Consider the following 225,341-nt stretch of genomic DNA (forward strand, 5'->3'; position numbering starts at 1 on the left):
CCGACGCGCTGTGCGCGGCGATCAAGGACGTGTTCCAGGACACGCGCAGCGTGCTCGAACCGTCCGGCGCGCTCGCGGTGGCCGGCGCGAAGCTGTACGCGGAACGCGAAGGCGTCGAGAACCAGACGCTCGTCGCGGTCACCTCCGGCGCGAACATGAACTTCGACCGGATGCGCTTCGTCGCCGAGCGCGCGGAGGTCGGCGAGGCGCGCGAAGCGGTGTTCGCGGTCACGATCCCCGAGGAGCGCGGCAGCTTCAGGCGCTTCTGTTCGCTCGTCGGCGACCGCAACGTCACCGAGTTCAACTACCGGATCGCCGATGCGCAATCCGCGCACATCTTCGTCGGCGTGCAGATCAAGCGCCGCGGCGAATCGGCGGAGATCGCCGCGAACTTCGAGTCGCACGGCTTCAAGAGCGTCGACCTGACGCACGACGAACTGTCGAAGGAACACATCCGCTACATGGTCGGCGGCCGCTCGCCGCTCGCGCTCGACGAACGCCTGTTCCGCTTCGAATTCCCCGAGCGGCCGGGCGCGCTGATGAAGTTTCTGTCGTCGATGGCGCCGGACTGGAACATCAGCCTGTTCCACTACCGCAACCAGGGCGCGGACTACAGCTCGATCCTCGTCGGCATCCAGGTGCCGGAAGCGGACCGCGCGGCATTCGATCACCTCCTGTCGACGCTTGGCTATCCGTCCATCGAGGAAGGCGACAATCTCGCCTATCGCTTGTTCCTGTAGGACCGAAAGCGCATGCCGACGGCGCACACGACGCGCCGGCGGCATGCCCCCGCTCTCCTACTTCCCCGCGCCCGCCACCTTCTTCTGCCGCCACAGACACAGCAGATCGCACGCGACATGCGCGGCCGCGATCGCGGTGATGTCCGCGTGATCGTACGCAGGCGCGACCTCCACCACATCCGCGCCAATCAGATTCACCGCCCCCAGCCCGCGCACGATCGCCAGCGCCTGCGCGGACGACAACCCGCCCGCGACCGGCGTCCCCGTCCCGGGCGCGAACGCCGGATCGAGACAGTCGATATCGAACGTCAGATACGCGGGCCGCGACCCGACGATGTCGACGATCCGCTCGACCGCCGCACGCGAACCATGGTCATGCACCCACGCGGCATCGAGCCGCTCGATCCCGAGAAAATCGTCGTTCCACGTACGGATCCCGACCTGCACCGATGTCGCCGGATCGATCAGCCCTTCCTTCACGGCCTTGTAGAACATCGTCCCGTGATTGAGGCTGTCCGGCTCGTCGTCGGCCCACGTATCGCAGTGCGCGTCGAAATGGATCAGCGAAAGCGGTCTGCCGTAGCGCTCCGCATGTGCAACCAGCAGCGGATACGTGATGTAGTGGTCGCCGCCGAACGTCAGCATCTTCGCGCCGGACCGCAGGATCGTGCGCGCATACTCGACGATCGCGGGCTTGATCGACAGCGGGTTGTGCGCGTCGAACCAGCAGTCGCCGTAGTCGACGGCCGCGAGATCGTCGAACGGATCGAAGCCCCACGGATACGGATTGAGCTCGGCCAACTGCACGCTCGCCGCGCGGATCGCGGCCGGCCCGAGCCGCGCGCCCGACCGATAGGTCGTCGCGAGATCGAGCGGCACGCCGGAAATCGCGACGTCGACGCCGTCGAGCGTGCGCGAATAGTTGCGGCGCATGAACGACAGCACGCCCGCATAGGTGTTTTCGATCGAGGAGCCGTACGGCGTCGTGCGACGGATCGCGCCGTCGCCGTGGAGAAGTTCGGTCATGGGTCGGACCTGTTTTCGTGGGGAGCCGGCGCCGCCCTGCTCCCTGTGAGCGCACGGGTCGGGCACGGCAGGGATTCATCGGGCACGCACCGGCTGCGCAGCCAGTCGCGCGGCCGGGCGGAACAGCGACAACGACAACGACAACGGCAATACCGCGGCGATCATAACAAGCCGAATTGAAGTCGTTGCCCCGGTTCAACCGGGGCAACGCGCCGAGAAATCCGGCGGCGGCATCGCCGCCGGCCGCCATCGATTCCTAGAAGGATTCGCCGGTTTTCGCCCGCGCGTTCTTCCGGATAATGGCCGGCAGCCGCGCCCTCGACGGCGCGCCGTCCACCGCGGACCACGACACACCGGAGACCCCCGCCTTGCTCGCCACGCTTCCCGCCACCTACCGCCGGCTCTGGCCGCTCGCCATCGCCGCCGCGCTGCTGTACGGGCTGTCGCTCGCCGCGGCGCCCTATCCGGGCCAGGCCGCCGCGAAGGCCGCGATGGGCATCCTGCTGCTCGCGGCCGGCGACACCTGCGGCGCGCCGCGCGAACGCGCGTGGCTGTGCGCGGCGCTCGCGACCGCCGTACTCGGCGACGTGCTGCTCGCGCTGCCCGACTGGCCGCTGTCGTTCGTCCTCGGCCTCGGGTCCTTCCTGCTCACGCACGTGTGCTACTGCGCGATCTTCTTTCGCTGGCGCGCGCGGCCGCACGGCTGGCGCATCGTCGCGCTGATCGGCCTGTGGATCGCCGCGCCGGCGTTCTACGCGGCGTTCTTCCCGCATCTCGGCGCGCTGCTCGCGCCGGTGGCCGTCTACATGCTGGTGCTGTGCGTGATGGCGAGCTTCGCGCTCGCCGCCCGCACGCACGGCGCGCTCGTCGCGATCGGCAGCCTGATCTTCGTCGGCTCCGATACGCTGATCGGCGTCGGCCGGTTCCTCGGCGGTTTTCCGGGTATCGACTACCTGATCTGGGGCCTCTACGCGCTCGCGCAGGTCACGATCGTGGCCGGGGTTTTCCATGAGACGACCGCCCGCCCGATCCGTCCCTGATACCGTTTCAAACAGGCCGCCGCGCGCCGGCGGTCTCGTCCATCGCCTGTCTCGTCCTGTCGACGGCCCTTTCCGCCGATCCCGCGGCGCGGAAAACGAACCGTTCCAAACCCCGCTCAGCCTTTTCCCGCCTGGCTTCCGGCCCTTAGAGCGCCGCTTCTAGCCTCTTGCGGTTTCCGGGTTCACCCACTATCGTTACATCAAACAATGTAACATTCAAAAATGAGCCAAATCGGAGACACCCGGATGAATGCTCGCACGTTGCCTTTCGGTCCACCCGGCCACGACGGCCAGGACGAAACCATCGACATCGCCATCATCGGCACCGGCTTCGCCGGCCTCGGGATGGCGACCCGCCTGCGGCAAACAGGCGTGACCGACTTCGTCGTCCTCGAGAAGGCCGCGTCGGTCGGCGGCACGTGGCGCGACAATCATTACCCCGGGTGTGCATGCGACGTGCAATCGCACGTCTATTCGTTCTCGTTCGCGCCGAACCCGCGCTGGACGCGCATGTTCGCGCCGCAGCCGGAGATCCGCGCGTATCTCGAAGACTGCGTGCAGCGTTTCGGCGTCGGCCCGCACCTGCGCATGAACCACGAGCTGCAGCGCGCCGAATACGACGAGGCCGCGCAACGCTGGCGCCTCACGTTCGCGAACGGCAAGCGGCTGTCCGCGCGCGTGCTGATCTCGGGGATGGGCGGCCTGTCGCGCGCCGCGCTGCCGGCGATTCCCGGCGTCGAGCATTTCCAGGGCCGCGCATTCCATTCGCAGCAGTGGGATCACGACTACGCGCTCGAAGGCAAGCGCGTCGCGGTGATCGGCACCGGCGCGAGCGCGATCCAGTTCGTGCCGCAGATCGCGCCGCGCGTGAAGACGCTCGCGCTGTTCCAGCGCACGCCGCCGTGGATCATGCCGAAGCCCGACCGCAACCTCACCCGCTTCGAGAAATGGCTGTTCCGCACGCTGCCGTTCACGCAGAAGGCCGTGCGCAGCGGCATCTACTGGATGCTCGAATCGCGTGTGCTCGGCTTCGCGATCCATCCGTCGCTGATGAAGAACGTGCAGAAGCTCGCGCTGCGCCATATCCGCAAGCAGATCCCCGATCCCGAGCTGCGCAAGACCGTCACGCCGAACTACACGCTCGGCTGCAAGCGCGTGCTGATCTCGAACGACTACTACCCGGCGCTGTCGCGCAAGAACGTCGACGTGATCACCACCGGCATCGACCACATCGAAGCCGACGCGGTCGTGACGACCGACGGCCGCCGCCATGAAGTCGACTGCCTGATCTACGGCACCGGCTTCCAGGTCGCCGATCCGTATCCGCGCGGCGCGATCATCGGCCGCGGCGGGCTCGACATCGTCGACGCATGGCGCGACGGCGCGCACGCGTATCTCGGCTCGACGCTGCCCGGCTACCCGAACTTCTTCATGATCGTCGGCCCGAACACCGGCCTCGGCCACAACTCGATGGTGTTCATGATCGAGTCGCAGATCGAATACATCCTCGGCGCGCTGCAGGCGATGCGCCGCGAGCGCGCCGAGGCGATCGAGGTGCGCCCGCTCGTCGAGGCGCAGTTCAACAGCGACCTGCAGGGCAAGCTGAAGAAGGCGATCTGGTCGACGGGCGGCTGCAAGAGCTGGTATCTCGATCCGCGCACCGGCAAGAACACGACGCTGTGGCCGGGTTTCACGTGGCGCTTCCGCCAGGCGACCGCGCACTTCTCGATCGCCGACTACCACGCGTATCGCGCACCGCAACACGACACGGCCGCGCGGCCCGCCGCCGCGCCCGCCGCTTCCACGTCCGCCGAAGCGGCCTGAGCCAGACAAGGAGTCACCGACATGAGAGATTTCGCCAACAAGGTCGCCGCGATCACGGGTGCCGGTTCGGGCATGGGCCGCGCGCTCGCGGTCCAGCTCGCGCAGGCCGGCTGCCACGTGTCGCTCGCCGACAAGAACGGCGTCGGCCTCGCCGAAACCGAACGGATCGTCCGCGCGATCGCGCCGAACGTGCGCGTATCGACGCGCGTGCTGGACGTCGGCGAGCGCGACGCGATGTTCGCGTGGGCCGACGACACCGCGAAGGAACATGGCAAGGTCAACCTGATCTTCAACAACGCGGGCGTCGCGCTGTCGAGCACGATCGAGGGCATGGAATACAGCGATCTCGAGTGGATCGTGAACATCAATTTCTGGGGCGTCGTGCACGGCACGAAGGCATTCCTGCCGCACCTGAAGGCATCGGGCGACGGCCACGTGATCAACACGTCGAGCCTGTTCGGGATCTTCGCGCAGCCGGGCATGAGCGGCTACAACGCGACGAAGTTCGCGGTGCGCGGCTTCACCGAATCGCTGCGCCAGGAACTCGACATGATGAAGTGCGGCGTGTCGGCGACCTGCGTGCATCCGGGCGGCATCCGCACGAACATCGCGCAGGCGAGCCGCGTGTCGAAGAACATGGTCGGCTTCATGGTCGCGAGCGAGCAGCAAGGCCGCGACACGTTCGAGAAGTTCTTCATCACGACCGCCGACGACGCCGCGCGCACGATCCTCGCCGGCGTGCGCAAGAACAAGCGCCGCGTGCTGATCGGCCGCGACGCGAAGGCCGGCGACTGGATGGCGCGCGTGCTGCCCGCCGCGTACCAGGCGCTCGTCGTGCTCGCGACACGCCGCGAGGCCGCGCGGGCCCGCCGCGAGGCCGCACGCGGCACGCCGGCGCCCGCGCCGCTGCACGCCGCCACCTACAACAATGCAGGCAATCAGGGAGGAGAACAATCATGACGACCCCGAACATGATGCCCGTGCGGCGCGACGTCCGTTTCGCGCTGCCGCCCGAACGCGCACGCGACTGGCACGTTCAAGGCGTGCCCGTCACGCACTTCATGAATGCGCTGTCGCTGCTGTTCCCGGCCGGCGAGCGTTTCTTCATGGATTCGGTGCGCAACTACCGCGACCGGATCGAGGATCCCGAGCTGAAGAAACAGGTGCTCGGCTTCATCGGCCAGGAAGCGATGCATACGCGCGAGCACATCGAATACAACGACCTGCTGCAGGCGTCCGGCCTGCCCGCGCACAAGCTCGACAAGCGCCTGTGGACGATCCTCGGCTGGTTCAAGAAGGTGCTGCCGCATTCGATGCAACTCGCGATCACGATCGCGCTCGAGCACTACACGGCGATCCTCGCGAACCAGCTGCTGTCGGGCCACGAGCACCGGATCGACGGCTCGGTCGAAGGCTACCAGCAGATGTGGATGTGGCACGCGATGGAGGAAACCGAGCACAAGGCGGTGTCCTACGACGTGTGGAAGACCGTGATGAAGCCGGGCCTCGGCAGCTACCTGCTGCGCACGGGCACGATGCTGACGACCACCGTATTCTTCTGGACGATCGTGTTCGACTTCCACGTTCGGCTGATGCGCGCGCACCGTCGCGAACACGGCAAGTTCGGCGGCATGTGGCGCCTCGTGAAGTATCTGTACGGCCCGAAGCACGGCGTGTTTCCGAGCATCGCGCGCGAATGGCTCGACTACTTCCGCCCGGGCTTCCACCCGTGGGACCACGACAACCACCAGTACCTGCAGGGGCTCGACTCGCTGCTCGAGAACATCGACGCGACCAACGCACGCTACGCGGCGCAAGCCGCCCCGCGCCGCGTGCCGCTGCACCCGGTCCCGCAGGCATGACGCCATGGCGCGCGCCCACGAGATGCTGACCGTCCAGTCCGGCGACGTGAAACTCGCCGTCTACGTCAGCGGGTCGCGTCGCGCGCCGCCGCTGATCCTCGTGCACGGTTACCCCGACTCGGCCACCGTGTGGGCGCCGATCCGCGCGCGGCTCGCGAAGCGCTACCGCGTGATCGCTTACGACGTGCGCGGCGCCGGTGCGTCCGATGCGCCGCGCCGCCGCGCCGACTACACGCTCGAGCGGCTCGCCGCCGACCTGAAGGCGGTGGCCGACGCGACCTGCGGCGGCCGGCCGTTCCATCTGGTCGGCCACGACTGGGGCTCGATCCAGTGCTGGGAGGCCGTGACCGATCCCGCGTTCCGCGGCCGGATCGCGTCGTACACGTCGATCTCGGGCCCGTGCCTCGATCACGTGTTCCGCGCGAAGATGCGGCTCAGGCAGAGCCTGAAGTCGTGGTACATCGCGTTCTTCCATCTGCCGGTCGTGCCGTCGCTCGTCTGGCGGCTCGGCGGCGCGGCGCTGTGGCCGCGCTGGCTGCAACTGACCGAGCGCGTGCGTGCCGAGCGCGATCCCGTGCAACTGAAGAACGCGCTGAACGGGCTGCAGCTGTACCGCGCGAATTTTCTCGCACGGGCACGCAAGCCGCGCGAACGATACGCGCAGGCGCCGGTGCAGATCCTCGTGCCGGTGCGCGACCGCTACGTGACGCCCGAGATGTCGGTCGACCTCGACCGCTGGCTCGGCGACCACGTGCGCGAGGAAATCGACGGCAGCCACTGGATCGTGCTGCGCCACCCCGACATCATCGCGTCGCGGATCGACCGCTTCGCGTCCGCGCAGGAGCGGCCGTCGGTCGCGAACGCGGCGGTTCAGCGGCCCGCAAGCGCCGGCAGGCGTCTGAACAGCGTCTCGTAGTCGACGACGAGGCCGTCGTCGTCGATGTCCATCTCGGCCGTGAAATTCCGGAAGATCCCTTCGTAGCGGTAACGCCGGCCCGGCTCGATGCATGCGTAGGCCTGCTTGACCGGCGTGACCTTCAGGTCCGGCGTCGAGATGTACGCGACGTCGATCGGCCGCCGCTCGCCGCGCGCGAGCCCCAGGCGGCCGATCGGCAGCGAATTCGTGAACGGCGTCGCCGCGATGTCGATGTCGACGCAACCGTCGAGCTCAGGCAGCGCGCGGCCCGAGCCGTCGCGCCAGTGGCCGGCACCATCGCCATGCAGCTCGAGCGTGCCGCCGCCCATCACCTTGAGCACCGCGTAGGTCACCCGCCATTGCGGATCGCACTCGACGCGATACGCGAGCCCGTACGCGCGGCCGTACCGCTGGCCGACCACCGCGCTTTCGACGACGATCGCGCCGCCGCTCCGGTCGAACGTCAGATGTTCGACCCCGTCGCCTTCGAGCGACGCCCAACGCACTTCACGCATCTTTTCCCCTCCCGGTTGCCCGATGCCGGGCATCGTCGCACGAATTCGCCGGCGGCAACGCCAGCGAAGGCCGCCATTCGCCCACCACGCGGATTTCGTATCAAAAAAACGTTCATGCAGCGCCGGTACGACAGGGTCGCTCCGCCTCATTCCCCACCTCGGTGCATCGGCGACAAATCCTGACTATCCAGAATTCCCTATTCCGGTGCATGGGATTGTGTCCTATGCTCGCGGCTCGTCCTGCTACGCCACCATCATGCCTACCGCCCGCCCCGCCTCGCCGTCGATCGACCTGCGTACCCTGCTGCGCGGCATCGGGCAGATCGTGCTGCAGGCGAACGCGTTCACCGGCGCGCTGCTGCTCGTCGCACTGGCGCTGACCGACCTGCGGCTCGCGAGCGCGGCGCTGGTCGGTTCGGCCGCCGCCAGCATGACCGCCGTGCTGACGGGTGCCGAGCGCCGCGACGTCGAACAGGGGCTGCACGGCTTCAACGGCGCGCTCGCCGCGCTGATCGCCGTGCTGTTCGCGCCCGGTCAGCTTGCGGCCGTCGCGCTGGTGCCGCTGGTCTCGATCGGCGCGGCGCTCGTGCAGCGCGCGACGCGCGGGCCCCTCGCCCGGTTGCGCCTGTGTCCGTATTCGAGCCCCTGTCTCGCCGTCACCGCGCCGTGGCTGCCGTTTGTCGCGCTGCAGCATGCCGCCGGCGCGGCGACTGCCCCGGTGCCGACGCTTGCATCCGCTGCCGGCGCATTGCTGTCGGGCGTCGCGCAGACCGCCTTCGCGCAAGGCGTCTGGCCCGGCGTATTGATCGTCGCCGGCCTCGCCGTCGCATCGCGCCGCGCGGCCGCGTTCGCGCTCGTCGGCGCGAGCGTGTCGACCGTGCTGCTGGTCGCGCTCGGCGCGAACGGCGCCTGGTTGGCCGACGGCCTGCTCGGCTTCAACGGCGCGCTCGCCGCGCTCGCGCTGATGTCGTGCGGCCCGCGCGCCGCACTGGCCGCCGCCGCACTCGCCGCGCTGATCCAGTGGCTCGCGATGCGCGCGGGCGTCCCCGCGTTCACGGCCCCGTTCGCACTCGCGTCGTGGGCAACCGTCGCCGTCGCGCGCCGCTTCCCTCTCGGAGAACCCGATGTCGTCATTCGCACACCGTCCTGATGCCGTGAAGCCCGGCGGCCCGGTCTCGGATGCCGAACGCCGGATGCGCGTCGATCTCGCCGCCGCGTACCGGCTCGTCGCGCTGAACGGCTGGGACGACCTGATCTACACGCACCTGTCGGCGACCGTGCCCGGCGAGCCCGGCCACTTCCTGATCAACCCGTTCGGCCTGACGTTCGACGAGGTGCGCGCGTCGAACCTCGTGAAGATCGACCTGGCCGGCAACCGGATCGGCGACAGCGCGCACGCGGTCAACGTGACGGGCTTCGCGCTGCACGCGGCCGTGCATGCCGCGCGCGCCGACGCCGTCTGCGTGATGCATCTGCACAATACGGCCGGCATCGCCGTGTCGATCCAGCGCGACGGGCTGCTGCCCGCGTCGCAGCATGCGCTGCGCTTTCACGGCGACCTTGCCTACCACGACTACGAGGCGCTCGCGTTCTCGCCAGCCGAAGGTGCGCGGCTGACCGCGAGCCTCGGCGCGAAATCCGCGATGCTGCTGCGCAATCACGGCACGCTGACGGTCGGCCGCACCGTGGCCGAAGCGTATGTGCTGATGGATACGCTGATCAAGGCCTGTGACGTCCAGGTGCGTGCGCAGGCAGGCGGCGGGCCGCTCGTGCTGCCCGACCCGGCCATCGCCAATCGCACCGCCGAACAACTGCGCGACGGCGGCGCGATCGAAGGCGAACTGGAATGGCCGGCGCTGCTGCGCCGCCTCGACCGGATCGACCCGTCGTATCGCGACTGACGCCGCGTGCCTCATCCTCGTCCTGCCGAATCGTTCAACCTCAACCGGAGCATTGCCATGCCGACTTTCAATATCCAGCTGTTCGAAGGCCGCAGCGTCGACCAGAAGCGCGCATTCGTCGAAGCCATCACGCGCGTCACGTGCGAGACGCTCGGCTGCACGCCGGGCTCCGTCGACATCATCCTGACCGACGTGAAGAAGGAGAACTGGGCGACGGGCGGGAAGCTGTGGAGCGACGAGGGCTGAGCATCGGCGGCGCCGCTTCGGCACCGCCCACCCCGCGTTGATTCACACGCTGCGGCCGCCTCGGGCCGCCCCGCGTTGTGCGCCCGCACATCGCTTTGTCACGCATTCGGCGCCATAATGCCGGACAGACGCAGCAGCCAATGGCCACCCGACGAGGAGACCGCCATGGAAGCGAAGAACGAGGAAGTCGTCGCACACCTGCTCTCCGATGTCGTCGAATTCGCGCGCGGGCGCCTGCCCGAAGCCACCTTCCGGATCGTCGAACCCTTCCTGCGTCACTACTACGATTTCGTCGACGCCGACGATCTGCAGAGCCGCGGCATCGCCGACCTGTACGGCGCCGCGATGGCGCACTGGCAGACCGCGCAGAAATTCGTGCCCGGCAGCGAGCGGCTGCGCGTGTACAACCCGATCCTCGAACAGCACGGCTGGCACTCCGATCACACGGTGATCGAGATCGTCAACGACGACATGCCGTTCCTCGTCGACTCGGTCACGATGGCCGTCAACCGCCTCGGGCTCGCCCTGCACTCGGCGCTGCACCCGGTGTTCCGCATCTGGCGCGGCGCCGACGGCGGCATCGCGCGTGTCGACGCGGGCGGCGCGACGCCCGGCGACGGCCAGTCGCAACTCGCGTCGTTCATCCATTTCGAAGTCGACCGCTGCGGCGACGCCGCGCTGCTCGACACGCTGCGCGCGGACATCGCGCGCGTGCTCGGCGACGTGCGCGCATCGGTCGAGGACTGGCCGAAGATCGTCGACATCGCCCGCGCGACGATCAAGGAAATGAAGGCGCGCGAATCGACCGCGGAAGACCTCGAGGCGCGCGCGTTCCTCGAATGGATGGCCGCCGATCACTTCACCTTCCTCGGGCAGCGCGACTATGCGCTGGTCTCGGACGGCGCGGGTTTCGGCCTGCGCGGCATCGCGGGCTCGGGCTACGGCATCCTGCGCGAATCGCTGCGCGCGTCAGGCACGCCCGACGTGACGCCGCTGCCGCCCGCCGCCGCCGACATCATCACCGGCGCGTGGCCGATCTTCCTGACCAAAGCGAACTCGCGCGCGACCGTGCACCGGCCCGGCTATCTCGACTACGTCGGCGTGAAGCTCGTCGGCGCGGACGGGAAAGTCACCGGCGAGCGCCGCTTCATCGGGCTCTACACGTCGACCGCCTATTTCGGTTCGTACACCGAGATCCCGATCGTGCGCCGCAAGTGCGCGAACATCGTGCGGCGCGCGGGCTTCCTGCCGAAGGGGCACCTCGGCAAGTCGCTCGTGACGGTGCTCGAAACCTATCCGCGCGACGAACTGTTCCAGGCCGACGAAGACCGGCTCTACGACATCGCGCTCGGCATCCTGCGCCTGCAGGAACACCAGCGCACGCGGCTGTTCGTGCGGCGCGACCGGTTCGACCGCTTCGTGTCGTGCCTCGTGTTCGTGCCGCGCGACAAGTACAACACCGACCTGCGCCGCCGCATCGCGAAGCTGCTCGTCGACGCGTACAACGGCGTGAACGTCGAATTCACGCCGCTGCTGTCGGAATCGGCGCTCGCGCGCATTCATTTCGTCGTCCATGCCGAACCGGGCTCGATGCCCGACGTCGACACGCGCGAGCTCGAAACGCGGCTCGTGCAGGTCACACGCCGCTGGCAGGACGATCTCGCCGACGCGCTGCTCGACGCCTTCGGCGAAGAGCAAGGCAACCGCCTGCTGCAGCGCTATGCCGATTCGTTTCCGGCCGGTTATCGCGACGACTACCCGGCCCGCACGGCCGTGCGCGACATCGAGCTGATCGAGCGCGTGAAGGACACGGGCCAGCTCGCGATGAACCTGTACCGGCCGATCGAGGCCGAGCCGCGCGCATTCCGCTTCAAGGTCTATCGCGCGGGCGACCCGATCGCGCTGTCGCGCAGCCTGCCGATGCTCGAGCATCTCGGCGTGCGCGTCGACGAGGAGCGGCCGTACCGGATCCAGACGCAGGACGCGACGCACGCATGGGTGCACGACTTCGGCCTCGAACTCGCCGACGATACCGAGTTCGACATCGAGCGCGTGAAAGGCCTGTTCGAGGATGCGTTCGACCGGATCTGGACCGGCCGGATCGAGAACGACGACTTCAACCGCCTCGTGCTGCGCGCGCACCTGAGCGCACGCGAAGTGACGATCCTGCGGGCGTACGCGAAATACCTGCGGCAGGTCGGGTCGACGTTCAGCGATGCCTATATCGAACGCGCGCTGACCGGTAACCCGGCGATCGCGCGGCAGCTCGTCGAGCTGTTCCTGCTGCGCTTCGACCCGGCCACCGGCGATTCGCGCGACGTGCAGGCCGAACGGCTGCTGAAAGCGATCGAAGGCGCGCTCGACCAGGTGCCGAACCTCGACGAGGACCGCATCCTGCGCCAGTTCCTCGGCGTGATCAACGCGACCGAGCGCACGAACTACTTCCTCGTCGATGCGAACGGCGAGTCGAAGCCGTATCTGTCGTTCAAGTTCAATCCGGCGAAGGTACCGGGCCTGCCCGAACCGAAGCCGATGTTCGAGATCTGGGTGTATTCGCCGCGTGTCGAGGGCGTGCACCTGCGCGGCGGGCGCGTCGCGCGCGGCGGCCTGCGCTGGTCGGACCGCCGCGAGGATTTCCGCACCGAAGTGCTCGGGCTGATGAAGGCGCAGATGGTGAAGAACGTCGTGATCGTGCCGGTCGGCTCGAAAGGCGGCTTCGTCGTGAAGAATCCGCCGCCGCCGAGCGATCGCGAAGCGTGGATGCGCGAAGGCGTCGCGTGCTACCAGACCTTCCTGCGCGGGCTGCTCGACCTGACCGACAACCGCGTCGGCAACGCGATCGTGCCGCCGCCCGGCGTGGTCCGCCATGACGCCGACGATCCGTACCTGGTCGTCGCCGCCGACAAGGGCACGGCCACCTTCTCCGACTATGCGAACGCGATCTCGCACGAATACGGCTTCTGGCTCGACGACGCGTTCGCGTCCGGCGGCTCGGTCGGCTACGACCACAAGAAGATGGCGATCACCGCACGCGGCGCGTGGGAATCGGTAAAGCGGCACTTCCGCGAGATGGGCATCGATACGCAGACGACCGACTTCACGGTGGTCGGCGTCGGCGACATGTCGGGCGACGTGTTCGGCAACGGGATGCTGCTGTCGCCGCATATCCGGCTCGTCGCCGCGTTCGATCACCGGCACGTGTTCCTCGACCCGAACCCCGATCCCGCGGCGAGCTTCGCGGAGCGCGCGCGCCTGTTCGCGCTCGAACGCTCGAGCTGGGCCGACTACGATCCGGCCGCGATTTCGCCGGGCGGCGGCGTGTACCCGCGCACCGCGAAGACGATCCCGCTGTCGCCGGCCGTGCAGGCGGCGCTCGGCATCGACGCGCATGCGCTGCCGCCGACGGAGCTGATCCGCGCGATCCTGCAGGCGCCGGTCGACCTGCTGTACAACGGCGGCATCGGCACCTACGTGAAGGCCGCGCGCGAAACCCACCAGCAGGTCGGCGACCGCGCGAACGACGCGGTGCGCGTGAACGGCGCGGACCTGCGCTGCAAGGTGGTCGGCGAAGGCGGCAACCTCGGCTGCACGCAGTTCGGCCGCATCGAGTTCGCGCAGCGCGGCGGCCGCATCAACACCGATGCGATCGACAACTCGGCCGGCGTCGATTGTTCGGATCACGAAGTCAACATCAAGATCCTGCTCGGGCTCGTCGTGTCGGACGGCGAGATGACCGAGAAGCAGCGCAATGCGCTGCTCGCGGAAATGACCGACGAAGTCGGGCTGCTCGTGCTGCGCGACAACTACTACCAGACGCAGGCGCTGTCGATCGCCGGCCGCCATGCGGTCGAGCTGCTCGACGCGGAGGCGCGGCTGATGCGCTGGCTCGAACGCGCGGGCCGGCTGAACCGCGTGATCGAATTCCTGCCGACCGACGACGAAGTCGCCGAGCGGCAAGCCGCGAAGCTCGGCCTCACGTCGCCGGAGCGCGCGGTGCTGCTCGCGTACAGCAAGATGTGGCTCTACGACGCGCTGCTCGAATCCGACGTGCCCGAAGACCCGCTCGTCGCCGCGATGCTGGTCGATTACTTCCCGAAACCGCTGCAGCAGCGTTTCAGCGAACCGATGGGCCGCCATCCGCTGCGCCGCGAGATTCTCGCGACGCACCTGACCAATGCGCTCGTGAACCGTGTCGGCTGCGCGTTCGTGCACCGGCTGATGGAGGAAACCGACGCGCAGCCGGGCGATATCGCGCGTGCATGCATCATGGCGCGCGACGTGTTCGATCTCGATGCGGTCTGGCGCGACATCGATGCGCTCGACAACCGCGTGGCCGACGACGTGCAGGCGCGCATGTTCGTCGACGTCGCGCGGCTGCTGGAGCGCGCGGCGCTGTGGTTCCTGCGGCATCTGCAATCCGGCGCGGTGGCCGACGGCGGCGTCGCCGAACTGATCGCCCGCTGCCGCGACGCGGCGCAACGGCTCGCCCCGCAACTGCCGGCGCTGCTGCCGGCCGACGATCTCGATGCGCTGTCCGAGCGGCAGCGCGTGCTGGTCGAAGCCGGCGTCGACAGCGCGCTCGCGGTGCGCGTCGCGAGCGGCGATATTTCGGCCGCGCTGCTCGACATCGCCGAGGTGGCGGCCACCTGCAACCGCAGCCTCGAACTCGTCGCGGGCGTCTATTTCTCGCTCGGCACGCTGCTCAATTACGGATGGATCAGCGAGCGCGCGGCGACACTGCCGACGCCGACGCACTGGGACATGCTCGCGCGCGCCGCCGCACTCGCGGAAGTCGCGCGCCTGAAGCGCACGCTGACGACCAGCGCGCTCGCGGAATCACCGGATTCGACGACGCCGGAGACGATCGTCGGCGCGTGGCGCGAGCGCCGCGACGCCGCGCTCGCGCGCTACGAGCACCTGCTGGCGGATCTGCGCGCGTCGGGGGGCGCGAGCCTGGCGGTGCTGCTCGTGGTCGTGCGGGAAATGGCCGTGCTCGAACGCGCGTGACGGTTCAGACCGTCGCGACCAGCAGCTCTTCCGCGTTGTTCGGCGGCCGCAGGCCGTCCGCGCGATCGGCGAAATAGCGGCGCGTCAGCTCCGCGGCCGATACATGCACGGCCTTCGCAAAACCGGCCTCCAGCGCGAGCGCCCGGATCTGCGCCGGCATGAAGAAGCTGATGAACGGCGTGCCGCTCGCGCGCGCGCCCTTCGCGGCCATGTCGAGCGCCGGACGCACATCCGGATCGGCGTTCTCCAGCGGCAACAGGAACGTCATCGCGAGCGTCGAGCCCGGCGCGAGCGACGCGACCTCGCGCAGCGCGGCCGCGTTCGCCTCGCGCGTCAGGTACATGCTGACGCCGGTCGACACCACGACGGCCGGCTTGCCGGCATCGAACCCCGCGCCGACGAGCGCGTCGCGCCACGACGCTTTCGCCTCGAAATCGACCGGCACGAAACGCAGCCAGTCGGGCACGCCGAAACCGAGCTCGGCCAGACGGCGCTGCTTCCAGGCCTGCGGCGCCGGCGGATCGACTTCGAACACGGTCACGCGCGACGCCATGTCCGGCCGGCGCTGCGCGAAGCTGTCGAGGCCCGCGCCCAGGATCACGTACTGGTTCACGCCGCGCGCGGCCTGCTCGGTCACGAGATCCTCGATGAAGCGCGCCCGCGCGACGATCGACGCGCGAAACGGCCGCGTGAACTGCGGATCCATGTCGCCGCGCTGTTGCCAGCCCGGCGGCGGCGCGAGCAACTGGAGCCCGACCTCGTCGGCCAGCACGTGCGGTGGCGCGTCGAGCCGCACGTGCAGCGCGCGCCACAGCGCGACGCGGGCGGCCGTGCTGTCGGGGGCGTCTTCGCGGATAGCGGTCATGCCGGCCTCACGCACCCTGCTTGCCCGGCGCCTGCAGGCGCCACACGCGGCCGTCGGGGTCGCGCACGGTCATGTCGCGCGTGCCCCAATGCGTGTCCTCGAACGGCGTGACGACGTCGACGATCGGTTGCGGCCGCACCGACTGCTCGTCGGGCACCTTGAGCACGACCTGCATGTCCGGCGTCTCGCTCGGCGGCACTTCGGCGATGAACAGGAACGGACCGTCGCCGCTGCGCAGCTGGCCCGACTGGTGATCGGTTTCGAATTCCAGCCTGAAGCCCAGCGCCTGGAAGAACTTCGCCGACTTGCCCCAGTTGTGCGTCGTCAGGTACACGGCTTCGATTCGCTCGGATGACATGTCACGGCTCCTTGATGGACGGTTCCGCGCCGGGCGGCGGCGCGGCGAGATACGCACGCAATGCGTCGGCCACCAGCGCGGACAGCGATTGCTCCGTTTCGATGGCGCGATGCTTCACCTGCCGGATCAGGCCGAGCGGCAGGTACACGTTGAACTGCTTCACTTCTTCGTCGGTCATGGATACTAGTATGCTAGCAATCTAGCAAATGTCAATCGCGCAAGCGGCGGGATCGACGATGAAAGCCGGAAGCGGTCCGCGCACGGGCCGCCCTGCGACGATCGTGCGTTCGCGTTATTGCGCGGCGGCACGCGCCGCGAGCCGCGCAAACAGCGCGTCGAGATCGAATCCGTCGGTATTGACGCCGATGGTGTCGCGCAGGCACGCGCTCCACTCCGCCGCGTTGTCGAACGTGACGGCGCGCCCCGCGCCCGCTGCGTCGCGCAGCGTCAGCGTGGTGTTGCGCAGCGCGGCGCGGCCTTCCGGCAGCACGCGGCACGCGATCAGGTCATGCAGGAAGATGGAGTCGGGATAGGTCGACGTGAACCAGTTGGCGGCGTCGTAATCGATCCATTCGACCGGCTTCGGCAGGAAACGGTACGTGGTCTGCCAGCCGTCCGGCGTCTCGAGCTGCACGTCGAATTCACCGTCGACCGGCGCGGCGACGATACGAAACGCGCCGTGCGGCGTCGGTTGCCGCTCGTCGGGCACGAAACGCAGCGGCGCCGTCAGCGTCGCGCTGCCGAAACCGATGTCCGCGAGCCACGCCGCGCCGTCGAGGTCGATGCGCAGCAGCATGTGCGTGTGCGCGGCAGGCACCTCCGGCGGCCGCATCCAGCGTACGCGCGCGATCAGCGGCGTCACGCGAAAACCGATCGTCGCGAGCGCGGTGTAGAACAGCTTGTTGAGTTCGAAGCAGTAGCCGCCGCGGCGGCGTTCGATCACCTTGTCGACGATCGACGGCAGGTCGAGCGCGACCCGCGCGCCGGTCAGCGGGTTGAGGTTTTCGAACGGGATCGCCTGCGGATGCAGCAGATGCAGCCGGCGCAGCACGTCGAGCGTCGGCTCGGCCGGGCCGTCGTAGCCGATGCGGGAAAAATAGCGCGAGAGGTCGAACGAATCAGTCATGAACCGGCACCGGTAACAGGGACACGCCACGATAGCATCGTGCGACATCCCCATGTTGGGCGGGGCGATCGTTCATCGCCGCACCCGATGCCGATGCGTCCACGCCCGCACCCGAACCCGCAACCGCACGACGTTACGGCAGCAGCTTCAGCGCGGACGATGCGACCGACGGCACCGAAATGCCCTGGCTCGTCGCGAACTGCACGGCCTGGCTGAGCGTCGCCGCGAGCGACTGCAACTGGCCCGGCGCGCTTTGCGCGATATACGACGCGGCCTGCATGTTCTGCGGGTTCAGGCCCGACTGCAGCAGCGACGCCGCGCTCGTCGAACCGAGATTGCCGAGCCCCGACTGCAGTTGCGAATACTGCGTGAGCCCCTGCCCGAGCGACGCGAGGCCGTTGCTGAACGCCTGCTTGTCGATCGGGCCGTGCGTCGCGCCGCCGCTCGCGAACGCCTGGCCGAGCGCCTGCGACACCGATTGCTGCGCGCCGCCCATCTGCGACAGCGCGGCCGGCGTCAGCGCATTGCCGCCGGACAGCTGGCTCGCGGCCTGCTGCGCCTGCCCGGCCGCACCGGTCAGCCCCATCGCCGACGCGAGCGACGACTGGCCGGTCAGCACCTGCTGGTTCGCGCCGACATAGGCTTGCAGCAACTGCGCGACACCGCCGCCCTGCGCGGGGGCCGCCTGCTGCTGCCCGCCGCCGAGCAGCGATGCGCCGAGCGATTGCAGGTCGAGTTGCGCGTGCGCGGCACCGCTCGCCAGGATGCCGAACGCGATGCCTGCCGAGGCCAGGTACCGGCCGGTCGCGCGAATGTGCTTCATGTGTTTCCCTCGTGCCCGAATGGTCGAGGCGATATTGTCGAAGCGCGTCGCGCCGTACCGCAACGACTGAAACACATCGAAACGAAATCGCGGTGCGTAGCCGCTTGCCATTCCGCGACCGGTGGACGTCGTTGCGCGGATTCGTCCACGTTTGCCGTTCGATCTCACGCGCGCACCGGCATTCGTTCTTCCGTTGCGTCAATGCGGGCGGAGTCAAGCCTTGCATGCAGCAGGGCAACACGCATCGCCGCCGGGCGTCGCGTTCGGCGGTCGGAACAAAACGGGCGGCTCGCCGCCGCCCGTTTCATCACCCCGATACCGGCCGTCGGCCGGCCGCGCCATTACGCGGCCATCCACGCCGGCAGCCGCCGGCCCACCCAGTCGGCCGCCTGCTCGTAGCCGCGCGCGAGTTGCAGCACCGCGAGATCGGCACGCGGGCGCCCGATCAGTTGCATGCCCATCGGCAGCCCCGCGTCGTTGAAACCGACCGGCACGTTGATCACCGGGCAGCCGGCCAGCGTCCACGGCACGACCGTCTCCATCCAGCGGTGATAGGTGTCCATCGCACGGCCGGCGATCTCCTTCGGCCAGCGCTGGTCGACGTCGAACGGGAAGACCTGCGCGGTCGGCGCCGCGATGAAATCGTAGCGCTCGAAGAAGCTCAGCACGGCCTGATGCCACGCGGTGCGCTCGACGCTCGCGTCGAACACCGCCGCGCCCTGCATCGCGAGCAGCCCCTCGACTTCGTAGATCGCCTCCGGCTTCAGCAGCGCGCGGCGCGCCGGGTCGCGATAGTGCGCGAGCAGCCCGCCGCCGGACAGCAGGTGCCGGTGCGCGAGCCACAAGCGCCAGATGCGGTCGGGGGCGAACGCCGGCAACGCGGCGTCGACGTCGCAGCCGATCTCGCGCAGCACCGCGAGCCCCTGCTCGCACTGCGCAAGCACGCCGGCCTCGGTCGCGAGATAACCGTTCCAGTCGCCGATCCACGCGATGCGCTTGCCCCGCAGGTCGGCGTCGAGCGGCCGCGCGAACACGGCCGGATCTTCCGCGAGCGACAGCGGATCGTTCGCGTCGTAGCCGGCCTGGATCGCAAGCAACTGCGCGACGTCGCCGACGGTGCGGCCCATCGGCCCTTCGATGCCGAGCTGCTGGATGAATACGTCGACGCCCGGCCAGCGCGGCACGCGACCCTGCGACGGACGCAAGCCGTAGATGTTGCAGAACGCGGCCGGGTTGCGCAGCGAACCGCCGAAATCGCTGCCGTCCGCGACCGGCAGCATCCGCGCCGCGAGCGCCGCCGCCGTGCCGCCGCTGCTGCCGCCCGCGCTCTTCGTCAGGTCGTACGGGTTGCGCGTGGCGCCATAGACCTCGTTGAACGTGTGCGAGCCGAGCCCGAACTCCGGCGTGTTGGTCTTGCCGATGAAGATCGCGCCGGCCGCGCGCATCCGCGCGACGCCGACGGAATCGGCCTGCGGCACGTTCTCGCGGAAGATCGGCGAACCGTAGGTCGTCCGCAGCCCCTTCGTCATCGCCAGATCCTTCGGCGCCTGCGGCATCCCGTGCATCCAGCCGTGGTACTCGCCGCGCGCCAGTGCGGCATCCTTTTCCGCGGCTTCGGCCAGCAACGCATCGCGCTCGCGCAGCGCGACGATCGCGTTGACCGCACCGTTCACTCGCTCGACGTGATCGAGATACGCACGCATCGTCTCGACGCACGAGACCGCCTTGCTGCGGATCGCCGCGGCGAGCTCGCCGGCCGACAGGCGCACGATCGGATCGACGGAAATGGAAGCGGGAGCGAGAAGCTGCGGGGCGCCGTGCGGCATGCGGGGTCTCCTGGAATCGCAATGGAATGGCGGGCCGCGAGGCGGCGGTCGCTCCCGGCCGGCCGGAAGGGGCCGCCGCCGCGGCCGATGCTCTACTCTACGCGACGCCGGATCGGCGACCTCCGATATTTTCCGTCGCGATTCATTGCGGATCCGACTAAATCGGCGCGTGGCGCGTCGGGTCATGCACACGGTCCCGGCCAGTGAAATCGTTTATGCGCATAAACTTAAATTTCTTATATTTCTAATTAGGCGCGTCACACGACGACGCGCGTTAACGACATTTTTACGCGGCCGCCCGATCTCTTTAGATCGCCCGCCGCGGCCGCACGCTACGCTGGAAGCATCTCGTTTCCTGGACATCGTTCATGCTCAAGCTGCTGGTTCCGGTCGGTCACTCGCCCCGCTCGCTGCAGGCGGTTCGCCATGCGACATTCCTGTATCGCGAACGGTGCGCGTCGGAGATCGTGCTGATCAACGTGCAGGCGCCGCTCGAATCGACGCGGCTCGAGGCCTATTACCCGCTGTCGCGGCTGCGCTCGATCGAGGAGAAGTTCGCGTCCGACGATCTGGCGACGGCGGAGCGGATCCTGCGGGAAGCCGGCGTCAAATACACCGTCGTGATGAAGGTCGGCCCGGTGGCCGACACGATCGCAACCGCGGCAGCCGAGACCGGATGCGACGAGATCGTGGTGGTCGCGCCGCGGCACGATCCGCTGCATGCGCTGATGTCGGTGTTTCGCCGCAGCGTGATGGGCCGGCTGGTGCGAATTTCGAATGTGCCGGTGACGGCCGTGCAATGACCGGCATCGGGCGCGGGGATGCCCTTGACGCCGGTCGCGTGACGGGCCGCGGGCTTGCGCCGTCGGCCGTCGAACGCGCGGCGAGGACGTGCGCGCACGGTGCGTCGCGCACGTCCTGTCATCGAGCGGCGTTCAGTCGATGACCTTGCGCCAGAACACGAAATAGGCGGCGGCGGACGACGCCAGCAGCAGGATGGCCCACATCGGGGCGAGACTGAGCAGGACGGAAGAGACGTTAAGCATTTGGATTCCTCACTATTTCGACAGCGATATTCGACATGCACCTGCTTGCCGGAACCGGGGCATTGATCCGCCATCGCATTCCGTCAAATCATGTGTTCATGCTATCGCCTCGAGCGGCCGCGCAACCGCCGCCGCCCGTCCGCACCCTGACATTCGTCAAACTCGCGCGAATCACCCGCGCGCCGGCGCGGCGACGTTAGACAGGGCGGGATCACACCGCCCCCGCCGCCGTTTTCAGCAGATGTTTACCGGGGGAAGCCCCAAGTGCTTCGTCAGACGTATCCGCGTTACGCTGCAGCGACGAGGAGACGAATCATGAGACGAACCGTACATATCGCCGTATTCGCGCTGCTGGCCTATCTGATCGGCGATCGCGCGATCCTGCATGCACAGGGCCGCGACGCCAGCCCGCTCGCGTGCGAGCAAGGCGCCGCGCAGGTGAAGGCCGACGCGCTCGGCCGCGGCTTCGGCGAGGCCGCCGCCGGCAGCCAGAGCGAGGCCTACATGTCCGGTTGCCTGGTGACCGGGCGAGACGAGCGGGACGTCACGATGGCGAATCGTTGACGCGCATCCTGTAACATGCCGGCCGCGGGCGAAACCGCCCGCTCACGCCGCTCGGCGCCATTTTCCTTATCGACGCTTCGACGGACGTCATGGTCCGCCCCTCCGCCCCTCCGCCACGCCCCACGATGAGTCATCCGAACACCGAACTGATCCAGCGCTTCTACACGGCCTTCCAGCAGCGCGACATCGACGCGATGCTCGCCTGCTATGCCGACGACGTCATCTTCAGCGATCCCGCGTTCGGCGAACTGCGCGGCGACCTCGCCCGCGACATGTGGCGCATGCTGGTCGCGCGGGCGCAGGAATTCTCGTTGACGTTCGGCGACGTGGCGGCGGACGAACAGGCCGGGCGTGCCGCGTGGATCGCGCACTACCGGTTCGCCGCGACCGGCCGGATGGTGGGCAACCGGATCGACGCGCGGTTCCGGTTTCGCGACGGACGCATCGTCGAGCATCGCGACAGTTTCGACCTGTGGCGCTGGGCGCGTCAGGCGCTCGGGCTGAAAGGCGCGCTGCTCGGCTGGACGCCGTTCATGCAACGCGCCATCCGCGCGCAGGCGCGGAAAAATCTCGACGCGTACCGGGCGAAGCGGAAATAAGTCACGCGCCGCAACCGCGCCGCTACGGCGCCATCGTCGCGCGAATCAGGTCATCGGCCATGTCCGGCAACACGCCGTCCGGGTTCCTGAGGCCGTACCGGCGATACCAGCTTTCATCGGCCTCGGGATGCGGGCCGGCGAGCCCGACGCGCCCTCTGCCGTAGCGGTACGTCGCGGCGGCGATATCGCGGTTCGGATACGTCGCCAGCACGACACCGCCCGAGCCGGCCGGCACGGCCGGGAGCATCGCGCCGTCCTGATAGTAGATCCAGCGCCTTTTGCCGCGCCAGACGACCGGCGTGACCGTGTCGGCGATGCCGTGAAGCGCCGAGCCCGGCCGGCCGACCTCGGAATCGATCTCGCCGTCGACCAGCCGGAAACCGTGTTCGCCCGCCAGGTACGCGCCCATGCAGAGCCCCAGGTAACGCCCGCCGTTCGACACGTAACGCCGCACGGCCCTGATTGCATTTTTCCCGATGCTGGCCGCCGCGCCGGAAATGTCCTGCCCCCCGCCGGGCTGCACATACAACGCTGCACCGGCCAGCGCGGCGGGCGTGATCTTGAGTTTTTCCGCCGGGCCGACGTAGATCACCTTGAACTTGTCGTCCGATTCCCGCAGGCGGCTGGCGATCGCCTCGGGGCAGCCATCGCACGCGGCGGGGCCGCGATAGACGAGCGCGACGGGCCGGCTCGCCTCGCGACGCGTTTCGTCGCCGGTCGCCGCCGCATGAACGACCGACGACGCGACGAGCGACATCGCCAGGAAAATCGAGTCTCTGGATCGCATGGTCCTGAACACCGGAGTAAGAGGATCGCCGTCGCCGGGGACGAATCGGCGGGCACGCGCCAATTTCCGCCTCGCGCTGTCACACCCCGATCGCAAGCTGCGCGACAGGGACAGGAAGCGTAGCCGCGCGAACGCGCCGCGTGTGTGCCGTTTCCCGCGTACTTGTGCAGAAATGTGCGGCACCGGCAACCTGATCCGTGCTCGCCGGCCGCTCACCGGGCCACGCCAGACAAGGCCAGCTCGGCCATGCAGCCCCGATGCCCGGCCCTTCGCACATCAACTCTTATATAAGACATAAGACATTTGACGTTCCAGACCATTGAGATTAGAATCCCGCTCAAAGCAGTGCCTGGAATCGCCCCGGAGTGCCGGCAAGGCCTTCCCCTCAAACGCAATATCAGCAGGTCTCCCCATGCTTGAAAACTTTCGTGCTCACGTGGCCGCCCGCGCCGCGCTCGGTATTCCTCCCCTCCCGCTGACGGCTCAGCAGACCGCCGAACTGGTCGAATTGCTGACGAACCCGCCGGCCGGCGAAGAGCAGACGCTGGTCGACCTGATCACCCATCGCGTGCCTGCCGGCGTCGACGAAGCCGCCCGCGTGAAGGCCGGCTTCCTGGCCGCCGTGGCCAAGGGCGAAACCGCCTGCCCGCTGATCTCGCGCGCACGCGCCACCGAACTGCTCGGCACGATGCTGGGCGGCTACAACATCCAGCCGCTGATCGAGCTGCTGTCCGACGACGCGGTCGCGGCCGTCGCGGCCGACGCGCTGAAGAAAACCCTGCTGATGTTCGACCAGTTCCATGACGTGAAGGAACTCGCCGACAAGGGCAACGCGCACGCGAAGGCCGTGCTGCAGAGCTGGGCCGACGCCGAATGGTTCACGAGCCGTCCGGAAGTGCCGCAAAGCCTGACCATCACCGTCTTCAAGGTGACGGGCGAGACCAACACCGACGACCTGTCGCCGGCGCCGGACGCCACCACCCGCCCGGACATCCCGATGCACGCGCTGGCGATGCTGAAGAACGCGCGCCCGGGCATCACGCCGGAAGAAGACGGCAAGCGCGGCCCGGTCAAGTTCATCGAATCGCTGAAGGAAAAGGGTCACCTGGTCGCGTACGTGGGCGACGTGGTCGGCACCGGCTCCTCGCGCAAGTCGGCCACCAACTCGGTGCTGTGGTTCACCGGCGAAGACATCCCGTTCGTGCCGAACAAGCGCTTCGGCGGCGTGTGCCTCGGCGGCAAGATCGCCCCGATCTTCTACAACACGATGGAGGATGCCGGCGCGCTGCCGATCGAGCTCGACGTGTCGCAGATGGAAATGGGCGACGTGGTCGAACTGCGCCCGTACGAAGGCAAGGCGCTGAAAGATGGCAAAGTGATCGCCGAATTCCAGGTCAAGTCCGACGTGCTGTTCGACGAAGTGCGCGCCGGCGGCCGCATTCCGCTGATCATCGGCCGCGGCCTGACCGCGAAGGCGCGTGAAGCGCTCGGCCTCGCGCCGTCGACGCTGTTCCGCCTGCCGCACCAGCCGGCCGACAGCGGCAAGGGCTTCTCGCTCGCGCAGAAGATGGTCGGCCGCGCATGCGGTCTGCCGGAAGGCCAGGGCGTGCGCCCGGGCACGTACTGCGAACCGAAGATGACCTCGGTCGGCTCGCAGGACACCACGGGCCCGATGACCCGCGACGAACTGAAGGATCTCGCCTGCCTCGGCTTCTCGGCCGACCTCGTGATGCAGTCGTTCTGCCACACCGCCGCGTATCCGAAGCCGGTCGACGTGAAGACGCACCAGACGCTGCCGAACTTCATCAGCACGCGCGGCGGTATCGCGCTGCGCCCGGGCGACGGCGTGATCCACTCGTGGCTGAACCGCATGCTGCTGCCCGACACCGTCGGCACAGGCGGCGATTCGCACACGCGCTTCCCGATCGGCATCAGCTTCCCGGCGGGCTCGGGCCTCGTCGCGTTCGCGGCCGCCACCGGCACGATGCCGCTGGACATGCCGGAATCGGTGCTGGTCCGCTTCAAGGGCAAGATGCAGCCGGGCGTCACGCTGCGTGACCTCGTCAACGCGATCCCGCTGTATGCGATCAAGCAAGGCATGCTGACGGTCGCCAAGCAAGGCAAGAAGAACATCTTCTCGGGCCGCATCCTCGAAATCGAAGGCCTGCCCGACCTGAAGGTCGAGCAAGCGTTCGAGCTGTCGGATGCGTCCGCCGAGCGTTCGGCCGCCGGTTGCACGGTGCACCTGAACAAGGAACCGATCATCGAGTACCTGAACAGCAACATCACGCTGCTCAAGTGGATGATCGCGCAGGGCTACCAGGATCCGCGCAGCCTGCAGCGCCGTATCGCGGCGATGGAACAGTGGCTGGCCGACCCGCAACTGCTCGCGCCGGATGCCGACGCCGAGTACGCGGCCGTCATCGAGATCGACCTCGCCGACATCCACGAGCCGATCGTCGCCTGCCCGAACGATCCGGACGACGTGAAGACGCTGTCCGACGTCGCCGGTGCGAAGATCGACGAAGTGTTCATCGGCTCGTGCATGACCAACATCGGTCACTTCCGTGCCGCGTCGAAGCTGCTGGAAGGCAAGCGCGACATCCCGGTCAAGCTGTGGGTCGCGCCGCCGACCAAGATGGACCAGAAGCAGCTGACGGAAGAAGGCCACTATGGCGTGTTCGGCACGGCCGGCGCACGCACCGAAATGCCGGGCTGCTCGCTGTGCATGGGTAACCAGGCTCAGGTGCGCGAAGGCGCGACGGTCATGTCGACGTCGACCCGCAACTTCCCGAACCGTCTCGGCAAGAACACGAACGTGTATCTCGGCTCGGCGGAACTGGCGGCGATCTGCTCGCGTCTGGGCAAGATCCCGACCAAGGAAGAGTACATGGCCGACATGGGCGTGCTCAGCGCGAACGGCGACAAGATCTACAAGTACATGAACTTCGACCAGATCGAAGACTTCAAGGAAGTGGCCGACACCGTGCAGATCTAAGCACGCAGTCGGGCTGCGGCGGGTGGTCGACGCCGCAGCGCACCGAAAGGCGCCGCGGGCCGAATGGCTGCGGCGCCTTTTTTTGTGCGCCGGCGACCGGGCGCGAATGCCCGGTCAGTCGTACAGCGCGTGCAACTGCTCGACCACGTCGAACGGCAAACCCTCGTCATACCCGTCCGCTTCTTCGAGATCAACGTACTCGCGGCCGTCAGTCGGCTGCAGCATCAGCGCCGGCACGGGCCGCGCGACCGGGACGTCCGGATAATCGTTCGGCCCCGCGCCATCGAAGTCGTACGGATCGAACCAGATTCCGTGATCGGCGTAATAGCCGTCGGCGTACCGTTGCTCGATTTCACGAAGCAGCCGGAACGTATCGCGTTGATACGACGCGTGGCCCAGATCGCTTTCGTTCGCGTACTGCACGAACCACGCAGCGCCGAGATTCCAGTAGATCAGCAACGCGGTCGCGCGATCGACGTTGCGGTTGTCCAGCAGCCAGCGCAACGCGCGGCCGTTGCCGTCGTAATTGGAGCGTGCGGCGAACCGGTGCCACTGCTCGGGCGTCGCGCCTTCGAGCCAGGCCCGGACGAGGTCCCACGCCTTCTGTTCGATGTCGGAGTCGTTCATGAATCGTATCTTGCGGAATGAGCGGTAACGAGAAGGGCTCGAATGATCGGCCATGCCAGCGCCGCGGCGCGACACTCATGCGGCGCCGCCACCCTGCCCTCGCCGGATGACCAGTTCGTTGAAGCCGGTGCCCGCGTCGAGCTCGCGCGAGAACCGGTGCGCGGGCAGCAGCACGAGCAGAATCTCGGCCGTCGTGCGCACCACGCAGCCGCTCGACACATGGCCGCCGGACACGCGACCATGCGCGTCGGAAACGGACATGTGCAGGTGCGCGCCGTCAGGCGACACCGAGCCGGCCAGCGTCAGGATTTCGAGGTCGCCGCGCAGTTCGGTCGGCGCGTCGACACCGGCGAGGCGCAGTTGCGCGACGCTCAGGCTGCCGACGCCCTGGATGACGAAGGCGGCGTGCGATTCGCGCTGGCGTAATGCCGTCTCGATGGCGCCGCGCAGATCGTCGCCGGGGGACAGACGCAGGGGATGGGCTTGCATGGACGAGAACCCGCTGGTGGACCGTGGTATCGACAAAGCGTACGTTCGTCTCGCGAATCGGGCAAGTCACACCGGCTCACCCGCGCCGATCGCTCGCCAGCAACCCGTACAACGCGCTGTCCGACACTTCGTCGCCGACGATCCAGCGTTCGCGCAGCAGCCCTTCCCGCGCGAAGCCGAGGCTTTCGAGCAGCCGCGCCGACGCGACGTTGCGCGGATCGATATCGGCCTCGATCCGGTTCAGCTTCAGCACGCCGAACGCATGCTCGATCACGGCCGTCGCCGCTTCGCGCATGTATCCGCCGCGCCAGAACCTGGGCCGCAGGCTGAAACCGATCTCGGCGCGCCGGCATTGCTCGTGCGCATGGAACAGCACGCATTCGCCGAGCGCCTCGCCGGTTTCGCGCAGTTCGAGCACGCAGATCAGGTCCTGCCCGCTCGCGGACGTCGTCAGGTTGCGCGCGACGCGCTCCGCGGCCTGCTCGATCCGCGTCATCGGCGAGAACGAGAAATAGCGCATCGCTTCGGCATCCGACCAGATCTCGAAGAACGCCTGCGCGTCGGCTTCGCGAGGCGGCCTCAGGACGAGGCGGGAGGTATCCAGCGTGACGGGTTCGAACAGGGGCATGGCAATGGTCTGACGAAATGGCGACCGTGAATTAGAACACGCCAGCCGTCCGTCAACAATTGCGCACCCGAGCGGCCAACCACGCGACACGACCGGGTCGCCCCGAAACAAGAAGGCCCGGGAAACCTCACCCGGGCCCTTCCGTTCACTTCATCCGCCATCGCGGCATGCGCTCACGCCTCCAGCGCCTCCAGCACCTTCCCCTTCGTCTCGATCCCGACGAAATGCACGGTCACCGCCGCGATCAGCGGCACGATGCCGATCAGGTAGAACGCGGGCGCGAGGTTCCCGCCGATGATCGCGTGCGGCACGACCATCGGCGCGACGAACGACGCGATCTTCAGCCATGCGCTGCCGAGCCCGCAGCCCGACGCGCGGATGCTCGTCGGATACTGCTCCGGCGTGTAGACGTACGCGGTGATGAACCCCGACGCCATCAACCCGAGCGACAGCGAGCAGAAGATCGCGACGACGTACACCGACGACGCGTGATAGACACCCGCGAGCGCCAGCGACAGCGCGCACAGCACGAACGACCACACGATCACCGGCTTGCGGCCGAGCTTGTCGACCAGCAGCGCGGAGGCCAGCGAGCCGAGCACGCCCATCACCGAGCCGATCACCGCGAGATTCAGCGCGAGCTGCAGCGGTGCGTGATAGAAGTTCTTGTAGATCGTCGGCAGCCACGTCGACAGCCCGTACTGGATGAACCCGCAGGTCGCCCACAACGTCGCCACCGCGAGCGTGCGCTTGCGATACGCGGCGCGGAACAGGTCGCTCATCCTGCGCTTCGGATGCTGGCGCACCATCTCGTCGAACGCGGCCGTCTGCGTGACGGGCGGCAGATCGCCGCGCACCGACGCTTCGAACGCGCTCGTCGCGCGCCCGGCTTCCGCGAGCCGTCCGCGCGACGCGAGCCAGCGCGGCGATTCCGGCACGAGGCGCGTCAGCACGAGCGCCAGGATCAGCGGCAACCCGCCGACGAAGTACATGATTTCCCAGCCGAAGCGCGGCACGAGCCACGCACCGAGCGCCATCGACACGAGCAGCCCGATCGGGAACACGATCTCGTACAGCAGCACGAAACGGCCACGGCCATGGGCGCGCGTGATCTCGTTGATGTACGTCGCGGCTACCGGCAGCTCGCCACCCAGCCCGAGCCCCTGCAGGATCCGCAGCAGCACGAACACCTCGAAGGTCGGCGCGAAGCCGCACGCGATGCTGGTGATGCCGATCACGGCCGAGCTCCACGCGATCGCCTTCACGCGACCGTGTTTTTCCGCGAGCGCGGGAAACAGGAACGCGCCGATCAGCTGGCCGATCGCGCCGGACGCGATCAGCATGCCGATCTGCGTCGGCGACAGCCCCCATTTGTGAATCAGCAACGGCAGCGTCGCCGCGATCGTGATCACGTCGAAGCCGTCGAAGAACGTCGCGGTACCGATCAGCACGCGCGCGCGGATCTGCATCGCGTTGGCCGGAAGCCGCTCGAGCCGCGCGATGATCGCGCCGGGCGTGGAGGCGGCAGCTTCCATCGTGGCGCGACCGGCCACGACGTTGTCGAAAGTGCTCATGCGGGGGATCTCCTGGTCTTTCGCTGGTCAGGCAAGCGCTTGGGTTGTGTCTGCCAGGGCTTCCGTATCCACGGCCCGGCCCTGGTTCATCCACTTGCGCGCGAGCTTCAGCTCACGTGCGTTGTTCACGGCGATGACACCTCTCACCTGCCCATCGCCCACGAAAAACAGCGTCGCACGGCGCGCGGCGAGCTCGCCGCGCACGACGAGCTGCGCATCGGCCGGCAGATCGCCGAGAATCTGCAGGTTCACGTCGTACTGATCGGACCAGAACCACGGAATCTCCGCGTACGGCGCGCGCACGCCGAGCACGGCCTTCGCCGCCGCGATCGCCTGGTTCTGCGCATTGGCCCACGATTCGAGCCGCACGCGCCGCTTCAGCCAGCCGTTGTGATGGTTCGCGACGTCGCCGCACGCGAAAATCGCCGGGTCGCTGGTCGCGCCGAATTCGTCGACGACGATGCCGTCGTCGACCGCCAGCCCCGCATCGCTCGCGAGCGACGCGTTCAGCGCGAGGCCGATGCCGGCCACCGCGAAATCGGCGTCGATCGTCGTGCCGTCGGCGAGCGTTGCGCGTACCTTCGATGCGTCGTCCGGCTGCGGGTCGAGCGACGCGAGCGCCGCGCCCGTGCGCACGTCGACCCCGTTCGAGCGATGCAGGTCGAGCAGGAAATCCGACACGATCTGCGGCACCGAGCGGCCGCACAGCCGCGGCGCGCCTTCGACCACGACGGCGTCGACGCCGAGCTTGCGCGCGGTCGCCGCGACTTCGAGGCCGATCCAGCCGCCGCCGATCACGAGCACGCGCCGGCTCGCACGCAGCTTCTCGCCGAGCGCGGCCGCTTCGTCGAGCGTGCGCAGGTAATGCAGATTCGGCGTCCTGACGATCGAATCGGGCAGGCGGCGCGACGTGCCGCCGGTCGCGATCACGAGCCGGTCGTATTCGATCTCGCGCCCGCTCGCGGTCGTCACCACGCGTCGCGCACGGTCGATCGAGGCCGCGCGTTCCGGCTGCCACGCCTCGACGTTCAACGCGTCGAATTCGTCGGGACGCACGACGCGCACGGTCTCGATGTCGGCGTCGCCGGCCAGCACGGCCTTGGACAGCGGCGGACGCTCGTACGGCAGGTGCGGCTCGTCGGCGATCATCACGAGACGGCCCGCGTAGCCTTGCGCGCGCAGCGTCTTCAGCACCCAGCCGGCGGCCTGGCCGCCGCCGATCACGACGACCGTGCCCGGCGCGGGCTGCGCGGACGTATTCGCTTCGGTCATGATTTGCGCTCCGTCATGAACTTGCCTTCCGGCGCCTGCGCGTGCTTCTGCCGGCGCGTGTTGCCGTCGAGGCCGCCGTCGACGGCCCATTCGGCGAACACGGTCGGGCCCGGCTCGAATTCGCGCGGCTGCCATTCGGGCGTCAACATGTCTTCGTCCGCGTAGTACTCGATCAGACCGCCGGCGGGGTTCTGGAAGTACCAGAAGTACGCGGACGACACGGGGTGCCGCCCCGGACCGAGTTGCGTTTCCCAGCCGCAGCGGTCGATGTGCATGCCGCCGCCGAACACTTCATGGATGTCGCGCACGGTGAACGCGACGTGGTTCAGGCCACGCTTGCCCGTCGGCAGCGCGAGCAGGAACAGGTCGTGGTGGCCACCGTGCGGCGCGCAGCGCATGAACGCGCCGCGGCCCGGGTAGCGGTCCGACGTCTCGAAGCCGAGCAGTTCGTGATAGAACTTTTCCTGCGCGTCGAGGCAGTCCGTGAAGAACACGACATGCCCGACCTCGACCGGCTCCGCGCGTGCGTAGATCGGGCTCGGCTGGTCGACGCGCAGCGTCCGGCCCCACACGTTCGACGGCGAGCCCGTGATGTCGAGGGCGCGCTTGCGCGTGACTTCGATGCGGATCGCCATGCCGTTCGGGTCGATACAGCCGACCGCATCGTCCTGCGCGTAATAGCCGGGCTGGCCGGCGAGTGTCGTGCGCAGCGCGTCGAGTTCGCCCTGCGTCGCGACGCCCCACGTGACTTCCCGCAGCGTCGGACCCGCCTCGAATGCCGGCGGCAGCGCCGGATCGTCGGCCTTGACGGCCAGCACGGTGCAGCCGTTCAGCGTCTCGAAACGCGCACGCGTGTCGTCGTACGCGATTTCCTTCAGCCCCCAGTCGGCGAAAAAGCGCCGGCAGGTCGCGAGATCGTCGACGCCGTACGTGATCTGCTCGATTCCCAAAATGCTCATTGCGTCATTCCCCTTCGCTCAGTTCGCCCACGGCAGCGGCGCGTCGTTCAAGCCCCAGTAGAGGCTCTTCTGCTGCATGTACTCGCGGATGCCGAGACGCCCTTTCTCGCGCCCCATTCCGCTCTCCTTCCAGCCCGAGAACGGCGTGGAAATCGAAAACAGCTTGTACGTGTTGATCCATACGGTGCCCGTTTCGAGCGCGCGCGCGATGCGCCAGGCGCGCTTGTAGTCGCGCGTCCAGATGCCGGCCGCGAGGCCGAACACGCTGTCGTTCGCCTGCGCGATCAGCGACGCTTCGTCGTCGAACGGCATCGCGACGAGCACGGGCCCGAAGATTTCTTCCTGGCAGATGCGTGCACTGTTCGGCAAGCCTTCGAGAATCGTCGGCTGATAGAAGAAGCCGTTCTCGCGCCCGTCGCCCGACGGCCGCTCGCCGCCGCACAGCAGGCGGCCGCCTTCCTCGAGACCGAGCGCGACGTAGCGCTCCACCGATTCGCGATGCTTCGCGGTGATCAGCGGCCCCATCTGCGTGTCGGGCCGCGTCGGGTCGCCCACGCGCAGCTTGCGGGCGCCGGCCACCAGGCGCTTCATGAATTCGTCGGCCACCGCGCGCTGCACGAACAGCCGCGAACCGGCGATGCACGCTTCGCCCGACGAGCTGAAGATGCCGTACAGCACGCCGTTGACCGCGTGATCGAGATCGGCGTCGTCGCAGACGATCGTCGGCGACTTGCCGCCGAGTTCGAGCGACACCGGCATCAGCTTCTCGGCCGCGAGGCGCGCGATGCCGCGGCCCACTTCGGTGCCGCCCGTGAACGACACCTTCTTCACCAGCGGATGGCGCACGAGCACGTCGCCGATCACCGAGCCCTTGCCCGGCAGCACGCTCAGCACGCCCTTCGGCACGCCGGCTTCCTCGCAGATGCGCGCCAGCGCGAGCGACACGAGCGGCGTGACTTCGGCCGGCTTGAGCACGACCGCGTTGCCGCCGGCGAGCGCCGGCGCGAGCTTCTGCGCATCGGACGCGATCGGCGAATTCCACGGCGTGATGGCCGCGATCACGCCGATCGGCTCGTACACGCTCATCGTCAGGTAATCGCCGCGCGACGGCGTCAGTTCCTCGTCGAGCGTCTCGAGGCACGCCGCGAAATAGCGGAACGTGTTCGCCGCACTCGCCACCAGCACGCGCGTCTCGCCGATCGGCTTGCCGTTGTCGCGGCGCTGCAGATTCGCGAGCGCCTCGTGGCGCTGCATGATCAGGTCGGCAATGCGGTACAGCACCTGCGCGCGCTGGTGCGGCTTCAGCCCGGCCCAATCGGCGCGACGCCAGGCGGCGTCGGCGGCCTCGACGGCTTCGGCCGCGTCTTCCGCGTTCGCCGTCGACACTTCCATGTTCAGCGACTGGTCGGCCGGATAAATGCTCGCGTAGGGCGCGCCACGGCCGCGCCGCCACTCGCCGCCCACCAGGATGGTGCCGTCGGGTACGAGGCTGGTATCGAAAGGAGTCATGTCACAAGTCCCACAATTCTGTGTCTGCGCGTCCGCCCTCGCCGTGGCGCGGGCGGACGGTCCAAGGCCCGGTCAGATCACGCAGCGGGCCGCGCGGTTGCGCAGCGCGCGGATCGCGCTGTACGCCGTCAGCGCGGACGTCTTCGGGTTGTCGGGCAGCGGCTTGCCGCTCATTTCGAGCGACATCTCGCCGAACGCGCCGCGCGCGGTGATGCGGTGCACGTTGCGCTCGACCGCCGGATCGGCGATCAGCCGCACGTGCGTCGCGTCGAGGCCGAGGCCCGCGAGCGCCACGGTTGCCGCGACGTTCGCGTTCTTCGGATACAGCCGCGCGGCGTCGCGCGCGGTGCCTTCGAAGATCACCTTTTCCCCGGTCATCGCATGCAGGTCGCACAAGGCCTCGGCCGGCGTACCGAGCCAGCCGAGCGGCGGCTTGCGGCCGACGTACAGCACTTCGTCGAGGCCGCCCTGCTTCGCGGACGCCAGCGCGTCGATGCCGCCGATCGCGCCCGACAGCAGCGTCACCGTCGTGCCGCCTTCGTCGGCCGCCCGCGACAGCAGGTCGAGCAGCGCGAGATCGGACAGCGCGCCGATCGAGGCGACCGCGCAGTCGGTGCCGGCCTTCAGCAGCGGCACGACGTGATCGACGAGTGCGCCGTGGCCCGCGCATTCGAGCGCGAACTCGGGGCGGCGGGCCAGTGCGTCGACCGACGACACGACCTCCACCGCACCGCCGAGCACGCGCTGTACCTCCGCGCGCTGGTGTTCCGGCACGATCACGTGCGCGACGCGCAGCGACGCATCGTGCTCGACCGCGCGGTACACGGCCGCGCCGATCGCGCCGAAGCCGATCATCGCGACGTCGACGGGTGCGTGCGCGTTACGCATACTGGCGCTCCGTCGGCGCTTCCTTCTTCACCGGCGGGCCCGCGAACTGCGACGCGAACGTGCCGACCGACAGCATGTCGACTTCGACCATCACCGGCCCTTCCTTCGCCAACCCTTCGCGCACGATCGCCTCGGCGTCGTCGAGCGACGTGATCCGGTAGTGCGTGAGGCCGAAGCTCGCGCAGAACTGCGCGAAATCGGGCTGGTGCAACTGCACGAAGCAGCGGCGGCCGCCGTAGTGCGCGTCCTGGATGTTGCGGATCACGCCGTAGCACTGGTCGTTCATCAGCACGATCATCACGTTCGCGTTTTCCTGCACGGCCGTCACGAGTTCGCCGACGTTGACCATCAGGCCGCCGTCGCCGACGAGGCAGACCGTCTTCGCCGCGGCGCCCGCGAGCGCCGCGCCGATGCCCATCTGGATGCCCTGGCCGATGCCGCCGCCGAGCGCATGCACGCCCGAGCGCGGCTCGAAGATCTTCAGCAGGCGGTTGCCCCACGTGCTGTTCGAGATCGTCACGTCGCGCACCCAGTTGTAGTCGCGGCCGACCGCGCCCTGCAGCGTGTCGACGAGCTTCTTGTACGGCCCGAGGCCCTTCGACACGTCGGCCACCGCCTGTTCGCGGGCCGCCGCGAGATCGGCCGCGAATTGCGGATCGACCGACAGGCGGCCTTCGAGGCGATCGGCCAGTTCGGCCAGCACGCGCTTCGAATCGCCGTGCACGAACAGTTCGTTGCGGTAGCCGCGGTTGTCGGCGAGCGCATCGGCGTCGACGCGGAACAGCGGCTGCGGCAGCGCGAGCTTGTACTTCAGCGTCTCGTTGCCGCGCAGGCGCGAGCCGACGACGACGAGCGCGTCGCAGGTCTTGTAGAACGCCTCGACGGACGCGTGCACGTTGAACGCGCCGAGCGTCGCCGGATGATCCTCGGGCAGCACGCCGCGGCCCTGCACGCTCGTCACGACGCCGAAGCCGAGCTTCACGAGGCGTTCGACTTCCTCACGTGCGTGGCGCGCACCGCCGCCGAGCCACAGCAGCGGGCGGCGCTTCGCCGCGAGTGCGTCGGCGAGCTTCGCGACGCGCGCGGTGTCATGCTCGCGCACCGTGACGTGCGCCGGTGCGAGGTCTTCTGGCCATTCGATTTCGGCTGCCTGGATGTCGATCGGAATCTCGACCGACACGGGGCCCGTCGGCGCCGTTTGCGCGATGCGCACGGCTTCGCGGATCGTCGGCAGCACGGTTTCGACGGTGCGCACGCGGAACGCGGCCTTCGAGATCGAGTCGAGCATCGACAACTGGTCGGGCGCTTCGTGGATGTACGCCAGATCCTGGTCGAGGTAAGGCGTCTCGATCTGTCCCGTCACGTGCAGCAGCGCGGTGCCGGCCGTCAGCGCCTCGACCATCGCGCCGGCCGCATTGCCGGCCGCGGTGCCGGTGCTCGTGAACGCGACGCCGAGGCCGCCCGACACGCGGGCCAGCCCGTCGGCCATGTTCAATGCGCCCGCTTCGCCGCGCGCGCCGACATAGCGGATGTTGCCGCGCGAGTTGATCGCGTCGAGGATCGGCATGTTGTGGATCGAGATGACACCGAATGCGGTTTTCACGCCGCACTGCTCGAGAAAGGCGGCAATCAGCTCGCCAACCGTGGTTTTTTTAGACATGGCGTGCAAAGCCTCCAGAAACGTCGATATGGCTGCCCGTCGTGTACGACGACAGATGCGTTGCGAGATAAAAGAGTGCCCAGGCGGCCTCGTCAGGCTTGCCGAAGCGGTTCAGCGGAATGTTCTTCTTGCGGGCGAGCGCGCCCGTCCAGTCGTCCCAGCTTTCGCCGGGCTGCGCCTGCGTGTCGTAGCGACGGCGCCACTGCCCCGACTCGACGATGCCGATCAGGATCGAGTTCACGCGGATGCGCTGCGGCGCCAGTTCGGTCGCGAGCGACTTCACGAGGCTCAGCACGCCCGCGCGCGCCGACGACGTCGCGACCATGTGCGGCTCCGGCTGCAGCGCGAGCAGCGAGTTCACGCACGTGATCGTCGGCGCCTGCGCGTCGCGCAGCAGCGGCAGGAACGCGCGCGTCGGGCGGATGATGCTGAAGTACTTCAGCTCGAGTTCTTCGCGCCATGCGTCGTCGGTCGTATCGGCGAAGGTCGACACGCGACCCTGGCCGGCGTTGTTGACCAGCATGTCGGCACGGCCGAAGCGCGCCGATACCGCCTGCGCGAATGCGGCCACGTCGGCTTCGTCGAGCACGTTGCAGCGCGCGGCGAGCAGTTGCGCGCCCGGGTATTTCCCGCCGAGCATCGCTTCGGCGCGCGCCAGGCGGTCGCCGTCGCGGCCGCAGATTGCAACCGACGCGCCCGCTTGCAGGAACCGTTCGGCCGTCGCGAGGCCGATGCCGGACGAACCGCCCGTCACCACCGCGACCTGCCCGGTCAGATCGATCTGAATCATCGGAGTCCTAAAGCCTTCAGAAACGTGTGCTCGTCATCCGAGCGGTAATTGAGCCGCCGCGACAATTCCGCCGCCGCGCGCTGCACCTTGTCGATCAGCCCGTCCGCGATCAGCGCCGCGTCAATCTCCGGACGCGGCACCGTCACCGTGATGCACGCGACGATCTTCTGCGTCTCGTTGCGCACCGGCGCCGTGACCACCGAGATGCCGCGCTCGAACGACGAATTGCTGACGCCGTAGCCGCGCAGCGCATCCTCGCGGATCACGTCGTACAGCGCGTCGACCGTTTCCGGCGTCGCGCTCGTCATCCGGGTCAGCGCGCCTTCCGGATACAGCGCATCCAGCTCCTTCAGCGACAGGTCGCCCATCAGCACATGGCCGTGGGTCGTCGCATGCGCGGGCAGGCGCGTGCCGACGTTCACGCGGATCGAGCTGAACACCGGCGACTGGCTCTGCGCCTTTGCGACGAACACCACGTCGCGGCCGTCGCGGATCACGATGTGCGTCGTGAAGCCGGTCGCATCGCGCAGGCTTTCGATCACCGGCAGGCCGAGATCGGTCAGCTCCAGCGAGCTCAGGTATTCGAAGCCGAGCCGCAACACGGCGATGCCGAGCTTGTAGTTGCGATCCTTGTCCGCACGCTCGAGAAAGCCGAGCGATTCGAGCGTCTGCAGCAGACGGAACACCGTCGTGCGCGGAATGCCGAGCCGCTTCGACAGTTCGGGCGCGCCGAGCACCGGCTCGCGCGGCGAGAATTCGGCCAGAATCCGCAGCCCGCGTTCGAGGCCCGGCACCACATAGTTCGCGTCGGCCTTCGCGTGTTCGGATGCCGGTCGTTGCAGCGGTTCGCTCATGCCAGCCCCCGCTGTGGGTCGCATTGACGGCAGAAACCGTCGATCAAGGCGGAATAAACGGCCGGCGCTTCCACGTAGCCGGCGTGGCCTGCTTGCGGAATCACCTGCAGCGCGACGTGCGCGGCCGCGGCGATCCGCTCGCACGCGGCGGGCGGCGTGATCGCGTCGTGCGCGCCGACGGCCACGGCCGTGCGGCCGCGAAAGCCGGCGAGATCGGTCGCGAGATCGGCATTCGCGAGCAGATGCGTGGCCTGCGCGTAGCCGGCCGGCACGATGCGCGCCATGTTCCAGCGCACCCACGCCTTCGCTTCCTCGTTCGCGAAACCGGACAGCATGTTGCCGCTGCGCTGCTCGGCGAGCCCGGCCGGGCCGAGCGCCGCGAGCATCGCGAGCCGCGCGTCGCGGCGCGCGTCGCGCGTATCGGCCGGCGCGCTGCCGTAACCGCCCGCGGGCGATACCAGCAGCAGGCCGGCGATCCGCGCAGGCATCGCGCGGGCGAGACCGCCCGCGACGATCGCGCCGAGCGAATGACCGACCAGCACGCAGCGTTCGATGCCGAGTGCCTCGAGCCACGCGTTCAGCGATGCCGCGTAATCGGCGGCATCCGGCGACGCGCCGTGCACGGGCGTCGACACGCCGTAACCGGGCGCATCCCATGCGAGCACGCGCCGCGACGCGCCGAGCGTGTCGAGCTGGCGAACCCACGATGCGGCGCCCGAGCCGATCCCGTGCAGCAGCACGACGGGCAGCGCGCGGCCCGCATGCTGCGCGCCGGCCTCGCGGTAACCGATCGTGCCCGCCGCGCCGGCCGCGCAACGCTGCTCGGGAAACTGCCCGAGCAGCGCGGCGAACGCCGCGGTGCGGTCGCGTTCACGTTTGTCGATGACACTCATTGCTTCACCGGCTCCGTCTCAACGCTTGATCTTCGCGAGCGGCGAATCAGGCGGATACGTCGGCGTGATCGGCTTCGGTGACCCGAGCATCACGCACATCAGCGCATCTTCCTCGCCAACGTTGATTTCCGTGCGATACACGCCCGGCGGCACCGAGATCAGGTCGCGCTCGCCGAGGATCGCTTCCCATGTCTCGCCGTCGCGCTCGCAGATGACCTTCATCTTGCCGCGCAGCACGAAGAAGATTTCCTCGACGTCGGTGTGGATGTGGCTCGGGCCGATGTTGCCGGCCGGAATGACCATCGTCGAGAACGTGAAGCCGCCGGCCGGCACCGTGTTGACGTCCTTCGCGACGCCCGTGCCGCCCGTGCCGACGTAGCGCATCTGCGCGCGGCGGTACTTCGGGTCGTAGTCGGCCTGGAACTTCAGCGCGTCCCAGTCGTAGCGCCGCGTCGCGTAACGCGCGACACGCCCTTCCATCCAGTCGTTGAAGCTTGCGCCTTCCGGCTGGTCCCACGACTTGCGTTCGAGATCGGCGTCCGCCATCGTCCACTCCTTCATTCAGTGTGAAAACATCAATTCATTACGAAGCCGCCGTTCACCGGCAGCAATTGACCCGTCACGAAGCGCGCGCCGTCCGACAGCAGGAACAGCACGGGGCCCGTCACGTCGTCGGGCACCTGCGCGCGCGTCAGCGCGCGGCCCTGCAGGTAGAACGCGTGACGCTCGGCCGGCACGTAGGCGGTCGCCTCGACTTCGGTGAGCCCAGGCGCAATCGCGTTGACCGTCACGCCGTGCGCACCGAACTCGCGTGCCTGCGCATGCGTCATCGCGATCACCGCGCCCTTGCTCGCGACGTACGCGAGCAGCTTCGGCGCGCCCCACAGCGCGGTGTCCGATGCGAGGTTCACGATCGCGCCGCGGCCCGACTGCGCGAGGTGCGGCAGCGCTGCATTGCTGACGAGCCACACGCCGCGCACGTTCACGTTCATCACGGCGTCCCACGTCGACACGTCGAGCTCCGTTGACAGCTTGCCGCCCGAGTTCGTGATCGCCGCATTGTTGATCAGCGCATCGATGCCGCCGAGCGCCGCGGCACCTTGCGCGACGAACGCGTCGATGCTCGCCGGATCGGCCAGGTCGAGCGCGAGGAAATGCGCGGCGTGGCCCGCTTGCGCGAGTTCCGCGGCCAGCGCGCGGCCCTCTTCGACGAGCACGTCGCCGAACGCGACCTGCGCGCCCGCGGCGGCGAGCGCCCTCACGAACGCCGCACCGAGACCGCGTGCGCCGCCCGTGACGAGCACGCGGCGCCCCGGCAGCGGCACGACCGGAGCGAGCTCAGCCATTCGCGGGCTCCGAAGCGGCGTGTGCCGCGCGATGCGCATCGAGTGCGGACAGGTGTTCCTGCGCACGCTGGCGCAGCATCCGGCGCACGCGCGTGATGCCGACGTCGTGCTGGTACAGGTATTCGTGATCGCGCGCGTGCGGCGCGAGGCTTTCGAGGACGTAGCGGTCCTGCTCGAGCACGTCCCAGTGCAGGCCCTCGAGACGGTTGCGGTACATGAAGCGCCACACGTCGCGCTGCCAGCCGCCGACCTTGCGCGTCCGCCAGAAATAGACCTGGCAGTTGTCGCCGTCGACCGGCGTCGCGAAGCCGATGATCCCGAAGTTGCCGCCCGGACCGAACTTCTGCTTGTACGGAATCGCGAGGCGCATCCACAGGCAACCCGTTTCGCCGAGCTCGACCCAGTCGAAGTTCACGTCGCGCTGGCCGGTCTTCTCGAACATCAGGCCCGTTTCCGTCTTGCGCACGCGCATGTCGGCCTGCTTGTCGCCTTCGGCCATCGAGTGCGACGTCGCGTGCAGGTACGCGCCGTGCATCGGGTCCATCACGTTGTCGATCGCGTACTGGTAATTGCACTTCCAGTTCGACACGCACAGGAAATGGGCGTACTCGTCGGCGACCAGTTCCTCGGGCAGGTTCAGCGGCGCCGGCTCGCCGTGCGCTTCGTCGCCGAACCACAGGAAGATCGCGCCGGCCTTCTCTTCCACCGGGTACGACTTCACGCACTTCGTGCCTTCGAGCGGACAGTTCGATACGGCCGGCACGCGGTTGACGGTGCCGCCGCCGTCGACTTCGATGCCGTGATACCAGCACGCGATGCTGCCGCCGAGGTTCCAGCCGAGCGACAGGCGCGCGCCGCGGTGCGGGCAGCGATCCTCGAGCGCGTGGACCTTGCCGTCGTGATCGCGCCACAGCACGATCTGCTCGGACAGGCGCGTGAGGCCGACGGGTGCATTCGACACCTGCCAGCTGGGTGCAACGGGATACCAGTAGTTCTTGATGCCGCGGTCGAGATAGTCACGGACCGGGTCGTGTTGGACTGCGTGTTGTACGGGGGACGTCATCAGTGTGCTCCGGATGCGGTTGTCGTCGGGTCGGCGTTCACGCGCGCGGCGCGCTCATTCCGCCAGCGCGGCCATTTCGGCGCGGAAACGTTCGGCTGTCCACGCAGTGCCGTCCGGTGCGCGGAAGCCGATGCGGTTCAGGCCCGCGACGACGTCGTCCAGCTCGGTCGCGCCGGCTTCGAACACGCGCTCGAGCGCATCGCCGAGATCGTTCTCGTACTGCGTCGGCGCGGCCTTGCGGTTCTGCCAGACCTGGTTCTCGACCTGGCCGGGGATCTCGATCTGCCCCTTGCCCGCGACGTTGTTCGGCTGCGGCGCCACCCACGGCTTCAGGAAGGGATTGAAGTTGACGGTCGCTTCTTTCATGTCATTCCACCTTGATCTGGATTTCCTCGCCGGCGAGGCGCACCGCGTACTGCTTCAGCGCGCGCCCGCCCGGACCCTTCAGGCATTCGCCCGTCTTGATGTCGAACACGGCCTCGTGCAGCGGGCATTCGACCGTGCCTTCGTCGACGAACCCCTGCGTCAGCAGCGCGTACGCATGCGGGCACACGTTTTCGAGCGCATACACGTCGTCGCCGACGCGATAGATCCCGATTTCGACGCCGTCGGTCCGCTTGAACTCGATCGGCGTGTCTTCCGACAGCGCGCCGGCGTGACCGGCGCAAATCCATTGCTCTGACATCTCACACCCTTCCTTCTGATCGACTCTCGGTTTGTTCCGATTTGTTCCATATCAGGAACATCAGTTTATGGATGGTGATTATAGGAGCGACCTTCCGTGAGTAAAATAAAAAGCTGCATGTCCTAGGGAAAACACTGACCGTGCGATCGGCGATCGCCTTCGATCACCTTGTCAAATGTAATTTTTTGTTGTGTAACGGGCATTTATCGTCATTTTCGGGGCATCACGCACCGATGCCGGGCATCGTCGGAAAACCCTTCCGGCCCGAAAAATTTATTTTTGATACGGTGCTTGACGACTCTATACTCCATTCCATCAGAGGCACATCGTTCCTTATATGGAACACAAAAATGCCCACCAAATGGCGAACCCCAGTGCGACGGCCGGCCGTCCCCGCACATGCCGCCATGGCACGTTTTCATCAGGTTGGAGATTCAGGAGATCAAATGGTCAAGCATGCGGTAGCAGCAGCAGTGGTCGGATTGGGCGCCGCGTCGGGCGCGTGGGCGCAGAGCAGCGTGACGCTGTACGGCAGCCTGGATGCGGGCGTCGCATACGTGAACAACGTCGGCGGCCATGCAAAGTGGGCGATGATCCAGGGCAACACCCAGCCCGACCGGTGGGGCCTGAAGGGCAAGGAAGATCTCGGCGGCGGCCTGTCGGCGATCTTTCAGCTCGAAAACGGCTTCTATACGAACAACGGCCAGTTCGCGACCGCGAACACGATCTGGAACCGCGCGGCATTCGTCGGCCTGAGCTCCGACCGCTACGGCACGCTGACGCTCGGCCGCCAGACGCCGCTGTCGTTCGACTATCTCGATCCGCTCAGCACGGCCTACCTCGCGTTGAGCTGGTACGCGTTCCACCCCGGCAACATCGACGGGCTCGCCGCGACCGGCAACGTGCCGTACAACAACGCGGTCAAGTACCGCTCGCCGACCTTCGCGGGCTTCTCGGCCGCGGCCACGCTGGCGCTCGGCAACACGACGAACTTCTCGACCGGCAAGTCGGTCGGCGTCGCGCTGAACTATGCGAACGGGCCGTTCAAGGCGTCGGCCGTGTACTCGAACGAGCACGACCGCTCGATCCTGATCAGCCAGACCGGCATTACGTCGTTCCAGGGGCAGAACACCGCGAACGGCTATCTCGCGAACAAGGTCGAGAACATCGGCACGGGCGCGTCCTACCAGTTCGGCGACTTCCTCGTGCATGGCCTCTACACGCGCACGAAGATGCAGTCGAACGGCTATTCGGATACGTTCCAGAGCTACGACGCGGGCGTGAACTACCGCAGCAGCGCGTTCAACACGATCGCGGGCGGTGCGGCGACCACGACGCTGGCCGGCCGCCGCTGGACGCAGGTCGAGCTCGGCGACATCTACGCGCTGTCGAAGCGCACGCAGCTCTATGCGAACGTGCTCTACGAACACGGGTCGGGCGGCGCGAAGGCCGCGTTCTTCACGGCCGGCGTGTCGAGCACCGCGAACCAGGTGATCGTCCTGACCGGGATCCATCACTCGTTCTGAGCGGTGCCGGGCGTCCGGCGCCTGAAACGAAAAGAGCGGCCCGCGGGCCGCTCTTTCTTCTGTGCGCGGCCGCGTGCGGCGGCCTGCCCGAAGCGTCGATGTCAGAACATCGCGACCTTGTGGCGCGCGTGCGCGAACGTCGGATCGCTTTCGAGCGGACGATAGTTCAGCCGCTGCGACAGGTCGACCGCCGCGCCGCACACGGCTTCGACGAGCCGTTCCTTCTCGCCGGCCTCGCCGATCTCCGAACGCGGCACCGTCGCGGTGATCGCCGCGACGATCGAGCCCGACTGATCGCGCACGGGCGCGGTCACCGCCGAAATGCCGCTCTCGAACGCCGCCTCGCTGACCGCGTAGCCGAGCCGCGCGTAGTGGCGCACGCGTTCGTACAGCTCGTCGACGCTGCCCGGCGTGCGCTCGGTGAACTGCTCGAGTTTTTTCTCCGGATAGAGCTGACGCAACGCGTCGCGCGTGAGGTCGCCCATCAGCACGTGGCCGTGCACGGTCGCATGCGCGGGCAAGCGCGTGCCGACGTGCACCTTCACCGAACCGAACATCGACGTATTGCTCTGCGCCTTCGCGACGAACACGACGTCGCGCTGGTCGCGGATCAGCAGATGCGTCGACAGGCCGGTCGCATCGCGCAGCCGTTCGAGCACGGGCGTGCCGAGATCGGTCAATTCAAGCGAATTCAGGTATTCGAAACCGAGCCGCAGCACGCCGACGCCAAGCCGGAAATAACGGTCGCCGTTCACGCGCTCGAGGAAGCCGAGCGCCTCGAGCGTCTGCAGCAGGCGGAACGTGGTCGTGCGCGGAATGCCGATGCGCTTCGACAGTTCCGGCGCGCCGAGCACGGGCTCGCGCGCGGAGAATTCGGCTAGGATCCGCAGCCCGCGTTCGAGCCCCGGCACCAGGTAGGACGACGCGCCGCCGGACGATTCGTCGTCGCCGGGCGTCGCCGGATCGGGTGCGCCGCTCATCGTTGTCTTGACCATGTGGACATGGACGAAAGGAAATCAGTCACGAAACAGGTCATGGATCATCGTGGATATTCAGTCATGCTACCTCAGCGCGCGCGCCGGATCGCACCGGCACGCACGCCGTGACGCAACATGCGCATCCACACCGCGATGCGGTGTCATTCAAGGTCGAGAGGATAGCAGCGTTGGACGGCGCGACGCCATGCGGGAATCGCCGAACGGCGGGCAGCCAGCCGCACCGCCGAGGTGCGGCCGCCCGTGTCCGGCGTGGCGCGCCGGATCGCCTACAGGCGCGACAGGTAGACGCGAATGTTCGCGCGGTCGTAGGTGAAGCCGCCGGCCGGATCCGGCTCCAGCACCCGCGCGAGATCGACCGCATACATCCAGCCGCTGCCCAGCAGGCCGCCGTTGATCGCGCGGATCCGGCTGCCGCCGACGGCGATCGCCGCATGAAACACGTTACCGTTTCTGGAGAAGCCGACCGCGGTGCCCGCCGGAATGCTCGCGCGTCCGTCCCATTGATCACCGGTCTCGAAGTTGAACCGCGACTTCCACAGCTGGCCGATCGTGTCGAGCAGCGCACCGGGCGCGATCAGCGCGTCGGCACGCAGCAGATACCGGACATAGGCTGCGGCGTCGTAGCAGACGCCGCCGGACACGTACTCGTTGATGTTGGCCATCCCGAACATCAGCGCCTGCGCGTGTTTTTGCCTTTCGCCGAGGCCGGATTGGGCGACATGCCCGCCTAGCTGGGTCAGTTGCATGGATAGCTCCTTGTGAGGGAAAACGGACGCCGTCGTCCCGCCGGCGCGATAACCTCATATCTTATTACGATATCCGCCGGCGCCGACCCTGCTCCCGGTGTCACGGCGTGCGCGCCGCCGCCAACGCGTCGGGATTCGGCGCGAGCTGCGGGCGCACCCGCAACGGCTGCGGCATGTCGGGCCGCGGCTCCGCCAGCGGGCCGGTCATGAGCAGTTGCCGCAGCGTCGCATCGGCACCGGGATCGCCGAGCGACACGAACTCGACGCGCGTGACGACGTCCCGCATGCGGTGTCGCGCGATGCGCGCCGCGCGGCGGACAAAAAGCCGAAAACGGAAAGGAATCGGGCAAGCACCGCCCGGCAGCGGGCGGCGAAAGGGGGACGGCGAGAGGCGATCCTCGGGCGGACCGCCGCGACGGCGTCAGGCCGTCACGGCTGCGTCATATTCGGCGCGGGCAAGCTGGCCGGCGGCGTACGCCTCGGCCTCGCCGCGAAAGCCTTCCTGGCTGAACGCAACGACTTTCACACCGACGCCGGTCGCCCGCTTCACCGTCAGCGCCCATTGCCATCCGCCGTCTTGCTCGAAGACGTGCAGCGAGGGTTCGAAGGAAGGGTCGAGTACGGTCACGCGTTTTGCTCCTGCCCCTTGCGCGCCGCATAGGCCACACTCGAGGCATGTCGAAAGGGTCGCGCCGGTGTGCCGACGCGCTTCTGCCATTCGACAGTCTAGTCAATAATTGTTGCGACGCACCATCAGAGGTTTCACTCATCTATCGGAACCGGCCGGTCGATCGAAACTGACTGAAACCCATACGGCACGGGCTTCCGCACCGCGCCGGGCGATGCGGCATCGCATTCGTGCGGCAACGTGCCGCACACGCGAACGATTGCTTGCGTCGGCCATTCGTGGATCGCATAAACGGGGCGCGACCTATCCGGCGGACATCACGCGCCGAAAAGTCAGGTTGACGCGCTCGCCCTGCACACCCGGCGCCTTCGGCACGCGGTGCTGCCATTCCGCCTGCGTGCGCCCGCGCATCACGAGCAGGCTGCCGTGCACGAGGCGATACGCATGCGTGATGCCGGTCGCGCGGTGGCGCAGATCGAACACGCGCATCGCCCCGAGGCTCACCGATGCGATCACCGGTTCATCCCCGAGCGCCGGCTCGTTGTCCGCATGCCAGCCGAGGCCGTCCAGCCCGTTCCGATAGCGATTGAGCAGCACGCTGTTGAAGCGCGTACCGCACGTCGCCTCGACCGCCTGCTTCAGGTCGAACACGGCCGGCGTCCACGGCGCGGGCACGTTGCGGATCCCCGAGTACACGTAGACGGCATCCGGTTCGCCCTGCCACGCGGTCAGCCTCGGCAACGGAATGCGGCCGCGCGGCGTGCGGATCGTGTCCTGCCGCCAGGCGACCTCGCCGATCAGCGCGGCCAGCGCGCGATCGGCATCGGGTTGCGCGAGCCAGTCGGGATACCAGTCCACCTCGGGCACGGGCGTGTCAGCGAAGAAATCGGGGGTCGACATGTCGGAAGGAACGGGCGAGAAACGGAACGAACGAGGCCTGTCTGCATACTAGCCAACGGCGCCCCGCCCCGCCATGCGCTGTCATTCGCCGATGAAAGGAAGCGGCCGCGTGCCGCGATGCGCATTCGCGCATCACGCTATCATCGCGGCGTGTCGCGGCACGCCCCGCCGAGGGGCGCCGCTTTTCTCCGCCATGCCGGCCGGCGCGACCCGGCCGCATTCTTCCCGGATCCCATCATGACGACGCTCTCCGATTCCGCCCTCGATCAACTGTTTCGCTCCGCCCGCACGCACAACGCGTGGCAGGACAAACCCGTCGACGACGCGCTGCTGCACCGCCTGATCGACCTGACGAAATTCGGCCCGACGTCGGCGAACTCGAGCCCCGCGCGCTTCGTGTTCGTCAAGTCGCCCGAAGCGAAGGCGCGCCTGAAACCCGCGCTGTCCGAAGGCAACCTCGCGAAGACGATGGCCGCGCCCGTCACCGTGATCGTCGGGATGGACTACGCGTTCCACGAGCACCTGCCGCGCCTGTTCCCGCACGCCGACGCACGCAGCTGGTTTGCCGGCAACGATGCGCTGATCGAGGCCACCACGTTCCGCAACGCGTCGCTGCAAGGCGCTTACCTGATCCTGGCCGCACGCGCGCTCGGCCTCGACGCGGGCCCGATGTCGGGCTTCGACGGCGCGAAGGTCGATGCCGAATTCTTCGCGGGCACCGCGATCAAGAGCAACTTCCTCGTGAATCTCGGCTACGGCGATCCGGCCGGCCTGTTCCCGCGCAGCCCGCGCTTCGATTTCGACGACATCGCCCGCATCGAATAACGGTTGCGGGCGCAAGCCCGTTCACGCCGTTAACGGGCTTGCGCCGGCCTCAACCACGCGTCAAGCGGATCAGCGCGATCTCGGACGGCACGCCGAAGCGGTTCGGCGGCCCCCAGTATCCGGTGCCGCGGCTCGTATAAAGCCACATGTCGCCGAAGCGGTTCAGCCCGCCGATCACCGGCTGCTGCATCCGTACGAACGGCGGCCACGGCAGGAACTGGCCGCCGTGCGTATGGCCCGACAACTGCACGGTGTAACCCGCGCGATTCGCCGCTTCCGCGCTGCGCGGCTGATGCGCGAGCAGGATCTTCGTGCCGACGTCGCGCGGTGCACCCGCCAGCGCCTGCTCGGGGTCGCTGCGATGCGCGGGATCGAACCCGCCGGCCGTGAAATCGGTCACGCCCGCGAGCACCGCGCGCGCGCCGTCATGCTCGATCAGCACGTGCTCGTTCAGCAGCACCGTCAGCCCGATGCGGCGGAATTCGTCGATCCACTCATGCGCGCCCGCGTAATACTCATGGTTGCCGGTCACGAGGAAGCTGCCGTGCCGCGACCGCATCTGGCCGAGCGGCGCCGTGTGGTCGCGCAGGCGCTTGACCGAACCGTCCACCACGTCGCCGGTCACGACCACCAGGTCGGCGTCGAGCGCATTGACCGCACGCACGATCCGTTCGATGTACGGCCGCTTGATCGTCGGCCCGACGTGAATGTCGGACAGCTGGACGACCGTCAACCCGTCGAGCGCCGCCGGCAGCCCCGCCACCGGAATCGACACGCGCTTGACCGCCGCCGTGCGGCGCGCGCCGACGAACCCGATCGCGGTAACGAGCACCGCGGCCGCCAGCACGCCGAGCGCCGTGTCGGTCGCGGCGCCGCGCCACGCGCCGTCGTGCCCGAGATACCGCCACGCGACCACGCCGAGCAGCACGAACTCGCGCAGCAACGTCAGCACCAGCAGCGACGAAAAAAAACCCATCACGAGCGCGCCGGCCCAGCCGACCAGCGTCGCCGCCCAGCCTTCGTCGAAGCGGCGCGAGAACATGCCGACCGGAATCAGCACGACGAAACTCGCCAGCACGAGCGCCGCGATCGCGCGCGCGACCGGCGACGCGAATGCATCGGGAATGATCCGCATCCCGACGTACAGATGGAACAGCACGCCGATTGCAATGAACCGGACAAAGAAACTTCGCATGGAACACTCACCTTCGTTGCGACACCGCTTCCGCGACGCGCGGCACGGGGTTGTCATGTCCGGTACCGCGCTTCGCGCCATACGCACGATGGTACACAGATCCCGGCCGTGACGACCGGTCGCGGCCGCGGGTGGAGGGCCGCGCGGCTTCACGCGATAGCCGGCCGGATTCGCGTACGGTCAGGCAGCAATCGATCGTTTCCACCGTCATTGCCCTGCATCGGCATGGCAAAAGCGCCTCCCTTCTTTCATCTGACGATCCTTTACAGTCCGTTAGCAACCCTACGCGAGCGTGCACTGGCAGAATCGCGGCGGGCCAGCCGTCGTTGCGGAAACGCGCGGCCGGACGGACCGGCACGACCGTCGGCGCGTCCGCGAGCGCGCACCGCCCGTGCCGTGCACGCGCGCCGGATGGCTGGCGATCCGCATCGCGCTGATTTATGATCGGCTCCGTACCCTGGAATCGTCGTCGCGGCGACGATCCGCATTGCACCGCGCCCGGCATCCACCCCCAACGTCGAGCTCGTCACACCATGAGAAAAACAATGCCGCGCGCGCCCCTGCGCGTTGCCGCCGCCCTGGCGCCCGCCCTGCCGCTCGCGGGCTGCGCGTCGCGAGGCGCCCCGTCGTACGTGCTGTTCGGCGCGTATTTCCCGCTCTGGCTCGTCAGCGCGATCGTCGGCGTCATCGGCGCGATCGTCGCGCACCGCGTGTTCGTCGCGACCGGCTGGGCCGCCACCGTGCCTTACCAGCTCGCCGTCTGCACCGCGATCGGGCTCGTGGTCGCCGTGATCGTCTGGCTCACCGGCACGGGGCCGTTCGCATGAAGGCCGCCGGACTCCCCCGCCCGTCCGTGAAAGGCCGCGTGATCGCGCTCGCGATCGTCGCGCTCGGCATCGCCGCGCTCGTGTATGCGTACTACCGCACGACGGCCTACCCGTCCACCGACGACGCGTCGATCGACGCGGACGTCGTGCACGTCGCATCGCCGGTCGGCGGCCGCATCGTGCAACTCGCGGTGCACGAGAACCAGCGCGTCGCGAAGGGCGACCTGCTGTACGAGATCGATCCCGTGCCGTATCGGCTGTCGGTCGCGCAGGCGCAGGCCGACGTCGAACTCGCGCGCGCATCGCTCGACACGCGCCGCCGCTCGCTGATCGGCGAGCGTTCGAACGCGGCGGTCGCCGCCGAGCAGGTCAAGCGCGCGACGCAGAACTACGATCTCGCGACGCGCGACGTGAACCGCCTCGCGCCGCTTGCCGCGCAGGGCTACGTCAGCGCGCAGCAGTTCGACCAGGCGAAGGTCCGCCAGCGCGACGCGTCCGTGTCGCTCGCGCAGGCGCAGGAACAGCAGCACGCATCGGCCCGGACGATCGGCGACGAAGCCGACGCGATCGCGACGCTGCATGCGCGCGAAGCCGCGCTCGCACGCGCACAGCATGCACTCGACGATACGGTCGTGCGCGCGCCGCACGACGGGCTCGTGACGGGCCTGACCGTGCTCGCCGGCGAAACCCTCGCGCCGAACCAGTCGATCTTCACGCTGATCGACGCGCGCGAATGGTTCGCCGTCGGCAACTTCCGCGAGACGGCGCTGAGCCGCATCGCGGTCGGCGATTGCGCCACCGTCTATTCGATGATCGACCGCAGCCGCCCGCTGACGGGCAAGGTCGTCGGCATCGGCGCCGGCATCGCGGACAGCGCGCGCATCAACCTGCCGCGCTCGCTGCCGATCGTGCAGAACTCGGTGAACTGGGTGCACGTCGCGCAGCGCTTCCCGGTGCGCGTGAAGCTCGACGAGCCCGACGCCGCGCTCGTACGCGTCGGCGCCAGCGCGATCGTCGAGGTCCGGCATGGCACTGCCTGCCGCTGACGTTCGCGCGCCGGGCCCGCGCGAAGTCCTGCGACTGCTCGCGCCGTTTCCGGGGCGCACGGCCATCGCCGTGCGCGTCGCGCTCATCTGCGCGCTGACCGCGCTCGTGACGGCCGCGAATGGCACGCCCGAAGCCGCGCTGTCCGCGTACGTCGTGTTCTTCATGATCCGCGCCGACCGCGTGACGAGCATCGTGCTCGCGGCCGCGCTGCTGCTGATCGTCACGATCGTGATCGGGCTCGTGCTCGGCATCGCGATCTTCAGCATCGACTATTCGATCCTGCGGGTCGCCTGCATGGCCGTGCTGTCGGTCGCCCTCCTCTATCTGACTTCCGCCAGCAAGCTGCGCCCGGTGGGCGCGATCCTCGCGATGATCGTCGGCTTCGGGCTCGACCAGCTCGGCCTCGCGCCGTTCGGCGAGGCCGCGACGCGCGCGTTGCTCTATATCTGGCTGACGATCGCGATCCCCGTCGGCGTGGCGATCGTCGTCAACCTGCTGATCGCGCCGTCGCCGCGCAAGCTCCTGCACGCGCAACTCGCGAAGCGGCTGCGGCTCGCCGCGCGACGACTGCGCGGCGGCGATGATGCACGCGCCGCGTTCGACGCGAGCCTGCGCGAAGGCGACAAGCAGTTGCTCACGTGGCTCAAGCTGTCGAAACTCGAAGGCTCGTCGAGCGCCGCCGACGTCGCGGCGCTGCGGCAGGCCATCGCGTCGAGCACCGCGCTGATGGTCGGCGTCGCGCTGGCCGATCGCGAACCGGACGCACGGCTGCCCGATGCGTTCGCCGCGCCGATCGCCGCGACGCTCGACGACATGGCCGCCATTCTCGAACGCGGCGGCTACCCGGTCGACGTGACGCTCGCGCTGCCGCCCGCCGACGCGCTGCCGCCGCTCGCGCGCATCGCCGCGACCGACCTCCATGCCGCGATCACGCGTTTCGCGGAGCCGGGCGCGACGGCCGATGCCGCGGCCGCCGCCCCTGCCGCCATACCCGAAGCCCCCGCGCCGGCCGCACGCGGCGGCTTCTTCCTGCCCGACGCCCGCACCAATCCCGACCACATCCGTTATGCGCTGAAGACGACCGCCGCGGCGATCTTCTGCTACCTGCTGTACTCGCAACTCGACTGGTCGGGCATCCATACCTGCGTCGTCACCTGCTACATCGTGTCGCTCGGCTCGACGGCCGAAACGGTCGAGAAGCTCACGCTGCGGATCGTCGGCTGCATGGTCGGCGCGCTGCTCGGCACCGCCGCGCTCGTGTTCGTCGTGCCGGCGCTGTCGTCGGTCGGCCACCTGATGGCGCTCGTGTTCGCCGGCGCGTGGCTGTCCGCGTGGATCGCATTCGGCTCGCCGCGCATCGCGTACGCGGGTTTCCAGATCGCGTTCGCGTTTTTCCTGTGCGTGATCCAGGGCGCCGGCCCCGGCTTCGACCTGACGATCGCGCGCGACCGCACGATCGGCATCCTGCTCGGCAACGTCGTCGTGTATCTCGTGTTCACGCGCATCTGGCCCGTCAGCATCGGCAAGCAGATCGACGTCGCGCTCGCCGCGCTGCTCGACCAGTGGCGGCGGATCGCGCGGATCGCGCAGCCGGCCGAGCGACGCACACTCGCGGCCGAAGCGTTCGCGCGCCATGGCGCGATCACGCAGGAGCTCGGCCTGGTCCATTACGAACCGTCGTGGGTCCGACCGGCCGCGACGTGGCTGGCCACGCGGCGGCGCGCGCTCGCGGAACTCGGCGCGCTCGAAGGCCCGCTGTTCCTGCTCGCCGAACGCCAACCCGGCGACATCGCGATCGACTCGCAACTCGCGCGCGTGACCGAACCGGGCGGCGACAACGCCGTGCCCCGTCCGGACGCCCGCGCACCCTCGGCCGCGCCGCCGGGCGCCGCCCCCACCGACCCCGCACGCGACGCGCTGCTGAACCTGATCGACACGCGGCTCGCGCAGATCGCCGACGCCGCCCGTCCAGCCACACCGAAGGAGCCTGCCCCCCATGCGTCGACCTGAACCGCCGGCCGCCTCGATCGCCGTAGCCGCCCTCGCGACCGCCGTCGCACTGGCCGGTTGCGCGACGTCGTCGATCGACCTGGCGCCGGAGGCATCCGACCGCCCGTGGCAGCCGCAAACGTCGGCCGCGGGCGACATCGTGCCGGGCCCGCCGCGCGCGTCCGCGCCAGGCGCGCACGACTACACGCTGCCCGCGTCGCCGGCGCTCGCGTCGGTCTCGCCGCCGGCCGTGCTCGATGCCGCGCATCCGTACACGCTGCCCGAGCTGATCGATCTCGCCGAATCGGCGAACCCGCTCACCCGCATCGCATGGAACGACGCACGCAATGCGGCGCTCGCGGTCGGCCTCGCCAAGGCCGCCTACCTGCCGCGCCTGTCGGCGACCGCGATGGGCGCGTACCAGACGAGCCACGGCTCGACGTCCACGATCCTCGGCGATTCGTCGAGCGACACCACCGTGCACGGCACGATTTCGGCGCTGTCGCTGCAATGGCTGCTGTTCGATTTCGGCGGCCGCGCGGCGCGCGTCGAAGCGGCCGAACAGGCCTCGATCGCGTCGAACGTCGCGTTCACGGCCGTGCACCAGCAGGTGATCCACGACGTGACGGTCTCGTACTACCGTTACGAAGCCGCGCGCTCGCGCGCCGTCAGCGCCCAGCAGGGTCTCGCGAACGCGGACGCGATCCTCGCGGCGGCGCGCGCGCGGCTCAAGCACGGCGTCGGCACGGTCGTCGAGCTCGCGCAGGCGACGCAGAACCGCGCGCAGGCGAACCTCGCGCTCGTCCAGGCAAACGGCGCGGAAAGCGACAGCTACCTCGCGCTCGTCTCCGCGCTCGGCATCTCGCCGCTGTCGAAGCCGACGATCGCCGCGCTGCCGAAGCGGCCGCTGCCACCCGCGCTCGGCTCGTCGGTCGATGCGATCGTGTCGGATGCGATCGCGCGCCGCCCCGACCTGCAGGGCGCGTTCGCGCTCGAAAAGGCCAATCGCGCGAAGATCAAGGCCGCCGAAGCCGCGTTCATGCCGAAGATCTTCCTGTCCGCGTCGACGTCATACGCGAGTGGCGGCACGGCCATTTCCGCGCTACCGGCGATCGGCGACCAGGCGCCGACCGTCAACCTGAACGGCAGCCGCTACGGCGGCGGCGTGTTTCTCGGCGTGACGATCCCGCTGTACGACGGCGGCCTGCGCTCGGCCGTGCTGATGCAGGCGCGCAACGATGCGGAAAGCGCGTCCGCGCGCCTCACGCGGACCAAGGAGGAAGCCGTGCGGCAGGTCGTCGCCGCGCAGAACGCGGTGCAGACGAGCCTCGCGTCGCACGACGCGGCCAAGGCGCTCGTCGATGCCGCGCAGACCAGCTACGACGCGGCGCTGACCGCGTACCGCAACGGCGTCGGCTCGGTCACCGATGCGACGATCGCGCAGAGCCAGCTGCTCGCGGCCCGAAACGCGGAGGTCGACAGCTATGCCGGCGCGCTATCGGCCGCCGCCGCGCTCGCGCTCGCGACGGGCACGATCGGCGCCGCGCAGTAGCACGGCCGCCGCAAGGCGGTTGACGCCTGCGCGCGCCGCCCACTAGAATGCCGCCCATTCTTCCTTCAGGAACCATCGTGGACAGTTGCAGCACTCCGTTGCGTGCGCCGCTTGCCGCCTGAACGCCTGTCCGACGCAGTTCTCCTGCCCCGGCTCGCGTTCCGCGAGCCCGCACGCCCCCCGTTACACACTGAATGACGCATTCGCGCGGTACAGTACCGCGCGATGACGGCCGTCCACGCGTCGCCCATGGCCTTGCGCCGCGGCGACGACGGCCGGCGCGCGCTTCTTGCACGGCAGGACAACCATGACTTTCGATTTCGCACTCCGTCTTTTCACCGCGTTCGCCTGCGGCGTCGCCATCGGCCTCGAGCGCCAGATGCGCCAGCGCACGGCCGGCCTGCGCACCATCACGCTCGTCGCCAGCGGCGCGTGCCTGTTCGTCACGCTCGGCGTACTGACCGGCAATGGCGTCGCGGGCGTCACGCAGATCGCCGCCTACGTCGTGTCGGGCGTCGGCTTTCTCGGCGGCGGCGTGATCATGCGCGACAAGGGCTCGATCCAGGGCATCAACACGGCCGCGACGCTGTGGTGCTCGGCCGCCGTCGGTGTGCTGGCCGGCTCCGGCCATTACGTGCCCGCACTGGCCGGCACCGGCGTCGTGCTGCTCACCAATACCGTGCTGCGCGGTGTCAGCCAGGCGATCAACGCGACGCCCGTCTCGAACGCCGATCTCGTGCGCGAATACCAGATCACGGTGATCTGCCTGGCCGCCGACGAAGTGCACATCCGCACGCTGCTGTCGAACGCGATGTACGCGAAGCCGCTGTCGTTCCAGAGCCTGACGAGCGAGGACGTACCCGATCAGCCGGACCGGCTGAAGGTGACCGCGACGTTGAAGCTGCATCCGAAGGATCAGCAGAAGCTCGAACAGATCGCGAGCCGGATGAGCATGGAGAAGAGCATTTCCAGCGTGAGCTGGACCGCGAAGGAAGCGGAACCGATGATGGAGTGAGCGGCGTGGCGGCCGCCGCATCCGGCGCCGCCCTCGCCTGCGTCACGGCGCGTCGATGAGCCCGGCCGAAATCGCCTTCACGACCGCCTGGACCTTGTTGGTCGCGCCGAGCTTCTCGAGGATGTTGTTGACGTGGAAGTTGACCGTCCGCTCCGAGATGCTGAGGATCTGGCCGATTTCGCACGCGGTCTTGCCCTCGGCCGTCCAGCACAGCACCTCGCGCTCGCGCGCGGTCAGCGTGACGCCCGCCGCGGGCGACAGCTTCGGCACCATGAAGCGGCTCATCAGCGAATGCGACAGGTTCGCGAGCCAGTTCGTCTGCAGCGTCAGCATATTGATTTCGGCAGGCGTCAGCCGGTCGGCATGGCGCGCGATGCTCAGCAGGCCGAACGCGCCGCGGGCCGCCCAGCTCGACTGCGCGACGCCCACCGACAGCCCGAAATCGCGCGCGTCCTGCCACAGCGGGCACGGGTCGATCCGGTCGACATCCGGCCAGACGATCATGTTGGTGCTCAGCGCGCCGTCGCGAACCGTCGAATCGATCTCGATGTAGTTTTGCGCCTGGTAGTGCGCCATCCAGCCGTCGGGATAGGTATTGAAGATGGCGACCGACGGCTTCGATACGGGCAGCGGTACGCGAATGCCGTAGCAGCAGTATTCGAATCCCAGCCGCCTCGAATAGGCGGCGATCCGCTGGAAGAGCTGCTGCTCGTCTTCCGCGGCGCTGAATTGTTGATAGGCATCCTGCCAGCGCAGTTCCATTCGTTCTCCGACAACGTCACGCTGTCATACTTGTCAGGTTCCAGCACCCGTTCGAGGCTGATACATTCCGCGCATGACCTCACCTTTGCTGCACCCGGTCCCCGGCCCGTCCCCGGACGGCTACGTACGCCTGTCAAAAGACGCACTGGCCGTGCTTGCACTCGACCATGTCTCGAGCGGCCTCGACGCATCCTTGCTGGCCGAACTGCGCGACAGCGCGATCGACGCACGCCTCGCCGGCTACACCGAATGGCACCGCGCGGCCGGCGCCGGCGCCCCTTACGTGACGGTCGGCTGGGACTGGTACCTCGAACGCGCGACGGGCACGTTCGTGATCGCGGGCGGCGACGTCCGCAGCAACGTGATGGTCGTCGATGCCACCGGCGCCGACATCGGCATGGTCCGCACGGCCGCCGCGCTCGCCGCGCGACTTGCCGGCATGGACTGGCCCGCCGCGGTCGCGTCGGCCGTGCTCGGTCGCAACGACGCCTATCATGCCGGTCCCACGCTCCAGTGACAACCTGCCGCGCATTCCTCTGATCATTTCGCAAGACTGGCGCTCTTTATAAGCAAAAGCCGTCCAGTTTTCAATCCCGTCGATCAAGAAACCGTTACCACGCCGCAAATGGCGCCTTTGGGCCGCCACCCTGTAAGAGTTACCAGTTACAGCCCCCTCGTGCCGCGCGATGTAATGCACGCATACAAAAGCACAGATCCGAGGACACCATGCGGACCTTCGTTCACGAGGAAGGGCGGTTGCCACACGAACTTGCAGCGGATCTAGGGCGCTATCGGCGCCGCGTATTCGTCGAACAGCTCGGTTGGGCGCTTCCGTCGGCGAACGAAAGCTTCGAGCGCGACCAGTTCGATCGCGACGATACCGTCTACGTGTTCGCGAGGAACGCCGGCGGCGACATGTGCGGATGCGCGCGCCTGCTGCCCACTACGCGCCCGTACCTGCTGAAGTCGCTGTTCGCCGACCTGATCGCCGAAGACATGCCGCTGCCGCAATCGGCCGCCGTCTGGGAGTTGTCCAGGTTCGCGGCGACCGACGACGAAGGCGGCCCGGGCAACGCCGAGTGGGCCGTGCGCCCGATGCTGGCCGCGGTCGTCGAATGCGCGGCGCAGCTCGGCGCGCGCCAGCTGATCGGCGTGACGTTCGCGAGCATGGAGCGGCTGTTCCGCCGGATCGGCATTCACGCGCACCGTGCAGGCCCGCCGAAACAGGTGGACGGTCGTCTGGTGGTCGCGTGCTGGATCGACATCGATCCGCAAACGTTTGCCGCGCTAGGAATCGAGCCGGGGCAGGCAACCCGGCAAGCCATCGCCGCCTGAGCCGGAACGCGCGTGTCCGTCCGGGCGGCATCGTAACGAAGGAGAACCAACGTGGACCAGTCTCAGGTCTTTCGCGCGATGATGCCCGGCTTGACGAGCGCCGGCGGCGCCCGCATTGCGGTCGCCTATCCGTCGTTTCCCAGGCCGCTGCCGCTCGTGCGGCTCGACCGCCGCGGGCTCGTGTTTCGCGCCGCCGGCGCCGCGCCGCTCGTCTGCGGGCTGCCGCGCCCCGCGACGCTGCTGGTCGCGGACGAGCCGCTCTGCTCACTGCGCCTCGTGATTCGCGGCACCGCCCCGGCCGGAGGCGGCCAGCACGACCTGACGATGCAGCCGTCCGGCGCCGCCGGCGACGAGCTGCTGTGGCATGCGCTGCGCGATCGCGCACCGTACCGGCACATTCGGCACCCGCTGGCGCCCGTCGATACGACCCGCGCCGCCGACAGCGCGCCGCTCGCCCCGGCCGGCGAGGCCGCCCCGCGCCCGTCGCGCAGCACGGCCTTTCGCCTGCCGTGCCACAGCGACGCGCTGTTCTTTGCCGACTGGCTCGAATATCACTTCGACGAGCTGCGCGCGCTGTCGCAGCAGCACGGGCCGCAACTGCAGCTCAATCAGCTCGAGCGCCAGGTGGCCGACGACGAGGTCGGCGTACGCTTCGTCTACGACATCGACGGCCATGCGACGCGGCATGCGCTGACCGACTGCGCACGCGAGGCCTGTGCATGGATCGAGACGGAAATGCGCGACAAGTACGCGCTGCCCGTCGCGCAGGAGCGGTTCGGCGCGTTTGCGGCACATGCGCGGGCCGGCGGCATGTGAATGGATCACGCGGCTGCCAGTTGCATGGATACAACTAGCGCTTGCAAACGTCCGGGTTTTCCCTTAAATTGACGTCTGTCTCCTCCATGTCTCCAAACATGGATTCAGCCCGCTCAAGTAGCGGGCTTTTTTATTGCCTGCGCGGATCTCGGGGCCACATCATTCTCCGTTCCGGCTAACCCGCCGGACGTGCGCCGGCCGGGTGCAGCCAGTAGTGATACACCGTAAATATCAGCGCAAGCGCCACGACCAGGATCAACAACAGGTATAGCCAACCCTTCCTGGTCGACGGCAGGTCCGTCACGGCGCCGACGTCACCCGTCAGTGCCATCAACGCGACCATCGCCAGCCCGGCCAGTACCAACGTGCCCTTGGCCACCCATCCAAAGACGGCCTCCAGTCCGGCCGCCCATCGCGATTGGCGATAAGGTCCGGCAACCGGCCGACGCAGATCGGGCTTACTCATTCCTCATCTCCCGTCCGACCTGCACGAATTCGCACGTCGAACAGCAGGCTGCTGCGGAAGGCCGGGATTTGAGGGCTCCGCAGACATGCGGCGGCCGCGGTGCACACACTGAATCTGAAGCGTCATGTTTGTTGTATCTTGAGCGAGTCGGGAGTCGCCCCTCCGCTTCGTTTGGCCGAAACGAATCGATATCGTTCGACACGACGAGCATGCGCCGCGACACGATCCGCTCGCCTCACGCAATCCCGATCGGTCCGCTTATCATTGACCGGGCCCGCCACCCTTCGCCGAGGTCATCTTGCACGCCCACTTGCGTATTGCCCGCCCGGTCAGCAACCTCGCCCGCACCGAGCGCATGTATCGCGACGCCCTCGACCTGTCGGTCCTCGCGCGTTTCGACGATCACGACGGCTTTTCCGGCGTGATGCTCGGACGTGACGGTCTCGACTATCACTTCGAATTCACGCACTGCCCGGATCATCCGATCGCGCCGTCGCCCACACCCGAGGACCTGATCGTCTTCTACCTGCCCGATCGACCGGAATGGGAAGCCGCGTGCGAGCGCGCCGCCGCACATGGCTTCATGCCCGTGACGTCGTTCAATCCGTACTGGGAAATATCCGGCCAGACCTTCGAGGATGCCGACGGCTACCGAATCGTGCTGCAGAACGGCACGTGGCGCTGACACGCGGAGACGCGTGAGCCGTTACGCGCCGGCAACGCCGCCGGCGCGCGCGACATACACGACGTGCGGCCGCAGCGGATGCCCGTCCGGCAACGCGGGATGATCGAAGTCGCGCGCGGATTGGCGCAGCATGCCGAGCTGCTCCATCACACGCCGCGACCGCACGTTGGTGTCGGCCGTCCACGCGAAGATTTCGCCGAGCCCGGCCCGGCCGAACCCGTCGGCCAACGCGGCGGCAGCCGCTTCGAGCGCGTAGCCCTGCCCCCAGGCGTGGCGCGCCTGCCGCCACATGATCTCGACGCACGGCGCCATCGGATGGGTTGCACGCGCTTCATGCGACAGACCGCAAAGCCCGATCAGCGTCGCGTCGGCACGACGTTCGACCGCCCACACGCCGAAACCGTGTGCATCGAAATGCGCGTCGAAGCGCGCGATGAGGTCGCTCGCCTCGTCGACGGACATCGGGCCGCGCGCGAGCCACGCGATCACGTCCGAATCGGCATGCATCGCCGAAAGCGCACCCGCATCCGACGCACGCCAGCGACGCAGCATCAGGCGTTCGGTTTCGATCTTCGAGAGGATGGACATGGGTGATGAGGATCGCACGGACGGCAGCGGAACGCTGGTGACGTCACGAACCCGAAGGCGGGGCGGCTGACGAAGGAGGAAGCTCGATCGTCGCGTCTGGGCGCGACGATCGATGGAACAAACCACGAGAAACGGGCACGGGTGCGCCCATCGCGATTACTCGTTTTCCTCGAAGTAATGCCCGAATTTCGTCTGCTTCGTGCGGATATAACGCTCGTTTTCCTCGCGCACGGGCACCGCCAGCGCCACGCGCTCGCAGACCGGAATGCCGTGCTTCGCGAGCGTGTCGAACTTCTCCGGGTTGTTGCTCATCAGCCGCACCGACGTCACGCCGAGGATCCGCAGGATCGCGGCGGCCGAATCGTATTCGCGGGCATCGTCGGGCAGGCCGAGGTCGAGGTTCGCCTCGACGGTGTCGCGCCCCTGCTCCTGCAGCGCGTACGCGCGGATCTTGTTGCTCAGGCCGATCCCGCGCCCTTCATGACCGCGCAGGTACAACAGCACGCCGCGGTCTTCCGCCGCGATGTAGCGCAACGCAAGGTCGAGCTGCTCGCCGCAATCGCAGCGATACGAGCCGAACACATCGCCGGTCAGGCATTCGGAGTGCAGCCGCGTCAGCACCGACTGCTCGCCGGCCACGTCGCCCATCACGAGCGCAAGATGTTCGGCATCGCTGCCCGATACGCGAAACGCGTATGACTTGAACGTACCGTAACGCGTAGGCAGCGACGCGGTGGCGACGAGTGTCACGCACTCGTCAGCCTGGTCATTGCCCGGCGCGGGCGATTGGGGACGCGAAGACATCATGAATTGAATCGAAACGTTCAGGAATGTAGGAGTTGTGTGGATAGTGCGTGACGGGAGTTTACCGCTAATCTGGAAACGTCACGCGACTGCCACTGCGCGCCCGGCTATACTGGGCTCAACGGGTGTCGCGCACCAACGCCCTGCCTTCCCTGTATCGACCTGCACACGGAGAAAGCGAATGAGCACGACTGTCGCGCAGATTCTCAAGGCCAAGCCTGATTCGGGCCGCACGATCTACACCGTCACGAAGACCGATTTCGTCTACGACGCCATCAAGCTGATGGCGGAAAAGGGGATCGGCGCGTTGCTGGTCGTGGACGGCGACGACATCGCGGGTATCGTCACCGAGCGCGATTACGCGCGCAAGGTCGTCCTGCAGGACCGCTCGTCGAAAGCGACCCGCGTCGAGGAAATCATGACGGCGAAGGTACGCTACGTCGAACCGTCGCAATCCACCGACGAGTGCATGGCGCTGATGACCGAGCACCGGATGCGCCACCTGCCCGTCCTCGACGGCGGCAAGCTGGTCGGCCTCATCTCGATCGGCGACCTCGTGAAGAGCGTGATCGCCGATCAGCAGTTCACGATCAGCCAGCTCGAACACTACATTCACGGCACGCCGGTCGCTTCGACCTGATCCGCGCAGCAAAAAAGGCCCAAACGCGTCAGCGTCTGGGCGGAAAGCCGCCGACATGCGGCGACGGAGGTTCTGCTCCAGCGGGCGAACGACGCGCGCAAACGGCGCGCGTCTCGTCGTTTGAATGGTGCGCTCGGGCAGACCGGGGACGTTCGATTAGTTGCCGAAGTAGACCGAATTCACCGGATTCGGTGCTTCCCGCGTCACGCGGCGGCCGGCTTGGCCCGCGCCCGTCGCGACGGCGCCGTAGCCGCTCGTATCGGCCTGCGCGAGCATCGGCTGGTTCGGCTGGATCCGCTGTTCGGCTGCCTGGATGTTGCTCGGGTACTGCGCATCGCTCGCCAGCGGCTTGTAGCCGTTCTGTTCGAGTTGCACGAGTTCGGCCTTGACCTGGTCGCGCGTCAGCCCCTGTTCGGACTGTGCAAACGATGCGATCGGTGCGGCAAGGACGGATGCGGCGATGGCTGCGTAGATGATCGACTTCATGATTTACCTCCGGAATATGTTCTCTTTTGACGTCGCCTCGGCAGGACCCTGTCTGAAGCGAATGAATCCAGTGTAGTGCGCGTCACTCCAAGGGGAAACCCTTAGTTGGAACATACAGCGTTGCAATTTTGGAAAAAATCACCAAATATTTCCGCACACAGCCCGCGCAACTTGCGTTATATGCACAACAATCGCTGACGAAACGCCAACAGCCGGATCACATATCCCGAAGGTTGTGTTGTATAATCGTAAGGTTTTAATCGCCAGCCGATATTCCATCCACCATGTACGCGCTCACGCTCCTTTCGGTTTCGCCGTCCGGCCCGGCCGGCGTGCGCGCGCACGCCGGCCATCCGGCGCATCCCCTCGCTCGACGCACGGCCCAGGCACCGCTCGCCCCTGCCCGGCGCCTGATCTGACGGCTCGGTCTCCTCCCGGAGCCAGGTCAGACAGGCTCCGGGCGATCCCCATAGGCACGCCACGCCTGCCCTTGCCGATCATTTGGAGAACTGCCATGAAACAACGCCTTTACCAGTTGACCGAACTCGACGTTGCTCGCCTCGAGAAGCACGCCGAACAGAACCCGCGCTTCCAGACCATGCTCGACACGCTGCTCGAGCGTGCCGACATCGTGCAGCCCGACGCCATCAAGGCCAATGTCGTCACGATGAACTCGCAGATCACGCTGCTCGACGAAGCGACCCAGGAACAGGCGACCTGGACGATTGTTTATCCGGACGCCGCCAATCTCGAACTCGGCCGCCTGAATGTCTTCTCGCCCGTCGGCATGGCGCTGCTGGGCACGCAGCGTGGCCAGATGGTCAAGGTGATGCAGCCGAGCGGCGCCGAAAAGCAGATGAAAGTCTCCGCGATCGTGTTCCAGCCGGAAGCCAACGGCGAGTACACGCGCTGACGTCACCGGCGGCCAGTGCCGCGCGCAACATCGACGCACAACGAAAAAAGCGAGGCACGCGCCTCGCTTTTTTGCATCCGGACGACGCGAATCGTCGACATCACATTCCGCAGACAAAAAAAGGCGCCCGAAGGCGCCTTTTTTGATGCTGCGAAGCGGGTTACCCCGCCGTCACGCTTAGAAGCGGTGACGCAGACCAACCGTTGCTGCGGTTTGGTTGATCGACGAGCTCGGCAGCGTGCTGACGTCGCCGTTGTAGATCGATGCGCCGATGCCGTTCTTCGCTGCGCGCTGGTACACAGCTTGTGCGTAGACGTCCGTACGCTTCGACAGTGCGTAGTCAGCTTGCAGACCGAACTGGTTCCAGTGCGTGCTGCCGTTGTTGATCTTCGCGTTCGTGTACGTGTAAGCAGCACCCAGGCCGAGAGCCGGCGTCAGGTTGTACTTTGCGTTGACTTCGTAGTTGTCGGTGCGCAGCGTGCTCACACCAACAGCATTGTTGTCGAGACGCGCTTGCGTCCACGCTGCGCCGACTTGCGCCGGGCCGAATGCGTAACCAGCAGCAGCGCCGTACGTACGGACGCGGCCTTGGCTAGCGATGCCACCGATCGCCGACGACGTTGCGCCGTTTGCGTTCGTGCCGTCACCCAGGTTCGCTTGCGAGTATGCAGCTGCGAGCTTCAGACCTTGGAACTGGTATGCAGCGCCCGCGCTGTATGCACGGTTGTTGCCGAAGTTCGTGTTGTTCGAGAACGAGTACGTACCGCCGAATTGCAGGCCAGCGTAGTTCGCGCTCGTGTACTTGATCGTGTTGTTCTGTGCGACGTCACCGTTCGTGCTCAGACGGTCGAGGTTCAGCGGGTGCGCGAAGTACGTGCCGCCCCACGAGCCCGTTGCCGTCAGCGGCGCCAGGTAGTCTTGCGTTGCGTCATACTGCTTGCCCAGCGTGACCGTGCCGTACTGGCTCGACAGGCCGACGAAAGCCTGGCGGTTGAACATGCCGCCGTTGCCGTTCGCGAAGCGGCCGTTACCGATGTTGAAGCCGCTTTCCAACGTGAAGATTGCCTTCAGGCCGCCACCGAGGTCTTCCGAACCACGCAGGCCGAAACGGCTCTGGTCAATGCCCGAACCCATCGACCAACGCGACTTGCCAGCTTGGCCCAGTGCCGGTTGGACGTTGCTTTGGTAGGTGATGCCTGCGTCCAGCACGCCGTACAGCGTGACGCTGCTTTGCGCGTGAGCGACGGTAGCGAACGATGCTGCAGCTGCTGCAACGATCAGAGTCTTGTTCATTCGTGGAGCTCCCTTCTAAAAAGAGGCAGGTCTCGCGACCTTGTTCATAAACGGTCTTCAACCGCCCGGGAGTGCCATCGGTCCTGCTGGCCACGCCCGGATAGTTGCCCGTTTGGGAACCGTGAGTTTAGGGGTGTACCCTAGGGGAGCGATCCGCAAATAAAGAAATAAGCTTTTCCAGAACTAGAAATAATGAAAGTGGGGACTAGTCATAAGTATTTGTTTTAACGCTTGTTTTTGACCTCTTGACGACAGCATTTTGGAGGCCTTCATCGCACCATTCTTACATGTCATCGTCTTGACGGTTGCATAGAAACAACAAACGGATCCGGCCAAGCGCCCCAAAACAGTAATTTTTACCTGCTTTGATCTCGATCTTCAGGCGTCGGGCGCCTAAAACACTGGCAACCATCGGTAAACAGAATGCGGCGGCCGCGTCGCGGGCGACATCCCCGTCAGCCGGCAGAAAGGAACAGGCGGTTTGCGCCTGCCGTGACACGCAGTAACAGCCTTAACCGCTCACGTAACCCGGCGGGCGTACCGGCAGGCTAATGTAAGGCAGCCTTCAATACTGCACAGGACACGCCATGAATCGACGCTCGTTGTTGCGCGCCATCGGATTGACCGCCGCGTTTGCCGGGACCGGCTGGCTGCGCGCCGCCTCGGCCCAGCCCGCACCGCCCGTGTATCGGCCGTCCGGCCCGAACCGCGTACCCGGCGGGCCGCCGTACGACGATCGCCCGCATCTCGCGCCGCCGGCGGCCCGGCACGACCGCCGGCCGCCGCCGCCCCGGCCGCACGGCTATATATGGACGGATGGCTACTGGCGCTGGCAGCGCGGCCGCTATATATGGGTGTCCGGCCGCTGGGTCGCACGACGCCCCGGACGTCGCTGGGTACCCGGCTACTGGCGCCGCCAGGGGCCGGTATGGGTCTACGTCGACGGCTCGTGGCGATAGGCCGCCGCGCGGCGCCGGGCGACGACGGTCCGGCGCCGGACGGCACGCGGGAAGCGGCGCCGTTCGCGCCGTCGCATCAGGACGCGTGGCCCGCCATCAACGCACCGTCCCGCCCACGCCCGGACACCTTCGCGACGCATACATCGACGCATCGTCCCGGTCATTCATCCTGACGGCACCGTTCGGATAACGAAATCAATCGATGCCGATGCAAACGCATTCGGCCGTGCGTCACCCCATCGCGCACCTTCCGCGGCACGCCGTGCATCGACGCAACGGTCCGTGCATTCCGCTCAACGCCCGCCACCGTCCAGTTCTCGCGCACGACGGCGCGCCGCGCAGATCGCGCGATGATGTTCGTCGGCCCACCGGATCATCGCCTGCATCGGCGTCAGGAACGAGCGCCCGAGCTCGGTCAGCGCATATTCGACGCGCGGCGGCACTTCGGCGAACAGCGTGCGGCTGACGAAGCCGTCCTGCTCGAGCCGCTTCAACGTACGCGACAGCATCTGGTTCGACACATCGCCGATCGCGCGGCCGAGTTCGTTGAAACGCATCGTTCCGCCGGACAGCGCCTCGAGCACGAGCAGGCTCCACTGGTCGCCGATGCGATCGAGGACATCGCGGATCGGGCACGGCTGATCGAGTTCGACGGATTCGTCGGCGGACGGCAACGGCATGACTGGACTCTCTTTCACGGGCAACGCATGGTCATCGCGGTGTGACCTGTTCACACCGCGATGACTTCTTGTGACGGGTTCGCGGCAACTGTACCATTCGATCGCCCCGACAACTGCCGGGATTCGCCAGTTCAACGAAACATGACGATGGCGCGGCGCCGCCGTATCGGCCGCAGTAACGATGCATGCGTTGCGTCCGATCGCCGCGCATCGGCCGGCATGCGTGCCGGCGGTTTCGCGCGACCGACCGTCGTCGATCGTCACGAGCGTCGCCCCCGCAGTCGCGTATCACATGCGCGCATCCACGAACCGTCAGACAAGGAAACCGCTACATGTCATCGTTCCGCTCCCCCGCTCGCGTCGTTGCCGCATGCGTGTTGCTGGCCGCATCGGCGGCCGCGCTGGCTGCCGCCCCGGCTCCCCGCGACCTGGCCGCCGAGGAGGCCAACCGCCAGCTCGTGCTGACGTTCTACGACCGCTTCTTCAACAAGCATGAAGCGGTCGAGGCCGCCGCCGTCGTCGCGGACGACTACAAACAGCACAACCCGCACGTGCCCGACGGCAAGAAACCGTTCGTGTCGTATTTCGTCGGCGCATTCCAGAAGAACCCCGCCTCGCGCGCACGCATCGTCCGCAGCGCGACCGACGGCGACTTGGTGTACCTGCACGTGCACGCGACCGAGCGTCCGGGCGATCGCGGCGAAGCGGTGGTCGACATCTTCCGCGTGAAGGACGGCAGGATCGTCGAGCACTGGGACGTGATCCAGCCGGTGCCCGAAACGGCCGCGAACCGGAACACGATGTTCTGACGCGCGGGCGGCGGGCAAGCGCGGGTGCCCTGCGCGCGCGAAGTCCCCTACAATCGTGCTTCGCCGCCGCTCCGGTGCAGGCGAAGCACGGCCCGCCAAGGCGGCCGTTCGCGAAGACGGTGTCAACGATGAACCCCGCCCATATCTCCCTGAGCAACGCCGGCGACCTGGTCGCCAGCCTCGGCAGTCCGCAGTTTCCCGCCCGGCTTTGGGCGTGGCTGCGCGAAACCGTCGATCCGCAATCCCATTACAGCGTCGCGACGCGTTACCGGCGCGACGCGCCGTCCCACTCGGTCAACAGCGTCGACGTGCTGTTCTTCGCCGGCGGCGACGATCCCGACGGCACGCGCCACGCACTCGATCTGTATACACAGGGCGACTGGCGCGACGACACGCTGCTCCCGCATATCGAGCGCGCGACCGATTCGCAGCTCGTGTTCTCCTGCAATGACGAAATCGACACGGCGACCGAGTACGGCCGCCAGTTCGCGCTCGGCGACCTCGGCGAGGACTGCACGCTGCTCGGCAGCGAGCGAGACTATGTCTATGCATTCTCGCTGTTCCGCCGGCGCGGCCAGCCGTCCTATACGCTGGCCGAACTGGCGCTGCTGCGGCAGCTCGGCGATTTCGTGCTGCCGCTGCTGATCCAGCATGCGCGGCTCGCCCGCCTGACGCCGCGCTCGGACGACGGCGCGCTGCTGCTGCGCTTCGAACAACGGCTGTCGGCCAGCGGCGCGGCGCTGTCGCAGCGCGAGCGGCTCGTCTGCCGCGCGGTGCTGCAAGGCCGGCCCGTCCCGCAAATCGCCGACACGCTCGCGCTCAAGGCCAGCAGCGTGCGCACCTATCTCGGCCGCGCGCTCGCGAAGCTCGGCGTCGCGAACCGCGCCGGGCTGTTCGCGTGGTGCGTGACCGAAGACGAAGCGCAGGAAGACCGCAGCCGGTAAACGCCGCCTTTGTCGCACGTTGTCCTCAAAACGACGACAGACAGCCGGCCGCCCCGCCCCTAGTATCTGACTCACCCGACGACAGCAACGCGTCGGATACCACGGAGACACGGCATGCCGATTACCGGATCGACGCCGGCCTGCACGGCCGCAAGCGCGTCGCTCATCGATTCGCCGATACGGGCCCGTCGGCGAAACCGGCATGACGCTCCGGCAGCCGTTGCCGACCTTCGCCACGGCGCAGCAGCGCCGCCACGCGGCGCCGGCACGTAACCCCTCTCACCCCGTTCCACCCCGACCAGGCGCACCCGACCGGACGAGCCGCACGGCCCGCCCGCCGGACACGCGCCCGTCGATCCCCTACCCGGAGGAGACACATGCAACACGCCGATACCGTCTATCTGAACGGCCTGCTTTACACGGGCGACGCGCAGCGCCGCTTCGCGCAGGCGCTCGCCACCCGGGACGGCAAGATCGTCGCGGTCGGCCGCGACGACGACATCCGCCCGCTGGCCGGCCCCGCGACGCGAAGGGTCGATCTCGCCGGCCGGCTGATGCTGCCGGGCCTCATCGACGGTCACGTGCACCCGCTCGAAGGCCATCAGATCCTCGGCGACTTCGACCTGTCCGGCATCAACGATCCCGGCACGATCCTGCAGCGTATCCGCGCGTGCGCCGATGCGACGCCGAACGAGCCGTGGGTCTATCTCGGCGGCGCGAACCTCGCCGCGTTCGGCACGTATCCGACCCGTGAACTGCTCGACCGGATCGTGCCCGACCGGCCGCTGCTCGTGGTCGGCTTCGACGTGCACAGCGGCTGCCTCAACACGAAGGGACTCGAAGCGGCCGGCATCCGGGCCGATACGCCCGATCCGTCCGGCGGCGTGATCGAGCGCGACGCCTCGGGCGCGCCGAACGGCGTCGTGCACGAAGCGGCGTTCTACCGCGTGTGCCCGCTCATTCCGCAACTGAGCCCGGCCGGCTACCCGAAATCGCTCGCCAAGGCGCACGCGATGGCGCACGGCTACGGCATCACCGGCTGGTTCGATGCACGCGTCGACGAAGCCGAGCTCCAGGCCTATGCCGACGCGCAGCGCGCGGGCACCCTGAAGGCGTACATGAGCGCGGGGCTCTACGCAAACCCGCGCCGCGACCCGCGCGAGCAGATCGAGCGCTTCGCCGCGTGGCGCCGCGAATACGAGCGCGACAACCTGCGCCTGCACACGGTGAAGATCTTCGTCGACGGCGTGCCGGAATCGAAAACCGCCGCGCTGCTCGAGCCGTACGCGGGCACCGACGACTGCGGCCTCGCGCTGTGGAGCCAGGACGCGCTGAACGAAATCTGCCTGCTCGCCGATACCGCCGGCTTCGACCTGCACTTCCACACGCTCGCCGACCGCGCGGTGCGCATGACGCTCGACGCGCTCGAACATGTCCAGCGCCGCAACGGCATGCGCGACCGGCGCGCGCAGCTTGCGCACCTGCAGCTCGTCGATCCGGCCGACATGGGCCGCTTCAACCGGCTCGGCGCGATCGCAAGCGTGCAGACGCTGTGGACGGCCGCCCGCGAGGAGCAGCAACAGCTCTATCGCGACCTGCTCGGCGCCGAGCGCACCGCGCGCAACTATCCGTTCCGCAGCCTGCGCAACGCGGGCGCGATGCTCGCGGCCGGCTCCGACTGGTCGGTCAGCACGATGGACCCGATGCAGATCATCCAGACGGGTGTCACGCATCGGCTGATCGACCAGCCCGACAGCCCGCCGTGGAACCCGCACGAACGGCTCGACCTGCTCACGATGCTCGAGGCCTACACGGTGAACACCGCCTACGCGCTGCGTTTCGACGACTGCACCGGTTCGCTCGAAGCGGGCAAGGACGCGAGCTTCGCGATCCTCGACCGCGATCCGTTCGCGCACCCGGTCGAGACGTTCGCGCAAACCCGCGTGATCGAGACGTGCTTCCGCGGCGAAGTCGTGCACGCGGTGCCCGGCTGGGCCGACTGAGCGCCGGCCCGCGCCGTCGTCAGGCGACGTCGAGCGCCAGGACCTGTTCGGTCGTCAGCACGTCGCCGAACGTGTCCGACAGCGCGGCCAGCGTCGCGCGATGGAGGTCGCGGTGCGGCACCGTGCCGCCGTCCGCGACGTCGAGATCGCGCGTCGCGCACGCGTCGTCGACGACGATCACCGCATAGCCGAGCGGCACCGCATCGCGTGCCGCGCCGGCCACGCACGCATGCGTCATCAGGCCCGTGACGATCAGCGTGTCGACGCCGGCCGCCTTCAGGCGCGCGTCAAGGTCGGTCGTCGGGAACACGCTCACCGACGTCTTCTTCACGACCGCGTGGTGCGGCGCCGGCTGCAGGTCCGCGTGGAAGCGAAACCCGTCGCTGCCGTCGGCGAAGATCGGGCTGTCGGCCGCATCGACATGCTGGACGTGAAATACCGGAATGCCCGCGCGGTCGGCGAACGCGATCACGCGCCGCGCATTGCCCAGCGCGCGCGGCCCGTCCGGAATCGGCAGGCGGCCGCTGAAGTATTCGTTCTGGAAATCGATCACCAGCAGCGCGCTGCGGGCGGCGTCGATCGACGTCGGCGCGGTCGCGCCGGCCAGGGTACGGATGGTCGGGTGTTGCATGGGTCGCTTCCTTTTGGTTCGCATATTGACGAGACGGCGCGCCGGGCCGGCCGGCGCCGCCGGACGCGGCCCGATCCTTCCGCGGCCGCGAGGCGCCAGTGTCGGGCCGCGCGGCCTCGCGCGACAGCCGCACACGGGACAACGTCCGACAGGATCGGGCCAACGTGCGTGCCGCCTACGACAGCGCGGCCCTCCGGGCGCCCGGCCGTGTCCGCCCGTACGCGGCCATCATCACGAAGCTGAGCAGGAAGCCCGCGCCGCCGATCAGCAGCAGACCGGTCTCGCCGAACACGGGCAGCAGGTTGGTCAGCGCGCCCGTGACGACCCACGCGACAGCCATCACCGAGCCCGCGACGCCGAGCGCCCAGCCCTGCCGGTCCTCGCTGACGGCGTCGGAGAACGCCGTATACATGGTCGTGTACGCCACCATGTCGAAACAGCCGACGACCATCGCGAGCGCCCACAGCACGGGTTCGTGCGGGAACCATGCCGACAGGATCTGGCCCAGCCCGGCGACGAGCAGGCCCGTCTTCGCGATGTCGATCACGCGCCACACGCGCAGCATCAGCCGCACGACGAACAGCAGGCCGAACACGAAGCAGATGCCGATCACGCCGCTGAACAACCCGAGCCGCGCGCTCGTATAGCCGAATTTCGCCTGCAGCAGCAGCATGATGGTCTGCAGGTACAGCCCGTAGCCGACCTGCATCAGGAAGAACACCACCGACAGGAACGCGACGTTGCGCTGGCGCGCGGCTTCCCAGATGATCCGCAGCGGCAGCAGCGGATCGATGCGCGTATCGCCGCGCGGCGCGGCCGAATCGCGATACGATGCCCAGGTCCAGCACGCACAGACGAGCGACAGCGCGGCGACCAGCACGAACGGCGTGCCGTAGTCGAACAGCGGCGAGATCGTCCGGTCGGACGTGACGCCGCCGAGCACCGGGCCGACGATCACGCCCGCGCTGAACGCGAGCGACATGATGCTCATGTTGTACGCCTTGTTCTCCGGCGTGCTCAGGTCGGTGATCGCCGCCTGCGCGATGCCCTGGCAGCCGGCCATCAGGCCGGTGAGCCCGCGGCCGGCCAGCAGCAGCGCAACGCTGGCGTGCCACGCACCGGCCGCCATCATCGCGTAGCCGGCCGCGAGGCCGAGCACGCACAGCAGCAGGATCCTGCGGCGGCCGTAGCGATCGGACAGCTCGCCCATCAGCGACGAGCCGAAGAACATGCACAGCGGGTAGATCCCGTAGCCGAGACCGAGATAGAAATTGCGCAGATGCGCGCCGGCGTCGGCCGGCAGGATGCCCGCGTGCGGATCGCTGAAGATCGCGGACATCATCGGGTAGACGAGCCCGAATCCCATCGCGTCGAGCGCGATGGCGAGCAGACAGGGGCCGAGCAGCGTGTAGTCGAGCCGGGACATGGCGACCTTCCGGAAGGAGTGGATGACCGCCCAAGCGTAATGACCGGGCGGCGGCCGCGGTAGGCCGCCGCCCGCGATGCTAACCATCGGCTGCGCCGCTACCCGGCACGGCGCCCGCGCCGATGGGTCACCGGGGCGCGGCCGCCGGCCGCTACCTGGCGCTCAGCGGTTCGCCCTGGAATTGCCAGCGTGCGACCACGCACGGCGCGCCGTCGCGCATGAACACGCTCGCGAGCAGCCCGAACGATGCCGCGAACAGCACATACCAGGCGGGCGCGACGGGCGAGCCGGCCGCGTGCGCGACCTGTTCGCGCACAAGATCGCGCTCGTGCCGCTCGCCGGCCCCATGATCCGCCAGACGATCGGCCTGAGCTTCCTGCACCGCCACGAACGCGATCCGAACCTGCTCGCGCTCGCGACAGTGTGCCGGCGGCTGGCGGTCAAGGGGCCGACCGCACGGTAGCGCGTCGATCGGCACGCAGCCCATGCCGCGCGCATCGGCGAGCCCGACGAAGTGGGCAGCCTCGTGCTGTTCCTCGCGTCCGACGAATTCGCGTATTGCACGGGGTCGGAATTCATCGTCGACGGCGGGATGCTCGCGGGCTGCACACTCGACTGATCGGCCGCACTGCCGGAAACGGAAACGCCAACGCCAACGCCGCCAGCGGCTCGACCCGCGCGGCGGCGTTGGCGCTTCAAGACATGGAGCAAGAGGCCACGCCGCTCAATACCCCTTCGGCTGGATCGCCGGCGCACCGGCACCGCGCGCGCCGTGCCTGCCGCCGCGCACGAAGCGGCGCCCGCGCGGGCCGTACACGCCGTCCGGCTCCGGATACAGTGTCAGCAAGACGAAGTACAGCATCCCGCCCACCGCCAGCGACACCGGCACGCTCAGGTCGAGCCCGTCCGCGAGGTGGCCGAGCGGCCCGACGAACTGGCCCGGCAGGTTCACGAACGCGAGCCCGACCAACGCGGCCGGCAGCCATGCGCCCATCGCGCGCACGTTCCAGCCGTGCGTAAACCAGTAGTGGCCGCCGCGCAGCCCGCGATTGAACACCTGCAGGTCGTCGGCGAGATAGTAGCCGCGGCGCGTCACGTAGCCGATCACCATGATCGCCATCCACGGGCAGCTGAACGTATCGATCAGCGTCGAGAACGTCGCGACGCTTTCGACGAGGTTGAACCAGAAGCGGCCGACGAAGATGAACGCGATCGCGATCGTGCCGATCAGCAGCGTCGCGCGGACGCGATTCAGGATCCGCGGGAACATGCTCGAGACGTCGAGGCCGGTGCCGTACAGCGCGGTCGTGCCGGTCGACATCCCGCCGATGATCGCGATCAGGCACATCGGCAGCAGGAACCAGCGCGGCGAGATCGCGAGCAGCCCGCCGACGTAGTCGTTCGACGCAATGAACGCGGGTGCCTTCGACGCGATGATCGTCGCGGTCGCAAGGCCGAAGAAGAACGGCACGAACGTCGCGACCTGCGCGGCGAACACCGCGCCCATCACGCGATGCCTCGGCGTGTGCTGCGGGATATAGCGTGCCCAGTCGCCGAGCGTCGACGCGAACGACACCGGATTGCTCAGCGCGACCAGCACCGCGCCGACGAACGCGGCCCAGAAACCCGCGCTGCCCCGTTGCAGCGTGCCCGCATAGTTCATGTCGAACAGGCCGGCGAACGCGAACAGGCCCGCGACGAACAGCACGCTCGCGGCCCACACGGCGATCTTGTTGACCCACAGCATGAAACGGAAGCCGTAGATGCAGACGATCAGCACGAGCACCGCGAACACCATGTACGCCGCGCCGAGCGTGAAGCCGTTGACGGGCACGCCGACCATGTCGTGCGCGCCGCCGACGAGCGCGTCGCCGGAGCTCCACACCGCGAGCGAGAAGAACGCGATCGACGTGAGCAGCGCGAGGAACGAGCCGACGATCCGGCCGTGGATGCCGAAATGCGCACCGGACGACACGGGGTCGCTCGTGCCGTTGCGCGGGCCGAACAGGCTCATCGGCGCGAGGATGCCCGTGCCGGCGAGCACGCCGAGCACGATCGCACAGACACCGGCCTTGAACGACAGCCCGACCAGCACCGGAAAGCTGCCGAGCACCGATGTGGAAAACGTATTGCAGCCGCCGAACAGCAACCGGAACAGATCGATCGGCCGCGCATAGCGCGATGCATCGGGAATGCGCTCGAAACCGAACGACTCGACCTGCGTAATCCTGCCTTCACCCATGTTGTCTCCCACTCCTCTGGTGCGCCTGTAAGGCTCTGCGGCCATACGACGCATCGTCATCGATTCGCGGCCACTCTAAACCGGATCGGCGGCCGCAAATATCACGCATTCGAGACGTTTACGACGAAGGAGAGCAATGTTTCCCGGCGGGCAGGCGGCCGGTGCCCGCGCCGTCCGTACGGCGCGGGCGATGCGAATCAATGCACCGCCACGGCCGCCGGCGCGCGGCAGGCGATCAGGCCCCGCTGAACGGCCGGCCGCGCGGCGATGTCGGCCAGCCAGCGTTCGACGTGCGGGAAACCGGAAACGTCGAGATCGAGCCCGGCCGCCGTGCGCAGCCACGGAAACGCCGCGCCGACCGCCTCGCGCTACTTCCCCGACTGCGCAAGCGGGCCTTGCGCCCCCTGCCCCGTGCCCGACGGCCAGCCGCCCGCGAGCGCCTTGTACAGCGCGACCGTCGACGCCGCGCTGCGCATCCGGCCGTCGGCCGCCGCGTCCTGCGCCTGCAGCAGCGTCCGTTGCGCGTCGAGCACTTCGTAGTAGTCGATCGCGCCGGCCGAAAAGCGGGTCTGCGCGAGCTGCGCGGCGCGCGCGCTGTCGTCGGCCGCGCGTATGAGGTGCGCGGTCTCGTCGCGCGTGCGGGCAACGCGCAGCAGCGCGTTCTCGGTTTCCTCCAGCGCGCCGAGCACGGTCTGCCGGTACTGCGCGAGCTGGCCAGCCGCTTCCGCGTCGCTCGCGGCGATCCGCGCGCGCACACGGCCGACGTCGAGGAACGACCAGTCGATGCCGAGCGCGATCAGGTTCGTGTCGCTGCCCGCGCGGAAGAACCCGTAGCTGCTCGTCGCGCTGCCGAGCAACCCCGACAGCGTGAAGCGCGGGAACAGATCGGCCGTCGCGACGCCGACGCGCGCGGTCGCCGCGTGCAGCCGCGCCTCGGCTGCCGCGACATCGGGACGCCGGCGCAGCAGGTCGCCCGGCGTGCCGGGATCGAGGTCGGCGGCCAGCGCCGGGAGCGGCACCGGCGTGCCCGGCGACGCACCGGTTTTCGGCGGACCGAAGCGGCCGATCAGCGCATCGGGCGTCTGCCCGGTCAGCACCGCGAGCCGGTGCTCGTCGACGCCGATCGCGGCTTCGTACACGGCGATCCGCGACGTCGTCGATTCGTACTGCGCACGTGCTCGCGCCGCATCGAGGTCGGAGCCTCGCCCCGCGCCGACGCGCGCATTGATCAGCGCAAGCGTCTGCTGCTGGTTGTCGGCGTTCTCGCGTGCGATTCGCAACCGCTCCTGCGAGCCGCGCAGATCGACGTACGTGCTCGCCACTTCGCCGGCGATCGCGACGCGCACCGCGCGCACGTCGGCCGCGCTCGCGGCCGTTTCCGCGCGCTGCGACTCGATCGAGCGCCGCACGCGGCCAAATAGGTCGAGTTCCCACGCGGCGTTGATGCCGATGTTCGACGTCGGCGTGTCGCGCTGGCTGCGCGGCGCGCCGAACGCCTGATCCTTGCTCATCAGCTGATGGCCGATCTGGCCGCTCGCGGTGATCGTCGGATAGCGGTCGAACGTTGCTTGCGACAGCAGCGCGTTCGATGCGTCGTAGCGCGACACGGCCACTTGCAGGTCCTGGTTCGCCGCGAGCGCCGCATCGATCAACTGCGTCAGCACCGGATCGCCGAAGCCGCGCCAGAACGCGGCATCGGCGGCGGCCGACGCATCGGGCGGCATATCGGGCGGCGACGCGTCGCGCGGCGTCGCCGGATGGCCGTCGCGCGCGAACCGTGCGGCCGTAGCCATATCGGGCCGCTTGAAATCGGGGCCCACCGCGCACGCGGCAAGCGTCAACGACATCGCGAGCGCGGAAAGTCGAAAAGCGGCGCTCATCGGTTTTCTCCTTCGAGGGTGCCGTGCTGTTCGCTCCAGACGGCCGGCGTGCCGCCCGCGAGCTTGCGGATCGCCACATAGAACACGGGCGTCAGGAACAGCCCGAACAGCGTGACGCCCAGCATCCCCGCGAACACGGTAATGCCGGTCGCCGCCCGCACCTCGCTGCCCGCACCGCTGCCGATCAGCAACGGCACCGAACCCGCGATGAACGCGACCGACGTCATCACGATCGGGCGCAAGCGCAGCTTGCATGCGTCGAGCGCCGCCTCGATCACGCCCTTGCCCTGGATTTCGAGTTCGCGCGCGAATTCGACGATCAGGATCGCGTTCTTGCACGCGAGCCCCATCAGCACGACGAGACCGACCTGCACGAACACGTTGTTGTCGCCGCCCGACAGCCACACGCCGAACAGCGCCGCGCACATGCACACGGGCACGATCAGGATCACCGCGAGCGGCAGCGTCCAGCTCTCGTACAGCGACGCGAGCACGAGAAACACGAGCATCACCGCGAGCGGGAACACGACGATCGCCGCGTTGCTCTGCGTGACCTGCTGATAGCTGAGGTCGGTCCATTCGAGCGTGATGCCCGGGGGCAGCACGTCCTTCGCGATCTGCTGGAGCTTCGCGATCGCCTGCGACGACGACATCATCTTCGGATCGGCATCGCCGATCAGGTCGGCGGCCGGATAGCCGTTGTAGCGGACGACCGGGTCGGGACCGTACGCGGGCCCGACCGTCACCATCGAGCCGATCGGCACCATCTCGCCGTTCGCATTGCGCGTGCGCAGGTTCGCGATGTCGGCGGCCGTCTGCCGGTGGCCCGCGTCGGCCTGCGCCATCACGCGATACACGCGGCCGAAGAGATTGAAGTCGTTCACGTACATCGAGCCGAGATACACCTGCAGCGTATTGAACAGGTCCGTCAACGCGACGCCTTGCGCCTTCGCCTTCAGCCGGTCCACCTTCACCTCGAGCTGCGGGATGTTCGCCTGGTACGAGCTGACGGGATAGCTCATCCCCGGCGTCTTCGCGACCGCGGCCTGGAACGCGGACAACGCCTTCTGCAACTCGCCGTAGCCGAGCCCGCCGCGATCCTCCAGGTACAGCGCGTAGCCCGAACCGTTGCCGAGACCCTGGATCGGCGGCGGCATCAGCGCATAGGTCATGCCGCCGTCGATCGCCGCGAAGCGCGCGTTCAGGTCCGCGTTGATCTGCGCGGCGCTGCGGTGACGCCGGTCGAACGGCTTCAGGATCACGTACGAGTTCGTGATGTTCGGCGTGTTCACGCCCTGCAGCGCGTTCAGCCCCGCGAACGCCGGCACCATCTCGACGCCGTCGGTACCGAGCGCGATCTTCGTCATCTGCTCGGTCACCGCGCTGGTGCGCGCGAGCGATGCGCCTTCCGGCAGCTTCGCGCCCGCGAACAGGTACAGCTTGTCCTGCACGGGGATGAAGCCGCCCGGCACCGCGTTGAACAGCAGCGCGGTCGCCGCGAGCAGCGCCGCATAGACCGCGAACACCACCCCGCGCCGCTTCAGCGTGCGGCCGACGACGCCGTGATAACGATCGGAGCTGCGCTCGAAGAACCGGTTGAACGGATGAAACAGCCAGCCGAATGCGCGATCGAGCGCGCGCGTCAGCGCATCCTTCGGTGCGCCGTGCGGGCGCAGCAGCTTCGCGGCGAGCGCCGGCGACAACGTCAGCGAGTTGATCGCGGAGATCACCGTCGAGATCGCGATCGTCACCGCGAACTGCTTGTAGAACTGGCCCGTGACGCCCGACATGAATGCCATCGGCACGAACACCGCGCACAGCACGAGCGCGATCGCGACGATCGGCCCCGACACCTCGCGCATCGCCTGGTGCGCGGCATCGCGCGGGCTCAGCCCCTGCGCGATGTTGCGCTCGACGTTTTCGACGACGACGATCGCATCGTCGACGACGATCCCGATCGCGAGCACGAGCCCGAACAGCGTCAGCGTGTTGATCGAATAGCCGAGCAGGTAGAGCCACGCGAACGTGCCGACGACCGACACGGGCACCGCGACGAGCGGAATGATCGATGCGCGCCACGTCTGCAGGAACAGGATCACGACGAGCACGACCAGCACGACGGCCTCGATCAGCGTGTGCTGCACCGCGCGGATCGACTCGCGCACGAACACCGTCGGGTCCCACACCGGGCGGTACGCGACACCGGGCGGAAACCGCTTCGACAACGCGTCGAGCTTCGCATACACGGCCTTCGCGACATCGAGCGCGTTCGCGCCCGGCGACAGGAAGATGCCGACCACGGCCGAATGCCTGTCGTTGAAATACGAGCGCAGCGTGTAGTCGCCCGCGCCGAGCTCGATGCGCGCGACGTCGGACAGCTTCACGACCTGGCCGTCGTCGCCGTTGCGCAGCACGATGTCGTCGAACTCCTGCACCGTGCGCAGGCGGCCGCGCACGTTGATCGACACGAGGAAGTCGTTCCGCTTCGGCGACGGTTCCGCGCCGAGCTGGCCGGCCGACACCTGCACGTTCTGCTCGCGCACGGCCGCGATCACGTCGCTCGCGGTCAGCCCGCGCGACGCGAGCCGGTTCGGGTCGAGCCACAGCCGCATCGCATAGTCGCCGGAGCCATATACGCCGACGTCGCCGATGCCGGTGAGCCGCGACAGCTCGTCCTTCACATGCAGCGTCAGGTAGTTGCGCAGATACAGCGAATCGCGGCTGTTGTCCGGCGAGTAGAGGCTCACGTACATCAGCGGCGTCGGCGACTGCTTCTGCGTGGTCACGCCGTACTGGCGCACCTCTTCGGGCAGGCGCGACAACGCCTGGCTCACGCGGTTCTGCACGCGCACGGCGGCCGTGTCGGGATCGACGCCCTGCAGGAACGTGACGACGACCTGCAGGCTGCCGTCCGATCCCGCCACCGACTTCATGTACATGATGCCTTCGACGCCGTTGATCGCTTCTTCCAGCGGTTCGGCGACCGATTCGGCGATTTCCTTCGGGTTCGCGCCCGGATAGGTCGCCCGCACGACGACGCTCGGCGGCACGACTTCCGGATATTCGCCGGCCGGCAGCATTGGAATCGAGATCAGGCCGATCGCGAAGATGACGATCGACAGCACGACCGCGAAGATCGGCCGGTCAATGAAGAATCGGGAGAAATCCATTGCGTCGCTCCCGTCAATGCGCGGCAGGCGTGCCGGCGTCGGCCACGGCCTGCGCGGCGCGACCGGCATCGGCGCGCGCGGGCAGCGCCTTCGGCTTCACCTGCGCGCCCGGATAGTAGATCCGCTGCACGCCGTCGACCACCACGCGGTCGCCTGCCTGCAGCCCCTTCTCGACGATCCGCTCTCCCTCAAGCTCGCGGCCGATCGTCACGTCGCGGCGCAGCGCCTTGTCGCCCGGGCCGATCACGTACACGTACTTGCGGTCCTGGTCGGTCAGCACGGCCTTGTCGTCGACGAGCAGCGCATCCTCGTCGCGGCCGCTGACGAGCTGCACGCGCGCGTACAGGCCCGGCGTGAACGTATGGTCCGCATTCGGCAGCCGCACGCGTGCGCGGATCGTGCCGGTCCGCGGATCGAGCCGGTTGTCGAGGAAATCGACGGTGCCCGCGTGCGGGAAGCCCGTCTCGTTCGCGAGGCCCACGCGCACGGGATCGGCGCCGATCGCGCGATGCTTCGGATCGGCGCGGCGCGCGTTGTAGCGCAGGTAGCTCTGCTCGTCGCAGTCGAAATACACGTACACGGGATCCTGCGACACGACGGTCGTCAGCAGCGTGTCGTCCGCGCGCGCGAGGTTGCCGACGGTCGCGACCGCGCGGCCGACGCGCCCGGCGATCGGCGCGCGCACTTCGGTGAAGCCGAGATTGAGCTTCGCGTCGGCGACGGCCGCATCGGCCGCCTGCAAGTCCGCGCGCGCCTGCTCGGCGGTCGCGCGCGCGTTGTCGAGTTCTTCCTGCGACGTCGCATGCGCATCGATCAACGTCTGCACGCGCTTGAGCTGCACCTGGGCGAGGCTCGCGGCCGCACGGGCGCGCTGCTGCTGCGCGCTGGCGCGGTCGAGCGCGATCCGGTACGGGCGCGGGTCGATCTCGAACAGCAGCGCCCCCTGCGCGACCGCGTCGCCTTCCTTGTACGCGACACGCTGCAGATAGCCGCTTACGCGCGGCCGCAGTTCGACCGCATCGACCGCTTCGACGCGCCCGTTGAACGCGTCCGCGAGGCGGACCGTGCGCGGCGCGACCGTGGCGACGCCGACTTCGGGAAGGGGCTGGGCCGACGATGTGCCTTTGCCGTCGTGACAGCCCGACAACGCCAGCAACAGTGCGCAGGCGGCGCTCAAAGGCGACGTCCTGCGTAGGGATAAGGAGAGCATGATGCCTCGCGACGGGTTAAACTGCCGCGTAGCATAAAAGTTGAAGTTAACTTCAAGTCAAGCTTTCCCGGAGGACATCATGGGTATCCAGGAAACCCCGCAATGGCCGCTGATGTCGATCCGCGAAGTGGCCGCGCGCAGCGGCGTGCCGGCGTCGACGCTGCGCTTCTACGAAACGCGCGGGTTGATCAGGTCGCACCGCAACGGCTCGAGCCACCGGCACTATTCGCGCGCGGTGCTGCGGCTGATCGCGTTCATCGTGTTCGCGCAGAAGATCGGTTATTCGCTCGACGAGATCGCCGAGCAGCTCGTCAGCCTCCCCGAGGACACCGCGCCGAGCAACAAGGACTGGCAGCGGCTGTCGCGCGGCTGGAAGCAGCGCGTCGCGAGCCGGATCGAGGAGTTGCAGCGGCTCTACATCAACCTCGACGAATGCATCGGCTGCGGCTGCCTGTCGCTGAAGCGCTGCAAGCTGACCAATCCGGAAGACCGCGCGGGCCGCAACGGGCCCGGCGCACGGCGCTGGCTCGGCGACAAGCCGCCGACGGATGCCGAATGACCGGCGGCGCCCCCGCGCCCGCGGCGTGCGCCGTGTGCGTCACCCGACGCGCCAGCCGCCGTTTACCGCCACCGTCGCGCCCGTGACGAACGACGCGCGCGGCCCGGCGAGCCACGCGACCGCATCGGCGATGTCGTCCGGATGTCCGGCGCGGCCAACCGGCGTCTGCTCGCGGATCGCCGCCGCGATGGCCGGCGCGACGCCGCCGTCGCCGAAGAAACGCGTGTCGGCGATATAGCCGGGCGCAACCGTATTGACCGTTATGCCGTGCGGCCCGAGTTCGCGCGCGAGCGCAACGGTGAACCCCTCGACACCGGCCTTCGCGGCGGCATAGGCAAGGCCGCCCGGCAGCAGGCTGCCCGCGCGCGCCGCGATCGAGCCGATGTTGACGATCCGCGCGTCACGGTCGGCCAGGTGCGGCAGCACGGCCATCGTCGTCAGGAACAGGCTTTTCAGGTTCGCGTCGAGCACGGTATCCCACACGGCTTCGGCCTCGCCCGCTTCGGTATCCGAACCGACGCGGCCGGTCAGCCCCGCATTGTTGACCAGCACGTCGATGCGCGGCCACCGCGCGACGATCGCGGCGACCGCCGCCGCCGCGTCGCGCCGCACACTCAGGTCGCCCGCCTGCCCGATCGCCGCGCCGCCCAGGCGCGCGACGGCCGCCTCCAGCCGCGCGAGGTCGCGCCCGACGATCGCGACCCGATACCCGTCCTGCGCCAGCCTGCTCGCGATCGCGAAGCCGATCCCGCTCGATCCGCCCGTGACGATCGCCGTACGTTGCTGTTCGCTGCCCGTCATGACCTGCCCTCCTGACTGTCGACGTGGGTTGACAGGGACATTCTGGGCAGCGCAGGGTGATAGGTAAAATACGAATTCGATGACCTACTGATACACGGACGGTATCGCATGATCGATCTGCGCCAGTTCAGGCAATTCGTCGCGGTCGCCGAGACGCTGAGCTTCCGGCGTGCAGCCGAGCGGCTGCACATGGCGCAGCCGCCGCTCAGCGCGGCGATCCGCAAGCTCGAGGACGCCCTGGGTGTCGCCCTGCTCGAACGCGACAACCGTGGCTCGCGGCTCACGCCGGCCGGTGACGCGTTCCTGCTCGAGGCGCGGCGTGCGCTCGAGCAGGCCGAGCGCGCGGTGGCCGTGGCCCGCCGCACGGGCGCGGGTCTCGGCGGGACGCTGCGGCTGCGCTTCGTCGACAGCACGGTCAACGCACTGCTGCCGCTGATCCTGCGCGCCTTCCAGGAGCGGCATCCGGACGTCGATTTCCAGCTGGAAGAAGGCACGACCGCCGAGCAGGTGCTCGCGCTGCGCCAGGACCGCACGGACGTCGGCCTCGTCGTGCTGCCGGTGGCCGAGGCCGGCGACGTGCGCGTCGAGCCGCTGCTGCGCGACCGGATGGTGGCCGCGGTGCCCGACGGCCACCGGCTCGCGCGCCGCAAGCGCATCGCGCTCGCCGAGCTGGCGGACGAACCGTGGGTCATGTTCGCCGCGCACCATGGGCCCGGCATGCATGCGCTGATCGTCACCGCCTGCGCGCAGGCCGGTTTCGCGCCGCGCGTGGTCCAGCAGCCGCGCCAGATGCAGACGACGGCCGGGCTCGTCGCGGGCGGCATCGGCGTCGCGCTGATGCCGCGCCTGTTCGTGCCGATGCAGCCGCCAGGCATTGCGTTCTGCGAACTGAAGGAGGCGGGCAGCCCGCTGGCGTACGAGCTGGCGATCGCCTACCGCACGCCGTCGCCGCTCGTCGATGCGCTGCGCGAGACCGCGCGCAACGCGGTCGGTGAACTGGGGCTGGTTGCCGCGACGTGACCGCGCGCATTGCGCGCGCGGCGGCCGTCAGTCGCCGACGACGCCGAACACGACGTCGAGCACGGCCTGCCGGAACGCCTCCGGCCGCGTCGGCAGCGACGTGAACTCCAGCATCATGTGGCTGTACGACACCGTCATGCCGATCGCGCTCGCGATCATGAAGAACAGCATGTTCGGATCGACCGGGCGGATCGTGCCCGCCTCGACCGCCTCCGCCAGCAGCGGAAACATCGCATCGTGATACGGGCGCACGAGCCGCTCCTGCAGCCGGTCGAGCCGCGCGCCCTCCTCGGTCGCCGCGGTCGAGAAGAACATGCCGATATCCGGCTCCGCGAACTCGTGATCGACGCACAGCTCAAGCGCGCGCCGCACGCGGTCGCGATGCGGCAGCGACGACGCGCGCAGCGCGCGCAGCGCATCGAACAACGGCGCGGCCAGCTCGACGATCTGCTCGACCACGGCCAGCCACAACGTTTCCTTCGCGCCGAAATGATGGGCGATCAGCGCCGCGTCGATGCCCAGTTCGCGCGCGACCTCGCGCACGCTCGTCGCGTCGTAGCCGCGCTTCGCGAAGGTGCGGCGCGCGGCCCGCAATATCACGTCCGGACCGACGGACGCATCCGCCAGCGGCCGCCCGCGCGTACGCCGCTTCGACGGCACGCGCTCAGTGACTTCAGCCACGTTTTCCTGCTCCCCTTGATTGGTTCGAATGCCTGTGTTCGGGCCCCGGTTTCACGTCCCGTAACGAGGCTGCCCGCCCGACTCCGTTGACACGCGGAGCCGGGAAGCGCTAGGATCATACCTTATTCATCACGTGATGATTTATCCATGACAACCCCTACACGCATCGTCATCGTCGGCGGCGGGATCGCCGGGCTGCAGCTTGCGACCCGCCTGGGCGAGCGTCTCGGCCGGTCCGGGCGGGCGCAGGTCACCGTCGTCGACCGCAGTCCGACGCACATCTGGAAGCCGATGCTGCACACGATCGCGGCCGGCACGCGCGACGTCCAGCAGCAGCAGGTGATCTTCCTCGCCCATGCCCGCGACCACGGCTACACGTACCAGCCCGGCGAACTGAAGGGGCTCGATCGTGCGCGCCGCCGCGTGCAGCTTGGCGAGATCCGCTCGCAGGACGGCGCGGTGGTGATCGAGGCGCGTGAACTCGAATACGACGTGCTGATCCTCGCGCTCGGCAGCCAGGCCAACGATTTCGGCGTGCCGGGCGTGCGCGAGCACTGCTACTTCATCGACAGCCAGCAGCAGGCCGAGACCTTCAACGAAGCGTTGCGGATGCGCGTGTTCCGCAGCATCGCGCGCGACGAACCGTTTCGCGTCGCGATCGTCGGCGCGGGCGCGACGGGCGTCGAACTCGCGGCGGAGCTGAGCCGCCTGCTGGAGGTCGCGCAGGCCTATGGCGACGAGACCGTGCGCGAGCGGCTGCAGCTCACGCTGCTCGAAAGCGGCCCGCGCATCCTGAACGCGTTTCCGCCGCGGATTTCCGCGTCCGCGCAGCGGCGGCTCGAACAGATCGGTTTTCACGTGCTGACGTCGACGCGCGTCACGTCGGCCGATGCGAACGGATTCCACTACGGCGACGGTTCGTTCGCCGAAGCGGACCTGATGGTCTGGGCAGCCGGCGTGAAGGCGCCGGATTTCATGCAGGCGCTCGGCGGGCTCGACACGAACCGCGCGAACCAGGTCGTCGTCGGCCCGACGCTGCAGGCCACGGGCGACGAACGCGTGTTCGCGATCGGCGATTGCGCGAGCCTGTTGCCCGACGGCCACGAGCGGCCGCTGCCGCCCACCGCGCAGGTCGCGACGCAGCAGGCCGAACATCTCGCGAAGCACCTGCCCGCGTGGCTCGACGGCACGCCGATGCCGCCGTTCGCGTTCCACGATTTCGGCGCGCTCGTATCGATCAGCGACTACGACGCGTTCGGCACGCTCGGGCAGTTCGGGTTCTTTCGCGGCGGCTTCATCCAGGGGCGTTTCGCGCAGTTCAGCCACCTGATGCTCTACCGGCGGCACCAGCAGGCGCTGCACGGTTTCTCCAAGGCGACCCTGCTGTGGATCGCCGAACGGATCAACGGCTGGGTGCAGCCGCGCATCCGCCTGTCGTGATGCCGCGCGTGGCGGCACCACGTAACGTTTCGAGGGACATGACATGAACAACCCTGCAGCGCCCTGGCTCATGACCGTCGCCGCGATCGGCAGTTTCGACATGCCGTCCGTCTCGTGGGGCGGCCCGCGGCGGCGCACCGTCACGCGCGACCGGTTGCCGTCGTGGGACGCCTCGAGCAAGCCGGCCATCAGCGTGCTCGAGCGGCCCACGGCCGACACCGTGATGATTTCGTGGCGCGACGCGTGCACCGGGCATTACGGCTACCAGAAATGGCGGCTGTTCACGACGCGCAAGCGCGGCGTATGCGCGCTGTCGGGGCGCGCGATCGAAATCGGCGACAGCGTCTACGCGCCGCAACTGCTCGGCTCGACGCCGGGCAACGCCGCCGCGATGGTGCTCGCGGCGTGCATCGACACGGTGGAAGCCGTGTGACGTGCGGGCCGCCCGTGTTTGCCCGCATCGTCGCAACAGCGCACGGGAATATTTCGAATGCCGATGCAATGATGCTGACAGGCACGCTTGCCTGAACGACGCGCTTGCATCCCGGGCACGATTCACTAGTATCTGAACACGCATCCGCGCCCCGCTCGACGCTCCTGGAGTGTGCTCCATGCCCAACGTGCATTTCGCCCTTCCCCGCCTGTCCGATGCCCGCCACGATCCGAGACGCTTCGACGCGGGCGACGGCGCATGGTTGAAACGCATGGGCCTGCAGACCAGCGACGACGAAGCCGCCAAATGCATACTGCAGATCGGCGGCCCGTCGTTCGCGGCACTGACCTGGCCCAACCTGCCCGAACGCGCGGTGCAGCTGGCAGCCGACTTCGTCACGCTGATGGGCCTTCTCGAAGATACCTGCGGGCTGGTCGCGAAAAGTCCGCAGCGTGTCCGCGATTTCCTCGCGCCTTACTTTGCGTTGACCTGGGATCCGGACGACCGGTCCGTCGCGCGCGACACGCCGCTGATTCGCGCCTTTCTCGACATCTGGCATCGCGCATCGCACGACATGTCGGAACACTGGCGCCGCCGCACGCAGGAACACTGGCGCCAGTTCTTCAACGGCTGGCTCAGGGAAGCGGACTGGCATGCCGCCGGCCGGTACCCGAGCCTGTATACCTTCTGGGAACCCCGTCGCGAATCGGTCGGCGCCCGCGTGCTGCTCGATCACCTGGAGGCGACCTGCGGATACGAAATCGCTCCGCGCACGATTGCCCATCCGGCGGTACGCCAACTGGGCGATCTCAGTCTCGACACCGTGTTTCTCGTCAACGACGTCTTCTCGTACGAGCGCGAAAAGCACCTGGGGGAAGTCCACAACTTCGTGATGGTGCTGGAGCGGGAGCGCGGGTGGCCGCTCGATCGCGCCATCGACGAATGCCGGCGCCTGGTGGACGATGCCTATCGGGAATTCACGCGTCAGCAGCGCGCGTTACGGCAAAGCGACGTGCTGCCGGCCGCCGCCGGCGAACAGGAATGGCGGCAGCTCGAGCACTACGTCGGAATGTGGCACGACCTGATGCGCGGAAACTACGACTGGCACATCTTCATGTACGAAGACGGCGGACGCTATATCCGGGACGACCTGGCCAACACGTCGTATCTCGAGCACGTTCCCGTCGGGGCGGGTACGGCAGCCCGCCCCTGAAGCGGGGAAACCTCCCCCGATCGCGGCCCGACGGCGGCCGTCGGGCCGTCCGAGGCCGGTCAGGAACCGATCGCCGAGCCGGCCGGCGTGCGCGGATCGCCGTTCTGCCGCTCGAGTTCGGCATCGAGATGCGCGGCATGCGCCAGTGCTTCGGACTCCGACATCAGCTCGCCCTCCCACTTCGCGACCACCGCGCTGGCAATCGAATTGCCGACCGCGTTCGTGGCCGAGCGCCCCATGTCGAGGAACGTGTCGACGCCAAGAATCAGCAGCAGCCCGGCTTCCGGGATGTTGAACTGGTGCAGCGTCGCGGCGATCACGACGAGCGACGCGCGCGGCACGCCGGCCATCCCTTTCGACGTCAGCATCAGGACCAGCAGCATCGTGACCTGCGTGCCGAGCGACAGGTGGATGTTGTAGGCCTGCGCGATGAACAGCGACGCGAACGTGCAGTACATCATCGAGCCGTCGAGGTTGAACGAATACCCCATCGGCATCACGAAGCTCGAGATCTTGCGGCGCACGCCGAATCGGTCGAGCGCATCGAGGATCTTCGGGTACGCGGCTTCCGAGCTCGCGGTCGCGAACGACAGCATGAACGCTTCCTTGATCAGCACCAGCAGCCTGAACACCCGGCGGCCGAGGAACAGCAGCCCGGCGGCGACGAGCGTCGTCCACAGCAGCATGAGGCTCATGTAGAAGTCGCCCATGAACACCGCGAACTTCAGCAGGATCGACAGCCCGTTGACCGCGACGGTCGACGCCATCGCGGCCATCACCGCGAGCGGCGCGAGCTTCATCACGTAGCCGGTGATCTTCAGCATCACGTGCGCAAGCTGGTCGATCGCGGCGACGAGAATCTTGCCATGCTCGCCGAGCGCCGACAGCGCGACGCCGAAGAACATCGAGAACACGACGATCTGCAGGATCTCGTTGTTCGCCATCGCCTCGGCGATCGATTTCGGCACCATGTGGCCGACGAAATCCTTCAGCGTGAACTTGGACGTCGCGAGGTGCGCGGACGCGCCGATATCCGGCAGCGGCAGCCCGAGGTTCTCGCCGGGCCGCAGCAGGTTCGCCATCAGCAGGCCCAGCAGCAGCGAGACCAGCGACGCGGTGACGAACCAGCCGAACGCCTTCACGAACACGCGCCCGACCGACGACGCGTCGCCCATGTGCGCGATGCCGACGACGAGGGTCGAGAACACCAGCGGGCCGATCACCATCTTGATCAGCCGCAGGAACACGTCGGACACGAGCGAGATGTAGCCGGCGATTTCCGCGGCCGACTGCTTGTCCGGAAGCTGCGTGTAGATCAGGTAGCCGATGAAGATGCCGGCCGCCATCGCGAGCAGGATCCAGCCTGCCGCTGACATTCGTTTGTTCATGACGGAGTCCGTGCACGGTAAAGGGGTTGACGGATAAAACCGCGCGCGAGCCGTGCCGTGCCGCGGGGCGCGCGTGGCAAGCCGGTCGGGCTTGCGAGTGTCCGCGAACGGACCTGCCGCCGCCGCGACGGCATTCGCGGGAAAGCGAACACCGGCGGCGGCCGTTCAGCGGGATGCGACCGGCTCAGTAGCCGATCGCCGAACCGGCCGGACGGCGCGGATCGTTGTAGCCGTAGATGAAACCGGGCCGCACGTTGCCGGACACCGACGAATCGTTCCCGGAACTCTGGCGGCTCGCCGCTTCGGTGCCCGGCAGGCCGACCAGGATCAGCTCGGCGGCCCCCCAGGGCGTCTGCTCGACCATCTTGTAGCCCATGTTGCGCAGAATCGCGAGCGTATCGGGCGACAGGCCGTAGGTTTCGTAATAGACCTCGTCCGGCAGCCACTGGTGATGGATGCGCGGCGCGGCGACCGCGTCCTGCGGCGTCATCCCGTAGTCGATCACGTTCAGCACGGTCTGCAGCGTGATCGTGATGATGCGCGAGCCGCCCGGCGACCCGACCACCATGAACACCTTGCCGTCCTTCTTGACGATGGTCGGCGCCATCGACGACAGCGGACGCTTGCCCGGCGCGATCGAGTTGCGCGTGCCCTGCACGAGGCCGAACAGGTTCTGCGCGCCGACCTTCACCGTGAAGTCGTCCATCTCGTCGTTCAGGAAGAAGCCCGTGCCCGGCGCGATGACCACGGCGCCGAAACGGCCGTTGACCGTATAGGTCGTCGACACCGCGTTGCCGTCGTGGTCGACGATCGAGTAATGCGTCGTTTCCGGCTTCTCGTGCACGCCGACACCGGGCTGCACGTCGACCGACGGCGTGGCCGTGTCGGCATGGATGCTCTTGCGGATCTGCGCCGCGTATTCCTTGCTCGTCAGCTTCGCGACCGGGTTGTCGATGAAGTTCGGATCGCCGAGCAGCGTGTTGCGGTCTTCGTATGCATGGCGCATCGCTTCGGTCATGTAATGGACCGCAGCGGCCGAGTGATAGCCGAGCTTGCGCAGGTCATACCCTTCGAGGATGTTCAGCGTCTCGCACATCGTCACGCCGCCCGAGCTCGGCGGCGGCGCCGACACGAACTCGTAGCCGCGATACGTGCACGTCAGCGGCGCCATGTCCTGCGCGCGGTAGGACGCGAAGTCGGCGGCCGTGATCACGCCGCCGCCGCGCCTGGCGGCCGCTTCGACGATCTTCGGAATCTCGCCGTGATAGAACGCGTCGGGCCCCTGCTCCGCGATGCGCTCGAGCGTGCGGGCCAGGTCCTTCTGCACCAGGCGGTCGCCCGGCTGCAGCGGCGTGCCGTCCGGGCGCAGGAAGATGCGCGCGGCTTCCGGGTCCTTCCTGAAGCGTTCGACCGTCGTATCGAGAATGTCCGTATCGCCGCGCGTCAGCACGAAGCCGTCGCGCGCGAGCCGGATCGCCGGCGCCATCACCTGCTTGCGCGTGAGTTTCCCGTACTTGCGCTGCGCGAGATCGAGGCCGGCCACCGTGCCCGGCACGCCGACCGCGCGATAACCGTACAGGCTCTGCTCCGGAATGACGTTGCCCGCCGCATCGAGATACATGTTCGCGGACGCCGCGGCCGGCGCGGTCTCGCGGAAATTGATGAAGCGGTCGCGGCCGTCGGCCAGGTGGAGCGTCATGAAACCGCCGCCGCCGATGTTGCCGCAGCACGAATTCGTCACGGCCTGCGCATAACCGACCGCCACCGCCGCGTCCACCGCGTTGCCGCCCGCCTTCAGGATGTCGACGCCGATCTGCGACGCGAAGTGCTGCGACGACACGACCATGCCGTTCTTCGCTTCGACCGCCGGGTCCGATGCGGCGAACGCGCACACGCTCACGGCCGACAACAGGGTGAGTACTACGAGCCGCCTCATGACGGAATCCTCCAGACAAATAAGCCGGACCGGGCCGGCATGCGTCGCTCGACAACCATGTAATAAACGATACATTTCAGCGAGGCGCGATCATAGCACTCGTTTTTTTGGGCCAAAACCTAGGGTTATCACCGAATCCCAGGCGGTGATTCGTCAAGAAAAATCCCTTCACATGTTTATTTCATTACACTCATGCACGCGCCATCGGAACAGGCGAGACGTCCCTCCCATATCGGGACGGTCGCGGCCCGCCGTCCGTCGATCGGCTAACATGCGCGGAGTCGCCTGCAGACCCAGGTCTGCCGTTTGTCATTCAGATAAGAGAGCCGGAGTGCCCGATGGGGACGAGCATCAGGGCGTTGCTGCTATCCCAGATGGATAGCTTCACGCCGTCGGAACAGAAAGTCGCGCAGGCGTTGCTGGATCGCTATCCCAGTCTCGGGCTGGGGCCCATCGCGCAGTTCGCGAAGCAGGCGGAAGTCAGCGACCCGACCGTATTCCGCTTCGTCGTCCGCATCGGTTTTCCGAACTACTCGTCGTTCCAGCAGGCGCTGCACGACGAGATCGACACCGCCATGAATTCGCCGCTCGCGCGGATGGACGCGTTCCACTCGGAAACGGGCATGCGCGACAGTCATGCGGCGATTTTCGAGCGGCTGTCCGGGTCGCTCGCGGCCACGATCGACAAGCTCGACGCGGCGGCATTCGACGCCGCGGTAGCGGTGCTGGCCGATCCGGGCGTGCGCGTCTTCTGCGGCGGCGGGCGCTATACGGCGCCGCTCGCGTCGCTGTTTTCGTTCACGCTGGCCTACGCGCGGCCGCATGTCCACCATGTCGAACCGAACGTGAATCTCGCGTCGGCCGCACTGGTCGACATGGGGCGCGACGACGTGCTCGTGATCTTCGATTTCCGCCGTTACCAGAAGGACAGCATCCGCTTCGCGCAGGCCGCGCACCGGCTCGGCACGCGCATCCTGCTGATCACCGACGAATGGCGCTCGCCGATCGGCGAATTCGCGGAAATCGTGCTGCGCATCCAGGGGCGCCCGTTCGCGATGCTGCAGACCAACGTGCCGGCGCTGGCGCTCGCCGAAGCGCTGGTGATCGGCGTGACGAACCGGCTGCCGGAACTCGCGCGGCAGCGGATGGAGAAGATCGAGCGGCTCAGTACCGGGGGGATCGAGCAGGATACGAATCAGCGGGATTTGCCCGAATGACGATCGCTCGCCATCCGGGCCCGGCCCTCAGCTCTCGACATCCTCGAGACTGAACACCTCCGTCTTGTCGTTGTACGAAAAGACTTCGCCGTAACGGCCCCAGTCGATCACCGCGTCGAGCGTTTCCTCGGCTGCTTCGTCCGACAGGAAATCCTCCAGTTCCTGCTCGAAGCGCACGCGCGGCGCGCGATGGCCCGGGCGCTCGTTCAGCACCTTCCTGATCCGTGCCGCCAGCGGCACGTGCTTCAGCAGATGATCGGCAAACATCAGCTTGCGCTCCTGCGTGCCGAATTCCGCGAACACGCGTGCGGGCGGCGTCAGGAACACGTCGCCTTCGCGCACGTCCGCGAAACCGAGGTGCTGCAGCACTTCGGCGATCGGGAACAGTTCGTCGACTTCCAGATGCAGCGTACGCGCGATTTCCGGCATGTCCGCGCGGCCGTGGTACGGCGCCATCGCGAGCGTCTCGATCAGGCCGGCCATCAGGTTGGTCGACACGCGCGGCATCCAGCTGCCGAGTTCGAGCCCCTTCTTCGTCGCCTCGCCGGTCTGGCGCGCCGTCATCTTCGCGTAGATGTCGTCGACCAGCTTGCGGAAATCGGTATCGAGCCGGTTGCGCGGATGCTTGAACGGCACCTTGATCTCGGCGATCACGCGGCCCGGGTTCGACGACAGCACGAGGATCCGGTCGCACATGAACACGGCTTCCTCGATGTTGTGCGTGACGATCAGCACCGACTTGATCGGCATGCGGCCCTGCGTCCACAGATCGAGCAGGTCGGTACGCAGCGTTTCGGCCGTCAGCACGTCGAGCGCCGAGAACGGCTCGTCCATCAGCAGGATCGTCGGGTCGACCACGAGCGCGCGCGCAAAACCGACGCGCTGGCGCATGCCGCCCGACAGTTCGCGCGGGTACGCGTTCTCGAAGCCGTCCAGACCGATCAGGTCGATCGCGGCCAGCGCGCGCTCGCGCCGCTCGCGCGCGCCGACGCCGAGCGCCTCGAGGCCGGCTTCCACGTTTTGCAGCACGGTGAGCCACGGGAACAGCGCGAAGGTCTGGAACACCATCGCGACGCCTTCGGCCGGGCCGGTCAGCGGCTTGCCGAGGTAGGTCACCTCGCCGCCGGTCGGTTCGATCAGGCCGGCGATGATGCGCAGCAGCGTCGACTTGCCCGAGCCCGAACGGCCGAGCAGCCCGACGATCTCGCCTTCGCGCAGCGACAGGTTCGCATCGTCGAGCACGAGCAGTTCGCCCTGCGTCTTGTTGAAGCCGCGGTTGACGTGCTCGACGCGCAGGATTTCCTCGCCGAGACGCGGCGGCTGCAGCGGCTGGGACGTCTTGGCGGGTGCGTTGATAACGGTCGAATTTGGTTGCATCGCGCTTACTCTCAATCGAGACGGAGCCGGGATTCCGCGTAGGCGTACATCGGACGCCACAGCAGACGGTTGAACAGGGTGACGAACAGGGACATCACGGCGATGCCCAGGATGATCTTCGGGAAATCGCCGGCGGCGGTGGTCTGCGCGATGTACGCGCCAAGGCCGTGCGCAACGACCTTCGTGTCGCCCCACTGCACGAACTCGGACACGATGCTCGCGTTCCATGCGCCGCCCGACGCGGTGATCGCACCGGTCACGTAGTACGGGAAGATGCCGGGCAGGATCGCCTGCCGCCACCACTGCCAGCCGCGGATGCGGAAATTCTTCGTCGCTTCCTTGTAGTCGTTCGGATAGGACATCGCGCCCGCGATCACGTTGAACAGGATGTACCACTGCGTGCCGAGCACGATCAGCGGCGACAGCCAGATGTCCGCGTTCAGGTGGAAGTGGACGATCACGATGACGAACACCGGAAACAGCAGGTTGGCCGGGAACGCGGCGAGGAACTGCGCGAGCGGCTGGATCTTCTCGGCCAGCTTCGGACGCAGTCCGATCAGCACGCCGAGGGGCACCCAGACCAGCGACGCGATCGCGATCAGCACCAGCACGCGCAGCAGCGTGATGAGCCCGAGCACGAGCACGTGGCCGACCTCGCCCATCGTCACGCCGGTCGCGACGAAGCTGACGACGCGCCACGCGACGTACGCCGTCAGCAGGATCACGAACGCGCCCCACACGATGTCGCCGAGGCGCGATGCGCGGCGCGACGATGCGCCGCGCGAGCGCGCGCCCTTCCGCGACGGCACGCGCAGCGGAATCCGCGCGGCCTGCGACAGCAGCCAGCCGGCCGGCACGAGCAGCTGATGGATCAGGTGCGTGCGGCGCATCATGTCGAGCAGCCAGGATTGCGGCGCATCGCCCGACGCGGTGTTCTCCATCCGGAACTTGTCGGCCCATGCGACGAGCGGCCGGAACAGGAACTGGTCATAGGCAAGGATCACGACCGACATCGCGACGATCACCCAGCCGACCGCGCCGAGGTTCTTGTCCGAGATCGCCTGCGCGAGATACGCGCCGATGCCCGGCAGCGTGATCGTCTGGTTGCCGACCGTGATCGCCTCCGACGCGACGACGAAGAACCAGCCGCCCGACATCGACATCATCATGTTCCAGATCAGGCCCGGCAGCGAGAACGGTACGTCGAGCTTCCAGAACCGCTGCCACGGCGTCAGGTGAAAGCCGCGCGACACTTCGCTCAGGTCGCGCGGCACCGTGCGCAGCGACTGGTAGAAGCTGAACGTCATGTTCCACGCCTGGCTCGTGAAGATCGCGAAGATCGCCGCCAGTTCGGCGCCGAGCACGCGGCCCGGAAACAGCGCGAGGAAGAACGTGACGGTAAACGAGATGTAGCCGAGCACCGGCACCGACTGCAGGATGTCGAGGATCGGGATCAGCACCATGCCCGCACGGCGGCTTTTCGCGGCGAGCGTGCCGTAGACGAGCGTGAACGCGAGCGACGCGACCATCGCCGCGAGCATCCGCAGCGTGGTGCGCAACGCGTATTCGGGCAGGTTCGACGGGTCGAGCGAGATCTTCTGCGTCTGCAGTACGCCGATCGGCGCCATCGTCTCGTGAAAACCGACGATCGCCATCGCGAGGATGCCGATGATCAGCGGAAACGCGACGGCGTCCCAGCGATTGGGGAGCACGCGCCACGCGGACGCGTTGGCGGTGCGATTCGGGTCGAAGAAACTGAGATCCATCGGTAGCGTGTCGTGTCGAATTGAAAGTCGATGGGTCCGGCCGCCGGTCTCGCGGCCAGGCGTCGCGCCCCGCGGCGCGAATCAGGACAGCCCGTGCGCAGTCATACCGGCAGCCCGTACGCGCCGGCCATCCCGGCCATCAGCCGCGCGACGAACAGCAGCAGGAACGGCGGGACCGTGCGTTCCTTGACGGGGCTCGGCTCGGCATCGGGATGAACGCCGACATGGGCGATGCCGCAGGCAACGATCAGAAAGAACCGCACGAGGCGGGTCGTGCGCGTGCGGCGGCCGACCGCGCCGCCCGTTTCCGTTGCCGCGAGGTTCGGCATGAAGGGGCTCCGGAGAGAGGTGATTCGGAGTCGCAGGCTATCGGTCGGCCGTGACGCAAATATGACGTGTCACTTACAGGACATTGACGGGTCATCCTCCCGGCATCGCGCGGCGCCCCGGAAGCCGCGAACACGGGGGAGTCGACCGCGTCGCGCGCGGGAATAAATCCGCCGCTTCGCCGGTATCGCATCCGAAGGCGCCGGCTTATTCCAGGACGATCCGGCCGTCCGGTTTCGTCACACGATTGCGAGGCTCCCATGTCTTCATCGACCCCTACCCGCCCGTCGCGCCGCAAGGCCCTGCAATGCATGGCCTTCGGCGGCCTCGGCACGCTGTTTACGCTGTCGGGCGGCATCCTGACGCCGTTCGACCTCGCGCTCGCGCAGACCGGCGATGCGCGCCCGGCCGACGCGGGCAAGCCGCTGTTCGTGCAGATCAGCGATACGCACATCGGCTTCAACAAGGACGCGAATCCCGATGTATCGGCCACGCTCAAGCAGACGATCGAACTCGTCAACGGGATGCCCGCGATGCCGGCGCTGGCCATCCATACGGGCGACATCACGCACCTGTCCAAGCCCGAGGAGTTCGACCACGCGTCGCAATTGCTGGCCGCGCTGCGCGTGCCGGAACTGCACACGGTGCCCGGCGAGCACGACGTCACCGACGGGTCGGGCGCCGAGTATTTCGGCCGGTTCGGCAAGGCGTCGGACAACCGCGGTTATTACAGCTTCGATCACGCGGGCGTGCATTTCATCGGCCTCGTCAACGTGATGCACTTCAAGCCGAACGGGCTCGGCAGCTTCGGCGACGACCAGCTCGCATGGCTCGCGCAGGACCTGAAGGGCCGCTCGTCGAGCACGCCGATCGTGGTGTTCTCGCACATGCCGATGTGGACCATCTACGAACCGTGGGGCTGGGGCACCGGCGACGCGCCGCAGACGATGGCGCTGCTGCGCCGCTTCGGCTCGGTCACCGTGCTGAACGGGCACATTCACCAGATCGTGTCAAAGGTCGAGGGCAACGTGACGTTCCATACCGCGCGCTCCACCGCGTTCCCGCAGCCGACGGCCGGCAACGGCCCGGGCCCCGTGCCGCTCACGGTGCCGCGCGACCGGCTGCCCGCGATGCTCGGCGTGACGACCGTCGAATTCGCCGGCCATCCGGTTGCGTCGTCGCTTCACGACACGACGCTGGCCTGATGAAAACAAGGAGAACGACATGATCCGCTTCATGCCAACCCGCACCGTCGCCGCGCTGATCCTGTGCGCGGCCGCCGCCGGCACGCCGCTCGCCGCGTTCGCGCAGGGCCCGACCGGCCCGCTCGTGACGATCCGCAATTTCATGTTTTCGCCGATGTCGACCACGATCAAGGCCGGCACGACCGTCACGTGGAAGAACCTCGACGGCGAACCGCACACCGTCGTCAACGATGCCGGCATCTTTCACTCGGCGGCGCTCGACCAGGGCGACACCTACTCGTTTCGCTTCGACAAGCCGGGCGTCTACAAGGTGTTCTGCGGGATTCACCCGTACATGAAGGAGACGATCACCGTCGAATGACGCGGCCCGCCAAACGACGCGAACGAACGGCGGGCGGCATCGGCCTACAATGATCGCCGTCCCATTCGCCCGCGTGGCAGACGGAGCCGCCCATGCCCAGGATCGACCTCGGCGCCGTGCCCGAACGCCGCGGCAGCGGCTATCCGCGGCCGTTCGACGCGCCGTGCGTGCAGCGCGTCCGCCAGCGTCTCGGCGACGCGGGCGGGCTGCGCGACTTCGGCGTCAACCTGATGCGCGTGCCGCCGGGCGGGTGGTCGGCCCAGCGGCACTGGCATTCCGACGAGGACGAATTCGTCTACGTGCTCGAAGGCGAGCTCGTGATGATCGAGGACGGCGGCGAGACCGTGCTGCGCGCGGGCGACTGCGCGGCGTTTCCGAAGAACTCGGGCAACGGTCACCACCTGGTCAACCGGTCGGACGCGGTTGCCGTCTATCTCGAAGTCGGCTCGCGTTCGCCGGACGACATGATCACCTGCCCGGACATCGACCTGATGAGCCCGAGCCGCGACGGCCGGTTCCTGCACAAGGACGGCACGCCTTACCCGGACGCGTGACGCCGGCCGCGCCAAAGGGTCGGACGCGAGCGGCAACGCAAACGCGGGCCGCCGTCGCGCGGCGGGCGACGCCGCGCGATCGATCGCCTAAACTGAATCGAACTGTTCGGATCCGACCCACCGCCATACGCAGCGAGGCAAGCCATGACCGCGAGCGAGCCGGCACGAATGGACCTCCCCGGGCAAGTCGTGCTCGTGCTCCAGGGCGGCGGCGCACTGGGCGCGTTCCAGCTCGGCGTGTTCCAGGCAATGGACGAAGCCGGGATCCGGCCCGACTGGGTGGTCGGCACGTCGATCGGCGCGATCAACGCGGCGCTGATCGCGGGCAATCCGCCGGAGCAGCGCTACGACAAGCTGTCGGCGTTCTGGCGGCGCGTGACCGAGCGGACCCGTTTCGACGTCCCGCCCCTGGTGCCCGGCTGGGACCGGATGCTGGCCGAGCTGATGATCATCGGCGGCGGCATCACGGGCTTCTTCCAGCCCAATCCGGCGTCGTGGTTCGGGCCGCTGGCGCGCCTCGGCGTCGATCGCGCGTCGTACTACCGGATCGCGCCGCTGCGCGACACGCTCGCGTCGCTGGTCGATCCCGACTTGCTGAACGCGGGCCATCCGCGCCTGACCGTCAGCGCCGTCAACGCGTGTACGGGCACGATGCGCTATTTCGATTCACGCGATACACGGCTCGGGATCGAGCACATCATGAGTTCGGGGGCGCTGCCGCCCGCGTTTCCGGCGATACGGATCGACGGCGCGCCGTACTGGGACGGCGGCGTGTATTCGAATACGCCGGTCGAGGCCGTGCTCGACGACAACCCGCGCCGCAGCTCGATCATCTTCTCCGTGCAGATGTGGAATCCGGCCGGCCCCGAGCCCGAGAGCATCTGGCAGGTGTCGGAGCGACAGAAGGACATCCAGTACGCGAGCCGCACCGACAGCCACATCGCGCGCCAGCAGCAGATTCACCGACTGCGCCACGTGATCCGCGAGCTGGTCCGGCACGTGCCGGAAGCCGACCGTGCGTCGCCCGCGGTGCGCCGGCTCGCCGCGTGGGGATGCGAGACGACGATGCACCTGATCAAGCTCGCCGCGCCGCGGCTCGACGGCGACAATCAGTTGAAGGACATCGATTTCACGCCGGCCGGCATCGCGGCGCGCCGGCAGGCCGGCTACGACGCGGCGAAACGGGCGATCGCCGCGCGCCCGTGGGACGTGCCGACGGATCCGACGGAAGGCTTGACGGTGTACGATCCGGACGCAGCGCCGGTCGCCGAAAAAACGGCATGACGCGCGGACGGCGTGGCCGCTCGCCGCTCGCCGCTCGCCGCCCGCCCCGCACGCTCAGGCGCGCGCGGCCCGGACACGGGCGCGGCCGGCTTCGCTCACTTCGACCTCCGCCACGCCGCCGGGCGCATGGTGCCGGACCACGTAACCGCGCGCGCACGCCTCCTCCCAGACCGGCAGGCGCGGGCACGACGTGCGCCATGCGTCGATCACCTCGTCGTACGGCCGCGCGCCGGGCCCGATCCATTCGAGCAGGTCGAGGATCAACGGCTCGATCGATGCCACTTCGTGCGCGAGCACGTCCGGGTTGACCACGTGGATCGGCTGTCCGGCCGCATAGGACACGATCTGGTCGAACACATCCGAGAACTGCGTTTCGTATTCGTCCTCGGTCACGTAGCCGATATGCGGCGTGCACACGACATTGGGCAACCGCAGCAACGGATGCCGCGGGTCGCGCAGCGGCTCGGTCTCGTACACGTCGAGCGCCGCCATCCCGGGCCGGCCGGCCTGCAATGCCGCCTCGAGCGCGCCCGCGGCGACGAGGCCCGCACGGCTCGTGTTCACCAGCAGCGCATCGGGTTTCATCCGGCCGAGATCCTCGGCCGTCACGATGCCGCGCGTGGCGGGCACGAGCCGCATGTGCAACGAAAGCACGTCGCAGGTTTCGAAGAAGGTGCGCTTGTCCGGCGCCGTGTGCCAGCCGTCGTCGCGGGCGCGCTGCCGCGACGCTTCGCGCGCCCAGACCAGCACGTTCATCCCGAACGCGGCGCCGTATCGGGCGACCTCCGCACCGATCCGGCCGTAGCCGTAAATGCCCAGCGTGCGCCCGCGCAGCGTCCGGCCCACGCCGGTTTGCCAGTGGCCGGCCTGCAGCGCGCGCATCTGCTGCGGAATCTGGCGCATCGCGGCCAGCACGAGGCCCCAGGTGAGTTCGGCAGCCGCATAGGACGGCGTGCCGGCATGCTGGTTCGACGACACGATCACGCCGTGTGCGGTGCACGCGTCGATGTCGATATGCGGATACACGCTGCGCTGACTGATCAACCGCAGCTTCGGCAACCGGGCGATGAGCGGCGCGCGAATCTGCGTGCGCTCGCGAATCAGCACGAGCACCTCCGTATCGCGCAGGCGTTCGGCCAGCGCGTCGACGTCCTGCACATGGTCGTTCCAGATCGTGACCGCCTGCCCGTCCAGCTTGCGAAAGCTCGGCAGCGTGCGCAGCGTGTCGAAATAATCGTCGAGGATCGTGATGTTCATGGGGACGCTCCTGGGAACGCCATCATCCTGAACCGCGAACGCCGCGCAGGGAAATGAATTTATGTCGCCGATTCCTGCATTTTTCTGATCGATCGATTCTCGCCGCGCGCGCACCTCGCTCGCCCGCTCACGGCCCTGCCGCCCGCATCGCCGACGCGGTGCCGGCGACGACCGGACACGATTGCGGCAAGGCCTGCCCGAACAGCACGGCCAGCCCGCAAGCGGACGTGAACATGCCGAGACCGTCATGCCCGACGCCCGGGACTTCGACGACCTGCTGCGCGAGATCGTCCGGGTGCCGCTTCTTCAGGTAGTCGAAATACGCGAGCCCGCGCGCGAGCCGGTACGGGCCCTGCGCCATCGCCGCGCACGAACGGTCGATGAAATGCGTGTACGGATTCGTATCGGCCTGCCCGAGCAGGTACACGACATCGCGCGCCACATAACGCGTTTCGAGTTCGCGCCCATCCTGCGACGCGACGTAAGGCGGCGCCGACTTCAGCCCGTACTTCCATTGCGTCGCGCGCGGGCAGATGCCGCCCGCGATCGCGTCGGCATTCGGCCGTTCGTCGTCGAAATACAGGTAGCTCGACGGGTTCGCGACCACGTAGCGCACGGCGACGCCGCCACGCGCCAGCGCGTCGCCTTCGTGCCCGGCCACGGCGTAACGCTGCAGCAACTGCGCGCCGGCGGAGTGACCGATCACGACGACCGTCGTCAGCGACGGGTACAGGCCGCGGTCGGCGAAATGCGCGAGCAGCGCGTCGAGCGCCGCGAACGAGCTGACCGGCCCCGGCTGGCGCGCCGGTTCGCCGCCCTTCCAGCCTTCCTGCGTCCACGCGAGTGTCGATGCGGGCAACGAGAATGCGCGCGTATCGGCGCGCGTCAGGAACTGCGGCGCGACGACCATCGTGCCGCTGCCGGCCGCGCCGGCCTTCTCGACGACCTGGCGCCCCGACGCGTAATACGTGTCGGCGTTGCGAAGCGTGCCGTGAATCACGATGAACACGCGCACGACGTCGGGCGCGGGCTGATCGAGCGGATGGTCGGCATAGACGGGCAGCGCCGCGCTGCCCTGCGGCGTCGCGACGGCCACGCGCTGGTCGGCGACGGCCTTGACCGGTGCTTCGAGACGTTCGCGCTGGGTAGGCGTCGCGGCTTCGGCTGGACGCACACTGCCCGCCATGCCGATGACGGCACAGGCGATCGAAACCGAGAGCGAAAGTGCGAACGACAGCGCACGGGCGAACGACCGCGCACGCGCGGGCCGGATGCTGGCAAAGGCAACGGAAATAAGGGACATGGCAGCGGATCGGGTTGCGGACAGGACTTTAACGGCGATGGTCGCAGAATCCGTCGCGCGCTGCCGGCCCGTTGCGCAATACGGCTCAGTCGGCCGGCTCGGACACCCGCCCGGCGTCGGCACGGGTTGCGCCCGCGTCGCCGCGCGGCGCATTCCCGCCCGCTGCCGACGGCGGCAAGCCGCCCGCCGTCGCGGCCAGCAGCGGGCGCTCGGGATGCACGAACAGCCACAGCACCGCGCCGCAGGCCGCCGCGGCACCGATCACGACCATCCCGCTGCCCCAGCTGCCGGTGATCTTGACGACGAACGCGAGCGCCATCGGCCCCGCGACGTTCGACAGGGCGCCCCATACGTTGGTCCAGCCCGACATCACGCCGGCGAACGGCCGCCCGAGATCCTGCGCGGCCGACCACACGACGACCTGCACGAACCCGACGGCCGCGAACGACAGGCACAGCAGCGCGATGACCGCGGCCATCGCCTGCGCGCGCGACGCGGCGACCAGGGCCAGCGCGCTCACGACGAATCCCGCGATCGCGACCGGCGTGCGCGCCCGGTAGATCGAGCCCGTTTTCCTCAGCAACCGGTCGCTGACGGTACCCGCGACGAATACCGCCGCGAACACGGCCACCCACGGCAGCGACGCGTACAGCCCCATTGCCTTCAGCGACAGGCCGCGCGCGCGCATCAGGTAGGTCGGCAGCCACGTCGTGTAGAAGCTCTGGATCAGCACGAGCAGGAAGTACTGAATGCCGAAGATCCAGAAACGCCCCAGCCGCAGGCAACGCGCGAGCGAACCCGACACGGCCGTCTGGCCGGGCGGCTGGCCGGCCGCGATGTAGTCCGCCTCGGCCGGCGTGATCAGCGGATGGGACGCCGGCGCATCGCGGTAGCCGAACCACCAGATTGCGCCGAGCAGCAGGCCGAGCGCGCCGAATCCGTGGAAGACGGCATGCCAGCCGAAATGGACGATCGTCCAGGCCGTGAGGGGCGCCGACACGATCGGGCCCAGATACAGCCCCGCGAGCAGCACCGCGTTGCCTTTCGCACGCTCGCCGGCCGGAAACCAGCGCTTGAGCGCGACGACGCTGCTGGACCAGTCTGCCGACTGCGCGCCGCCAAGCACCAGCCGGCAACCGAACAACCAGGCGAACGAACCGCCGAGCGGCATGACGATCATCATCAGCGACCACAGCGTGCTGGTGCCGAACAGCACGCGGCGCGACCCGAAGCGTTCGGCCGCGCGTCCGGCCGGGATCTGGCCGAGCGCATAGGCCCAGAAGTAGATCGTCAGGATCATCGACATCTCGACGATCGACAGGCCGAGTTCGCCCTGGATCGCCGGAGCGGCCACGGCCATCGCCGCGCGATCGAGCGTCATCACGAAGGTCAGCGGCGCGACCAGAAACGCGACGATCTTCCAGCGGAGATGGTTCACGCGGCGCGGCATCGTGCGGCTCCCGAAACCGGCGTCAGACGCCGTGCGGGCCGGACGCCCGGCCCGGCTCGTGCTGCATCCGCCGCACGATCGCGGCCAGTTCGCCGATATGCGCCGGGACCGCCTGCTTGCCCGCGCGCGCCCACGCATCGAACGACGTCATGCCGGTCACCGCGCCGACGAACGGCACGCCCGCGCGCTCGGCCGCCTGCGCGTCCACCGCATGGTCGCCGACATAGATCGCGGCGGCGGCAGGCAGGCCCAGCCGCGCCAACGCCAGCACGAGCCCTTCGGGATCCGGCTTGTGACGTTGCACGTCTTCTCCGCCGATCAACACGTCGACCAGCGACTGCAAGCCGTTGCGCTCGAGAATCGCCTCGATCCGGTAGCGAAACTTCGACGACACGATCGCGACGGCGAGCCCTTGCTCGCGCAGCCGTGCAAGCAGCGGCGGCACCTCGGGATAGATGCGCGTGCCGGGCACCATGATCTCGTCGGCACGCGCGACGAAGTGCCGCGCGAACGCATCGGCCCGCGCCGCTTCGGTCTCGCCCGTCAACGAACGGAACATCTGCGGCAGCGTCAGACCGATCACGGCGCCGATCTGCGCGGGTGTCGCGCGTGCCGCGCCAAGCCGATGCAATGCGTATTCCGTGCATTCGACGATCGCCGCGGACGAATCCGCCAGCGTCAGATCGAAGTCGAATATGACGGCCCGAACAGGCATGAATGGACTCCGCGAACGAAAAATGGATCACGCTCGACGCGTGACACGTGACACGTGACCTGGAATGACGATGCGACCGCACCCGCGCGCAGGAGCGGTCAGCGCGCCTGACCGGCTTGTTCGCGATCGGCCGCGTCCAGCCCGTCCGGGTCGCGCTTCACCCACTCTCTTGCCCACCCCAGCAACGGCTGCAGCGCCGCTTCGAGCCGGCGGCCTTCGGCGGTCATACGATAGCCGCCCTCCCCGTGCTCGACGAGGCCCGACGCCTTGAGCTCGGCCAGCCGCGTGTTGAGCAGACGCGCGTTCGTTTCGCAGGCTTCCTGCAATGCGCGGAACGTGAGCGGCGAGCCGCGCAGCTCCCACAAAATGCGCAGCGCGGTGCGGCGCCCGAGCAGATCCAGCACGACCATGATGGGCCGCCCCGTCGTCGATCCGCGAACGCGTTGTCCGATTCTTGGCGTGGTCATGCTTTACTTTTTAAAGCAATCGTCCGGCGGAGTCAATTGCCTGAATCGAGCTTCGTTTCGGTTTGACTTTCCAACGCGCGATCGTAGACATCGTTATAGGCGAGATTGTCGGCGTAGTCCGACGCGCCGAAACCGGCGGGCATCGGCGCGATCGTCGCATGGGCATGCTGCCGCCCCTCGTCGAAGAACCCGGGGTCGTCGCGGCCCGCACGCGCGGCCGGCGCATCTCGGCGACGCTGCCTGCACGCGTCGCCCGGCCAGTCTTCCGCGAGCCTAGCGTGCGCGCGTCGCGGCATGCCGGCTCGATGGCGATGGATGGCGTATGCAGCGGCGTCAGGCAGCCACGCTTTCGGATGAGCGCCGCGGCGCCGTCATCTCGGCCCGGATCTGGTCGACGATATGGGCGGCATCGCGCGCAACGCCGGAGAATCGCCCCGATCCCCACGTGTGCAGCCACGGCAGCCCGACGAAGTAGAGCCCCGGAACCGGCGTCACGCCGCGCCGGTGCGCGGGATAACCGCGGCCGTTGAAGACCGGCGCATCCAGCCAGCTGAAATCCGGGGTGAAGCCGATGCACCAGATGACCGATGCGATGCCGCTCGCCGCGAGATCGAGCGCCGTGCGCTCGCCGGCCGGACGCCACACGGGCGCGTAACGCGTCGCAGGGGGCGCCGCGATTCCGTTCTTCTCGATATGGGCATCGATGCCGGCGTTGATCCGGTTGTACGTATCGTCCGCGCTGTCGAGCCGCGCCGCCAGATCCGCGGAGAAGCGCAACTGTCCGCCCGTGAAATCCTCCAGCCGCCCGTACAGTTCCATCCCTTCGGCGGCAAAGCGGCGCAGATCGATATCGCGCCCGCCGTCGCGGCCGGTCACATAATGGTTGGTGTTGTCGCGCACGCCTTCGCGCAGCGGATGCGCATCGACCGGCATGTCGTAGTACTGCATGTCGGCCAGCCAGTCGACGACGTCCCTGCCCCGGTAGAAACGGGCGCAGCGAGGCGCATCGCCCACCGCGAGGAACACCTTTCGCCCGGCGAGGTGGAGGTCCTCCGCGATCTGCGCACCCGATTGTCCCGATCCGACTACGAGTACCGGGCCGTCCGGCAACGCGGCCGGATTCCGGTACTCCGACGACTGGATCTGCACGATCGTGGCCGGAAACCGCTCGGCCATCCGCGGCACGATCGGCCGATGGTAGCCGCCCGATGCCACGACGACCCGATCCGCCGTGTACGTGCCGCGCGACGTCGCGATGCGATAGCGTCCGTCCGCGTCGCGCGTCACACGCTCGACGGCGGTGTGTTCCAGCACCGGGGCATCGACGCTGCGGATGAATCCGTCGAGATACTCGACGATCTCGTCCTTCGTCATGAAGCCGTGCGGATCCGCACCGCGATACGGATAGCCCGGCAGCGCACACTGCCAGTTCGGCGTCACGAGACAGAACGCGTCCCAGCGCTGCGTGCGCCACGTGTGCGTCACGGTCTCCTTTTCGAACACGAGATGATCGATACCTGCCTGCTTCAGGTAGTGGCTGATCGACAGTCCTGCCTGCCCGCCGCCGATGACCGCTACGCCGAGACGGGAATCGATATCCGGGAGGCTGGATGAAACAACGGGTTCGCTTGACATGATGCAGTCCTGAATGTGTGTTGAAGACGACGGTGGATTGCCGCGTGCCGGACGCCCTAAACGAGCTCGATGACGGTCACGGTCGCATCGCCCTGCGGAGAAAATCGTTGCGCGTGCGCTTCGATCCGTGCCAGTTCATCCATCGCGGCCGAGCACGCGAACCCGTATTTCTCCCGTACGCGCTCGGACCCGATACCCAGGGCACGCCGGGCTCGCTCGACGAAGTCGTCGAGCGCGTATTGCGTGCCGGGCGTGAAAAATTCCGACACCACGGTCGAAGGCGAATAGCAATTGGTTTCCGACTGGTCGGGCCAACGGACCCGAAAATGCATGACCGGCATGATGCCTCCTCACTTGGCGGACGATGCTTGCGCACGCTGCGCCAGCCTGTCCTGGTAGATGTCCAGATGCCTGCGCGCACTCGCTTCCCATGTGAAGCGGTTCATCAGCGCGGGCACGGCACGTGCGAAATCGGGAGCACGCCGTCCCGAGAGCGCGTCGCGCAGCGCGCCGGCGATCGAATCCACATCGGCGGGATCGGCCCACACACACACGCGCTCGTCCAGATACTCGGTAAAGGGTTCGATTTCGGATACGACCACGGGCTTTCCGCAAGCAAGCCCCTCGAGCACGACCAGGCCGAATCCCTCCCGGATCGACACCATCGACACCACGTCGGCGCAGTGCATCAGCGCGACCAGCGCCGCATCGTCGAGCGGCCCCGTCGACACGACGGGTTCGTCGACGCCGATCCCCAGCCCCAGCGCGGCGGCGCGCGCGACGAAGCGGCGCGCGTAGGCATCGTGATCGAGCAGACTCGCGCCGCCCCCGATCACGAGCCGTGCGTCGGGCATCGTGCCGCGCAGCCGGGCGAACGCCTCGAGCAGCGCGATCGAGTTTTTCCGCTGCTCGATCCCGCCGATCGCCAGGACGACCGGCGTGCCGTGCAGGCCGAACCGCTGCCGCACCGCCTGCACGGCCGCCCGATCCGCCCGAGCGAACCGGGAGACGTCCACGCCGTTGGGCACCACGCTTGCGTCGACCCCGAACGTCCCGCGCATCGTGGCCGCCCACGCAGCGCTCACGCACAGCACCTGGTCCGCCGCTCGCCACGCGCGCGCCTGCCAGCGTTCGAGCTGCGGGTCGTCGAATACGTCGAGGTGATGCACGGTCCGTACGAAGCCGTCTATTGCACCCGACTGCTTCAGGTCGGCCAGCGCATTGCCCGTGATGCTGTCCTGGGCATGCAGCACGTCGAAGCCGCTTGCATCGTGCTCCAGCAATGCATGCCTGATCGCGACAATCCGCGCGCGCACCATGTCCGTGACGCTGCGCGGATGGCCATCGACGCGCGCCAGCACGACGCGGCACCGGACGTCGCGGAACATTCTCTCGCCCGGCGCGGCCGGTGCGAACACGGTGACGTCGCTGCCCGCATCGCGCAGCGCACGGGCGAGTTCCAGCGCGTGCACGACACCGCCGCGCGGATTGACCGAGTGGGTGAGCAGCGCGATGCGCAACGTATCGGCGCTCATCGCACATCCCCAACGGGGCAGGTAATGAACGGCTCGACCCGGAAATCCCACAGCACCGCCGTTTCGCCCGCCTCTTCGACGACGACCTCGCGCGAGGCGTCGATATCGCCGATCACCGCGCACGCGAGCCCGCGCGCCGCGAAGCGTTCCGCGATCGCGTCGGCGTGCGCCGGCCGCGCCGCCATCACGAACCCATAGCTCGGAAAGGCCGTCAGCCAGCGATCGAAGTCGACGCCTGGCGGACGCGGGATCGCGTCCAGCGCGATCCGCGCACCGACGCGCGAGCATTCGGCGAGCATCAGCGCCGTCCCGAGCACGCCGGCCATCGAGATATCCTTCGCGGCGTCGCACAGCCCGGCTTCGGCCAACGTCGGCAGAATCTCCAGATCGCCGCGCAGCCGGGCCGGCGGCGCGCCGACCGACGCATTCCAGAACGGATACGGTGCCTCGAATGCGCCGCGCAAATCGACCGCCATCATCAAGCGATCGCCCGGCCGCGCGCTGAAGCTCGACAGCAGCGCGCGGGCCCGGCCCAGGATCGATACGGCCAGTTGCCCCTGCACGCTGCGCGTGTTGCTGTGGCCGCCGACGATCGGCACGCCGTACGCGGACGCCGCCGCGGCCATCCCGGCGAGCACCGGCCGCGCGGCGTCGATTCCGTCGCTCCACAATGCATCGACGACGGCGATCGGCCGCCCGCCCATCGCGTAGATGTCGCTGACGTTCGCCATCACGCCGCTGTACCCGGCAAACCACGGCATCGACTCGACGAAATCGCCGACCATCCCCTCGATCGCAAACAGCAGGTAGCCGTCCGCGTCGGGAATCGCCGCGCAGTCGTCACCGAGCGCGACGGCCTGTGCGAGATCCCGTTCGCCGTTCGGTAATGCGCCCGCGAGCGACGCAACCACGCCGGCGATGTCGTGCTTGTGCTGGAAGCCGCGGCTCGCGCGCAGCGTCGCGATGCGATCCTCGACACTCATTGCGCCCCCTCCAGCCGCAGGACGAAACCCTCGAACGGCGTGCCGCACGGCGGATAGTGTTCAAGCTGGGCCTGCATCAGTTGATGAGGACGTCCGAACAACGTTTCCTCGCCGAGCGCATCCCAGTGAAGCCGAAGAAACAGCGGCACGTTCTGCGATTGCACGTGTGCGACGAAGCGCCGGCAACCTTCGGCATGCGCACTGCTGACGGCCAGCGCGATCAGCATCGAGCCGATCCTGCCTTGCCGCCGGAATGCCGGATGCACCGCGAGCCGCGAGCCCATCCAGGTTCCCGGCCCGGTTTCGTGAATCCGCACCGTGCCGACCACCTGCTCCGGCAGCCCCGCGCAGCAACTGACCGCGACCAGCAATTGCGCGTGGCGGTCGATATCGTCGCGATCGTCGCCGGCGAAGATGCCCTGCTCGATGCAGAACACGGCCCGGCGCAGCTTGTATGCCTCGTCGATTTCCCAGGGAAGCGCCGCCCATTTGATCCGGTATTCGGCTGGCCGGTACGGGCTGCTGCTGTCGGCCAGTCCCATCTCTGCGCAGTACATGGTCATACCTCGTAGGTCGACAGCGACGAGCAGGCACCGCACTTTCCGCAGCCTGCCTTGATGTCGGCGGAGCGCATGCCGGCATCGCGCAGCATGGCGCCGAGCGGTTCGAGCACCGCCCGCATGAATTCCGGCGACGGCGCGGGATGACTCTCCAGCGGCGTGCCGCTGATCGGCACGAACGGCACGACGAACGGATACACGCCCAACCCGATCAGTTCGCGCGACATGTCGAGGATCGCGGCCGCGCTGTCGCCGAGCCCGGCGAGGATGTAGGTGCTGACCTGTCCGCGGCCGAACACCGCGACGGCCGCGCGGAATGCCGCCATGTAGCGGGACAGCGGCACGCTCGCCTTGCCGGGCATGATCCGTTCGCGCACGGCCGGCGTCACGGCTTCCAGATGCATGCCCAGCGTATCGATCCCGCTTGCCTTCATCCGCTCGAACCAGCCGTCGTCGTCGGGCGGCTCGCATTGCGCCTGGATCGGGAGATCGACGGCCGCCTTGATCGCGAACGCGCTTTCGCAGAGCACGCGCGCGCCGCGGTCGGGCGTCGGCGGTGTGCCGGTCGTCAATACCATGTGCTTGACGCCGTCGAGCAGGACCGCCGCGCGCGCCACCTCGGCGAGTTGCTCAGGCGTCTTGCGGGCGATCGTCCTGCCGGCTGCGAGCGACTGGCCGATCGAGCAGAACTGGCAGGTCTTGCGCCGGCTCTCGTAGCGAATGCAGGTCTGCAACACCGTGGTCGCCAGCACGTCGGCACCGTGCAGCGTCGCGATGTGCGAATACGGCACGCCCTCCAGCGTCTGCAATGCGTAGAAGCGCGGGTTCGACGGAAAGCTGATGCTCGCGATCGGGATGGTGCCGCGCGAGAGCTGGCTGACGCCCGCCGCGTCGGGCGCCCCCGCGACGAACGGCGAATCCCACGCGGTGCTCGTGTGCACCGGCACCATGATGGTCACGCCGTCGACCGTCACGGCCTTGTGATCGGACGGCCCGGCGCCGCCGCGCCGGCTCGCGGCGCCAACCCGCGGATCCGCGAGGCGCAGCCCGACCGACTGCAGTTCAGTCATCAATTGCCGGCTCTGCACCGACGGTTTCGCGTTCACGCTCATGGCAGTTTCCCTCGAAGTCAGGGGCGGCCGACCCGTTGATCCCCATCGGGGTCACCGTCGCCGCCGGCCGATCGTTGATGGCAAGGCTCAGCAGTTCCGGCCGCGCATAGTGGCCGACCGAGTCCATCATTCGCTTGCGCTTGGTAATCAGCGACATGTCCAGGTCGGCGATCACCATCCCTTCGCCGGCACGCAACGGCTCGGCCAGGTGCTGCCCCTCCGGGGTCACGATCGCGGTATTGCATCCGCCGCGCAGGGCCTTCTGCAGATTCGGATCGCCCGTGATCGACTCGATCTGGGCATCCGTCAGCCAGCCGGTCGCATTGACGACGAAGCAGCCGGACTCCAGCGCGTGGTGGCGGATCGTGACCTCGATCTGGTCCGCGAAGATCGGGCCGACCAGCGATCCGGGGAACTGGCTGCAATGAATTTCCTCGTGCTGCGTCATCAGCGCATAACGGGCGAGCGGGTTGTAGTGCTCCCAGCACGCGAGCGCACCGACCCGTCCGGCACCGGTCCGCACGACCTTGAGTCCGGCCGCATCCCCCTGCCCCCAGATCATCCGCTCGTGAAACGTCGGCGTGATCTTGCGGCGCTTCAGCGCGAGGCGCCCGTCGCCGTCGAAGATCAGCTGCGTGTTGTACAGGCTGCCGTGGTCGCGCTCGTTCACGCCGAGCACGACCACCATCCCGTGCAGGCGCGCGCGCTCCGCGACCGCATGCGTCACGGGCCCCGGCACCGTCACGGCCTGCTCGTAGAGCCGCATGTGATCGGCGCCGGACGCGACCGGCGTCCGCACGAACGAGAAGTACGGGTAGTACGGCACGAATGTTTCGGGAAAGACGATCAGCTGGACGCCCTTGCCGGCGGCCTCGTCGATCGCCGCGCAGACCTTGTCGAGCGTGCCGCCGGTGCGTTCCAGATCGGGCGCGATCTGGACGGCTGCCGCCCGGACGATGCGTTTGTCGGACATGATGGCACCCGTGATTCGATCAAACGGTCCAGGTATGGATGATCAGCGCGTTCTCCTTGCGGTGAAGCAGCTGGATATCGAGCACGTCGAGCGGGTTGATCGGCCGGATGCCCTCGATCAGCGACGCTTCGCCATGCCCGTAAAGCGCCTGCAATGCAAAGCGGCACGCATAGACTTTCCCGCCTTCCTCCATGAACTTCACGAGCTGCTTGTTGAAGTTCAGATGGCCGGGAAACGCCTCGTCGCCCAGGGTCGGGAACCCGCGTTGCAGGCCGAGCGTCACGCCGGGGCCGTAGAGCAGCACCGACGTCTCGAACCCCTTGCGCTGCAGGCGGGTCGCCTGCAGGAGGTTCACGAAGCCGATCGACCCCTCGAACGCAACCGTGTGGAACGTCACGAGCGCCTTCTCGCCCGCTTCCGCCTTGACGTCTTCGAATACTTTTTCCTCGTAGTCGACGAGGAAATCTCCCTTCTTGTGCAGAGGCTGATTGACTGCAGGCATGGCACGCTCCGTCTGGAAATGAGTTGAATGAGATTCCCGAACGCTTTCGAATCCGGGCGAACTCATTAACGCAACGCATATGCCAACCGGGCCGCGCCCCGATGCAATCACTCTGCAATCATTCAATCCAAAAATGCCGCTGCAGTCGGTTCGATCCTTGCGTGCCCCAATCCGGATCCAACTGAAAACGGCCCGTCCGGGCCGAACGGCGCACCTGACTGATGCAGCACGCATGAACCGGTGCGCGCCCAACGTGCATCGATGCATCAATCCGATACACGATGCAATCAATGCAATCAGTCGGCTTCCACGGCGCGATATATATATTTTTCGATTAATGCGCCATGCTAACGTTTTGATGAATCGTCAAATGGAAACAGGTATGGATTACGCAATCCATCATTGGTCGAAGCGCTTGCTGGAAAGCAGGAAACCGGCCTATCAGCTGATCCCCGACCTCATCGAGGAAGATCTTGCGGCCGGCCGGCTGAAACCGCGCGACCGCCTGCCCGGGCTGCGCGATCTCGCCGGGGCGCTGAACCTGAACTACACGACGGTCGCCCGCGCGTATGCGGAAGCCCGCCGACGCGGCTTGCTCGATACGCGGGCAGGAAGCGGCACGTTCGTGCGCGGCCCGACGCAAACGGTCCAGCTGTCGGGCGGGAGCAGCATCGAGATGTCGATGAACATGCCCCCTGAACCGGCCGAGATGGTCGGCCGGCTGCAACAATCGGCGGCGGCATTGTTCGCCGCCGCGGACCCTTACCAACTGATGCGATATCAGGATTTCGGCGGCACACCGGCGGATCGCGCCGCCGGCCGCGCATGGCTGGCCCATCGCCTGCCCGGCTGCAGCAGCGATACCGTGCTCGTTTGTCCGGGAATCCACAGCGCGCTCGTCGCGCTCGTCTCCCGGCTTGCGCGCCGCGGTGATTCGATCTGCCTCGATTCACTCGCGTACCCCGGCATCAAGGCCATCGCATCGCAACTGGGCGTCCAGTTGCAGCCGCTGCCGCGGGACGACGACGGGCCGTTGCCGCATGCGTTCGAATCGCTCTGCCGAAGCGGACAGCCCGCGGCGCTGTACTGCAACCCGACCCTGCAGAATCCAAGCACGCTCACGATACCGTTCAGGCGCCGCGAAGCGCTGGCGGATATCGCGATGCGCTACAACGTGCCCATCATCGAGGACGACGCGTACGCGATGCTCCCGCAGAGCGCCCCGCCGCCACTGGCGTTGCTGGCCCCCGAACTGACCTACTACGTGACCGGCATGTCGAAGAACCTCGGCGCCGGGCTGCGAATCGCCTACCTGCTGGCGCCGACGGTGCGCGAAACACAGCGTATCGCGGGGGCATTGCGCGCCACGACCGTGATGCCGAGCCCGTTCACGATGCTGCTGTCCACCCAGTGGATCAACGACGGCACGGCAAGCGAGATGCTGGCCGCCATCCGATCCGAGGCGCATTCACGGCAGGCGATCGCCAGCCGCGTTCTCGGCGCATGGCCTTTCGACGCGCATCCCGATGGTTTTCATCTCTGGTTGCCGATTCCCGGCGAGTGCCAGTGGACAGCACCGGATCTCGCGCAATATCTGCGAAGCCGGAGTGTCGCCGCCGTGGCAAGCGCGGCATTCTCGACCGACGGCAACCCGCCGGACGCGATTCGCATCTGCCTCGGCGGCCCGCAGGATCAGGAGCGCTGCCGCGACGGCCTGCAGCTTGTCGCCGACGCACTGACCGACGCACATCATCTTTACAGTGCCGCGATGTAGCCGCGCCGGGTAGCGGACGGATCGCACGAACCGGACGCCGCGCGACGCATCCACTCACATGCGCATCGTATTTCGACGCACGACCAAGCGCTGCCGGCCCGCCCCTGCACCACCGGCACGTGCCGCCGCACCAGTCAGAACTTGTGCCGAATGCCGATCCTCGCCGCGGTCTGAAAACTCGTGCTGGACGGCGATCCGAGCGCTGCTTCGATTTGAGCGCCGTGCGCATGATCATGCGCGAGCGCCCCGACGAAATACACGTCCGTGCGTTTGGAAATGAAGTAATCGGCCCCGATGGTCGCCTGATTCGCGCTGCCGACCCCGTTGTTGCGCTGCTGGAACTGGAACCCGGCGCCGAGCGAGAGGTCGGGCCTGACAAAGTAAGTCACGCCGCCGTCATAGGTCAGCGCGCGCGCTTGGGTGCCGCTGCTCAACTGGACATCGGTCACCACACCGAATATCTGCGCTTTCCCCAGGCTGTATGTTGCACCGCCGGCGTATTCCGTCAAATTCGCGGAGCGGGTCGCGTTATGCTGCTTGAAATACGACAGCGATGCGGCGAGCCCGCCCCGGTTGTAGTTCAGCAGGAAGTTCATCGCGCTGTTGGTGCCCAATGAGCCGGCCACATTGCCGAAACCGTACATGGCACCGACACTGAAGCCCGAAATCGTCGGCGAAAGATACTTCACCGAGTTATTGACGTTGTCGCCCCACAGTCGGTTATCCAGCGTATACCCGCCAGCCGCATACGCCGGAATGCCCCACGCGAGGATACCCGCGGCCGTGTTTCCCGCGATCGAGTACGCGGGGAAAATATCGCCGATGAAGTCGTATTGCCGCCCGAGCGTCAGCGTCCCGAACCGCCCGTCGAGGCCGACGAAGGCCGCGCGGTTGAACAACAGCCCGCTCTGCGCCAAGGCCCCGTTGGAAAGTTGAAAACCGCTTTCGAGCGTGAAGATCGCCTTGAGCCCGCCACCCAGGTCCTCTTTGCCTGTCAGCCCCCAACGATCTCCCTGCGACGACCCGGACGTGAACTGCACGAGCGCGCCATGTCCGGTGCCCGACGTTGCATTGTTCGTGTACGTGATGCCCGCATCGACCAGCCCGTACAGCGTCACTGACGACTGCGCATGTGCCACGCCGCACCCAACCGCGGCGCACACCACCATGCTTCGCTTGATGATCCTGTTCATATCGCTATCCTAATTTTATGGCGTAGTTTTCGTTGACGAAAATGGCTGAGGAACACGTCCCGCTGAAAATGCGCTGGAATCGTTTGATCAATGGGCAGGCGTCTGCGGGTAAACCTCCGGCTTGCCTCCACGACGAACGGTCTCAACACGTCCGCTTCCCACTGCGCGTCCACTTTATGACCGACGTTTTTTGAGCCCCATCGTCAGAAATGTCGATGCGGAAATCCCGGTCAGTGGCGGCGGCATTCAGGGTCCGCCGCGGGCATCCCTTTCGGCCCGAAAACAGGCGGCGGATGCGACTGCGGCATGAATACAACGGACCGGCAAAGGCCGCACGTTCGTTGCTGATCGGGATTTTTTACGCTGCTATGATTGATGCGTAATGCGAACCAGTCTTCCAAGACTGTCGCGCGTGCCGTCTCCCGACTCCTCCTACCGATGAGGCCCCCTTGAAGCCACCAGTTCACGATCTCACGCTCGACGAACTCCGACTTTTCGGCGACATCATCGGGCGGCTCGAAGAGCTCGGACCGATCGTGGATGTCAGACGTGTCGTTTTGTCAGACTTGACCCGGTTGTTGCGATCCGATTTCTGCGTGTCCTACAACTGGGATGCCGAGAAAGGGACCTACGTCGACCCGATTGCGGTCAACGTCGACTCGGATCACGTGCGTCGCTACACAAGCTGGTATCAGCACAATGACCCGATGACGGCGCAGCTCTGCAGGATGCGCCGGGCCACGTTCGTGGAAGAAGTGATGGACCGGCCTGCCCTGGAGAAAAGCGAGTTCTATAACGAGTTTCTCGCGCAGGATGGTTTGCATCACGGGATCAACGTGTTCGTTTTCGACGGCGAACGCCAGCTCAGCGACCTGAGAATCTGGCGAACCAGGAATCGGCCTGAATTCGAGCTGCGCGACAAACTCGTGCTCGATGCGATCGAGCCGTTCCTTTGCCGCGCCATCAAACGTCGGGCAGGCAGCGCGACGGGGCTCACGGACCGTGAGAGCGAGATCGCCCAGCTCGTCGCAAAGGGTTGTACCGATCAGGATATCGGCCGCCTTCTCTGCATCAGCTTGTCGACCGTACGCACCCATTTGCGGCGGATCATGGACAAGAAGGGATTCTCCAACCGTGCGGAGCTGGCTGCTTCCGTCGCCGCGGCCGGAACGGCCGCGCCGTGACGACGATTGAACGGCGCGGCCGACGCTCAGGTACGTCAGGTACGCACGAGCGGCGAATTGCCTGATACGAAAGCCTAAACCGCCAATACGGCTTCGAGCCGGTCGCGCGACATATCGATCGAGTCGCCCGACAGCACGACCTCTCCATGATCCAGACCGATGAAATGGTCCGCGATCGAAGTGAGAAACGTCAGATTCTGTTCGACCACCACGAACGCCGCGCCTTCCTCGATTCGAGACCGGATAACGGATGCCATCCGCTCCAGGTTCTCCTGCTGAACGCCTTCCGACGGCTCGTCGATCAGCGTGAGCGGCGAACGCTCCGCGATGATCCTGGCGAAGGAAAGCAGCTTCTTTTCACCCCCGCTCAGCTTCCCGGCTGCCTGCGGCAACCGCTCTTTCAGACGCGGGAAAATCTCGAACAATTCTTCGTATGCTTCCAGGCTTCTTGTCCTGAATCCGAGGGTCAGGTTGTCTGCAACGCTCAAATTGTCGAAGACAACCCGTTCCTGCGGCGCATAGCTCATCCCCAGACGTCGCCGTTGGTGCGACGGTACTTTTCCTACTTCACCGCCGTTGACCGTGACTGCCCCGGAAGTGGGCTGGATAACACCTGTCAGGGCGCGCATCAGTGTCGACTTGCCCACACCGTTGCGGCCAAACACCCCCAGGACATTACCCGCGGCCACCTCGCCACTGATTCCCTTGAGCACCATCGTGTCGCCGTAACCCGCGACGATCGACGAAAACCTCAACACGGCTTCCCGCCGGCGTTCGCTCACTTTCTTCCTCCCGAGTAGACGGCCTTGACGTCTGCCGACATCTTGATCTGCGACAGCGATCCGACCGCGAGGCTTCTTCCCTGATGCAGGACCACCACGTTGCCGGCGATCTTTTCGAGTGCGCTCATGTCATGCTCGATCACGATGGCTGACGCCTCCAGTTCGCCCACGGTCGACGTGATCGCGTCCATCATGTGACGGGTTTCGTGCGCCGAGAGGCCGGCGCACGGTTCGTCGAGGAGCAAAAGACGCGGCTCGGTGATCGCCACCATCGCGAACTCCAGCATCTGGCGCATCCCTTGAGACAGATCGCCCGCACGAACCGCCAGATTCGATTCGAGAAACCCGAATTTCCCGAGCGTGCGTACGCGTTGAACCGAGTTCCAATGCAGCGGCGCCGCGCTCAGCATCTCCCGAGGACGTATCCGGTTCGCCCACAGGGCGATCTGAAGATTCTGGTCGACCGACAACCGGGCAAACACCGCGGGAATCTGAAACTTGCGGCCGATGCCCAGTCGGGCGACCTGCCACGCCTGAGAGGACGAAATCTCGGTCCCGCGAAAGTGAATTTCACCTGAACGGACCGGCAAGCGGCCCGTCATTGCGTTGAATGTCGACGTCTTGCCGGCGCCATTCGGGCCAATGAAACAATGGATGACCCCGGCTCCCACCTCGAGATCGAGCCCGTTGAGAATGTTGACGCCCCCCTGGCTGACTTCCACCTTGCGGAAACTGAGCAGCGCGGATTGAGCCGGCCGCCTGTCGATCGTCGCGATCTCGTGAGCATCTAGCCGTTTCTCCGGAATGCTGTTCGCGACGCGCAGACCCGCCATCCGGGCAAGCGCGGCGGCCGCGCCGGCCAGGCCGTCGGGAAACAGCCGCACCACACCGATGAAAATCAGCGCGACCAGCACTTCCCAATAGGTGAACAGATCGCGCCAGGTCGCGGCGAGCAGCCCGATCACGACGGCACCGAGTTGCGCGCCCAACGGACTGCGCTTCCCCCCGACGGCTGCCCAGATGACGAACTGCGCCGACAACGCGACGCCGACCGCCTGAGGGCCGACGAGACCCTCGTGAGGCGCATACAGCGCGCCGCCCAGACCCGCGATCGCGCCCGAGAGGCCGAAAGCGGCCGCCTTCAGCCGGTGCGTCGCGAATCCAAGGAACTGGAGGCGATCCTCATTCTCCGAGAGGGCGGCCCAGAGCGTCCCGATGGGGCGGCGACTCAACCAGGTGATCCCCGCCGTGACGACAACCGCGGCCACGGCGATCACGTAATACAGGTTTCCATACCGGTCGGTCATCGGCAGGTCGGGAATATCGGTGAGCCCGTTGAAGCCGCCGGTGACGCTGCTCCATTGATTGGCCAACAGAAATCCCAACATGCATGACGCAAGGGTAATCAGCGAAAAAAACGGCCCGCTGTCGATCCGGCGCGCAAAGACGATCAATCCGATGGCATAGGCCAGGGCCGCCGGTACCGCGACTGCAAGCGGAAGCAGGACGATCTGCCATTCGCCGCCGGCCGCGGCCGCGGCGCGCAATACCAAGGCGCTGACATACGCGCCCAGCCCGAAGAACAGGCTTTGGCCCAGCGGCAAAAAGCCCGCATTCCCCCAGCACAACGCAACGCCTTGCGTTGCCATTCCATACAGCAACAGAAGCCCGATCTGGTTTGCACTGTAGTCACCGGCCCACAGCGGCAAGCTCAGAAGAACCGCAGCCGTGACAACCTGGAGGGCCGTTTCAACGGCGCGAGACGAGGCCATTCGGGCGACTCCACAAGAAATAGATGGACAGGATCAGAACGGCGGTATAACCCGACGTCTGATCGATGAAACTCGACACCGCGACCTGCGTTCCGCCGATGACGAACGTGCCGACCGCGAGACCGAGCAAGCTGCCCAGGCCGCCGACCACGAGCACGAAAAACGAATTGAGCAGATAGTCGAGGCCCATGTACGGCTCGACCCGCACGATCGGCGCGAGCAACACCCCCGCCAACCCGGCCAGCACCACCCCCGTGATGAACGTGCCGCTGGCCAGCCGGGTCGTATTGATGCCGGCCGCCCTGGCAAGAAGGGGATTCGCGACCATGCCCCGAATCCGCGCGCCCGTCTGGCTGCGGCCATACCATGCCGCGAGCGCGGCGAATGCCAGGCCCACCGCGAGCATCATCGCAAGCCGGAATGCCGGATACGGGGTGCCCAGGACATCGATCGATGCGCCATCCGCGCCAGTCACGTCCTGGTAACCCTTTCCGAACAATGCGACCACCCCTTCGCGCAGCAGGATCGAAACGCCCCAGGTGGCGAGCAAGGTATCGAACGGCCGCTCATACAAGGGACGAACCAGCACGCGTTCGACGATCCAACCCACGGCAGCGCATACGACGATCGCCACGGGTATGGCAAGCAAAGCGGGTAATCCGAAACGCTGCACGACGACCACCGAGTACGCGCCCAGCATGATGAACTCGCCATGCGCCATGTTCAGCACGCCCAGCAGCCCGAACACGATGGCCAGACCGATCGTCGTGAGCGCGAGGGCCGCACACGCGTACCCGAGATTGAGAAGATGGGAAAGCAGCATGACGTCAACCCGCACCCGCTCCGCTCGCACAGGTCTCGGCCGAGCCAAGCTGCGAGAACGTCTTGACGATGTCGTATCGCACACCTGATGCCCTGGCGAGGAAGATGTCGGCCGTCACGTTGCGGGACTTCATCGTGACCACGCCGCGCGGGCCTTTGTAGCCTGCCCCGTCGGAGGCCTTCGTCAGATCGCCGATCGACGCGGAATTCGCCTTCCTGGCCATCGCGTCATACATCAGGACGCCCTCGTACGTCGACTCGCCGATGCTGCTCAAAACCGCCGACGCGCCGAACCGCTTGTGATAACGCTCCAGAAACGGCGCGGACGTTGCGGTCGGCGTCGCGAAAAAGCCGGACGCCGAGTAGAGGTTCCTGGTGTTGGACGCACCGATCCCGATCAACGTGTTTTCCTCGATCATCGTGCCGAAGCGGATCATCCTGTCGCCGAGACCGAAGCTCGCAAAACTTCTGTTGAACGTGACGGCCGACCCGCCCACCAGCGTGATGAACACCGCATCCGCCTTGCTGTCGCGAATTTTGCCCAGTACCGCGTCGAAGTTGTCGACGTCGAACGGAACGTACTCTTCGCCGACCACGGTCGCGCCGGAACCCTGAATCGCGTTTTTCGCCACTTCGTTCGACTTGCGCGGCCAGACGTAGTCGTTGCCGATCAGGAACCAGCGCTTGACCTGGTGCTGGGCGGTCAACCACGGAATGACCGGCGTCAGTTGCTGCGCGGGCGTCTCGCCAACGAAGAACGTGCCCTTCGCGCAATCGCCCCCTTCGTACATCGGGGTATAGACGTAAGGCACCTGGCCTCGGAACAGACTTTCCAGCGCCGTGCGGACAGCACTATCGTGCGATCCGACAAAGACCTCCGCCTTGTCGCGCTTCCACAGGCGCAGCGCCGTCTGCGCGGACTCGGAAGGCGCGGCGCCGGCATCTCCCACCAGCAACTCGAGCGGGCGCCCCAACACGCCCCCGCGCGCGTTGATCTCGTCGATCGCCATCGCTGCGCAGTTTTTGCAGGCTTGACCGAAAAATGCGGCCGGCCCGCTCATCGGCGCCATCAGCGCCAACTTCAGCGGCTGGTTTGCCGCGCGAACCGACACCGGAACGAGCCCCCCGGCGCCCACCGCGGCACTGGCGGCACCGAGCGCAATACTTTTCAGGATATGTCGACGATTCATTTGCTTGCCTTCCTCGTTAAGCCGTTGCCGGATGATTGAACGTGTGCGTCGAGACGCGGGAACGTCGCCGCACACAGGACACGCTCCATTTCCTTGCCGATCTGCAGGATTCGCTGATCCGAATACGGCGCACCGTCCAGCGCCAATCCAACCGGGAGGCCGTCCCGGGTCAGGCCTGCGGGAACGGTGATGCCGGGTACCCCTGCGTTGCTGCCCGGTTCGGTATTTCGTGTGTATGCGGCAAAGACATCGAGCGCTTCAGACCCGACCGCCACGGTTTCGGCGCCGATGCGGCAAGCGGGAATCAGCACGGTGGGAAACAGCAGCGCATCTGCCTCCACTTCGCGAAGACACGCCACGTAGGACGTGCGGGACCGCTCTCGCGCGAGGAGCGCTTCGGCGTATTCGGCCGCGGAAATCGCACCGGCCCCCAGGATGTCGCCGACGATCCGGATCACATCCGGGCTCCTGATCTGGGCAACGATCTCCGGGAACGTCACGGCCACGCCGCCTGTTTCCAGATAGCGGCCCACGGCGCCGCCGAACTCGAAAAAAGGAATGGTTGCGTTCTTCTTCGCACGAAAAAACGGATAACGTCGCAGGTCCACGTCAACCAGATCGAAGCCCGCATCCTTCAGCGTCTGCAGCGCACGTTCGAGTACCGGCCGTGCGTCGGGCGACAACCCCTCCCACAACGTCGAGTACGGAACTGCCAGGCGAGCGTCACGTGCATCGTCGGCAGCGGGCGGCGCTGAACCCCTTCCAGACAGGATCGCGTCCAGCAACATCACGTCGGCAACGGTGCGGGCGATCGGGCCGACCGTGTCGCGCGTGGGCGATATCGGCACGACGCCCTCGGACGGATAACGTCCGTGCGTGGGACGAAAGCCGACCAGCCCGCACAGCGCCGCCGGGATGCGCACCGATCCGCCCGTGTCGGTGCCGAGCGCCGCCGGCACCGCCCCGCTCGCCACCAGCACGGCCGACCCACCGCTGCTTCCGCCGGGAATTCTGGACGGGTCATACGGGTTGCGGGCCGGGCCAAAAAATCCGTTGTCGTTGGTGCAGCCGAAAGCGAGTTCGTGCATGTTCGCTTTGCCGGCGACCAACGCCCCCGCCTCGACCACACGCGCCACGACTGGCGCCTGCGCTCGAGGAACGGCGTGGCGAAGCGCGGCCGTTCCAGCCGCTGTCGGCATGCCCGCGCAGTCGATGTTGTCCTTGATCGCCAACGGAATGCCGGCAAGTGACATCCGGCCTGTCCGGGCTGCGAGCGGTTCGTCGTGGGCTCGCGCCGATTGCAACAACGTCTCGGGGTTGAAATGTGCGAACCCGTTCAGCGACTCGGTGTTGGCCTGTTGATCCACCAGCGCCTGTACGTATTCCAGGCAGGAGATCTCGCGTCGATCGATCGCGCCTTTTGCGTCGACGACTGAAAGCTGCGGCAGGGTGGGCATCTACGTCTCTCGTACATTGCGGTCTTCGTAGATTGCGCGTCGGCCTTTTTGTCGCGCATCGTCAGAAATGACGACGCAGTCAACCCTGACAGCGTCGCTTCACCGCCCCTGGTACAGCCCCGCGACCGACGTCAGTGGCCCTGGTCGCGCGAGTCCGCGCAACGGTCCGACATCCGCCTGCCCGTTGCCGAACGGTCAGGCCGCGTCGATGGTCGAGACGGCATGCTTCGACGTCGCCGCGGGCACCGTTTCATCGAGAAACATTCCCACGAGCGCGCTCACCAGCGACACGCCTCCGACGATCAGCATCGGATAACCCAGACCGAACGTGTCGGCGAGCCCGCCTGCCACCACCGGCATCAGGACCCCGCCAATCAGTTCACTGACTGCGGTGGGAACGCCCACGGCCGAGCCGGTCAGCGTGGACGGGACGGATTCGCAGGGAATCACGGCAAGAAAGAGCGGGGCGATGCCGAAGCCGCAAATCCCGGCAGCAAAGAGGTTGGCGAACATGACGACCGGCGACGCGTGACAAAGAACAAACGCCAACATCAGGATGCCGTAACAAGCCGCGGAAACGACGAGCACGATCCGCCGCCCGAGCCGATCCGATATCGCCGGAACGGCGATCATCCCGATAAACCCGCCGAAACCCCATCCGGATATGATCAGGCCGACCGTGCCGAGACCGAGGCCCACGACTTTGGTCAGATAGAGCGCGACGAACGTCGAGAACACGAACAGGCCCGTCTGGAACAGCGATCCGATGACCGTGGTCAGCCAGATGTTCTTGTATCTCAGCACGGTCAAGGGGCCACCCGATGCCGAGCGGGCCTGCGTGTCGCGACCGGGCTCCGTCTTTCGCATGGTCCGGCCAATCAGGAACGTCAGCAACAGCCCCGGAATGCCGAGCACGAAAAACACCCACTCCCAGCGCATATGCATCACGAGTTGGGTCGCGATGATCGGTCCGAGGCCGATACCCAGAAGAGGGAAAAACGACTGGTGGATGCCCAGATTCAGGCCGCGCCGGCTCGGCGTCGATATTTCGTCGATGGTCGCGACGCTGGCGCTGAACACCCCCCCCTCGCCCACGCCGAGAAGGCCTCGCACGAGCAGCATGCCGTGGAACGACTTGGCGACGCCGGTAAAGGCAGTCATCACCGAGAAGAAGATCGACGACCCGAGCAGAATCTTGCGGCGCCCGTGGCGGTCGGACAGGCTCCCGAGCACCCATGTCGAAATGGCCCAGGTCAACGCGAGCACCGAGGCGATGGCGCCTGCCTGCGTATTGTTCAGTTTCAGCTCCGGCAGCAGAACCGGAAACAGGTACACGATGACCAGACGGTCGAGACCTACGATGCCGAACAGCACCGCAAGAAAGATGACCATCTTCCATTCGTAGTCGCTACTTTCCTTGTATTTCATATCGCCATCCTAACTATATCGTCGTGACTGAATGACCGTTGATTCGAAGAAAAACCGCCAAGCCCACCGGGCCGCGAAACGAAAACCTCCGGCCGGCCCGCCATGACACGACATGGCGGGCCCGATGGTCCCGCTACCGATCTCCGCCGCTGCCCGCAAGCCCGGGCGGGCAGCCGCCGTCTGATGAGGCTAGATCGTCGGCGGCCGTCTCCGCCGGCGTTCCGTCGAGTATTTCGGCGACAGGGGGGCGCGGTCGCCGGTCGATCAACAATCGCAGCACGTCGGGCCGCGAGTAATGCCCCGCGGGATCGAACACGCACTTCGACAGCGATTGCGTGCCGAGATCGATATTGGCGTAGAGCAGGCCTTCCGCGGTTTCGTCAATCTTGTCGAACAACTCCGCCCCGTCGGGCCCGTATCCAACGCTATGGCCACCGCCCGCCCGCAACAGCTGACGTTTGTCCTCGGTGTCGCAAAGATGCTCGACCATCTCCTCGGTGACGACGGTCGACGGCGCGAGGACGAAGCACCCGCCTTCGACGGCATAGGTCCGCGAAACCGCGTTGTTCACCTGGTGGCTCAATGCGCTGGCGAATTCATAGAGGGAAAAGCTCGGCCACGCGGCAACATGGACCTGTTCGCCTTGCGCATACATGGCGGCTTTGGTCAAAGGCTGCACGTGTTCGGCACAACACAGCGCGCCGAGCTTGCCCAACGGACTGTCGATCACGGTCAGGCCGCTGCCCTCCCCGTCACCGAAAACCGTCCGTTCGAGGTGGGTGGGTTTGAGTTTCTGCCGTTGCAGCAGGGTCTCGCCGTCGGGGCCGATCATCCATTGGGCGATATACAACGAGTGGCCCTTGCGCTCCGAGAGCCCCATCACGACCGTGATGCGATTTTTCCTCGCCGCGTCCCTCAGTGCATCGGCTTCCGGACTGTCGTAGCTCAGCGAGTTGTCGAAGTAGCGCTGAACATAGCCCTTGCTCATATACCAGGCCGGTGTACCGAGCCAGACGTAGAACGGATAGCCGGGCAGCCACACTTCAGGGAATGCGATCAGCGCGGCGCCGGCCCGCGCCGCCTCTTCAATCAAGCGGATGGACTTTTCGATTCCGGCCTGAAGATCGAGGAAGGCCGGGGCGGCCTGCACGACAGCCGCTTTGAACTGGGGATGATTGAGCGCCAAGATACTCCTCCACGACTCGCGGGACGGGACGCCCGCAACGTTGTAGACGAAGTGTCCGGGGCCAATATGGCGGACGCTTGACTCTGACAGAACAGGATTTTTGCTTATGCTGCCAGCACGCGGGATCGACGTGCAGCCCGCTCAGCGGCGATTCAGACAGCGTCGCGATGCGTCGCACGGTAGTCGCGCGCGGACATGCCGAAGTGACGCCGAAACGTGCGACTGAAATGCGATGCGTTATTGAAACCCCACGCCATCGCAATATCGGTAATCGAGCGGTTTGCGTAGGCGCGTTGCCGAAGCCACTCGCCGCATCCGTCGAGTCGGGCCGTACAGATGATCTCGCCGATCGACTCTCCGACCTCGGCGAACAGCCGGTAAAGATAACGGCTGGATACCCCCAGTGCATCGGCGATCTGTTCGGGTCCCAGTTCCGGTTCGCGAATACGGTCACGGATCAACGCACGTGCGCGGAGCAGATGCATCTCTTTCACGTTGGATTTGGGCAGCGGGACCGTGTTGAAATAATCCGCCAACGCCAGCGCGACCAGGTTCGCGGACACATCGCCAAGCCGCTCGCAACCGGTCGTGGCGCCTTCGTCCGACGAAAGCGCCCGGTGCAGGGACGCGATATGGTCCGCGGCGATCCGGCGGATCCCGGTGGCCGCGGGAATCCTCACCGCGGTGTGCTGCCGGCCGCACGGCACCCATTTCTCCAGCGCCTTGCGGGGAAAGCGGATCGTGTAATGCTGCCCGGAGAAATGCCAGACGAAACTGCGCGACGAATCGAACAGCACCATGTCGGCAGGGCCGACGAACGCGGTGCGGGTATCCTGCTCGATCGCGCCTCGCCCTTCGGTCTGGATCGCCACGAGCAGGTAGTCGTCCGCCGTGCGCCGCACTTCGTCCCAGTCATGCGCCGCGACGTGATCGACCGCCGAGATCCGCGACACACACACGCCGTCGGTGTTCACGCTCGAAATCTCGCCATGAAACCCCTGATCGGACTCGGTCCGGAAAACCATCGGGACGCAGCTGGCCCGAACCTGATCCGCCCATGCCTGAAGCCTGTCGTCGCGATGGTAATGATCCGTGGTCGTCACTTGATTCATGGCACGAGGTTCCGGCGGCAGATACGCGAGAGCGTTAACCCGGACCATTACGCATCCAAAATCCGGCGTCAATGCGCAATACCCCGGGACGGCCGCTTCGAAACGTAGCTGCGATCGAGCGCCTCCACCGAGCGACAACCGATGAGGGCGAGCGTCCGGTCCGTTTCCCGTTTGATCATCTCGATGACGTCGCTCACGCCGGCTTCCCCTCTGGCCGCCAACCCGTATAACGTGGCGCGCCCCAGCATCACGGCCTGGGCCCCAGCGCGATCGCCTTGACGACGTCGGCCCCCGTCCGTATGCCGCTGTCGAGCATGATCGTCGCGCCCGCGATGCGCTCGACGATGTCCGGCAGCACGTCGGCTGTCGCCGGCAGGGCGGCGAGTTGCCTGCCGCCATGGTTCGAAACGATGACGCCGTCCGCGCCGAGCGCGACGCACCGCGCGGCATCGTCGGCCGTCACGATGCCCTTGACGAGGAGCTTGCCCGGCCATTCGTCCCGCAGGCGGCGCAGGTCGTCCCAACCGAAACTCGCATCCATCTGTCGGCGCAGGATCGCGGCCTGCGAGGCCGTGTCCGATGCATCGTCCGTCGCGAAATTCTTCAGCTCGGGCATGCCGTTCATCAGATAGGACCAAAGCCAGCGCGGGTGCGATAGTCCGTCGACCGCCGCACGTGCACTGGCCTTGAACGGCATCGCGAAACCGTTGCGAAGATCGCGTCGGCGAAAGCCGTTGACCGCGACATCGGTGGTGAGGATCAGGGTCGAATAGCGCGCCGCGCGGGCACGATTGACCAGGCTCTTCGCGAGGTTGCGATGAACGACGTACAGTTGAAACCACAGTTCTCCGTCGGCCCCCTTTGCCACCTCCTCGATGGACATGTTGGAAGCCGTCGACAGCGCGAACGGAATACCGGCCTTGCCCGCCGCGCGCGCAAGGGCGAGGTCGCCCTTCGGCCAGAAAGCGCCATTGAGGCCCGTTGGCGCGATCACCAGCGGTAACGGGTTCCGCCGGCCCAACAACGCCACGGACTGCGCGCGTGTGCTGACGTCCGACAGCCGGCGCGGCAACAACTGCAATGTGTCGAACGCCGAACGGTTATGCGTCAGCCCCGATTCATCGTCCGCCGCGCCTTCCAGATAGTCGAACACCATGCGTGGCAGCCGCCGTCTGGCTTCGTCTCGATAGTCGCTGACGGAGAACATGCCGGGAAATCCTGTTGTCATGATCGGGGTACTGTCGGAGTCAATCGTGATGCAAAAAAACGCGGCGCGCCGGCGTGCGGTTTCGCGCGCCGCTGTCGACCGGACGAGCGAGGTCAGGCGCCATTGATGGGCGGAATATGGCGACGCACGATCATCAGGCAGATGAACACCATCGCCATCGCGGCGCCCAGCATGCCCAGGTATGCGGACGCACCGCCCTGCGTGATCACGAATGCCCCCGCGAACGCGCTGAGAATCGCGCCAAGCCGCCCGAACGCGAGCGCGGACGCGGTCCCGGTCGCGCGAATCTCGGTGGGATAGACGTACGCGCAAAGGGCATACATCGTCGACTGGACCGCGTTCACGAAGAGGCCGTGCAGACCGATTCCGAACACGAGCAACGTCGTGTGGGCGGACACGTCGAGACCGCGCAGGAACAGCGCGCTCGCGGATGCCATCAGGCAACAGACAAGCAAAGGCCAGCGCGATCCGAACCGACCGATTGCCAGCGCGCAGCCCATTGCGCCGAATACGCCGCCGAGGTTGTAGGCGGTCAGACCGGAACCGGCCACCGACGGGCTGAGCCCCTCGCCCGCCAGCATCGTCGGCAACCAGCTGAATGCGCTGTAGACCGCGACCAGGTTCATGAAGAATGCGACCCAGATCGCCACAGTGTCACGGCCCTGATGGTCCGCGAACAGCGCACGAAAGCCCGGGCGCGGTCCCGCCTTCTGCTCCTTCTGATCGGCGAACACGGCGTCCGGCTGAATCGAGCGGGACATGCGGGTCAGGAGGTGACGCAATTCGTTCCAGCGTTCGTGACGGCGGGCAAGATAACGCGGTGATTCCGGCATGACGAAATACAGCAGCAGCGCCAGTGCCACGGGAAGCGTGCCGCCGATCAGAAAGAGTCCCCGCCAGCCGTAATGAGGCAGCACGACGCTCGCGAACAGCCCCGCCAGCATGCCCCCGAGCGGTACGCAAACGATGGTGGCGGTCACGGCGAGCGTGCGCCGGCGCGCAGGCGTGAATTCCGCCGTCATGGTCGTCGCGCTCGGCAGCGCACCGCCGATACCCAGTCCCGCGAAGAAGCGCAGGATCGCGATGGTCGTGACGTCCGGCGACAGCGCGATCGAACTCGTCGCCAAGCCGAATACCAGCACGCTCCCGATGATGGCCCAGCGCCGGCCGAACCTGTCCGCGAACAGCCCGGCGAACGCGCTGCCGATCCCCATGCCGACGAGGCCGGCTGCGACGGCGGGCGCGAATGCGTTGCGCGTGATGCCCCATTCCTTGATCAGGCTGGGAATGGCGAACCCGATGAGTTGCCCGTCGAATCCATCCATCACGATCGCAAGCGCGGCGAGCAGGACGACCGTTCGCTGGAACGCCGAGAACGGTCCATCGTCGAGGGTACGGCCGATGTCTACCGTCGGCAGAAGAGGATTACGATCGTTCATTTCGCTCTCCCCGCCAGATTGGTCAAGTCTGAATCGCATCGCCGGGTAATCCGTGTTCCGACGTGACGGTCAAGCTCGAACCGGATGCGATCGAGCGACAACTCGAAATTGACGACAGGCATTGCAGTCTCCTTGTGCCGATCGCTCGTCGTTCGAGGAGCGAAGGCTACTCACCGGTATATCGTTGTTGTTTTGTTCGCGTCCACGATCCGGAGGCCCGTCTCTTCCACCATGAAAAAGACGCGCCCCGACCGCGGCAACGATCAGAACGGGTAGTGACGAGGCGTCGTTTGCACGGTGATCCAGCGCAAATCGGTAAATTCCGCAACTCCGGCTTTGCCGCCGAAATGCCCGAAACCACTGGACTTCATCCCGCCAAACGGCATTTGCGCCTCGTCGTGAACCGTCGGCCCGTTGACGTGGCAAAGCCCGGACTCGATACGCCGCGCGACCGTCAACGCGCGCGCGACATCACGGCTGAAGACCGCCGCCGACAGACCATATTCATTGTCGTTCGCGCATGCGATGGCCGCTTCGTCTCCATCGACGCGGACGATCGCCTTGACGGGCCCGAACGACTCCTCCCGGTAGATATGCATGTCCGCCGTCACGTTATCGAGCAACGTGGCCGGCATCAGCGTGGTATCGGATTTCCCTCCGCACACCAGGGTCGCGCCTTTCGCCAGCGCGTCGTCGATCAGGTCGTTGCATCGCCTGACGGTCGCCATGTCCACGACGGAACCGAGGACGGCCGGGCCCTTTCTCGGATCGCCAAGCGGCAGGCTCTTGGCCTTCTCGGCCAGACGCGCGACGAATTCGTCGGCGATCGCCGTGTCGACGACGATGCGTTCGGTGGACATGCAGATCTGGCCGGAATTGGCGAACGCGCCGAATGCCGCGCCTTGCACGGCAGCGTCGAGGTCGGCATCGTGAAGCACCAGAAACGGCGCCTTTCCGCCGAGTTCAAGTACCGAAGGCTTCAGATACTTCGCGCACTGGGTCGCGATGATGCGGCCGACGCGCGTCGAACCCGTGAAGTTCACCCGCCTGACCGCGGGCTCGGCAATCAGCGCTTCGACAATGTCGCCGGCATTCGCCGGCGCATTCGTGACGAAGTTCACGACGCCGCGCGGCAGCCCCACGTCCTGCAATGCCTCGATGATGAGGCCGTGGGTCGCGGGGCAAATTTCGGAGCCTTTGAGCACGACGGTATTGCCGCACGCCAGCGGCAACGCAACCGCACGCACGCCCAGGATGACGGGAGCGTTCCACGGTGCGATCCCGAGCACGACGCCGGCAGCCTGCCGAACCCCCAGCGCGAGACTGCCGGGTACGTCCGACGGAATCACTTCGCCCGAGATCTGCGTGATCATCGCAGCGGCTTCGCGCAATCCGTCGGCCGCAAGCTTGACGTTGAAATCGGCCCACAGGCGGGACGCGCCCGTTTCGGTTGCCATTGCCAGCGCGAAAGCGTCGCCCTTTGCCTCGAGTGCCTCCGCCGCTCGATTCAGCAACGCGCGTCGCTCGCCCGGCCCCATCGCCGACCATGCGGGAAACGCGGCGGCCGCGGCGTGCACCGCGGCTTGTGCATCGGCGACGGTCGCGGCCGGCGCCGTCGAGGCGACCGTGTCGTCGAGCGGGTTACGGCGCTCGAATGTCGCCCCGTCGCGAGCCATCGTGCGCTCGCCATTGATCAGCATCGCTACCTGATTCACTTCCGTCTCCTCGAATATGTTTGACATGCCGGCCTGCCGAACCGCCGATTCACGGTCAGGCCACGACGATTTCCACAAGGCGCGTTTCACCCGACGACAACGCGTCTTCCAGCGCGGACTTGAGCAACCGTGCGTCGCTCACTCGAACCCCTTTGCACCCCATGCTGTTGGCGAGAGAAACGAAATCCAGCCCCGGGAGATCGGTGCCCTGCACCGGATCCGACGCGGAAAAGCCAAATACGGGCGCGAATTCCTGCAAGGCGGCGTAGCGGCAATTATTCAGGATAACGAATGTGATCGGGAGAGCGAGTTGGACCGCGCTGTAGATCGCTTGCGGTGAATACATCGCCGAGCCGTCGCCGATGAGGCCGATCACGCGGCTGCCCGGTTTGCCCAAAGCCACGCCCACCGCGGCGGGCATGCCGTAGCCCAGACCGCCGCTTGCCATCGTGTAGAACGTCTGACCGCGCGTGAACGGCAGATACCGTTGCATGACGGGGCGCGAACTCGGCGCCTCCTCGACCACGATATCGGCTGCATGGCGGACCTCGGACAGCGTCTGCAACGCATAGGCGACCGACATGACCGCCGTGGGCTCGGCGCGCTCGACGGCCTCGCGAGGCGCCGGTAGCGGCCGACCCCGCGGCGCCGGACGGGCGAGCAGGTCCGCCAGCCCCAGGCGAATGTTCGCCACCACCGACGTGCCGGCCGGCGTCCACGCCGCGGTGGCCGGATCGTCGATGAGCTGGTACAACGCCGCACCGTCAGGCACATGCGGCCCACTGCCTTCGACGTGATACGCGAACGCCGGCGCCCCGACGACGAAGATCAGGTCATGCCCGTGCAGAATCCGGACGATTTTTTCGCGCATCGCCGGAAGGAATCCGGCGAAGAGCCGATGATCTTCAGGGAAGCTGCAGCGCGACGACATCGGCGCGACGTAAACCCGCGCGTTGTGGCGCTCGGCGATCTGGATAACCTCGCTCCAGGCATCGGCGCGATCGAGTTCCGCGCCGACGACGATGGCCGGCCGCTGGCAGTGATCCAGCGCGTCGCCGATCTCCGCGATCCGTTCCGGATCGGGGCGGGCCCGAGTGCTGACCCGTGTCGCCTCGACGAAGTCGGCCGGCTGATCCCAGTCGTCGACCGGAATGGAAACGAACACGGGGCCACGCGGCTCCTGCATCGCCACGTGGTACGCACGGGCGAGCGCCAGCGGCACATCCGCGGCACGAGCCGGTTCGATGCTCCATTTCACGTAGGGGCGCGGCAACTCGGTTGCTTGCGATGCCGACAGAAACGGATCGAACGGCAGGATCGAGCGGGCCTGCTGGCCGGCAGTCACGATCAGCGGCGTGCGGTTCTTGAACGCCGTGAAGATGTTGCCCATCGCGTTGCCGACACCGGCCGCCGAATGCAGGTTGACCAGCGCGGCGTTGCCGGTCGCCTGCGCATACCCGTCCGCCATGCCGACAACGACCGCTTCCTGCAAGCCCAGCACGTACCGGAAATCCTCCGGGAAGTCGCGGAACATCGGTAGCTCGGTCGAGCCGGGATTGGCAAACACGGACGTCATGCCGAGGCGCCGCATCAAGTCCACGACGGCGTCGCGAACGGTCGGCTGCCCACTTGTGTTTCGTTGCATCTCGAATCCTCTGCGGTTCGCCCTTCGGGCTGGCGGTGATGGGATGAGCCGCAGTATGGGATTCGATACCTTGTTTGAAAATTGCCAAGAATGCTCAAAGTCATTACATTCATGCATGACATCGCCGAGTGGCATGGCGGGTCCATTCAGGCCGGAAGCCTTACCGGACGGGGCTGAGCGCCGCCAGCACCGGTTTTCCGGCAGCCGCCGCGAGCGTACGCGGCGGTTCCTTTCAGGGAAGACACCTAGCGCCATCCGACTCGGGATCTTGTTCTCCCCCTTTATTCCCTTTCAATCAGGTTCGCCGCGATGAGTTTCAATCTGCAGCAGTTGACGATGTTCACGACGATCGTGTCCGCCGGTAGCCTGGGACGAGCCGCGACGCTGCTCGACATGACCCAGCCCGCGCTGAGCAGATCGATCAAGCGGCTCGAGGAATCGGTCGGGGCGCCGCTGTTCGAGCGCCACACGAAAGGGATGCAGCTGACCGCGCTGGGCGAGGCGTTGATGCCGCATGCCATGTTGCTGCAAAGGGAAGCCGAACAGGCGCGCGAGGAACTGGACGCGATGCGCGGCCTCGCGAAAGGCGTCATCAAGGTGGGCGCGGTGGGCAGCATCGCGAGCCTCGTGCTGCCGATGGCCATCGCGTGCGTGCTCGATAAATGGCCCAACCTGCGCGTCGAGGTGATTGAAGGCGTGTGGGACCGTCTCGTCGAGGGTTTGCTCGCTTACGAGATCGACCTGGCGCTCTGCACCTCGGGGATCGAAACCGACGAGGTCGCTGCGCTCACCGATTGTTCATGGACCGACCGGAGTTTCGTGGTCGCGGCGACCGATCATCCGTTGCGCTCGACGCGCGGCCTTCGGCTCGAGGACACGCTGACACAACGGTGGGCCATCACGCCCAAGGGAACCGGACCTTATGCCCACATGCAAGAAACCTTCGAAGCCCGAGGCCTCCCGATGCCGGCCATTGCCGTCGAGACCCGTTCGGTCACCGTGCTCAAAAGCCTGGTAGCACGATGCGGCTTCGTCTCATGGATGGCCGAGCCGATGTACGACACCGAAAGCAAGGCCGGCGTCATTGACGCGCTGGACATCGAAGGCCTGGATGCGCAACGCACGTTGACCGCGTTTCGGCGCCGGCGCGGCACGCTACCCACACCCGCGGTCAAGCTGCTGGACGAATTGCGTCAACTGACCGGATCGTTGCGCAAGTGAGCAGGCGGCCGGCGAGAGGCTTCGGCGTTCCGCCCCCTTCCGGCCGTAATCCTTTTGTACGCCGATACCTATTGTAGATGCACATAAATGTCCGTACCTGAATTGCCAGCCAATACAGAGGGCAGCAATTCCCTAAGGAAACACTGATCAATGAGCCTATCGCAGCCGGATCGGCACATACGGCGCGCAATTTTTAAACTGGAAGGCCGCCGCAGTGAATTTGGGGCATCTGCGCGACCACGTCCCAGCATTTTTCACACACCAGACGGACTGCTCCCATGGCATGGCCACAGCCGCTTTCGTGCCATCACCAAGTTCGCCAGTGCAAACAGGCTGAACAGTTGCGCCGTGTTCCGGGCCAGCCCCCTGTAGCGCACCTTGCGATGTCCGAACAGATTCTTGACGACATGGAACGCATGCTCAACCCGCGCGCGAATCTGCGCCTTGGTCCGCTCGGCCGCAATCACCAGATCCTTGAGCATGCCCTGGGGCATCGCCTTGATCTTGCTGCGCCTGAGCGCCACGTGCCACTTCAGTGCCCGCCCCTTCATCTCCTCGCGCTTGTCCACGCCGGTGTAGCCTGCATCGCCGAACGCTTCACGCTCGTGGCCGTGCAGCAGCGCGTGTGCCTGCGATACATCCGACTCATTGGCGGCCGGGGTGATCACGCTATGCACCAGCCCCGCGTCAGCGTCCATCCCGATGTGAGCCTTCATGCCGAAATGCCACTCGTTGCCCTTCTTCGTCTGGTGCATCTCGGGATCCCGGCTCTTTTCGGCATTCTTCGTCGACGGCGGGGCCTCGAAGATCGTCGCATCCACCAGCGTGCCTTCCTTCATCATCAGCCCGCGCTCGCACAACTCAATGCCGATCTCATCGAACAGCTTTCGCGTCAGTTCGTGCTCCACCAGCAGGCGCCGGAACTTCAGCAGCGTGGTAGCGTCCGGCACGCCCTCGCGCGCCAGGTCGATGCCCGCGAAGGCGCGCATCGCGATGCTGTCGTACAGAGCATCCTCAAGCCCTTCGTCAGACAGGCTGTACCACTGCTGAAGAAAGTAGATCCGCAGCATGCTGCTCAAGACCGATCGGCGGCCGACCCCGTTCACCTTTCGGGTAGTACGGCTCAATCACCGACAGCAGGCGCCGCCACGGCACCACCTTCTCCATTTCCGCAAGGAAGCGCTGTCGCCGGGTCACTCGCTTCTTGCCCAGGTTTTCCGCTTCTGCAAAACCAATCTGCCGTTTCATCGTCGTGGGACCGTTCCGTGAGCTTCTTTCTACAACGCCCTCGGCTTCGTCAGCGATGATCGCCAAGCCGAATTGATCAGTGTTTCCCTAATGATGTCCGTTCGCGTCGATCAAATTAAACTTGTCACCGTTTGCGAAGCAAAGTTGTCACTTCGCCGGTTGACGTTGACCAGAAGATGCGAAACACTCGAAAATTCATGAGGTTGTGCGTTGCGAATTAAAGTTGTCACTGGCCGCGATCTCGCGAAGACCAGCGTCAACTCCCCAATGGCGCCGGCAGTCGCGGTCACCGGTTCGGCGGAACCCAAGTTTGAACGAGCAATCGTGGTGTCATGATAAGGTTCCATCTCGTTATCATGCCATTCTGCGATGTCTGCATGTAACCCCGCGCGACATCGAGTGGCCGTTGCGGAGCCGGGGGGCAAAGGCACTTCGCGACCCGGAACAGCCAATGGATCTCGTACCCTTTCAACGGCTGCTTCCGACGTTCAACGGTCATCCACGCTTGTTGCGTCGGCCAACCCCGCATTGCCACAGCGGCCGATCTCGCCTGCACTAGTCCGGCTTATACTTACCGTGCAACATAAGTCAACTGAAGTTCTGCCGATACATTCGGGGGAAAAATGGCGACAGGCATCGATCAGATGTTTCAGGACTTTATCGCGCTAGAACCGGAGGTAACTGCAGCCCTCAATGAGGCTCCCAATGAGAGCGATACGCGGTTAAAAGCCCTTGATCGGATTTTGTTTGAGATTTTGGGGTGGCGGCATGAATCCGTTTTCACCGAACCAGTAACCTCTTCTGGATATATCGATTATCTGCTAACAGTCGGCGAACGACGAGGGGCTATAGTAATTGAGGCTAAGCGGTCGGGTCTACTCAAGGCGAGTACGACCGCAAATAAGGCCACGATCTTGTCCCTTAATGGTCCGGTCTTGCAACCGTTGAAAGAGGGAATTCACCAAGCACTAGCGTATGCGACCGAGCAAGGTACGCCAGTGGCGGTGCTCACTGACGGTCGTTGTTGGTTGTTTTTCAAAGCCTCAAGAACAGATGGCCTTCCTCCCCTGCAGGGGAAAGGAATTTTCTTCCCTACAATGGACTCCGTTAGGGATGACTTTTCGCGGTTTGCGGAATTACTTGCACTTCCATACGTACTTGAGCGACGCCATTTAGCGCACCTTAATTCAGCCGAAGGAGTGTCAATCGGCGAGGCGGAAGAACAATATTTCGTTGCAAATCCCGCTGACGCACACATGAAGCCACGCGACGCCCTCGCAACCGATGCATCTTTACTTTTCTCTCAGTTTTTCTCCCGTCTATCAAATACCGAAGACAAAGAGATGGTGCGTGCATGCTTTGTCGAAACACCGGAAAGTCGACGCGCCGATTTCGAACTCCAAAAGATCGTTCAAAACGTACTGAACGGTATAGCCTCGCTCGACACCGCCGAAAGCTCTGCTCTTCAGGCAGAAATCGAGAAAACGTTAACCTCTCAAAGGTCGGAAACGGTTCTCCTTGTTGGCAATAAAGGCTCTGGAAAATCAACTTTTATAGATCGATTTTTTGGAGAAATATTGTCGCTCAGCGTAAGACAACAATGTTCAATTGCAAGAGTCAATCTAGATGAATATTCTGGCGATCCTTCAGGTATAGTCGAATGGTCAATTCGCCAACTTCGAGGGTTGTTGGAAGTTCAGATCTGTACTAATCAACCGCCCAGTTACGACGATCTCCAAGGTATTTTTTGGGGGGAATACGTTCGTTGGAAGGAAGGCCCCAAAAAACCACTGTACGAAACCAACAAAGACCAGTTCAAAATTGCTTTCGGAGACCATATGGAGGTTAGAAGGGAGAGCCAACCGGAAGAATATGTTCGCCTCTTACTGAAGCGCTCTGCCATAGGGCTGAAGCGCTTGCCATGTATTGTCTTCGATAACACCGATCAATTCTCGCCTGATATCCAAGACAAAATTTATCAGCTTGCGCATTCGCTCGAGAGCGCGTCTGCGGTTTTCATCATTGTTCCGATAACAGATCGCACTGTTTGGAGGCTAAGCAAGGCTGGCGCACTTCAAAGCTATGCAGCCAAAAGCTTCTATCTTCCAGTTCCCGAGGCTAAGGAAATACTGTCGCGGCGAGTGCGCTTTGTAAAGGAAAAAATCAGTCTGGAGAAAGACAATAATTCTTCTTATTTTTCAAGAAAGGGATTTTCAGTAAGTATCGATGACCTATCGATGTTCGCGGACGCAATCGAGCGAATATTTGTTGATAGCGACTACGTCTCCGGCCTCATCGGGCGACTTGCAAATTTCGACATTCGGCGCATGTTGCGGCTAGCCGAAAGAATTTTTGTTTCTCCGGAAATCAAGATCGACGACATAGTCAAGTCTCACTATGGCGGGCCGTCTGTTTCTTCTGATAAGTATCGAACTCACCGAGCACTTATAAAGGGGGAATATGATCGCTTTTCCGAGCTGGAAAATGAGTACGTTTGCAACCTATTTTATACAGATCCACGTAAGCCGACATCTCCTTTGCTTGCCCTCTATGTACTCTGGATATTACGTCAGCGTTCCGCAAATGTTCGGTTAGATCAAGCAGAAGCGCGACATTGGCTGATATCGGAATTGTGTGATTTCTTTGAGGCCTGCGGAGTCTCCATTGAATCCGTTTTGGCAGTCGTGACTCGCCTCTTTGACCGGAGATTGTTGGAAACACTAGACCCAAATGTGGCAAAACCGACCCTTTCGGATCGAATTGCAATAAAGGAAAGTGGTATTGCGCATATCGAGCTACTGGGCAACTCTTCGGTTTACATGGAGCAAATGGCATTAACGACCGGAATTAATAGTCGCCTGATACGTGATGAGCTGAAGCAAAAGTCATATGGCTCGAATAGCCAGAGCTTTATAGATATGCGTGACGCTTTTATCGCGTATTTGCTTAAAATTGACTCGACTCGGGTTTCCATCCCACAAACAAATCAGTACAGGCAGTTGAACGAAGTTAGGGCATTTGTCAGGGACATCAGGGCGCTTGATAGACCGGGACCACGCCAAGAAACCACTATTCAGAATCGGAGGGGTGCTGGCATACGTGCGAGGCAGTTTGGTGTCACACGCAAGAACCTTCGAGGTGGCAAATCACGCTAGGGAGAAGTCCGTTCGCTGACGACAACTGCCATTCGACTGACGCCGTCAGAGCGTTAGCGAACGTCAGCTCTTGGCCGGCCTCGTCCTTACGAAGAAGGTTCGAGGCAATCACTTCGACGGATCAAGACCCTTAGCCTTGACGCACCGGTGCGTCGACGATGATTTCGTGCGAGTGCAAGACACCATCCTCGATTCGCTGGCACCGTCCTGGAGTCGCCCGCCGTCTGTGGTCCAATGGATCGATCGGCGACTCCAGGACCGAGTAGTGCGCGCCGATACCGGGTCGGGCAGTGCACTCCGGAATCTCAAGAAGGTGTCGCACGGAAAAGCGGTGCGCGAATTGGTTGAGCGCGCGGCAAAAGCCAATGGGCTAGACGCGCAGACAATGGCCGCGATGAAAAAGTCCGCAGGCGATTTGTACACGGTGCGCTCCAACCTGTCTCACGCCGGCAATACCGATGTACCTGATGTAGGAGTTCACAATCAATGCTAGCCGCGCCCAAAGGAGTGCTAGCAATGTTCACTAATACTACTAGCGTAGTGTTTTGCTCAGCCTAAGCGGTGGGCATCGATAACGTGATATCGCCCGCAGCGCGGCGTCGAAATTCGGAGCTCTGGCGAAAATCGATTGCGGAACAGTCTCGAGCAGGCTGTGGTGCACCCGGCAGTAGTCGGCTGACGGATCGAGCCACTCCCTCTTCCACCGTGATGCAGTCTGCCCCCGGTCGCCCTACCCGGCTGCCTTGGCTCTAATGTGCTGGCGACCGGATCTGCGAGGAAACGTCAACGCAGGCGATATACGGTGGTGCAGTGAACGCCTAATAGCTGTGCTGCTCGTTCTGCCAGCTGTCGAGAAAGCACGCCGTTACCAAGCGGTCGAAGCACGGACGCAATCTTCGCTGCTCGAGCGGCCCGCTCTTCGATCGAAGCCATATGGATTCCTATCAATCCACGCGACACGTGCGCTATCAGTATTAAAGAACACGTGCAACGTGCTAGCAACGTTAGTGAACATTGGCCAAGTTTCTATTGCAGAAACGCAACGTCTAAGCAGCCGCCAGAAAGCTTCAAAAAGTCCCTGTTCGCCGAGGCTTCTTTGAGAATTTCCGCTAGCAACGTTTCTGAACACGGCTAGCGCAAATAATGAACACCTACAATTGTTGCGGCTTCGAATACCGCCATAGGGGTCCCTTGTCAGAACTATTCAATCGGAGTGCACGTCACGCCGGCGCCGGCGGGTTGGGCGCACCCGCCCGCTCCCGGCCGCCAGTCTCTAACGTCGCAGCGTGTATTCGAGGTCGTCCACGTCGAGCATCAGCACCATTGCGGCGGCGGTGCCGACCTTGCAGCCGAAGATTCGAGATTTCATCGCGCATCCCTGTCGGCCGCGGGGCCGGTGTGGTGAGAATGGGGCCGGTCACGGTCAGTCCTTGAGCTGCTTGGTGAGGGTGTCAAGCACCGCGAGCGCGAAGCTCGGCGCGTCGCGCTCGGCGATTTCCCGCGTGACGAATAGCACGGAGCGGTAGCCTAGGTAGGTCAGGCGCCACCGGTCGCCGGCTTCACGCTGCAGCAACGCCGGCTGACCGGCAAACCGACGGGTATAACGCTCGGTGTTGCCTAGCGCGTGGGGCGCCAACACCCATTCGGGCAGCTCGTTGACCAGCTCTGTCAGCTCGGCCGTGGGCTCGACCTGGGTCGGGTCCACCCCGTCGTCGCGATAGTCGGGCAGGAATCGAGCACGAAACGCTTCCGCAAAAGCCTTCGTCTGCGGATCGCCGCGCCACGCACGATAGGCATGCTCGCGCATGGCCGGCTGGTGGCTGGCGTAGACCGTCCGCAGAAGGCTCTTGGCCTTCTCCGCCGCTGCCTCGTCCAGGTGGATGTTGCACAGCAAGCTCCTCAGCTCAAAAACTTCGTCGCCCGGGTTATGGCGGTTCCGCTCGATCGAATTGTTGTAGTGGCTGCTCAAGTGGTGCTCCTCGCGGCTCATGGGCCGGTGTGGTTGGATACGAAAAAGGTAACGTGCCGCACGGTCGCAGCACCGCGTCGGTTGCCCGCGCCTACGGCTCGATCGCGACCAACGCCCTATCCGGCCGCGTCGGTTAAGGGTCTGACGAAAGTGTCACCGAGAAACGCAAATCTGGCAAAAATCGCCCTTCTGATAATCGAACATTATCGAACTGGGCATTTTCGTGCCCGACAAATGATGCGGCCTTTGAAGTCGGCCAGCACGCCTCCACGGGTCGGTGCCGGTGAATGGCCCCGGCTCACCCACCATACCCACCGACCCGCTCAACCGATCTAGAATGGAAAACTTCATATGTTTGCCAACTCTTGTCATGCGCCTGATCAATCGAAAGAAGCCAGAAGCGGTGGTCCGCGAATTGAGTGCCGACGAAGCCGAGTCGGTGCGCCGCTTTTGCGGCGCCGGTGAGAAAACTGAAGCTCACGACGCCGGCGTCATTGCGGGAATCCTCGCCGAGATGCGCGATGGTCGGGATGTTCAGTATTGGCTCGAATGCGACTGTCGCGGCACCGAGATTAAGGGCAGCCAGCAGCCGAGATTAACGGCTCGGGCACGCGAACAGGGACCGGTGCATTTCATGCGTCTGAATGGATACGGGCCCCATACATGCGCGCTGCAGTCCTTTCGTACCGATCCGGACGTGGAAGTTGACGAGGACGAAGCGCCGGAGCCAGGCAAACACCACCCGCTGCGTCCGGTCGAGGATACCCTCGACTATCTCGACGACGAACACGAGCCGCGTGGTGGCAGGAACCCTTCCGATGGACAACACGGCGCCGGGGGAGCCGCCCGTGGCCGGCGATTAGCGAAACTCGGGCGCGTCCTTTACACGATGCTCCATCATGCGGGCATCAACACGGTGCTCTCCGGGGCGACGTGGTTATCAGGTGACCAGTCGTGGTGGGCACGCGTCAACGCGTTTGCCAAGGCCGAGGAAATGAGCGAGTCGCTGTCCCTGAGCGATGTGCTATTCACAGAGCCGTGGACTAGGCTTCCGGCCAAAATGAATGAGATCGATGCACTTCCCTGGCCCGCTGGCAAAAAGCGCACCGCCTTCATGCTGTTCGTGGCTGACGAAATCGATGATGGAACTGCGGTCAAGCATACGCGATTCAAACCTGCAAGGGTGACACCACAGCAGCCATTGCGCATTGGCGGCAGGGACCAGCGCCACAGTCCCCCCCCGTACTGGGTGCTCGCGGTCGTCGACCGCGCCCGGGATGGGACTGCCCGCGTGCGGGAAGCGTTCGCACAGCACGCGTACAGCAAAGACGAACCGGTGCCGCTCGACAGTCACTACGAGCGGCGTACGCTAGTACAACTGCTCAAAGTGATCGAATGGGTTCGTAGAAAGGGCGTAACAGTCACGCTGACAAAGCCATTGTTCGACAGTGAGGTGACACTCGAGTCGGGTGAGACGGCCAATTGCCGGGCCGACTTCGAACTGGAGTTTCATGAGGTGACGCAGCAAGCGCATGAAGCGCAGCGCCACCGAATTTTGATCGAAACCATGGGATCGGACTCGGAAAGCTATCTGCTTCAGAAGGCCGGAACTCACGAGATCATGCGGCGGCGCGGTGCGTTACTTGAGCACGTCGTGCGCAATGATGGTGATCAGGACGAACGAGATGACGCGTTTTGCAAACGCGTCTACGGACGCATTCTCGGGCTGGCTGGCGTCCCGCGTCAGGGGAGCGAAATGAAGACACAGGTAGCCGACGCAGACGACTGAGTCACCTGCGAAGAGCTGGGGCATCGCGCCCGAATGGACTCGATCAGGATTTCATCCTGGCGCCTCCACCACTGCGGTGCGCGTGGAAAGCTACAATCGCGTGTTGCACACCACCTATTTGGCAAACAACCTCGCCCGGCGAAACACCCCGAGAACCAAGGTCATACTCAATTTTTGATGGATATGTCTAACGCAGAGGAACGACAGCGCGTCTACTTGGCTTTCCAAGGGGGCGGGGCAAAAGGAATTGCCCATGTCGGCGGTTTGGCCGCAGTCAACGAACTGTCGCTCGAAATTGCGGGCGTCGCTGGGACTTCCGCCGGTGCTATCGTGGCGGCACTCATTGCCGCCAAATACCCAGCGCGGGATATTTTCGACGGATTGAATCGCACGCATCTCCTTCAACGCGTCGCCGAAGGCAAGTATAGGCGGCCGATTGATCTATTCACGTCGGCGGGTTGGGGCGAGATTTCCAAACTGATCCGGACGAAATTCCGGATCATGGAGCTCGCGGCCACGCTGGACAAACAACCGAAATGGCGACGATGGGCAATCTGCGTGACAGGTCTGGCGGTCGCCGCGAGTGCGATTTGGATGGCGCCGCCGACATCTCTGTTCGCGTTGATCGTCGCTGTTTGTTATATCGGGCGTCGCCTGCACCGAATCTACAAGGGTCTCGCGCCGCTAACCGAGGTGAGGACGGTCATCGATGCCGCCCTATCCGAAACCCTTGGCGCCGGCAAGATAAACGTCACGTTCGCCGATCTCGACGCATCGGGTGGTCTGCCGCTCAAGTTGGTTGCCACTAACCTGACCGACCAGACGCTCGAGTTGTTTTCGCTCGAAACGACGCCGGACGTCGCGATCGCCGACGCGGTGGCTGCGTCGATTCGGCTACCGTTCATTTTCGAGCAGTGGACGGTGCCTATCAAACGGGTCCACGAAAATGCCTCGGCAAACCGCTCGTTTCTGGATGGCGGATTGGTGTCGAATCTGCCGGTCTGGTCGTTCGACGAGGAGCGAGGCCTCGATCCATCCGCAGTGACGATCGCTTTTGGCCTGAAGCCTTCCCAGCAAAGCAATCCCGAACCCAAACATTGGGTGCTGGCCGCGATTGACGCGGTCGTGGCCGGCCCGCCTCAGATACACATGCGCGGCATCGATAGGCTCGTTTACGTCCCGCTTGATTGTTCGCTTGACATCCTCGCGTTCGATGCCAGCTTCGACGACTACCGTGCCGAGGTCATGCGGGCGCAGCAAAAAACGCGGCTCATCCTCGATCGCGAGCTGACGGAAATCCCTGCACTGGTCAGTCAGGCTCTGGAGCAAATGCGAACGTCGATCTGGAACGATCTCCACACGATGAACGGCTGGGGAGAGCCCGGCAACGGGACCTGGCCGCGGATCGCGCTCGCCGTACAGCGACCTGGCGACCGCTTGTCGATGACTGTCGTGTATCAGGTGGGCCACCGACCGACGACAAATCGGCTCAGGATCGCACTCGATCATCCGACGGTCGGCGCTGCGTGGAGCCAGCGTATCTCCGATGAACCTTTTCTGGACGTATACCTCAAATATCGGGGTTTTGGCGAAACCGACGACCTTTTTGGGGACAGTCAGTGGCGTGCCGCCGTTCCAGTGTCAGTGATTGATCCGAAAGCGGACGAACAAGCGAGCGCGGCTCAGGCGGTCGTCGCGATCATCGATTCGCCCCATGCGATCGACATGAACGATGTGGATCTGAATGCGTTTGCTGCGAATATTCGCCAGCTTGCGCTAGAATTCTTTAAAACTGCCGACTTCGGCAGGCTCGCACGAAGGAGCGTGTCATGGCTGTAAAGATACATGGTCTGGACGGTCGAGTCCGAGACGTAACGATTCGTCGCCGGTTGCCAACACCGACCCCGACACTTGTCACAGGGAGCGTCCGGCAGTCGGCAACCGGCGAAGCCGTAAATCGGCTCAAGAACGCGCTGGATCGTTCGGATGCAGCCACCCGAAGCTATCGGAAAGAGAAGAACGCCAAGGGTTGAGACAACCGTGGGATAAAGCGACCGCCGCCGTTATCGGCGGCTTTTGTGTGGGTGTCATTGCCATAGTGTTGGCTAAAATTGTTCCGCCCGCTGCACAGGATCGGTAGCAGGCGAGGAACAGAGCGTGTGTGATCGGATCGCGTGTCTCGACATTCGCCGCTTTTCAGCGCTAGGAGCGGGAAGCGCGCGTCTGGCGCGAGTTCCCCCAGTCAGAGCCGTACAGACATCTTCCGCACTGGGTCGTGGATATCAACGGCGAATCCCTCCGGAAAATCGATCTGGAATCGCGCCTTGAGTTCCAGCTCCTCAGCTTCGCGTAGACCGAGCATTGCGCGGATCGACACTTCTCGTTGCTGGATTGCCGTCTCCAAGTACTCGACCTGCCTGAGCAATTGCATCTGATACAGAAAGTCGATTCCGCCGTCGCCGTTGCTCATGACGCCGCCGCCAGGCGGATAATACACCGTACCGTCCGACACGGTGACACCGGCATTGACCCTACATCTTCTCAGTTCCGCATGTTTTTCCGCGGTCAGCGCACTTCCGCCTGCGCGCAGCGTTGGCGTCTCCATAAGGTCCGGCCAGTGGCGATGCAACATATCGACGAGCTGGGTCTGGGTCCAGACAAGAGGCGCAGTCTCGCGATTGTGGCTGGTCGCAACGAGAAAATAGACGGCGTCCGGGCGCACCATCGCGAAGGCGACTTCATCCGTTCGGGCGACGAACCCCTTGCGTTCTTTATGACGAACGGCGCCAAGGTGGAAGTGATGGATGCCCCAATCGTCGAGCAGTGCGTCGCGCGTCCTAAGCCTCTCGATGCGCGTGCTTAGCCATGGGCGGAGAGTCATCCCGCTTTCGATCGCACGCGCCAGCGCCTGAAAACCACCGTGATGCGTAACCGGTACGGTGAATTCCGGGGCGAGAACGACCCGGCGCGGCCGTGCGGCGGGCAGGCGGCGCAGCGCCTGAAGCAGCAGCATCAGGTATGGCGCTGCGGTTTCGCGCACTTCGCCGGCGGCTTTCGGATGGTAGCCTAGGTCCTCGAACTGCTTGTCGATGTGCGCCAGGAGATCGGCCCGAAAATTGGTCCTGATCATGTCGCAGCGTGGTCTAGTTCAGCACGATCGCCTGCATTTCCTTGACTGCGACCTCCGCCCAAGCGTCGAGGGTAAAGGTTTCGAGCGCCGCCTGGATCTCGGCCACCCAATCCGGGTGTGCGGCCTGCCACTTCTGGATGCGCTCCGTGCTGCGAAAATCGAGGCGGTGCGCGATGTCGCTGTTCAGCACCTTCGCCGGCACACTTGCCGCGACGAAGCGTGCGTTGCCGGGGTGGGCCCGTGCGAACATTTCGACCACCGCATTCAGGTCCTGCAGCTGATGTGCGCGCGCCAGATCCGAGAGAAGCGTGAGAGTCGCGCCGGACGGCGTCGTAAATTCCGGCGAGTCCTGCAGGCCGATCGCCTCCAAGGCGCGGTCGACCACAGCCGCGGGCGTATTGCGTTCGCGGCCAATACGCCGCACGTCTTTTGTAAGGCGTTCCATTCGAAGTTGCTCCGAAAAATTTCTGATTTCCTGTACGTCGTCCCGTGACGCAGCCCAGACCCGTACTTCAGTCCATCCTGCTTCGAGTCTCGCCGCGCGCTGTGCGCTCACGCGCGCCTTCCCTGGAGTTGCCATTGCACCCTTTTCGTTAGTACCTAACGCAATAACTGTCGTGAGAAATTTACGCGTGTGTAATGCCACCGTCAACCGTCGGAACGACTTTCGGTTGAATAGAGCGCACCGTTTCGCGTCATTCGCGGTATGCGGCCGCCACGACCAGACCGATGACGCGCAGCCATCTTCGGAAAGGGGTACTGAACTGAATGAGGCGGCTGCGCCACGAGGCGAGGCAGGCTGGCCGCCGGCGGTGACGCCGCCAGCTAATCCCGCCGGCCGACGATCGACACAACATCAGCTGAAATTTAGACACAACTTTTGTGGTGTGAGCGGCCGCGCACGCGGCGGCTTCGCCCATGTCCAGAAATGAGGGGTAACATAGCCCTTACTATGTTCCCCTTCAGTTCTCGCGATTGAGCGCCACAACGTCGACGAGATGTCACACGGTCCTGTAAGTCTGCCGTCGCCGCAAAAAGGGCCTATGTTGAGCCACCCCCGTGCAGTCGGCGCGGCGCTCGTCCGTGCTCCCCCTTGGTCTTCTGTCACCCGCAGGGAAAGCGCCAACCTCAGGTCATTCAGCCGACTCACATTGAGTGGATTCCCACCTCAATTTGAAAGCCTCATGAAATGATATCGCTTTCCCTTGCCACAGCGACCTAGTACGCACATTAACGTAGAAATACTAATCAATTTTCTTGGCGGGAAACTTTTGCACGCCCCTGCTGACTCCCCAGGCCCCTAACGCAGCAGAAAATAAAGTCGATTGATATCAACCACTTATCTCACTTTTCCACATAGCGAAATACGAGGTGTGGTCTTTTTTGAACATTTCCGCCCCCTTCTCATAAGTGCGACCTTTTTTGTATGTCGACACCTATCAACCCCATTGGCAGCAGTGGTTTCAAGCATATCGTTAAATTGCGATATATGATTCGCTCATCGACGATACCCGTTTGCCGAACCGAAACACCGAGCCCTTCCATGCCGACCGAAATCGACATCGACGCAATCCTGAAAGCGCTCTCGAACCCCGTGCGCCGGGAGATCCTCGTCTGGCTGAAAACGCCCAACGAGCATTTCCCGCAACAGACGCTGCCGTACGAACACGGCGTCTGCGCGGGCCAGATCGACGCGCGCTGCGGGCTGTCGCAGTCGACCGTCTCCGCGCACCTCGCCACGCTGCAGCGCGCGGGGCTCGTGACGTCGACGCGGATCGGCCAGTGGGCGTTCTTCCGGCGCAACGAGGCCGTCATCGACGCATTTCACGACGCCATGCGCCGCGAACTCTAACCATCGGCCCAACCGGCCATGCGGGGCGCCATCGCACATGACGCGCCGGCTTCCCCGCCTTTCGAGAAGAGGTTATCTGCCATGCCTACACTGTTCGACCCCGTTACCCTCGGCGACCTGAGCCTGCCGAACCGCATCGTGATGGCGCCGCTCACCCGCGCCCGTGCGGGCACGACGCGCGTGCCGAATGCGCTGATGGCGCGCTACTACAGCGAACGCGCGTCGGCCGGCCTGATCATTACCGAAGCAACGTCGGTCACGCCGCAGGGCGTCGGCTATGCGGACACACCGGGCATCTGGTCCGACGAGCAGGTCGAAGGGTGGAAGCAGGTGACGCAGGCCGTGCATGCGGCCGGCGGGCGCATCGTGCTGCAGCTCTGGCACGTCGGCCGGATCTCCGATCCGGTGTTCCTGAACGGCGACCTGCCGGTCGCGCCGAGCGCGATCGCCGCGGGCGGCCACGTGAGCCTCGTGCGTCCGCAGCGTCCGTACGTGACGCCGCGCGCACTCGAGCTCGACGAAATCCCGGGTATCGTCGCCGCCTACCGCAAGGGTGCCGAGAACGCGAAGGCCGCCGGCTTCGACGGCGTCGAGATCCACGGCGCGAACGGCTACCTGCTCGACCAGTTCCTGCAGGACAGCACCAACCACCGCACCGACGCGTACGGCGGCCCGATCGAGAACCGCGCGCGCCTGCTGCTCGAAGTGGTCGACGCCGCGATCGACGTGTGGGGCGCCGGCCGCGTCGGCGTGCACCTCGCACCGCGCGGCGACGCGCACACGATGGGCGATTCCGATCCGGCGGCCACGTTCGGTTACGTCGCTCGCGAGCTCGGCCGCCGCAAGATCGCGTTCATCTTCACGCGCGAATCGTATTCGGGCGACCACCTGAGCCCGCGCCTGAAGGAAGCGTTCGGCGGCCCGCTGATCGCGAACGAGCAGTTCACGCTCGCCACCGCGCAAGCCGCGCTCGCCAGCGGCAGCGCCGACGCGATCGCCTGGGGCAAGCTGTTCATCGCGAACCCGGACCTGCCGCGCCGCCTCGAACTCGGCGCACCGCTCAACCAGCCGGTACCGGAGACGTTCTACGCGGAAGGCGAAACGGGTTACACCGACTACCCGGCGCTGAGCGACGCGGCCTGACGGCCAGGCAGCACGTGTTCAGGCGCGCACGTCCGCGCGCATGAACACGCGCCGCGTTTCGTCGAGGCCGAGCGCAACGTGGTGCGCGCGAATCGCGCGCAGCGTATCGTCGAGCGATGCGTCGTCGACGATGTCGAAACCGAGGCGCGCGTAGTACGGCGCATTCCACGGCGCATCGCGAAACGTCGACAGCAGCACCTGCTCGACGTGCTCCTGCACCGCGCGCGCCCTCACCTGTTCGATCAGGCGCGCGCCGATCCGCTGTCCGGCATGCGACGGCGCGACATCCAGTTCCTCCAGATACAGGCGCCGCGCGTCGAGCAGCCGGTAGAACGCGAACCCGACGCACGTCCCCTGCTGATCGACCGCGACATACGCTCGGCCGGCGTCGATGCGCGCGAGCACGGCGGCCGCGTCGGTCGGCTCGCCGTCGGCGATGTCGGCCATGCCGATTTCGCGAAACCGCTGCGCGGCGGCGACTTCCACGGCGGCCATCGCGGCCGCGTCCTCGCGCGTGGCGGGACGAATCAGGATCGATGCTGTCATGACGGCAATTCAGGCAGGCTGGAACGGCCGTCACTATAATCGATACTTCATACGTTTCGAACGTCCCACTCCCGAGGCCCGCCATGACGCTGTCCACGCTCACCGTCTTCGCCTTCGCCCTGCTCGTCACCGCGGGCACGCCCGGACCGAGCGTCGCCGCGCTCGTCGCGCGCGTGCTGACGAACGGCATCCGCGACGTTCTGCCGTTCCTCATGGCAATGTGGCTCGGCGAAGCGCTGTGGCTCACGCTCGCGGTCGCGGGGCTGTCGGCGTTCGCGCGCACGTTCGCAACGGGCCTGTTCGTGCTGAAGCTGCTTGGCGTCGCGTACCTGCTGTTCCTCGCGTGGAAAATGTGGATCGCGCCCACCGACACGGGCGCGGACGACCTGCCGCGCGGCCAGTCGCCGTGGCGCATGTTCGTCGCCGGCATGCTCGTGACGCTCGGCAATCCGAAGATCATGGTGTTCTATCTCGCACTCCTGCCGACCATCGTCGATCTCGCGCATGTCAGTGTCGCTGCGTGGGCCGAACTCGTCGGCACGATGCTCGCCGTGCTGATTCTTGCCGACTGCTTCTGGTCGCTGCTCGCATCGCGTGCACGCACGTTCCTGACATCGACGCGTGCGAAACGGATCGCGAACCGCACGAGCGCGACCGCGATGGCCTCCGCGGCAGTGGCGATCGCGACGCGGTAAGCGCTTCCGTCCGGCGCGTATCGCGGCGCCCGCCCTTGCCCGGGATTGCACATGAAAACCTGGCTATCGGCCGTCCTGCTCTGCCTGTCCGCCACGATCGCGCATGCGGCCGGCGTCAAGTTCGTCACGATTCCGGCCGACACCCGCGGCCCCGCGGTGCGGGCGGCCATCTGGACACCCTGCGCCGCCCCCGGCCGGCCGCTCACGATCGGCCCCTTCGTGCTGCAAGGGCAGCGCGACTGCCCGACCGCCGGCGACAAGCTGCCGCTCGTCGTGATCTCGCACGGCCACGGCGGCACGTTCCTCGGCCATCACGACCTCGCGGAAACGCTTGCCGACGCGGGCTACGTCGTCGCGGCGATCAACCATCCGGGCGACACGTTCTCCGACATGAGCCGCGCGGCCGATCTGAGCGACTTCGTCGAGCGTCCGGCCGACATCAAGCGCCTGGTCGACTACATGCTGGACAAGGCGCCGGATGCCGCACGAACCGACCCGACCCGCATCGGCTTCTTCGGATTTTCGCGCGGCGGCTACACGGGCCTCGTGCTGGCCGGCGCCAACCCGGATTTCGTGCATGCGGCGCTCGCCTGCCCGGACCCGGCATGGCCGATCTGCCGGCAAATCCGCGACGGTGACGTGCCGAAAGCGCCGCTGACGCACGATCCGCGCATCAAGGCCTACGTGCTCGCCGACCCGTTCGACGCATTCCCGAGCGCCGACACGCTGAAGGACGTGCATGCGCCGATCCAGCTCTGGGCCTCCGAGGCCGGCGGCGACGGCGTGGTGCCGGAAATGGCGCCCGCGCTGGCGGCCCTGCTGCCGCAGCGGCCGGAATTCCACGTCGTGCCGAATGCCGCGCATTTCGCATTCCTGGCGCCGTGCCCCGAGCAGCTGGCGCGCGACGCGCCCGACATCTGCACCGACGCAAAGGGCTTCGATCGCGCGGCCTTCCACCGGACGCTCGACGCGAAGGCGCTCGCGTTCTTCAACGCGAACCTGCGCTGACTAACAGCGAAACGCCTTGCGCCAGACGCCCTGCTCCGGCACGTGGTCGTTACATTCGATCAGCGCGCGCACCAGCGCCCAGTCGTCGTCGTCGCAGAAATCGAGCAGCATCGCGCCATGCGGGCCGCGCTGCGCGTGCAACCGCTCGGCCAGCCTCGCATGAATGCCGGGCACCCTGCCGTCGCCGTGCGCCACCACGGAAGGATTCGCGCCCATTCCCGTCCCGCTGCAGAAACTGATCGCCCAGCGGCCGCTGTCCGGCACCGGCAGGTGCGTCAGCAGCGCGTCGATCGCGCGCCACTTCCACGCGATCGATGCGGCCACCGGCACGCGATATTCGTCCTGGATCACGAACGCGCCGTCCGGATGATCGATCGTGAACGTCGCGTTGTCGGGCCACGCAGTCAGGTCGATGCCGAGCGGCCGGCCGCTGCGAAAGCGCCGCAGCAGCACGATCGCGCCGCGCACGTCGCCGAGCGCGGGCAGCGTGCCGCCGGCATGCCAGCGCAGCCGCGGGTGCCGCGCGCGATGCGCGTCGAACGTCGCGTCGAACCCGCGCGTGCACGCCTGTGCCGGCCACTCGTCCTTCACCGACATCACGATGCATTCGCGCGGATGCGCGTCGAGAAAGCGCGCACAGCTTGCCAGCACGTCGTCGAACGTCATCCCCAGCGCGATACCGCCGTGATGAATGTCGAACGCGTCGCGCACGTGCCGGCAGCGGATGTCGAGCAGCCGCACGCCGTGCGCGAGCTGCGCGTCGAGCGGCGCGCGCTGCGTGCGCACGAGCGCATCGTCGACCGTATACGCACAGGTGTCATGGCTGCCCGGTAGGGTCAGCGTATGCAGCAGCCGCGCATCGTCGAGCGCCGACATCCAGTCGGCGAGCGGCATGCACGTTTCGTGGCGCGAAGGGATCATGAATCGATGAATGACAAGGAAAGAAAACCGTGGGTGACGGCGTCGGATGTCGCGGCGCGGGCCGGCGTCTCGCGCTCCGCGGTATCGCGCGCATTTTCGCCGACGGCGAGCATCGCACCGCAAACACGCGAACGCGTGATGGCCGCCGCGCGTGCGCTCGGCTACCAGGTCAACCTGATCGCGCGCGACATGATCACGCAGCGCAGCAGCATGATCGGCGTCGTCACGGCCGGGTTCGAGAACCCGTTTCGCGCGCGGCTGCTGTCGGACCTGATGGCCACGCTCGGGCAGCGCGCGCTGACGCCGCTCGTGACCAACGCGGAAGATCCGCGCCAGGTCAGGCAATCGCTGGAACAACTGCTCAGCTACCGGATCGCGGGGCTCGTGATGACGTCCGCGTCGCCGCCGCTGTCGGTCGCGCAGCAGTACCTCGAACACCGGATTCCGGTCGTGATGATCAATCGCGAGGCGAACCTGCCGGGGGCCGATGTCGTCGTCAGCGACAACGCGGCGGGCGCCGTCCAGGCGGCGCAGCGGCTCGTGCGGGCCGGCGCGCGCCGGCTCGCGTTCGTCGGGCCGCGCGGGGCCAGCTACAGCGCGCGGTCGCGCGCCGCGGCATTCGAGCAGGCGCTCGGGCGAGGCGACGCGTTCGACGCGACGCTCGCCCGCGTGCTCGACACGCCGTCCGATACCCATGCCAGCGGGATCGACGCGGCGCGGCAACTGTTCGCCGCGAGCGAACGGCCCGACGGCGTGTTCTGCTCGTCCGACCTGCTCGCGCTCGGCGTGATCGACGTCGCGCGCAGCGAATTCGGCTTGCGCGTGCCGGACGACCTGTGCGTGATCGGCTTCGACGACATCCCCGCCGCCGAATACGACGCGTATCGGCTGACGACGCTCCGGCAGGACACGCGCGGCCTCGCGCACGCGGCGATCGACCTGCTCGCCGACCGCATGCAGACGTTCGACGGCCCGTCGCGCACGCGCGTCGTGCCGGTCGCGCAGGTGGTGCGGGACAGCTGCGCGTGACGGCGTGACATCGGGCGCGGCGCGGCCGCGCGTCACTTCAGCCCGCCCGCAAACCCGCGCAGCAGATAGCGCTGCACATAGCCGGCCACGGCCAGCGTGGGCAGCGACGCCATCAGCCCCGCGCTCATCAGGTCGCCCCAGTCGATGCCGTTCTCCGTCACGTAGCCGGCAATCGCGAGCGGCAGCGTGAAGCGGCTCGGCGTCGACACGAACAGCAATGCGATCAGAAACTCGTTCCATGCGGCGATGAACACGAAGATCGCGGTCGCGATCAGCCCCGGCGCGCACAACGGCAGCACGATCTGCACGAGCCGCCGCGCGAGCCCCGCACCGTCGATGCAGGCCGCCTCTTCGTACTCGATCGGCACTTCGCGAACGAACGCGAGCAGCATCCAGATCGCCATCGGCAACGCATAGATCTGGTACGCGAGCATGAGGCCGAACGTCGAATCGAGCAGGTGCAGCCGCTTCGCCAGTGCGAACAACGGCACCGCGATCGTGATCGGCGGCATCAGCTTCAACGCCAGCACGAGCACCAGGAACAGCAAGTCGAGCCGCGCCGGAAACCGGAGCCGCACGAGCGCATACGCGGCCGGAAACGCGAGCGCCAGCGCGAGCAGCGTCGTGCCGAAGCCGACCAGCAGCGAATTGAGCAGCGGCGCACCGATGCCGTTGGACCACACCGACGCGAAATGCTCGAGGGTCGGCGCGGCCGGCCAGATCCGCAGCGGATGATCGAGGCGTTCGAGCGTCGGCATGAAAGCCGCGCCGGCCATCCACAGGCAGGGCAGCAGCAACAGCGCGAGCGCGACGACGCGCAAACCCCACGGCACCGCGCGACCGAATGCGGCGCCCGTGCGTGGGCCCCTGACGCGTGCGGGATGCGCCGTCATGCGCGCCGCTTGCGAACCGTCTGCCATACGTACCCCGAAACCAGCACCGCGGATGCCGCGAGCATCAGCACCGACGCGGCGCTGGCCGGGCCGACGTTGAAGAAGCGGAAGCCCGTGTCGTAGATATAGGTCGACAACGTCTGCGTCGCATTGCCGGGGCCGCCGCCCGTCAGCGCATAGACCTTGTCGAACAGCTTGAACGTATCGATCGAGCGCAGCAGCAGCGCGAGGCCGATCTGCGGCGCCGCGAGCGGCAGCGTGATGTCGCGCAGGCACTGCCACTCGCTCGCGCCGTCGGTGCGCGCGGCCTCGTACAGCTCCTGCGGAATCGACTGCAGCCCGGCCAGCACGATCAGGAACGCCATCGGCGTCCACTGCCAGACGTCGACGAGCGCGAGCGACCAGAGCGCGAGATGCGGATCGGACAGCCAGCGCACGCCTTCGATGCCGAACGCCGCGAGCAGCGTGTTCAGGAAGCCGTCGAAGTTCAGCCAGTTGCGCCAGATCGCCGAGCACACGAGCGTCGACAGCATCATCGGCAGGATCGCGAGCGGCAGCGCGATGCGCCGGCCCGGAAATGCCCGCACGAACAGCAGCGCGAGACCGAAGCCCAGCGCGACTTCGGCGAGCGACGCGACGATCGTGAAGCGCAGCGTGTTGCCGAAGCCGGCCGCGAACGCGTCATCGCCGAGCACCGCGCGGTAGTTCGCGAGCCCCGTGAACGCGCGGCGCCCGGCCGAGTAGTCGACCTGACAGAACGAATCGATCAGCACCTGCGCGACCGGATACAGCGCGAGCGCGGCGAGCACCAGCAGCGCGGGCCCGAGCAGGGCGACGAACGGCAGGCTGCGGCCGAAGGACTTCATGCGCGACCTCCGGCCACCGGGTTGACGCGGGCGGTCACTTGCCGGCCGCGGCCGTCGCCTGCGCGATCTTCTGCTGCGCCTGGCGCAGCGCGGCGTCGGGGGCGGCCTGCCCGGTCAGCGCGAGCTGCAGCTGGTCGCCGAGAATGCTCTCGACCTGCTGCCAGTCCTTCACGCGCGGCCGTGCGCGGCCGGCTTCGAGCGCCTTCAGCTGATCGGGATACCAGCGGTACTGGCGCACCAGCGCCGGATCATTGAACACGCTGCGGCGGGTCGGCGGAATGCCGATGCCGGCGAGGCGCGTCTGCGTATCGCGCGCGGTCAGGTAAGCGAGGAAGTCCTGCGCGAGCTTCGCGTGCGGTGCGTCCTTCGGAATGCCCATCTGCCAGATGCCGAGCATCGGCGCCGGGCCGGCGGCCTGCCCGGGCGGCGGCTGCAGCGCGATCTGCCCGACCACGCGCGACTGCTTCGGATCGTCGAGCGCCGGCACCCACGCCGGCCACACCTCGATCGACTGCGCGGCCGTCCCGCGCTGCAGCGCGTCGCGCACTTCCGCGGCGCCGTACACGTCGACGTCCTTCGGTGCGGACGCCTTCAGCGCGAGGAACGTCTTCAGCGCGGCCTGCGCTTCGCGCGAATCGATCGTCACGTTGCCGGCTTGGTCGAACACGTCGCCGCCGTACGCCCACAGGATCGGCAGGAAGCCCGTCACGACGGGATTGCCCTTGGTCCCGCGAAACACGACGCCCGACACGCTCTTGTCCGCGCCGCCGACGGTCTGCGCGATCTTCAGCACGTCGTCCCAGTTGCGCGGCGGCTGCAGCTTGTATTTCGCGAGCAGGTCCTTGCGGTACGCGAACATCTCGACGTTGCCGACGATCGGGAGCGCGTACAGCGCACCGGCCGCGTTGCGGCCGAGCGCGACGGCGGACGGCACGAGATCGGCGTCCGCGAGCGATGCCGGCAGCGGCTTCAGCCAGCCGTTGCCGATGAATTCGGGCGCCCACGTGTCGTCCATCATCACGAGGTCGTACGTGCCGGTGCCTTCGCGCATCGACAGCTTGAGCTTCTGGTACAGGTTCGTGTTCGGCAGCTTGAGCAGCTCGATCTCGGTGCCCGGGTGCAGCTTGTTGAAGCCGGCGACGGCTTCGGCCAGCCCCTTGCCGTAAATGTCGTCGCGGCCCGCGATGACGAGATCGGCCGCAGCGGCGTGCGTGGCGGCGAAGGAAAGCGCAAGGGCGGCGGACAGCGCGCGCAGGCGGCTCAGCAAGGTCATGAGGTCTCTCTCGTTCGGCGTGGTGGCGGAGCGGCCAGGCGTTGCACACGTGTGCAACGCGGGTGACGCGGCTGGCCGCCGGATGCGAACGCCATTGTTCACGCCGATCGTTAAGAATTTGTGGCACACGGCGGGAACGGCCGCCGCCGCACCCGGCTGCCCCGCCCCGCCTGCCGCTCCGCCCCTGCGCCCCGGTCAGAAGTTCACGCGGATCCCGGCCATCACGGCCAGTTGCCGGCTCGCGTTGCTGTTCGCGAGCACCGGGATCTGCGCGTAGTTCACCGCGTTGCCGTTCGCATCGGTGCCGAGCCCCGTGCCGCTGGCGATCTGGCCGATCGCGACCGCGTACAGCGCGGTGCGCTTCGACAGGCTGTAGTTCGTGCCGACATTCACCTGATGAAAGCGCGTCGTGCCGCGCCCGTCGGTATGGGCCGCGTTGAAGATGTACGCGACGCCGCCCTGCAGCGCCGGCGTGAACATGTACGTGACGTTCAGCTCGCCGATGTCGAACGTGAACGCCTGCGTGCGCGGCTGCGCGGCGGTCGAGAAATAGCGGCTGTCGCCGAGGCGCGTATGCGTGTACGTCAACGCGACCGTCGCCGCGCCGAGCGCGACCGAGCCGCCCGCGCCGAACGCGCGCATCGAGCCCGCATCCTGCAGCAGGCAGTACATCGCGCCCGCGTTGCTGCACGCGAAATCGCCGATGTAGCCGCTCGCGCCGCCGAGCGCCGCGTCGAGCGGCTGGTGCAGGTCGAGATAGCCGACCGAGAACGCCACCGGCGCACGCGTGTACGTCGCGGCCACCGCATAACCGCGCTTCGCGGAAAAGTCGCCGGCCTGCCCGCCGAAGCTGAACGTGCCGCCGAACGTGAGCCCGTGGAAATCGGCGCTGGTGAACTTCACCGCGTTGTTGAAGTTGAATGCGGCATTCAGGTTGTCGACGTCGCCGAGATGCGAGCCGTACGGCGTCGCCCAGTTGTTGCTCGACACGTACGCGCCGAGCATGTCGGTGTACGAGTCGTACTGGCGGCCGAGACCGAGCGTGCCGATGCCGTCCTGGCGCAACCCCACCCACGCCTGCCGGCTGAACGCCGTGCCGCCCTGCAGCGCCTGCCCGTTCGCGGACAGGAACTGCTGCTCGAGCGTGAACACCGCGTCGAGCCCCCCGCCCAGCGGCTCGGCGCCCTGGAAACCGAAGCGCGACGGCACGAGGTTGCCGCCGCCCATCTGCCATGCATGGCCGCCGCCCGTGCTGCCGTCCGCACGCGTGAACTGCTGGTTCGTCGAGTAGATGATGCCGGTATCCACGGTGCCGTACAGCGTCACGCTTCCCGAGGTCTGCGCGTGTGCGTGCATGCAACCCAGCGTCGCCGCGGCTGCGGCCAGTCGTCGTCCGATTTTCATGTCCCGCCCTCTGTGTTCATCGATTCGCAGTGCAAATCGATGGCGTTGTCGATATGGGTGACGGGACTCTATCCAGCGAAAATTCAGGACCTCTATCGCAAATCGGCAAACGGTGGATTGCACTGCCCGCGACGCTGCCCGGCGGCGCCGTCGCGGGCAGCGCGCATCATTCGGGGCGCGTCGTCTGGGAAGGCAGTTCGCCGAACAGGTCGCGATACTCTCGCGCGAAATAGCCGAGATGCGTGAATCCCCAGCTCGCGGCGGCCTCGCCGACGCCGAGCTGCTGCGCCGACGTCGTGCGCAGCATGCGGCGCACCGCGTTCAGCCGGATCGTGCGCAGGTAGCCGACCGGCGTGACGTCGGCCACGCGTTGAAAACTCGTCTGCAACGTCCGGCGGCTGCAGCGCAGCGCGCGGCACAGTTCGAGCACGGTGACGGGCTCCTCGGGCCGGTCGCGCAGATGCTTCTCGCAACGGCTCACGATATCGCTGTAGGTGGCATGCGTGATGTCGCGGCGCTCGACGCCGATACCCTGCTCGAGGGCATCGAGGAACATGCCGAGCATCGCGTCGCGGAACATCTTGCGCGTGGCCGCGTGCTCGAGGTGGCCCGGGTTGCGCTGCGCGTCGTCGATCAGCGCCGACAGCCGCACGCCGAGCGCAACGCCCTGTTCGTCGGACAGCCGCGTCACGTGCCGCAGCTTGCGCGCGCCGGCCGCGCCGAATTCGGCCTCGCACAGCTCGTCGACCATGTCGGACGCCGCGCTGATCCCGACGAGCCCCATTCCTTCCGGCGTGTGGAATTCGAAATCCTCGCCGGCGCGCAGCGCGAGCAGCGCATAACCGTCGACCGGCTGGCCCTGGAAGGTACCCGCGAGCGGGACGGACAACGGCACCGCGAGCGACGTGCGCCCGGCCGGCGCAAGCCCGGTTTGCGCGACGCGCCGGTTGGTGGTTTCGCGAAAGAAGTGGAAATCGTCGTACAGCACCTGCGTGACGGTGCCCTTGAAGGGGCCGGGCGTCATCTGGCGGTAGACCTGATGCCAGCCCGCGATCGCGAGCCCGTGATCGTGCACGTCTTCGTGTGAGCGTGACTGGAACAGCATCGGCATCTCCGGTAAAACCCTTGGTCCTGGATGCGGCCGCCGGATTCGCACGGCACGCAGCGCCACAGCTTACCCTCGCAAAATCCTGCGTAGTGCGGTTTCGAACGCAAGCAAGGCCGCCGACAGCGCGGCGGCCTGCTCGCCGGTCAGCCGGACGTAGCGGCGAAACGACGGCATCCGGTTCACGACCTCGCTGCCGCCGAACGGCACGATCGCGAGCGTCCAGCGGCCGTCGCGCGCGCCGATCGTGCACTCGGTCAGGTGCAGCGGCCGCAGCGCGTCGACCAGCGACGGCTCGGCGACCAGCGCGGTCAGCGTGTCAGCGAATACGGGGTCGCATTCCGAGTCGCGTACCCCGTCGATCCCCGTCCGGCGCAGCCAGCCGGTCTGCCGCACGCGGGCGCTACCCTGCGCGGCCGGCCCGCGCACGGTCGCGGCCACCTTCACGCTGACCGTATGCATCAGGAACTGCCGCTCGACGCGCTCGTCGACACTCACGCGCACGCCGTTCGGCAGGCACGCCGTGGCGCCGCCCATATCGTCGGCCTCGCGCGCGGCCTGCAGGTCGGCCAGCACCCGCGCGGCGATCGCGCCGGGCCGATGACCGGGCGGCGGCGCGTCGGGCGCCGCGCGCCAGCGGGCGAGCGCGGCCTTCACGACGCAACGTGCTCGTTGCGCAGCACTTCCTCGACCGGCACCGGCCTGAACGGATGCCGGCGCTGCACGACGAGCGTCCAGAACAGCGCGTACAGCGCGGTGAGCCCGAGCATCGCGCCGAACGGCACGTAGATGTCGCGCGCGTTCATGCCCGGCGGCGTGATGTACCAGATCGCGAGCACGATGCCGACGCTCGACACGATCTGCGGCAGCGGGAACAGCGGCGACCGGTACGGGCGCGGCAGGTCCGGGCGGCGGATGCGCAGCATCACGACCGATGCCGTGACCAGCAGGTACGCGGTGCCCCACGCGCAGGTCGCGGCGAGCACGAGGTGCAGGATGCTGTCGAGATTGCCGTTGATCAGCCACGCGTGGAAGATCGGCACGATCGCCGCCGCCACGATGCCGACCACGGGCGTCTTGAAGCGCGGATGCAGGTATGCGAAGCAGCGCGGCAGCGCGCCGTCGATCGCCATCCCGTACAGGATGCGCGGCAGCCCGGCCATCAGCGTGTTGATCGTCGCGGCGCCCGCGCACAGGAACGCGATGCCGAACCACACGCGGCCGAACGGGCCGAGCACCTGCAGCGCGAACGCGGGAATCGCGCCCGGCGTGTCGAGCAGGTGCGTGAGGCCGTCGGGGCTCACCGGCACGTTCGCGACCTGGCGGCGGATCGCCGCGCCGTACAGGAACATGCAGATCGCGACGCCGACGAGGCCGAGCGCCATCGCGCGCGGAATCGTCCTGCCCGGCGCCTTCATTTCCGGCGCGAGCGGCGTGACGAACTCGCAGCCGACGAACATGAACATCGCCATCCCGACGAGCGACAGCACGGCCGGCACCGACGTGCCGACTTCCGAGCCGCCGAACCAGCCGTCGAGATGCACGGCGGGCGCGGCCGCGAGACCGAGGATCCCGAAGATCATCAGCGACAGCCACATGCCGGCCGTCAGCACGATCTCCAGCTTGCTGAACACCTTGATGCCGACGATGTTGGTGACCGCGAACGTGACCACGAGGCCGACGCCGACGAGCCACGAGCTGTTGTGCTTCTCGAACGCCGCGTTCAGCGATTCGAAGTTGACCAGCGCCATGATGCCGCTCAGGATCGTCTCGGCCGTGCCGGCGAACACGTGCACGAGGAAATACGCGGAAATCGTGCCGGTGATCGCCCAGAAGCGGCCGAGCCCGCACGACAGATAATCGTAGACCGAGCCGGCCGTCGGCAGCATCGCGGCGGCTTCGGAGAACGTGGTGGCCTGCGCCTGCATCATCACGAACGCGATGATCATCGCGACCGCGAACGCCCAGCCGCCCATCCCGAAGCCCGACGTCGCGGTGAGGATCACCGGGCTCGCCATGATGAGGCCGACGGCGCTCGCCAGCGCGGTCGGAAAACCGACCGCACCGGCCTTCAGCGCGGTGCCGCCGCCCGCTTGCGCCGGCGAGCCGGCGGACGTGTCGCCCGCGGCGCCGGAAACGCCTGACCATCCCGACATCTTCGTCTCCTTCCAGTGCTGGCCCGAACCCGCGCTTCGTCGGCGGCTGGTGCCAAATTTGCCTTGCGATCGGCCCGGGGCGGCGCTTCAGCACTTCGTTCCCGGACCCCTGTCGATCACGGCGTGATCCGATGTCGAAAAAATACGCAGGCAAAAAAACCAGGTCATAGCGCAAATCGGCAAACCCGCGGCGGCGTTCGCGCGTCCCGCCGCCGGTTTGCCTTCATGCGGCTACGCCGTCACGCGAACGGCACGGCCTCGAAGCCCGCCGCGAGGGCGTCGACGATCCGGTCGAGCTGCTCGCGCTGGATCACGAGCGGCGGCGACAGGATGATCTTGGTGCCGACCGGGCGCACCAGCACGCCGTTCTCGCGGACGACTTCCGCGACCGCGTTCGCATAGCCTGACAGCGGGTCGATCGGCTCGCGCGTGTCCTTGTTCGCGACGAGGTCGAGCGCGAGCATCAGCCCCTTGCCGCGCACCTCGCCGACCGCCGCGAAACGCTCCGCGAACGGCTTCAGCGCCTCGAGCAGATACGCCCCCTGCTTCGCCGCATTCGCCGGCAGGTCTTCCTTCACGACGATGTCGAGGCTCGCGATCGCGGCCGCGCATGCGACCGGGTGGCCCGCATACGTGTAGCCGTGCATGATCGCGCCGCCGAAATCGGCGTTCGCCGCGAATGCCTCCTCGATCCGCGCATTCACGACCGTCGCGCCGAGCGGCACGTAGCCCGACGAGATCCCCTTCGCGAGACACATGATGTCCGGGCGCACGCCCCAGCCGCGGCTGCCGAACAGGCTGCCGCTGCGGCCGAAGCCCGTCACGACCTCGTCGGCGATCAGCAGCACGCCGTAGCGGTCGCACACCTCGCGCACGAGCGGCCAGTAGTTGGCCGGCGGCACGATCACGCCGCCCGCGCCCTGGATCGGCTCCGCAATGAACGCGGCGACCGTGTCGGGGCTCTGGAACTGGATCTCGCGCTCGAGCAGTTCCGCGCAGATCCGGCCGAGTTCCTCGGGATCCTGCGTGAACGGGTTGCGGTACAGCCACGGCGTCTCGACGTGGAAGCAGCCGGGCAGGTTCGGTTCGTAGTTGCGGCGGAACACCGTGTTGCCGTTGACCGACGCGCCGCCGAAGTGCGTGCCGTGATAGCCCTGCTTCAGCGAAATGAACTTCGTGCGGTCGGCCTGGCCGCGCACCTTCCAGTACTGGCGCGCGATCTTCAGCGCGGTCTCGATCGAATCGGAGCCGCCCGAGCTGTACAGCACGCGGCGCATCCCTTCGGGTTCGAGCATGTCGATCACCTTCTTCGACAGTTCTTCCGCGCGCGGATGCGAAATGCCGTCGAACAGCTGGAAGTATTCGAGCTCGTCGAGCTGGCGCACGATCGCGTCCTTCACCTCCTGGCGGTTGTGGCCGACGTTCACGTTCCACAGGCCCGCGACGCCGTCGACGAGCTTGCGGCCCTGTTCGTCGAACACGTAGCAGCCGTCGCCGCGCACGATGCGGATCGGCTTGCGCTGCTTCATCTCGTTCGGGTGCACCATCGGGTGCCAGAATTTCGCTTCGTTGTAGCTCATTGCAATCTCCACTGTCGGATCGTTTGAACCTGGGTCGTTCGGATTCGGGGGCCGCGCCGCGCGTCAGTGCGCGATGCAGACGGATTTGGTTTCGGTGAAGCCTTCGATCGCGTACTGGCCGAATTCGCGGCCGATGCCCGATTGCTTGTAGCCGCCGAACGGCATCGACGGATCGAGCGGGATATGGCAGTTCACCCAGACGGTGCCGGCCTCGATCTGCGGCACGAGGTTCATCACGCGCTTCAGGTCGTTGCTCCAGACGCTCGCGGCAAGGCCGTACGGCGACGCGTTCGCGAGACGCACGGCGTCGGCCGCGTCGTCGAACGGCACCACGACGATCACGGGGCCGAACACCTCGTCGCGCACGATCGCGCTGTCCGGATGCGGATCGGCGATCACGGCCGGCTTCACGTAGTAGCCGGGCAGGTCGTCGGCCGGCGTGCCGCCCGCGAGGAACGTGAGGCCCGCGCGGCGCGCGCCTTCGATGTGCTGGACGACCTTGTCGCGATGATGCGCGGACACGAGCGGATTGATCTGCGCGGTCGTGTCGAGGCCCGCGCCGAGCTTCATCGACTGCGCGACGCCGGCGAGGCCGTCGGCGAGCTGCGCGAACTTGCTGCGGTGCACATAGAGGCGCGACGCGGCCGCGCACACCTGCCCCTGGTTGAAGAACGCGCCGGCGGCGACCCCGTCGAGCGCCTGCGCGACGTCGACGTCATCGAGCATCACGATCGGGTTCTTGCCGCCGAGCTCGAGCGAGAAACGCGTCATGTTCTGCACGGCCGCCGCGCCGACCAGCTTGCCGGTCGCGGTCGAGCCCGTGAACGAGATCTTCGCGATCGACGGGTGGCTCGCGAGCGCCGAGCCGCAGACGCGGCCGCCCGTGACGACGTTGAACACGCCGGGCGGCACGCCGGCCTCGCGGGCGAGTTCGGCGAGGCGCAGCGCGGTGAGCGGCGTTTCCGGCGACGGCTTCAGCACGATCGTGCAGCCGGCCGCGAGAGCGGGAATCAGCTTCCACACGGCGATCATCAGCGGGAAATTCCACGGCACGATCGCGGCGACCACGCCGACGGGCTCCTTGCGCGTGTAGGCCGTATAGCGCGCGCCGGGCGGGAACGGGATCGACACGTCGAGCGTCTGGCCGGTGATCTTGGTCGCCCAGCCTGCCATGTAGCGCACGTATTCGACGCTCGCGCCGACCTCGATCGCGCGCGACACGTGGATCGACTTGCCCTGGTTCAGCGTTTCCAGCTGGGCGAGCGTCTCGGCGTCGCCTTCGATCAGGTCGGCGAGTTTCAGCAGGATGCGTTCGCGGTCGGCCGGGCGCAGCCCGCTCCATACGCGCGTGTCGAACGCGCGCTTCGCGCTGGCGACCGCGCGGTCGACGTCGCGAGCGTCGGCGTCCGCGACCGTCGCGAGCCGCTCGCCCGTCGCGGGGTCGTACACGTCGAGCCGCGCAGCCGATTGCGCGGGCTGCATGTCGCCGTCGATGAAGAGGCCGAAATCGCGCGCGACGAAGGTGCGCACGGTGTCGCTGACGGCGACGAAGTTCGTGTTGCTCATGGGCGTCTCGATGATTGTCGTGGCTGGACCGCGTGCCGGTGAGGCACGCGGGCGTCGGACCACTGTATCGACGAGGGATCGCGCCCGGTGAGCGCAAATTGGCAGCGCGTGACGGAAGGCGGCGGGTTCGAACCCCGCGGATAGGATGGCGGGGCGTGACGGAGGAGTGGGCCGACAGGCTAGTTCTTGAAACCCTGCGACATCGACGCAAGGAAGTCGTATGCCTGGTAGTCCAGCCAGTACACCCCGAGTGCCAGCGGGATCAGAAAATACAGCGAATCGTACGTCCCGCTTCGCACGGTTCTGACGATGAAGATCGGCAGCGCAATGCTCAAGGCGACGACCACCAGCGAAGCGGCAGTGAGTGCGACATCCATTTTCCCGGCCCTTTGATTGTTATCGAAACGACGATCGTGCATGGTACTGCACGACGTCGGGGCCCCGCTTGCAGGACGACTACAGAAACAGCGCCCCGACCAGTTCGGTACGGTTCGACACGCCGAGCTTGCGATACATGCGCATCAGGTGGGTCTTGATCGTCGGTTGCCCGAGCGCGAGATCGCGCGCGATCTCCTTGTTCGAGCGCCCGTCCCGCACGAGGCGCGCGATCTGTTCCTCGCGATAGGTGAGCCGCTCCTCGCAGCCGATCCGGTGGATCCCCCGCCGCGCGCGCAGCAGCGGGCCCAGCGCGGCTTCGGCCATCGGCTGCAGCCGCGCGAGCGCGTCGATTTCGCCGGGCGCGAACCGCCCTGCCGTGCTGTGGCCGGTCGCGTCCCCGGTCCCGAAACGCAACAGCGAAAACGCGCCGATCGTGCGGCCCGCGTCGCGCAGCCAGATCTCGACGACGTCGGCCACGTCGTGGCGCCGCAGGAAACGGGTCCAGTACGCGGACGCCTCGCGTCTTTCGTCAGGCAATTGGGAGGCGAGCGTCACGACCGCGCGCTCACCGGCCGCGCAGCGCGACGGATGCAGCGGATCGAGCATCCGGTAGCGGGCGACATAGGTGCGATGCATCGATTCCGGCATCCCGAACAGCTCGAAATCGGCCGGTTCGCCGCTCTGGTCGAGCCGGTAGAACACGATCGCGGACGGGCTCGCGAACGCGTCGAACACCTCCACGCACGCGCGCAGCGCGCGCGGCCAGTCGGCGGCGGCGTGATCGACGGGAACGGATGGGATCGGCATGGTGGAATCGGCGGCGGGCGAACGGATCGAATAGCGAAGTCCGGGCCAGCCTACCGGCGCCGAAAAGCGCCGGTGAGCACAAATCGGCAAATCGTCCCGGTCCGGCGACGGTGGCCGGTCCGGCCGGGACGATACGCGCGCGACGATGCGCGCGCCATCATTCAGCGCGCGTTCGCGGAGAACGTGTCGCAGGCGCTCACCTCGCCCGATTCCATCCCGCGCCGCAGCCAGTACACGCGCTGTTCGCTGGTGCCGTGCGTGAAGCTTTCCGGCACGACGTAGCCTTGCCCCTGCTGCTGCAGGCGATCGTCGCCGATCGCGGCGGCCGCCTTCAGCCCCTGCTCGAAATCGCCCGGCTCCATCAGCCGCTGGTTGGCGCGCTGCGCATTGTTCGCCCACACGCCGGCGAAGCAGTCGGCCTGCAGCTCCATCCGCACCGACAGCGCGTTCGAGCGCGCCTGACTCGACCGGCGGCGCGCCGCATCGACCTTGTCGGAAATGCCGAGCAGGTTCTGCACGTGATGGCCGACTTCGTGCGCGATTACGTAGGCCTGCGCGAAATCGCCGCCCGCGCCGAAACGCTTGCGCAGTTCGTCGTAGAAACCGAGGTCGATATATACCTTGCGGTCGGCCGGGCAATAGAACGGCCCCATCGCCGTCTGGCCCGTGCCGCAGGCGGTCGGCGTCGAGTTCGTGAACATCACGAGCTTCGGCGCCTGATACTGCGCGTGCAACTGGGTCGAGAAGACGCCCGTCCACGTGTCCTCGATGTTGGCGAGCACCTTGCGCGTGAACACCGCGCCCGGATCGGCGGCCGGCGCGCCCTGGCGTTGCTCCGGCGCGGGTTGCGCCTGCTGCTGGCGGCCCTGCAGCGCCGACGCGCCCTCGAGCACCACGCGCGGGTCGATCCCGAAGAAATACGACGCGGCCAGCGCGACCACGATCGTGCCGATGCCGATCGTCGCACCACGCCCGCCGCCGAAACCGCCGGCGCCGCGGCGATCCTCGACGTTCATGCTTTCTCTTTCGTCGTCCAGCCTCATTGCCGGCCCCTCCCTGTCCTTGTCGATGGTCCGGCCGCGCCAGCGCGCAACCGGGCGATACGTCGCGACGACTCGATCCAGCGGCGGACGCGATACCCGCGCAGCGGATGCACGCTCGCGCCGTTCCTGCCGGCCCGCCGCGCCGCTCGCACGACGGAATCGGCCGGCCGACGCGCCGCGCGTCGATGCGCGCGTACGCCCGCGCTATTTTGCCGGGCTTTCGCGACTTATCCCAAAAATGTGGAGGATAGAGCGATTCGGCGCCGGACATCGTCAGCCTTTGCAAAATGGGCAGGACCGAACCGGCCGTCCGGACGGCCTTCATTCATCCTTTCGGCGGATACCGCCGCGTGCCGGCGCCGCCTAAAGTGGCCGCTCACGACACCTTTCCGGAGAACGACATGACGCACCCGCCCTCCCGCACGATCGCGATCACCGGCGCGGGCACCGGCATCGGCGCCGCGTGCGCGCGCCGCTTCGCCAGCCGCGGCGACCGCGTCGTGCTGATCGGGCGCCGTCAGGCGCCGCTCGACGCGCTGGCCGCCGAAACGGGCGGTCTCGCGCTCGCGGGCGACGCCGCGAGCACGGCCGACTGGGCCGGCTTCCTGCCGCGGATCGCCGAACGCTTCGGTCGCATCGACGCGCTCGTCGCATGCGCGGGCGGCCACGGCGTCGGCCGCGCGGACGAAACCGACGATGCGCGGTGGCGCGACGCGATGCACGCGAACCTGGACACCGCATTCGTCAGTGCACGCGCGTGCCTCCCCGACCTGATCGCGCAGCGCGGCAGCATCGTGCTGGTCGCGTCGATCGCGGCGCTCGCGGCCGGGCCCGGCGTATGCGGCTACACGGTCGGCAAGCATGCGCTGCTCGGGCTCGCGCGCTCGCTCGCGCGCGACTATGGCCCGCAAGGCGTGCGCGCGAACGCCGTCTGCCCGGGCTGGGTCCGCACGCCGATGGCCGACGCGGAAATGGAGCCGCTGATGGCCGCGCACGGCGATTCGCTCGACGGCGCGTACGCCCGCGTCAGCGCTGACGTGCCGCTGCGGCGGGCGGCCGATCCGGACGAAATCGCGGCCATCTGCGCGTTCCTCGCGTCGCCGGATGCGTCGTTCGTCACCGGCGCGACGCTCGTCGCCGACGGCGGCGCGATGGCCGTCGACGTGCCGACGCTCGCGTTCGACCGGCTTTGATGCAAGCCGGCACACCGCCCGCGTGACACCGGGTGGCAGCCGGCGAGTCGGCCGCCGGCCGCCCGTACCCGCGACGACACACGCGGCGCCCGTCCGTTTCCCACCCCGGAAATCCGCTACCATCGACCGATCCCGCCGCCGCTCCCGGCCGGCCTCTGCGTTCGGACATCGATGAACATCCGGTTTCTTGAAACCTTCGTCTGGCTCGCGAAGCTGGAAAACTTCCGGCTCACGGCCGAAAAGCTGCACACGACGCAGGCCGCCGTGTCGAGCCGCATCGCGTCGCTCGAGGAGGCGTTCGACGTGCGCCTGTTCGACCGCAACACGCGCTCGGCCACCCTCACGCCGGCGGGGCGGCGCATGCTGGCCTATGCGGAGCGGATCGTGCGGCTCGACGGCGAAATGCGCCGCGACATCGATGCGGCGAGCGACGCGGGCCTGATCCGGATCGGCGTGATCGAGTCGATCGTGCACAGCTGGTTCCCGGCGCTGATGGCGCAACTGCGCGAGCGCTATCCGCGCCTCGACGTCGAGATCACGAGCGACACGACGCTGCACCTGACCCGTCTGCTCAGCACCGACGGCGTCGACCTGATCCTTCAGACCGACCCGGTGCCGGGCCCCGACTTCACGAACCTGCCGCTGTGCGAGTTCCCCGTACGCTGGGCCGCGAGCCCGCGCCTCGGGCTCGGCGGCCAGCCGCTCGACGTCGCGCGCCTGGCCGGGTTTCCGATCATCAGCTTCTCGCGCCACTCGGGTCCGCATGCGACGATCGAGCGCCTGTTCGCGGCCGTCGAGCGGCCGGCCAGCATCAACTGCATCACGTCGGTCGCCGCGATGATCCGCCTCGTCGCCGACGGCTTCGGCGTCGCCGCGCTGCCGCCCGCGATCATCGGGCGCGAGCTGCAGGAAGGCGCGCTCGAACTGCTCGACGTCGAACCGGAATTCCCCGCGCTGCCGCTCGTCGCGACGTACCGCAGCCAGGGGCTGCCGGTGGCCGCGCGCATCGCCGAACTCGCGAGCGAAGTCGCGCGTGCAACGGCCCCGGCTACGAGCTTCGCAAAGCCTGCCGCCCCGGCCGCGCCCGATCGCATCGACACGGCGGCGGCACGCAAGGCAAGCCGGACGACAACAGCAACGCCGACAAAAACGAAACGCACGACGCGAGCCGCACCGGCGTCCCCCGCCGCGACACGCCGCCCGCGCCGCTCATAAGAAAACCTGTTCACCGCGAATTTGTTTTCTTGTTGGACGGGCGCGGCCCGTCTTCGGGACACTGCGGTTCCTGACACCCCCGTCACAAGGAACCCCGCGATGACCCGCCTTTCCCTCCCGCACGGCCAGCTTTGCGTCTGGACGGATATCGACCCCGCGCACGAAGCCGACTTCAACGCGTGGTACGACCGCGAGCACATGCAGGAACGTGTCGCGATTCCCGGCTTCACGCATGCACGGCGCTTTCGCGCGACCGACGGCGGCCCGCGCAAATACCTCGCGCTGTACGTGACGGAGGCGCTCGACGTGTTCCGCGGCGACGCGTACCGCCGCGCGTTCACGCAGCAGACCGCCTGGTCGCTCGCGAACTTCGAACGCATGACGGGCACGCAGCGGCGCGTCGGCGAGCTGACGATCGAGGCCGGCGACGGCGAAGGCGCGCATCTCGCGCTGTTCGTGCTGCCGCCGCAGCACATCGACGTGCCGCCACTGCGCGCGCGCTTCGACGACGCGCTGCACGAACCGGGCATCCACGCCGCACGACTCTTCCGCACCGCGCCCGACCTGTCCGCGCCGATCGGCGCGGATGCGGCCGCCCGCCCGGCCCCCGATGCACTCGTACTGATCGAAGGCAGCGACGCAGCCGTCACGCGCCGCGTGGCCGCCGCGCTCGCCGGGCACGACGACGTCCGCACGTTCGACCTGCTGTGGCGCGCCGCCGCGCCGCCGCGGGTTGCGCACCGTGACGCCGAAGCCGAACCGGCCGCCGCGGCCGCATTGCCTGCCTGAACGCCGACACCGGCGCTCGCCGCACCGCACGCGGTCCGCACGCCGGTCCCTCTCCCGTCATCCGTCACGACCCGCCCGATACCATGAGCACTCTCGCCCAGCCCGCCGCCCACGCGCCCCGCCGCGTCCGCACCCGCCGACTCGCGACCGCGAGCATGATCGGTACGTCGCTCGAGTGGTACGACTTCACGATCTACAACACGCTCGCCGCGCTCGTTTTCAATCACCTGTTCTTCCCGTCGGTCGATCCGCTGGCCGGCACGATCCTCGCGTTCTCGACCTATGCGGTAGGCTACGTGTCGCGCCCGCTCGGCGGTTTCGTGTTCGGCAACCTCGGCGACCGCATCGGCCGCCGCGCGGTGCTGATGCTCACGCTCGTGCTGATGGGCGTGACGACCGCGCTGATGGGTGCGCTGCCGACCTACGCGCAGGCCGGTATCCTGAGCCCGGTCCTGCTCGTCGCGCTGCGCTTCGTGCAGGGCGTCGCGCTCGGCGGCGAATGGGCCGGCGCGGTGCTGCTGTCGGTCGAGCACGGCGACCAGAAGCGGCGCGGGCTGTCCGCGTCGTGGACGCAGATCGGCCCGTCGTTCGGCACGCTGCTCGGCACCGGCTGCATCGCGCTCGTGACGCTGTCGACCACGTCCGACGCCTTCCTGTCGTGGGGCTGGCGCGTGCCGTTCGCGGCCAGCGCGCTGCTCGTCGTGTTCGGTTTCTGGCTGCGACGCGGCGTCGACGAAACGCCGCAGTTCGAGCAACTCGCCGAATCGCACGCGACCGCCGACGTGCCCGTCGCCGACGTGCTGAAGTATCACTGGAAGCGTCTGCTGATCGCGGGCGGCTCGCGGATCGGCTCGGACGTGCTGTATGCGCTGATCGTCGTGTTCACGCTGACCTATGTGACGACCGTGCTGCACCTGTCGCGCCCCGTCGCGCTGACGGCCGTGATGATCGGCACCGCGTGCAACGCACTCGCGGTGCCGTTCTTCGGCGCGCTGTCGGACCGCTTCGGCCGCCGGCCCGTTTATCTCGCCGGCGCGCTGGCCGGCATCGTGTGGGCGTTCGTGTTCTTCGCGATGCTCGATTCGGCGCGCCCCGGCGCGATCGTCGCGGCGGTTGCGGTCGGTCTCGTGATCCATGCGGTGATGTATGGCCCGCAGGGCGCGTTCGTGACCGAACAGTTCCCCACCCGCGTGCGCTATGCGGGCTCGTCGCTCGCCTACACGCTCGCGGGCATCGTCGGCGGCGGCTTCGCGCCGCTCGTGATCGCCACGCTGTTCCGGCAGACGGGCACGACGACCGCCGTGTCGCTGTACGTCACCGCCGCGCTCGTCGTCACGTCGATCGCGCTGCTCGCCGCGCGCGAGACCGCACACCGGGCTCTCGAGGATTGAGCGCCGCCGCCAGCCGATTCATTGCTTCGCACTTCAAATGGATATCCGCATGCAAGCCCTGTCGTTCAACGTGATTTCCCTGCAAGATGCACCGGCCGCCGTCGACGTCGACATCGAGCGCGTCGTGATTGCCGGCTGGGCCGGCCGCGACCCGGCCGCGATCCAGGCGCATATCGACGAACTCGCGGCGCTCGGCGTCGCGCCGCCGTCGACCACGCCGTGCTTCTATCGCGTATCGTCCGCGCTGCTCACGCAGGCGCCGTCGATCGGCGTGCTCGGTACGCGCTCGGGCGGCGAGATCGAGTGCGTGCTCGTCGACAGCCCGGCCGGCACGCTGGTGACGGTCGGGTCCGATCACACGGATCGCGAGGTCGAGGCGTACGGCGTCGCGGTGTCGAAGCAGGTATGCGCGAAACCGCTCGGCCGCGATGCATGGCGGTATGCGGACGTCGCCGGTCACTGGGACGCGATCGAGATGCGTGCGTGGCTGATTGCGCGCGATGGCGAACGGGTCGCGTACCAGCACGGCGCGGTGAGCGGCCTGCTCGCGCCGGACGTGCTGTGGCGGCGTTTCGACGACCGCCGCACGATGCCCGCGCGCTGCGCGATGTATGGCGGGACGGTCGCCGTGCATGGCGCGATCGCGGCGATGGGCGACGGCGATGCGTTCGAGATGGAACTGCACGATCCGGTGCTCGGGCGCAGCCTGCGGCACCGGTATGCGGTCGAGGTGTTGCCGGTCGTGGCGTAACGGCAGCGGAAAACCGCACGGGACGCGCGCGGCGGCGCTCGGCCGGCGCGCCCGTTCCTACCTGTACGATTCAAAGCAGCGGTAGTCCGGAAAGTTGAACTGCGAGTTGTCGCAGTACAGCACACCTGCCAGGTTGGTACACCCGCTCAATGTGAACACGATTGCTCCCGCAACCGACGCTTTCCATCCGAATTGCCACATCGCGCCCCCGTTTTCTCATGATCGGTATCACCGACATGATGCGCATCGGACGTGCGCGGGTATGTGGAGAATTGTTGTCCCGCGGGTGCTTCAATGCGCGACGGCGCTTTCCCGTGCCCGGGCGAAGCCCGTCGCAAGGGCCCAGGCTCACTTGAGACACCCCAGCCCCGCCAGCGTCGCCTCCACCGCCGTATCGAGCGGCGTCACCGGCTCGCGGCCGAGCACCGCGGTGACGCGCGCGTTGTCCATCCGCAGCGGCTCGCGCCACAGGTAACGCATCTCCAGCATCTCGCGCAGCGTCGTGACGAACGGCGCCGCCGCCCACACGAGCCACCACGGAAAGCGCCGCACCACCGGCCGCGCCCCGTGCCGCTGCGCGATGCGCTGCACGGCCTGCGCCATCTGCGTGCCGTCCGCATCCCAGTGCCCGCCCAGATGAAAACGCGCGAACGGCTCCAGCGCGTCGCGCCGTTCGATCAGTTCGACCATCGCGCGGGCGGCGTCCGGCAGGTACGACCACTGATGGCCGACGCCCGGCCGCCCCGGTACATTGACGGTCGCGACGGGCCGTCCGGGCTTGATCAGCCCCTGCGAGAACCAGTTGTTGCGGGCGCTCGCCCCGAAGAAATCGCCCGCCCGCACGATGATCGTGCGCACGCCCCGCGCGGTCGCGTCCTGCAGCCGCCGCTCCATCTCGACGCGGATCGCGCCCTTGCGGGTCGCCGGATGCTGCGGGGCATCCTCCCGCAGCAGCGGGAACGCATCCGCGCCATAGTTGTAGACGGTCCCGGGCAGCACGATGGTCGCCTGCGCCCCCGTCGCCGCCGCGATCGTGTTGTCGATCATCGGCAGCACCTGGGTCGGCCAGTTCCGGTATCCGGGCGGATTCACCGCATGCACGATCACGCTGCAGCCGCGTGCGGCACGGACCACCGCGTCGCGATCCAGCGCATCGCCGCGCATCCACACGATGCCGTCGCGCTCCACGACCTCGGCATCGAGCCCGCGCTTGAGCGCACGCACCTGCCAGCCTGCATCGCGCAACTGCCGCGCGACTTCCCCGCCAATCCCGCCGCTCGCACCGAGCACCAGTACCTGCCGGTGCGCCATGCCTGTATCCGTCGTCATCGCCGCTCTCCTTGAATGAACCATCGTGAGACGCATTCTGGCGTGCCGGCGACTAACAATAAATTGCCTAACCTCGAAGATCGGCTATACATTTATGTATGACCATCGATCTGAACTGGGAACGCTACCGGACCTTTCTCACCGTGCTGACGGAGGGCTCGCTTTCCGGCGCGGCGCGCGCGCTCGGCATCACGCAGCCGACGGCCGGCCGCCACGTCGCGGCGCTCGAAGCCGCGTTCGGCCAGACGCTGTTCACGCGCTCGCCGTCGGGCCTGCTGCCGACCGAGGCGGCGCTTGCGCTGCGCGGCCACGCCGAAGCGCTGCGCAGCGCGGCGGCCGCGTTCGAGCGCGCGGCCGCGAGCCACGGCGCGGGCGTGCGCGGCATCGTGCGGATCTCGGCCAGCGACGTGATCGCCGTCGAGGTGCTGCCGCCGATGCTCGCGCGGTTGCGGCGCGAGCATCCGGGGCTCGTGATCGAACTGGTGCCGACCGACCGCATCCAGGACGTGCTGAAGCGCGAGGCCGACATCGCGGTGCGGATGGCGCCGCCCGCGCAGGAGGCGCTCGTCGCGCGGCGCATCGGCGAAATCGAGGTCGGGCTGTATGCACGCGACGACTACCTCGCGCACAACGGGACACCCGCGACGATCGATGCACTCGCGCATCATGCGCTGATCGGCTTCGATACGGTCACGCCGTTCATCCGTTCGGCGGGGCGCGGGATGCCGTCATGGAAACGCGACGCGTTCGCGCTGCGCACCGACAGCAACCTCGCGCAACTCGCGATGATCCGCGCCGGCTACGGAATCGGCTTCTGCCAGTCGGCGCTCGCGAAACGCGACGCCCGGATCGTGCGCGTGCTGCCGGACGCACTCGCGATGCGGCTGGAAACCTGGGTCGTGATGCACGAGGACCTGCGGACGAGCCCGCGCTGCCGTGCCGTGTTCGACGCGCTCGCCAACGGGTTGCGTGCTTATGTCGATGGCGAAACCGCCGAGTAGACGGCGGCTGGCGTGAATCGCGCGGGCCGCGCTATTCGTAGCTTTTTCCGGCGAACAGGATGTCCGCGAGACGGCGCCACGGGTTCTCGGGCACGTCGTAGAACCGCAGCCCTTCCTCCGACGCCTCGGCCCAGTCGACCATCGCCTCCAGGTACTCGCCGATCGAGCGGTTTTCCCAGCCGAGCGCGGCATGCGCGTACGGTGACGGCGGCATGTCGGCCTCGAGCTGCCGCTCCTTGTGCCAGTCATGGCCGAGCACGCGCAGGAAGTGGATCAGCGAGCGCTCGTCGACCACGCGCTCCAGCGCGTCCTGCAGCCTTTCGGCCATCTGGTTCTTCAGATCGTCGTTCATGCCTGTCGTCCCCTGGCGCGCCTCTCGGATACGCGCCGCCGCGTGTCGCGCGGCAAGGTTTTACATCAGCAGCTGGCGCGACAGCACTTCGCGCGCCTGGGTGACGGTCTCGCGTTCGCCCGGCATCGGCGGCGTCAGCGAAAACACCGCGTCGGGCAGCGGCGGCAAGCGGAATTTCGTGCCGAGCCGCATCAGGCCGTCGCCGATCGCCGACGCGCACAGGCAGCCGACCCCGAGCCCGGCCGCGAGCATCGACTGCAGCCCCGCGACCCCCGATGCGCTGTGCACCAGCACGTACGGCGTGTGCTGCTCGTCGAGCGAGCGCACGGCGACCTGATGCATCATGCAGTCGTCCGGCAGCAGCACGAGCGGCAGGGGCTCGGGCAACTGCTCGGCGAGCGCGGGCGACGCGACCCACGACAGCGGCTCGCGCCGCAACACCCAGCGCGCATCGGCCGACGCCGGCCGGAACGGCCCGCTCGACAGGTTCATCACGACGCCGAGATCGATCTGCCCGCGCGCGTGCGCGGCCTCGATGTCCACGCTCTTCATCGCGCTCACGTGCAGGCTCAACTGCGGATAGCACTCGCGCAGCCGTGCCAGCATCCCCGCCACTTCATTCGTACGGTAGTAGTCGGTGATCGCGACGCGCAGCTCGCCCTTGATCGCCTGCCCGCGCAGCTCGTCGAACGCGGCCTCGTTCAACGCGACGATGCGCCGGGCGTGCTGCAGCAGCCGCGTGCCGGCCGGCGTCGGCTCGACGCCGCGCTTGCTGCGCACGAACAACGGCACGCCGGCGCGCGATTCGAGCTTGCGCACCTGCTCGCTGACCGTCGACTGCGACAGGTGCAGCAGCGGCGCGGCGGCCGACAGGCTGCCGGCGTCCGCGACCGCCGCGAAAGTGCGCAACTGATCCAGGTCGAAACCGCGCATCGCCCTCTCCATCCATCGAATAACCCGATGGATGCTACCACTCTTTCCCGCTTTTCCGAACCATAGGCGATCGCCAGAATACGGGGTCAACGGCCTGCGTGCGTCGCCTGCACATACGGCCCTCATTTTTTAGACCCTGCTGCCATGACGAACCCCACCCTTGCTCCTTGCGCGCCGGCCGGCGCGGCCGCCGCGGCGACGCCGCGCAGCCATCACGGCTGGGCGCTCGTGGTCCTGCTGGTCGGCGCCATTCTGCCGCCGCTTGACTACTTCATCGTGAATCTTGCGTTACCGGCCATCCGCGACGGCATCGGCGCGCGCCCCGCCGAACTGCAGCTCGTCGTGTCCGCGTATGCATGCGCGAGCGCGGTCGTCCAGATCACGGGCGGCCGCCTCGGCGACCTGTACGGCCGCAAGCGCATGTTCATGACCGGCATGGCCGGCTTCGTGCTCGCGTCGACGCTGTGCGGGCTCGCCGGCAACGGCACCGTGCTCGTCGGCGGCCGCGTGCTGCAGGGCCTGTTTGCCGCGATCCTCGCGCCGCAGGTGCTCGCGACGATCCGCAGCGTGTTCAGCCCGCAGGAACAGGTGCGCGTGATGGGCTTCTACGGGTTCGCGTTCGGCCTCGCGGCCGTGATCGGCCAGCTCGGCGGCGGCGCGTTGATCAGCCTGCATCCGTTCGGGCTCGGCTGGCGCGCGATCTTCCTCGTCAATCTGCCGATCGGCATCCTTGCGCTGATCGGCAGCTGGCGCTTCATTCCGGAGAACCGGCCGCCGCGCGGCCAGCGCATCGACGTGCCCGGCACGGTGCTGATGTCGCTGTTCCTGCTGATGCTCGTGTACCCGCTCACGCACGGCCGCGAGGCCGGCTGGCCGCTGTGGATGGTCGCGTGCCTCGTCGGCGCGCTGCCGATGCTCGGCGCGCTGCTGGCCGTCGAATCGCGCCGGCTCGCCAGCGGCCGCGATCCGCTGCTCGACGTGCGCCTGTTCCGCAACCCGGTCGTCGCGCTCGGGCTCCTGCTCGCGTTCCTGTTCTACATGCTGAGCGCGTTTTTCCTGAGTTACGGGATCTATCTGCAGGGCTGCCTGAACTGGTCGCCGCTCGCGTCCGGGTTCGCGATCCTGCCGCTCGGGCTCGGCTTCCTCGCCAGTCCGCTGCTGATGCCGCGCCTCGTCGGCAGGTTCGGCGGCCATCGCGTCCTCACGCTCGGCTTCGTGATGCTCGCGGCCGGCGTCACGACCGCTGCCGCGCTCGCGAGCGAAGGCGCGCCGGGGCCCGGCTTCTATGCCGGCATCGCGGCGATCGGGATCGGACAAGGGCTCGTGTTGCCGTCGGTCGTACGGATCGTGCTCGCGGAAGTCGACGCGGCCCGCGCGGGCGTCGCGTCCGGGATGGTCAGCGCGATGCTGCAGATCGGCGCGGCCGTTGGTGCCGCGACGATCGGCGGCGTGTTCTTCGCCCGGCTCGGCAGCCATCCGGCCGCGGTCGATTACGTGCAGGGATTCAGGACGTCGATGTTCACGCTGACGGTCGTGTTGCTGGCGTGCATCGCCTTGTCGACGGCGCTCGGGCCGCTGCATCGCCGGCTGCACGCCGGCGCGTGAACGGGAGCGAGACGGACTCGCCCGCAGGCCGACCGGGCCGGGAGCAGCCCCCCCCGGCGCCCCCGGTTCAATGCGGTTGCTTGCGCTGCGCTTGCCGCGCCTCCCATTCGGCCAGCTCAATGCGATACTGCGCAAGCGCCTCGTCATACAGGTCGAAGACGCACGGCGAGCAGCCGCTGTTGCAGCAGTCTTCCAGTTCGGGCTGGATGGGCGGGGTCGGACGGGGATCGTCGACGGACGGATCCTCTGAAGCTTGATTCGGCACGGCGTGTTCCGGTGATGTGGAACGGTCAGTATAGGGCGATCCGGGCCGCCGCCGCTTTCGGCAAGCCTGGCGGATCGACGATCAACGCATCCGTCACGGCGCGACTGCCGACCGCGGCACTCCGCTGCGTTCGCCCCATTTCCCCCAACAGGAGCCGCGCGATGGCCGAAGCCGTGAATCCACCGGAAGTCTGGGCGCCGTTCGGCGCGTTCTCGATGGCCGTGATCCAGGGCGACGGCCGGATCGTGCATCTGAAAGGGCAAGTCGCGCTCGACCGCGACGGGCAGGTAGTCGGTGCCGGCGACATGCGCGCCCAGGTTCGCCGGACACTCGACAACGTCCGCGATGTGCTGGCCGCGCTGGGCGGGCAAATGCGCGACGTGATCTCGCTCGTCCATTACGCCACCGACATCGAGGCATTCATGCAGGCCGGCGACATCCGCAACACGTACTTCGCCGCACCTTATCCGGTGACGACGACCGTCCAGGTCGAGCGTCTCTACCATCCCGACCTGCTGATCGAGATCGCGGCCATCGCCGAGATTCCGGCGGCGCGGTTTCGTCGCCCGGAGACGGCCGTGTGACGGGCATCGGCCCGCGTGGGATCGCGCGCCGGCGCGGCATTCCCGCCCGGCGCGCGCCTGCTCGCCACCCGCCCGCTTACTTCGCCGGCCCGCCGGTCTTCGCGGCCCCCGGCTTGTCGGCCAGCGGCTGCCACGCGGCACCGAGCGAATACCAGTCGACGCGGCGCGTGAGCGTCATGATGCCGGCGAGGATCGCGAACAGCAGCAGCGAACCGAGCATCAGCGCATTGTCTTCCGACAACAGCAGCCCGTAGAGCGCCGCGTACAGCATCGCGAGCAGCACCGCGAACAGCGCGCCACGCTTCGCGCTGTGCAGCACGAACGACAGGTAGAAGCCGAGCAGCCCGATGCATGCGCTGCTCGCCGCGAGATACGCATAGCCGAACGCGATGTGCTCGGACAGGCTCAACAGCAGCAGGAAGAACAGCGCGAGCGACAAGCCGACCAGCGTGTACTGGATCGGGTGAATGCGCAACCGCTTCACGAGCTCGTACATGAAGAAGCTCGCGAACGTGAGCAACACGAACAGCGCACCGTACTTCGTCGCGCGTTCGGCCTGCAGATAGACGTTCACGGGCTCGATCACCGACACCGACGCCATCTCGATCGCGCCCTCGCCGTTGCCGTTGCCCGACGCGACCTGCTCGCGCGCCTTCGTGTTGAACGACGTCACGTGCCAGTTGCTGGTGAAGCCGTTTGCATCGATCGTGCGCTCGCCCGGCAGGAACGCGCCGCCGAAGCTCGGATGCGGCCACTTCGACTTCAGCGAGAAATCGTTCTGGTCGGCCACCGGCGCGAACGCGACCGATTCCGCGCCGACCAGCGGCAGGTCGATGCTGAACGGCACGACCGCGCCCGCTTTCGCGAGCGCCGCGAGATCGACGCTCGCATGCACGCCCTGGTGCAGGCTCTCCAGCCGCGTGCCCTGCTCGATCTCGAGCCGCTCGCCGCCGATGCGCAGGTCGGGCTGCGCCTTCAGCCCGCGAATGTCCCCGATGCCGAGCGCGACATACGCGTCGTCGATCGCGAAGCTCACGTGGCCGTCCGCCTGCGGCAGCTTCTTCAGGTCCGGCAGCGCGAGCGTGCCCGTCATCCGGCTCGCCAGGTCGTACACGAGCGCCTTGTGGATGCCGCGATAACGGACCTTGATGTCGAGCGCACCGTCGACGTTCAGCGTCTTCGGAAACACGAGCATGCGTTTCGTCTCGCTTCGGAGGCTCGTCTTCGGCGCGCCGCGGGGCGGCGCGCTGTCGCGCACGCGCGTGACTTCCGTGTAACGCACGACGAGCACCGGCCCCGTCACCGTCTGCGGGCCCGCATAGCTCGCCCAGATGCTCTGCAAGGCGCTCTCGCGATACTCGGCGCGTTCCCGCACGATGCTCTGGACCATCTGCAGCGGGATCAGGATCGCCAGCGCGAGCAACGCGGTGATCATGGATTTGAACAACAGGACTCGATTCATTGCCGACCGACACCGTAGTGGAAGATGCGGTCAGCATGAGCGGCCCCGGTGAAGGGCGATTGAAGCCGGTGTGAAGCGAATGTGTGGCGAACGTGAAGTGCGCTCAGCCGGGCGACGGCAGCGTGAGCGTCGCGCACGCGCCGCCTTCGTCGCGGTTCGCGAGCGCAACCTGGCCGCGGTGCAGCATCGCGACCTCGCGGACGAAACACAGCCCGAGGCCCGTGCTGCGATCCTGCCCGTCGGGGCGCGGCAGCGAATAGAAGCGCTCGAACACGCGCGACAGCGCGTAGTCGGGCACGCCGGGGCCGTCGTCGTCGACGCGCACGACCGCGACGTGCGCCCTGCCCGCCGCCCGCCGTTCGAGCGCGATCCGGATCGTGCTGCCCCGTGGCGCGAAATCCAGTGCATTGTCGAGCAGGTTGCCGAGCGCCTGCCGCAGCAGGAACGGATCGCCTTCGACGACCGCCGGATCGGCCGCCTCGTTCGCGTCGATCCGCAGGCTCACGCCGCGCTGCCGCGCGCGCGGCTCGATATCGTCGACGAGCTGGTCGAGCACCGGCCGCAGCGCAACCGGTTCGCGCACCGACAGGCGCTGCTGCTGCTCGACCTCGGCCAGCGCGAGCAGCTTGCGGATCATCTGTTCGAGGCGACCGGCCTGGCGGCGGATGTTCTCGGTGAAGCGCCGGCGGTTCGCGACCGGCATGTCTTCCTGCAGCAGTTCGGCCGCGCCGCTGATCGCGGCCAGCGGGCTTTTCATCTCGTGCGTGAGTGTGTGGATGTAGGTTTCGACGTACTGCCGGTCCTCCAGCCGCCGATGCATGCTTTCCACCGCGCGCCCCAGCTCGGCCAGCTCGTTCGCGCCCTGCAGCGGCATCGCCGCGCGCTCGCCGGCCGCGATCGCGCGCGCATAGCGCTGCAGGCGCCGCAGCCCGAGCACCAGCCACCACGTGCACGCCACGCCGATCAGGATCGCGCCGCCCATCAGCAACGCGCCGTACAGCATGATCTTGCGCTGGCTGCGCGCGATGAACGGCGCGACCGTCTGGTTCGGCTTCGCGATCGTCAGCACGCCGATGATCTCGTTCCCGCGCCGGATCGGCGCCGCGACGTGCATCACGGTGCTGCCGTCGTCGTTCGGATCGCTGCGCGTGCTGCGCGCGCCGTATTCGCCGCGCAGCGTCCGGTACACGTCGTTCCAGCGCGAATAGTCCTGGCCGACCGCGCTGCCGGACGAGTCGTAGCGCACGATGCCGTGCGCGTCGGTGACGTAGAGGCGGTAGCCGATCGCGTTCTTCTGGATGCCCCACACGTTCGCGCTGACCGGACGCTCGTGCAGCTTGCCGAGCTGACGCGCGAACGCGCCGTCGGCGATGTGCCCGTTCGCCAGGTCGTCGGCGGCCAGCGCCGCGAGTACCTGCGCGGTATCGACGAGCGTGTCCTCCATCGCCTCGCGCACGCCGGGCTTCACCTCCTGCACGAACACGCGCAGCGTGATCAGCGCGGCGAGACCGACGATCAGGAAAAAACCGAAGAAGATGCGCAGGCCGATATGCATGGGCGGTGCCGGTCGTTACGGTTGCAGCGAATAACCCATGCCGCGATGCGTGCGGATCGGGTCGCGCTCGGGATCGATCGCGCGCAGCTTGGCGCGCAGTGTCTTGATGTGCGTGTCGACCGTGCGATCGGCGGAGTCGAATGCCTCGTGCCACACGAGGTCCATCAGCTGTTCCCGCGAGTAGATGCGCCCTGGATGCCGGACCAGCAGCGCCAGCAGGCCGAATTCATAACGCGTGAGGTCCAGCGCGTGGCCGAGCCACGATACGCGCGCGCCGTCGGTGTCGAGCGTGAAACCCGGCGCGGTCGGTTCCGCCGGCGCCGCCGCGGGCCCGGGCGCCGGTTCCGGCGCGGCCGTCCGATGGAAGCGGCGCAGGATCACACGTACCCGCGCCGCCAGCTCGCGCGGCGAGAACGGCTTGATCACGTAATCGTCGGCGCCGATCTCGAGCCCGACGATCCGGTCGATCTCGTCGTGCCGCGCGGTCAGGAAAATCACCGGAATGTCGGTAAACGTGCGCAGCCGCCGGCACACTTCGAAGCCGCTGAGGTCCGGCAGGCCGACATCGAGCACCACGAGATCGAAGCGCGTGTCGCGCAGATGGTCGAGCGCCGCCTGTCCGAGCGTGCAGTGGACGGTCTGCATGCCGTCGGTGCCGAGGGCGTAGACGATCGTGTCCGCGATCGCCGTTTCGTCTTCGACGATCAGGATATTGGGCTGATTCATGGTCTCGGGTCTGGGTCGCGCAATCCGGTGCGACATTGTACGCACGACCGGCCGCGCGAGCCCCTTCCCGGCCGGTGCGCTACGCCACGCGGCCGCTCACCGGAATCGATGCGCCGGTGATCGCCTGCGCGTCGGCCGACAGCAGGAACCCGATCGTCGCCGCGATCTGTTCCGGCCGCACCCAGCGCGTGAAATCCGCGTCGGGCATGTCCGCGCGGTTCGGCGGCGTATCGATGATGCTCGGCAGGAGGGCGTTCACCGTCACGCCGCGGTCGAGCAGCTCGGCCGCCAGCGCCTCGGTGAGGCGCGCGACGCCGGCCTTCGCGGCCGCATACGGACCCATGCCCGCGCCCGCCTTGAAGGCCGCGCCCGCGCCGATGTTGACGACACGGCCGGCCGGACTCGCCAGCAGGTACGGCAGCGCGGCTTTCGATGCGTTCAGCGCCGTCTTCACGTTCAGTTCGTACATGCGGTCCCACGTGGCGGCATCGCCGTCGGCGATCGTCTGCCACACGAATGCGCCCGCGATGTTCAGCAGCGCGTCGACCCGGCCGAATTCGCGGTTGACCGACTCGAGTGCCCGCGCGGCCGCCTGTGGATCGACGAGATCGATGCCGCCGATGCGCAATGCATCGGCCGGCACGCCGGGCAGCGCCGGTGCACCGGGGGCCGCGCCGCGGCCGATCAGCGCGACGCGTGCGCCGCGCGCGCCGAGCCATGCGGCTGTCGCGACGCCCAGATGGCCGAATCCGCCGGTGATCGCGACTGCCTTGCCTTTCAGGTCGTGTTCCATCGATGCGTTCTCCTGGATCGAGGGTGATTGACGAAGATCCGACAGCGTAGCGCCGTTCACGCATCCGTGCGCACGGCGACGAGGCTGCGGCGGCGCAGCTCCTCCGTCGTTTCGCCCTGGTTGCCCGGCCGCCAGCCCGGCGGCAGCACCACGAAACGGAGTGCGGTCCACACGTCGCGGGCCGTCGCGACGTCGCGTGCCAGGCTCGCCCAGTGCTCGAGCTCGACGACGAACGGATTGCGCGAACGCGTCGGCGTGACGAGGCCGTAGCGGCACGGTTCGTCGTCGCGCTCGGCGACATAGGTGCCGAACAGCCGGTCGAACACGATCAGCACGCCGCCGTAGTTCGCATCGAGGTAATCGAGGTTCGACGCATGGTGCACGCGATGCGCGGACGGCGTGTTGAACACGTATTCAAGCCAGCCGAGCTTCGGCATCCACGTGTTGTGCAGCCAGAACTGGTACATCAGGTTGAACGACAGGATCGCGAGCACCGCTTCGGGACGCACGCCGAGCCACACGAGTGGCGTGAAGAACATCGCGGCGCCGGCGATCTTGCCGGTCCAGCCGAGGCGGAACGCGGACGACAGCGTCAACTGGTTCGGCGAATGATGCACCGCATGCGTCGACCAGAAGAAGCGCACGCGGTGCGACGCGCGGTGATACCAGTAGTAGCAGAATTCCTGGCCGACGAACACGAGCAGCGCGAGCGCGACGCTGTGGAGCGGGATCGTGAAGAGCCGGTACGCCCATGCCAGATCGAACACGGGCGTGGCGAGCGACAGCGGCACGAGCGCGAGCAGCTTGCGGCCCGCGAGATCGGCAAGCGACAGCCACACCTCGTTCCAGTCGAACGGTTCGGGCTGGCGGCTGCGGCGCCAGGTGAGCACGGCCGCCTCGACGAGCGAGACGGCAACGATGAAGAGCGTGACGATGTACACGAGCTTTCCGGTGGTGGTGAGCATGATGGGCCTTTCCTTCGGTTGAGTCGGACGCGTCATGGGCAGCACATGCCGCTGTCGCGTCGAATGGAACGCACTGTAGGGGGCAAGGAACGGAAAGGCCACGCAGGAAATATGTCGCCGTATGTCGCGATGAAGTGGGTTCGCGCGGCCGGCGGCGGTCGCGGACGCGTGTGGACTGGAGATCGGGCCGGCGGAAGGCGAACGCGTGCGTGTCCGGCGAAAAATATGTCGCGGTATGTCGTGGTATGTCGCGGTTGAGCCGGCCGGCGGCGTGTGCAACAGGTGTTCGATGGAATCGGCAGCGACTGGACGACATATGTGGATCGGCGCGGTGCATGCATGAACCGGTCGGCAAATATGTCGCCGCATGTCACCGCGACACGTTTGCGCGCCGTGAACTGGATGCGCCGCCCCCTGCCGTCAAACCTCCCCGCTCGTGACTGCATCGCCGTGATCCGTTGCCTGGCGCGGCACGCCCGCGATCGACGCGGCCGGCGCACGCATTCGTCGTACCGAAAAACACCGCGCCGCGTGTAACACCGCGACATCTTTCATGACGCGACGGATGCACGTCGCCGTCCTAAAGTTCGTCCCGTCGCCACGCCACCGCGTGCACCGCAACGAACCGCAAGGACACCCGATGAAAAACCGCTTCCTCGTCACCGCCGCCGCCCTCGTCACACTCGCCAGCGCGCCGGCCTTCGCCGGCTGGTCCGGCCACGGCACCGCCTACACGCCGCGCGGCACCTACAGCGGCGCGCATGCCGGCTCGTGCGGCGGCGGCAGCTGCTCGCATGCCGGCGGCGTGATCGGCCCCGGCGGCGGCCTCGCCACCAATACGGGCACCGTCACGCGCACCGCGCCCGGCCAGTTCTCGAACAGCGGCACGGCCGTCGGCCCGAACGGGCGCTCGGTCGAGCACGGCGGCGACACAAGCTGCGCGGACGGCACCTGCTCGCACACCGGTTCGCTGACGGGTTCGGACGGCCGCAGCGCGTCGACGTCCGGCAGCGTGACGCGCAACGGCCCGGGGCAGTACACGTCGAGCGGCACGATCACGGGTTCGGGCGGCAACACGGCCAGCCACGCCGCATCGACGAACTGCGCGGGTTCGACCTGCTCGCGCTCGGGCACCGTGACCGGCACCGACGGCGGGAGCGTCACCCGTTCCGGCAGCGCGACGCGCGTGGCGCCGGGTGTCGTAACGACGTCGGGCGGCTCGACGATCGTCCACGGCGGCACGGTGTCGACCGGCGGCACGACGGTGATCCACGGCGGCACGGCGGCAGGCGGTACGGTCGTCGTGGCAGGCGGGACGGCGCCGGTACCGGTGCCTGTCGCGCCGCCCCCGCCGGCCGCCGTGATCGTGGCCGCGCCACCGGCAGCCGCCACGGTCGCCGTTGCCGCGCCTGCGCCGGCACCTGCCGCAGCCGTGGCCGCGGCACCGCCGCCCGCACCGGCTGCCGTCATCGTCACGCCGCCGCCCCCACCGAAAGTCGTGCATGTCGCGCCACCGAAGGCCGTCGTGGTCGCCGCCGCGCCACGCGTCGTCTACGTCGCACCGCCGCCGCCGAAGGTCCTGTACCTCGCGCCGCCGCTGCGCCGGGCCGTGTACGCCGCCCCGCGCGCCGTCTATGTCGCTCACCCGCCGCGCGCCGTCATCTGGGTGCCCGCTCACTGGGCCGGCCGCGTCTGGGTCCCCGCGCACTGGGCGTAATTCCGCCGAAGCCCGTTTCGCATTCCACCCGATTCCGTTTCATCAACCACCCGGCCGGCGCAGACCCGTCGGCCACGCAAGGAGAAACCCCATGAAGTCCATCAAGAAGATGATTGCCGCCGTCGTTTTGTGTATCGTTTCTGCAGCAGCGTCGGCCCAGCAGGTGCCGCCGGGTGCGGCGGCTGGCGGCCTGCGCGCCGAACATGCGCTGATGCAGTTGCAGACCCGTTTCGCCAGCGCGAACACGACGCACGACGGCAAGCTCACCCGCGAGCAGGCCGCCGCGGGCATGCCGATGGTCGCGCAGCATTTCGACGAGATCGACGTGCAGCACAACGGCTACGTCACGCTCGCGCAGCTCGCCGGCTTCATGCGCCAGCGCATGGCGGCCCGCTGATCGCGGCGCGCGTCCGGCCCCGCAGTACGCACCGGGAGGCAGCCAATGGAACAGCCTTGCAGGATCGTCGTGCTCGACGACGAAGCCGAGTTGCGCAACATGCTGCAACGCTTCCTGACCGGCCACGGCTTCCAGGTGCGCGCGGTGGCCGACGGCAAGCGGCTCGACCGCCTGCTGCAGCGCGAACCGTACGACCTGCTCGTGCTCGACCTGATGATGGAACCCGAGGACGGCCTGAGCGTGTGCCGGCGCCTGCGCGCCGAAGGCCAGACGCTGCCGATCCTGATGCTCACCGCGAAAGGCGACGCCGCGGACAAGGTCGTCGGCCTGGAGACGGGTGCCGACGATTACCTGGCCAAGCCGTTTCTCCCCGACGAACTCGTGGCCCGCATCCGTGCGCTGTTGCGACGGCAGAGAATGGCGGCCGGCGAACCGACGGTCACGTCGCAGCGCTTGCGTTTCGGCGCGTTCACGTTCGACGTCGGCCAGCAAACCCTGATGCGCGACGGCGTGCCCGTCGAGATCCATTCGGCGCAGATGCTGCTGTTGCATGCGCTCGGTTCGTCGCCGAACCGCGCGGTGAGCCGCGAAAACCTGCTCGCCCGCGCGCGCGGCCGCGACCACGCCGCACTCGACCGCAGCGTCGACGTGCAGATCCTGAGGCTGCGCCAGATCGTCGAGGACGATCCCGGCAAGCCGCGCTTCATCAAGACGGTCTGGGGCATCGGCTACATGCTGGTGGCCGGCGTCGAATCGTGATGCGCATCCCGCTGCCGCGCTCGCTGCTCGCGCGCAACATCGCGCTGCTGGTCGCGCTCGTCGCGCTGTCGCTCGTCTGTTCGCTCGGCGTGCTGCTGCACTACGTGCAGCGTCCGCGTATCGAGCGCGCGTCGATCATCTTTTCCGACTACGTGCAGTTGCTCGACCGGGCACTCGCCGGCATGCCGCCCGATGCGGGCCGCGCGCTCGTCGTGCAGCTCGGCGGGCGGGCCTCGCCGCCGCCTGCGGCACCGCCGCATGCGCCGGACCTCGCGGCCTTCTTCCGCACCTGGCAGCGCGACGTGTTCATGCAGGCGCTCGAACGCCACCTGCCGTCCGACCTGCCGGCGCGCTGGCAGTCGGGCGACGACGAACGCCTGTGGATCCGGCTCCATGCCGCCGGCTCGCCGGTGTGGGTGCCGCTGCCAATGGCCGCCGACGCGCAGGCGAGCGGCATCACGACGGCCCTCGTGCTGTCGGTCGCGCTGGCGCTGCTCGCGGCGCTGACCGGCTACCTGATCCAGCTCCACCTGAACCGGCCGCTCGATGCGCTGGCGCGCGCGGCGCAGCGAGTCAGCGCGGGCGAACGCCCACCGCCGCTGCCCACCGACGGCCCGACCGAAATCGCCGACGTGAGCCGTGCGTTCAACAGGATGGCCGATGCGCTGCAACAGGCGGACGCAACCCGCTCACTGATGCTGGCCGGCGTGTCGCACGACATCCGCACGCCGCTCACGAAATTGCGCCTGGCGATCGCGATGGCGCTGCCGCGCGGCACGCACGACACGCTCACCGCATCGACCGAGCACTACCTCGACCAGATCGATACGATCCTGCAACAATTCATGGATTACGCCGGCAGCGGCGAGCGCGAGACCCCGCAAACCGGCGACCTGAATGCGCTGATCGGCCAGCTCGTCGCGGATTTCGCGGGGCTCGGACACGCATTCGAATTCGACGACGGCGACGTGCCCGCGTTTGCGTTCCGCCCGATCGGCCTGATGCGGCTGCTGATGAACCTGATGCAGAACGCGGTCGTCTACGGTCGCACGGGCCTCGGCGTACGGACCTGGACCGAGCACGGCATCGCGTATGCGGTCGTCAGCGATCGCGGCAACGGCGTCTGCGCCGCCGAACTCGAACGGCTGAAGGCACCGTTCAGCCGCGGCGCGAACGCGCGCGGCCATGCGGGCGGCACGGGGCTCGGCCTTGCGATCGTCGAACGGATCGCCCGCCTGCACGGCGGTTCGCTGACGTTTCGCAACCGCGATGGCGGCGGCCTGGAGGCCGTCGTCGCGCTGCCGCTCGATCCGCCTGCGCCGGCCCGGCCGCCGCTGTCGGCGTGACGGCCTGACAGCCCGACTGCGCGGCGCATGTCGCGCGCCGGCGCGTGACATGCGCCGACATAATTCCTGCGTGGCGCGCGACACCCGACCTGAGCATACTTGCGCCTGCGTGTTGCGCAGCGGCATGAACCCTCTCCCTCGCCAGCGATCACGCCCCGCTTCCGATCGTTCGCGTTCCTGAATGCCGCGATGGTATCGGCACCTTCATCCAGACCACGGAGATCGACATGTTCCCTTCCCTTCGCGCATTTGCCGCCCATGCCAAACATCTGACCCGCGTCGCGCTGATTGCCGGCACGCTCGCGATGACCGGTTGCGCATCGACCGCAACCACGACCACGGCCGCCGCGCCGGCAGCCCGCACGCTGCCGCGGGTTCATGCCGAGGTCGTCTACGTCTCCGCGTTCGACGTGGGCACCACCGACGTCCAGGTCGACGGAGGAATGATCCACACGCTCGCGACGCTCGCCACCGGTTCGTCCGCCGACGCACAGCGCCAGCAGCGCGCGCTGAAGACCCGCGATCAACTCGCCGATGCGCTCGTGCGTGAACTCCGGGCGCAAGGCATGCCCGCGCTGCGCGGCCCGGTACCCGACGGCCGCGCAGCGCTGGTGATCGAAGGCCGGTTCGACACGATCGACGCCGGCAACCGTCGCCGCCGCATCCTGATCGGGCTCGGCGCGGGCAAGAGCGAAGTGGGCGCATCGGTCACCGTGCTGTTTCAGCCGGCGCACGGCATCGCGCAGCCGCTCGGCACGTTCTCGGCCAGCGCGAACAGCGGCCACCTGCCCGGCATGGTCGAAACCGCCGGGGTGGGCGCGGTGGCCGGCCGTCTCGCGACGTCGGCGGCAGTCGGCGCCGGCCTGCATGGCGCGTCGGAAGCAAAGCACGACACGGTGGCTTCCGATACGGACCGCCTCGCGCGTTCGATCGCGAAGCAATTCGCCGCGCAGAATGCGGCGAATGCATGGCTGCCGACCACGTCGGCAAGCTGACGCGCCGCGACGTCTCGCGCACGGCCCGGCCGGCACGGAGGCGGACGGCCGGGCATAATGCGCGAGGCCAGCGCGCCGCGCCGCCGTACCGGGCCACCCGCCGGCCCGCGTCGACCGCGGCCCGAATCCCGAATCCCGAATCCCAACCCGTCAAGTCCATGCAAGTAATCGTCGTAGGAACCGGCAAGCTGGCCCACGAACTGCTCGATGCGCACACGCTCGACCCGGCAATCTGTCGCGTGCTGCCCTGGGCGGACAGCACGCGAACCGACACCCGAGGTACCGACGCCCGACGTACCGACGCCCGATCGATCGTCGTGCACGCCGGTTCCGGCCGCGAACTCCCCGCCGCGATCGCGTTTTGCCGGGCCACCGCGTCGCCGCTCATCGAGTTGTCCACCGGCTCCGACCTCGAAACCGCGTCGCACGATTTTCCGGTCGTGCTCTGTCCGAACACGAACATCCTGATGCTCAAGTTCATGAGCATGCTGGAAACCAGCGGCCACCTGTTTCGCGGTTGCGAGATCAGCCTGACCGAGTCGCATCAGGCCGCCAAGACGTCCGTCCCCGGCACGGCCGTCGGCATCGCCCAGTCGCTCGGCGTGCCGGCGGAGGACATCCGCTCCGTGCGCGACTCGGACGTGCAGCGCGGCGAATTCGGCATCCCCGACGATCAACTCGGCCGCCATGCGGTGCACCGGATACACATCGACGACGGTGCATGCAGCCTGCGGCTCGAATCGCGTGTGTACGGCGCGACCCCTTACGCGGACGGCGTATCGCGCATCGTCGAAGCCGTCCGGCAACATGATCTCGAGAACCGCCGGTATTCGATCGTCGAATTCATCCGCAACGGCTGGCTGTAGTCACGGCGACGGGCCGGCCAGCGGTGACGCCGCCCGCCACGCCCGCCACGCCTGCCGGCCGCGGCCTTCCCGCCGTGGCGGCTTGCGGCGGTTCGCGCCCGCCGTCAGGCGTCTCCCAGCACCGCACCGCTTTCCGGCAAGGTCGCCCCGCCGTCGACGACGATCGTCTGCCCCGTGATGTACGCCGCGTCGGCCGATGCGAGAAACAGCATCGCGTTCGCGATGTCCTCCGGCTCGCCCATCCGCGCGAGCGGGATATCGCGTGCGATCTGCGCCGTGACCGACGCGTCGCCGAGATTGCCGGCCGCCGGGGTACGGATCATTCCCGGCTCGACGCCGTTCACCGTCACGTTGCGACGCGCAAGCTCCAGCGCCGCCGCGCGAATGAAGCCGTTCACGCCGGCCTTCGACGCCGCGTAATGCGCGAGCCCCGGATAGACGACGCGCGGCCCCGTCACCGACGACGTGACGAGCAGCCGGCCGGCCCCCGCGCGCTCGAACGCCGGCAACGCGGCCTGCGCGAGCCAGAACAGCGCCGACAGGTTGACCGACAGCGTGCGCGCGAGCGTCGGCTCGTCGATGTGCGTGAACGGCGTCAGCGGAAAATACGCGGCGTTGTGAACGACGACATCGAGCCGGCCGCCGTCGCGCTCGACTGCCGCGACGAGCGCGCCCAGTTCGTCCCGGCTGGCTGCGTCGACCCGGTACGCCCGCGCGTCGCCGCCCGCGCGGGCCAGCGCTTCGGCCTGCGCGGCAGCCGCGTCGCCGTTCAGGTCGGCGACGGCGACGAACGCATCGGACTCCGCGAAACGGCGTGCGATCGCCGCGCCGATCCCCTGCGCGGCGCCCGTGACGAGCACGACGCGCCCGCTGAAATCCGCGCGCAGGCGGCCGCTGCCCGGCACCGCATTCATCGCTGCGCCTCGCCGCCGAGCGGGTGCACGGTTTCGTTCAACACCTGCGCGTACGCGCCGATCTGGAAGTTCGACAGCGACCCGAAATCGCCGCCCTGATAGCCGAAGATCTTGCCGTCGGTCTTGCGCTGCGCGAGATCGATCAGGACGACGCCAAGCGTCGGCACCACCTTTTCGCGCCACACGAACAGATACAGCTCGTCGGCGATCCTGAAGTAGTGACAGCGGTCGACATCGGCCAGCCCGCCTTCGACGCCCTGCAGGCACTGCCACGCGTAGAAGTTCTCGTTCAGGTAGATGTGCTCGTAGCATTCGGTCGGGCTGTAACGGTACATCGTGCGCTTGCCGATCAACTCGCGCGTGGGTGCATGCAACGGCCCCGGCTGCGCGTGGCCGCCGAGCGTGCCGTGCCGGAATGCCGCGTCGACGCCCGTCAGCGGCAGCCCGCGCGCGACGCGCGTGAATGCGTCGATGCGCGTGTCGGCTTCGGTCGGCAGCACGCCGACGACCGACGTCCATACACCATGGTTGAGATCGATCACGAGACTGACCGACGTCGCGCGGGCAGCCGTGTCGATGTAGTCGACGAAGTACAGCCCGTCGCGCAGCCGCGTCACGCGGCACGGCTCGCGGCCGCCCGTGTCGGTCGCCGCGTCGCGCCACTGCAGCGCGCCCGGCTCGAACGAATAGACGCGCCATGCGCCCGCTGCATCACCGAGCACCAGCGTGCGCCCGGCGAGCGCGTCGACGGACGCGAGGATGTTCGCTTCCGGCGCGAAGCCGTCCGCGAGCGCGCCAACCTGAATGAATACCGGATCCTGTCGTTCCACCTGCCGTCTCCCGCGCAGCTTCAGGCCCGACGGGCCGTGTACGCTGCCGATATGCACATGGTGCGGGCTGCGCATGCCGCGCGGTATCCGCCAAAAGGATGAAGGGCGCGCGGCGCCGGAACGCGCTAAAGTGCACGTGATCCGCGCCGCGACCGGCGCGAGGAGCGCACATGCACCGTGTCACCCACTACCGACGCACCGGCGAAGGCATCGAGGCGCTCAGCCTCGAATCCGACCGCGCGTTTCCGCGTCACGCGCACGACGAATTCGGAGTCGGCGTGATCGTCAGCGGCGCGCACCGGTCGTGGAGCGGCCGCGGGCAGGTCGACGCGCTGGCCGGCGATGCGATCATGGTCAACCCGGGCGAAATGCACGACGGATCGCCGATCGATGCCGGCACGGGCCGGCGCTGGCGGATGCTGTACCTCGCACCCGCGCTGGTGGCGGGCGTCGCGGCGGAAGAAGGCCTTGGCGGCGTCGAGCTGGCGCATCCGGCCGTGCGCGACGCGCGGCTCGCGGCCGCCGTCGGCCGGCTGCATGCTCGCATCGTCGCCGGCGCATCCGAGTCGATCGCCCGCGACGAGGCGCTCGTGATGCTCGTCGCCGGGCTGCTCGCCCGGCATGCGAACCGCACGCTGCTGGCGGCCGGCGTCGCACCGGCGGTCCGCGTGGCCCGTGAGCGGCTCGACGCGGCGCCGGCCGCGCCCGTTTCGCTCGCCGAACTGGCCGGCCTGAGCGGGGTGAGCCGCTTCCAGCTGCTGCGCGGCTTTGCGCGCGAGCTCGGCATCACGCCACATGCCTACCTGATCCAGTCGCGCGCCCGGCTGGCGCGCGCGCTGCTCGCCAGCGGAATGCCGATCGCCGATGCCGCGGCCGAAGCCGGTTTTGCCGACCAGAGCCACCTGACGCGCGCATTCGCGCGCCAGTTCGGAATCACGCCCGGGCGGTTCGCACAGGCGGTTTGACGCGAGCGCCCTCTTGATGCGCCGGGCCCAGTCGCACCGCATTTGAAGGCAGTCGCCCGCACGACGGTCACCGGTGGTCCGCGGATCGCCGGCGCACGCAAGCAGCACACCGCAATCAGGCCTCCGTCGCTGCAATTTCATTCAAGACGCACATAGCCGCCGTACGCGACGATGCGGCGCATGAAAACACGACTGATCGGCTATCTCTATCTCGCCGCCGCGATGGCGGGCGTCGGCAGCACCGTCATCGCGAGCCGTCTCGCGGCCGGCGGCCTGCCGCCGTTCGCGGCCACGGCACTGCGTTTCCTGATCGCGACGCCGCTGCTGTTCGCGCTGATGCGCGCGCAGCGCATGCGCTGGCCCCGCCTTTCCGCGCGCGACGCCGTCCTGCTCGTCATTCAGGCCGCGGCGGGCGGCGTCGGCTATACGGTGCTGCTGATCAGCGGCACGAAGTTGTCGTCGCCGCTCGACGCGGGCGTGATGCTCGGTACGCTGCCGGCCATGTCCACGCTGATCGCGGCCGTCGTGCTGCGCGAGCGGCAGACGCCGCGCGACTGGGTGGCCGCCGCGCTCGCCACGGCCGGCGTGCTGTTCGTCACGTTCGCACCGGGCCACGCGATGCCGTCGTTCCAGACGCTTGCCGGCGACGCGCTGGTGCTGGCCGCCGTCGCGTGCGAAGCCGTCTTCATCCTGCTCAACCGGCGGCTGGCCGCACCGCTGACGCCGCTCGCGCTGTCCACCGCGATGTCGGGCCTCGGCTTCGTGCTCGCGCTCGTGCCGGCGGCATTCGAATGGCGCGCGGTCGCGCATGGCTGGACCGTCGGCGCGGTATCGGCGATCGCCTACTACGCGCTGGTACCGACCGTGCTCGGCTACCTGTGCTGGTACGCCGGCTCGGCCCGCACCAGCGGCACGGAGGCCGCGCTCTTCACGGCGGTCGCGCCGGTCTCGGCCGTGCTGTTCGCGGTCGCGCTGTTCGGTGAAACGCTGACCGGCACGCGAGTCGCCGGCATCGCGCTCGTCGTCGCGGGCATGCTCGTCGGTGCGACTCGGCGGCGCGAGCGCCGCGCAGACACACGCGATGCGAAGCCCGCGAGCCCCGCGCCCACCACCGCGCAAGCCGCCGCCGACTGACCCGCGCCCATCGCGGGATGACGGCAACGGCGGCCGCTTCCCGTCGTCATATGGCCCATCTCCCGCACGCTCCGGCAACTGTAGGAATGTGTCCGCGGGCCGCAAATCGATTGCGCGCCACCTCGCAAGATGCAATATTCGCGTGGCCGGAACCTTTGACAACCACCGAACGACAATCCGCCCAGCAATGAACAGGAAGGAAGCCAAAACAAGAATCGCGGTGCTGCTCTCCGCGGGAACGAGGAAGGCCGACGCACTGGCCGAACTGTCAGGACAGGGGCTCAAGGATCGCGTGCTCGCGCACCTGATCGCGTCGCGCCCCGACCCCGAGCGCTGCCGCAAGAACAAGGTGCACATCCGGATCCTGGTCGCGCTCGGTATCGCCCAGCTGGCGATCAGCCTCATGCTCGCGTATTACTTCTTCGCAAGCGGCGCCGGCAATGTCCTCGTGCTCGTGTTCCTCGCGTTGACCGTGCCGCTGTCGCTGCTGTTCATCTGGGGTTTTGCGACGAATCGCGTCGGCGCCTATCACGCGTTCATCCTGCTGTCGCTGCTGCAGTTGCCGAAGACCGTCGCCGAGCTCGGACGCGACCCGTCGACCGCGCTGCCCAGCCTCTTGATCACGGCTCTGCTGGTGGGCTATGTGTGGTACGTGCGCAACCGGATGTTCCCCGACTACGGCTGGTTCACGTCGCGCAAGGTCGAAGGCCGCTACGCGTTCGTCGAACACGCCTGACGCCGCACCCGCGCCGACGCCAGACACAAAAAAGGCGCCGGGCCGCCCCGCAATCGCGGGACGGCCCGGCGCCTTCTGCATTCCGGAACCGGTCGCCTTACTTGGCCTTTTCGGCCGTATCGCTGATCGCCTGACCACCCTTCGAAATGTCCTGGCCCACGCCGGCGACCGTATTGCATCCGGCGAGCGCGGCGGTCACCACCAGCAGCATTGCAGCAATCGTACGCGTCATTCTCATTCTCCTTCGAATCAACAAGCCCGACCGGGCGAATCGTGTGTGGCCCGGCGCACGACAGGATGCCGGACACGGGGCCTGACCTGATTATACGGAGACGGAAGCGGCGCGCCAGCACCAACCCGCCGCGTGTTACCCGCGCCACACAGCCGGTCGCGCAGATTTTCCTTGACTTCATTGCGCCACGAACTAATATACGCACCGCGTATATTTTCCGTCAGGAGCCGCCGATGACCGTTCCCCAGCAAGCCTTCCTCCGCGACGCGATGCGCCGCCTCAACATGACCCGCGAAGCGTTCGCCAATCGTATCGGCGTCAGCCGGCGCGCGCTCGATACGTGGCTGCTGCCCGACGACTCGCAGGAATCGCGCGGGATGCCCGAGATCGTCGAGCGCTTCGTGTCGGAAATCGTCGAGCGCTCGGCACCGGATGGCGGGGACTATACGCAAAGCGTAGACAAACAAGGACTCTCGAAGCAGTTCCTGTTCGAAGGCAAGCCGCAGCTGATCTCGGTCGACCAGTTCTCGCGGGACTCGGTCGAGGCGCTGTTCCGCGTGGCCGACGTGATGCAGCCGATCGCGCGCCGCCACAAGATCTCGCGCGTGCTGGAAGGCGCGGTGCTCGGCAACCTGTTCTTCGAGGCCAGCACGCGCACCCGCGTATCGTTCGGCGCGGCCTTCTGCCGGCTCGGCGGCTCGGTATGCGACACGACGGGCTTCACGTTCTCGTCGATGGCCAAGGGCGAATCGATCTACGACACGAGCCGCGTGATGGCCGGCTACGTCGACGCGCTCGTGATCCGCCATCCGGAGAAAGGCTCGGTGGCCGAGTTCGCGCGTGCCACCAACCTGCCCGTGATCAACGGCGGCGACGGCCCCGGCGAACATCCGAGCCAGGCGCTGCTCGATCTCTATACGATCCAGCGCGAGTTCTCGCGGCTCGGCAAGATCGTCGACGGCGCGCACATCGCGTTGGTCGGCGACCTGAAGTACGGCCGTACCGTGCACTCGCTCGTCAAGCTGCTCGCGTTGTACCGCGGGCTGAAGTTCACGCTCGTGTCGCCGCCGACGCTCGAGATGCCGGCGTACATCGTCGACCAGATCGCGACGAACGGCCATGTGATCGAGCAGACGACCGACCTCGCGGCCGGATTGCGCGGTGCGGACGTCGTGTACGCGACGCGGATCCAGAAGGAGCGCTTCACCGACGAATCGTTCGAAGGCTACACACCGGATTTCCAGATCAACCAGGCGCTCGTCGATTCGGCGTGCAAGCCCGACACACTGATCATGCACCCGCTGCCGCGCGACAGCCGGCCCGGCGCGAACGACCTGTCGGTCGACCTGAACCGCGACCCGCGTCTAGCCATCTTCCGGCAGACCGACAACGGCATTCCGGTGCGGATGGCGATCTTCGCGGTGCTGCTCGGCGTCGAGAATCTCGTTCAGCATTCGATGCGCGACGCGACGTGGCGCCCGCCTGCCTACCTCGGGCCGGAAGACGCGGTGTTTCACGGGGTGGACTGACATCGCACCGGACATGTCGCGCCCACCCGCCATCGCTGCGGGAGCGCACCGGATTGGCCTGACGCGGAACGCGCCGTCTTGCACGGCGCGTTTTCAATTTCGGCGCAAGGAAAGAGGCAGAAAATCGCGAACTATCGCGCCCAAGGGTCGATGACGCGAAGCCCGAGCGCCTTGAACGGCGCGACGTCGCGCGCGGCCACGATCAGCCCGTTCGCCTCGGCCGTGGCGGCAATGTAACCGTCGGCGACGGCGACCGCGTTGCCTGCGGCACGAGCCCGCGCGCAAAGGCTCGCATACGCTTTGCTCGCCGCATCGTCGAACGGCAGGATCCGACCTCGAAACAGCGGGACGACGCGCTGCTCGATGCCTTGATGCAGCCAGTCCCGCCTGCGCCCCTCCGGCAACGCGGCGACGCCGAACCGCAATTCCGCAAGACTGACCGCCGACAGGAACAGCGTCTCGACGTGCTGCGCATCGAGCCACTCGACGACTGCCGCGCTCGGCTCGCGCCGCAACGGCTCCGAAATGACGTTCGTGTCGACCAGGATCATTCGAAGCTCATCGGAGCGGCTGGCGCCTTGTCGCGCTGGATGCCGAAATCGCCATCGCCTGCCTCCCGCCCGAATTCCGCCAGCAATGTTCCCAGCTTGAGCCGCCCCTCGGGCAGAACGGCTTGTTCGAGGATGTCGCGCACCTCGGCTTCGGTACTGCGACCATGCCGGGCAGCACGAATCCGAAGTGCGCGATGCACTTCGTCGGGCAAATTTCGAACGGTGAGCACTGGCATGACGCGTTCCACCAAGATTGCTTTCAATGCAGTCATTTTATCATCTTGCAGTCACACGGACCGAGTCGAGTCGCAACCACTCTAGTCCGCCCGATACCCGCGCCATACTCGGCCGATCGGCCATCTCTCCGCGCATCGCCGGCCCGCAGCCCTCCGACACATTCGTTGACGATTCCGTCACAAATACAAACAAGAACGCTTCTCATTCAACATGAAATTACATAGAATGCCGCCTGAAAACAAATCGTAATAATTCCCGGCGGCATGCACATTCCTGCACCACACCGTCTCCGGGGCCACCTCGCGAGGTCGAAGCGCATCATGAAGTCCCGTCCCGACGAGCTGAAGCTCGGTACATTCACCACCCTCTGCGGCGTGCTCGCCGCGAGCCCGGCATTCGCCGACGGCACGCCGCCCGCGGCCCCCGCCAGCACCGAAGGCCATCTCGCGCCGATCGAGATCCAGGGCAAGACCGAGCCCAGCTACAAGGCCGACTTTTCCGCTTCCGCGAAATTCACCGCGCCGCTCGTCGACACGCCGAAATCCGTCACCGTGATCCCGCAGGAACTGATCCGCAGCAGCGGCGCGTCGACGCTGACCGAAGCGCTGCGCACCGTACCCGGCATCACGTTCGGCGCCGGCGAAGGCGGCAACCCGCTCGGCGACCGTCCGTTCATCCGCGGCTACGACACGCAGGGCAGCCTGTTCGTCGACGGCATGCGCGACACGGGCGCGACCACGCGCGAGATCTTCAACACCGAGCGCGTCGAGATCACCAAGGGTTCCGACGGCGCCTACGGCGGCCGCGGCGGCGCAGGCGGCAGCATCAACCTGATCACGAAGGCCCCGCACCTCGGCACGACGGCCGCCGCGAGCGCGGGCCTCGGCACCGACCGCTACCGCCGCTTCACGGCCGACGGCAACTGGCAGTTCGCCGATCACGCCGCGTTCCGCCTGAACCTGATGAGCCACAACAACGACGTCGCCGGCCGCGATGCCGTCAACAACGAGCGCTGGGGCGTCGCGCCGTCGATCGCGTTCGGCCTCGGCACGCCGACGCGCGTGACCGCGAGCTACTACCACCTGTCGACGGACGACATGCCCGACGGCGGCATCCCGTACTTCTACACGACGTCGAACAAGCCCGCGAACGTCGACACGATCTATCCGGCGCCCGTCGACCGCCACAACTTCTACGGCCTGATCGACCGCGACTTCCGCAAGACCACGTCGGACATCAGCACGATCAGGATCGAGCACGACATCACGTCGTCGCTGACGATCCGCAACACCACGCGCTACACGGAATCGACGCAGGACTACATCTGGACGCAGCCGGACGACAGTCAGGGCAACGTGGTGAACGGCAAGGTCTGGCGCCGCAACAACAACCGCAACAGCTCGATCAACAGCCTCGCGAACCAGACCGAACTGTTCGGCGAATTCCGCACGGGCCCGTTCAAGCACAGCTTCAGTACCGGCATCGAGCTGTCGCGCGAATGGGGCAAGCGCGATTCGTACACGGTCGCGACCGACACCGGCAAGATCTGCCAGAAAGGCATCGGCGCCGCGTCGGGCTACAACTGCACGAGCCTGTGGTCGCCGAACCCGAACGACCCGTGGGCCGGTTCGATCACGCGCAACAACGACTACGCGCATGCGCGCACCACGACGAAGTCGATCTACGGTTTCGACACGATCGAGATCACGCCGCGCTGGCAGGTGAACGCCGGCGTGCGTGTCGACGACTACTCGACCCGCTTCACCGACACCAAGGCCAACGGCGGCAAGACCACCACCCGCGACGACACGCTGTTCAACTGGCAAGCCGGCCTCGTGTTCAAGCCCGCACGGAACGGCAGCATCTATGCGTCGTATGCGACGTCGTCGACGCCGGCCGGCATGATGCTCGGCGAAGGCAGCGAAACGCAGTCGCTCACGCCGGGCCGCGGCGGCGTCGGTGCGAACGCCGATCAGCTGTCGCCGGAAAAGAACCGCAGCATCGAGCTCGGCACGAAGTGGAACGTGCTGAACGACAAGCTGTCGCTGACGGCCGCACTGTTCCAGATCGACACGACGAACGCGCGCGTGACGCTGCCGAACAACCAGTACGCGATGGTCGGCAACAAGCGCGTGCAAGGCCTCGAACTCGGCCTCGCCGGCCAGATCACGAAGCAGTGGCAGGTGTTCGGCGGTTACACCTACATGAAGAGCGAGCTGCGCGACAACGGCAAGGACCGCGCGAACAACGGCAACCGCTTCCCGAACACGCCGAAACACAGCCTCACGATGTGGTCGAACTACGACGTGACGCCGAAGTTCACGGTCGGCGGCGGCGCGTTCTACATGTCGGAAGTGTTCGGCGATCCCGCGAACCTGCGCGCCGTGCCGTCGTACTGGCGCTTCGACGCGATGGCGCAGTACCGGATCAACAAGAAGCTGGATCTGCAGCTGAACGTGAACAACCTGTTCAACCGCACGTACTTCGATCAGGCGTATCCGGCGCACTATGCGTCGATCGCGCCGGGCCGCTCGGCGTTCGTCACGCTGAACGCGCGCTACTGATCGATGGAGGCCGTGTCGCTGAAGGCGCTCGCGTCGGTATCGCCGCGCGAGTTCGCCGACATCCTGGCCGGGCCGCCCGAGCGCGCCGCCGCGTGGGTCGCGGCGGCCGCCGGCCACGGCATCGTCGATGCGCAGGCTGTCTACGGGCAGTACCTGCTCGACGGGCACGGCGTCGCGCGCGATCCGGCGGCCGCGTTCGACTGGTTCCGGCATGCGGCCCGAGCCGGCCATCCGATGGCGATGAACATGCTCGGCCGCTGCTACGAGTTCGGCTGGGGCACGGCCGCCTGCGCGCCGGTCGCCGTGTACTGGTACCGGCTCGCCGCGCAGGCGGGGCTCGACTGGGGCATGTACAACTACGCGACGGCGCTCGCGCTCGGCAACGGCGTCGACGAGAACCGCCCCGACGCGCTCGACTGGTTCTGCCGTGCGGCCGCGCTCGGCCATGCGAAGTCGATCAACCTGATCGGCGGCTTCTACGAGGATGGCTGGGTCGTACCGGTCGACACCGGCGCCGCGTTCGACCACTATCGCCGCGCGGCCGAAGCCGGCGACTTCCGCGGCCAGTTCAACTATGCGCGGCTGCTCGCCGAGCGCGGGCACATCGACGAAGCGCTCGACTGGCTCGCGCGCGTGCCGGCCACCGCGACGCCCGCGTTCGTCGCGAAGATGCGCGCGTATCTCGCGTCGTCGCCGATCGACGCCTTTCGCTCGGCAGCCATGCAACTGGCGCCGCACCCCATGGAATCCGCATCATGATGCTTCATGTCCCCGGTGTACTGACCCAGGCGCAGGTCGCGCAATGCCGCGACCTGCTCGATGCCGCCGAATGGGTCGACGGCAACGCGACGTCCGGCGCGCAGTCGGCGCTCGCGAAACGCAACCGGCAGTTGCCGGAAGGCTCGCCCGTCGCGCGTGCCGTCGGCGACGCGATCCAGGATGCGCTCGCGCGCCATCCGCTGTTCTTTTCGGCGGCGCTGCCGTTGAAGGTATTCCCGCCGCTGTTCAATCGCTATGCCGGCGGCGAGACGTTCGACACGCACGTCGACAACGCGATCCGGCTGCTGCGCGGCACCGATTTCCGCGTGCGCAGCGATCTGTCGGCGACGCTGTTTCTCGCGGAACCCGACGCGTACGACGGCGGCGAGCTGTGCGTCGAGGATACGTACGGCGTGCATCGCGCGAAGCTGCCGGCGGGCGATCTCGTGCTGTATCCCGCGTCGAGCCTGCATCACGTGACGCCGGTGACGCGCGGCGAGCGCGTCGCGTCGTTCTTCTGGATCCAGAGCATGGTGCGCGACGACGGCGACCGCACGCTGCTGTTCCAGCTCGATACGCAGATTCAGGCGCTGTCCGCGGAAAAAGGCGCGAAGGATCCGATGGTCATTGCGTTGACGGGGATTTATCACAACCTGTTGAGGAAGTGGGCCGATGCGTAGCGCGAACCGGTAACGCCGCCCTTTCCGGCGCCACGCGTTGCGCACGCGTGACGCCCGGCGCTTGCGTCGGGTCGAAATGCGGGCCTAAAATGACCATCGTCAAATGACCATGCTCATATCGTGATGCCTCTCGCTCCCGTATCGAAATCCGAATTCAAGGCTCGCGCACTCGAATACTTCCGGCTCGTCGAGTCGTCTGGCGAAAGCCTGATCGTCACCGATCACGGCAAGCCGACGCTCGAAATCCGGCCGTATCACGCACGCGAGGCTCAGCCGTTGGACATATTGCGCGGCTCGGTCATGCGCTACGACAATCCTCTCGATCCGATTGCGGAAGATGATTGGGAGGCGTCGCGGTGATCGTGCTGGATACGCATGCATTGGTGTGGTGGGCGGCGGGCGACGCATCGCTCAGCAAGAAAGCGCGCAGCGCGATCGATCGCGCACGCAGCGAAGGCGGGCTCGCCGCGTCGGCGATCTCCGCTTGGGAGATCGCCATGCTGGTGCGCAACGATCGCCTCGCCCTGACGATGGATGTCGACGCGTGGCTCGCCACCGTCGCGCAGATCGACGGCATGCGGTTCGTGCCCGTCGACGCCGACATCGCCGCGAAATCCACCGACCTGCCCCGCACGTTCCACAAGGATCCGGCCGACCGCATGATCGTTGCAACCGCACGGCGGCTCGGCGCGCAGCTCGTCACCCGAGACGAAAAAATCCGCGCGTACGCGCACGTGAAGACACTCTGGTAAGCATCGCCCGCCTGCGGGCCCAATCGTCGCGCGTCCCCGGCCGGACTCTGGCATATTGACGATTCGTCTGACCAGAACGACCACGGCCGCCTCACCCCATCGGTTCGTGGCCTGCCCCCGTCGTCGCGCCACTTGCCCGCTACCGTGATATCGCTCTCCGATCCCGCCGTCCGGTCGATCCCCCTGATGGAGTCGCACGAAGGGTTCGTCGATCTCGCTTCCTTCGATGAACGCATCGCCGTCGACCACTCGCGCAGCGTCGTGGCGAACACGAGTCCGCATTTCCTGAAGGTTCGCCGCGGTGTCGCGCAAAGGCTGACCGCCGCCGCGCACGCGCTCCCGGCCGGCCTGCGCCTGTATGTGAAGGAAGGCTATCGCCCGCTCGCCCTTCAGCGCGAATACTTCGCCAGCCACCTCGCGGCGCTGCGCGCGACGCTGAATCCGCTGCCGGCCGATGACGTGCTGGTCGAACTCGCGAGCCACTATGTCGCGCCGCCCGAGGTCGCCGCTCACCCGACCGGTGCCGCCGTCGACCTCACGCTGATTTCGGCAGACGGCGTCGAAGCCGACATGGGCAGCATCATGAACGCCACCGACCAGGAATCGTCCGGTGCGTGCTACACGCACAACGCGTTCATCAGCCGCCCGGCCGCACGCAACCGCCAGATATTGAGCGCCGCGCTGGCCAGCGCCGGCTTCACGAATTACCCGTCCGAATGGTGGCACTGGTCGTTCGGCGATCGCTATTGGGCCCTCATCAAGAACGAATCGCACGCCATTTACGGTCCTGTCGAGGAAAGCATGCTCGACGAGACATCGCGATGACAGTCTTGCCGGCCTGACGGGCGCGCCTCGGTAACATCCTCACTTGCCGATCCCCGCCCGCTCCCGCACAATCGCAGCACCTGCCTCACTCCCCCCGCGCCGATGTCCTATGCATCACTTGCCACCGGCGTCCTGCTCGCGGGCGGCCTTGGTCAACGCTTCGACCCGAGCGGCCTGCACAGCAAGCTGCTCGCGGTGCTTCCCGACGGTACGCCGGTGGCGGTCGCCGCCGCCCGCCGTCTCGCGGTGGCCACGGCCGACGTGATCGCGGTCGTCCGTCCCGGCGCCGAGAAACTCGCGATTCTGCTGAACGAAGCCGGCTGTCATGTCGTCTATGCGCCCGACGCGTTGCGCGGCATGGGCGCCAGCCTCGCGGCCGGCGTCCGCACGGCGCCCGACGCAAGCGGCTGGCTCGTCGCGCTCGCCGACATGCCGTGGATCGCCGCGGCCACCTACGAAACGGTCACACGCGCGCTCGAAGCCGACGACGCCTCGATCGTGGCGCCCGCCTATCGCGGCGTACGCGGCCATCCGGTCGGTTTCGCCGCGCACCATTTCGATGCGCTCGCCGCCCTCGACGGCGACACGGGCGCCCGCGCGCTGTTCGCCAGTGCGCCGGTGAAACTGCTCGAGGTCGACGATCCCGGCATCCTGCGCGACGTCGATACGCCTGCGGATTTACGCTGACCGCGATCGCGCGGGAGCCCGCGCCCGGCACGATCCCGCACGCAAACCGCCCACGCGCGAACTTCCCCGACGCTCGCCGACCGGCGGCAACAATCCCGCTGCAAACGTGCGCCCGATTGGCTATAACGGAGACGAGGCGCACCCGCCGCGCCGCCGTCACGCACTGCGCGAGTTCTCCATGACCGACCACACGACCCCGACGCCCGAGCCACCGGCCGACCCGAACCGCGATCCGGAAGACGACCCGCTGTCGTCGCCGCCCGGTCATCACGACAACCCGCAACAACCGGACGGACCGCCGAGCAAGGACCCGGTTTAGCCGCGCATCGGCTGCCGCGCGCCTTCATGGCCGTGTTTCCGTCATGCGCGATCGCCGCGTGACGCGGCCTAGCGCGCCGTATACCCGCCGTCGACCGGCAGCGACACGCCGCTGATCATCGACGCCGCGTCGCTCAGCAAAAACAGGATCGGCTCGACGACTTCGTCGGGTTCCGCAAAGCGCCCGAGCGGAATCGCGGCCAGCATCGGCGCGCGCTTCTCCGGCTCGCTCCACGCGAACTGCGCCATCGGCGTGAGCGTGACGGTCGGGTTCACGCTGTTCACACGAATGCCGTGCGGCCCGAGTTCGATGCACAGCACGCGCGTGATCGCGTCCATCGCCGCCTTCGACGCGCAGTAGCTCAAATGCGCGGGCAGGCCGACCAGCGCGGCCTGGCTCGACACGTTTACGATGCTGCCCCGTGCACGGGCCGCGCCGCGCGCGTCGCGTTCGATCATCTTCCGCGCGACGGCGCGCGCGACGAGCGCCGCACCGCGCGCATTGACGGCCATCACGCGATCGAACTGTTCGGCGCCGACCTCGAGCGCCGGTTCGAGCGACGCGATCCCCGCGCAATTGACGAGGCCGTCGAACGCATCGTGCGCGGCGAGCGCCGCGTCGATCGCACGCTCGTCGCCGCCGACGTCGATGCGCAATGTCTCGCACGCGGTCTCGCCGGCCAGCGCCTCGAGCGCGGCCATGTCGCGCGCCGCCGCGACGACCTGCGCACCGGCCTGCGCCAGCGCGACCGCGCACGCGCGCCCGATCCCGCTCGATGCCCCCGTGACGAGCACCCGCGCACCGCTGAAATCGAATCGTGTGTTCATGATGTGCCCAGCCTGTGCATGATCGGCTTGAGTGCCGGATACAGCGCCGTGTAGAGCGAGAAACGCGCGTCGTACGTCGCGGCGCGGCCGGCGTCGGGCCGCGCACGCTCGACGAGCGTGACCCAGCCCCCTTGCGCCTCGTCGTGCGACACGAGCCCCGCCCCGACCCCCGCGAGCAGCGCGGCGCCCATCGCGGCTTCGACGTCCTGCTCGATCGTCCACACCGGAAAACCCGTCACGTCGGCGATGATCTGCATCCACAGCGCCGAATGCGCGGCGCCGCCGACGACGATTAACCGGTCGTCCAGCGCGACCGCGCCGCGCCGGCCGGCCTCGATGTTGTGGCGCAACGCGAACGCGACGCCTTCGAGCACCGCGCGATACAGGTGCGCGCGCGTATGCGCGAGACTCAGCCCGACGAATGCGCCGCTGGCCTTCGCATCCCACACCGGGCTGCGCTCGCCCATCAGGTACGGCAGGAACAGCACGCCGTCGGCGCCGGCCGGCACGCGTTCGGCCGCCGCCTCGAGCAGCACGTGCGGATCGCCGTGCGGCAGCAGGCGCGCCGCATCGATTTCCGCCTGGCAGAACTGGTCGCGGAACCACGCAACCGACGCGCCGGCCGTGATCGCGCCGCCGAACACGTACAGGTCGCGCTGCCCGTCGAACACGTGCGGCATGCTGACGAGCCCGTGCCGCGCATCGACATGCCGGCTCACGTAGCCCCAGCACATGCTGGTGCCGATCATCGCGACATGCTGCCCGGCGCGCGTCGCGCCGGCCGCGAAGGTCGCGACGGCCGCGTCGACACCGCCCGCGACGACAGGCGTGCCGGCCGGCAGGCCGAGCTGCTCCGTCCACTGCGACAGCAGCCCGCCGACGATCTCCGTCGAATCGACGAGCCGCTCGGGCATCATCGTCGCCGGAATGCCGAGCATGTCGAGCGCGTCGTCGGACCACTCGCGGCGCGCGACGTCGTACACGCCGCCGATGTTGCCGGCCGAACTGTGATCGACCGCCACTTCGCCGGTCAGCAGGTAGATCACGTACGCGTTCGGCGGCAGGAAATAGCGCACGTTCGCCCACACGTCCGGCCGCTGGCCGCGCAGCCACAGCATCTTCGTGAAGCCGTAGTAGCTGTCGACGCCATTGCCCGTGATCACGCGCAGCCGCTCGACGTTCACGTGTTCGTTGACCCAGTCGACTTCCGCGGTCGCGCGCCGGTCCATCCAGATCAGGCACGGATGCAGCGGCCGCATGTCGATGTCGACCGGAATGCCCGAGCCGCCGTACAGGCTGCTCACGCACACCGCGCGGATCGCAGCGGCCGGCACGCCCTGCGCACGCGCGTCGCGCACGCAGCCCGCGATGCACTCGAGCACCGCGTCGAACCAGACCTGCGGCCACTGCTCGGCCCACAGCGGGCGCGGCGTATCGGGCTGGTAGCCGGCCGCGTGCCGCGCGACGATCGCGCCATGCCGGTCGACCAGCAGCGCCTTGGTGCTCTGCGTGCCGATGTCGACGCCAATCACGTATTCCATGATGTCTCCGGTAACGCGCACGCCGGCCGCATCAGCGGGCCGGCTTCAGCAGCACCTTGATCGATTCGGGCGATTTCGCGACGCGGATCGCGTCGTCCCAGTCCTCGAGCGCGAAATCGTGCGTGACGATGCCTTTCGACGTGACGAGCCCGCGCGCGAGCAGGTCGATCGCGACCGGATAGCAGTATGGCCCCAGGTGCGCGCCGCGGACGTCGAGCTCCTTGCGGTCGCCGATGATCGACCAGTCGACCGTCGCATCCTCGCCGAACACGCTGAATTCGACGAAGCGGCCCAGCTTGCGGATCAGGTCGAGCCCCTGGTTCACGCCGACCGGCGCACCGGTCGTCTCGATGTACACGTCGCAGCCGTAGCCGTCGGTCAGCGCGCGGACGATCTCGCGCGCATCGTCGCGCGTCGGGTTGATCGTCACGTCGGCGCCGTACTGCCGCGCGAGTTCGAGCCGTTCGTCGATCAGGTCGATCACGACGAGCTGCTTCGGCGTCTTCAGGTGCGCGACCTGCGTCATCATCAGCCCCAGCGGGCCCGCGCCGGCAATCACGACGACGTCGTCGAGCTGGACGTCGCCGCGGTTCACCGTGTGGATCGCGCACGACAGCGGCTCGATGATCGCCGCATCCTCGAGCGATACGCCGAGCGGGATCTTGTGGACGATCGCGGTCGGCGGGATGCGCATGTAGTCGGCCATCCCGCCGTCGGCGACCTCGCGCTGGAAGCCGAAGATGTTGTGCACTTCGCACATCCAGTACTGGCCCGACTTGCAATAGCGGCACTTGCCGCACGGCACGATCTGCTCGGCGATCACGCGATCGCCCGGCGCCACGCCGAAATGCTCGGCCGCGCCTTCGCCGAGCGCTTCGACGTAACCGAAGAATTCATGGCCGGGAATCACGGGCGCCTTCACCCACGGGCTCGGGCCGCCCCAGAACATCTTCGCGCCGGTATAGCACTTGCAGTCGCTCGCGCAGATCCCGCACGCGGCGATGCGGATCACGAGCTCGTTCGCGCCGGGGCGCGGCTTCGCGACCTGCTCGACGCGGTAATCCTCGGGGCCGTGGCAGACGACCGCGGTCATCCGCGGCTGGGCTTCGGGTGTCGTCATGAGTTGTCTCTTTCGTTGATGATTCGGAAGACCGATGAATCGATCGTTACCGCGACCGTTCGCGGCTGATGTAGATCGCGAGCAGGATGATTCCGCCCTTGATCACGTTCTGCACATACGGGTTCACGCCGATCATGTTCAGCCCGTTGTTGAGCACGCCGAGCAGCAGCGCGCCGACCAGCGTGCCGAGGATCGCGCCGCGCCCGCCGGAGATCGACGTGCCGCCCATCACGACGGCCGCGATCGCGTCGAGCTCGAAGCCGACGCCCGCGTTCGGCTGCCCGCTCATCAGCCGGCCCGTCAGCACGATCGCGGCCAGCGCCGACGTGACGCCGGCCAGCGTGTAGACGATCAGCTTCACGCGCGCGACGCGCACGCCGGTGAGTCGCGTCGCCTGCTCGTTGCCGCCGATCGCATACACGTAGCGGCCGAACGGCATGCGGTCGAGCAGCAGCCACGCGATCGCGTACACCACCAGCATGATCAGCACGGGCGCCTGGATGCCGAGCACCTTGCCGCTGCCGAAGAACGCGACCCAGTCGGGCAAGCCGTCGATCGGATAGCCGCCCGTATAGATCAGCGCGAGGCCGCGCGCGATGCCCATCGTGGCGAGCGTGACGATGATCGGCGGCATCCCCGCGAACGCGACGAACACGCCGTTCAGGAAGCCGAAGCCGAGGCCGACCGCGATGCCGATCGCGAGCGCGGCGACCGCATTGACGCCCGCGACCATCAACCCGGCCGCGAGCGTGCCCGACAGCGCCATCACCGAGCCGACCGACAGGTCGATCCCGCCGGTCAGGATCACGCAGGTCATGCCGACCGCGATGATCGCGTTGATCGACACCTGGCGCAGCACGTTCTCGAGGTTCGCGGCGGACAGGAAGCTCGGGCTCGCGATCATCATCGCGATGCATACGACGATCAGGCCGACGAGCGGATAGAACAGCGTCGAGCGCCGCAGCTGCGTCCACGGCGCGCGTGGCGGCGGCGCGTCGCCGGCCGTCGCCGCGAGCGTCGTGGAAGGCGTGGAAGAAGAATCAGGCAGGTTCATGGGTCGCTCCTCGCGTGCCGGCCGTGGCATAGGTCATGACCGTGTCGGGATCGATCTCGTCGCCGGCGAGCGTCGCCTCGATGCGTCCTTGCCGGAATACGGCGACGCGATCGCACATGCCGACGATTTCCGGCAGCTCGGACGAGATCATGATGATGGCGTAGCCGCGCGCGGTGAGTTCGCGCATCAGCCCGTAGATTTCGGCTTTCGCGCCGACGTCGATGCCGCGCGTCGGCTCGTCGAAGATCAGCACCGACGTGTGATGGTTCAGCCAGCGCGCGATCACGACCTTCTGCTGGTTGCCGCCGGACAGCGTCGCGACTTCCGTGTGGATCGACGGCGCCTTCACGCCGACGCGCCGCATCACGTCGTGCGTCGTGCGCGCCTCGCTGCCGCGGTCGATCAGCCAGCGCATCGACCGGTACTTGCCGAGATTGTTCAGCGAGATGTTGTCGCGGATCGAGAACGACGTGACGAGCCCTTCCGTCTTGCGGCTCTCCGGCAGGATGCCGATACCGGCGCGCAACGCATCGGCCGGATCGGCGAGCTTCGCCGCCGTGCCGCGTACACGCACGTCCTTGCGGTGCGCACGCGTCGCGCCGATCACCGCGAGCGCGGTCTCGGTGCGGCCCGAGCCGACCAGCCCGGCGAAACCGAGAATCTCGCCGGCTCGCAACGTGAAGCGGTTCACGGGGCCGTCGCGCTCGATCTGCAGCGCGTCGACTTCGAGCACGGCCGGCGCGTCGCTCGGCAACCTGGGCTTCGGCGGAAAGCTGCTCTCGATCCGGCGGCCGACCATCATCCGCACCAGTTGCTCGACGTCGGTGCGCGCGACGTCGGTCGTCGCCACGTACTGGCCGTCGCGCAGCACCGTGATGCGGTCGCACACCGCGAAGATCTCGTCGAGATGGTGCGAGATGAAGATCATCGCAACGCCCTGGCGCTTCAGCTCGCGCATGATCGCGAACAGGTGCCCGGCCTCGGCCGGTGTGAGCGTGGCGGTCGGCTCGTCGAGGATCAGGATGCGCGCGTCGAGCGACAGCGCCTTGCCGATCTCGACGAACTGCTGCTGCGCGACCGACAGCGCGCGGATCGGCGCATCGAGATCGATCGCGACGCCCAGGCGCGCGAAGATCGCGGCGGCCGCGTGGCGCATCCGCTTGCGGTCGCGCGCGCCCCAGCGGTTGCGCAGCTCGCGGCCGAGGAACAGGTTGTCGACGGCATCGAGGTGCGGAATCAGGCTGAATTCCTGGAACACGATGCCGACGCCCGCCGCGACCGCGTCGTGATAGTCCGCGAAATGGCGCGCGGTGCCGTCGATCTCGATCGCGCCGGCATCCGGCTGATGAATGCCGCACAGGATCTTCATCAGCGTCGACTTGCCCGCGCCGTTCTCGCCGAGCAGCGCATGAATCTCGCCGCGCGCGATGTCCAGATGAATGTCGGACAGCGCCTTCACGCCCGGAAAGCTTTTCGTGATGTGGCTGAGCCTGAGTATCGTGTCCATCGGCTTCTCCGTGCGAAGGGCCTCGGCCGTGCCGCCGCCCTTCGCGTCGCGTCGCACGTCGTTCACCAGCTGAAGCCCTTCGCGTTGCCGCGATCGACCACCTTCACGTCGACCGGGATCGCCTTCGGCACCGTCGCGCCCCACTTGCGCGCCATCGCGATGCCGAGCGCGATGCGCACCTGGTCGGCCGGGAACTGCGCGGTCGTCTCGATGAACTTCGAGTTCGGCTTCTGGATCGCGGCGATCGCCTCGGGCGCGCCGTCGACGCTCGTCAGCTTGATGTCCTTGCCCGACCCTTCGATGGCCGCGAGCGCGCCCATCGAGCCGCCGTCGTTCACGCTGAAGATGCCCTTCAGGTTCGGATGCGCGGAGATCATGTTTTCGGTGACCGACAGCGCGGTCGCGCGCTCCTGCTTGCCGTTCTGCGTGTCGACCAGCTTCACGTTCGGGAATTTCGCGAGCCCGGCCTTGCAGCCGCGCACGCGTTCGAGGATCGGCACGACCGGGATGCCGTCGAGGATCGCGACCTCGCCGCTGCCGCCGATCGCCTTCGCGAGGTATTCGCACGACATCACGCCGGCGTCGTAGTTCTTCGAGCCGACGAACGAGTCGACCGGGCCGTTCGCGTTCGCGTCGACGGCCACCACCACCGCGCCGGCCTTCTTCGCCTGCGTGATCGCCGACTGGATGCCGGTCGAATCGGTCGGGTTCACGAGCAGGATGTCGATCTTCTTCTGCAGCATGTCCTCGACGTCGCTCACCTGCTTGCTGACGTCGTGATGCGCATCGGTGACGACGACCTGCGCGCCGATCGACGCGGCCGCGTCGTTCAGCGCCTTCTGCATCGTCACGAAATACGGGTTGTTCAGCTCCTGGAACGTCATGCCGATCCGCAGCGGCGCGGCCTGCGCGGCCGTGACGGGCAGCCAGGCCGCGGCGGCGAGCGCGGCAACGGCCGCCATGCGGGCGGCGCGACGGGGGGATGAGGCGGGCGATGCGTGCGTCATGACGGTGTCTCCAGAATTGTGTGCGGCTTTTTCGTGGGTGAATACGCCCCTCGCGACGTGAACGGCGCGATCGGCTGGGTGAAACGGAGGGGAAACTCAGGCGGGCAACGGCCCGGCGATCATCCGGGCTGCGGGGCGAGTTCGGGCGCGCCGGGCGTCAGCACGCGCGGCGGCATCGGGTTGCCGGTCGGCGCCGCATGCAGCGCCAGGTCGCGGCTGCGTGCGTTCAGGCGCTGCAGCGCACGGAATTCGGACGGCGCCATCCCCTTCACCGCGCGGAACTGGCGGTTGAAGTTCGACACGTTGTTGAAGCCGGCCTGGAAGCAGATGTCGGTGATGTTCGCGTCGTCGGCGAGCAGCATCTGGCACGCGGATTCGATCCGCAGACGATTCACGTACTGGACGAACGGCAGGCCCGTCTGGCGATGGAACGCGCGCGAGAACGCGCTGACGCTCTGCCCGGTCAACTGCGCGAGATCGGATTCGCGCAGCTCGGACGCGAGGTTCTTGCCGATATACGACAGCGCGTGGCTCAACCGCGTCGGCGTGACGTCGGTCTGGTCGTACGCGGGACTCGCGAGCAGCGTGCGTTCGGCCGCGCCGCACAGGCGTTCGAGGATCGTCATGAACAGCGCGATGCGGCGCATGCCGCGCGCCGCCAGCAATGCGTCGAACAGCGGCGCGATCGCGGCACTCGTCGCGGCGTCGAAACCGACTCCGCGGCGCGCATCGTCGAGCAGCGCCTGCGCGTCGCGGCATTCGGGAAACGCGTCCATGCAGCGCCGGACGAACGCCGGGTCGAACTGGATCACGAGATTGCGGCGCTCGACGGTTTCGCCTTCGGCCATGTCGCTGACCCAGTTGTGCGGCAGGTTCGGGCCGAGCAGCACGAGATGGCCAGGGCCGAACGAGCCGACGTGATCGCCGACGAAATACTTGCCGTGCGTCGCGACGATCAGGTGCAGCTCGAATTCGGGATGGAAATGCCAACGGATCGTGCGATACGGATAGCCGTGCGACCAGACCTTGAACGACTCGTCGCGTCGCACGTCGACCACTTCGAGATCGGGGTGCATCATGTTGGCGTCTCCATTCCCATGTATCGCTGGCCGACCTGTTCGGCGGCGCGCCGCGTGTTGCCGCGTTCCGCGCGGCGACGCGACCGGTCGCATGGGAAGCAATGTAGGTCGATCGCGTACGCGGCTCCACCAACTTTACGCCTGATTTCCGATACTTTTTTGCGCGATCCGGCCGCAAACGGCGCCGGACGGCAAATTTGTGCAGTGCGGAACGGCCGTGCGGCCGCCCGCGCCGGCGCCTACGCGCTCGCGTGCTCGCGCGCGGTGCGCACCTCGTACGCTTTCAGGTGGTTGTACGCGATCCGCAGCAGCGACAACGCGTCGGCCGCCTGCGGGTCGCGCCGCGCGAGCAGGTCGCCGATCACGTGATCGGCTTCGACACGCGCATGGTTCTCGACGTCGCGGAGCATCGACGCGGTGAGCGGCGACGGCGTCAGCACCATCCGCTGCATCCGTTCGATGGCGACCGGATCGGGCCGGTGGCCATTGTATTCGGCGATCGCGCTGCATTCGGCGAGCATCGTCTCGAGCAGGCGGCGGCCATCCGGCGCGGCCAGAATGTCGCCGACCGAGCCGCGAAACAGCGACGTGCTCGCGGCGAGCGTGGCGAGGAACACCCATTTTTCCCACATCCGTGCGGCGACGTCGTCGCTGAGCGTCGCGTCGAAGCCCGCGCCGCCGAGCACGTCGGCAACCGCCCGCACGCGCGGCGATTCGCCGCCGGCGAGCTCGCCGAACGTCACGCCGTGCGTATCGTTCAGGTGCACGATGCGCTGCTCGCGATCGAGCGTGGCCGCGATCACGCACAGCCCGCCGAGCACCTGCGCGGCGCCGAAGCGCTCGCGCAGCACGTCGAGGTGGCGCATCCCGTTGAGCATCGGCAGGATCAGCGTCCGCGGCCCGACGAACGGCGCGAACGACGCAATCGCGTCGTCGAGGCTGTATGCCTTGCAGCTCAGCAGCACGAGGTCGAACGGCGCAATGCCCGCGTTCGCGTCGGCCGCGCGCACCGTCTGCACGTTCGCCAGCGTCAGGTCGCCGCGCGGGCTGCGGATCAGCAACCCGTCGCGTGCCAGTGCCGCGGCCCGGCCGTCGCGCACCAGGAACGTCACGTCACGCCCTGCCGCGGCCAGCCGGCCGCCGAAGTACCCGCCGACCGCGCCGGCCCCTACCACCAGAATTCGCATCGTTGCCTCCTTTCGGTTTCGTTCAGCGCCCGCGCCGGCGCCAGCCCGGGCGCGCAGCGCGTACACCACGCCCGACAGTATAGCGATACCCTTTATGCATATGCATAGATACCCTTACCGGCAACGAAGGGATGGGCGGCGGCACCGATTCCTAGGGATAACCCGTCTACGGTAACGCGCATCGAGCGCCGTCAAGATACTTATCCCGTCACGCCGCCCCGGCGAGCCTCCTCGACTGACCGACCACACACCATGCGCAACCTTTCGCTGAATCAGAAACTCGCCTCGATGATCGTCATCCTGTGGCTCGGCCTGCTCGTGATCGCCGGGCTCGGCGCATGGCAGACGCGCGCGTCGATGATCGCGGACCGCCGCGACCAGTTGGCCTCGCTGGTCGCGCAGGCCGCGAGCGTGACCGACCATTACTACAAGCTGTCGCAGCAGAACGCGCTGCCGGAAGCGGATGCGAAGCAGAAGGCGCTCGAGGCGATCGCGGCGATGCGTCACGGCGCCGACGGCTACATCTCGATCAACGATTCGAAGCCGGTGATCGTGATGCATCCGATCAAGACCGATCTCAACGGCAAGGACGTGTCGAACTTCACCGACCCGGACGGCAAGCACCTCTTCGTCGAGATCGTGAAGGCCGGCAACGCCGAGGGCGGCAAGGGTTTCGTCGAATATCTGTGGCCGAAACCGGGCGCCGACAAGCCGCAGGAGAAGACCAGCGCCGTGCAGCGCTTCGCGCCGTGGGACTGGTATCTGGTGACGGGCATGTACATGAACGACGTGCGCACGGCGGTGCTCGCGAGCATCGGCCGCTGGTTCGCGATGACGGCCGTGCTCGGCGCGATCGCGACTGCCGTGATGGTGATGGTGCTGAAGAGCGTGCGCGCGAACCTGGGCGGCGAGCTCGAAGTCGCGCTCGACGCCGCGCAGCGCATCGCGCAAGGCGACCTGACCGCGCGCGTGACCGTGAAGCAGGACGATCGAGGCAGCCTGCTGCATGCGCTGCACACGATGCAGGGCGGGCTGATCGACATGGTGTCGCGCGTACGGACCGGCACCGAGAACATCAACGTCGGCGCGAGCGAGATCGCGTCCGGCAACACGGACCTGTCGCAGCGCACCGAGGAACAAGCGGCCGCGCTCGTGCAGACCGCGTCGAGCATGGACCAGATGACCGCGAACGTGAAACAGAACGCGGACAGCGCCGCGCAGGCCGCGGCACTCGCCGGCCAGGCCGCGCAGGTCGCGACGCGCGGCAGCGCGGTGGTCGACGACGTCGTGCGGACGATGAACGAGATCACCGACCGCTCGCACAAGATCGGCGACATCATCGGCGTGATCGACGGCATCGCGTTCCAGACCAACATCCTCGCGCTGAACGCGGCCGTCGAGGCGGCGCGCGCGGGCGAACAGGGCCGCGGCTTCGCGGTGGTCGCGGCCGAAGTGCGCTCGCTCGCGCAACGCTCGGCGACGGCGGCGAAGGAAATCAAGTCGCTGATCGTGTCGTCGAACGAGACGGTCGAACACGGCGCGGCGCTCGTTTCCAACGCGGGCGAGACGATGTCCGAGCTCGTGCAGTCGGTGCGGCGCGTGAACGAGATCCTCGACGAAATCAGCCATGCGTCGCGCGAGCAGAGCGCCGGGATCGAACAGGTCAATCGCGCGGTGGGCGAGATGGACCAGGTCACGCAGCAGAACGCGGCGCTCGTCGAACAGGCGGCGGCAGCCGCGCATTCGCTGCGCGATCAGGCCGAGGCACTGCGCGACGCCGTCACGCGGTTCGCGTTGCCGGCCTGAAGACGCCCGGCGGGCGCGGGCATGCTCAAGCGGCGCCGCCAGCCGGCAGCGCGCCCGCCCCGCCGCCGAGCCCCAGTCCGGCCGCCCGCTGGATCAGTTCGACGTCGTTGCTCGCGCCGAGCTTCTTCATCGCGCTCATCTTCTGCGCGCTGACCGTCTGCTTGCCCTTGCTCAGGCGCTGCGCGATCGTCTTGATCGGCACGCCCGACAGGTACAGGCGAATCACCTCGATCTCGCGGGCCGTCAGCTTCACCGGCGCCTCGCCGCGCTCGCCGAGCGTGTCGAGCGCGCGCCTGACGACCGGCGACAGGTACGCGCCACCGCTGTAGCTCGAATGGATCGCCGTGACGATGTGGCCGACCTCGTCGAACTTGCTGACGACGCTCACGCCGCCGGTCGCGATGATCGACCGGAAAATCAGCGGATTCTCGTTCGCGACCAGCGCGACGATCCCGACGTTCGGCCGCGTGCGGCGCAGCCAGTCGAACAGCGCGAGGCCGTCCATCCGCGCGTCGCCGCGGATCGCATAGTCGACCAGCACGACATCGCAGTCGACCGTGCCGAGCGACGCAACCAGTTCGGCCGTGCTCCGGCAGACCGCGGCGAGCTCGATCGCGCAGGCGCTGCCGGCGACCTGCTCGATGCCAGCCAGCGTCAGCGGCCAGTCGTAAGCGACGACGATGCGAACATTGAATTTCCTCATGCGCAATTCCTGGTGGTTCGCCGGCCGCGCGGCGCGGAACGCGGGCGGCCGGCCAAGCGTTGAAAGGATGAGCAGGCTATTTTTAGCCTGCCACCCGATTCTAGGAAGCCGTGCGCGGGCGGGATATCGGACGGCACGTGGATCGGCCGCCGGGGAGGTAATACAAGTTTGATATTTGCGCGGGTTCAGGCGGCCGGCGGCCAGCGGCGACGGTCGCGGCATCGGCCCGATGGCCAAGGTTGCGCGCCATGCGGTCGCCAGCAGGTAAAATTACGGCCTTTGCATGCCACTCCGGGCTCGCCGGCGGCGAGCGATGCGCCGCTGCCGGCCGCGCGCCACCGCCCTTTTGCCGGCTGCCCGCACTCGCCCCTTTCCTCATGACCGACTCCGATCTGCAATCCGACGACACCTCCATCCACGAAGACGGCCTCTGGCGCGACAACGGCTGGACGGCCCGCATCATCAAGAACGAAGACGACGACGGCTGGGCCGTCGAGATGATCAAGGACGGTGAGTCCGAGCCCGCGCTCGTCGGGCCTTGGACGATGGGCCGCGACAAGAAGAATCCGAAACCGATGGACGCGAACGCGTTCCGCACGCTCGTGAAAACCGCGACCGAGGTGCTGATGCGGCACGAGCAGCAGCGGCGCGCGATGCTGCACAAGGAAGTGACGGTCCAGGGCGACGACGGGCAGGAGGTATCGGTGACGCTCGACATCGTGCCGGACGAGTTCGAGCCGTACGCGCAACTGAAGGCATTCGATTCGTATGGCGAGCTGCTGGCCGAAGCGAAGGTGTCGGCCGGGTTCAAGCTCAACAAGGCCAGCGCGGAACGCTGGGTCGCATCGGGCTTCGAGCGGCCGGCCTGAGCGGGCGCGACGCGCCGGCGCGCGCGATCAGGTGCCGGCGCCCTGCTCCGCACGCGCGAGCCGGCGCGCCGCCAGCTTGCGCCGCACGAACTGCTCGAACTGCTGCGTCGCGACCTCCGGATCGCGCGCGGCCAGCCCGAGCGCGTTGCGCACGAGCTGGATCGGCGTCAGCACGATGCCCCACGGCAGCCCCCACCAACCGAGCGCGGCCGACGCGAGCAGCGCGAGCACCTGCTTCCGGCGTCCGCAGCGGCGGCAACACACGTGGCGCCGCGTCGCCCAGCGGGTGACGAACACGAGCGACACGACGCGATGCGACGCATGGACGTCGACCGGCCGCCCTTCGCGCAGGCAGATCGGGCACGGCCCGTAGCGCCAGTCGTCGACATACTGCCGGACTTTCGCGTCGGGCACCCGTTCGGCCTCGACGATGATCGGATGCGCGCGGGCGCACACCCGGCTGCAATAGCGGCGGCCGTCGATCGACCGGCCGCCGACCAGGAACGTCCTGCCGCAGTGACTGCACTCTGTCACGATAACCCTCGGATAAGCGTGATGCGCCGCGTGTCGGCCGCCAGCGCGGCGATGCGCCGGCGGTCCGCACGGGTCATTTCCCGTCTTAACGGCCGCTGTCGCGCACTCTTGAGCGCCGCGCACCGGCGCCCATCAGCCGTGCAGGCCGTGCGCGGTCATCAGGCGGTACAGCGTCGCGCGCGAAATGCCCAGTTCGGCCGCGACGTCCGCATGCTGGTGGCGGTTGCGCAGCAGCGTTTCCTCGATCGCGCGCCGCTCGGCCTGCCGGCGCGTTTCCGCCAGCGTCGGCGGCCGCCGCGACGTGTACGCATGCAGTTCGAGATCGGCCGCCGAGATCAGCGGGCCGTTCGTCATCACGACCGCGAACCGGATCCGGTTGATCAGCTCGCGCACGTTGCCCGGCCAGGGATAGTTGTGGATCGCCTCGACCGCGCAGGGCGTGAAGCCGCGAATCCGGTGCGAACCGTCGCCGCGATAACGCCGCAGCACGTAATCGGCAAGCAGCATGATGTCGCGGCCGCGTGCGCGCAACGGCGGCTCGTCGATGCGCAGCACGCACAAGCGGTAGTACAGATCGGCGCGGAACCGCCCTGTTCGCATCGCGGCCTCGAGATCGACGTGGGTCGCCGATACGATCCGTACGTCGACCGCGATCGACTGGTGCCCGCCGAGCCGCTCGATCTTGCCCTCCTGCAGGAATCGCAGCAGGCTCGCCTGGCTCTCGAACGGCATGTCGCCGATCTCGTCGAGAAACAGCGTGCCGCCGTGCGCGGCCTCGATACGGCCGATCTTGCGCTGGTGCGCGCCCGTGAAGGCGCCGCGCTCATGGCCGAACAGTTCGGCCTGCAGCAGCGTGGACGGGATGGCCGCGCAGTTCACGGCGACGAACGGCGCATCGGCCCGCAGCGACTGCTGATGGATCGCCGCCGCGGTCAGCTCCTTGCCGGTGCCGGATTCGCCGGCGATGAACACGGTGGCGTCCGTGTTCGCGACCTTGCGGATCGTCGCGAACAGCCGGCGCATCGCGTCGCACGAGCCGATCATCGCGCCGGCGGGCGGCACGCCATCGGCAGCCGGGTCGCCGTCCGCGAGCTTCAGCATCCCGTACGCATGGCCGACCAGATAGCCGATCGTCGTATAGGCCGTCGCGTTGCGCACGTAGTCGAAACAGCAACGACGGATCAGGCGCGCGATCGAGAGGTCGCGCAGCCGCTCGCCGTCAGCGAGCGCGACCCAGCCGACGCGCGAGTCGCGCAGCAGCGCCTCGAACGACGCGACGTCGGGCGAACCAAAACTGCCGAAATCGACGATGCCGGCATGCGGGCGGTTCGCCTTGACGAGATTCAGTGCGTCCGCAACGGTTTTCGCGCGCCACACGTCCCAACCGCGCGACGCCAGGCAGTCGGCGAGCGCGGCGTCGTGCCGCTGCGACAGGTAGACGAGCGGCCGCGACGGCACCGCATGATTGCGCCGGGCGGCGACGAACGACATCGCGCCGGCCTCCCTTTCGACATCCTGCGGGCCCGACACTCTCAGCTGGCAGCAATAGTTCACGATGGCCTCGCCGCGTAGGGTTGGTTGTCGGAACGGCCATTGCCGGATCGCATGCGGCGGGGCCCGTGGTCCCGCGGCGCGGCGCCGCCCCGTCCTCGAATCGATGTTTCGTTATCGGCAGAACACGACGCGCTGCGTGTAGATCTGCGGCTCGATGGCCGGCTTCACCGACGTGTTGAGATCGTCGCGATAGGCATGGTAGGTCTTGCCATTCACCGTCACGTCCTCGGCCCGGGCCGTCTCGATCCTGTCGAGCCCGCTGTGCTGCCACCCGCTCACGCGGTCCGCCGCCGTCACGCTCGACTCGCCGGCGATTTTCTGCGTGATCGCGCTGCCGTCGCTCCACGGCTGCGTCTGCATGTCCTCGGCATGCTGCATCGCGCCGACCGTCTTGCCCGTCGACGTCGGGCCGTTCTGCGCTTCGAACGGCGCGCCGCGACCGTATACCGGCGACTTCCACGACGGCGCATGACCTTGCTCCGGCATCATGTAGACCATCTGCGGATCGCCGATCATCACCATCGGCGCGCATGCGGTGTTGTCGGCGCGGCCCAGCGTCGTCAGCGCCTGCTGAACGCTCACGGCATTCGCGGCGGTCTGCTCGCTCAGGATCACGAACACCGCGGGATTCTGGAAAACCGTCTGCGCAGCGGCTTGCACGCTGACCAGCAGCAAAGCGACCAAAAAGATCCTCATGATTGAGGCCTCCTTGCATCCTCGTCAGGCAAAAAGAGGTGTTGATCTCGGGGATGGGACCAACACCCGTCCAACCGGAAACGTCCATCGGGCATCGGGGCCGGGCGACCGGCATTCGGCCGCGCGGCAGACGGCCCCGTGTGCTTACGACGACGTGCTCGTCGAGATGACGGCCGGCGCCGGCGCAACCGGTGCGGCTGGTGCGGCCTGCTGGTCGACCGTGGCCGGCGGCAACGCCTGGGCCGGGTCGCTCAACGCCGGCATGTCGGCGGCGGGCGCAGCCGGTGCGGCAGCGGATTCGGCCGCTTCGGGCACCTTCGCGTCGGCAGTCGGCATGTCGGCCGGCGCTGCTGCCGCAGGCAGCGCGGCTTGCGGAGCGAGCGCTTCGGCAGTCGCTTGCGGCACCTGCTCGGCAGCCTTTGCATCGGCTGCCGGCGCCGTGACGACGGCAGCGGCCGGCATCGGTTCGGCAACCGGTTCGCCTGCGGCCTGCGCTGCGTTGTCGGTGGCGGCCGGCATCGGCTCCGGTGCCTTGTCGGCGACGGGCTGCACGGGTTCGGGCGCCTTCGTGTCGGCAACCGGCTGCGCGGGCTCGGCGGCCTTCGTGTCGGCAACCGGCTGTGCGGGCTCGGGAGCCTTCGTGTCGGCAACCGGCTGCGCAGGCTCGGGGGCCTTCGTGTCGGCCACGGGCTGGGCGGGCTCCGGCGCCTTCGTGTCGGCGACCGGCGTGGCAGGCGCTTGCGATGCCTTGTCGGCTACCGCCGGCGCGGCAATGACGGCCGCAGCCGGCACGGCCGCCATCGCGGCTGCCGGTACGACCGCGGCGGCAGGCGCGGCGGCGACGGCAGGTGCCGCAGCAACCGCGGGCGCCGCTGCCGCCGGTGCAGCCACTGCCGGCGCCGCGGCGGCAACAGCGGGCGACGCGACCGCCGGTGCGGCAGCGGCGACTGCCGGCGCGGCGACGGCCGGGGCGGCGGCGACCGGCGCGACCGCCGGCACCGGAATCGGAACCGGCACCGAAACAGGCGCTGCCTGCACCGACGTCGTCTGGATCGGACGCGTCGGCGCGGATGCCGGCGCGGCCGAGCCGAGCGGCGGCAGGCCCATGCGGTCGCGCACGATCGGGTCGCGATACTTCACGTCGTCCGCGACGGTCGCTTCCACGCTCGGCGCCACGTTCGAACGCGCGAGCGGCGTGGTCGTGCCCGGGCACAGGTGGCCGGTCGCTTCCACCGCGCGCCGGTTCGCATCGCTCTGGCACAGCAGCGCGAGCGCCACGTCGGTCAGGCCCATCGCACGGAATTCACGCGCATCGAGACGCCGGACGCAGGCCTGGTCGACCAGCGTCGTGCCGCCCGTCGCGCCGAAGCCCGGGAACGACACACCGACGCTCACCGAACCCATGCAGGTATCGGACAGCGTGGTCGTGAGGCCAGGCGCCTGGATCGCCGGGTTGGTCTTGATCGTCTGCGTTCCGGAGTAGTTGACGTTTTCCGAAGTCTGGGTGTTGTACGGGTTGGTGCCGGGCGCGCCCGACGACTGCAGCGACTGCGGCGTCACGCTCGTGCCGCCGCTGGTGCTGGACGGCATCGTCACGTTGAAGTTCACGCTCGAATTGCCGCTGCCGCGCACCCCGCTGGAACTGGTGGCATTGCCGCCGCGCGAGCTCGTGGTGTTCGTGTTCATGCTCGAACCGCCACCCTGGCTGACGGCCGTCGACGACGTCGAGGACTGCGCGCTCGACGTCGAGTCGGCAGTTTGCGCGTGGGCACCGATCGTGGTCATCGCGAACATCGCCGCGCATGCCACCTTGATCCTGTTGCTGTTCATTTCACTCTCCGGACGAGGTTTGACCTCCGACCCAGGCAACCGTACTAATTCCCCTGAATGCCTTCAGTTTTCGCTGCTTCCCCGAACTGCTTCCAGCCGCTGCCCAGCTGGGACCACGAGCCGGCCGACACGCCCTGCCACTGCTGGGCATCCGGTCCGCCGATGGCACTGCCCGACGAAAGCGTTTGTTGTTCTGACGGTTTGGTTGTCTGGTCAGGATTGTTTGACGTCTGCATAGTCGATTGCCCACCATCGGCAGCACGGTCAGCGCCATACGCCGTCAGAGACGCGAGCATCAGAGCGGCGGCAATCAGGTTCTGCTTCATGCCAACTCCTTACGTGACAACAATGCGGAAAAGAGACCAGCGTCGCTGGGAAACTGGTCCCCCCCACACCTGACTAATGACTGCTCCCGGTCGCGCTCGAACTGCCCTGGCTTCCACCCGATGCGGACGGCGAACCGGCCGGACCGGTACTCCACGCGGTCGACGAGTTGTAGTGAGTCGAACCCGTGATCGCAGCAGACCCACCACTGCCCGTCAGCCCGGCGGCACCCGCGTTGGCGTTGCCGTTGTCGTTCGCACCCGTGGCCGTGTAGTGGTTCGCGCCGAGTACGATCGTGGCGGTCACCCCTCCCGACAGCGCATTCGCGTTCTCGTTCGTTTTGCTGTTTCCACCGAACGAGCCTGCGGCACCGATACCGCCGCCTGCCGCGAACGCGCCTCCGTTCATGCCCGAACCGCTGGCCGTCGAAGTCGAGTTGTGGTTGGCGGACGCCGTGCCGACGGAACCAGCGGGTGTCACGGTACTGCCGGCGCTTGCACCAGCCGTCGATGTCGAATTGCTCGTATAGCTGCCGGATCCGACCAGTACCGAACCGGACACACCCGCTGCGACGGATTGCGTCTGGTTGTTCGTGAACGAACCTGCTGCCAATGCGGCCGACGATAGGACGGTGAGCGCTGTCGCTAATATGACTTTGGCTTTCATAGCAATTCCTTGCTGTGAGGAAGTTCGGCGGTGGCGGAGCCAGGCCAGCCCTGATGGGGCGAAGCCCGGCATCCGTACCGCCAGCCAATGACGAACGCTACGCGCCGCGGCTTAGTGGTGATACGTCCAGCCAGTCGAGCCGGCATTCGCACCGCTGCTGCCGCCAGCCTGTGCGCCGCCGAAGCCGAAGCCGCCGACCGTCGACGTTTGCGTGTGGCTCGTGTACGAGACCGAAGCGCTGCCCGGGCCACCGGCAAGTGCACCGGCGGCACCGAGTGCTGCGCCCGAATCGGTCGCGGAGAAGTGGCCGAACCCGGCAACTCCGGCCATCGTCTGGCCACCGCTCGTCGAATTGCTGCTCGACACCGTGCCGCTGCCTGCAAACGCTGCACCCGAAACCGCCAGAACTGCTGCTGCAATCAGAAGCTTCTTCATGGTCGACTCCATAACGGCGTGGAGAGAATGAGCAAGGAAGACTGCACGCCATCAACCTTCCTGCCTCGAGCAATCCTTAAAAAAATAAGGATTACTATCAAATCAAGAAATTCGTGCCGACTCTTAATTTTAATTTTTTGTCCATTTTTGACAGCCGAAGTCTAGTTTTATGTTTTCAGCTTGTCCAAAATTTATGCGTAGGTGTTTTCTATTATTTTTACGACAATTGAATATTTTTAAAAAACACCTCCAATTTCGCAACCGGAATGACGCACGCATCCTCCGGCTCACGATTTTCGATACCCCGTCGAAAACGGATACCGGCATTGGCATTCGTTTTCGAAATCAAAAATGCGCGAATATATACCACCGCAAAATACGACAGCCGTTCAAATGGCGCTCGTCAGCCGAGCGACGACGGTGCCGCATTGCAGACAGATGGCATGTTTGCTCCCTGAGCTGGTGAAGAAAGGGCGTCCGGACAATCCGGCCGACGTGCGTTCGATCTAATCCGGCCGGCGCCGGTACTGGCCCGGCGCGATCGAAACCGCCCTGCACGGTTGAAGACGAAACGGCGTCACGCTGTCCGGCACGAACAGCCTGACCCATCCGGGTGAACTGAATGAAAGGGGGCACCCCTGTCGCCCGCTCGTCACGAGGCGCGACAACCGCCGCGGCACGCGGCCGGCGCGGACGCCGGGAAAGCGATGGAATACCCGCGACGCTGGCACTGCGTCGTGAGCAACACCCCGATTTCTCCGACTACCCCATTGGTGCGCAAAATACGCGCGGATCACACTACTGCTTATGGTCTTCATCGCCGTTTCCCCGACTGCTTACTGACGAGTTGGTCGCCCCCACATCTTTGTTGCATCGTGTCGACCGCCCGCCGATGCGTCCAATACCGCAAGCAGCGTGCCACGCGTTGCGCCATCGTTCGTTGCGCGCGCCGAACCGCCGCCAGGCCGCGGCTTTTCGCCGGAAACGTCGTTTTTTGTTTCAGGAATGTATCGCGGCAAAGGTTTGGCACACGTCGCGATCGCTGCGCTTCATGACGCAATCCCGTGATTAGACGGACGAATCCGGCCCGCGGCGCGTTGTCGGACGGCAGGTTGAACGGGTGTTTCAAACTTGAGAAGCGCGCCGCGGCGCCCGCCGGGCGGCATCCGTGTTTCCACTGACGAACGACGCTTCGATGCGTATGCGGCCCGGCTACCGTGCGAAAACGAACGAGAATCGATCCACCCTGCGTGCGGCCCCGGCGCCAGACGCAACGGCCTGCGATGCGTCTGCGGCTTGCTTATCCCCGGTTCGGCAAAACGAATTTGATTCATTCGTGAAAATACCGACACGATCGCGCGACGAAAAATGTCGCCATCGCGACCGTTACCGGCGTAATAATTAAAACAAATGTAAACATGGAATGCCGGCAAAAGCACAAGCACCATTTTTCATTCCGGCTCAACCCACCTTTCACGCCGAATACACCCCGAGGATGCGACACATTCGAGAAACGTTTTCAAGCATTTATCCGCTCGATTCTCATCGATGAAACATGCCGATTCAACGCGCGCCTTACGTTAACAATCTCGTAAAAGCCTGATTTATCGAGCGTTTCATCGTATCGAATCGCATGGATCCGGCGCTCGCCCGGCTCATTCGCCTGTCCCCACGATTCACGCGTGAAACGCCTGCGCGCCTGTCGATCGGCGAAGGCATGGCCGTGCCCGCGCCGGGCGGCGGCGTGTCGTCCGTGGCATGCCGATTGCCTGATGTCCGGCTCTCACCGAGCGGCACGCCACGGCACACGGAGCACCGGCGGCGGCCCGCTCGCAACCTGCGTGTCGGGGAAACGGCGATGAAGATCACCACCGATCGATCGGCGCTTGCGCCATTCAAGCATCAACGGGGTTGTCAGCGAAACCGGAGCGCCTGTCGTGGCGCTTCGTCGACATCGGAACAGGCGGACCGGCGCTTGCCGAAACGGCACCCGTGCAGCGGGATGGAGCGCGTGCGCGACGCCGTCGGACAGATCGACCTGTGGTTCCTCGAGATGCTCGACGAAGGAGACGGCGATGAATGACCGCGCACCGCCCGAGACGCGTGCCGGCCGGTGCCGGCGGCACCTCAGCCGAGCAATTCCTTCTTCCGCAGGTGCACGACGTCGCGCATCGGCGGCGCGCCGAACAGCCGGCTGTATTCGCGGCTGAACTGCGATGCGCTTTCGTAGCCGACGACGGCGGCGACCGACCCGACGTCGCCGCCCTGCCGCAGCAACAGCCGCCGCGCTTCGTGCAGCCGCAACTGCTTCTGGTACTGCAGCGGGCTCAGCGTCGTCACGTGCTTGAAATGATGGTGCAGCGACGACACGCTCATGTTGACCGCCTGCGCGAGCGACTCGACGCGCATCGGCTCCGCGAAGTGATCGCGGATCCATTCGATCGCGCGCGCGATCCGGTGCGTCTGGCTGCCCGCGATGGCCATGTGTCGCAGCCGCGTGCCCTGCCCGCTCGTCATCAGCCGGTACAGCACTTCCTTTTCGATCAACGGTGCGACGACCGGAATGTCGGCAGGCGTATCGAGCAGGCGCAACAGTCGCAGCGCGGCGTCGAGCAGCGGCGGCGTCAGTTCGGCGAGCGCGATCCCCTCGCCTTCCGGACCCGCATCGGGCTCGGGCAGCCGCATCTCGGCCGCCAGCTCGACGATGCGCTGCGGATCGAGCGTCAGCGACAGGCACAGGTACGGCGCCTCCGGCGACGCGCGCGTCACGCGCGAGAGGATCGGCAAGTCGATCGACGTAATCAGGCAATTGTGCGTGTCGTATTCGTAAGCGTGACCGGCCACGATCACGCGCTTCGCGCCCTGCGCGGCGATCACCAGCGCGGCCCGCGACACGCCGCAGCCGAGATCGACCGGACGCGTGTGCCGATGCAGCATCAAGCCCGGCACGGCCGTCGAATGCGAGCCGTCGGCCGGTGCGAAACGGCCAATCAGCGATGCCAGCTCGCGCCGCCCGGATTCGCGCGACGCCACGATATCGGTCATGTCCATGACGCATCCTCGAATGATTTCCCGTGTCGCGGGAGCATAGCGAAACGGCCCGCCGCGTGCCGGGGATTTGCAGGATTGTTCAATAAATTTGCAGGATTGGGTAGACGCAAAAAGCGGCGGCTCGCGCACACTCCCGGCTAACCTGCCCGTATGGCGGGTTTTCCCCATGGAGACATAAAAATGCCTACCTCGTTTGTCCTGAACGGCAAGAACGTCACGCTCGACGCCGATCCGTCGATGCCCGTCCTCTGGGCGATTCGCGAACACGCGGGACTGACCGGCACGAAGTTCGGCTGCGGCATGGCGCAGTGCGGCGCGTGCACCGTGCATCTCGAAGGCCAGGCCGTCCGCTCGTGCGTGCTGCCGCTCGCCGGCATCGCGGGCAAGCACATCACGACGATCGAGGGCCTGCAGAGCAAGCCCGCGCACGCCGTGCAGGCCGCCTGGGTCAAGCTGCAGGTGCCGCAATGCGGCTACTGCCAGTCCGGCCAGATCATGTCGGCCACCGCGCTGCTGGAACAGAACCCGAAGCCGACCGACGCGGACATCGATGCCGCGATGAACGGCAACCTGTGCCGCTGCGCGACCTACGCCCGCATCCGGGCCGCGATCCACGACGCAGCCGCGACGCTGGGAGCCTGACCATGACGATCGAACTCGACAACACCGGCTCCGTGCGTCCGTCGCGCCGCACGTTCCTGAAGACCGCGGGGGCCGCGGCCGCGGTCAGCCTGACCATCGGCTTCGACTTCACCGGCTTCGGCCGCCGCGCGCTCGCCGCGACCGCGCCCGAAGCCGGTTTCGCGCCGAACGCATTCCTGCGCATCACGCCCGACGGCACCGTCACGGTCATCGCGAAGCACGTCGAAATGGGCCAGGGCGCGTATACGGGCATCGCGACGATCGTCGCCGAGGAGCTCGACGCGAACTGGTCGAACGTGCGCGTCGAAAGCGCACCGGCCGATGCGAAGCGCTACGCGAACCTCGCGTTCGGCACGATGCAGGGCACCGGCGGCAGTTCGGCGATGGCGAACTCGTGGCAGCAGCTGCGCGAAGCGGGCGGCAAGGCGCGCGCGATGCTGGTGTCGGCCGCCGCGGCCCGCTGGAAGGTGCCGGCCAGCGAGCTGACGACCGCCAATGGCGTCGTCACGCACGCGAAGAGCGGCAAGACGGCGCCGTACGGCACGCTCGTCGCCGATGCGTCGAAGCTGCCCGTGCCCGACAAGGTCACGTTGAAGCAGCCCGCCGATTTCAAGCTGATCGGGCACCGGATCCCGCGCGTCGACGCGTCGGCGAAATCGAACGGCACCGCGCATTTCACGCTCGATACGACCTTCCCCGGCATGCGCGTCGCGCTGCTGCAGCGCCCGCCGCGCTTCGGCGCCACGGTGAAATCGTTCGACGCGACGGCCGCGAAGGCCGTGCCGGGCGTCGTGTCGGTCGTGCAGGTGCCGGGCGGCGTGGCAGTCGTCGCGAACGGCTTCTGGGCCGCGAAACAGGGCCGTGACGCGCTGAAGGTCGAGTGGGACGACGCGCACGCGGAAAAACGCGGGTCCGGCGAGATCATGCGCGAATACCGGCAGCTCGCCGACAAGCCCGGCACGTCGGCGCGCAAGAACGGCGACGCCGACGCGGCGATCGCGGGCGCGGCGCGCAAGATCAGCGCGTCGTACGAATTCCCGTATCTCGCGCACGCGCCGATGGAGCCGCTCGACGCGGTCGTCAAGCTGACGGCGAACAGCTGCGAAATCTGGGCCGGCGACCAGTTCCAGACCGTCGACCAGGCCAACGCGGCCAGGACGGCGGGGCTGAAACCCGAACAGGTGCAGATCCACACGCTGTATGCGGGCGGCAGCTTCGGCCGGCGCGCGAACGCGTGGTCGGACTACGTGGTCGAGGCCGTGTCGATCGCGAAGGCGCTCGGCGCGGACGGCAAGCCCGTCAAGCTGCAGTGGACGCGCGAGGACGACATCCAGGGCGGCTTGTACCGCCCGATGTACTTCCACAAGCTCGACGCGGGCCTGACCGCGGACGGCAAGCTGGTCGGCTGGCGCCACCGGATCGTCGGCCAGTCGATCCTCGCCGGCACGCCGTTCGAAGCGTTCATGGTCAAGAACGGCGTCGACGCGACGTCGGTCGAGGGTGCGGCGAACCTGCCGTACGCGGTGCCGAACGTGTCGGTCGAGCTCACCACCGCGAAGACCGGCGTGCCGGTGCTGTGGTGGCGCGTGGTCGGCAGCTCGCACACGGCCTACGCGGTGGAGGCGTTCATCGACGAAGCCGCGCACACGGCGGGCAAGGATCCGTACGCGTTCCGCCGCGACCTGCTCGAGAAGGAACCGCGGATGCGCGCGGTACTGGACCTCGCCGCGCAGAAGGCCGGCTGGGATCCGGCCAAGCCGCTGCCGAAGGGCCGCGGGCGCGGGATCGCGGTCGCCGAGGCGTTCAAGAGCTATGTCGCGCAGGTCGCCGAGGTGTCGGTCGACGCGGACGGCAAGGTGAAGGTCGAGCGCGTGGTGTGCGCGGTCGATTGCGGGATCGCGATCAATCCCGACATCGTCGCCGCGCAGATGGAGGGCGGCATCGGCTTCGGGCTCGGCGCGGCGATGCACAGCGCGATCACGCTGAAGGACGGCCAGGTCGAGCAGCGCAACTTCGACGGCTACCAGGTGCTGCGGATGGCCGAGATGCCGAAGGTCGAAGTGCATATCGTGCCGTCGGCCGAAGCGCCGACCGGCGTCGGCGAGCCGGGCGTCGCGCCGGTCGGCCCGGCCGTTGCGAACGCGATCTTCGCGGCGACGGGCAAGCGGCACTACGTGCTGCCGTTCGATGCGGCGGAGGGCGCGAAGGCCTGATGTCCAGGCGCACCGGCCACGGGGCGAAACGCCTCCGTGGCCGGTCTCCATCCAGCCGCCCCTCGCGTTACGTCAGACGTAACGCCCGTCACCCGTAACATCCCCACCCGATGCTACGTAACAATCCTTCAATGATGCTCGGACCCCTTCAGTGTCCGCCGCGCCTCTCCCGTTAAAAATTCTTTTAAATTCAAGGCTGCCGGGCCGCGCGCAGCCGTGCCGCCGCCGGTCGGCGCTCGATAATCCTCTGCCTGGCCCGAAAGTTGCAGCACAGGACCCGCAAACACTCCTTAATGGACATGTGAGGGCCACCATGGATTGCAAATACCTGTACATCGACAACATAAAAATCAACTTCGTGCGCCGCACGATCGAAATCGACAACAAGGTCGTTGACGTGACGCCGCGCGAATTCGACGTCGTCGAATTCCTGCTCGACAACATGAACAAGATCGTGCCGCGGCAGGCAATCCAGGAAGCCGTGTGGGGCCGCGAGCTCGGCGTGTCGTCGCGCACGCTCGACACCCATATCTCGCGGATCCGTTCGAAGCTGCAGCTCGAACACGACAAGAACCTGCGGATCATCCCGATCTACGCGGTCGGCTATCGCCTGGTGCTGTTCGGTGCGGCCATGACGCACGTCGAGCGCCACGATGCCGCGCCGGTCCTGCGTGCCGCGCCGCAACCGGCGATGGCCGCCGACTACGCGTGACGCTGCCCCCGCGCGCCGCCTGCTCGCGGCGCAGCGGCCACGTCCCCCCCACCGCGCTGCGCCCAGCCGCAGCGCCTCGCGGCCTGCCAGCCGGATCCGGCCTGCACGCCCTCCGGCCCGCCAGCCAGTCGCGACCCGACCGCCGCCTCCGGGCGGCGGTTGCTTTTGGGCGCCGGCCGCCGCCTGCCCGGCTTCATCACGCTTCGTAGCACCCCGCTTGCTCGATCGCCGCACGATGCGTGCGACTACGGATTCCGGCCCGGCACGCGGCCATGGCCGTCCCTACAATCGACGCAGCAGCCGCGCGCCCTACGGCGCCGCCGGCCCCGGAACAACCCGTCGAATCAACGCCGAATCCGCCCCGATCCCGCCGTGCCTGCGCAGTTCCTGACGAATGCCGACGCCGGCGACGCCGCGAGCCGGGCGATGCCCGCCGCTTCCGCGCCCCCCGCCGCTGCGCCGGCGGCGGTCGCACTCGACGCGTCGCCGTACCTGCCGCGCCTGTCCGCCGCCGCCGCGCGCGGGCTGTCGCACGCGTACGGCGCGACGGGCGCCGTCCCGGTCACGCTCGGCGAGCACGCGTACGAGGTGCGCTGGCGCGTCGACGCGGAGCCGGCCGCCGATGCGCACGCGTACCGCTTCGTCATCGGCCCGGCCACCGGCACGCTGTGGATCGATCCGGTCGCGGAAACGGAATGGCTCGGCGACGCAGCCGATCCGGCCGTGCCGGCCGTGATCCGCGCGGCGCTGCTCGCCGACCTGGGCGCGCCGCTCGCGGCCGTGCTGCAGGCCGCGACGCGGCAGCGCGTGGAGCTGCTGCCGCCGCCCGAGCGCGTGCCGGCCTGGCGTGCGGCGCCGGCCGCGCTGCGCTTCGAGCTGCGGCGCGCCGATGCCGCGTGGCGTTGCCATGGCGCGCTGCTGTTCGACGTGCCCGATGCACTGGCCGTGTTCTTCGCGACCGCGCCGGCCGCGCTCGCCGATGCGCGCGCGGCCTACGCGAACCTGCCCGTGCCGCTCGTGTTCGAGATCGGCCGCACCGAGCTGACGACGGCCGAACTGGCCGACGTCGTCGGCGGCGACATCATCGCGATCGAACGCTGGCAGGCGCACGAGCAGAACCTGCTGTGCGTCGCGCGACTGCCGGCCGCGCCGGCGTGGGAAATCACCGGACGGCCGTCGGGCAACCGGCTGACCGTCGAACGAATCAGGGAGATGCCTTTGGAACCG

The 225,341-nt window shown here is 67.2% G+C and carries 214 protein-coding genes and 5 pseudogenes (1 of these 219 running past the window's edge); 88 read left to right on the forward strand and 131 right to left on the reverse strand.

Annotated elements, in window-relative coordinates; all coding sequences use genetic code 11:
- Positions 1 to 740, forward strand: a 740-nt coding sequence (locus AC0KUR_RS04880; protein WP_473375473.1) for a threonine ammonia-lyase, incomplete at its 5' end; no start/stop codon positions are given.
- Between the two features lie 57 nt (positions 741 to 797).
- On the opposite strand, the gene speB is transcribed toward AC0KUR_RS04880, so the two are convergent.
- A complete protein-coding gene (gene speB / locus AC0KUR_RS04885) occupies positions 798 to 1,766 on the reverse strand; it encodes an agmatinase (RefSeq protein ID WP_473375474.1) in 969 nt (322 codons plus the stop codon).
- 368 nt (positions 1,767 to 2,134) lie between these two features.
- On the opposite strand from speB, the gene AC0KUR_RS04890 reads away from it, so the two are divergent.
- The 5 genes from AC0KUR_RS04890 (at position 2,135) to AC0KUR_RS04910 (ending at position 7,408) form a co-directional block, all read left to right on the forward strand.
- Complete coding sequence (locus AC0KUR_RS04890) at positions 2,135 to 2,806, forward strand: lysoplasmalogenase (RefSeq protein ID WP_473375475.1); 672 nt, start codon at positions 2,135 to 2,137, stop codon at positions 2,804 to 2,806.
- Positions 2,807 to 3,052: 246 nt separating this feature from the next.
- On the forward strand, positions 3,053 to 4,630 hold the full coding sequence (locus tag AC0KUR_RS04895; RefSeq protein WP_473375476.1) for a flavin-containing monooxygenase: 1,578 nt from the start codon (positions 3,053 to 3,055) through the stop codon (positions 4,628 to 4,630).
- A 21-nt stretch (positions 4,631 to 4,651) separates the two neighbouring features.
- Positions 4,652 to 5,590, forward strand: a complete 939-nt coding sequence (locus AC0KUR_RS04900) for an SDR family NAD(P)-dependent oxidoreductase (protein ID WP_034189866.1) — start codon at positions 4,652 to 4,654, stop codon at positions 5,588 to 5,590.
- Positions 5,587 to 6,492, forward strand: coding sequence for a metal-dependent hydrolase (locus tag AC0KUR_RS04905; RefSeq protein WP_034189867.1), 906 nt, complete (start codon positions 5,587 to 5,589; stop codon positions 6,490 to 6,492). Before AC0KUR_RS04900 ends, AC0KUR_RS04905 begins: the two co-directional genes overlap by 4 nt.
- Before the next feature lie 4 nt (positions 6,493 to 6,496).
- On the forward strand, positions 6,497 to 7,408 hold the full coding sequence (locus AC0KUR_RS04910; RefSeq protein ID WP_226253198.1) for an alpha/beta fold hydrolase: 912 nt from the start codon (positions 6,497 to 6,499) through the stop codon (positions 7,406 to 7,408).
- On the opposite strand, the gene AC0KUR_RS04915 is transcribed toward AC0KUR_RS04910, so the two are convergent.
- Complete coding sequence (locus AC0KUR_RS04915) at positions 7,363 to 7,923, reverse strand: putative glycolipid-binding domain-containing protein (protein WP_175027915.1); 561 nt, start codon at positions 7,921 to 7,923, stop codon at positions 7,363 to 7,365. The genes AC0KUR_RS04910 and AC0KUR_RS04915 overlap by 46 nt on opposite strands.
- 256 nt (positions 7,924 to 8,179) lie before the next feature.
- Between AC0KUR_RS04915 and AC0KUR_RS04920 the strand changes: the two genes are divergently transcribed.
- The 4 genes from AC0KUR_RS04920 to AC0KUR_RS04935 all read left to right on the forward strand — a co-directional run bounded on the left by AC0KUR_RS04920 (position 8,180) and on the right by AC0KUR_RS04935 (position 15,077).
- Positions 8,180 to 9,073 (forward strand): urea transporter, encoded by an 894-nt coding sequence (locus AC0KUR_RS04920; protein ID WP_069706382.1) that lies wholly within the window; start codon positions 8,180 to 8,182, stop codon positions 9,071 to 9,073.
- Entirely contained in the window at positions 9,048 to 9,824 is a 777-nt protein-coding gene (locus tag AC0KUR_RS04925) for a class II aldolase/adducin family protein (RefSeq protein WP_069706381.1), read from the forward strand. Before AC0KUR_RS04920 ends, AC0KUR_RS04925 begins: the two co-directional genes overlap by 26 nt.
- A gap of 57 nt (positions 9,825 to 9,881) precedes the next feature.
- Positions 9,882 to 10,070, forward strand: a complete 189-nt coding sequence (locus AC0KUR_RS04930) for a 4-oxalocrotonate tautomerase (protein ID WP_034189872.1) — start codon at positions 9,882 to 9,884, stop codon at positions 10,068 to 10,070.
- A gap of 165 nt (positions 10,071 to 10,235) precedes the next feature.
- Positions 10,236 to 15,077 carry an NAD-glutamate dehydrogenase gene (locus tag AC0KUR_RS04935; protein WP_473375477.1) on the forward strand — a complete coding sequence of 1,614 codons (4,842 nt, stop codon included), beginning with the start codon at positions 10,236 to 10,238 and terminating at the stop codon, positions 15,075 to 15,077.
- A gap of 4 nt (positions 15,078 to 15,081) precedes the next feature.
- On the opposite strand, the gene AC0KUR_RS04940 is transcribed toward AC0KUR_RS04935, so the two are convergent.
- The 6 genes from AC0KUR_RS04940 to AC0KUR_RS04965 all read right to left on the reverse strand — a co-directional run bounded on the left by AC0KUR_RS04940 (position 15,082) and on the right by AC0KUR_RS04965 (position 20,075).
- Positions 15,082 to 15,942, reverse strand: coding sequence for a class I SAM-dependent methyltransferase (locus AC0KUR_RS04940; protein ID WP_059557602.1), 861 nt, complete (start codon positions 15,940 to 15,942; stop codon positions 15,082 to 15,084).
- Between the two features lie 7 nt (positions 15,943 to 15,949).
- Positions 15,950 to 16,300, reverse strand: coding sequence for a VOC family protein (locus AC0KUR_RS04945; protein ID WP_034189875.1), 351 nt, complete (start codon positions 16,298 to 16,300; stop codon positions 15,950 to 15,952).
- A gap of 1 nt (position 16,301) precedes the next feature.
- Positions 16,302 to 16,478 carry a ribbon-helix-helix protein, CopG family gene (locus AC0KUR_RS04950; RefSeq protein ID WP_034189876.1) on the reverse strand — a complete coding sequence of 59 codons (177 nt, stop codon included), beginning with the start codon at positions 16,476 to 16,478 and terminating at the stop codon, positions 16,302 to 16,304.
- A 114-nt stretch (positions 16,479 to 16,592) separates the two neighbouring features.
- Positions 16,593 to 17,426, reverse strand: a complete 834-nt coding sequence (locus tag AC0KUR_RS04955; protein ID WP_124671094.1) for an arylamine N-acetyltransferase family protein — start codon at positions 17,424 to 17,426, stop codon at positions 16,593 to 16,595.
- Positions 17,427 to 17,559: 133 nt separating this feature from the next.
- A complete protein-coding gene (locus AC0KUR_RS04960) occupies positions 17,560 to 18,249 on the reverse strand; it encodes a hypothetical protein (protein ID WP_049030883.1) in 690 nt (229 codons plus the stop codon).
- 341 nt (positions 18,250 to 18,590) lie between these two features.
- The gene (locus AC0KUR_RS04965) at positions 18,591 to 20,075 is read right to left on the reverse strand and encodes an amidase (RefSeq protein ID WP_473375478.1); all 1,485 of its coding nucleotides are present in this window, start codon (positions 20,073 to 20,075) and stop codon (positions 18,591 to 18,593) included.
- A gap of 368 nt (positions 20,076 to 20,443) precedes the next feature.
- Here AC0KUR_RS04965 and AC0KUR_RS04970 point away from each other — a divergent pair, with 368 nt between their 5' ends.
- The 3 genes from AC0KUR_RS04970 to AC0KUR_RS04980 all read left to right on the forward strand — a co-directional run bounded on the left by AC0KUR_RS04970 (position 20,444) and on the right by AC0KUR_RS04980 (position 22,284).
- On the forward strand, positions 20,444 to 20,878 hold the full coding sequence (locus AC0KUR_RS04970; RefSeq protein ID WP_034189880.1) for a universal stress protein: 435 nt from the start codon (positions 20,444 to 20,446) through the stop codon (positions 20,876 to 20,878).
- 558 nt (positions 20,879 to 21,436) lie between these two features.
- Positions 21,437 to 21,685 (forward strand): hypothetical protein, encoded by a 249-nt coding sequence (locus AC0KUR_RS04975; protein ID WP_034189881.1) that lies wholly within the window; start codon positions 21,437 to 21,439, stop codon positions 21,683 to 21,685.
- Positions 21,686 to 21,810: 125 nt separating this feature from the next.
- The gene (locus AC0KUR_RS04980) at positions 21,811 to 22,284 is read left to right on the forward strand and encodes a nuclear transport factor 2 family protein (RefSeq protein WP_034189882.1); all 474 of its coding nucleotides are present in this window, start codon (positions 21,811 to 21,813) and stop codon (positions 22,282 to 22,284) included.
- Between the two features lie 22 nt (positions 22,285 to 22,306).
- Here the strand turns inward: AC0KUR_RS04980 and AC0KUR_RS04985 are convergent, their stop codons facing one another.
- Entirely contained in the window at positions 22,307 to 23,254 is a 948-nt protein-coding gene (locus AC0KUR_RS04985) for a BPL-N domain-containing protein (RefSeq protein WP_473375672.1), read from the reverse strand.
- Between the two features lie 229 nt (positions 23,255 to 23,483).
- On the opposite strand from AC0KUR_RS04985, the gene acnB reads away from it, so the two are divergent.
- Positions 23,484 to 26,069 carry a bifunctional aconitate hydratase 2/2-methylisocitrate dehydratase gene (gene acnB, locus AC0KUR_RS04990; RefSeq protein WP_034189884.1) on the forward strand — a complete coding sequence of 862 codons (2,586 nt, stop codon included), beginning with the start codon at positions 23,484 to 23,486 and terminating at the stop codon, positions 26,067 to 26,069.
- A gap of 114 nt (positions 26,070 to 26,183) precedes the next feature.
- Here the strand turns inward: acnB and AC0KUR_RS04995 are convergent, their stop codons facing one another.
- The 17 genes from AC0KUR_RS04995 to AC0KUR_RS05075 all read right to left on the reverse strand — a co-directional run bounded on the left by AC0KUR_RS04995 (position 26,184) and on the right by AC0KUR_RS05075 (position 41,306).
- Complete coding sequence (locus AC0KUR_RS04995; protein ID WP_124610035.1) at positions 26,184 to 26,696, reverse strand: DUF4274 domain-containing protein; 513 nt, start codon at positions 26,694 to 26,696, stop codon at positions 26,184 to 26,186.
- 75 nt (positions 26,697 to 26,771) lie between these two features.
- Positions 26,772 to 27,185 (reverse strand): PPC domain-containing DNA-binding protein, encoded by a 414-nt coding sequence (locus AC0KUR_RS05000; protein WP_367188558.1) that lies wholly within the window; start codon positions 27,183 to 27,185, stop codon positions 26,772 to 26,774.
- Positions 27,186 to 27,261: 76 nt separating this feature from the next.
- On the reverse strand, positions 27,262 to 27,813 hold the full coding sequence (locus tag AC0KUR_RS05005; protein WP_049032715.1) for a GNAT family N-acetyltransferase: 552 nt from the start codon (positions 27,811 to 27,813) through the stop codon (positions 27,262 to 27,264).
- A gap of 173 nt (positions 27,814 to 27,986) precedes the next feature.
- The gene (locus AC0KUR_RS05010) at positions 27,987 to 29,387 is read right to left on the reverse strand and encodes an MFS transporter (RefSeq protein WP_034189888.1); all 1,401 of its coding nucleotides are present in this window, start codon (positions 29,385 to 29,387) and stop codon (positions 27,987 to 27,989) included.
- A gap of 27 nt (positions 29,388 to 29,414) precedes the next feature.
- Positions 29,415 to 30,659, reverse strand: coding sequence for an NAD(P)/FAD-dependent oxidoreductase (locus AC0KUR_RS05015; RefSeq protein WP_034189889.1), 1,245 nt, complete (start codon positions 30,657 to 30,659; stop codon positions 29,415 to 29,417).
- Complete coding sequence (locus AC0KUR_RS05020) at positions 30,656 to 31,618, reverse strand: VOC family protein (protein WP_473375479.1); 963 nt, start codon at positions 31,616 to 31,618, stop codon at positions 30,656 to 30,658. The genes AC0KUR_RS05015 and AC0KUR_RS05020 overlap by 4 nt, the downstream gene beginning before the upstream one ends.
- A gap of 18 nt (positions 31,619 to 31,636) precedes the next feature.
- Positions 31,637 to 33,127, reverse strand: a complete 1,491-nt coding sequence (locus AC0KUR_RS05025; RefSeq protein WP_034189891.1) for an aldehyde dehydrogenase — start codon at positions 33,125 to 33,127, stop codon at positions 31,637 to 31,639.
- 72 nt (positions 33,128 to 33,199) lie between these two features.
- Complete coding sequence (locus AC0KUR_RS05030) at positions 33,200 to 34,015, reverse strand: aspartate dehydrogenase (RefSeq protein ID WP_034189892.1); 816 nt, start codon at positions 34,013 to 34,015, stop codon at positions 33,200 to 33,202.
- The gene (locus AC0KUR_RS05035; RefSeq protein WP_049030515.1) at positions 34,008 to 35,675 is read right to left on the reverse strand and encodes a thiamine pyrophosphate-binding protein; all 1,668 of its coding nucleotides are present in this window, start codon (positions 35,673 to 35,675) and stop codon (positions 34,008 to 34,010) included. The genes AC0KUR_RS05030 and AC0KUR_RS05035 overlap by 8 nt, the downstream gene beginning before the upstream one ends.
- Complete coding sequence (locus AC0KUR_RS05040; RefSeq protein ID WP_049030514.1) at positions 35,668 to 36,465, reverse strand: SDR family oxidoreductase; 798 nt, start codon at positions 36,463 to 36,465, stop codon at positions 35,668 to 35,670. The genes AC0KUR_RS05035 and AC0KUR_RS05040 overlap by 8 nt, the downstream gene beginning before the upstream one ends.
- On the reverse strand, positions 36,462 to 37,319 hold the full coding sequence (locus AC0KUR_RS05045; protein WP_473375480.1) for an IclR family transcriptional regulator: 858 nt from the start codon (positions 37,317 to 37,319) through the stop codon (positions 36,462 to 36,464). Before AC0KUR_RS05045 ends, AC0KUR_RS05040 begins: the two co-directional genes overlap by 4 nt.
- Positions 37,316 to 38,212 carry an alpha/beta fold hydrolase gene (locus tag AC0KUR_RS05050; RefSeq protein WP_059557590.1) on the reverse strand — a complete coding sequence of 299 codons (897 nt, stop codon included), beginning with the start codon at positions 38,210 to 38,212 and terminating at the stop codon, positions 37,316 to 37,318. The genes AC0KUR_RS05045 and AC0KUR_RS05050 overlap by 4 nt, the downstream gene beginning before the upstream one ends.
- Positions 38,213 to 38,230: 18 nt before the next feature.
- On the reverse strand, positions 38,231 to 38,758 hold the full coding sequence (locus AC0KUR_RS05055) for a cupin domain-containing protein (protein WP_034189947.1): 528 nt from the start codon (positions 38,756 to 38,758) through the stop codon (positions 38,231 to 38,233).
- A 29-nt stretch (positions 38,759 to 38,787) separates the two neighbouring features.
- Positions 38,788 to 39,558 carry an SDR family oxidoreductase gene (locus AC0KUR_RS05060; protein ID WP_034189897.1) on the reverse strand — a complete coding sequence of 257 codons (771 nt, stop codon included), beginning with the start codon at positions 39,556 to 39,558 and terminating at the stop codon, positions 38,788 to 38,790.
- Entirely contained in the window at positions 39,551 to 40,621 is a 1,071-nt protein-coding gene (locus tag AC0KUR_RS05065; RefSeq protein ID WP_034189898.1) for an aromatic ring-hydroxylating dioxygenase subunit alpha, read from the reverse strand. Before AC0KUR_RS05065 ends, AC0KUR_RS05060 begins: the two co-directional genes overlap by 8 nt.
- A 54-nt stretch (positions 40,622 to 40,675) precedes the next feature.
- Positions 40,676 to 40,987, reverse strand: a complete 312-nt coding sequence (locus tag AC0KUR_RS05070) for a recombinase-like helix-turn-helix domain-containing protein (RefSeq protein WP_034189899.1) — start codon at positions 40,985 to 40,987, stop codon at positions 40,676 to 40,678.
- Position 40,988: 1 nt separating this feature from the next.
- Positions 40,989 to 41,306, reverse strand: a complete 318-nt coding sequence (locus AC0KUR_RS05075; protein WP_006489883.1) for a non-heme iron oxygenase ferredoxin subunit — start codon at positions 41,304 to 41,306, stop codon at positions 40,989 to 40,991.
- Positions 41,307 to 41,752: 446 nt separating this feature from the next.
- On the opposite strand from AC0KUR_RS05075, the gene AC0KUR_RS05080 reads away from it, so the two are divergent.
- Entirely contained in the window at positions 41,753 to 42,832 is a 1,080-nt protein-coding gene (locus AC0KUR_RS05080) for a porin (protein WP_473375481.1), read from the forward strand.
- A 101-nt stretch (positions 42,833 to 42,933) separates the two neighbouring features.
- Here the strand turns inward: AC0KUR_RS05080 and AC0KUR_RS05085 are convergent, their stop codons facing one another.
- The 5 genes from AC0KUR_RS05085 to AC0KUR_RS05105 all read right to left on the reverse strand — a co-directional run bounded on the left by AC0KUR_RS05085 (position 42,934) and on the right by AC0KUR_RS05105 (position 46,104).
- Positions 42,934 to 43,827: an IclR family transcriptional regulator gene (locus AC0KUR_RS05085; protein WP_034189901.1), complete on the reverse strand. Its 894-nt coding sequence runs from the start codon at positions 43,825 to 43,827 to the stop codon at positions 42,934 to 42,936.
- A gap of 269 nt (positions 43,828 to 44,096) precedes the next feature.
- Positions 44,097 to 44,576: a type 6 secretion system effector deamidase TecA gene (gene tecA / locus AC0KUR_RS05090; RefSeq protein WP_049035372.1), complete on the reverse strand. Its 480-nt coding sequence runs from the start codon at positions 44,574 to 44,576 to the stop codon at positions 44,097 to 44,099.
- A 100-nt stretch (positions 44,577 to 44,676) separates the two neighbouring features.
- A complete protein-coding gene (locus AC0KUR_RS05095; protein WP_473375482.1) occupies positions 44,677 to 44,862 on the reverse strand; it encodes a hypothetical protein in 186 nt (61 codons plus the stop codon).
- A 135-nt stretch (positions 44,863 to 44,997) separates the two neighbouring features.
- Positions 44,998 to 45,204, reverse strand: coding sequence for a hypothetical protein (locus tag AC0KUR_RS05100; RefSeq protein WP_034189904.1), 207 nt, complete (start codon positions 45,202 to 45,204; stop codon positions 44,998 to 45,000).
- 303 nt (positions 45,205 to 45,507) lie between these two features.
- Positions 45,508 to 46,104 (reverse strand): alpha-ketoglutarate-dependent dioxygenase AlkB family protein, encoded by a 597-nt coding sequence (locus tag AC0KUR_RS05105; RefSeq protein ID WP_473375483.1) that lies wholly within the window; start codon positions 46,102 to 46,104, stop codon positions 45,508 to 45,510.
- A 237-nt stretch (positions 46,105 to 46,341) separates the two neighbouring features.
- Between AC0KUR_RS05105 and AC0KUR_RS05110 the strand changes: the two genes are divergently transcribed.
- A complete protein-coding gene (locus AC0KUR_RS05110) occupies positions 46,342 to 46,929 on the forward strand; it encodes a malonic semialdehyde reductase (protein WP_069706392.1) in 588 nt (195 codons plus the stop codon).
- Positions 46,930 to 46,978: 49 nt separating this feature from the next.
- Here the strand turns inward: AC0KUR_RS05110 and AC0KUR_RS05115 are convergent, their stop codons facing one another.
- Entirely contained in the window at positions 46,979 to 48,124 is a 1,146-nt protein-coding gene (locus tag AC0KUR_RS05115; protein ID WP_473375484.1) for a metallophosphoesterase, read from the reverse strand.
- Positions 48,125 to 48,657: 533 nt separating this feature from the next.
- On the opposite strand from AC0KUR_RS05115, the gene AC0KUR_RS05120 reads away from it, so the two are divergent.
- From AC0KUR_RS05120 to AC0KUR_RS05140, 5 genes are all read left to right on the forward strand, one after another.
- Positions 48,658 to 48,951: a hypothetical protein gene (locus AC0KUR_RS05120; RefSeq protein WP_034189907.1), complete on the forward strand. Its 294-nt coding sequence runs from the start codon at positions 48,658 to 48,660 to the stop codon at positions 48,949 to 48,951.
- Entirely contained in the window at positions 48,948 to 49,997 is a 1,050-nt protein-coding gene (mdtN, locus tag AC0KUR_RS05125; protein WP_034189908.1) for a multidrug transporter subunit MdtN, read from the forward strand. The genes AC0KUR_RS05120 and mdtN overlap by 4 nt, the downstream gene beginning before the upstream one ends.
- Positions 49,978 to 52,008, forward strand: a complete 2,031-nt coding sequence (locus AC0KUR_RS05130) for an FUSC family protein (protein WP_473375485.1) — start codon at positions 49,978 to 49,980, stop codon at positions 52,006 to 52,008. Before mdtN ends, AC0KUR_RS05130 begins: the two co-directional genes overlap by 20 nt.
- Positions 51,995 to 53,539 carry a TolC family protein gene (locus tag AC0KUR_RS05135; protein WP_175027931.1) on the forward strand — a complete coding sequence of 515 codons (1,545 nt, stop codon included), beginning with the start codon at positions 51,995 to 51,997 and terminating at the stop codon, positions 53,537 to 53,539. The genes AC0KUR_RS05130 and AC0KUR_RS05135 overlap by 14 nt, the downstream gene beginning before the upstream one ends.
- Positions 53,540 to 53,846: 307 nt before the next feature.
- Positions 53,847 to 54,554, forward strand: a complete 708-nt coding sequence (locus tag AC0KUR_RS05140) for an MgtC/SapB family protein (protein WP_006483946.1) — start codon at positions 53,847 to 53,849, stop codon at positions 54,552 to 54,554.
- Between the two features lie 42 nt (positions 54,555 to 54,596).
- Here AC0KUR_RS05140 and AC0KUR_RS05145 read toward each other — a convergent pair whose 3' ends face one another.
- Entirely contained in the window at positions 54,597 to 55,316 is a 720-nt protein-coding gene (locus tag AC0KUR_RS05145) for an autoinducer binding domain-containing protein (protein WP_034189911.1), read from the reverse strand.
- 73 nt (positions 55,317 to 55,389) lie between these two features.
- On the opposite strand from AC0KUR_RS05145, the gene AC0KUR_RS05150 reads away from it, so the two are divergent.
- The 3 genes from AC0KUR_RS05150 (at position 55,390) to AC0KUR_RS05160 (ending at position 57,467) form a co-directional block, all read left to right on the forward strand.
- Complete coding sequence (locus AC0KUR_RS05150) at positions 55,390 to 55,833, forward strand: DUF4902 domain-containing protein (RefSeq protein WP_034189912.1); 444 nt, start codon at positions 55,390 to 55,392, stop codon at positions 55,831 to 55,833.
- Between the two features lie 209 nt (positions 55,834 to 56,042).
- Complete coding sequence (locus AC0KUR_RS05155) at positions 56,043 to 56,651, forward strand: acyl-homoserine-lactone synthase (RefSeq protein WP_049035377.1); 609 nt, start codon at positions 56,043 to 56,045, stop codon at positions 56,649 to 56,651.
- Between the two features lie 51 nt (positions 56,652 to 56,702).
- Positions 56,703 to 57,467: a hypothetical protein gene (locus tag AC0KUR_RS05160; protein WP_063830158.1), complete on the forward strand. Its 765-nt coding sequence runs from the start codon at positions 56,703 to 56,705 to the stop codon at positions 57,465 to 57,467.
- A 175-nt stretch (positions 57,468 to 57,642) separates the two neighbouring features.
- Here the strand turns inward: AC0KUR_RS05160 and AC0KUR_RS05165 are convergent, their stop codons facing one another.
- Positions 57,643 to 57,933 (reverse strand): hypothetical protein, encoded by a 291-nt coding sequence (locus AC0KUR_RS05165; RefSeq protein ID WP_059557577.1) that lies wholly within the window; start codon positions 57,931 to 57,933, stop codon positions 57,643 to 57,645.
- Positions 57,934 to 58,231: 298 nt separating this feature from the next.
- On the opposite strand from AC0KUR_RS05165, the gene AC0KUR_RS05170 reads away from it, so the two are divergent.
- Entirely contained in the window at positions 58,232 to 58,618 is a 387-nt protein-coding gene (locus AC0KUR_RS05170; RefSeq protein ID WP_034189916.1) for a VOC family protein, read from the forward strand.
- A 21-nt stretch (positions 58,619 to 58,639) separates the two neighbouring features.
- Here the strand turns inward: AC0KUR_RS05170 and AC0KUR_RS05175 are convergent, their stop codons facing one another.
- Both AC0KUR_RS05175 and ribA read right to left on the reverse strand, forming a co-directional pair.
- Positions 58,640 to 59,206 carry a GNAT family N-acetyltransferase gene (locus AC0KUR_RS05175; RefSeq protein WP_124610023.1) on the reverse strand — a complete coding sequence of 189 codons (567 nt, stop codon included), beginning with the start codon at positions 59,204 to 59,206 and terminating at the stop codon, positions 58,640 to 58,642.
- A gap of 156 nt (positions 59,207 to 59,362) precedes the next feature.
- A complete protein-coding gene (ribA, locus tag AC0KUR_RS05180; RefSeq protein ID WP_034189918.1) occupies positions 59,363 to 60,013 on the reverse strand; it encodes a GTP cyclohydrolase II in 651 nt (216 codons plus the stop codon).
- 178 nt (positions 60,014 to 60,191) lie between these two features.
- On the opposite strand from ribA, the gene AC0KUR_RS05185 reads away from it, so the two are divergent.
- Complete coding sequence (locus tag AC0KUR_RS05185; RefSeq protein ID WP_034189919.1) at positions 60,192 to 60,650, forward strand: CBS domain-containing protein; 459 nt, start codon at positions 60,192 to 60,194, stop codon at positions 60,648 to 60,650.
- A 156-nt stretch (positions 60,651 to 60,806) separates the two neighbouring features.
- On the opposite strand, the gene AC0KUR_RS05190 is transcribed toward AC0KUR_RS05185, so the two are convergent.
- Positions 60,807 to 61,136: a DUF4148 domain-containing protein gene (locus tag AC0KUR_RS05190; RefSeq protein WP_034189920.1), complete on the reverse strand. Its 330-nt coding sequence runs from the start codon at positions 61,134 to 61,136 to the stop codon at positions 60,807 to 60,809.
- A 514-nt stretch (positions 61,137 to 61,650) separates the two neighbouring features.
- Here AC0KUR_RS05190 and AC0KUR_RS05195 point away from each other — a divergent pair.
- Positions 61,651 to 62,049 (forward strand): GreA/GreB family elongation factor, encoded by a 399-nt coding sequence (locus AC0KUR_RS05195; RefSeq protein WP_034189921.1) that lies wholly within the window; start codon positions 61,651 to 61,653, stop codon positions 62,047 to 62,049.
- A 177-nt stretch (positions 62,050 to 62,226) separates the two neighbouring features.
- On the opposite strand, the gene AC0KUR_RS05200 is transcribed toward AC0KUR_RS05195, so the two are convergent.
- Complete coding sequence (locus AC0KUR_RS05200; RefSeq protein ID WP_034189922.1) at positions 62,227 to 63,342, reverse strand: porin; 1,116 nt, start codon at positions 63,340 to 63,342, stop codon at positions 62,227 to 62,229.
- A 587-nt stretch (positions 63,343 to 63,929) separates the two neighbouring features.
- Here AC0KUR_RS05200 and AC0KUR_RS05205 point away from each other — a divergent pair.
- On the forward strand, positions 63,930 to 64,301 hold the full coding sequence (locus tag AC0KUR_RS05205) for a YXWGXW repeat-containing protein (RefSeq protein ID WP_034189923.1): 372 nt from the start codon (positions 63,930 to 63,932) through the stop codon (positions 64,299 to 64,301).
- 293 nt (positions 64,302 to 64,594) lie between these two features.
- Here the strand turns inward: AC0KUR_RS05205 and AC0KUR_RS05210 are convergent, their stop codons facing one another.
- Complete coding sequence (locus AC0KUR_RS05210; protein ID WP_034189924.1) at positions 64,595 to 64,981, reverse strand: winged helix-turn-helix transcriptional regulator; 387 nt, start codon at positions 64,979 to 64,981, stop codon at positions 64,595 to 64,597.
- A 332-nt stretch (positions 64,982 to 65,313) separates the two neighbouring features.
- Between AC0KUR_RS05210 and AC0KUR_RS05215 the strand changes: the two genes are divergently transcribed.
- The 3 genes from AC0KUR_RS05215 to AC0KUR_RS05225 all read left to right on the forward strand — a co-directional run bounded on the left by AC0KUR_RS05215 (position 65,314) and on the right by AC0KUR_RS05225 (position 68,737).
- Positions 65,314 to 65,790, forward strand: a complete 477-nt coding sequence (locus AC0KUR_RS05215) for a nuclear transport factor 2 family protein (RefSeq protein ID WP_034189925.1) — start codon at positions 65,314 to 65,316, stop codon at positions 65,788 to 65,790.
- A gap of 128 nt (positions 65,791 to 65,918) precedes the next feature.
- Positions 65,919 to 66,734, forward strand: coding sequence for a helix-turn-helix transcriptional regulator (locus tag AC0KUR_RS05220; protein ID WP_226104071.1), 816 nt, complete (start codon positions 65,919 to 65,921; stop codon positions 66,732 to 66,734).
- Between the two features lie 377 nt (positions 66,735 to 67,111).
- Entirely contained in the window at positions 67,112 to 68,737 is a 1,626-nt protein-coding gene (locus tag AC0KUR_RS05225) for an amidohydrolase (RefSeq protein ID WP_034189927.1), read from the forward strand.
- A gap of 19 nt (positions 68,738 to 68,756) precedes the next feature.
- On the opposite strand, the gene AC0KUR_RS05230 is transcribed toward AC0KUR_RS05225, so the two are convergent.
- The 3 genes and pseudogenes from AC0KUR_RS05230 to AC0KUR_RS05240 form a co-directional block, all read right to left on the reverse strand.
- Complete coding sequence (locus AC0KUR_RS05230; RefSeq protein WP_034189928.1) at positions 68,757 to 69,368, reverse strand: cysteine hydrolase family protein; 612 nt, start codon at positions 69,366 to 69,368, stop codon at positions 68,757 to 68,759.
- A 175-nt stretch (positions 69,369 to 69,543) separates the two neighbouring features.
- Positions 69,544 to 70,794 (reverse strand): MFS transporter, encoded by a 1,251-nt coding sequence (locus AC0KUR_RS05235; RefSeq protein ID WP_473375486.1) that lies wholly within the window; start codon positions 70,792 to 70,794, stop codon positions 69,544 to 69,546.
- A gap of 151 nt (positions 70,795 to 70,945) precedes the next feature.
- Positions 70,946 to 71,098, reverse strand: a pseudogene (locus AC0KUR_RS05240) (MFS transporter); the annotation flags it as partial.
- On the opposite strand from AC0KUR_RS05240, the pseudogene AC0KUR_RS05245 reads away from it, so the two are divergent.
- Both AC0KUR_RS05245 and AC0KUR_RS05250 read left to right on the forward strand, forming a co-directional pair.
- Positions 71,084 to 71,257: pseudogene (locus tag AC0KUR_RS05245) on the forward strand (LysR family transcriptional regulator); the annotation flags it as partial. The pseudogenes AC0KUR_RS05240 and AC0KUR_RS05245 overlap by 15 nt on opposite strands.
- A 24-nt stretch (positions 71,258 to 71,281) precedes the next feature.
- Positions 71,282 to 71,413: pseudogene (locus tag AC0KUR_RS05250) on the forward strand (SDR family oxidoreductase); the annotation flags it as partial.
- Between the two features lie 105 nt (positions 71,414 to 71,518).
- On the opposite strand, the gene AC0KUR_RS05255 reads toward AC0KUR_RS05250, so the two are convergent.
- From AC0KUR_RS05255 to AC0KUR_RS05270, 4 genes are all read right to left on the reverse strand, one after another.
- Positions 71,519 to 73,036, reverse strand: coding sequence for a purine-cytosine permease family protein (locus AC0KUR_RS05255; RefSeq protein ID WP_473375487.1), 1,518 nt, complete (start codon positions 73,034 to 73,036; stop codon positions 71,519 to 71,521).
- 368 nt (positions 73,037 to 73,404) lie between these two features.
- A complete protein-coding gene (locus tag AC0KUR_RS05260; RefSeq protein ID WP_034189932.1) occupies positions 73,405 to 74,916 on the reverse strand; it encodes an efflux transporter outer membrane subunit in 1,512 nt (503 codons plus the stop codon).
- Entirely contained in the window at positions 74,913 to 78,086 is a 3,174-nt protein-coding gene (locus AC0KUR_RS05265; RefSeq protein WP_473375488.1) for an efflux RND transporter permease subunit, read from the reverse strand. Before AC0KUR_RS05265 ends, AC0KUR_RS05260 begins: the two co-directional genes overlap by 4 nt.
- 13 nt (positions 78,087 to 78,099) lie before the next feature.
- The gene (locus AC0KUR_RS05270; protein WP_343728027.1) at positions 78,100 to 79,296 is read right to left on the reverse strand and encodes an efflux RND transporter periplasmic adaptor subunit; all 1,197 of its coding nucleotides are present in this window, start codon (positions 79,294 to 79,296) and stop codon (positions 78,100 to 78,102) included.
- A 79-nt stretch (positions 79,297 to 79,375) separates the two neighbouring features.
- On the opposite strand from AC0KUR_RS05270, the gene soxR reads away from it, so the two are divergent.
- Positions 79,376 to 79,855, forward strand: a complete 480-nt coding sequence (gene soxR / locus AC0KUR_RS05275) for a redox-sensitive transcriptional activator SoxR (protein ID WP_049036574.1) — start codon at positions 79,376 to 79,378, stop codon at positions 79,853 to 79,855.
- Positions 79,856 to 79,894: 39 nt separating this feature from the next.
- Here soxR and AC0KUR_RS05280 read toward each other — a convergent pair whose 3' ends face one another.
- Positions 79,895 to 80,656 (reverse strand): SDR family NAD(P)-dependent oxidoreductase, encoded by a 762-nt coding sequence (locus AC0KUR_RS05280; RefSeq protein ID WP_473375489.1) that lies wholly within the window; start codon positions 80,654 to 80,656, stop codon positions 79,895 to 79,897.
- A gap of 108 nt (positions 80,657 to 80,764) precedes the next feature.
- Between AC0KUR_RS05280 and AC0KUR_RS05285 the strand changes: the two genes are divergently transcribed.
- Positions 80,765 to 81,676 (forward strand): LysR family transcriptional regulator, encoded by a 912-nt coding sequence (locus AC0KUR_RS05285; RefSeq protein WP_124671077.1) that lies wholly within the window; start codon positions 80,765 to 80,767, stop codon positions 81,674 to 81,676.
- 27 nt (positions 81,677 to 81,703) lie between these two features.
- On the opposite strand, the gene AC0KUR_RS05290 is transcribed toward AC0KUR_RS05285, so the two are convergent.
- Positions 81,704 to 82,357 carry a TetR/AcrR family transcriptional regulator gene (locus AC0KUR_RS05290; protein WP_034189938.1) on the reverse strand — a complete coding sequence of 218 codons (654 nt, stop codon included), beginning with the start codon at positions 82,355 to 82,357 and terminating at the stop codon, positions 81,704 to 81,706.
- 147 nt (positions 82,358 to 82,504) lie between these two features.
- Between AC0KUR_RS05290 and AC0KUR_RS05295 the strand changes: the two genes are divergently transcribed.
- The 3 genes from AC0KUR_RS05295 to AC0KUR_RS05305 all read left to right on the forward strand — a co-directional run bounded on the left by AC0KUR_RS05295 (position 82,505) and on the right by AC0KUR_RS05305 (position 85,443).
- Positions 82,505 to 83,797 carry an NAD(P)/FAD-dependent oxidoreductase gene (locus AC0KUR_RS05295; protein ID WP_034189939.1) on the forward strand — a complete coding sequence of 431 codons (1,293 nt, stop codon included), beginning with the start codon at positions 82,505 to 82,507 and terminating at the stop codon, positions 83,795 to 83,797.
- Between the two features lie 43 nt (positions 83,798 to 83,840).
- The gene (locus AC0KUR_RS05300) at positions 83,841 to 84,230 is read left to right on the forward strand and encodes a DUF3331 domain-containing protein (protein ID WP_034189940.1); all 390 of its coding nucleotides are present in this window, start codon (positions 83,841 to 83,843) and stop codon (positions 84,228 to 84,230) included.
- Positions 84,231 to 84,408: 178 nt separating this feature from the next.
- A complete protein-coding gene (locus AC0KUR_RS05305) occupies positions 84,409 to 85,443 on the forward strand; it encodes a terpene synthase family protein (RefSeq protein ID WP_049036571.1) in 1,035 nt (344 codons plus the stop codon).
- Between the two features lie 59 nt (positions 85,444 to 85,502).
- Here the strand turns inward: AC0KUR_RS05305 and AC0KUR_RS05310 are convergent, their stop codons facing one another.
- Together AC0KUR_RS05310 and ggt are read right to left on the reverse strand one after the other, a co-directional pair.
- Positions 85,503 to 86,831, reverse strand: coding sequence for a dicarboxylate/amino acid:cation symporter (locus AC0KUR_RS05310; RefSeq protein ID WP_034189942.1), 1,329 nt, complete (start codon positions 86,829 to 86,831; stop codon positions 85,503 to 85,505).
- Positions 86,832 to 87,015: 184 nt separating this feature from the next.
- On the reverse strand, positions 87,016 to 88,767 hold the full coding sequence (ggt, locus tag AC0KUR_RS05315; RefSeq protein WP_034189943.1) for a gamma-glutamyltransferase: 1,752 nt from the start codon (positions 88,765 to 88,767) through the stop codon (positions 87,016 to 87,018).
- A gap of 338 nt (positions 88,768 to 89,105) precedes the next feature.
- Here ggt and AC0KUR_RS05320 point away from each other — a divergent pair, with 338 nt between their 5' ends.
- Complete coding sequence (locus AC0KUR_RS05320; RefSeq protein WP_034189944.1) at positions 89,106 to 89,984, forward strand: MurR/RpiR family transcriptional regulator; 879 nt, start codon at positions 89,106 to 89,108, stop codon at positions 89,982 to 89,984.
- Positions 89,985 to 90,011: 27 nt separating this feature from the next.
- Here the strand turns inward: AC0KUR_RS05320 and AC0KUR_RS05325 are convergent, their stop codons facing one another.
- From AC0KUR_RS05325 to AC0KUR_RS05335, 3 genes are all read right to left on the reverse strand, one after another.
- The gene (locus AC0KUR_RS05325; RefSeq protein ID WP_206141233.1) at positions 90,012 to 91,361 is read right to left on the reverse strand and encodes an ABC transporter ATP-binding protein; all 1,350 of its coding nucleotides are present in this window, start codon (positions 91,359 to 91,361) and stop codon (positions 90,012 to 90,014) included.
- 11 nt (positions 91,362 to 91,372) lie between these two features.
- Positions 91,373 to 93,127 carry an ABC transporter permease gene (locus tag AC0KUR_RS05330; RefSeq protein ID WP_034189508.1) on the reverse strand — a complete coding sequence of 585 codons (1,755 nt, stop codon included), beginning with the start codon at positions 93,125 to 93,127 and terminating at the stop codon, positions 91,373 to 91,375.
- 101 nt (positions 93,128 to 93,228) lie between these two features.
- Entirely contained in the window at positions 93,229 to 93,456 is a 228-nt protein-coding gene (locus AC0KUR_RS05335; protein WP_473375490.1) for a phosphate transporter, read from the reverse strand.
- Positions 93,457 to 93,714: 258 nt separating this feature from the next.
- Between AC0KUR_RS05335 and AC0KUR_RS05340 the strand changes: the two genes are divergently transcribed.
- The 4 genes from AC0KUR_RS05340 to AC0KUR_RS05355 all read left to right on the forward strand — a co-directional run bounded on the left by AC0KUR_RS05340 (position 93,715) and on the right by AC0KUR_RS05355 (position 96,858).
- On the forward strand, positions 93,715 to 94,659 hold the full coding sequence (locus AC0KUR_RS05340; protein WP_034189506.1) for a metallophosphoesterase family protein: 945 nt from the start codon (positions 93,715 to 93,717) through the stop codon (positions 94,657 to 94,659).
- A 19-nt stretch (positions 94,660 to 94,678) separates the two neighbouring features.
- Positions 94,679 to 95,020, forward strand: a complete 342-nt coding sequence (locus AC0KUR_RS05345; RefSeq protein WP_034189505.1) for a plastocyanin/azurin family copper-binding protein — start codon at positions 94,679 to 94,681, stop codon at positions 95,018 to 95,020.
- 92 nt (positions 95,021 to 95,112) lie between these two features.
- The gene (locus tag AC0KUR_RS05350; RefSeq protein ID WP_034189504.1) at positions 95,113 to 95,574 is read left to right on the forward strand and encodes a cupin domain-containing protein; all 462 of its coding nucleotides are present in this window, start codon (positions 95,113 to 95,115) and stop codon (positions 95,572 to 95,574) included.
- 144 nt (positions 95,575 to 95,718) lie between these two features.
- Positions 95,719 to 96,858, forward strand: coding sequence for a patatin-like phospholipase family protein (locus AC0KUR_RS05355; RefSeq protein ID WP_473375491.1), 1,140 nt, complete (start codon positions 95,719 to 95,721; stop codon positions 96,856 to 96,858).
- Positions 96,859 to 97,146: 288 nt separating this feature from the next.
- On the opposite strand, the pseudogene AC0KUR_RS05360 reads toward AC0KUR_RS05355, so the two are convergent.
- The 14 genes and pseudogenes from AC0KUR_RS05360 to AC0KUR_RS05425 form a co-directional block, all read right to left on the reverse strand.
- Positions 97,147 to 98,115: pseudogene (locus AC0KUR_RS05360) on the reverse strand (D-2-hydroxyacid dehydrogenase family protein); the annotation flags it as partial.
- 127 nt (positions 98,116 to 98,242) lie between these two features.
- The gene (locus AC0KUR_RS05365) at positions 98,243 to 99,418 is read right to left on the reverse strand and encodes an alpha/beta hydrolase (RefSeq protein WP_473375492.1); all 1,176 of its coding nucleotides are present in this window, start codon (positions 99,416 to 99,418) and stop codon (positions 98,243 to 98,245) included.
- A gap of 85 nt (positions 99,419 to 99,503) precedes the next feature.
- Positions 99,504 to 100,856 (reverse strand): MFS transporter, encoded by a 1,353-nt coding sequence (locus tag AC0KUR_RS05370; protein ID WP_473375493.1) that lies wholly within the window; start codon positions 100,854 to 100,856, stop codon positions 99,504 to 99,506.
- Between the two features lie 34 nt (positions 100,857 to 100,890).
- Positions 100,891 to 101,583 carry an HAD family hydrolase gene (locus AC0KUR_RS05375; RefSeq protein WP_069706345.1) on the reverse strand — a complete coding sequence of 231 codons (693 nt, stop codon included), beginning with the start codon at positions 101,581 to 101,583 and terminating at the stop codon, positions 100,891 to 100,893.
- A gap of 98 nt (positions 101,584 to 101,681) precedes the next feature.
- Positions 101,682 to 101,993, reverse strand: a complete 312-nt coding sequence (locus tag AC0KUR_RS05380) for a winged helix-turn-helix transcriptional regulator (protein ID WP_473375494.1) — start codon at positions 101,991 to 101,993, stop codon at positions 101,682 to 101,684.
- Between the two features lie 89 nt (positions 101,994 to 102,082).
- Positions 102,083 to 102,346: a hypothetical protein gene (locus AC0KUR_RS05385; RefSeq protein ID WP_473375495.1), complete on the reverse strand. Its 264-nt coding sequence runs from the start codon at positions 102,344 to 102,346 to the stop codon at positions 102,083 to 102,085.
- Between the two features lie 37 nt (positions 102,347 to 102,383).
- Positions 102,384 to 103,685, reverse strand: a complete 1,302-nt coding sequence (locus AC0KUR_RS05390; protein WP_473375496.1) for an MSMEG_0569 family flavin-dependent oxidoreductase — start codon at positions 103,683 to 103,685, stop codon at positions 102,384 to 102,386.
- 56 nt (positions 103,686 to 103,741) lie between these two features.
- Positions 103,742 to 104,026 (reverse strand): MSMEG_0570 family nitrogen starvation response protein, encoded by a 285-nt coding sequence (locus AC0KUR_RS05395; RefSeq protein ID WP_034189497.1) that lies wholly within the window; start codon positions 104,024 to 104,026, stop codon positions 103,742 to 103,744.
- Positions 104,027 to 104,035: 9 nt separating this feature from the next.
- Positions 104,036 to 105,220, reverse strand: coding sequence for an MSMEG_0565 family glycosyltransferase (locus tag AC0KUR_RS05400; RefSeq protein WP_473375497.1), 1,185 nt, complete (start codon positions 105,218 to 105,220; stop codon positions 104,036 to 104,038).
- On the reverse strand, positions 105,217 to 106,203 hold the full coding sequence (locus tag AC0KUR_RS05405) for a sll0787 family AIR synthase-like protein (RefSeq protein WP_473375498.1): 987 nt from the start codon (positions 106,201 to 106,203) through the stop codon (positions 105,217 to 105,219). Before AC0KUR_RS05405 ends, AC0KUR_RS05400 begins: the two co-directional genes overlap by 4 nt.
- Positions 106,200 to 106,760: an MSMEG_0567/Sll0786 family nitrogen starvation N-acetyltransferase gene (locus AC0KUR_RS05410; protein ID WP_124607758.1), complete on the reverse strand. Its 561-nt coding sequence runs from the start codon at positions 106,758 to 106,760 to the stop codon at positions 106,200 to 106,202. The genes AC0KUR_RS05405 and AC0KUR_RS05410 overlap by 4 nt, the downstream gene beginning before the upstream one ends.
- A 2-nt stretch (positions 106,761 to 106,762) precedes the next feature.
- Positions 106,763 to 107,833: an MSMEG_0568 family radical SAM protein gene (locus AC0KUR_RS05415; RefSeq protein ID WP_069706391.1), complete on the reverse strand. Its 1,071-nt coding sequence runs from the start codon at positions 107,831 to 107,833 to the stop codon at positions 106,763 to 106,765.
- On the reverse strand, positions 107,826 to 108,848 hold the full coding sequence (locus AC0KUR_RS05420; protein WP_473375499.1) for a Nit6803 family nitrilase: 1,023 nt from the start codon (positions 108,846 to 108,848) through the stop codon (positions 107,826 to 107,828). Before AC0KUR_RS05420 ends, AC0KUR_RS05415 begins: the two co-directional genes overlap by 8 nt.
- A 19-nt stretch (positions 108,849 to 108,867) precedes the next feature.
- Entirely contained in the window at positions 108,868 to 109,350 is a 483-nt protein-coding gene (locus tag AC0KUR_RS05425) for an MSMEG_0572/Sll0783 family nitrogen starvation response protein (RefSeq protein ID WP_034189492.1), read from the reverse strand.
- 382 nt (positions 109,351 to 109,732) lie between these two features.
- Between AC0KUR_RS05425 and AC0KUR_RS05430 the strand changes: the two genes are divergently transcribed.
- Complete coding sequence (locus tag AC0KUR_RS05430) at positions 109,733 to 111,124, forward strand: aminotransferase-like domain-containing protein (RefSeq protein ID WP_473375500.1); 1,392 nt, start codon at positions 109,733 to 109,735, stop codon at positions 111,122 to 111,124.
- A gap of 134 nt (positions 111,125 to 111,258) precedes the next feature.
- Here AC0KUR_RS05430 and AC0KUR_RS05435 read toward each other — a convergent pair whose 3' ends face one another.
- Positions 111,259 to 112,317: a porin gene (locus AC0KUR_RS05435; RefSeq protein WP_051701016.1), complete on the reverse strand. Its 1,059-nt coding sequence runs from the start codon at positions 112,315 to 112,317 to the stop codon at positions 111,259 to 111,261.
- 449 nt (positions 112,318 to 112,766) lie between these two features.
- On the opposite strand from AC0KUR_RS05435, the gene AC0KUR_RS05440 reads away from it, so the two are divergent.
- Positions 112,767 to 113,501 carry a helix-turn-helix transcriptional regulator gene (locus AC0KUR_RS05440; RefSeq protein WP_034189490.1) on the forward strand — a complete coding sequence of 245 codons (735 nt, stop codon included), beginning with the start codon at positions 112,767 to 112,769 and terminating at the stop codon, positions 113,499 to 113,501.
- 74 nt (positions 113,502 to 113,575) lie between these two features.
- Here AC0KUR_RS05440 and AC0KUR_RS05445 read toward each other — a convergent pair whose 3' ends face one another.
- The 12 genes and pseudogenes from AC0KUR_RS05445 to mdlC all read right to left on the reverse strand — a co-directional run bounded on the left by AC0KUR_RS05445 (position 113,576) and on the right by mdlC (position 129,277).
- Positions 113,576 to 114,283, reverse strand: a complete 708-nt coding sequence (locus tag AC0KUR_RS05445; RefSeq protein WP_226104047.1) for an ABC transporter ATP-binding protein — start codon at positions 114,281 to 114,283, stop codon at positions 113,576 to 113,578.
- On the reverse strand, positions 114,280 to 116,055 hold the full coding sequence (locus AC0KUR_RS05450) for a branched-chain amino acid ABC transporter ATP-binding protein/permease (RefSeq protein ID WP_200088855.1): 1,776 nt from the start codon (positions 116,053 to 116,055) through the stop codon (positions 114,280 to 114,282). The genes AC0KUR_RS05445 and AC0KUR_RS05450 overlap by 4 nt, the downstream gene beginning before the upstream one ends.
- Complete coding sequence (locus AC0KUR_RS05455; protein WP_034189488.1) at positions 116,033 to 116,878, reverse strand: branched-chain amino acid ABC transporter permease; 846 nt, start codon at positions 116,876 to 116,878, stop codon at positions 116,033 to 116,035. Before AC0KUR_RS05455 ends, AC0KUR_RS05450 begins: the two co-directional genes overlap by 23 nt.
- Positions 116,879 to 116,882: 4 nt before the next feature.
- Positions 116,883 to 118,067, reverse strand: coding sequence for a substrate-binding domain-containing protein (locus AC0KUR_RS05460; RefSeq protein WP_473375501.1), 1,185 nt, complete (start codon positions 118,065 to 118,067; stop codon positions 116,883 to 116,885).
- The gene (gene iaaH / locus AC0KUR_RS05465) at positions 118,064 to 119,524 is read right to left on the reverse strand and encodes an indoleacetamide hydrolase (protein ID WP_473375502.1); all 1,461 of its coding nucleotides are present in this window, start codon (positions 119,522 to 119,524) and stop codon (positions 118,064 to 118,066) included. Before iaaH ends, AC0KUR_RS05460 begins: the two co-directional genes overlap by 4 nt.
- Positions 119,525 to 119,719: 195 nt before the next feature.
- Entirely contained in the window at positions 119,720 to 120,952 is a 1,233-nt protein-coding gene (locus AC0KUR_RS05470) for an MFS transporter (protein ID WP_473375503.1), read from the reverse strand.
- A 133-nt stretch (positions 120,953 to 121,085) separates the two neighbouring features.
- Positions 121,086 to 122,138, reverse strand: coding sequence for a carbon-nitrogen hydrolase family protein (locus AC0KUR_RS05475; RefSeq protein WP_049031827.1), 1,053 nt, complete (start codon positions 122,136 to 122,138; stop codon positions 121,086 to 121,088).
- Between the two features lie 152 nt (positions 122,139 to 122,290).
- Positions 122,291 to 123,250, reverse strand: coding sequence for an AraC-like ligand-binding domain-containing protein (locus AC0KUR_RS05480; RefSeq protein WP_473375504.1), 960 nt, complete (start codon positions 123,248 to 123,250; stop codon positions 122,291 to 122,293).
- Between the two features lie 68 nt (positions 123,251 to 123,318).
- Positions 123,319 to 124,478, reverse strand: a pseudogene (locus AC0KUR_RS05485) (alpha-hydroxy-acid oxidizing protein).
- A gap of 92 nt (positions 124,479 to 124,570) precedes the next feature.
- Complete coding sequence (locus AC0KUR_RS05490) at positions 124,571 to 125,917, reverse strand: MFS transporter (protein ID WP_034189484.1); 1,347 nt, start codon at positions 125,915 to 125,917, stop codon at positions 124,571 to 124,573.
- A gap of 263 nt (positions 125,918 to 126,180) precedes the next feature.
- On the reverse strand, positions 126,181 to 127,617 hold the full coding sequence (locus tag AC0KUR_RS05495) for an aldehyde dehydrogenase (RefSeq protein ID WP_473375673.1): 1,437 nt from the start codon (positions 127,615 to 127,617) through the stop codon (positions 126,181 to 126,183).
- Positions 127,618 to 127,687: 70 nt separating this feature from the next.
- A complete protein-coding gene (mdlC, locus tag AC0KUR_RS05500) occupies positions 127,688 to 129,277 on the reverse strand; it encodes a benzoylformate decarboxylase (RefSeq protein WP_473375505.1) in 1,590 nt (529 codons plus the stop codon).
- A gap of 309 nt (positions 129,278 to 129,586) precedes the next feature.
- On the opposite strand from mdlC, the gene AC0KUR_RS05505 reads away from it, so the two are divergent.
- Entirely contained in the window at positions 129,587 to 130,498 is a 912-nt protein-coding gene (locus AC0KUR_RS05505) for a LysR family transcriptional regulator (RefSeq protein ID WP_034189481.1), read from the forward strand.
- 254 nt (positions 130,499 to 130,752) lie between these two features.
- Here the strand turns inward: AC0KUR_RS05505 and AC0KUR_RS05510 are convergent.
- Together AC0KUR_RS05510 and AC0KUR_RS05515 are read right to left on the reverse strand one after the other, a co-directional pair.
- Positions 130,753 to 131,746, reverse strand: a protein-coding gene (locus tag AC0KUR_RS05510; protein ID WP_473375506.1) for an IS5 family transposase whose coding sequence is annotated in 2 segments (ribosomal slippage) — positions 130,753 to 131,568 and positions 131,570 to 131,746 — 993 coding nt in all. Because the reading frame shifts where the segments join, the coding sequence is not laid out codon by codon here.
- A gap of 110 nt (positions 131,747 to 131,856) precedes the next feature.
- A complete protein-coding gene (locus tag AC0KUR_RS05515) occupies positions 131,857 to 132,093 on the reverse strand; it encodes a hypothetical protein (RefSeq protein WP_473375507.1) in 237 nt (78 codons plus the stop codon).
- A gap of 276 nt (positions 132,094 to 132,369) precedes the next feature.
- Here AC0KUR_RS05515 and AC0KUR_RS05520 point away from each other — a divergent pair, with 276 nt between their 5' ends.
- Positions 132,370 to 134,901 carry an ATP-binding protein gene (locus tag AC0KUR_RS05520; RefSeq protein ID WP_473375508.1) on the forward strand — a complete coding sequence of 844 codons (2,532 nt, stop codon included), beginning with the start codon at positions 132,370 to 132,372 and terminating at the stop codon, positions 134,899 to 134,901.
- Positions 134,902 to 135,073: 172 nt separating this feature from the next.
- Positions 135,074 to 135,394 carry a DEAD/DEAH box helicase family protein gene (locus tag AC0KUR_RS05525; RefSeq protein WP_154233771.1) on the forward strand — a complete coding sequence of 107 codons (321 nt, stop codon included), beginning with the start codon at positions 135,074 to 135,076 and terminating at the stop codon, positions 135,392 to 135,394.
- Between the two features lie 930 nt (positions 135,395 to 136,324).
- Here AC0KUR_RS05525 and AC0KUR_RS05530 read toward each other — a convergent pair.
- Complete coding sequence (locus AC0KUR_RS05530; protein ID WP_154233770.1) at positions 136,325 to 136,870, reverse strand: hypothetical protein; 546 nt, start codon at positions 136,868 to 136,870, stop codon at positions 136,325 to 136,327.
- Positions 136,871 to 137,207: 337 nt separating this feature from the next.
- On the opposite strand from AC0KUR_RS05530, the gene AC0KUR_RS05535 reads away from it, so the two are divergent.
- Complete coding sequence (locus AC0KUR_RS05535) at positions 137,208 to 138,659, forward strand: hypothetical protein (RefSeq protein ID WP_245169482.1); 1,452 nt, start codon at positions 137,208 to 137,210, stop codon at positions 138,657 to 138,659.
- Between the two features lie 177 nt (positions 138,660 to 138,836).
- The gene (locus AC0KUR_RS05540; RefSeq protein ID WP_195761857.1) at positions 138,837 to 140,498 is read left to right on the forward strand and encodes a patatin-like phospholipase family protein; all 1,662 of its coding nucleotides are present in this window, start codon (positions 138,837 to 138,839) and stop codon (positions 140,496 to 140,498) included.
- A gap of 403 nt (positions 140,499 to 140,901) precedes the next feature.
- Here the strand turns inward: AC0KUR_RS05540 and AC0KUR_RS05545 are convergent, their stop codons facing one another.
- Together AC0KUR_RS05545 and AC0KUR_RS05550 are read right to left on the reverse strand one after the other, a co-directional pair.
- Positions 140,902 to 141,789 carry a hypothetical protein gene (locus AC0KUR_RS05545; protein WP_034189477.1) on the reverse strand — a complete coding sequence of 296 codons (888 nt, stop codon included), beginning with the start codon at positions 141,787 to 141,789 and terminating at the stop codon, positions 140,902 to 140,904.
- Positions 141,790 to 141,802: 13 nt separating this feature from the next.
- Complete coding sequence (locus AC0KUR_RS05550; protein ID WP_154233769.1) at positions 141,803 to 142,234, reverse strand: hypothetical protein; 432 nt, start codon at positions 142,232 to 142,234, stop codon at positions 141,803 to 141,805.
- A 1,098-nt stretch (positions 142,235 to 143,332) separates the two neighbouring features.
- Here AC0KUR_RS05550 and AC0KUR_RS05555 point away from each other — a divergent pair.
- The gene (locus tag AC0KUR_RS05555) at positions 143,333 to 143,641 is read left to right on the forward strand and encodes an ArsR/SmtB family transcription factor (protein ID WP_034189475.1); all 309 of its coding nucleotides are present in this window, start codon (positions 143,333 to 143,335) and stop codon (positions 143,639 to 143,641) included.
- A gap of 81 nt (positions 143,642 to 143,722) precedes the next feature.
- Complete coding sequence (locus AC0KUR_RS05560) at positions 143,723 to 144,784, forward strand: alkene reductase (protein WP_473375509.1); 1,062 nt, start codon at positions 143,723 to 143,725, stop codon at positions 144,782 to 144,784.
- 18 nt (positions 144,785 to 144,802) lie between these two features.
- On the opposite strand, the gene AC0KUR_RS05565 is transcribed toward AC0KUR_RS05560, so the two are convergent.
- On the reverse strand, positions 144,803 to 145,330 hold the full coding sequence (locus tag AC0KUR_RS05565) for a GNAT family N-acetyltransferase (RefSeq protein WP_059556752.1): 528 nt from the start codon (positions 145,328 to 145,330) through the stop codon (positions 144,803 to 144,805).
- An 83-nt stretch (positions 145,331 to 145,413) separates the two neighbouring features.
- Between AC0KUR_RS05565 and AC0KUR_RS05570 the strand changes: the two genes are divergently transcribed.
- Both AC0KUR_RS05570 and AC0KUR_RS05575 read left to right on the forward strand, forming a co-directional pair.
- Positions 145,414 to 146,025 carry a LysE family translocator gene (locus AC0KUR_RS05570; protein ID WP_034189472.1) on the forward strand — a complete coding sequence of 204 codons (612 nt, stop codon included), beginning with the start codon at positions 145,414 to 145,416 and terminating at the stop codon, positions 146,023 to 146,025.
- A 51-nt stretch (positions 146,026 to 146,076) separates the two neighbouring features.
- Positions 146,077 to 147,033, forward strand: coding sequence for an alpha/beta hydrolase family protein (locus AC0KUR_RS05575; protein ID WP_367188593.1), 957 nt, complete (start codon positions 146,077 to 146,079; stop codon positions 147,031 to 147,033).
- Here AC0KUR_RS05575 and AC0KUR_RS05580 read toward each other — a convergent pair whose 3' ends face one another.
- Positions 147,034 to 147,954, reverse strand: coding sequence for a phosphatidylinositol-specific phospholipase C (locus AC0KUR_RS05580; protein ID WP_156444737.1), 921 nt, complete (start codon positions 147,952 to 147,954; stop codon positions 147,034 to 147,036). It abuts the gene before it with no gap.
- A gap of 6 nt (positions 147,955 to 147,960) precedes the next feature.
- Between AC0KUR_RS05580 and AC0KUR_RS05585 the strand changes: the two genes are divergently transcribed.
- Positions 147,961 to 148,983 (forward strand): LacI family DNA-binding transcriptional regulator, encoded by a 1,023-nt coding sequence (locus AC0KUR_RS05585; RefSeq protein WP_473375510.1) that lies wholly within the window; start codon positions 147,961 to 147,963, stop codon positions 148,981 to 148,983.
- A gap of 32 nt (positions 148,984 to 149,015) precedes the next feature.
- On the opposite strand, the gene AC0KUR_RS05590 is transcribed toward AC0KUR_RS05585, so the two are convergent.
- The 12 genes from AC0KUR_RS05590 to ypfJ all read right to left on the reverse strand — a co-directional run bounded on the left by AC0KUR_RS05590 (position 149,016) and on the right by ypfJ (position 162,054).
- The gene (locus tag AC0KUR_RS05590) at positions 149,016 to 149,903 is read right to left on the reverse strand and encodes a carbohydrate ABC transporter permease (protein ID WP_176730099.1); all 888 of its coding nucleotides are present in this window, start codon (positions 149,901 to 149,903) and stop codon (positions 149,016 to 149,018) included.
- Positions 149,873 to 150,742, reverse strand: coding sequence for a carbohydrate ABC transporter permease (locus AC0KUR_RS05595; RefSeq protein WP_034189469.1), 870 nt, complete (start codon positions 150,740 to 150,742; stop codon positions 149,873 to 149,875). Before AC0KUR_RS05595 ends, AC0KUR_RS05590 begins: the two co-directional genes overlap by 31 nt.
- A 34-nt stretch (positions 150,743 to 150,776) precedes the next feature.
- Positions 150,777 to 152,015: an ABC transporter substrate-binding protein gene (locus tag AC0KUR_RS05600; protein WP_473375511.1), complete on the reverse strand. Its 1,239-nt coding sequence runs from the start codon at positions 152,013 to 152,015 to the stop codon at positions 150,777 to 150,779.
- A gap of 195 nt (positions 152,016 to 152,210) precedes the next feature.
- Positions 152,211 to 153,419, reverse strand: coding sequence for a porin (locus AC0KUR_RS05605; RefSeq protein WP_034189467.1), 1,209 nt, complete (start codon positions 153,417 to 153,419; stop codon positions 152,211 to 152,213).
- Between the two features lie 166 nt (positions 153,420 to 153,585).
- Positions 153,586 to 154,524: a helix-turn-helix domain-containing protein gene (locus AC0KUR_RS05610; RefSeq protein WP_034189533.1), complete on the reverse strand. Its 939-nt coding sequence runs from the start codon at positions 154,522 to 154,524 to the stop codon at positions 153,586 to 153,588.
- A 69-nt stretch (positions 154,525 to 154,593) separates the two neighbouring features.
- Positions 154,594 to 155,181 carry a DUF3156 family protein gene (locus tag AC0KUR_RS05615; RefSeq protein ID WP_034189466.1) on the reverse strand — a complete coding sequence of 196 codons (588 nt, stop codon included), beginning with the start codon at positions 155,179 to 155,181 and terminating at the stop codon, positions 154,594 to 154,596.
- Positions 155,178 to 156,680, reverse strand: a complete 1,503-nt coding sequence (locus tag AC0KUR_RS05620) for an APC family permease (protein WP_034189465.1) — start codon at positions 156,678 to 156,680, stop codon at positions 155,178 to 155,180. The genes AC0KUR_RS05615 and AC0KUR_RS05620 overlap by 4 nt, the downstream gene beginning before the upstream one ends.
- A gap of 239 nt (positions 156,681 to 156,919) precedes the next feature.
- Entirely contained in the window at positions 156,920 to 158,260 is a 1,341-nt protein-coding gene (locus tag AC0KUR_RS05625) for an aminotransferase class III-fold pyridoxal phosphate-dependent enzyme (RefSeq protein ID WP_473375512.1), read from the reverse strand.
- A gap of 63 nt (positions 158,261 to 158,323) precedes the next feature.
- Positions 158,324 to 159,826 (reverse strand): aldehyde dehydrogenase family protein, encoded by a 1,503-nt coding sequence (locus tag AC0KUR_RS05630; RefSeq protein WP_034189463.1) that lies wholly within the window; start codon positions 159,824 to 159,826, stop codon positions 158,324 to 158,326.
- A gap of 179 nt (positions 159,827 to 160,005) precedes the next feature.
- Positions 160,006 to 160,245, reverse strand: coding sequence for a hypothetical protein (locus AC0KUR_RS05635; protein ID WP_226194094.1), 240 nt, complete (start codon positions 160,243 to 160,245; stop codon positions 160,006 to 160,008).
- A gap of 37 nt (positions 160,246 to 160,282) precedes the next feature.
- Positions 160,283 to 161,011 (reverse strand): helix-turn-helix transcriptional regulator, encoded by a 729-nt coding sequence (locus tag AC0KUR_RS05640; RefSeq protein WP_473375513.1) that lies wholly within the window; start codon positions 161,009 to 161,011, stop codon positions 160,283 to 160,285.
- 161 nt (positions 161,012 to 161,172) lie between these two features.
- Positions 161,173 to 162,054: a KPN_02809 family neutral zinc metallopeptidase gene (ypfJ, locus tag AC0KUR_RS05645; RefSeq protein WP_034189460.1), complete on the reverse strand. Its 882-nt coding sequence runs from the start codon at positions 162,052 to 162,054 to the stop codon at positions 161,173 to 161,175.
- A gap of 401 nt (positions 162,055 to 162,455) precedes the next feature.
- On the opposite strand from ypfJ, the gene AC0KUR_RS05650 reads away from it, so the two are divergent.
- The 5 genes from AC0KUR_RS05650 to AC0KUR_RS05670 all read left to right on the forward strand — a co-directional run bounded on the left by AC0KUR_RS05650 (position 162,456) and on the right by AC0KUR_RS05670 (position 167,393).
- Positions 162,456 to 163,247, forward strand: a complete 792-nt coding sequence (locus AC0KUR_RS05650) for an SDR family NAD(P)-dependent oxidoreductase (protein WP_069706898.1) — start codon at positions 162,456 to 162,458, stop codon at positions 163,245 to 163,247.
- A gap of 171 nt (positions 163,248 to 163,418) precedes the next feature.
- Complete coding sequence (locus AC0KUR_RS05655; protein ID WP_367188599.1) at positions 163,419 to 164,462, forward strand: LysR family transcriptional regulator; 1,044 nt, start codon at positions 163,419 to 163,421, stop codon at positions 164,460 to 164,462.
- Positions 164,463 to 164,561: 99 nt separating this feature from the next.
- The gene (locus tag AC0KUR_RS05660; RefSeq protein ID WP_124607731.1) at positions 164,562 to 165,251 is read left to right on the forward strand and encodes a DUF4286 family protein; all 690 of its coding nucleotides are present in this window, start codon (positions 164,562 to 164,564) and stop codon (positions 165,249 to 165,251) included.
- Between the two features lie 83 nt (positions 165,252 to 165,334).
- Complete coding sequence (locus AC0KUR_RS05665; RefSeq protein WP_049033354.1) at positions 165,335 to 166,642, forward strand: MFS transporter; 1,308 nt, start codon at positions 165,335 to 165,337, stop codon at positions 166,640 to 166,642.
- A gap of 49 nt (positions 166,643 to 166,691) precedes the next feature.
- Complete coding sequence (locus tag AC0KUR_RS05670; RefSeq protein WP_034189531.1) at positions 166,692 to 167,393, forward strand: DUF2848 domain-containing protein; 702 nt, start codon at positions 166,692 to 166,694, stop codon at positions 167,391 to 167,393.
- Between the two features lie 348 nt (positions 167,394 to 167,741).
- Here AC0KUR_RS05670 and AC0KUR_RS05675 read toward each other — a convergent pair whose 3' ends face one another.
- The gene (locus AC0KUR_RS05675) at positions 167,742 to 168,722 is read right to left on the reverse strand and encodes an NAD-dependent epimerase/dehydratase family protein (protein ID WP_473375514.1); all 981 of its coding nucleotides are present in this window, start codon (positions 168,720 to 168,722) and stop codon (positions 167,742 to 167,744) included.
- Positions 168,723 to 168,820: 98 nt separating this feature from the next.
- Here AC0KUR_RS05675 and AC0KUR_RS05680 point away from each other — a divergent pair, with 98 nt between their 5' ends.
- The gene (locus tag AC0KUR_RS05680; protein WP_473375515.1) at positions 168,821 to 169,723 is read left to right on the forward strand and encodes a LysR family transcriptional regulator; all 903 of its coding nucleotides are present in this window, start codon (positions 168,821 to 168,823) and stop codon (positions 169,721 to 169,723) included.
- Between the two features lie 31 nt (positions 169,724 to 169,754).
- Here AC0KUR_RS05680 and AC0KUR_RS05685 read toward each other — a convergent pair whose 3' ends face one another.
- Positions 169,755 to 170,075, reverse strand: a complete 321-nt coding sequence (locus AC0KUR_RS05685; protein WP_034189454.1) for a DUF7660 family protein — start codon at positions 170,073 to 170,075, stop codon at positions 169,755 to 169,757.
- Between the two features lie 60 nt (positions 170,076 to 170,135).
- The gene (locus AC0KUR_RS05690; RefSeq protein WP_034189453.1) at positions 170,136 to 171,008 is read right to left on the reverse strand and encodes a LysR family transcriptional regulator; all 873 of its coding nucleotides are present in this window, start codon (positions 171,006 to 171,008) and stop codon (positions 170,136 to 170,138) included.
- Positions 171,009 to 171,152: 144 nt separating this feature from the next.
- Here AC0KUR_RS05690 and AC0KUR_RS05695 point away from each other — a divergent pair, with 144 nt between their 5' ends.
- Positions 171,153 to 172,613, forward strand: a complete 1,461-nt coding sequence (locus AC0KUR_RS05695) for an MFS transporter (protein ID WP_473375516.1) — start codon at positions 171,153 to 171,155, stop codon at positions 172,611 to 172,613.
- Positions 172,614 to 172,680: 67 nt separating this feature from the next.
- Here AC0KUR_RS05695 and AC0KUR_RS05700 read toward each other — a convergent pair whose 3' ends face one another.
- Positions 172,681 to 172,878 (reverse strand): oxidoreductase-like domain-containing protein, encoded by a 198-nt coding sequence (locus AC0KUR_RS05700; protein ID WP_473375517.1) that lies wholly within the window; start codon positions 172,876 to 172,878, stop codon positions 172,681 to 172,683.
- A 161-nt stretch (positions 172,879 to 173,039) separates the two neighbouring features.
- Between AC0KUR_RS05700 and AC0KUR_RS05705 the strand changes: the two genes are divergently transcribed.
- Entirely contained in the window at positions 173,040 to 173,462 is a 423-nt protein-coding gene (locus tag AC0KUR_RS05705; protein WP_034189450.1) for a RidA family protein, read from the forward strand.
- Positions 173,463 to 173,538: 76 nt separating this feature from the next.
- On the opposite strand, the gene creD is transcribed toward AC0KUR_RS05705, so the two are convergent.
- The 5 genes from creD to AC0KUR_RS05730 all read right to left on the reverse strand — a co-directional run bounded on the left by creD (position 173,539) and on the right by AC0KUR_RS05730 (position 178,963).
- Positions 173,539 to 174,924 carry a cell envelope integrity protein CreD gene (gene creD, locus AC0KUR_RS05710; protein WP_473375518.1) on the reverse strand — a complete coding sequence of 462 codons (1,386 nt, stop codon included), beginning with the start codon at positions 174,922 to 174,924 and terminating at the stop codon, positions 173,539 to 173,541.
- Positions 174,925 to 175,027: 103 nt separating this feature from the next.
- A complete protein-coding gene (gene creC / locus AC0KUR_RS05715; RefSeq protein ID WP_473375519.1) occupies positions 175,028 to 176,479 on the reverse strand; it encodes a two-component system sensor histidine kinase CreC in 1,452 nt (483 codons plus the stop codon).
- Positions 176,480 to 176,494: 15 nt separating this feature from the next.
- Positions 176,495 to 177,205, reverse strand: coding sequence for a two-component system response regulator CreB (gene creB, locus AC0KUR_RS05720; RefSeq protein ID WP_034189447.1), 711 nt, complete (start codon positions 177,203 to 177,205; stop codon positions 176,495 to 176,497).
- A gap of 79 nt (positions 177,206 to 177,284) precedes the next feature.
- Positions 177,285 to 177,998, reverse strand: a complete 714-nt coding sequence (locus tag AC0KUR_RS05725; protein WP_069245965.1) for an SDR family NAD(P)-dependent oxidoreductase — start codon at positions 177,996 to 177,998, stop codon at positions 177,285 to 177,287.
- Positions 177,999 to 178,054: 56 nt separating this feature from the next.
- Positions 178,055 to 178,963, reverse strand: a complete 909-nt coding sequence (locus AC0KUR_RS05730; protein WP_473375520.1) for a sterol desaturase family protein — start codon at positions 178,961 to 178,963, stop codon at positions 178,055 to 178,057.
- Positions 178,964 to 179,603: 640 nt separating this feature from the next.
- On the opposite strand from AC0KUR_RS05730, the gene AC0KUR_RS05735 reads away from it, so the two are divergent.
- The 6 genes from AC0KUR_RS05735 to AC0KUR_RS05760 all read left to right on the forward strand — a co-directional run bounded on the left by AC0KUR_RS05735 (position 179,604) and on the right by AC0KUR_RS05760 (position 185,043).
- Positions 179,604 to 180,680 (forward strand): hypothetical protein, encoded by a 1,077-nt coding sequence (locus AC0KUR_RS05735; protein ID WP_473375521.1) that lies wholly within the window; start codon positions 179,604 to 179,606, stop codon positions 180,678 to 180,680.
- 91 nt (positions 180,681 to 180,771) lie between these two features.
- Positions 180,772 to 181,077, forward strand: a complete 306-nt coding sequence (locus AC0KUR_RS05740) for an EF-hand domain-containing protein (protein WP_226104060.1) — start codon at positions 180,772 to 180,774, stop codon at positions 181,075 to 181,077.
- Between the two features lie 45 nt (positions 181,078 to 181,122).
- Positions 181,123 to 181,836 (forward strand): response regulator, encoded by a 714-nt coding sequence (locus AC0KUR_RS05745; protein ID WP_034189445.1) that lies wholly within the window; start codon positions 181,123 to 181,125, stop codon positions 181,834 to 181,836.
- Positions 181,836 to 183,182, forward strand: a complete 1,347-nt coding sequence (locus AC0KUR_RS05750; RefSeq protein ID WP_473375522.1) for an ATP-binding protein — start codon at positions 181,836 to 181,838, stop codon at positions 183,180 to 183,182. The genes AC0KUR_RS05745 and AC0KUR_RS05750 overlap by 1 nt, the downstream gene beginning before the upstream one ends.
- 227 nt (positions 183,183 to 183,409) lie before the next feature.
- On the forward strand, positions 183,410 to 184,177 hold the full coding sequence (locus AC0KUR_RS05755; protein WP_473375523.1) for a DUF4410 domain-containing protein: 768 nt from the start codon (positions 183,410 to 183,412) through the stop codon (positions 184,175 to 184,177).
- Positions 184,178 to 184,335: 158 nt separating this feature from the next.
- Positions 184,336 to 185,043 (forward strand): dihydrodipicolinate reductase, encoded by a 708-nt coding sequence (locus AC0KUR_RS05760; RefSeq protein ID WP_473375524.1) that lies wholly within the window; start codon positions 184,336 to 184,338, stop codon positions 185,041 to 185,043.
- Between the two features lie 104 nt (positions 185,044 to 185,147).
- On the opposite strand, the gene AC0KUR_RS05765 is transcribed toward AC0KUR_RS05760, so the two are convergent.
- Positions 185,148 to 185,957 (reverse strand): SDR family oxidoreductase, encoded by an 810-nt coding sequence (locus tag AC0KUR_RS05765; protein ID WP_473375525.1) that lies wholly within the window; start codon positions 185,955 to 185,957, stop codon positions 185,148 to 185,150.
- The gene (locus tag AC0KUR_RS05770) at positions 185,954 to 186,787 is read right to left on the reverse strand and encodes a MoaF C-terminal domain-containing protein (RefSeq protein ID WP_473375526.1); all 834 of its coding nucleotides are present in this window, start codon (positions 186,785 to 186,787) and stop codon (positions 185,954 to 185,956) included. Before AC0KUR_RS05770 ends, AC0KUR_RS05765 begins: the two co-directional genes overlap by 4 nt.
- Positions 186,788 to 186,957: 170 nt before the next feature.
- Here AC0KUR_RS05770 and AC0KUR_RS05775 point away from each other — a divergent pair, with 170 nt between their 5' ends.
- The 3 genes from AC0KUR_RS05775 to AC0KUR_RS05785 all read left to right on the forward strand — a co-directional run bounded on the left by AC0KUR_RS05775 (position 186,958) and on the right by AC0KUR_RS05785 (position 189,622).
- Entirely contained in the window at positions 186,958 to 187,752 is a 795-nt protein-coding gene (locus tag AC0KUR_RS05775) for an AraC family transcriptional regulator (protein WP_473375527.1), read from the forward strand.
- Positions 187,753 to 187,932: 180 nt separating this feature from the next.
- On the forward strand, positions 187,933 to 188,886 hold the full coding sequence (locus AC0KUR_RS05780; protein ID WP_473375528.1) for a DMT family transporter: 954 nt from the start codon (positions 187,933 to 187,935) through the stop codon (positions 188,884 to 188,886).
- 187 nt (positions 188,887 to 189,073) lie between these two features.
- Positions 189,074 to 189,622 carry a permease gene (locus AC0KUR_RS05785; protein ID WP_473375529.1) on the forward strand — a complete coding sequence of 183 codons (549 nt, stop codon included), beginning with the start codon at positions 189,074 to 189,076 and terminating at the stop codon, positions 189,620 to 189,622.
- Positions 189,623 to 189,719: 97 nt separating this feature from the next.
- Here the strand turns inward: AC0KUR_RS05785 and AC0KUR_RS05790 are convergent, their stop codons facing one another.
- On the reverse strand, positions 189,720 to 189,854 hold the full coding sequence (locus AC0KUR_RS05790) for an entericidin A/B family lipoprotein (protein ID WP_021158165.1): 135 nt from the start codon (positions 189,852 to 189,854) through the stop codon (positions 189,720 to 189,722).
- Between the two features lie 233 nt (positions 189,855 to 190,087).
- Between AC0KUR_RS05790 and AC0KUR_RS05795 the strand changes: the two genes are divergently transcribed.
- A complete protein-coding gene (locus tag AC0KUR_RS05795; RefSeq protein ID WP_034189438.1) occupies positions 190,088 to 191,383 on the forward strand; it encodes an aspartate carbamoyltransferase in 1,296 nt (431 codons plus the stop codon).
- A 131-nt stretch (positions 191,384 to 191,514) separates the two neighbouring features.
- Here the strand turns inward: AC0KUR_RS05795 and AC0KUR_RS05800 are convergent, their stop codons facing one another.
- The gene (locus AC0KUR_RS05800; RefSeq protein WP_059556772.1) at positions 191,515 to 191,934 is read right to left on the reverse strand and encodes a type II toxin-antitoxin system VapC family toxin; all 420 of its coding nucleotides are present in this window, start codon (positions 191,932 to 191,934) and stop codon (positions 191,515 to 191,517) included.
- A complete protein-coding gene (locus AC0KUR_RS05805) occupies positions 191,931 to 192,170 on the reverse strand; it encodes a FitA-like ribbon-helix-helix domain-containing protein (RefSeq protein WP_124670299.1) in 240 nt (79 codons plus the stop codon). The genes AC0KUR_RS05800 and AC0KUR_RS05805 overlap by 4 nt, the downstream gene beginning before the upstream one ends.
- A 321-nt stretch (positions 192,171 to 192,491) precedes the next feature.
- Between AC0KUR_RS05805 and AC0KUR_RS05810 the strand changes: the two genes are divergently transcribed.
- From AC0KUR_RS05810 to AC0KUR_RS05845, 8 genes are all read left to right on the forward strand, one after another.
- Positions 192,492 to 194,735 carry a TonB-dependent receptor gene (locus tag AC0KUR_RS05810; RefSeq protein ID WP_034189435.1) on the forward strand — a complete coding sequence of 748 codons (2,244 nt, stop codon included), beginning with the start codon at positions 192,492 to 192,494 and terminating at the stop codon, positions 194,733 to 194,735.
- A 3-nt stretch (positions 194,736 to 194,738) separates the two neighbouring features.
- Entirely contained in the window at positions 194,739 to 195,494 is a 756-nt protein-coding gene (locus AC0KUR_RS05815; protein WP_473375530.1) for a tetratricopeptide repeat protein, read from the forward strand.
- Positions 195,491 to 196,174 (forward strand): Fe2+-dependent dioxygenase, encoded by a 684-nt coding sequence (locus tag AC0KUR_RS05820; protein ID WP_034189433.1) that lies wholly within the window; start codon positions 195,491 to 195,493, stop codon positions 196,172 to 196,174. Before AC0KUR_RS05815 ends, AC0KUR_RS05820 begins: the two co-directional genes overlap by 4 nt.
- 120 nt (positions 196,175 to 196,294) lie before the next feature.
- Positions 196,295 to 196,534 (forward strand): type II toxin-antitoxin system Phd/YefM family antitoxin, encoded by a 240-nt coding sequence (locus AC0KUR_RS05825; protein ID WP_082744637.1) that lies wholly within the window; start codon positions 196,295 to 196,297, stop codon positions 196,532 to 196,534.
- Positions 196,531 to 196,926 carry a type II toxin-antitoxin system VapC family toxin gene (locus tag AC0KUR_RS05830; protein ID WP_473375531.1) on the forward strand — a complete coding sequence of 132 codons (396 nt, stop codon included), beginning with the start codon at positions 196,531 to 196,533 and terminating at the stop codon, positions 196,924 to 196,926. The genes AC0KUR_RS05825 and AC0KUR_RS05830 overlap by 4 nt, the downstream gene beginning before the upstream one ends.
- Positions 196,927 to 197,112: 186 nt before the next feature.
- A complete protein-coding gene (locus AC0KUR_RS05835) occupies positions 197,113 to 197,751 on the forward strand; it encodes a M15 family metallopeptidase (protein ID WP_226194099.1) in 639 nt (212 codons plus the stop codon).
- 102 nt (positions 197,752 to 197,853) lie between these two features.
- The gene (locus tag AC0KUR_RS05840; protein WP_175028407.1) at positions 197,854 to 198,438 is read left to right on the forward strand and encodes a nucleotidyltransferase family protein; all 585 of its coding nucleotides are present in this window, start codon (positions 197,854 to 197,856) and stop codon (positions 198,436 to 198,438) included.
- A gap of 178 nt (positions 198,439 to 198,616) precedes the next feature.
- Entirely contained in the window at positions 198,617 to 198,757 is a 141-nt protein-coding gene (locus AC0KUR_RS05845; RefSeq protein WP_021158153.1) for a hypothetical protein, read from the forward strand.
- Between the two features lie 68 nt (positions 198,758 to 198,825).
- Here AC0KUR_RS05845 and AC0KUR_RS05850 read toward each other — a convergent pair whose 3' ends face one another.
- From AC0KUR_RS05850 to panE, 8 genes are all read right to left on the reverse strand, one after another.
- Positions 198,826 to 199,584: an SDR family oxidoreductase gene (locus AC0KUR_RS05850; protein WP_059556776.1), complete on the reverse strand. Its 759-nt coding sequence runs from the start codon at positions 199,582 to 199,584 to the stop codon at positions 198,826 to 198,828.
- Positions 199,581 to 201,125 carry an FGGY-family carbohydrate kinase gene (locus AC0KUR_RS05855; RefSeq protein WP_473375532.1) on the reverse strand — a complete coding sequence of 515 codons (1,545 nt, stop codon included), beginning with the start codon at positions 201,123 to 201,125 and terminating at the stop codon, positions 199,581 to 199,583. The genes AC0KUR_RS05850 and AC0KUR_RS05855 overlap by 4 nt, the downstream gene beginning before the upstream one ends.
- Before the next feature lie 31 nt (positions 201,126 to 201,156).
- A complete protein-coding gene (locus AC0KUR_RS05860; RefSeq protein WP_069706865.1) occupies positions 201,157 to 202,245 on the reverse strand; it encodes an alcohol dehydrogenase catalytic domain-containing protein in 1,089 nt (362 codons plus the stop codon).
- Between the two features lie 46 nt (positions 202,246 to 202,291).
- The gene (locus tag AC0KUR_RS05865) at positions 202,292 to 203,299 is read right to left on the reverse strand and encodes an ABC transporter permease (RefSeq protein ID WP_034189427.1); all 1,008 of its coding nucleotides are present in this window, start codon (positions 203,297 to 203,299) and stop codon (positions 202,292 to 202,294) included.
- A complete protein-coding gene (locus tag AC0KUR_RS05870; protein WP_124607712.1) occupies positions 203,286 to 204,806 on the reverse strand; it encodes a sugar ABC transporter ATP-binding protein in 1,521 nt (506 codons plus the stop codon). The genes AC0KUR_RS05865 and AC0KUR_RS05870 overlap by 14 nt, the downstream gene beginning before the upstream one ends.
- Before the next feature lie 62 nt (positions 204,807 to 204,868).
- Complete coding sequence (locus AC0KUR_RS05875; RefSeq protein WP_124607711.1) at positions 204,869 to 205,813, reverse strand: substrate-binding domain-containing protein; 945 nt, start codon at positions 205,811 to 205,813, stop codon at positions 204,869 to 204,871.
- Between the two features lie 119 nt (positions 205,814 to 205,932).
- Complete coding sequence (locus tag AC0KUR_RS05880) at positions 205,933 to 206,892, reverse strand: AraC family transcriptional regulator (protein ID WP_473375533.1); 960 nt, start codon at positions 206,890 to 206,892, stop codon at positions 205,933 to 205,935.
- Between the two features lie 239 nt (positions 206,893 to 207,131).
- Entirely contained in the window at positions 207,132 to 208,079 is a 948-nt protein-coding gene (gene panE / locus AC0KUR_RS05885; RefSeq protein ID WP_473375534.1) for a 2-dehydropantoate 2-reductase, read from the reverse strand.
- Between the two features lie 252 nt (positions 208,080 to 208,331).
- Between panE and AC0KUR_RS05890 the strand changes: the two genes are divergently transcribed.
- Positions 208,332 to 209,885 carry a methyl-accepting chemotaxis protein gene (locus AC0KUR_RS05890; protein WP_034189424.1) on the forward strand — a complete coding sequence of 518 codons (1,554 nt, stop codon included), beginning with the start codon at positions 208,332 to 208,334 and terminating at the stop codon, positions 209,883 to 209,885.
- 25 nt (positions 209,886 to 209,910) lie between these two features.
- Here the strand turns inward: AC0KUR_RS05890 and AC0KUR_RS05895 are convergent, their stop codons facing one another.
- Positions 209,911 to 210,588, reverse strand: a complete 678-nt coding sequence (locus AC0KUR_RS05895) for a LuxR C-terminal-related transcriptional regulator (RefSeq protein ID WP_034189423.1) — start codon at positions 210,586 to 210,588, stop codon at positions 209,911 to 209,913.
- A gap of 377 nt (positions 210,589 to 210,965) precedes the next feature.
- Here AC0KUR_RS05895 and AC0KUR_RS05900 point away from each other — a divergent pair, with 377 nt between their 5' ends.
- Positions 210,966 to 211,457, forward strand: a complete 492-nt coding sequence (locus tag AC0KUR_RS05900; protein WP_034189422.1) for a hypothetical protein — start codon at positions 210,966 to 210,968, stop codon at positions 211,455 to 211,457.
- A gap of 27 nt (positions 211,458 to 211,484) precedes the next feature.
- Here the strand turns inward: AC0KUR_RS05900 and AC0KUR_RS05905 are convergent, their stop codons facing one another.
- The 8 genes from AC0KUR_RS05905 to AC0KUR_RS05940 form a co-directional block, all read right to left on the reverse strand.
- Positions 211,485 to 211,991: a hypothetical protein gene (locus tag AC0KUR_RS05905; RefSeq protein WP_034189421.1), complete on the reverse strand. Its 507-nt coding sequence runs from the start codon at positions 211,989 to 211,991 to the stop codon at positions 211,485 to 211,487.
- 132 nt (positions 211,992 to 212,123) lie between these two features.
- A complete protein-coding gene (locus AC0KUR_RS05910; protein ID WP_264167163.1) occupies positions 212,124 to 213,482 on the reverse strand; it encodes a sigma-54 dependent transcriptional regulator in 1,359 nt (452 codons plus the stop codon).
- A gap of 174 nt (positions 213,483 to 213,656) precedes the next feature.
- On the reverse strand, positions 213,657 to 214,241 hold the full coding sequence (locus AC0KUR_RS05915) for a hypothetical protein (protein WP_059556782.1): 585 nt from the start codon (positions 214,239 to 214,241) through the stop codon (positions 213,657 to 213,659).
- A 144-nt stretch (positions 214,242 to 214,385) separates the two neighbouring features.
- Positions 214,386 to 216,071 carry a chemotaxis protein CheA gene (locus AC0KUR_RS05920; RefSeq protein ID WP_473375535.1) on the reverse strand — a complete coding sequence of 562 codons (1,686 nt, stop codon included), beginning with the start codon at positions 216,069 to 216,071 and terminating at the stop codon, positions 214,386 to 214,388.
- 44 nt (positions 216,072 to 216,115) lie between these two features.
- Positions 216,116 to 216,397, reverse strand: coding sequence for a hypothetical protein (locus AC0KUR_RS05925; RefSeq protein WP_034189417.1), 282 nt, complete (start codon positions 216,395 to 216,397; stop codon positions 216,116 to 216,118).
- Between the two features lie 73 nt (positions 216,398 to 216,470).
- Positions 216,471 to 217,061: a hypothetical protein gene (locus tag AC0KUR_RS05930; RefSeq protein ID WP_034189416.1), complete on the reverse strand. Its 591-nt coding sequence runs from the start codon at positions 217,059 to 217,061 to the stop codon at positions 216,471 to 216,473.
- A gap of 111 nt (positions 217,062 to 217,172) precedes the next feature.
- A complete protein-coding gene (locus AC0KUR_RS05935; RefSeq protein ID WP_034189521.1) occupies positions 217,173 to 217,496 on the reverse strand; it encodes a hypothetical protein in 324 nt (107 codons plus the stop codon).
- A 1,049-nt stretch (positions 217,497 to 218,545) separates the two neighbouring features.
- A complete protein-coding gene (locus AC0KUR_RS05940) occupies positions 218,546 to 218,944 on the reverse strand; it encodes a hypothetical protein (protein WP_473375536.1) in 399 nt (132 codons plus the stop codon).
- A gap of 185 nt (positions 218,945 to 219,129) precedes the next feature.
- On the opposite strand from AC0KUR_RS05940, the gene AC0KUR_RS05945 reads away from it, so the two are divergent.
- A complete protein-coding gene (locus AC0KUR_RS05945) occupies positions 219,130 to 219,579 on the forward strand; it encodes a hypothetical protein (protein WP_473375537.1) in 450 nt (149 codons plus the stop codon).
- A gap of 44 nt (positions 219,580 to 219,623) precedes the next feature.
- Here the strand turns inward: AC0KUR_RS05945 and AC0KUR_RS05950 are convergent, their stop codons facing one another.
- Positions 219,624 to 220,547 (reverse strand): AraC family transcriptional regulator, encoded by a 924-nt coding sequence (locus tag AC0KUR_RS05950; RefSeq protein WP_059556784.1) that lies wholly within the window; start codon positions 220,545 to 220,547, stop codon positions 219,624 to 219,626.
- 180 nt (positions 220,548 to 220,727) lie between these two features.
- Here AC0KUR_RS05950 and AC0KUR_RS05955 point away from each other — a divergent pair, with 180 nt between their 5' ends.
- The 4 genes from AC0KUR_RS05955 to sctQ all read left to right on the forward strand — a co-directional run.
- Positions 220,728 to 221,189, forward strand: coding sequence for a (2Fe-2S)-binding protein (locus tag AC0KUR_RS05955; protein ID WP_011354470.1), 462 nt, complete (start codon positions 220,728 to 220,730; stop codon positions 221,187 to 221,189).
- Positions 221,190 to 221,191: 2 nt separating this feature from the next.
- The gene (locus tag AC0KUR_RS05960) at positions 221,192 to 223,402 is read left to right on the forward strand and encodes a xanthine dehydrogenase family protein molybdopterin-binding subunit (RefSeq protein WP_473375538.1); all 2,211 of its coding nucleotides are present in this window, start codon (positions 221,192 to 221,194) and stop codon (positions 223,400 to 223,402) included.
- 313 nt (positions 223,403 to 223,715) lie between these two features.
- Positions 223,716 to 224,114 (forward strand): winged helix-turn-helix domain-containing protein, encoded by a 399-nt coding sequence (locus AC0KUR_RS05965; protein WP_034189412.1) that lies wholly within the window; start codon positions 223,716 to 223,718, stop codon positions 224,112 to 224,114.
- Positions 224,115 to 224,486: 372 nt separating this feature from the next.
- On the forward strand, positions 224,487 to 225,341 hold the 5' portion of the coding sequence (sctQ, locus tag AC0KUR_RS05970; RefSeq protein WP_473375539.1) for a type III secretion system cytoplasmic ring protein SctQ. Its footprint extends 300 nt past the window's final position; the window shows 855 of its 1,155 coding nt (coding positions 1–855); it begins with the start codon at positions 224,487 to 224,489; its stop codon lies off the right edge, out of view.

This window comes from Burkholderia sp. YHN3-13, from assembly GCF_055810675.1.

Coding starts and splice junctions, on each gene's coding strand:
- AC0KUR_RS05895 (WP_034189423.1), bottom strand. CDS start 210,588: ATGAGGAAATTCAATGTTCGCATCGTCGTCGCTTACGACTGGCCGCTG.
- AC0KUR_RS04920 (WP_069706382.1), top strand. CDS start 8,180: ATGCCTACCGCCCGCCCCGCCTCGCCGTCGATCGACCTGCGTACCCTG.
- AC0KUR_RS05540 (WP_195761857.1), top strand. CDS start 138,837: ATGGATATGTCTAACGCAGAGGAACGACAGCGCGTCTACTTGGCTTTC.
- AC0KUR_RS05060 (WP_034189897.1), bottom strand. CDS start 39,558: ATGGCTGAGCTCGCTCCGGTCGTGCCGCTGCCGGGGCGCCGCGTGCTC.
- mdlC (WP_473375505.1), bottom strand. CDS start 129,277: ATGCAACGAAACACAAGTGGGCAGCCGACCGTTCGCGACGCCGTCGTG.
- AC0KUR_RS05670 (WP_034189531.1), top strand. CDS start 166,692: ATGCAAGCCCTGTCGTTCAACGTGATTTCCCTGCAAGATGCACCGGCC.
- AC0KUR_RS05680 (WP_473375515.1), top strand. CDS start 168,821: ATGACCATCGATCTGAACTGGGAACGCTACCGGACCTTTCTCACCGTG.
- AC0KUR_RS05010 (WP_034189888.1), bottom strand. CDS start 29,387: ATGAGCACTTTCGACAACGTCGTGGCCGGTCGCGCCACGATGGAAGCT.
- AC0KUR_RS05675 (WP_473375514.1), bottom strand. CDS start 168,722: ATGACGACGGATACAGGCATGGCGCACCGGCAGGTACTGGTGCTCGGT.
- AC0KUR_RS04975 (WP_034189881.1), top strand. CDS start 21,437: ATGAGACGAACCGTACATATCGCCGTATTCGCGCTGCTGGCCTATCTG.
- AC0KUR_RS05610 (WP_034189533.1), bottom strand. CDS start 154,524: ATGCTGTTCCAGTCACGCTCACACGAAGACGTGCACGATCACGGGCTC.
- AC0KUR_RS05145 (WP_034189911.1), bottom strand. CDS start 55,316: ATGGAACTGCGCTGGCAGGATGCCTATCAACAATTCAGCGCCGCGGAA.
- AC0KUR_RS05005 (WP_049032715.1), bottom strand. CDS start 27,813: ATGCCCCTGTTCGAACCCGTCACGCTGGATACCTCCCGCCTCGTCCTG.
- AC0KUR_RS05455 (WP_034189488.1), bottom strand. CDS start 116,878: ATGCTGCTTTCCCATCTTCTCAATCTCGGGTACGCGTGTGCGGCCCTC.
- AC0KUR_RS05650 (WP_069706898.1), top strand. CDS start 162,456: ATGACGCACCCGCCCTCCCGCACGATCGCGATCACCGGCGCGGGCACC.
- AC0KUR_RS05705 (WP_034189450.1), top strand. CDS start 173,040: ATGGCCGAAGCCGTGAATCCACCGGAAGTCTGGGCGCCGTTCGGCGCG.
- AC0KUR_RS05305 (WP_049036571.1), top strand. CDS start 84,409: ATGCCCAACGTGCATTTCGCCCTTCCCCGCCTGTCCGATGCCCGCCAC.
- AC0KUR_RS05325 (WP_206141233.1), bottom strand. CDS start 91,361: ATGCAACCAAATTCGACCGTTATCAACGCACCCGCCAAGACGTCCCAG.
- AC0KUR_RS05400 (WP_473375497.1), bottom strand. CDS start 105,220: ATGAGCGCCGATACGTTGCGCATCGCGCTGCTCACCCACTCGGTCAAT.
- AC0KUR_RS04945 (WP_034189875.1), bottom strand. CDS start 16,300: ATGTCATCCGAGCGAATCGAAGCCGTGTACCTGACGACGCACAACTGG.
- AC0KUR_RS05745 (WP_034189445.1), top strand. CDS start 181,123: ATGGAACAGCCTTGCAGGATCGTCGTGCTCGACGACGAAGCCGAGTTG.
- AC0KUR_RS05815 (WP_473375530.1), top strand. CDS start 194,739: ATGGAGGCCGTGTCGCTGAAGGCGCTCGCGTCGGTATCGCCGCGCGAG.
- AC0KUR_RS05230 (WP_034189928.1), bottom strand. CDS start 69,368: ATGCAACACCCGACCATCCGTACCCTGGCCGGCGCGACCGCGCCGACG.
- AC0KUR_RS05560 (WP_473375509.1), top strand. CDS start 143,723: ATGCCTACACTGTTCGACCCCGTTACCCTCGGCGACCTGAGCCTGCCG.
- AC0KUR_RS05840 (WP_175028407.1), top strand. CDS start 197,854: ATGTCCTATGCATCACTTGCCACCGGCGTCCTGCTCGCGGGCGGCCTT.
- AC0KUR_RS05660 (WP_124607731.1), top strand. CDS start 164,562: ATGACCCGCCTTTCCCTCCCGCACGGCCAGCTTTGCGTCTGGACGGAT.
- acnB (WP_034189884.1), top strand. CDS start 23,484: ATGCTTGAAAACTTTCGTGCTCACGTGGCCGCCCGCGCCGCGCTCGGT.
- AC0KUR_RS05555 (WP_034189475.1), top strand. CDS start 143,333: ATGCCGACCGAAATCGACATCGACGCAATCCTGAAAGCGCTCTCGAAC.
- AC0KUR_RS05605 (WP_034189467.1), bottom strand. CDS start 153,419: ATGAAAATCGGACGACGACTGGCCGCAGCCGCGGCGACGCTGGGTTGC.
- AC0KUR_RS05480 (WP_473375504.1), bottom strand. CDS start 123,250: ATGAATCAAGTGACGACCACGGATCATTACCATCGCGACGACAGGCTT.
- AC0KUR_RS05845 (WP_021158153.1), top strand. CDS start 198,617: ATGACCGACCACACGACCCCGACGCCCGAGCCACCGGCCGACCCGAAC.
- AC0KUR_RS05750 (WP_473375522.1), top strand. CDS start 181,836: ATGCGCATCCCGCTGCCGCGCTCGCTGCTCGCGCGCAACATCGCGCTG.
- AC0KUR_RS05910 (WP_264167163.1), bottom strand. CDS start 213,482: ATGTCGTTCGTCGCCGCCCGGCGCAATCATGCGGTGCCGTCGCGGCCG.
- creB (WP_034189447.1), bottom strand. CDS start 177,205: ATGAATCAGCCCAATATCCTGATCGTCGAAGACGAAACGGCGATCGCG.
- AC0KUR_RS05805 (WP_124670299.1), bottom strand. CDS start 192,170: ATGCCAGTGCTCACCGTTCGAAATTTGCCCGACGAAGTGCATCGCGCA.
- AC0KUR_RS05040 (WP_049030514.1), bottom strand. CDS start 36,465: ATGATTCAGATCGATCTGACCGGGCAGGTCGCGGTGGTGACGGGCGGT.
- AC0KUR_RS05015 (WP_034189889.1), bottom strand. CDS start 30,659: ATGACCGAAGCGAATACGTCCGCGCAGCCCGCGCCGGGCACGGTCGTC.
- AC0KUR_RS05950 (WP_059556784.1), bottom strand. CDS start 220,547: ATGGACATGACCGATATCGTGGCGTCGCGCGAATCCGGGCGGCGCGAG.
- AC0KUR_RS05140 (WP_006483946.1), top strand. CDS start 53,847: ATGACTTTCGATTTCGCACTCCGTCTTTTCACCGCGTTCGCCTGCGGC.
- creC (WP_473375519.1), bottom strand. CDS start 176,479: ATGCATATCGGCCTGCGCATCTTCTTCGGTTTTTTCCTGATCGTCGGT.
- AC0KUR_RS05120 (WP_034189907.1), top strand. CDS start 48,658: ATGAGAAAAACAATGCCGCGCGCGCCCCTGCGCGTTGCCGCCGCCCTG.
- AC0KUR_RS05355 (WP_473375491.1), top strand. CDS start 95,719: ATGACCGCGAGCGAGCCGGCACGAATGGACCTCCCCGGGCAAGTCGTG.
- AC0KUR_RS05410 (WP_124607758.1), bottom strand. CDS start 106,760: ATGTACTGCGCAGAGATGGGACTGGCCGACAGCAGCAGCCCGTACCGG.
- AC0KUR_RS05890 (WP_034189424.1), top strand. CDS start 208,332: ATGCGCAACCTTTCGCTGAATCAGAAACTCGCCTCGATGATCGTCATC.
- AC0KUR_RS05185 (WP_034189919.1), top strand. CDS start 60,192: ATGAGCACGACTGTCGCGCAGATTCTCAAGGCCAAGCCTGATTCGGGC.
- AC0KUR_RS05295 (WP_034189939.1), top strand. CDS start 82,505: ATGACAACCCCTACACGCATCGTCATCGTCGGCGGCGGGATCGCCGGG.
- AC0KUR_RS05110 (WP_069706392.1), top strand. CDS start 46,342: ATGACGACGCTCTCCGATTCCGCCCTCGATCAACTGTTTCGCTCCGCC.
- AC0KUR_RS05665 (WP_049033354.1), top strand. CDS start 165,335: ATGAGCACTCTCGCCCAGCCCGCCGCCCACGCGCCCCGCCGCGTCCGC.
- AC0KUR_RS05175 (WP_124610023.1), bottom strand. CDS start 59,206: ATGTCCATCCTCTCGAAGATCGAAACCGAACGCCTGATGCTGCGTCGC.
- AC0KUR_RS05425 (WP_034189492.1), bottom strand. CDS start 109,350: ATGCCTGCAGTCAATCAGCCTCTGCACAAGAAGGGAGATTTCCTCGTC.
- AC0KUR_RS05300 (WP_034189940.1), top strand. CDS start 83,841: ATGAACAACCCTGCAGCGCCCTGGCTCATGACCGTCGCCGCGATCGGC.
- AC0KUR_RS05270 (WP_343728027.1), bottom strand. CDS start 79,296: ATGCTCTCCTTATCCCTACGCAGGACGTCGCCTTTGAGCGCCGCCTGC.
- AC0KUR_RS05920 (WP_473375535.1), bottom strand. CDS start 216,071: ATGAACAGCAACAGGATCAAGGTGGCATGCGCGGCGATGTTCGCGATG.
- AC0KUR_RS05220 (WP_226104071.1), top strand. CDS start 65,919: ATGAACCCCGCCCATATCTCCCTGAGCAACGCCGGCGACCTGGTCGCC.
- AC0KUR_RS05545 (WP_034189477.1), bottom strand. CDS start 141,789: ATGATCAGGACCAATTTTCGGGCCGATCTCCTGGCGCACATCGACAAG.
- AC0KUR_RS05155 (WP_049035377.1), top strand. CDS start 56,043: ATGCGGACCTTCGTTCACGAGGAAGGGCGGTTGCCACACGAACTTGCA.
- AC0KUR_RS05490 (WP_034189484.1), bottom strand. CDS start 125,917: ATGAACGATCGTAATCCTCTTCTGCCGACGGTAGACATCGGCCGTACC.
- AC0KUR_RS05810 (WP_034189435.1), top strand. CDS start 192,492: ATGAAGTCCCGTCCCGACGAGCTGAAGCTCGGTACATTCACCACCCTC.
- AC0KUR_RS05590 (WP_176730099.1), bottom strand. CDS start 149,903: ATGGCAGACGGTTCGCAAGCGGCGCGCATGACGGCGCATCCCGCACGC.
- AC0KUR_RS05800 (WP_059556772.1), bottom strand. CDS start 191,934: ATGATCCTGGTCGACACGAACGTCATTTCGGAGCCGTTGCGGCGCGAG.
- AC0KUR_RS05640 (WP_473375513.1), bottom strand. CDS start 161,011: ATGCCGATCCCATCCGTTCCCGTCGATCACGCCGCCGCCGACTGGCCG.
- AC0KUR_RS05390 (WP_473375496.1), bottom strand. CDS start 103,685: ATGTCAAGCGAACCCGTTGTTTCATCCAGCCTCCCGGATATCGATTCC.
- AC0KUR_RS05195 (WP_034189921.1), top strand. CDS start 61,651: ATGAAACAACGCCTTTACCAGTTGACCGAACTCGACGTTGCTCGCCTC.
- ggt (WP_034189943.1), bottom strand. CDS start 88,767: ATGAGGCGGCTCGTAGTACTCACCCTGTTGTCGGCCGTGAGCGTGTGC.
- AC0KUR_RS05055 (WP_034189947.1), bottom strand. CDS start 38,758: ATGGCGGACGCCGATCTCGAACGCAAGTCGTGGGACCAGCCGGAAGGC.
- AC0KUR_RS05550 (WP_154233769.1), bottom strand. CDS start 142,234: ATGGAACGCCTTACAAAAGACGTGCGGCGTATTGGCCGCGAACGCAAT.
- mdtN (WP_034189908.1), top strand. CDS start 48,948: ATGAAGGCCGCCGGACTCCCCCGCCCGTCCGTGAAAGGCCGCGTGATC.
- AC0KUR_RS05900 (WP_034189422.1), top strand. CDS start 210,966: ATGACCGACTCCGATCTGCAATCCGACGACACCTCCATCCACGAAGAC.
- AC0KUR_RS05150 (WP_034189912.1), top strand. CDS start 55,390: ATGACCTCACCTTTGCTGCACCCGGTCCCCGGCCCGTCCCCGGACGGC.
- AC0KUR_RS05065 (WP_034189898.1), bottom strand. CDS start 40,621: ATGACGTCCCCCGTACAACACGCAGTCCAACACGACCCGGTCCGTGAC.
- AC0KUR_RS05405 (WP_473375498.1), bottom strand. CDS start 106,203: ATGAGTGTCGAGGATCGCATCGCGACGCTGCGCGCGAGCCGCGGCTTC.
- AC0KUR_RS04995 (WP_124610035.1), bottom strand. CDS start 26,696: ATGAACGACTCCGACATCGAACAGAAGGCGTGGGACCTCGTCCGGGCC.
- AC0KUR_RS05655 (WP_367188599.1), top strand. CDS start 163,419: ATGAACATCCGGTTTCTTGAAACCTTCGTCTGGCTCGCGAAGCTGGAA.
- AC0KUR_RS05960 (WP_473375538.1), top strand. CDS start 221,192: ATGACGATCGAACTCGACAACACCGGCTCCGTGCGTCCGTCGCGCCGC.
- AC0KUR_RS05495 (WP_473375673.1), bottom strand. CDS start 127,617: ATGCTGATCAATGGCGAGCGCACGATGGCTCGCGACGGGGCGACATTC.
- AC0KUR_RS05600 (WP_473375511.1), bottom strand. CDS start 152,015: ATGACCTTGCTGAGCCGCCTGCGCGCGCTGTCCGCCGCCCTTGCGCTT.
- AC0KUR_RS05310 (WP_034189942.1), bottom strand. CDS start 86,831: ATGAACAAACGAATGTCAGCGGCAGGCTGGATCCTGCTCGCGATGGCG.
- AC0KUR_RS05320 (WP_034189944.1), top strand. CDS start 89,106: ATGGGGACGAGCATCAGGGCGTTGCTGCTATCCCAGATGGATAGCTTC.
- AC0KUR_RS04925 (WP_069706381.1), top strand. CDS start 9,048: ATGTCGTCATTCGCACACCGTCCTGATGCCGTGAAGCCCGGCGGCCCG.
- AC0KUR_RS05415 (WP_069706391.1), bottom strand. CDS start 107,833: ATGACTGAACTGCAGTCGGTCGGGCTGCGCCTCGCGGATCCGCGGGTT.
- AC0KUR_RS05280 (WP_473375489.1), bottom strand. CDS start 80,656: ATGACGGGCAGCGAACAGCAACGTACGGCGATCGTCACGGGCGGATCG.
- AC0KUR_RS05460 (WP_473375501.1), bottom strand. CDS start 118,067: ATGAATCGTCGACATATCCTGAAAAGTATTGCGCTCGGTGCCGCCAGT.
- AC0KUR_RS05330 (WP_034189508.1), bottom strand. CDS start 93,127: ATGGATCTCAGTTTCTTCGACCCGAATCGCACCGCCAACGCGTCCGCG.
- iaaH (WP_473375502.1), bottom strand. CDS start 119,524: ATGCCCACCCTGCCGCAGCTTTCAGTCGTCGACGCAAAAGGCGCGATC.
- AC0KUR_RS05930 (WP_034189416.1), bottom strand. CDS start 217,061: ATGAAAGCCAAAGTCATATTAGCGACAGCGCTCACCGTCCTATCGTCG.
- AC0KUR_RS05685 (WP_034189454.1), bottom strand. CDS start 170,075: ATGAACGACGATCTGAAGAACCAGATGGCCGAAAGGCTGCAGGACGCG.
- AC0KUR_RS05395 (WP_034189497.1), bottom strand. CDS start 104,026: ATGCCGGTCATGCATTTTCGGGTCCGTTGGCCCGACCAGTCGGAAACC.
- AC0KUR_RS05755 (WP_473375523.1), top strand. CDS start 183,410: ATGTTCCCTTCCCTTCGCGCATTTGCCGCCCATGCCAAACATCTGACC.
- AC0KUR_RS05915 (WP_059556782.1), bottom strand. CDS start 214,241: ATGAGGATCTTTTTGGTCGCTTTGCTGCTGGTCAGCGTGCAAGCCGCT.
- AC0KUR_RS05375 (WP_069706345.1), bottom strand. CDS start 101,583: ATGCCTGTTCGGGCCGTCATATTCGACTTCGATCTGACGCTGGCGGAT.
- AC0KUR_RS05210 (WP_034189924.1), bottom strand. CDS start 64,981: ATGCCGTTGCCGTCCGCCGACGAATCCGTCGAACTCGATCAGCCGTGC.
- AC0KUR_RS05760 (WP_473375524.1), top strand. CDS start 184,336: ATGCAAGTAATCGTCGTAGGAACCGGCAAGCTGGCCCACGAACTGCTC.
- AC0KUR_RS05790 (WP_021158165.1), bottom strand. CDS start 189,854: ATGACGCGTACGATTGCTGCAATGCTGCTGGTGGTGACCGCCGCGCTC.
- AC0KUR_RS04915 (WP_175027915.1), bottom strand. CDS start 7,923: ATGCGTGAAGTGCGTTGGGCGTCGCTCGAAGGCGACGGGGTCGAACAT.
- AC0KUR_RS05725 (WP_069245965.1), bottom strand. CDS start 177,998: ATGGAACACGACCTGAAAGGCAAGGCAGTCGCGATCACCGGCGGATTC.
- AC0KUR_RS05260 (WP_034189932.1), bottom strand. CDS start 74,916: ATGAGCGCCGCTTTTCGACTTTCCGCGCTCGCGATGTCGTTGACGCTT.
- AC0KUR_RS05105 (WP_473375483.1), bottom strand. CDS start 46,104: ATGTCGACCCCCGATTTCTTCGCTGACACGCCCGTGCCCGAGGTGGAC.
- AC0KUR_RS05880 (WP_473375533.1), bottom strand. CDS start 206,892: ATGATGCACCCCGATCTCGAAGTGGTCGACGTGCGACGCGACGAGTCG.
- AC0KUR_RS05165 (WP_059557577.1), bottom strand. CDS start 57,933: ATGAGTAAGCCCGATCTGCGTCGGCCGGTTGCCGGACCTTATCGCCAA.
- AC0KUR_RS05860 (WP_069706865.1), bottom strand. CDS start 202,245: ATGACGACACCCGAAGCCCAGCCGCGGATGACCGCGGTCGTCTGCCAC.
- AC0KUR_RS05365 (WP_473375492.1), bottom strand. CDS start 99,418: ATGTCCCTTATTTCCGTTGCCTTTGCCAGCATCCGGCCCGCGCGTGCG.
- AC0KUR_RS05575 (WP_367188593.1), top strand. CDS start 146,077: ATGAAAACCTGGCTATCGGCCGTCCTGCTCTGCCTGTCCGCCACGATC.
- creD (WP_473375518.1), bottom strand. CDS start 174,924: ATGAATCGAGTCCTGTTGTTCAAATCCATGATCACCGCGTTGCTCGCG.
- AC0KUR_RS04905 (WP_034189867.1), top strand. CDS start 5,587: ATGACGACCCCGAACATGATGCCCGTGCGGCGCGACGTCCGTTTCGCG.
- ypfJ (WP_034189460.1), bottom strand. CDS start 162,054: ATGAGGCTGGACGACGAAAGAGAAAGCATGAACGTCGAGGATCGCCGC.
- AC0KUR_RS05070 (WP_034189899.1), bottom strand. CDS start 40,987: ATGAAAGAAGCGACCGTCAACTTCAATCCCTTCCTGAAGCCGTGGGTG.
- AC0KUR_RS05695 (WP_473375516.1), top strand. CDS start 171,153: ATGACGAACCCCACCCTTGCTCCTTGCGCGCCGGCCGGCGCGGCCGCC.
- AC0KUR_RS04910 (WP_226253198.1), top strand. CDS start 6,497: ATGGCGCGCGCCCACGAGATGCTGACCGTCCAGTCCGGCGACGTGAAA.
- AC0KUR_RS05765 (WP_473375525.1), bottom strand. CDS start 185,957: ATGAATGCGGTGCCGGGCAGCGGCCGCCTGCGCGCGGATTTCAGCGGG.
- AC0KUR_RS05775 (WP_473375527.1), top strand. CDS start 186,958: ATGCACCGTGTCACCCACTACCGACGCACCGGCGAAGGCATCGAGGCG.
- AC0KUR_RS05335 (WP_473375490.1), bottom strand. CDS start 93,456: ATGCCGAACCTCGCGGCAACGGAAACGGGCGGCGCGGTCGGCCGCCGC.
- AC0KUR_RS05235 (WP_473375486.1), bottom strand. CDS start 70,794: ATGTCCCGGCTCGACTACACGCTGCTCGGCCCCTGTCTGCTCGCCATC.
- AC0KUR_RS05855 (WP_473375532.1), bottom strand. CDS start 201,125: ATGGAATACGTGATTGGCGTCGACATCGGCACGCAGAGCACCAAGGCG.
- AC0KUR_RS05030 (WP_034189892.1), bottom strand. CDS start 34,015: ATGCGTAACGCGCACGCACCCGTCGACGTCGCGATGATCGGCTTCGGC.
- ribA (WP_034189918.1), bottom strand. CDS start 60,013: ATGATGTCTTCGCGTCCCCAATCGCCCGCGCCGGGCAATGACCAGGCT.
- AC0KUR_RS05045 (WP_473375480.1), bottom strand. CDS start 37,319: ATGAGCGAACCGCTGCAACGACCGGCATCCGAACACGCGAAGGCCGAC.
- AC0KUR_RS05940 (WP_473375536.1), bottom strand. CDS start 218,944: ATGGTGCTTGTGCTTTTGCCGGCATTCCATGTTTACATTTGTTTTAAT.
- AC0KUR_RS05470 (WP_473375503.1), bottom strand. CDS start 120,952: ATGAAATACAAGGAAAGTAGCGACTACGAATGGAAGATGGTCATCTTT.
- AC0KUR_RS04940 (WP_059557602.1), bottom strand. CDS start 15,942: ATGACCGCTATCCGCGAAGACGCCCCCGACAGCACGGCCGCCCGCGTC.
- AC0KUR_RS05785 (WP_473375529.1), top strand. CDS start 189,074: ATGAACAGGAAGGAAGCCAAAACAAGAATCGCGGTGCTGCTCTCCGCG.
- AC0KUR_RS04900 (WP_034189866.1), top strand. CDS start 4,652: ATGAGAGATTTCGCCAACAAGGTCGCCGCGATCACGGGTGCCGGTTCG.
- AC0KUR_RS04965 (WP_473375478.1), bottom strand. CDS start 20,075: ATGCCGCACGGCGCCCCGCAGCTTCTCGCTCCCGCTTCCATTTCCGTC.
- AC0KUR_RS05740 (WP_226104060.1), top strand. CDS start 180,772: ATGAAGTCCATCAAGAAGATGATTGCCGCCGTCGTTTTGTGTATCGTT.
- AC0KUR_RS05595 (WP_034189469.1), bottom strand. CDS start 150,742: ATGAAGTCCTTCGGCCGCAGCCTGCCGTTCGTCGCCCTGCTCGGGCCC.
- AC0KUR_RS05565 (WP_059556752.1), bottom strand. CDS start 145,330: ATGACAGCATCGATCCTGATTCGTCCCGCCACGCGCGAGGACGCGGCC.
- AC0KUR_RS05735 (WP_473375521.1), top strand. CDS start 179,604: ATGAAAAACCGCTTCCTCGTCACCGCCGCCGCCCTCGTCACACTCGCC.
- AC0KUR_RS04935 (WP_473375477.1), top strand. CDS start 10,236: ATGGAAGCGAAGAACGAGGAAGTCGTCGCACACCTGCTCTCCGATGTC.
- AC0KUR_RS05625 (WP_473375512.1), bottom strand. CDS start 158,260: ATGAGCTACAACGAAGCGAAATTCTGGCACCCGATGGTGCACCCGAAC.
- AC0KUR_RS05130 (WP_473375485.1), top strand. CDS start 49,978: ATGGCACTGCCTGCCGCTGACGTTCGCGCGCCGGGCCCGCGCGAAGTC.
- AC0KUR_RS05780 (WP_473375528.1), top strand. CDS start 187,933: ATGAAAACACGACTGATCGGCTATCTCTATCTCGCCGCCGCGATGGCG.
- AC0KUR_RS05205 (WP_034189923.1), top strand. CDS start 63,930: ATGAATCGACGCTCGTTGTTGCGCGCCATCGGATTGACCGCCGCGTTT.
- AC0KUR_RS05190 (WP_034189920.1), bottom strand. CDS start 61,136: ATGAAGTCGATCATCTACGCAGCCATCGCCGCATCCGTCCTTGCCGCA.
- AC0KUR_RS04980 (WP_034189882.1), top strand. CDS start 21,811: ATGAGTCATCCGAACACCGAACTGATCCAGCGCTTCTACACGGCCTTC.
- AC0KUR_RS05535 (WP_245169482.1), top strand. CDS start 137,208: ATGGAAAACTTCATATGTTTGCCAACTCTTGTCATGCGCCTGATCAAT.
- AC0KUR_RS05450 (WP_200088855.1), bottom strand. CDS start 116,055: ATGGCCTCGTCTCGCGCCGTTGAAACGGCCCTCCAGGTTGTCACGGCT.
- AC0KUR_RS04955 (WP_124671094.1), bottom strand. CDS start 17,426: ATGACTGATTCGTTCGACCTCTCGCGCTATTTTTCCCGCATCGGCTAC.
- AC0KUR_RS05340 (WP_034189506.1), top strand. CDS start 93,715: ATGTCTTCATCGACCCCTACCCGCCCGTCGCGCCGCAAGGCCCTGCAA.
- AC0KUR_RS05225 (WP_034189927.1), top strand. CDS start 67,112: ATGCAACACGCCGATACCGTCTATCTGAACGGCCTGCTTTACACGGGC.
- AC0KUR_RS05385 (WP_473375495.1), bottom strand. CDS start 102,346: ATGCCGCGACGCGCGCACGCTAGGCTCGCGGAAGACTGGCCGGGCGAC.
- AC0KUR_RS05095 (WP_473375482.1), bottom strand. CDS start 44,862: ATGCGGGACGTCGTCACGCGCGTCGAGTTCGTGTCGCTCGGCGATCCC.
- AC0KUR_RS04970 (WP_034189880.1), top strand. CDS start 20,444: ATGCTCAAGCTGCTGGTTCCGGTCGGTCACTCGCCCCGCTCGCTGCAG.
- AC0KUR_RS05255 (WP_473375487.1), bottom strand. CDS start 73,036: ATGGGTGAAGGCAGGATTACGCAGGTCGAGTCGTTCGGTTTCGAGCGC.
- AC0KUR_RS05025 (WP_034189891.1), bottom strand. CDS start 33,127: ATGACTCCTTTCGATACCAGCCTCGTACCCGACGGCACCATCCTGGTG.
- AC0KUR_RS05850 (WP_059556776.1), bottom strand. CDS start 199,584: ATGAACACACGATTCGATTTCAGCGGTGCGCGGGTGCTCGTCACGGGG.
- AC0KUR_RS05630 (WP_034189463.1), bottom strand. CDS start 159,826: ATGAGCAACACGAACTTCGTCGCCGTCAGCGACACCGTGCGCACCTTC.
- AC0KUR_RS05795 (WP_034189438.1), top strand. CDS start 190,088: ATGACCGTTCCCCAGCAAGCCTTCCTCCGCGACGCGATGCGCCGCCTC.
- AC0KUR_RS05200 (WP_034189922.1), bottom strand. CDS start 63,342: ATGAACAAGACTCTGATCGTTGCAGCAGCTGCAGCATCGTTCGCTACC.
- AC0KUR_RS05075 (WP_006489883.1), bottom strand. CDS start 41,306: ATGTCAGAGCAATGGATTTGCGCCGGTCACGCCGGCGCGCTGTCGGAA.
- AC0KUR_RS05380 (WP_473375494.1), bottom strand. CDS start 101,993: ATGGTCGTGCTGGATCTGCTCGGGCGCCGCACCGCGCTGCGCATTTTG.
- AC0KUR_RS04930 (WP_034189872.1), top strand. CDS start 9,882: ATGCCGACTTTCAATATCCAGCTGTTCGAAGGCCGCAGCGTCGACCAG.
- AC0KUR_RS05135 (WP_175027931.1), top strand. CDS start 51,995: ATGCGTCGACCTGAACCGCCGGCCGCCTCGATCGCCGTAGCCGCCCTC.
- AC0KUR_RS05635 (WP_226194094.1), bottom strand. CDS start 160,245: ATGCACGATCGTCGTTTCGATAACAATCAAAGGGCCGGGAAAATGGAT.
- AC0KUR_RS05505 (WP_034189481.1), top strand. CDS start 129,587: ATGAGTTTCAATCTGCAGCAGTTGACGATGTTCACGACGATCGTGTCC.
- AC0KUR_RS05035 (WP_049030515.1), bottom strand. CDS start 35,675: ATGTCTAAAAAAACCACGGTTGGCGAGCTGATTGCCGCCTTTCTCGAG.
- AC0KUR_RS05050 (WP_059557590.1), bottom strand. CDS start 38,212: ATGAGTGTCATCGACAAACGTGAACGCGACCGCACCGCGGCGTTCGCC.
- AC0KUR_RS05520 (WP_473375508.1), top strand. CDS start 132,370: ATGGCGACAGGCATCGATCAGATGTTTCAGGACTTTATCGCGCTAGAA.
- AC0KUR_RS05000 (WP_367188558.1), bottom strand. CDS start 27,185: ATGCAAGCCCATCCCCTGCGTCTGTCCCCCGGCGACGATCTGCGCGGC.
- AC0KUR_RS05085 (WP_034189901.1), bottom strand. CDS start 43,827: ATGGTCAAGACAACGATGAGCGGCGCACCCGATCCGGCGACGCCCGGC.
- AC0KUR_RS04895 (WP_473375476.1), top strand. CDS start 3,053: ATGAATGCTCGCACGTTGCCTTTCGGTCCACCCGGCCACGACGGCCAG.
- AC0KUR_RS05515 (WP_473375507.1), bottom strand. CDS start 132,093: ATGGAACCTTATCATGACACCACGATTGCTCGTTCAAACTTGGGTTCC.
- AC0KUR_RS05345 (WP_034189505.1), top strand. CDS start 94,679: ATGATCCGCTTCATGCCAACCCGCACCGTCGCCGCGCTGATCCTGTGC.
- AC0KUR_RS05870 (WP_124607712.1), bottom strand. CDS start 204,806: ATGGACACGATACTCAGGCTCAGCCACATCACGAAAAGCTTTCCGGGC.
- AC0KUR_RS05875 (WP_124607711.1), bottom strand. CDS start 205,813: ATGACGCACGCATCGCCCGCCTCATCCCCCCGTCGCGCCGCCCGCATG.
- tecA (WP_049035372.1), bottom strand. CDS start 44,576: ATGCAACTGACCCAGCTAGGCGGGCATGTCGCCCAATCCGGCCTCGGC.
- AC0KUR_RS05935 (WP_034189521.1), bottom strand. CDS start 217,496: ATGAAGAAGCTTCTGATTGCAGCAGCAGTTCTGGCGGTTTCGGGTGCA.
- AC0KUR_RS05570 (WP_034189472.1), top strand. CDS start 145,414: ATGACGCTGTCCACGCTCACCGTCTTCGCCTTCGCCCTGCTCGTCACC.
- AC0KUR_RS05690 (WP_034189453.1), bottom strand. CDS start 171,008: ATGCGCGGTTTCGACCTGGATCAGTTGCGCACTTTCGCGGCGGTCGCG.
- AC0KUR_RS05285 (WP_124671077.1), top strand. CDS start 80,765: ATGATCGATCTGCGCCAGTTCAGGCAATTCGTCGCGGTCGCCGAGACG.
- AC0KUR_RS05020 (WP_473375479.1), bottom strand. CDS start 31,618: ATGAGCATTTTGGGAATCGAGCAGATCACGTACGGCGTCGACGATCTC.
- AC0KUR_RS05265 (WP_473375488.1), bottom strand. CDS start 78,086: ATGGATTTCTCCCGATTCTTCATTGACCGGCCGATCTTCGCGGTCGTG.
- AC0KUR_RS05585 (WP_473375510.1), top strand. CDS start 147,961: ATGAATGACAAGGAAAGAAAACCGTGGGTGACGGCGTCGGATGTCGCG.
- AC0KUR_RS05430 (WP_473375500.1), top strand. CDS start 109,733: ATGGATTACGCAATCCATCATTGGTCGAAGCGCTTGCTGGAAAGCAGG.
- AC0KUR_RS05580 (WP_156444737.1), bottom strand. CDS start 147,954: ATGATCCCTTCGCGCCACGAAACGTGCATGCCGCTCGCCGACTGGATG.
- speB (WP_473375474.1), bottom strand. CDS start 1,766: ATGACCGAACTTCTCCACGGCGACGGCGCGATCCGTCGCACGACGCCG.
- AC0KUR_RS04960 (WP_049030883.1), bottom strand. CDS start 18,249: ATGAAGCACATTCGCGCGACCGGCCGGTACCTGGCCTCGGCAGGCATC.
- AC0KUR_RS05215 (WP_034189925.1), top strand. CDS start 65,314: ATGTCATCGTTCCGCTCCCCCGCTCGCGTCGTTGCCGCATGCGTGTTG.
- AC0KUR_RS05435 (WP_051701016.1), bottom strand. CDS start 112,317: ATGAACAGGATCATCAAGCGAAGCATGGTGGTGTGCGCCGCGGTTGGG.
- panE (WP_473375534.1), bottom strand. CDS start 208,079: ATGCGAATTCTGGTGGTAGGGGCCGGCGCGGTCGGCGGGTACTTCGGC.
- AC0KUR_RS05865 (WP_034189427.1), bottom strand. CDS start 203,299: ATGAACCTGCCTGATTCTTCTTCCACGCCTTCCACGACGCTCGCGGCG.
- AC0KUR_RS05350 (WP_034189504.1), top strand. CDS start 95,113: ATGCCCAGGATCGACCTCGGCGCCGTGCCCGAACGCCGCGGCAGCGGC.
- AC0KUR_RS05115 (WP_473375484.1), bottom strand. CDS start 48,124: ATGCGAAGTTTCTTTGTCCGGTTCATTGCAATCGGCGTGCTGTTCCAT.
- AC0KUR_RS04950 (WP_034189876.1), bottom strand. CDS start 16,478: ATGACCGACGAAGAAGTGAAGCAGTTCAACGTGTACCTGCCGCTCGGC.
- AC0KUR_RS05835 (WP_226194099.1), top strand. CDS start 197,113: ATGGAGTCGCACGAAGGGTTCGTCGATCTCGCTTCCTTCGATGAACGC.
- AC0KUR_RS05820 (WP_034189433.1), top strand. CDS start 195,491: ATGATGCTTCATGTCCCCGGTGTACTGACCCAGGCGCAGGTCGCGCAA.
- AC0KUR_RS05620 (WP_034189465.1), bottom strand. CDS start 156,680: ATGTCGGGATGGTCAGGCGTTTCCGGCGCCGCGGGCGACACGTCCGCC.
- AC0KUR_RS05730 (WP_473375520.1), bottom strand. CDS start 178,963: ATGCTCACCACCACCGGAAAGCTCGTGTACATCGTCACGCTCTTCATC.
- AC0KUR_RS05965 (WP_034189412.1), top strand. CDS start 223,716: ATGGATTGCAAATACCTGTACATCGACAACATAAAAATCAACTTCGTG.
- AC0KUR_RS05955 (WP_011354470.1), top strand. CDS start 220,728: ATGCCTACCTCGTTTGTCCTGAACGGCAAGAACGTCACGCTCGACGCC.
- AC0KUR_RS05945 (WP_473375537.1), top strand. CDS start 219,130: ATGGATCCGGCGCTCGCCCGGCTCATTCGCCTGTCCCCACGATTCACG.
- soxR (WP_049036574.1), top strand. CDS start 79,376: ATGGGTATCCAGGAAACCCCGCAATGGCCGCTGATGTCGATCCGCGAA.
- AC0KUR_RS05080 (WP_473375481.1), top strand. CDS start 41,753: ATGGTCAAGCATGCGGTAGCAGCAGCAGTGGTCGGATTGGGCGCCGCG.
- AC0KUR_RS05420 (WP_473375499.1), bottom strand. CDS start 108,848: ATGTCCGACAAACGCATCGTCCGGGCGGCAGCCGTCCAGATCGCGCCC.
- AC0KUR_RS05925 (WP_034189417.1), bottom strand. CDS start 216,397: ATGAAGCAGAACCTGATTGCCGCCGCTCTGATGCTCGCGTCTCTGACG.